The following is a 204,478-nucleotide window of genomic DNA, read 5'->3' as shown; positions in this document are numbered from 1 at the left end:
AACCGCCGACCCCCTCCTTGTAAGGGAGGTGCTCTCCCAGCTGAGCTAATCACCCTCGCTGTGTGGAGTCGCATTATAGGGATAGTTGAAAGTGAGTCAACGCTTTTTAAACCTAAAACGCGTGTTCGTTGTAAAATTAGTCAGGGCGATTTATTTCTGGCCGAGGATGCCGCTTGTTTACTCAATTCTATGCGGAATAGCGCGATTCTGAATGTAATAAACGTCAGCACGGTGTGTTACGGCGTTGAGGAATCGAGGCAGAATGATAGAATGTTGCCCACTTTTGTTATTTGAACTTCATGCTGGCATGTGCCGACATAAGTTGCGTAATAAGGCTTTAATCCCAAATGAAAATCAAAACCCGTTTCGCACCCAGTCCAACCGGCTACCTGCATGTCGGTGGTGCCCGTACTGCACTCTATTCCTGGCTCTTTGCCCGCCATCAGGATGGTGAATTTGTTCTGCGTATTGAAGATACGGATCTGGAGCGTTCAACACAGGAAGCGATTGATGCCATTATGGATGGTATGAACTGGCTGAATCTGGATTGGGATGAAGGCCCGTACTATCAGACCAAACGTTTCGATCGCTATAACGCGGTTATCGATCAAATGTTGGAAAATGATACGGCCTATAAATGCTACTGTTCGAAAGAGCGACTGGAAGCATTGCGTGAAAAGCAGATGGCGAATGGTGAAAAACCACGTTATGACGGCCATTGCTGTGATTCTCACGAACACCATGCTGATGATGAACCTCACGTGGTTCGTTTCCGTAATCCGCAAAGTGGTTCCGTTATTTTTAACGATCGTATCCGTGGGCCGATCGAGTTCAGTAATCAGGAACTCGATGACTTAATTATTCGTCGTACCGATGGTTCCCCGACCTATAACTTCTGTGTTGTGATCGATGACTGGGATATGGAAATCACGCATGTGATTCGCGGTGAAGACCATATCAATAATACGCCTCGCCAAATCAATATATTGAAAGCGCTTGGGGCGCCTGTACCCGAATATGCGCATGTTTCCATGATTCTTGGGGATGATGGTAAGAAACTGTCTAAACGTCATGGTGCCGTTGGTGTCATGCAGTATCGTGATGACGGTTATCTGCCAGAGGCGTTACTTAACTATCTGGTACGGTTGGGGTGGTCGTCTGGCGATCAGGAAATTTTCTCTATCGATGAGATGAAAACACTCTTCTCCCTTGATGCTGTCAGCAAATCTGCCAGTGCGTTCAATACTGAAAAATTGCAATGGTTGAACCATCATTATATTAATCATCTGCCGCCAGAATATGTGGCGACGCACTTATCGTGGCATATTGAGCAAGCCGGAATTGATACCCGTACCGGGCCACAATTAAGTGAGTTGGTGACGCTGCTAGGGGAACGTTGCAAGACGTTGAAGGAAATGGCTGCGTCCTGTCGTTACTTTTACGAAGATTTTGAACAGTTTGATGCCGATGCCGCGAAGAAACACTTGCGTCCGGTTGCTCGTCAGCCGCTTGAACTGGTGCGTGCTAAATTAGCTGCCATAACTGACTGGACGGCAGAAAATATTCATCATGCCATTCAGGGAACGGCTGATGAACTGGGGCAGGGGATGGGAAAAGTCGGTATGCCACTACGCGTTGCTGTCACCGGTGCAGGTCAGTCTCCAGGTGTCGATGTCACAGTACAAGCGGTGGGACAACAGCGTTCTCTGGCCAGGATTGATAAAGCTCTGGCCTTTATTACTGAACGTGAAAGCCAGCAGTAATATTTGTTTGTTTCTGGTAGCTGATAAACTGACCCCGGTGCTTACCGGGGTTTATTTTATGGTGCAGTGTTTGTGACGGCATTATTATTGCCCTGCGATCACTACCGCTTTTTCTATGGCATCAGGGATAACGCTGCCATGATTCTTACCTGGAAACTGAATGAACTCAGTATTGGTTCCCTGTTCCTTTAATTGCGCTGCCAGCTCTCTCGCTTTCGTTACCATTTTTCTTTGCGCCTTTCGTTGTGCCCGTTTGGCGTTATCGGCACGTTGTGTTGCACCGGCGTTGTCTGGCTTATTTTCATACTCGCCTACACTCAATGTAATAGACTGTGGCGGTGTTGATAGAAATGGCGTTTTTGCCGGTATCACTACGCCGTTTCCCCACCAGATGGATGGACTGGCAGCGACATAGCGCTGAAAAGATTCACTGTGGTTAAATAGCGTATAAAGCGTAAATAATCCGCCGAAAGAATGTCCCGCAAGCGTTTGTCTCTGGGTATCAACCTGATAACGCACTTCGATCCAGGGTTTCACTTGGTTTTGCAAAAATTGATAAAAATCTTCTGCTTGCCCGCCTGCGGCAAAATCAGGATCGCGGATCGGTGTTGGTGGCGTATAGTCTCGTGTCCTGGCCGGAACGTCATAAGCTTGGGTTATCTGATAGCCAATGGCGACAATAAGTGGTGCAGGGCCATTTTCTTCTTTGTAGCTGTTTACGGCAAAGGGGAACTGTGCATTGCCGTCGAGCATATAAAGGATGGGATATCCTTTATCGGAGGCGGTCTGACGAGGTAGGGCGACGAAAAGGCGATAGCCATATTGCTTGTCACTTTGTATGTCAAAGTGCTGAATGTCGAAATTGCGTTGTGCCTGTTCGCTGATGACCGGGATACTCGGTTGTGCCTGAACGGGCAAGATACTGGAAACCATCAATGTAAGAGCAATCATAGGAAAATATCGCATGTGTTGGCTTTTTGGATGTGTTGGTTTGATATGCCAAAGATGATAATCAATCACGTTCTCATTATCAGCATTTTTATCACCTTTGATTTAGACGATGGATATTTCAGTAAAATTTTGCAAAAGACCTGTAGTATTTTATCTGCTATAGCGGATGGGTGGCGGCTTTTTCAGCGGTTGAAAGCCTAAAAAGATTTAGCCGTTGACACTGTTCAATGGGTTTCATATTATGCGACCCGTTCGCACAGTGTTGTATTGAATTTTGCCGCTGTGAAAGGGGCTATAGCTCAGCTGGGAGAGCGCTTGCATGGCATGCAAGAGGTCAGCGGTTCGATCCCGCTTAGCTCCACCAAACTCTTATGGTTTGGTTATATGACAGATTTCCAGCATAACGAACATTCCACATCTGTGGGGCTATAGCTCAGCTGGGAGAGCGCTTGCATGGCATGCAAGAGGTCAGCGGTTCGATCCCGCTTAGCTCCACCAAATCAAAAGCCTTCCTTACGTTTTTATTCCCCCCTTGATTGTTCGTAATTCTTTCTAGTTCTTCATTAATCATGATGTTTTCATAACGAGGCTGTAGTTTGACTGCCCCGGAAATGAAGGCAGCCTATTATCATTTGTTTTCTGGCAAGTGCGGTGTCCAATCGATAGGCGCTAGTCCCTGTTTCTCCAGAAGTTGATTGGCTTGCGAGAAATGCTTACACCCTAAAAAGCCACGATGTGCTGATAGTGGCGAAGGATGCGGTGATTTTAAAATATGGTGGCGCTGGCGATCGATGATGTTACCTTTTTTCTGTGCGTGAGAGCCCCATAACAAAAAAACAATTCCTTCTCGATTTTCATTCAATGCGGCAATCACGCGGTCAGTGAATGTCTCCCAACCCAAATTAGCATGCGAATGCGCTTGACCGGCTTCGACGGTTAATACGGTATTGAGCAACAAGACGCCTTGTTCTGCCCAGCTTTGCAGAAAGCCATGATGTGGGATTTCAAATCCGGGGATGTCCGTCGCCAGTTCTTTATAGATGTTTACAAGTGATGGTGGTGCGGGAATCCCTGGCCGAACAGAAAATGACAAGCCATGAGCTTGATTGGGGCCATGGTAGGGATCTTGCCCCAGAATGACGACTTTGACCTGATGCAATTCTGTGAAACGGAATGCATTAAATACGTCTTTTTGTGGCGGATAAATCGTTTTTCCGGCTGCGCGCTCTTTGCCAATGAACTCAAGCGTGTTGACAAAATAAGGTTGTTGTTTTTCTTGTGCCAGCACATCGTGCCAGGTAGGAGACATTGCCATGATGCACTCTTTGTTTTCAGAAGAAATGTTCATGCTGGTAGCTTACCGATCAATTGTGTTGAGGTAAAACCCTGAGGTAAGAAAACAGTTTGCCAGGGAGATTTTTTGAAAAAAAATTGAAAATTTACAAAAATATTTGCAGTAAGTCATGGTGGCTAAATTGATGTAAAACAATTAATTGCTGGCGTTGACTGTGTTTGTGGGTTTTATAAATTGATTTAAATCAAGGATTGTCGTGCATTGTACTGGTATACAGGAGTCAGATTCAGTTGATTTTATACAATCGTTACTATTAATAGCAGTTTGTTACTGATACCGATTTTCAATTAAGACAATAACACGCCGTTTTACGGAGGCAATAATGGTTACTGGTATTCAAATCACCAAAGCGAATAATAGCGCATTGATCAATTCTTTCTGGCTGTTGGATGAAGAAAAATCTCAGGCGCGCTGTGTTTGTGCAAAATCCGGCTATAGCGAAGATGAAGTTGTTACGCTCAGCGATCTGGGCCAGATCGAATATCGTGAAATCCCACTGGAAATCAAACCTGAAGTGCGTGTGGAAGGTGGTCAGCATCTAAACGTGAATGTTCTGCGCCGTGAAACGTTGGAAGATGCGGTTAAGCATCCTGAAAAGTATCCGCAACTGACCATCCGTGTTTCTGGCTATGCTGTGCGTTTTAATTCTTTGACGCCAGAGCAACAGCGTGACGTGATTACTCGTACTTTTACAGAAAGCCTGTAAGTAGCGAATGTCGTTTCATCTGAGTCAAGGCAAGAAAACGAAAGCGTAATGCCAACCGTTTAAGATTTGCCCAACTCGGCATGATATAAAAAAGGTTCATGATTTCATGAGCCTTTTTTCTTTTTTAGCCGATTGGTTCTATTCATCTCAGCATGCCAAAATGGAATTAACAGGTGTTATCAGTGGTTTCCCTTTCTTGATTGCGCAATCTTGCGCTTGTTACAACCATGTCTTGTTACAACCATGTAGATAGTCGACTTCTCTATACCATAATGGCGACGGCTCATGATGTTTTTCGTCTGTAAATGACGTGCTTTGCACTATGATTAGAGAATAGCGCTGCCTGAGTATCGGAGAGTTATTGCGGATAACCCTTTAATATAAAACAATTGATAGTGTAAGCTTGAAAATTGATAGGTGAGCCCCAAATAGTTGCAATAACGGCGGCGCGTGAGGGAGTTTCACATAATCCAATGGTTATGTTGATGAGCGGTGCCAGTGCGTGAGCATAGTCATCGCCCCTTATCTCAAGTAGAATCGGGTGGGAATGGCGCCGGACGCATTTTATCTAGGAGACGTGAATGTCATACAGTGGCGAACAAGAAAGACAGGCACCTCATATGGCTTTAGTGCCGATGGTGGTTGAACAAACCTCTCGTGGGGAGCGTTCTTACGATATTTATTCTCGTCTGCTAAAAGAACGGATCATCTTCCTGACGGGTCAGGTCGAAGATCACATGGCGAACCTGATTGTGGCCCAGATGTTGTTTCTGGAAGCTGAGAATCCGGAAAAAGATATATTTCTGTACATTAACTCTCCAGGTGGCGTCATTACTGCTGGTATGTCTATTTATGACACGATGCAGTTCATTAAACCTGACGTTAGCACTATCTGTATGGGTCAGGCCTGTTCTATGGGGTCGTTCCTGTTAGCTGCGGGTGCAAAAGGTAAACGTATCTGTTTGCCTAATTCCCGGGTGATGATTCATCAGCCTCTGGGCGGGTTCCAAGGGCAGGCAACGGATATTGAAATCCATGCCAAAGAAATACTTAAAGTAAAAGCCAGAATGAATGAATTACTGGCAAAACATACTGGGCAACCTATTGATGTTATAGAGAGAGACACTGAGCGTGACCGTTTCCTCTCTGCCAATGAGGCAGTAGACTATGGTCTGGTAGACTCAGTATTCACGCACCGTGAATAATACTCTGCTAATGTTAACAGTCTATAGTGGCTAAAGATCAGTGTGCGACCGATGGTCTGTGATGCGGTGCTTTTTGCGCGTATTGGCTATAAATATCGGCGTTCGCTGTAGCGGTATCGCTGTGGTTGGCCTGCGGGCAAAAGACTAAGAAGAGGTTTGACTGATGACAGATAAGCGCAAAGACGGTTCAGGAAAGTTGCTGTACTGCTCTTTCTGCGGCAAAAGCCAGCATGAAGTGCGAAAGCTGATTGCCGGGCCGTCAGTGTATATCTGCGATGAATGTGTGGACTTATGCAACGACATCATTCGCGAAGAAATTAAAGAGGTGGCACCGCATCGTGAACGCAGTGCGTTGCCGACACCGCACGAAATTCGCCGACATCTTGATGATTATGTTATCGGTCAGGAGCAGGCCAAAAAAGTATTGTCCGTTGCGGTATATAATCATTACAAGCGGTTACGCAATGGCGACAGCAGTAATGGTATTGAATTAGGTAAAAGTAATATTCTGCTGATTGGCCCGACCGGTAGTGGTAAAACCCTGCTGGCTGAGACGCTGGCGCGTTTTCTGGATGTGCCATTTACGATGGCTGATGCCACGACATTAACTGAAGCTGGTTATGTTGGGGAAGACGTCGAAAATATCATTCAGAAACTGTTGCAGAAATGTGATTACGATGTGCAGAAAGCACAACGTGGTATTGTCTATATCGATGAAATTGATAAGATTTCTCGTAAATCAGACAACCCATCAATCACACGTGACGTCTCTGGTGAAGGGGTTCAGCAAGCCTTGCTGAAACTGATCGAAGGGACTATCGCCGCTGTGCCGCCGCAAGGTGGACGTAAGCATCCCCAACAGGAGTTTTTGCAGGTAGATACCTCTAAGATCCTGTTTATCTGTGGCGGGGCGTTTGCCGGTTTGGACAAAGTGATTGAACAGCGTACCGATACGGGGCGCGGTATTGGCTTTGGCGCGACGGTAAAAGGTTCTGAGGAAAAAGCCACCGAAGGCGAATTGCTGGGGCAAGTCGAACCGGGCGATTTGATTAAATTTGGTTTGATCCCTGAGTTTATCGGTCGTCTTCCAGTCGTTGCGACGCTTAGAGAACTGAGTGAAGAAGCGTTGATTCAAATTCTGCGGGAACCGAAAAACGCGCTGACCAAGCAATATCAGGCGCTGTTTAATCTGGAAGGCGTGGAGTTGGAATTCCGTGATGAAGCGTTAACGGCAATCGCCAAAAAAGCGATGGTTCGTAAAACCGGTGCTCGTGGTTTGCGCTCCATTGTTGAAGCGGCGTTACTGGATACAATGTACGATCTGCCATCGCTGGAGAGTGTCGATAAGGTGGTCATTGATGAATCGGTGATTGCCGGTCAATCTGAACCTCTGCTGATCTACGGCAAGCCTGAAGCTCAACAGGCATCTGGTGAATAATTAGCCAAAAAAACAGTCTTGAAAGATGAAAATGGGGGATTTTATCCCCCATTCGCTTTTACACGCATTCTGGTCGTTGAATGTAAGATATTTATCCCCATATACTCGAATACCTATTTGGTGAAACCCGTGAAGTTCGTGTTTCACGAGATTCCCTTAACCTGGCGGAAACGAAACTAAGAGAGAGCTCTATGAACCCTGAGCGTTCCGAACGCATAGAAATCCCCGTATTGCCGCTGCGCGATGTGGTGGTTTATCCGCACATGGTCATTCCGTTGTTTGTTGGTCGGGAGAAGTCAATTCGGTGTCTTGAAGCCGCAATGGATCATGATAAAAAGATCATGCTGGTGGCACAGAAAGAGGCCTCAACGGATGAGCCAAGTATTAACGATCTTTTCTCGGTAGGGACGGTAGCCTCAATTCTTCAAATGCTGAAACTGCCTGATGGCACAGTCAAAGTGCTGGTCGAAGGGCTGCAACGTGCGCGTATTACGACACTGTCTGACAGTGGTGAGCATTTTGCTGCGCAGGCGGAATATCTGGACTCACCGGCGATTGATGAGCGTGAGCAAGAGGTATTAATGCGTACCGCCATCAATCAGTTTGAGGGATACATCAAACTGAATAAAAAGATCCCGCCAGAAGTTCTGACCTCACTGAACAGCATTGATGACGCAGCACGTTTGGCTGATACCATTGCCGCACATATGCCGCTGAAACTTGCCGATAAGCAGTCTGTACTCGAAATGTCTGATATTACCGAGCGTCTCGAGTATCTGATGGCGATGATGGAATCTGAAATTGACCTGTTGCAGGTCGAAAAACGAATCCGTAGTCGCGTCAAGAAGCAAATGGAAAAAAGTCAGCGTGAGTACTATCTGAATGAGCAAATGAAAGCGATTCAGAAAGAGCTTGGCGAGATGGACGATGCGCCTGACGAGCATGAAGCGCTGAAACGTAAGATAGAAGCTGCGAAGATGCCGAAGGACGCGCGCGAAAAAGCAGAAGCAGAGTTGCAGAAGCTGAAAATGATGTCTCCCATGTCGGCTGAAGCGACCGTTGTCCGTAGCTATATTGACTGGATGATTCAGGTTCCCTGGAACGCCCGCAGCAAAGTGAAGAAAGATTTGCTGAAGGCTGAGGAAATGCTGGATACCGATCACTATGGTCTTGAGCGTGTGAAAGAACGCATTCTGGAATATCTCGCTGTACAAAGTCGTGTCAGCAAGATCAAAGGGCCGATTCTTTGCCTGGTAGGGCCTCCTGGGGTGGGTAAGACCTCTTTGGGGCAATCGATCGCTAAAGCGACAGGACGCCAGTATGTGCGTATGGCGTTGGGTGGGGTGCGTGATGAAGCTGAAATCCGTGGGCATCGCCGTACCTATATCGGTTCAATGCCGGGTAAGTTGATTCAGAAAATGGCAAAAGTGGGCGTGAAAAACCCGCTGTTTCTGTTGGATGAGATCGACAAAATGTCTTCTGATATGCGTGGCGATCCGGCCTCAGCTTTGTTAGAAGTGCTTGATCCAGAACAGAATGTTGCTTTTAACGATCACTACCTGGAAGTGGATTACGATCTGTCCGATGTGATGTTTGTTGCGACATCGAACTCGATGAACATTCCCGCGCCATTGCTCGATAGAATGGAAGTGATTCGCCTTTCTGGTTATACCGAGGATGAAAAACTCAACATTGCCAAACAGCACCTTTTGGCAAAACAAATTGAGCGTAACGCGTTGAAAGAAGGCGAATTGTCGGTAGAAGATAGTGCGATTGTCGGCATTATTCGTTACTACACCCGCGAAGCTGGCGTGCGTAGCCTTGAGCGTGAAATATCCAAGCTGTGCCGTAAGGCAGTGAAAACGCTATTGATGGATAAATCCGTTAAACATATTCGGATAACGGGCGATAATCTTAAAGATTTTCTCGGGGTGCAGCGTTTTGATTATGGCCGTGCGGACGATGAAAATCGCGTTGGTCAGGTGACTGGACTTGCCTGGACGGAAGTGGGGGGTGATTTACTGACAATCGAAACCGCTTGTGTTCCGGGCAAAGGTAAATTGACTTACACCGGCTCGTTAGGTGAAGTGATGCAGGAGTCTATTCAGGCCGCTCTTACCGTCGTTCGTGCCAGAGCAGAGAAATTGGGTATTAATTCGGATTTCTATGAAAAACGCGATATCCATGTTCATGTGCCTGAAGGTGCGACGCCTAAAGACGGACCGAGTGCGGGTATTGCCATGTGTACCGCGCTGGTGTCCTGTTTGACGGGGAATCCGGTACGGGCTGATGTGGCAATGACGGGTGAAATCACGTTACGTGGTTTGGTACTGCCAATTGGCGGTCTGAAAGAGAAGTTGCTGGCTGCTCATCGTGGTGGGATCAAGACGGTATTGATTCCTGATGACAACAAGCGCGATCTCGAAGAGATCCCACAAAATGTGATTGCCGATCTGGATATTCATCCAGTGAAGCGCATTGAAGAAGTTTTAACGCTGGCGTTGCAAAATGCACCTTATGGTATGCAGGTTGTGAACACCTCGGCCCCTAAGACAAAAGCGGCCAAGGCAAAATAGTGACCTATAGCAAAAACCATTGATAAAAGCAGGGCTGGTAAGTTAAATCGTGCTTGCCAGCTTTTTTTTGTACCGCTAAGTTAGAGCACTGTTGGCGTTAGTTGTAACTTGCTAAGGTCCGGCAGGATTGATATAAAACTACGTGTTGTGTTTTGGGAAACAATCACGACAATAGGATTCCAGAGGGGATGAGAGAGTGAACAAGTCACAATTGATCGACAAAATTGCTGCAGATGCTGATATTTCTAAAGCGGCAGCAGGACGTGTGTTAGATGCAATTATTGGTTCCGTTACCGAATCTCTGAAAGAAGGGGATGATGTCGCTTTGGTTGGTTTTGGTACTTTCTCAGTGCGTGAGCGCGCTGCTCGTACCGGCCGTAATCCTCAGACTGGTAAAGAAATCAGTATCCCTGCGGCGAAAGTGCCTGGTTTCCGTGCGGGCAAATCGCTGAAAGACGCCGTTAACTGATTATCATGTCACAGGTTTTGAGTGTAACACGGTGTGTTGCCAAACATTACCTGACGCAGAGATATTGGTAGGGTAAGATACGAGGCGCATCATTTTATGATGTGCCTTTTATTTTATGATGGGCTATTTTGTCCGTTATCTATCCAGGCCCTCGAAAATGATGCTTAAAATCGCTTTCGTCGATTTTTTATGTTGGGTGATATCCTGCCTGACACCCTGCGAGTCGTTGCGATGCAACGTTAAAAAACATTCCTGATGTTTTTTTACTGGCAATGCAGGTTACGATTGTCGGACAAAAGTTTAAATGCGCCTCAGGTCTTGTCTGTAAGCTATAGTGGGAATGTGGCTTTGGCCTGCTTGGGCGTGTTATCCATTCTACAGCGGAGTGTTGTCACATTATGATGGACAATTTACGCGCGGCCGCTAATAACGTCGTGCTAAAAATTATTCTTGCCTTGATCATTGCATCATTCATTTTAACGGGTGTTGGTGATTATCTTATTGGTAGCTCAGGGGACTATGCGGCAAAGGTAAATGGTCAGGAAATTACCCGAGCCCAGTTGGAGCAAGCGGTACAAAACGAGCGTAACCGCCAGCAAGAGGCATTGGGCGAGAATTTCTCTGTTCTCGCGAGCAATGACGGCTATATGCAAAACCTGCGTAAGCAGGCTCTTGCTCAATTGATTGATGAAGCATTACTGGATCAATACGCTGACAAACTTGGGTTGAGCATCAGTGATGAGCAGGTTAGACAAGCAATTTTCGCTGTTCCTGCATTTCAAACCAACAGCCGCTTCGATAATGATAAATATCAGGAGCAGGTTCGTCGCCTTGGGCTCACGCCGGATATGTATGCCCAATTACTGCGTAAGCAATTAACATCCCAGCAACTGATTCGCGGTTTCGGTAATACTTCGTTTACGCTTCCCCTGGAAATTGACAATTTGGCGAAGCAGGCTGCTCAGGATCGTGTCGTGAGGTTGATTACGTTTGACGTTGAAGCAAAAGCGAAAACGCAGAATATCTCCGATGAAGAGATCCAAAGTTACTACGATCAGAATAAGGGCCGTTTCATCGAACCTGAAGCGTTCAAAGTGAGTTACATTGCTTTGGATGCGGCAAGCATCATGGATAAAACGACGGTTAATGACGAGGATATCGCCAATTTCTACGAAGAGAATAAAATCAATTATTCTCAGCCGGAACGTAGGAAATTTAGCGTCATTCAGGTAAAGACAGAAGCAGATGCGCAAGCTGTTTTGGATGAGCTGAAAAACGGTGCTGATTTTGCCGCTGTAGCAAAAGAAAAATCAACGGATGTCATTTCTCGTCGTAACGGTGGAGACTTGGGCTGGATGGATGAAAATTCCACGATTGATGAGCTCAAGCAGGCAAAACTCACGGAGAAAGGTCAACTGTCTTCAGCAATAAAATCCTCTGTTGGTTATCTGATCGTTCGTCTGGATGACATTCAGCCACAGCAGGTTAAACCGTTGAGTGAGGTTCGTGCTGAGATCGCCGCTAAAGTTAAGCAAGAAAAAGCCCTGGATGAGTATTACGCGCTGCAACGAAAGGTTAGCGAAGCAGCAAGCAATGATAATGAGTCTTTGGCATCAGCAGAAGAAGTTGCGGGCGTAAAAGCCGTGCAAACAGATTGGTTTACACGTGAACAAGTCCCCGCCGTGCTGAATTTTCAGCGTGTTACTCAGGCCATCTTTGATGGCGCATTACTGGGTGATAATGGTGCGCCTGGCAGCAATTCAGATGTGATTAATGTGGATGGCGATCGCGCATTTGTCGTTCGTATTACAGAACAGAAGGCAGAAGCTACGCGCCCATTAGAGCAGGTACGTGATCAGGTGGTTCAGATCGTTAAACGGCAGAAGGCGGAACAGCAGGCTCGTGTTGATTCTGAGAAATTACTGGTCGAACTGAAGCAAGGCAAGGATGATGCACTTAAGGCAGCAGGCTTAAGTTTTGGTGAAGCAAAAACACTGTCTTCAATTTCCCAAGGTGATGTGATGACAGAGTCTATCTTCGCATTGCCCCATCCGGAGAAAGATAAATCCTCTTACGGTATCTCTCAGGATCAGGCGGGTAACGTGGTGCTGGTTGCATTAGATAGCGTGACGCCACATACGCTTAACGAGCAGCAAAAAGAGCAGTTTGCTAGCCAGATACAGCAAGGTTCACTGGCGTCACTGTTTGACGCATTGCTAATTAGTTTGCGTAGCGAAGCTAAAATCAAAATGGGGAATGCGGCTCAGGAACAGCAATAAGTCCCGCATAAATTTGCAAACTGTTGCAACAAGAGAAGGCCGCTTACGCGGCCTTTTCCACATTTAAATATGACCATTTGCGGTAAGCACAGACCTACGGCAAGGTAGCCATGCTGTCAAACACAAGGAGGAAACAGCATGAGAAAATCAGGAGTTAAAGCGCTTTGTCTGGTGGTTGGAATGAGTTTGTCGGGTTTGCCGTTTCTCGTTCAGGCCACTCAGAAAACAGATAATGCGACCACGGTGGCTAAGCCTGCTCCTACGCAAAAAGCGGAGAAAGCACAACTACCGAGCCTTGATGAAGATGAAGTAAGCATCAATACGGGAACCGCAGAGGAACTGGCAGATGTGATGAATGGGGTTGGCCTTAAAAAAGCGGAAGCCATCGTCAATTATCGTGAGCAAAACGGTCCCTTCACTCAGATAGATCAATTAACAGAGGTGCCAGGGATAGGGGCTGCGTTGGTAGAACGTAATCTTTCTCGTTTAAAACTGTGATGTCGTTCGCAACCGGGAGGTGAAATACCACTCGGTTGCGAGCTTCTGCTAGGCTAATTATCAGGTCATACCAGTTTCATCGGCGATTGCTATAGGAGTCTTGGTTTGATGCAGACGTTCATTACCGTTCGCGGATATCATATTGATGTTTATCAGCATGTTAACAATGCGCGCTACCTTGAGTTCTTAGAAGAAGCTCGCTGGCAATGGTTGGAAACGTTGCCGACATTTGACTGGATGAATCGTAATAACATTGCCTTCATCGTTGTAAACATCAACATTAACTATCGTAGACCCGCCGTATTAGGCGATAAGTTATGTATTGATAGTGAGCTTCTGCAATTGAATGCTAAAAGTGGTGTTATCCGCCAGCGAATGACTCGTCAGTCTGATAGTGAAGAGATTGTGGACGCTTTACTCACGTTTGTTTGCATCGATCTGTTAACGAAAAAGGCGCTGCCATTGGAGGGCGATCTATTGGCCCATTTGGATATTATCCGCCGTGGGGAATAAATATATACCCGTCATACTTCAAGTTGTCTGTGCGTTGTCTAACTAGGTAACGTTTTGTCCTGCAACTCAGGTTATTTAGTCACAGTATGTGAATGTAAACCGTGTTACCCCTATTTTGAGTCGATTTGTTGTTAACATCAGGGAATTTCAGATTGTTCAGGCAAGGTGACCATAAGTTCGGCCCTTGCCTGAATTGGATTCAGTTCTATTATTTCAAACCCGTTTTGTGCTTTAGCGCGAGCATGACGTTAGTTTGATCGCGTTGATATTGTTCTAATCCGTTAGCGCGTAAATGGCAAGCCGCGCAATGACCACAGCCATCGCCTTGAATGCCGTTGTAACACGTTAAGGTATGATAGCGAATGGTATCCATCTGTTGATAATAATCGGCTAATGCCCAGGTTTCTGCCTTGTTTAGCCACATTAAGGGGGTTTCAAAACGGATATCGCGAGCTGTTCCAAGTACAACCGCTTGATTCAATGCCTTGACGAACTCATCCCGACAATCAGGATAACCGGAGAAATCTGTCTCACACACGCCAGTAATGACCGCTTCTGCTCCAACCTGATAAGCATAGATAGAGGCTAGCGTGAGGAAAAGAATATTTCTTCCTGGGACGAAAGTGCTGGGAATGCCATGAGCATCGGCATCGTAGTCAGGAACGGGAATATTTTCTCGTGTCAGGCTGCTGGTCGCGAGCTCATTAAGAAGACTCACATTTAGCACTTTATGTGCGGTGACCCCCAATGTTAATGCGAGGGTTTTGGCGATATCAATTTCTGCCCGATGGCGTTGTCCATAATCGAAAGTGATGCAGTGGACTTCGTCATATTGCTGTAATGCCTGTATCAGGCAGGTTGTGGAGTCTTGTCCACCGCTAAAAACGACAACAGCTCGCTTCATATGTATTCACCTTAAAACAGAGTAAGCCCACGGGGCATATCCGTTGTCCTTCGAGTTGCCTGTGAATTGGTTATGTTCGTTACCCAATTCATTCTTGGGCTCCAGTTCTTTGGCATCAGCGTAGGCGACGTTCAAGAACGCCTTGGCATTTTTATCCGACTACTCGAAAGATCTTGGGTATAAAGGCGGGTATGTTACCTTAAAAACCGTCGCCATTCAGCGGTGACGGCTTCTCTCGTCATGTAGGCTATCGTTAGCGTGGTTGTGGCATTTCATTTAGCATGCTGAGATAGGGCGCGATCGCACCGATATTTTTTTCGACCCAGGCACTGTTGTAATAGGTGTCCAAATAGCGTTCGCCGCTGTCGCATAATAAGGTTACAAGCGCTCCTTGCTTGCCTTGAGCGACCATTTGTTCTGCAAGCTGTAGCATTCCCCAGACATTGGTTCCGGTAGAAGCGCCAACTTTACGACCCAGAATACTTTCTAGCCAGTAAAGCGTGGCGATGCTGGCGCTATCAGGTACTTTGATCATGCTGTCAATGACATCGGGAATAAACGAGGGTTCAGCTCTCGGGCGGCCAATCCCTTCAATTCGGCTACTGCATTTGCTGGTCATCGAACGATCGTGTTGCTGATAGCAGTCATAAAAAACAGAGTTTTCCGGATCAACGACAACCAGCTGTGTATTCAACCCTTGATAGCGGATGTAACGGCCCAGCGTTGCCGATGTTCCTCCCGTCCCTGCGCTCATCACGATATAGTCGGGTACAGGGTAAGGTTCGCGTGACATCTGGTGGTAGATACTATCAGCAATGTTATTGTTACCGCGCCAGTCAGTTGCACGTTCCGCATAGGTGAACTGATCCATATAATGACCACCGAGTTCTTTAGCCAATTGCTCGGAAGCTGAGTAAATTTGTCCTGCTTGTTCAACAAAATGGCAATTTCCGCCGTAAAAAGTAATTTGTTCTATTTTTCTTTTCGCCGTGCAGGATGGCATGACGGCGATAAATGGTAATCCTAGCAGACGTGCAAAGTAGGCTTCGGAGACTGCTGTACTGCCTGAAGATGCTTCAATAATCGTCGTCCCTTCTTTTATCCAGCCATTACACAGCCCATAAAGGAAAAGAGAACGGGCGAGACGATGTTTCAAGCTGCCACTTGGGTGTGTACTTTCATCTTTTAAATAGAAGTAGATACCGGGATAGTTCGGTAGTGTCAGACGAATAAGATGTGTATCAGCGGAACGTTGGAAGTCTGCTTCTATTGCGCTGATAGCGTGTTTTACCCAGGCATTGCTCATGATGTAAACCTGTTTTGGATCAGATGAGATTAGCTTAGCGAATTTTTTAGGAAAAAATGTTGCCTTTTTATCTTCTAATGCGTGAAATGGGAGAAAAATTTTCTACAGTGAGGCGATATGTTAGATAAAATAGACCGTTCTTTATTGGATTTACTGCAACGCGATTGTACGTTGTCGCTTCAAGTGCTGGCGGAATCGGTAAATCTGACGTCAACCCCCTGTTGGAAGCGATTAAAACGTCTGGAAGAGGAAGGTTATATACGGGCTCGCGTTGCCTTGTTGGACAATGAATTGCTTGGATTGGAACTGACGGCATTCGTTCTGTTGAAGACACAGCAGCATAATAGTTCGTGGTATCAAACGTTTACCAGCGTTGTGTCAGAAATGCCAGAAGTCCTGTCGTTTTATCGTATGGCGGGAGAGTATGATTACCTGATGCAGGTGCAAGTCGCTGATATGAAAAGTTATGATAACTTTTATAAACGCTTGGTGAACGGCATTCCTGGGCTCGTTGATGTGACATCCAGTTTTGCGATGGAACGTATTAAGCACACCACGGCACTGCCTTTGTCATTATGATCGATTACGCTTGTCATCCTTCTGGTTACTGGTGCTGCTGCAAGCGGCGTTCAAATCTATTGGGTATATCATTCATAAGCTTTCGGTATATACCCGTCATACTTCAAGTTGCATGTGCGTTGGCTGCGTTCAGTCACCCGAATCACTTACCTGAGTAAGCTCATCGGGATTCCTTCGCTTGCCGCCTTCCTGAAACTTGAATTATTTAGGGTATAATCATTTTCCTGCATTTATAATGCCGTTTCTGGATATTGGAATTAAAACTGCGTGAGACTGTTTGCTCAACTAAGTTGGTATTTTCGTCGCGAATGGCGACGTTACTTGGGTGCGGTGGCATTACTGATTGTTATTGCCATCCTGCAACTGCTGCCTCCAACATTGGTTGGGGTGATTGTTGACGGCGTGACGCGAAATGGTATGTCTACGGCGGAGGTGATGCAGTGGATTGGCGTGATGCTGCTAACCGCCGTGGTGGTCTACCTATTGCGTTACGTTTGGCGGATATTACTGTTTGGTGCTTCCTATAAATTGGCGGTTGAACTGCGGGAAGATTTTTATCGTCAATTGAGCCGCCAGCATCCTGCATTTTATCTTCGCCATCGTACTGGTGATCTAATGGCTCGCGCGACTAACGATGTCGATCGCGTTGTTTTTGCTGCGGGTGAGGGCGTGCTTACGCTCGTTGATTCCATGGTGATGGGATGCGCCGTTTTGGTTGTCATGTGTACCCAGATTAGCTGGCAATTGACGCTGCTGGCGTTATTACCGATGCCGGTGATGGCTCTCGTGATTAATCATTATGGCACCCAGTTACATCAGCGTTTCAGATCGGCTCAGGCTGCATTTTCATCTCTTAACGATCAGGCGCAAGAGAGTCTGACCAGCATCCGCATGATTAAATCATTCGGGCTGGAGGATTATCAATCCCAACGTTTTGCAAAGGTTGCGGCAGATGCTGGCGCTAAAAATATGCATGTTGCGCGTGTTGATGCGCGGTTTGATCCTACTATTTATATTGCTGTGGGCTTGTCTCATCTGCTTGCGATTGGTGGCGGCAGTTGGATGGTCATTCACGGTTCGCTGACATTGGGATTGTTAACCAGCTTTGTGATGTATCTCGGGCTGATGATTTGGCCAATGCTAGCGCTGGCGTGGATGTTCAATATTGTTGAGCGCGGTAGCGCAGCATACAGCCGTATTCGGCAGCTTTTGTCTGAAGAACTAGTGGTCTCGGAAGGTTCCTCGGCGTTACCTGACGGGGGGGGTACGCTACGCGTTGATATTGATGGATTTCACTACCCAGAAAGTTCACGCAATGTATTAGAGCGTGTGTGTTTTACGTTGGAGCCCGGCAACGTTTTGGGGCTTTGTGGTCCTACGGGATCGGGAAAAAGTACGTTATTAGCGTTGATTTTGCGGCATTTTGATGTTCAGTCGGGAAGCATTGACTACCATGGCCTACCGTTATCTGACATTCGATTGGATGCGCTGCGCCATCGTTTTGCCGTCGTCGGGCAAACGCCTTTCCTGTTTTCTGATACGGTAGCAAGCAACATCGCGCTAGGACGACCCGACGCCACTCAGCAGCAAATTGAGCAGGCTGCGCGGCTTGCCAGTGTTCATGAAGATATCCTGCGTCTCCCGCAGGGATATCACACGGAAGTGGGAGAGCGGGGCGTGATGTTATCAGGAGGGCAAAAACAGCGGATCGCTATTGCCCGAGCCTTATTGCTGGAGTCGGAAATTTTAGTGTTAGACGATGCGCTATCGGCTGTTGATGGTCGGACAGAACATCAGATTTTGCAAAACCTGAAACAATGGAGTTCGCAGCGTACTTTGATTATCAGTGCGCATCGTCTTTCAGCCTTGGTAGACGCGAATGAAATTTTGGTGTTGCAACAAGGTCATATCGTTCAACGTGGCGAACACCGCGAGCTGATTGGCTATGCTGGCTGGTATCGTGATATGCACCGTTATCAACAGTTGGAAGCGGCTTTGGATGACGCACCGCAGGCTGAGGGAGTGAAGGATGAGTAAGCCTAAGCAGCTTTGGCCAACCTTAAAACGATTGCTGGCCTATGGTTCGCCGTGGCGAAAGCCGCTGGGATTCGGTGTTGTGATGCTTTGGATCGCTGCGGCGGCAGAGGTATCTGGCCCGATATTGGTGAGTTATTTCATTGATCATCTGGTGGCAAAAGGGGAGTTTCCATTCGCTATCGCGACGGGTTTAGCGGTGGCATATATTGGGTTGCAGGTTTTGGCTGCGGCCTTGCACTATTTTCAGGCGCTATTATTCAACCGGGTTGCCGTTGGTGTCGTACAACAGTTGCGGACTGATGTCATGGATGCCGCTTTACGCCAGCCACTGAGTACGTTTGATACCCAGCCCGTAGGGCAATTGATTTCCCGTGTAACGAATGACACTGAAGTAGTGAAAGATCTGTATGTTACGGTTGTCTCAACGGTATTACGCAGTGCTGCCCTGATTGGTGCGATGTTGGTCGCCATGTTTAGTCTCGATTGGCGTATGGCGTTGGTTGCTTTGGCTATTTTCCCAGCAGTGATCGTCGTGATGGTGATTTATCAGCGATACAGTACGCCAATTGTGCGTCGCGTACGGGGCTATCTGGCGGATATTAATGATGGTTTTAATGAAGTCATTACTGGCATGGGCGTCATCCAACAATTCCGTCAGCAGGCTCGTTTTGGTGAGAAACTGGGGGCTGCCAGTCACGAACACTATCTGGCACGTATGCAAACATTGCGTCTCGATGGTTTTCTATTGCGCCCGTTGCTGAGCTTGTTTTCTGCCATGGTGCTATGCGGCTTGTTATTGCAATTTGGTTTCAGTGCAGTGGGCTCTGTTGGGGCCGGGGTGTTGTATGCCTTTATCAATTATCTTGGTCGCTTGAATGAACCATTAATCGAGTTGACGACCCAGCAATCTATGTTGCAACAGGCTGTCGTCGCTGGTGAGCGTATTTTTGAACTGATGGATGGCAAAAAGCAGCGCTACGGCAATGATCGGTGCGCATTGTCAGGAGGACGTGTTGAGATTGACAACGTTTCTTTCTCTTATGGCGCAGATCAAAAACGGGTTTTACAAAATATTTCTCTGGTTATTCCTGAACAAGGCTTTGTTGCACTGGTGGGGCATACCGGTAGTGGCAAAAGCACATTGGCAAATTTGTTGATGGGGTATTATCCGCTCGATGAAGGTGAAATCCGTTTGGATGGACGCCCATTACCCACCCTGTCACATCAGGTGTTGTGCAATAATGTGGCGATGGTGCAGCAAGATCCGGTTGTACTGGCTGAATCCATGTATACCAATGTAACACTAGGACGCGATATCAGCGAAGACGAAGTTTGGCGAGTGTTGGATATCGTTCAACTGTCTGATTTGGTGCATTCGTTTCCAGAAGGATTGCATACCCGTATTGGAGAACAGGGAAATAATCTGTCTACCGGGCAGAAGCAGCTCTTGGCCATTGCGCGTGTATTGGTTCAAACCCCTAAGGTGCTTATCCTCGATGAAGCCACCGCGAATATCGATTCGGGGACTGAACAAGCGGTGCAAAAAGCACTGAGTGTTATTCGTGAACAAACGACGCTGATTGTCATTGCTCACCGTCTATCGACCATTGTTGATGCAGATACGATTATGGTGCTTCATCGCGGGCAGACGGTTGAGCAGGGGACGCATGGGCAATTACTTCGCCAGCAGGGGCGGTATTATCAAATGTATCAGCTTCAATTGGCTGGAGAAGAATTAGCGGTGTCTGAGAGTAATGAACAGACGTTGCCCGTTTCATAAGCTTTCAATGCACCCGAACATGTGAGGCCAAACCATGGCCTCCGCATGACATCGCACCATCACTAGGCATATCCATTCTATTTTTCGTCTACATGCACTGAAATTTAGCGTCACGCACTAATTGGGTGCAATTTGATTGTCGCTATTTTGCATTTTCTCCTTTTAACGCTGTGTTTTCTCTCTCCTGACAGACGTGAGCCACGTTATTCCACCAATCTGGGCCAAAGAAATCATTTATGGCACACCCTTTGCTTTAACCATGATGTACAGAGCAATTCGAGATGATCGTCATCCGAAATAAACGTGATTCGAAGCGTGGCGGGCGTAAGTCTGAACTTAATGGTTAGGGGGAAGATGAATGAAACTGGTTACTGTGGTGATAAAACCATTCAAGCTGGAGGACGTGCGCGAGGCATTGTCTGCTGTCGGCATCCAGGGACTCACCGTCACCGAGGTGAAAGGGTTTGGCCGTCAGAAAGGGCATGCTGAGCTGTATCGTGGCGCAGAGTATAGCGTCAATTTTTTACCGAAGGTAAAAATTGATATCGCTATCGCTGATGATCAATTAGACGAAGTCATTGATGTTATCAGCAAAGCGGCTTATACCGGAAAAATTGGTGACGGAAAGATTTTTGTCGCTGAATTACAAAGGGTTATCCGTATTCGTACGGGTGAAACTGACGAAGCCGCACTTTAACACCTGACTTAGATTCGTAAATAGGGATGGATGAAAATGAAAAAACTTGTCTCCTCATTAGGTCTTGGTGTCGCTGCTTTACTCCCATCCTGGGCGATGGCTGCCGCTCCAACGATCGATAAAGCGGATAACGCTTTTATTATGATTTGTACCGCGCTGGTACTTTTTATGACTATACCCGGTATCGCACTGTTTTATGGTGGTTTGATCCGCTCAAAGAACGTGCTTTCCATGATGACTCAGGTAGCGGTCACCTTTGCGATGGTGTGCATTCTGTGGGTGATATATGGCTATAGTCTGGCCTTCAGCGAAGGTAACGCGTTTTTTGGTGGGTTTGCCAGCTTTATGCTGAAAGGCATTGGCATTGAGTCGATTTCAGGCACGTTCTATCAATTTGTGCACGTGGCTTATCAGGCGTCTTTTGCCTGCATTACCGTTGCGTTGATTGTTGGGGCGATCGCTGAGCGTATCCGCTTCTCTGCCGTCTTGATTTTCGTTGCACTGTGGCTGACGTTCTCCTATTTGCCGATGACCCATATGGTATGGGGTGGTGGTTATTTAGCTGCCGATGGTGCATTGGATTTTGCCGGTGGTACGGTTGTGCATATCAACGCTGCTGTTGCTGGTTTGGTTGGGGCGTACCTGTTAGGGAAACGTGCCGGTTTTGGTAAAGAAGCATTTAAACCGCATAACTTGCCGATGGTCTTTATCGGTACCGCTATTCTGTATATCGGCTGGTTTGGTTTTAACGCTGGCTCTGCTGGTGCCGCTAACGGTATCGCGGCTCTGGCCTTCCTGAACACTGTGGTTGCGACAGCGGCGGCTATCCTGGCTTGGGTTGCGGGTGAATGGATGGCGCGTGGCAAGCCTTCCCTGCTGGGGGCGTGTTCAGGCTGTATCGCTGGTCTGGTTGCGATTACGCCTGCGGCGGGTACGGTTGGTGTTGGTGGGGCAATGGTCATTGGTTTAGCGGGTGGTTTTGCTGGCCTGTGGGGTGTTACCGTCCTGAAGAGATGGCTACGTGTTGATGACCCATGTGATGTGTTTGGTGTTCACGGCGTGTGCGGTATCGTCGGTTGTATCCTGACGGGGGTCTTTACCTCTGCATCTCTCGGCGGTGTTGGATATGCTGAAGGCGTAACCATGGCACATCAGGTTTGGGTACAACTGTTCAGTGTTATCGTCTGCTTCGTCTGGTCGGGTGCGGCTGCTTTTATCGCCTTCAAGGTCGCCGATATGGTTGTTGGCCTGCGAGTACCGGAAGAACAAGAGCGTGAAGGGCTGGACGTTAACAGCCATGGCGAGAATGCTTACAACCAGTAAGCCATGATGGTTCGTTTTACTGGGTAAACACTGAAACAGGGCACGAGAATAATTTCGTGCCCTGTTTCGTTATCGCAATCTGTGCGTTTTTCTTTGATGAGATGCTAATTTTTTAGCGTATGTCGACGCATCACACCTTCCTGTACGCTGGATGCGACTAAAACGCCTTCACGACTATAAAACTGTCCACGGACGAACCCTCTGGCTCCTGATGCCGATGTGCTTTCTACGGTATAGAGCAACCAGTCATTCAGGTGGAAAGGGCGATGGAACCACATGGAATGATCGATGGTGGCAACCTGCATTCCAGGCTCTAGAAACCCTACTCCATGGGGTTGTAGCGCCGTTAACAAGAAATTACAGTCAGACGTATAGCCGAGTAGGTATTGATGGGTTCGTTCATCATCAGGGAGTGGGCCATTGGCTCGACACCAGACATGGCGTATCGGCTCCTCAATTTTCCCTTTAAGCGGGTTGTGAAATTTCACTGGGCGCATCTCAATCGGTCGTTGTCGGGTAAATTTATCCCTGAACTGAGGAGGTAGTAGATGCGCCATACTCTGTGCGATGTCTTGTTCTGATTTCAGTTCTTCCGGTGGTGGAACGACAGGCATGACGTTTTGATGCTCAAAGCCTATCTCGTGGCTTTGGAACGATGCTGTCATGTAGAAAATGGGTTTACCATTCTGGATCGCACTGACTCGGCGTGCGCTAAAACTATTACCATCGCGTAAGTTTTCCACGTCGTAAATAATAGGCTTCTGGCTATCGCCTGGTAGCAAAAAATAGCTATGGAATGAGTGAATGCTTCGTTCGGTTGGCACGGTTTGTTTCGCGGCAGACAGCGCCTGCCCGACGACCTGGCCGCCAAAAACCTGACGTAGCCCCAAATCATCGCTTTGTCCCCGGAATAACCCCTCTTCAAGTTTCTCCAGATTCAGGAGGTCGAGGAGGTTCTGTAGTGCCTGGCTCATCGTTTCGGCCTCGTCATTTTGTTATCCAGTTTGGTAGATGAAATCCTGTTTCAGAAGAATATCAGAATTTTGCACCATCATTATTGCGTCAGGTGAACCATACTACTTAATGAACGCCGGTTTTCTGACGCCGGCAGTCTGATAAAAGTAATAAGGAGACTGTCCGAATGAAATTATGGCATATCTTAGGTGGAGTCACGTTATCAATAGCGTTATCAGCCTGTGCTGATAGAGGGGACTATGGTGTATCGCCTCAAACCGGAGCGCCAGTAACCAGTGCATCATCTCAAAACCCTGCGATCGCAATGCCTGCGGTGAGTGGTACCGTGAATATCCGCCACCGTATTGCTTTGCCCGCTAATGCTGTTTTGACTGTAACGGTATCTGATGCTTCACTCTCTGATGCGCCTTCCCGGGTCATTACACAACGTGTTGCACGTACTGAGGGTAAGCAGGCACCTTTCCAATTTTCCTTACCGTATAACCCGGCAGATATCCAGCCTAATGCGCGTATTCTGCTGAGCGCGGCAATTGCGATAGATAATAAGATTGCCATGGTAACGGAAAATGTATTACCGGTTATTTCCAATGGGGTAAATAATGCCGATCTGGTTCTGATTCCTGTTACATCTGTCCCACTACCGACTCAGCATTCTGGCTCAATAGTTTCTTCACCTAATGCTGTCCAAGGGGCTGTCGAGCCACAACCATCAACTTCGGCATCGCCGATGATGGCCCCACCAGTACAATCTTCACCAATACAATCTTCACCAGTGCAATCAGGTTGGTAATCACAGGCAGGCAGTGCGCTCGTCATTACGGGGCGTACTGCCACCTGAAACGCTGCAAATCGATTTTGCCATAGCGATCGAAAATAATGCCTTCGGCGAGTAGTGCAGATTTTTGACGCTGATGATCGTCACCCGTAAGCGATATTTCACCTTTGCGATTGATTACCCGATGCCAGGGAAGCTTGCTGCCATTTGGCAAACGTTTCAACACGCCTCCCACTTGTCGTGATGCTCGCGGAGAACCGGCCAGCATCGCAATTTCTCCGTAGGTGGTGACGTTGCCATAAGGAATGGCAGCAACAATCTGGAAGATCCGCTGGCGAAAATTGTCATTTTCGTCTGTCATCAACGTTTCCTGTAGATACCGTAAGAAAACGTATAGTGGCATAGCAGCATGAGTAAGAAAACAACGGTTGGAATGTGTTAGCTTGCAATTGCTTATCCCATCACCGATAATGCCCCCGCTCTTTAGCAAGGTCGCTGTATATCTTGCCATTGAGTTGTCAATGGAGGCTCTGTCGGTTCTCCCGCAACGCTAACCTGTGGACTCGGTCAGGTCCGGAAGGAAGCAGCCGCAGCAGGAGACGCGTGTGCCGGGATGTAGCTGGCAGGGCCTCCACCAATTTTTGCTATCTTCGAGTTTCTTGCCTAATAATCCCTTTGTTTATTGTGTGATATCAGTTTTTATTGCTGTCCCACTTTGAGTCTCATATGAATCCGTTTCAGGTTGATTCGTCACCCGGTTATTTATGCGATTTCCCGGAGATTCACGGCGTTACAGAATTTCTGCGAGCGAATTATTTAAAGGAAAATTGCACAGCTATTATCTTTTCCTCGGGCATGTACTTATCGGCCAAGATGATAGGGATAATTTTTGATATTGGCTGGCTATCAATTGAATTGGTGAAATGAATAAAGTTGAAGCGTAATCGATTTTATAGAAGCATACTGTTCTAATTATTTCTTGCGTTGAAAATACACTTTGTTACAAGTTTTACTTTATTTAAATGTTAATAGACAAATCAAAAAACAATGGCCGATAAAGTGCTATCGGCGCAATGTATGTATATCTGCGTTTGTATACTTTGCGTTTGAGCGTTAACGAACGTATTTCCATACCGCAGTAGGGACTTTGTCATAGAGTTTGTTCATCGTCAGTTCTGCCAGACGGTGATCCGCTGCGGAATAGAACATCTCTAGCTCATCATTAGAGAGTTCATACTTGTTTTTCTCAATAACGCGCTCGAGCGTATCAATGGTTGTGCATTTACGTAAACGCATCAAATAGTCGATTTTTTTCATAATAGCCTTTATGCAAACAGTACCTGGTGGTTAATTAATATGAGATAAATTATTGCTTAAGTTTTAGCAGGCGTACAGGTGCTCACTTCTGAGAACATTCCGAATAATACAGCTTTAGATTTCTGCCAACGACGTAACTCTGTATCGTTGATACCATAGTTACTAAACAAAACGTAGGTGTCATCTAAATACTTTTCAACCTGCTGGGAAAGCTCGTTTTCGTCAGGGTATTTTATTTTAAATGTGAGAATAAATGTAGCAATATGCTCAATAAGTTCATTTAGTTGGAGATTGATCGCAGATGTAGGGTCATTGACCCAACCATGGCTGCTATCGCCTAACGTTGCAATGCTTTCGTCACACAGATTTTCACACAAGAATCTGAGTTGGGCAATATCATAATGTTTCGGGGTGTATTCATCCATATCAATCCCTCCGTTAAGCCGTTATTCAGTGTTACAGCGGTTAACTCCTGTTAAACAGGTAGACTGACGAAACGCATAGAAGATTTTAGCCATGTTTCCATATTAACGATATCTTAATCAAAATCGTTATCTCCGCGATTCTGACAGTAGTGAATGGGTTAACAGTGATGAAAGTTCCTCCTGTGTCAGCATGTTATCTTTCATTTTTTAATACTTACATCGGCACTTAAACCATATCATGTCGATACAATTACGTCATGCCCACTATGACTATAGCAAAAGAGCCAGCAAGATTCGCGAGTAATAGATAAGCTTTTCGAGTCTATTTTTCAGGATTAAAACGATTAACATTTTATGCGGTGAAGAATAGTCAGGGAATAATGATGATATACCCGTCATACTTCAAGTTGCATGTACGTTGGCTTCGCTCACTCACCCGAATCACTTACTTGAGTAAGCTCATCGGGATTCCTTCGCTTGCCGCCTTCCTGAAACTTGAATTATTTAGGGTATATTAGATAATTAAATTAATTATGACATGAGACTGGATAGCGTAAAGCGAATACATAAAAAATGGTTGTATCTTATTGTTTTTATTTTGTTATTTATAATAAGGCTCTGTAAAATACTTAACAGAGCCATCATGATTTTATAAGAGAAGTGGTTAGCTTTTTTTCTTTTTTCTGCCTTGTACTGCTTTAAATCGTGGGTTGCTTTTACATATAACATAGATGCGCCCACGGCGGCGTACGACGATACAGTCTTTATGTCGGTTTTTCGCTGAGCGTAATGAACTGAGTACCTGCATGTGAATAAATTCCTCTTTTTACTTGAAGAAGTGACCAAAGCGCTGTTGGAAGCGAGCGGTGCTACCTTCTTTCGAGTATTCTTTCTGTTTCCCGGTATAGTAAGGATGGGATGCTGAAGATACATCAATAGTGATATAGGGATAGTCGATCCCTTCCAGCTCAATGGTGCGATCTGTTTTGATTGTTGAACCGACTCGGTAATACACATCGGCGCTGGTATCATGAAATACCACCGTTCGATAGTCAGGGTGGATACCTGCTTTCATAACTGCCTCATTTGTTATGTTATAACATATCTATATGTTGCCTTTTTTTGTTATCTGAATCAACCCTGATTTTTGAATAGTTACTTTGGTTCGAAATGGCAGAAATGATGGCGTGGTAAAAGTACACATGCACTTTGCAATGTTGCGAAGCGATAGGGCCAAAACTGATGAGAGAACGAACTCGGTGGCTATAAATAAAGAAGGCCGCAAATATGCGGCCTTCTTTCTGAGAAACGAATTGAATCTTAGGTATTTTCTATCTTGTGATGTTGCTCTGTATCATCAAGCTTCTTGCCAAAACGGCGGCGGACTACCACAAAGAAGACTGGAACAAAGAATATCGCAAGGACAGTCGCCGTGATCATCCCGCCCATGACGCCTGTACCAACTGCGTTCTGGGCACCGGAACCCGCACCGGAACTGATAACCAGCGGCAATACACCAAGAATAAAGGCGAGTGACGTCATCAGTATTGGGCGCAAACGCATACGGACAGCATCCAGCGTTGCTTCAATCAGTCCTTTGCCTTCTTTTTCCATCAGGTCTTTGGCGAATTCGACTATCAGTATGGCGTTCTTGGCGGATAACCCTATGGTTGTCAGCAAGCCCACCTTAAAGTAGACGTCGTTTTCGAGGCCACGCATATTGGCGGCGATCAAGGCACCAATAATACCCAGTGGCACCACCAGCATGACAGAAAACGGGATAGACCAACTTTCATAAAGCGCAGCGAGGCACAGAAACACCACAATCAACGAAATAGCATAGATTGCCGGTGCCTGATTACCTGACAAACGTTCCTGATAAGACATCCCGGTCCATTCGTAGCCGATGCCCTGCGGCAATTTGGTCACGAATTCTTCCATCAGTGCCATGGCTTCACCCGTACTCTTACCTGGTGCGGCTTCCCCTTGAATTTGCATGGAAGGTTGACCGTTGTAGCGTTCCAGTCGAGGTGAACCATATTCCCAATGGCTTTGTGTGAAGGCCGAGAAGGGGACCATTTGTCCGCTACTACCACGGATGTACCAGCTCTTGATATCATCAGGAAGCATACGGAATGGGGCATCAGACTGGACGTACACTTTCTTGACACGTCCACGGTCAATGAAGTCATTCACGTAACTTCCACCTAAAGCGGTTGCCAGCGTGGTATTGATGTCTGACAGTGAGACACCCAGCGCTTGCGCTTTTTCATGGTCAATATCGAGCCTGAACTGCGGCGTATCTTCCATGCCGTTGGGGCGTACTTGCACCAGCATATCAGGTCGCTGAGCCGCCATTCCCAAAAGTTGATTACGCGCTTCAGTGAGTTTCTGGTGACCAAGGTTGGCCTGATCGATTAACTGGAAGTCAAAGCCCGTTGCCGTCCCCAGTTCAACGATCGCAGGAACGTTGGCTGCAATCACGATAGCTTCTTTGATTTGGCTGAATGCAGCATTCGCTCTGCCCGCGATAGCGGTGACTTTGTTTTCACTACCACGACGTTCATCCCAGTCTTTTAGGCTGGCAAATCCTAAGCCCGCATTCTGTCCTCGACCGGAGAAGCCGAAACCCGTAACCGTAAAGACGGATTGAACGTTGTCTTTTTCATTTTCCAGATAATATTTGGTCATCCGATCCATTATTTTCTGGGTATTCTCTTGCGTGGCGCCAGCAGGCAACTGAACGATATTTAGCAGAACCCCCTGATCTTCCTCGGGAAGGAATGAACTAGGCAAACGCAGAAACAGCAACGCCAACCCCACCACAATCAACAGATAGACCAGCAGATAACGTCCGGTGCTACGCAGGATGTTTGCTACGCTATCCGTGTAATGGTGAGAACTTTTCTCGAACAACCGATTGAACCAACCGAAGAAGCCCGTTTTTTGACCATGGTCGCCTTTGGCGATCGGTTTCAGCAACGTGGCGCAAAGGGCTGGAGTTAGAATCAGAGCAACCAGTACAGATAACACCATCGCGGATACAATCGTGATGGAGAACTGACGGTAGATTGCCCCCGTGGAACCCCCTGTAAATGCCATGGGGATGAATACGGCTGATAGAACCAAAGCAATACCGACCAGCGCCCCTTGGATTTGTTCCATTGAGCGTTTCGTTGCTTCTTTCGGCGGCAAGCCTTCTTCCGCCATGACGCGTTCCACGTTTTCGACAACAACAATGGCGTCATCCACCAGAAGCCCGATGGCCAACACCATGGCAAACATCGTCAAGGTGTTAATGGAATAACCAAAGGCTGAAAGTATGGCGAACGTACCTAACAGGACAACGGGAACCGCGATCGTAGGAATCAGCGTGGCACGGAAATTCTGCAGGAACAGATACATCACCAGGAAAACCAGAACGATGGCTTCCGCCAGTGTTTTTACCACCTCGTTAATGGATATTTTAACGAAAGGGGTGGTGTCATAGGGATAAACAACTTTCAGCCCTGAAGGAAAGAATTCCTGCAATTTGGCCAGTTCGTTTTTAACAGCAGTTGCCGTATCCAATGCGTTCGCACCCGTCGCCAGTTTAATACCGATACCAGACGCGGGCTGTCCGTTGAAACGAGCGATAACATCATAGCTTTCGGCACCGAGTTCAACGCGTGCAACGTCTTTCAGGCGAACCTGAGATCCATCCGGATTAACTTTCAGAAGGATTTTAGAAAATTCCTCCGGTGAGTTCAGACGGGTTTGCGCAATAATAGAGGAGTTCAACTGCTGACCCGGTACCGGCGGTGAACCACCCAATTGCCCTGCGGCAATCTGGTTATTCTGTACCTTAATAGCTGCAGTGACGTCACCCGTGGTTAACTGATAGTTGTTCAGTTTATTCGGGTCAAGCCAAATACGCATCGCGTATTGGGCGCCGAATAATTGTGCATCACCTACACCAGAAGTTCGGCTGATAGGATCCTTGACGTTAGCGGCGACATAGTCCGCAATATCTTCCTGCGATAATTTGCCATCTTCACTGATGAAGGCGGCGACCATCAGGAAGCTGCTACTGGACTTTTGGACGTTAACGCCTTGCTGCTGAACTTCCTGAGGTAACAACGGCATTGCCAATTGCAGCTTGTTTTGTACCTGAACCTGCGCAATATCGGCATCAGTGCCTGCATCGAAGGTCAGCGTAATCTGCGCGGTACCCGATGAATCACTACTTGATGACATATACATCAGGTTATCGATACCATTCATGTTTTGTTCGATAACCTGGGTAACGGAATCTTGCAGCGTTGATGCATCGGCACCAGGATAAGACGCCGTCACTTCAATCGCTGGTGGTGCGATTGTCGGGTATTGGGCTATTGGCAGTTTTACAATAGCCAATAGCCCTGTCAGCATCACCATAATGGCGAGCACCCACGCAAAAATGGGTCTATCTATAAAAAACTTAGCCATGAATCACCGGCTCCTGTTAAGACTTCGCGGGTTCAGCGGACGCTTGCTGCGGTTGCTCGTTGCCTTGAGCGATTTCTTTGACCTTCACTTGCGCACCGGGCCTGATTTTTTGCAAGCCAGTGAGAATAACGCGATCGCCTGCTTTCAAGCCTTCGGTAACCAACCATTTGTCACCAATCGCTTTACTGGTTTTCAGCGTGCGAGGTTCAACTTTATCACCTTCCCCCACGACCATTGCTGTGGCTTCGCCACGTGGATCACGGGTAATACCTTGCTGTGGAACGAGCAGGGCATTGCTGTTTACACCGGACTCAAGGCGAGCACGGACAAACATGCCAGGTAAAAGATCGTGTTGCGGGTTTGGAAAAATAGCCCGTAGGGTAATCGAGCCGGTCGTTTCATCAACGGTCACGCCTGAAAACTCCAATGTACCGGGATGCGTATATTCGACGCCATTTTCCAATAGCAAACGCACGGTTGCTTTGCCTTCACTCTGTTTTAACGTACCGTTTTCCAGCTCTTTCTTCAGTTGCAGAAAATCATTGCTGGATTGAGTGACATCGACATAAATCGGATCGAGTTGCTGGACGGTAGTTAATGCTGTCGCTTGACCGGTCGCAACCAGCGCTCCTTCCGTTACCGTTGATTTACCTGTCCGGCCGGAAATCGGTGAGCTGACTTTGGTGTAAGCGAGGTTGATCTGAGCGGTATCAACAGCCGCTTTAGCTGCTTGAACCGCGGCATCTGCCTGACGGGACGTGGCGACAGCCTGATCGTATTCCTGCTTACTGATGTAATTGGTTCCTAATAACGGCTTGTAACGATTCACCGTTAAGCGAGCGATTTCAGCGCTGGCCTGTGCCTGTGCTAATGAGCCTTTGGCACTATTGTAGCTAGCTTCATAGGTCGCAGGGTCGATCTGATATAATGATGCCCCAGCTTTTATGTCACTTCCTTCAACAAAGTTGCGTTTTAGAATGATTCCGCCAACCTGAGGGCGCACTTCTGCGATGCGATAGGCGTTGGTACGACCTGGTAAATCTGTCGTGACATCCAGCGATTGGGTTTTTAAGGTCACAATGCCCACTTCTGGTGCCTGTTGCTCACCCGCTTGCTGATTTGCACTATTATCACATCCTGCGAGAATTAAGCCGCCAGAAAGCATCAGAACTGCCGCCAGAGGCGTTAGCCCTCTGTTTTTGTTCATAGATAAACCTCAAGTGTCCGATTTGAAATTGACCAATGGATCACAAGCTTAAAACCCATTGCTGCGATAGTCTTATGTTCGTGCTATGTTACATACATACTCGAATGTATGTAAATCGCACTTTCCTTCAAATACAGCGATATGGCACGAAAAACCAAACAACAAGCTCAGGAAACCCGAAGACATATAGTTGATACTGCATTGAGAATGTTCTCAGAGCATGGAGTATCCGCTACGTCGCTCGCCGATATTGCCGCTGCTGCAGGTGTGACCCGTGGTGCCATTTACTGGCATTTTAAAAATAAAGCTGAGCTGTTTTATGAAATATGGACGCTGGCTGAGTCCAAACTCAACCAGTTTGAATTAGAGTATCAGACAAAATTTCCTGATAATCCACTCCATGTGATGCGTGAATTATTGATTTATATGCTTCGTTTAACCGTCAGCGATCCTCAGTGGCGCTCCATGATGGAAATCATCTTTCACAAATGCGAGTTTGTGGGAGAAATGCTGCAATCTTATAACGCACGTAAAGCGCTTTATCTTTCCTGCTACGTTGATATTGAAAATAACCTGATGCAGTGCATCCGTATGGGCATGTTACCAACGGATATTCACCCTCGTCGCGCCGCCATCGCCATGCGTGCCTATTTTTCAGGCATTATGGAAAATTGGCTGTTTATGCCTGACAGTTTCAATCTTGAACAGGAAGCACCAACCCTGACGGATGCCTTTATTGACATGCTCCGTTTCAGTACCGCGATCCGCCATACTCCGGTTTGAATCATCCATTGCACCGGGTTCGATGAGCGACTAATCGCAATCATGAATCGTTACTTTTAGACATGCGGTGTGTAGTAGATATCATGGTAATCTAGTGCATTCCGTTTAAACCGATTACGTATCATGAGCTTCAGGCGTTTTTCCTCACATCCTTCCCTACCGCATGTTTTCCGTCATTTTTATACCGCAGCCCGCAGCATAATGAAACTGGTGTTTTTATTATGCCTGTTAACGCCTGCGGTTCAGGGGGCGTCTTCCGGTAGCGACCTGCCAACCAGAAGTGATATTCAGAATCGTCTGGATTCGCTGAATAAACAAAAAAATCTGACTTCGACAGACAAATTAGCTCAGCAGGACTTGACGCAAACTCTGGAATTGCTGGATGCCATTGAACGCGTTCGTCAGGAAACCAGTCAGCTTAAACAGCAGGCTGCTCAGGCTCCGAGCCGATTAAAGCAGGCGACGGACGCATTGACTGAATTGAATGGCACAGAAGGCGTTAGCCCTCAATCATTGTCGTCGCTGTCACTACGGCAACTGGAAGCTCGACTAAATGAGACGTTGGATGATTTACAGGCGGCACAGGAAAATTTATCGACTTATAACAGCCAGTTGATATCGCTACAAACCCAGCCTGAACGCGTACAGAGTGCTTTATTGTCCGCATCCCAACGCAGCCAGCAAATTCGTAATCAGCTGAATGGTGTTGATAGCCAGAACGGTTTACGTCCCAGCCAGCAAGTATTATGGCAAACCGAACAGATCCTGATTGGTTTGCAGATGGAGCAACAGCGTAAAAGCCTTGAAGTGAACACCACCTTGCAGGATCTGTTACAAAAACAGCGGGACTACACTGCCGCCCAGATCAATCAATTAGAACGTATGGTTCAATTGTTACAGGGGATAATTAACGGTAAACGACTGAACCTTTCCGAAAAAACCGCCAAGGAAGCACAAACCTCTGAAGATGCTCAGCGTATTCAGGAAAACCCGTTGGTCAAAGCGGAACTGGATACCAATCGACAGCTCAGCCAGCGGTTGATTGAGGCAACACAGGCGGGTAATACGTTGGTTCAGCAGAGTATTCAGGTAAAAAACTGGCTCGATCGTACCACGCAGTCAGAGCGGAATCTGAAAGAACAGGTTCAGGTGTTGAAAGGCAGTTTGCTTTTGTCGCGTATTTTATACCAACAGCAGCTCAATTTGCCTTCGGCGGAATCCATGAGCGACATGAGCACACAGATTGCGGATTTACGACTGGAACAGTTTGAAATCAACCAGCAGCGCGATGTGCTGTTCCGCGGGGATGAGTATATTCAACAACTGATGGCGGCCAGTAATACGCCGCTTGACCAAGAGGTCAGCGAGGCGCTGGAGCAAATTTTGGATATGCGCCGTGAACTGCTGGATCAACTGAACAAACAACTCGGTAACCAGCTTATGTTGGCGATTAATCTACAAATTAATCGGCAGCAATTGGTAGATGTCAATGCTTCCCTACAGCATACGTTAACGCAGCAGATCTTCTGGGTTAGCAGCAATAAACCGATGAACTGGAACTGGATTAAAGAGCTGCCTTCGGCACTGAAACAGCAGGTTCGCCACTTTAATATCAATATTAAGCCAGACAACCTGTTACAAGGTTCATTGTACGCACTGATTTTTCTGATCCCCATGGTAGTGCTAGCCTTTTTACTCCACTGGCGACGTGGCGCTATTCAAAGCTATCAAATGCATCTGGCGAATGATGTTGGTCAGCTTAAACGGGACAGTCAGCTTCATACCCCACAGGCTATTCTCCTGGAATTCATCATGATTCTTCCTGTGGGGCTGTTAATTCTGGCGATTGGATTCTGGGTTAGACATATAGAAAGTACGATTGGCGGGTTTATTTGGTCATTAAGCCAAAATCTGGTGCTGTTCTGGATGGTATTCGGTTTGGCATATCGCAGCCTGTTGCCGGGAGGCATCAGCGAGCGGCATTTCAATTTTACCGCTTCGTTGGCGGCACATTATCGTCGACAGGTTGTTCGCATAGGTGGCGCGATGCTGCCGATGATTTTTTGGGCTGTCATCGGTGAGAAAGCGCCGCTGTATCTGGCGGATGACGTCATTGGCCAAATCGTCATGTTTTGTAACCTGATTTTACTGGGGATATTGGTTTTCCCTTTGTGTCGTGATAGTTGGCGTGAAAAAGAAACGCATACCGTTCGACTTATTGTTATTACGGCACTTGCGCTGATGCCGCCAGTACTGATTGGATTAATGTATAACGGTTATTTTTATACCACGCTGAGATTAGCCGGGCGCTGGGTAGATAGTCTGTATCTACTGATCGTTTGGAGCATTATTTATCTGACGACAATTCGTGGTTTGAGTGTCGCAGCACGTCGTCTGGCTTACCGTCGTGCGGTGGCGCGTCGACAAAGTATGGTGAAAGAGGGCGCCGAAGGGAGCGAGCCGGTTCCCGAGCCGCCGCTAGCGTTAGAGCAAATAGGGCAGCAGTCGCTACGTTTAACGACGATGGTGCTGTTGTTGATCTTCTCTGGTGCTTTCTATTGGATTTGGTCGGATCTGGTCACGGTCATGTCTTATCTCGACAGTATTACGCTGTGGCACTATAGCAGCACGGTGGCGGGCAATAGTGTGTTGCAGGCGGTAACGCTGGGTAACTTGCTATTGGCACTGGTGGTGACGGTTGTCGCTTATGTCATGACCCGTAACCTTCCTGGTCTGTTGGAGGTGCTGGTTCTTTCCCGTTTACAACTTCGTCAGGGAACGTCATATGCGATTACGACGATATTAACCTACCTGATTAGTGCGGTCGGGGCCGTGACAGCACTCAGCTCGCTCGGTGTTTCCTGGGATAAGTTACAGTGGCTAGTGGCTGCGTTATCTGTCGGTTTGGGGTTCGGTTTGCAGGAAATTTTCGCCAATTTTGTTTCCGGTCTCATTATTTTGTTTGAGCGCCCCGTCCGTATCGGCGATACGATTACCATCGGCTCTTTCTCTGGGTCGGTCAGTAAAATCCGTATTCGTGCAACAACCATTACCGATTTCGATCGAAAAGAAGTGATCATTCCAAACAAGGCTTTTGTGACAGAAAGGCTGATTAACTGGTCGTTATCGGACACGATTACTCGCGTCTTGATCAAAATTGGTGTGGCCTACGGTTCCGATCTGGATAAGGTGAAAGCGATCTTATTGAAGGCGGCGCGTGATAACCCCCGGGTGATGATTGATCCCGAACCACAGGTGTTTTTCTTGGGATTCGGTGCCAGCGCATTGGATCATGAGTTACGTTTGTATGTACGTGAACTACGTGACCGCAGCTATACCGTTGATGAGCTAAACCGGAGCATTGACCAAATGTGTCGGGAACATGATATCAACATTGCCTTCGATCAGTTGGAAGTGCATCTGCATAATGCCGATGGACAGGTGGTAAAAGAGGTTTCTCGGGATTTGGGTGAGGAAGGAAAGGCGTAGCATGAGAAAAGGATTTATATGGTTGAGAGGGGCTGCGATAGTGGCAGACGATAGAGTGGCTAGACTAGTGCCAGAGCCGTCCCGGTCTTTCTCTTGAACCTTATAGCTCCGCTGGCGTGTTTTCCTGCTGCACTTTCTTCTGGAAGTCTGCTCGTACAATGTCCAGTGCGGCCAGCGCAATTTGTGGTTCGATCTGATTATCTTCCAGCAACATAATCAGATCGACAGCCAGTTTGATTTCCGGCGGCGCGTTTTCCAGTGACATAATGATGCTACCTCAGTGAATTTTACTCGTGCCTTGTGGGTATATACCCAAAATAATTCAAGTTTCAGGACAAAAACGGCAAAGCGTTTTTGAACAGCGCTTGCGCTGACCCCGAAGGGGTGAGGCCATAAGGCCGAATAACGCGGCAAGCGAAGGAATCCCGATGAGCTTACTTGAGTAAGTGATTCGGGTGACTGAACGCAGCCAACGCACATGCAACTTGAAGTATGACGGGTATAGCAGAAAGACGGCAGAATTTACAGTCCTTGCTCGTTGCGCTCGATGGTGCGTTCTAGCCGGGAGAGCGCCTGACGGCAGCGGGATAATCGTCCTTCCAGCGCAGCCAGTTCTTTTTGTAACCGCTGTTGTTCAGTTAATTGCGTTTGCAGGTTGAGCAGGCTTTCCCTGTCCTGAATCATCGCGAGCAGTCGGCGTTCATAATCCTGATGTTCTGCCAGCTTGTGGTAGAGATCGTCAGCCGATGTGATTTTGGGCTGTTCCTGATGCCGTAACGGTTGCGTTGCCAATTCACGCTGTAAGGCCGTCATCTGTTGAACCAATTTTTCGGCGATGAAAGCGACGTGTTCCGGACGTTGTTCGGCCACTAGCTGCCTGATGAGATATAAGTTCTGACTGATTTCGGCCAGATAATCTTTTAGGCGTGTACCGTAACAACTGAATAAATGGCGGTCGAAGCGCGATTGTTGAATGGGCCTATCCGCCACAGGCTCAATTGCGTTTGCAAGCGTTGCTATCTGTTGTTCAAGAGCCAGCAGCAGTTTGTGAGTGTTCACATTATTTTCCTATTTCATGCGACGGCCCAGCTTGCCTTCAATGATAGTTAGGTACAAGAGATTGTCTTACCTTGAATGAGAATATCTTAACTAACGAGTCAGAAACGTTGATGCTAAAGTGTGATCAGGGTGTCTGGATCATAAAGGTGAATATGTATCGTGTGGCGTTAATCATATTAGGGTGGGTCGCCGTGGTATTGGCAACGCTTGGTGTTGTACTGCCTTTGTTGCCGACTACGCCGTTTTTATTCTTAGCCGCATGGTGCTTTGCGCGTTCATCCCCACGTTTTCATGATTGGCTGCTGTATCGATCGTGGTTTGGTAGCTATTTACGTCATTGGCAGCAATATCGGGCTTTACCGCCGGGCGCGAAATGGAAGGCGATTACCGCTATTTTGTTAACGTTCGCTCTGTCGCTTTGGCTGGTTAAGATGAATTGGGTCAGGATATTGTTACTGGTTATTTTGGCAATTTTACTGACCTTCATGCTTCGTCTACCGGTTATTGATCCTGAACAACAAAAAATTTCCGGAAGACATTTATAACCGTTCGCTTGTAACACAACCTGCTGCGTTAGCCGATAGATTTGGTAGGGGTATGATGGTCGTGACAAAAACGCGCTGACGCAGCGTGGATTGTTGCTTTTATCTGCCAGTTTGACTAGATTTGACCGCTTTCGTGCTCAGGCCGCCATTTCATTGCTTCCATAAGTTTACCATTTCATTCGTAGATGGGATGTGGGAGGGTGCATGGGGTCGGCATTAGTATGGTTAGAACGTTTTATCAGGCACAGAGATGATGACAGCACAGCCGCTAGAATTGATTAAAAACAGTATTAAAAGTATTCCTGACTACCCCAAACCGGGAATTCTGTTTCGTGATGTGACGAGTCTGCTGGAAGAACCAGCAGCCTATGCTGCCAGTATTGAAATGCTGACCAACCGCTACCGTGATGTAGGAATCACAAAAGTCGTGGGAACCGAAGCACGTGGTTTCTTGTTTGGTGCTCCCGTCGCTCTGGCGTTGGGCGTCGGCTTTGTTCCTGTTCGTAAACCGGGCAAGTTGCCGCGCCCGACGATCAGTGAGAAATATGAATTGGAATACGGTTCTGATCGCTTGGAAATCCACGAAGATGCTATTAGCGCCACCGATAACGTTTTGGTTATTGATGATTTGCTGGCAACGGGTGGGACGATTGAAGCGACCGTTAAGCTGATTCGTCGTTTAGGTGGCAATGTTACCGATGCGGCTTTTGTCATCAACCTATTTGACTTGGGTGGTACTCAGCGTTTGGAAGCGATGGGGATTAACTGCTATAGCCTGGTCGAATTCCCCGGACATTAATCATTAACAGCCTCGCCGATAATGACGTGGCTGTGTTAGCATGACCTCCTCAATAACTCAACTGTTGCGGTGTTGATGAGCTATCAGGTTCTTGCCCGTAAGTGGCGTCCTCAAACTTTTGCCGATGTTGTCGGTCAGGAACATGTCCTGACCGCGTTGGCTAATGGCCTTTCTCTAGGCAGAATTCACCATGCTTATTTGTTTTCTGGTACTCGCGGTGTAGGGAAGACCACCATCGCGCGTTTGCTCGCCAAGGGGCTGAATTGTGAACATGGCGTAACCGCAACACCTTGTGGTCAGTGCGATAATTGCCGTGAAATCGAGCAAGGTCGTTTTGTTGATTTAATCGAGATTGACGCCGCTTCCCGAACCAAAGTTGAGGATACTCGTGAGCTACTGGATAATGTGCAGTATGCGCCGGCGCGAGGTCGCTTTAAGGTCTATTTGATCGATGAAGTGCATATGCTGTCACGGCACAGTTTTAATGCGCTGCTGAAAACGCTGGAAGAACCGCCACCTCACGTTAAATTCCTGTTGGCAACCACCGATCCGCAAAAGTTACCCGTGACGATTTTGTCTCGCTGTTTGCAGTTCCATCTTAAAGCGCTGGATGTCGAGCAGATTCGGACACATTTAGAGCAGGTATTACAGGCCGAGCAACTCGTTAGTGAGCCTCGAGCGCTGCAATTGTTGGCGCGGGCCGCTGACGGGAGTTTGCGTGATGCGCTGAGTCTCACCGATCAGGCGATTGCCATGGGGCAAGGGCAAGTCACGACTGCCGCGGTTAGCCAGATGCTGGGTACGCTGGATGATGAGCAACCGCTGGCGATCATCGAAGCGCTGGTCAATGCTGATGGGGCGGGCGTGATGTCTTTGCTCGATCAAGCGGCTGCGCGTGGCGTTGATTGGGAATCACTGCTGGTAGAAACCCTGACGTTATTGCATCGAATTGCCATGGTGCAACTGTTGCCGACTGCATTGAGTCACGACTATGCCTCGGTTGAGGCGCGCTTACGGGATTTGGCCCGAACGCTACCGCCAGCTGATTTACAGCTTTATTATCAAACGCTCTTGGTTGGTCGAAAAGAGCTGCCTTATGCGCCGGATCGCCGTATGGGGGTAGAGATGGCATTGCTGCGTGCATTAGCGTTTCACCCGCGGCAGATCATCGAGGCCCCGGTTTTACCAGTGGCAATGACGCCAGCTCAGCCAATCAATACGACACCGTCCGTAACGAATACGCCAACACCTTCGCGCGATGAGCCACAGCGCCATGCGGTTCAGCATAGTACGCCTCCTCCCGCTTATCCGACGGAGATGCCTGTATTATCTGCTGACGATACGGCTTCGGCAGAAGGCGACGGTGCATCTGCATTGCCTCCTGATACGGCCGCTCATATGGGGGGCGATAGTGGGTTATCAGATGCGACTTCCCAGTTGCTTAAGGCTCGTAGCCAACTGTTACGTAAACAAGGGACGACACCACCAAAAAAGGCTGAACCGGCAGCGTCTGATAAAACGCGGCCGGCAACCTCGGCACTTGAGCGTTTAGCTACGGTGACTGAGCGTAGCGTGCAGCGGCAAAACGAAAAAGATTCAGCGGCGGCGCCCAGGAAGCCAGAGGCTTATCGCTGGCGGGCACAGAATAAAGTTGAAGAAGTTAAAGCGGATGTCACAACGCCCAAAGCATTACGTTCGGCGTTGGAACATGAAAAAACGCCGGAGCTCGCTGCGCGTCTGGCGGAAGAGTCACTGACGCGAGATGAGTGGGCGGCGGAAATTCATCGTTTGACGTTGCCAAAACTGGTGCAACAACTGGCATTGAATGCATTTAGGGAAATGCCTGAGCCGGGCAAAATACATTTGCATTTACGTTCTTCTCAGCGCCATTTGAATTCGCCTGCGGCACAGAAAGCGTTAACCGATGCATTGACGGCGCATCACGGTTATCCCATAGAATTATTCGTCACGGAAGATGATAATCCAGAGGTGCTGACGCCATTAGAATGGCGTCAGGCGATTTATGAAGAGAAGCTGGCGCAGGCGCGCCAGTCGATTCTGGCTGATAATACGATTCAAACGCTGCGGCGTTTCTTTGATGCGGAACTGGACGAAGAAAGTATCCGCCCTGTTTAATCGCTGCGAGTGTGCAGCCCGATGCAATAGAGAGAAAACTATGTTTGGTAAAGGTGGAATTGGCAATCTGATGAAGCAAGCCCAGCAGATGCAGGAAAAAATGCAGCAGATGCAGGAAGAGATTGCGAATCTGGAAGTCACTGGCGAATCGGGCGCAGGTTTGGTGAAAATCACCATCAATGGTGCGCACAATTGCCGCCGTGTGGAGATCGATCCCAGCCTGATGGAAGATGATAAAGAGATGCTGGAGGATCTGATCGCCGCTGCGTTTAACGATGCTGCCCGCCGTATTGCAGAAACGCAGAAAGAGAAAATGGCGTCTGTTTCCAGCGGTATGCAATTGCCGCCGGGCTTCAAGATGCCGTTCTGATGCAAACCAGCCCGCTTCTTGAAGCGTTGATGGAAGCTTTGCGTTGCTTGCCGGGCGTTGGGCCCAAATCGGCGCAACGCATGGCTTTTCATCTATTACAGCGTAATCGCAGCGGTGGGATGCGTCTGGCGCAGGCGTTAACGCAAGCGATGTCTGAAATTGGACATTGTGCCGATTGCCGCACGTTCACCGAGCAAGATGTGTGTACGATTTGTTCAAATCCTCGCCGTCGGCAAAACGGTCAGATTTGTGTTGTGGAAAGCCCGGCTGATATTCACGCTATTGAGCAAACTGGACAGTTTGCCGGTCGCTATTTTGTGTTAATGGGGCACTTGTCCCCGCTTGATGGGATCGGTCCAGATGATATTGGTCTGGGGCGATTGGAAGAGCGTTTGCAAAATGAATCAATCAGTGAAGTGATTCTGGCAACCAACCCGACGGTGGAGGGGGATGCGACGGCTAACTACATTGCTGAATTGTGCGCACAGCATGGCGTGATGGCGAGTCGAATTGCACACGGTGTGCCTGTCGGTGGTGAATTGGAAATGGTCGATGGGACAACGCTGTCCCATTCCCTTGCCGGACGTCAGCCTTTTAAGTTCTGATTCGGTCGGCTATCCGTGATTGATAGCCGGCTTGTTTCCTTTATTTCTCCTTCCTTTTGCCTGCTCGTGCTTCATCACCTCTTGAAATTATCATCGTTTATCCCCATTTCATGCTCATCGTCATCAGCCTGAATAATATTAGGATTGAGGTAAGTAACAATGAGTATGAAAGGCCAAGAAACCCGTGGATTCCAGTCCGAAGTAAAGCAATTGCTACATTTAATGATCCATTCACTCTATTCCAATAAAGAAATTTTCCTACGTGAATTGATCTCTAATGCCTCTGATGCGGCAGATAAATTACGTTTTCACGCACTGTCAGCACCTGAACTCTATGCTGGCGATGGTGATTTGTGCGTACGTGTTTCGACGGATAAAGAAAAACGGACGCTGACGATTTCTGATAACGGTATTGGGATGAGTCGTGATGAGGTAATCGATAATCTGGGCACGATTGCCAAATCGGGGACTAAAGCGTTTTTAGAATCGATGGGTTCCGACCAGGTTAAAGATAGTCAACTGATCGGTCAGTTTGGTGTGGGATTCTATTCCGCCTTTATTGTTGCTGATAAGGTGACGGTGCGTACCCGTGCGGCGGGCGCCGCGGCGGATCAATCCGTGTACTGGGAGTCAGCGGGGGAAGGGGACTATACCATCGCTGATATCACCAAAGACGAGCGCGGAACTGAAATTACGTTACACCTGCGTGAAGGTGAAGACGAGTTTCTGGATGACTGGCGCGTACGTTCCGTTATCAGCAAATATTCTGACCATATCGCGTTGCCGGTAGAAATTGAGTCGCGTACGGAAAGTGAAGAAGAAGGCGGTGAAGCGACTGTCAACTGGGAAAAAATCAATAAGGCTCAAGCCCTGTGGACGCGCAGTAAGTCAGACGTTAGCGATGAAGAATATAACGAATTCTATAAACACATCGCTCACGACTTTACCGATCCACTAAGTTGGAGCCACAACCGGGTGGAAGGAAAACAGGAATATACCAGCCTGCTGTATATTCCGGCCCAGGCACCGTGGGATATGTGGAATCGCGATCATAAGCACGGTTTAAAACTCTATGTTCAGCGCGTATTTATTATGGATGATGCCGAACAGTTTATGCCGAACTATCTGCGTTTTGTTCGTGGCCTGATTGATTCCAACGATCTGCCGCTTAATGTTTCCCGTGAAATTTTACAAGATAGCCGTGTTACTCAGAATTTGCGTAATGCCCTGACCAAACGCGTATTGCAAATGCTGGAGAAACTGGCGAAGGATGATGCTGAAAAATATCAAACCTTCTGGCAACAGTTCGGTTTAGTGTTGAAGGAAGGCCCGGCTGAAGACAGTAGTAATCGCGAAGCGATTGCCAAGCTGCTGCGTTTCGCAACAACGCACTCCGATAGCTCGGCGCAAACCGTGTCGCTGGACGAATATGTCAGTCGCATGGTTGAAGGTCAGGATAAGATTTATTACATCACCGCCGATAGCTATGCTGCCGCGAAAAGTAGTCCGCACCTTGAGTTGTTCCGTAAGAAAGGTATCGAGGTGCTGTTGTTATCCGATCGGATTGACGAGTGGATGATGAGCTACCTGACCGAATTCGATGGCAAATCATTCCAGTCTGTCAGCAAAGCCGATGAAGCGTTGGATAAGCTGGCTGACGAAGAAAATGATGTGCAAAAGGAAGCGGAAAAGGCGTTGGAGCCTTTTGTTGAGCGTGTCAAAACATTGCTGGGGGAACGAGTGAAAGACGTTCGTCTAACGCACCGTTTGACCGATACGCCAGCGATTGTGGTGACTGACGCCAACGAGATGAGCACTCAGATGGCGAAGCTGTTTGCCGCCGCTGGGCAGCAGGCTCCAGAGGTTAAATACATTTTTGAACTGAACCCTGAACACGCGCTGGTTAAGCGTGCTGCGGATGTCAGTGATGACGCGGTGTTTGCTGAGTGGGTTGAATTGCTACTTGATCAAGCCTTATTGGCAGAACGCGGTACGCTGGACGATCCTAACCAGTTTATTCGTCGTATGAACCAATTGCTGACCGCCTGATGTCTCCGAGACCCCGGTTTATCCGGGGTCTCAACATATTCAGGATGACCAATCTGATTTTCTCTTGTACTCACTTCACTGAACGTTTTTTCTTCGTCTACACTGACAATTCATGGCATTCGGTCATGAGGTTTGGCAACTTTTCACCCGTTGATAACATGCTGAAGCGAGCCCGTTCCTTGAGGATAATCGCCTGGAATGGTATGGTTTAGCGTTTTTCAAATTTATTTTAAATATTATATAGCAAGGGGATTTACGCAATGCGTATTATTCTGCTGGGCGCTCCGGGCGCAGGCAAAGGTACTCAGGCTCAATTCATTATGGAAAAATACGGCATTCCGCAGATTTCCACGGGTGACATGCTACGTGCCGCAGTGAAGGCCGGTTCAGAGCTGGGTAAGCAGGCTAAAGAAATCATGGATGCCGGCAAATTGGTTACTGATGAGTTAGTCATTGCTCTGGTCAAAGAACGTATCGCCCAGGACGATTGTCGTAATGGTTTTCTGTTGGATGGCTTCCCGCGCACTATCCCGCAGGCTGATGCCATGAAAGAAGCGGGTATCAATGTCGATTATGTGATCGAATTTGCTGTGCCTGATGAGCTCATTGTTGATCGTATCGTGGGACGTCGCGTTCATGCTGCATCTGGTCGTGTTTATCACGTTAAATTCAATCCGCCTAAAGTTGAAGGCAAAGATGATGTGACCGGTGAAGACCTGACCACGCGTAAAGACGATCAGGAAGAAACCGTACGTAAGCGTCTGGTTGAATATCATCAGCAAACCGCGCCATTAGTGGCTTACTACCAGAAAGAAGCGGATGCTGGTAATACGCGTTATTTCAAAGTAGAAGGTACGCGCAAAGTGGCCGAGGTTCGCGCCGAGCTGGAAACTATTCTGGGCTAATTTTTCCGGTATTAGAGAAAACGTACCGTGCCTTTGATGCCAGATATTCATCTGGCATTTTTTGATCTCTGCATGCTCCCCACTATTCATGTTCTCCGTTATTGATACTCTCCACTATTGATACTCTCCACTATTGATAACATCGGTCTATCCACCCATCACTATTCCGTTTTTTTCGCTACAATAACCATTCTGAAATAGCGCTACAGCAAGCTGATAAGATGGCTTGATTGTCTTGAGGGGATGGTATGAGACGTGAAAAATTCGGCGTTCTGATGGTAAATTTAGGGACGCCTGACGCACCGACACCGCAAGCGGTGAAGCGCTATCTGGCCGAATTTTTGAGCGACAGGCGTGTTGTCGATACGTCTCGTTTACTCTGGTGGCCGTTATTGCGAGTCGTTATTCTGCCTTTTCGTTCCCCGCGTGTCGCAAAACTCTATCAATCCGTCTGGACGAAAGAGGGATCGCCGTTGCTGGCCATCAGTCGCCGACAGCAGCAGGCGTTGGCGGCTCGTCTGGCTGATATTCCCGTCGAACTTGGCATGAGTTACGGTTCGCCGAGTCTGCATTCTGCATTGGATACGCTGTTATCGCAGGGTGTCAAACAACTGGTGGTGATACCGATGTATCCCCAATATTCCTGTTCAACGACTGCCGCTGTTTGGGATGGATTGGCTGCGCAATTGCGTGGTTATCGACAATTGCCAGCGATTCGTTTTGTTCGAGATTACGCCGAACATCCGGCCTACATTGCCGCGTTAAAATATCGGGTTGAACACGCGTTCGCTGAGCATGGTGAGCCCGATCGGTTAGTGCTCTCTTACCATGGTATTCCGCAGCGCTATGCTGAAGAAGGCGACGATTATCCAGAGCGCTGTCGGGCAACGACGGAGGCATTAATCGCCGCATTAGGAATACCTAATGAAAAGGTCATGATGACCTTTCAGTCGCGCTTTGGCCGTGAACCCTGGTTAACACCCTATACCGATGCAACATTGCAAGCGTTGCCGACGCAAGGGGTTAAACATCTTCAGGTCATGTGTCCGGGGTTTGCTGCGGACTGTCTGGAAACGCTGGAAGAGATACAGGAACAAAATCGGGAAATATTCTTGCATGCCGGTGGAACATCATTTCACTACATTCCTGCACTGAATGACGATCCATTGCACATTGATATGCTGGAACAACTGGTTACCCAAGCGGATTAACGTAATTTAAGCCGATTAACACGATAAACAATAAAGCGGGAAAGATTCCCGCTTTATTGCTGATAAAAAAACGCAGTACCTGAAAATCAGATGGGACATTCCCGAGGGATGGCAGGCTCTTCATCCAGTTTCAGCAAGGTGATCATGCTATTGGCAATTTCACGTTCACCCATCACGACCTGATTGGCACCATGTTCCGTGATATAGCTAACCTCATCGTCATAATGAGCACGTGCAATAATCTCCAAATCCGCGCGTTTTTCTCGTGCCGTCGCCACAATTTCTCCCGCTTCATAACCATTAGGGATCGTAAGCAATAGCCAACGGGCACAGTCCAGGCGAGCAATATCCATGATTTCTGGTTTTGTCGCGTTACCAAGAACGGCTTTAATGCCTTGTTCTCGTAGTGCATCGACGCGCGTACGTGAATTTTCCACCACAACGACGGGAATGCCAGCCTGATGTAATTTCGCACCGATCAGGCTACCAACTCGACCATAGCCGACTAACAGAGCATGGTTACATAAGTCGACGGGGATTTGTTTTTCCTCTTCGATCGCTTCTTCCACAATCTGCTCTTCAATGGTTTCATGTTTTGCCAGATAGCGCTCAAGCATCGTAAAGAGCAAGGGGTTAAGCATGATGGAGAGAATCGCCCCGGCCAACACCAGACTGCGACCTTCTTCGGAGAGTAAACCCAACACGATTCCGAGACCGGCAAGAATAAAAGCAAACTCACCGATTTGAGCCAAACTGGCAGAAATAGTTAAAGCGGTACGTTTCGAGTGACCGAATAGCCGAACCAGCAGGAATGCAGCCGCTGATTTACCGAACACGATGATTGCCAACGTGATCAGAACGGAAAGTGGATCGTTGACGAGGATCATCGGATCAAACAGCATGCCAACGGAGACAAAGAACAGAACCGCGAACGCATCACGTAACGGTAGCGTATCGTGTGCGGCTCGTTGGCTGAGTTCGGACTCATTCAGAACGACACCCGCAAAGAATGCACCCAGCGCAAAGGAAACATCAAACAGTTTTACCGCGCCAAAAGCGATCCCCAGCGCCATGGCGAGCACGGCTAGCGTAAACAGCTCCCGAGAACCTGTACTGGCGCTTTTTGCCAGAACCCAGGGAACCAAACGACGTCCGACAACAATCATTAGCGTAATGAAGGCAATCACTTTACCGATAGTCCAGGCGAGATCGCGCAATAGTTTACCGGTATCTGCATGTTCGGCACCAATCATGTCGCCAAAGGCTGGCAACAGAACCAGTGTGAGTACCATGGCTAAATCTTCTACAATTAGCCAGCCAATAGCGATTTGGCCTCGCTGGCTATCAATCAGTTGCCGTTCTTCCAGAGCACGTAACAGTACGACGGTACTCGCCGTGGAAAGACAAAGCCCAAAGACCAGACCACTTGCCAGACTCCAGCCGAGAACCGCAGAAAGCCCCATTCCGAGTAGCGTTGCAACCGCAATTTGAGCAATCGCACCCGGAATGGCAATCGACTTTACCGCCATCAGGTCTTTTAGTGAGAAATGTAAACCGACGCCAAACATGAGCAGGATAACGCCAAGTTCGGCTAATTCTGGGGCCAATGATGTATCAGCGACGAACCCTGGCGTAAAAGGGCCGACAAGTACGCCGGCAACAAGATAGCCAACAAGAGGAGAGATGCGCAGACGGTTCGCCAGAATACCGAGAAGGAAGGCGAGTACCAGCCCTACAGCGATAGTAGAAATTAGAGGTGTTGTAGCATGCATCCCGACTCCTTTTGCCAAGTGTGAAACGTGAATGAGCGGATTTCTTATACAAATTCTATTGTATATTGATAAATGTTGCTTGGATAAAAAGCGCTTTTTGTTAAAAACGTCAGCTTACCAAGTAATTCATAGTGTAACATAGATTTAAGTGAAGTTTCTCCTGATAAGCATTGATAAACATGCTTAATTATTATGATAAAGCTCATGTCTTGGCATATATCTCTTCAAGATTTCCCATTTATTTGATTGCCCCCTGTTATTCAACGATGAAAAACCATAGAAGATGAGGAATAAGGGACGTAATGTCTGATTATCCTTACGAACCATCTATATTAGAAAGAATTCATGACAGCACAAAGACACATGTTATCCATTCGGTGAATCAGGACGGCGGCATTTAGCGGCGTATCCTTTGTGATGAAAAACCGCTTCAAGCATTGTTCATTAAGCTATGCTAGCCTGAACAACGATGCTTTCTTGTTGGCTGGTATCTAAAATAAACGGAGATTTATCATGCGTTTTTCAATGAAAACCCTGAGTTGCACGGTGGCATTATCGTTGGCGTTAGTGCCTGTCGGCGCGATGGCTTGGGAGAAAGATAAAACGTATGCCATTACGATATTGCATACAAACGATCACCACGGTCATTTTTGGCAAAACGATTACGGCGAGTATGGACTGGCAGCGCAGAAAACGCTGGTTGATAGCATTCGTGAGGAAGTGGCGAAAAAAGGAGGGAGTGTTCTGCTGTTATCGGGGGGCGATATTAACACGGGTGTCCCTGAGTCGGATTTGCAGGATGCTGAACCTGATTTTCGTGGCATGAACATGGTTGGCTATGATGCGATGGCGCTGGGTAACCATGAATTTGATAATCCGCTCTCTGTCTTACGCCAACAAGAAGAATGGGCCGATTTCCCATTACTTTCCGCCAATATCTATCAAAAAAGTACCAATACGCGTTTATTCAAGCCTTATGCGTTATTTGATAAGCAAGGGGTTAAAATTGCGGTTATCGGTTTGACGACCGATGATACCGCTAAATTGGGTAATCCCGAGTATTTTACTGATATTGAATTTCGTCAGCCGGCAACCGAAGTCAGGCAGGTAGTCGATCAATTACGCAAGACAGAAAAGCCGGATGTCGTGATTGCAGCAACACACATGGGGCATTATGACGATGGACATCACGGGTCGAATGCGCCGGGTGATGTTGAAATGGCGCGTAGTCTGCCCGTAGGCTATCTGAACATGATCGTCGGTGGTCATTCTCAGGATCCGGTTTGTATGGCGGATGAAAATAAGAAACAGGTTAATTATGTACCGGGTACACCTTGTGCTCCTGACCGTCAAAATGGGGTTTGGATTGTTCAGGCGCATGAATGGGGGAAATACGTTGGTCGTGCGGATTTCACTTTCCGTAATGGTGAACTGAAATTGGATCATTACCAGCTTATCCCGGTCAATCTGAAGAAAAAAATTGAGAAAGCGGATGGTAAAAGCGAACGGGTGTACTACACGCAGGAAATCGCACAAAACTCTGATGTTCTGAAGATGCTTACGCCTTTTCAGGAAAAAGGCCAGGCACAGTTGGATGTCAAGGTTGGCCATGTCAACGGGAAATTAGAAGGGGATCGTAGTCAGGTGCGTTTTCACCAGACTAATCTGGCACGGGTGCTGCTTTCGGCTCAGCTTGAACGAGCGAATGCCGATTTTGCGGTAATGAGCGGTGGTGGTGTGCGCGATTCGATCGAGTCTGGTGATATCACCTATAAAGATGTACTGAAAGTCCAGCCTTTTTCCAACACGTTGGTTTACGTGGATATGAAAGGCAGCGAGGTGGAAAAATACCTGGCCGTCGTGGCGAATAAGAAAGTCGATTCCGGCGCTTACGCGCAATTCTTGAATGTTGCTCTGAACGCGAATGGTGAAAGCGTACAGAATGTCAAAATTAAAGGCGAGCCGCTGAAAGCAGAGCAAATCTATCGTATGGCAACGTTGAATTTTAACGCGATGGGAGGCGATGGGTATCCGCGAATTGACAGCCTTCCCAGTTACGTCAATACGGGGTTTGTTGATGCTGAGGTGTTGAAACAATACATCGAGAAGCATTCACCGCTGGATGCAGAAGCCTACGCGCCGAAAGGTGAGATAGCTTATAAATAACTAATAATCGTGGCGGTTTTTGTCTCTTCGCCAGTGGCGAAAACCGCTGTTTTTTCTCTCTAGAAATTCTCCGCAAACGGTACAGAGCTTATTTCACTTAAACGGTGAGCGTTATCCATCTATTAACCCGCACCGCCAAGACCTATCATTAACATTAAACAGTTATCTATAACAGGAACGATCTTAAAGGCTCAGTTCCAATAATCTTCTACATTCGCCAGTATTTCACAGTCACAATAACCACCATACTGCTGTAGCCATGACAATACAGGTTCAGCTTCAATATTACAGGCTGCAAGAAACTGCTGCGTTAGCGCACTGCTATGATCACAACCTGCGGTCAGTTCTGTATCCAGATAATCAAACAGGGCTTTTAAATCATTTAATAACAATGGCATCGCTGCTTCTGCTGCCATCCGCTCATTCCGAGCTTGCTCTTTTAACAGTAACTTACGACGATCTTTTTCAGCTTTTGACAACGACACTACGGCTACCTTTCTCTATTATTTCAACGTTCCCGATATAATATGGGCCTTCCCATATTGTCCATGTTTTTGACTGCACTAATGATGCCAACTGCTCAGCACTACAGAGTACTTTCAACGTTGCAACCAGGGTTTCTCCAGGCATCAGTGTTCCCTCAAAATAAAACCCCCCCATAAAATATTCACCCGTTACTGGGTGTTTATGGTTAGGTCTGTAACCTGAAGCACATGCCGTGCGCCTGGCACCATTTTTATCCAGAGATACATGCACGCTAAATTCAGCGCTCTGATGTGGCATCAATAACACTCCAGTGCAGCGAATCGTCCCGTCTGCATACTACAGACACTTACTTTTTAATATCGCCGGGTCAAATATCACCAGCGCTGCGGAGCTTTCTTTCACACCACAGGGTAAAGCACCTGCTTTCAGAATATCGAATACTGTTTCTAGTACAGAGCCAGTTTGCAGTCCTTTCAGATATCGTTGGACACTGACCATCATCAACATATAGTGGCATTCGTCGCTGGTTTCACTGACGAAATCATCATATTCCACGTTTTCTGTCAGCCCGGCCTTTTTCTTTAAAAGATAGGCCTTACGTTTACGGATCTGCGCTTTCATGTCATCGCTGGCCGCAAGCCGGATATGCTGCTGAATATTTTCGTCAGCTTGTTCGTAATTAACATCCAGTATCAGAGCACCAACTTGTTCAGCAAAAAAATCATCCCATATCCGATAACCTGCAGGAAGATGCTGGCTGAACAACAGTTGCAAAGCTTCGTCTTTATTATTAATAACGGAGTACTGCGGCAGAACCGTGGTTAAACCAGCCAAAAATTGCGGCTGATTAAAAAAACGCACCGGCTCCATATAGAAATTGACATGATCACTCACTGCATTACCTCAAAACGTCAACAATGTTAATTTGTAAAATACGCTGGTTTTGCGCAGTGATAGCATCTAACGGTTCCATCACCGTCACGCTGGCCCCCAGAGCCATAGTCATAACAAACTAAAAATGAATATTACGTTAAAATCTGTCTGAATTTTAATCGATGTCTTTTGCGAGCAAAAAGTCATTCACAACTTTCAGGAAAAGCTCTGGCGCGTCTTTATGCACTTCATGTTCGGCAAAAGGGATATTAAAGAAATGAGTTTGTGGCAGTTGCTGACGTAATGCTGATACTTCTTCCAGTGACAGCAGATGATCATGATCCCCACGGATCAATAATAGCGGCGCGGTAATCTGACGGATCTGCTGCCCCGGATAACCGCTTGTCGCCGTGTCAGTCCACAGACCAACAACAGCATTGACCAGCGTATCAAAGTCCGGTTCTGGATTCACCGCCTTATAAGCGTCAACCGACTCAGGATCCATCTGTTGCCACATGTCTGCAGTAAGACCACTCAGCATCTCAAATACCGGCCCGTTACGATCCAACTGAAATTGTGCGCCGACGGTAATGAGTTTATCTATTTTAACGCTCTGTGCTGCTGCCATCCTATAAGCAACAATACCACCGTCACTGAAACCCAATACAGAACAGGACGTTATTCCAAGGTGAGTCAATACAGCTTCGACATCATGCTGATAACGTTGATAAGTTAGTGGCAATGTTCCCAGCGTTGATTTGCCATGCCCGCGGAGATCAATACCAATAAAGTAAAACTGCGGCGGTAGTTGCGACATAATTGAATTAAAATCGGTCAGACTGCCTAATCCGCCATGCAATAACAGTAACGGTTGTTTACTGCGGTCACCAGCAACTTCGTAGTAAATACGACTTTCTTCAACCTGTAGATACTGTCCGGATACGTGGTTAAAGCTTGCCATTTTTTTCTCCGTTAATACTAAATAACCCACTGTGATCAGTACCACACCGCAGCATAAAATGATCAGTTTCGATACACCATTCAAACCAGTTACCATCATCCGTGAAACCTCTTAATGTAAAATATGATAAATCGTATTCTGACGTCATGATTTGCTGTAGCGTTTTTTTGACATCAGGTTGCCACTCTGACCATAGCTGCGAGGTATTCCAGTAGCGGATCTTCTCCGCCGCTATTTGACTGAAACTCAATTGACAACGCTCCAGCAGTAATACTTCACCATCAGATAGCGGATGCTCAGCCAGCAAATAAGCGACATCCAGTTCGACTGTTAATGATTTGCAATCACCGGTGCGTGTAATACTAAAAATGTGGGTATCGTCCAGACTGATTTGATTAAAACCATGACAGATCGAATTCGGTAACACAGCCATAATAACCAGAGTGGTCCTCTATCAATTATTCCACCATAACATTATTCCACCACAACCCGGATCGACGACGACCGTAGTGCAATGTCTTTCAGTGCCTGATAAAAATGCCCCTGCTGCCATAAGCGTATATGTCCAGTTTCTGTAAAATGCAGCTCACATTCTCCGGGCCAACCAGGACCACCTTGTAAAGCATCGCTAAAGGCATCTAGATTACGACCAAAATACTCAGCACCATCAACGTCGGCAAACTGTAAATAACAACGCCAGAATTGCGTTTCCGTCATGATATTCCGGCAATTAATGGTAATAATTTTCATCTGCCTATTTTCTCTTAGCGCTTGTCTACGATCTGCGGTACTTTCCTTGGTGTAATCTTCGCATCGAAAGCCACGCTAAATATATACCCGTCATACTTCAAGTTGCATGTGCGTTGGCTACGCTACTCGGCCCGTCGTGGGCCTCGCCCTAAAGGGCCGCTGCAAGCAGCGTTCAAACCTGCCTCTGGCAGATTTGTCAGTCACCCGAATCACTTACTCAAGTAAGCTCATCGGGATTCCTTCGCTTGCCGCGTTATTCGGCCTTATGGCCTCACCCCTTCGGGGTCAGCGCAAGCGCTGTTCAAAAACGCTTTGCCGTTTTTGTCCTGAAACTTGAATTATTTTGGGTATACACTGCCTTTGAGAGGTTGAGACAACCGCGTTTTACTCAAACCATTCACCAGCCGATTCTAACCGCTTAGTGTGTTATTTTGCCGCCCACTCAAATACCCACCTTACGCGCCCGCGTATCGACGTAATGTGTCGTCACTATTTATCTAGTCAGAACAATACGCTAATCCGTGTTGCTGCATGAAAGGTTATCTGGCCTTACCCGTAAAAATTAATCAAATCAAACAATGACGATTTTCAATTGAAGGATGTCTTATGACGAGCCGTTCCATTCTTAAACACATCCCCTGGATGATTCTTGGAATCATCGGGGCTGCCTGCCTTGGCGTAGTTGCACTACGTCGCGGTGAGCACGTCAGTGCATTATGGATTATTGTCGCTTCTGTTGCCGTCTATCTTGTGGCTTACCGATACTACAGTCTGTATATCGCCCAGAAAGTGATGAAGCTGGATCCAACGAGAGCAACGCCTGCCGTTGTGAATAACGATGGCCTCAACTATGTCCCTACCAACCGCAACGTTTTGTTCGGTCATCACTTTGCTGCTATCGCGGGTGCGGGGCCGTTGGTTGGGCCAGTACTGGCCGCGCAGGTCGGCTACCTGCCGGGTACGCTTTGGCTACTGGCGGGGGTCGTTTTGGCAGGTGCCGTACAGGACTTCATGGTACTGTTTATTTCAACCCGTCGTAATGGCGCGTCGTTAGGCGAAATCGTCAAGAAAGAGTTGGGCCCTGTACCGGGCACGATTGCGCTGTTCGGTTGCTTCCTGATTATGATCATCATTCTTGCCGTACTGGCGTTGATCGTGGTGAAAGCGCTGGCAGAAAGTCCATGGGGCGTCTTTACGGTTTGCTCGACGGTGCCAATTGCCCTGTTTATGGGTATCTACATGCGCTTTATCCGTCCGGGTAAAGTCGGTGAAGTTTCGGTAATCGGTATTGTGCTGTTGGTGTTGGCGATTTGGTTCGGTGGCGTGGTTGCCCACGATCCGTACTGGGGCCCGGCACTGACCTTCAAAGATACCACTATCACCTATACGCTGATCGGTTACGCCTTTGTTTCTGCGTTGCTGCCGGTGTGGTTGATTCTGGCTCCGCGTGACTATTTAGCCACTTTCCTGAAAATTGGCGTCATCGTCGGTTTGGCGATTGGTATTGTTATTCTCAATCCAGATCTGAAAATGCCAGCCGTGACGCAGTTTGTTGATGGTACGGGTCCAGTCTGGAAAGGTACGTTGTTCCCGTTCCTGTTTATTACGATTGCCTGTGGGGCGGTATCTGGCTTCCACGCGCTGATTGCTTCCGGTACGACACCGAAATTGCTGGCTAACGAAAACGACGCTCGTTTTATCGGTTACGGTGCCATGCTGATGGAATCTTTCGTTGCGGTCATGGCGCTGGTTGCGGCATCGATCATTGAGCCTGGTCTGTATTTTGCCATGAACACTCCGCCAGCGGCGTTGGGTATTACCATGCCGGACCTGCATCGGCTGGGCACTGCTGATGCGCCGATGATTCTGGAACAATTGAAAGATGTTTCTGCACACGCGGCGGCAACGGTCAGTTCCTGGGGCTTCGTCATTTCACCGGATCAGATCCTGCAAACGGCGAAAGACATTGGTGAACCTTCAGTATTAAACCGTGCGGGTGGGGCTCCTACACTGGCGGTTGGTATTGCTTACGTATTCCACCAGATTATCCCCGGTGCCGATATGGGCTTCTGGTATCACTTCGGTATTTTGTTTGAAGCATTGTTTATCCTAACTGCGCTGGATGCAGGTACGCGTTCTGGTCGCTTTATGTTGCAGGATCTATTGGGTAACTTCGTTCCGTTCCTGAAGAAAACGGATTCACTGATTGCGGGTATCATCGGGACTGCGGGTTGCGTCGGGCTGTGGGGTTACCTGTTGTATCAAGGCGTTGTCGATCCGCTGGGTGGCGTGAAGAGCCTATGGCCGCTGTTTGGTATCTCTAACCAGATGCTGGCCGCCGTTGCTCTGGTTCTGGGTACGGTCATCCTGATTAAAATGAAACGGACTCAATATATTTGGGTGACAATGCTTCCGGCTATCTGGTTGTTGATTTGTACGACATGGGCACTGGGCCTGAAATTGTTCAGTGACAACCCGCAGTTGGAAGGCTTCTTCTACATGGCTAACATGTTTAAAGCGAAAATTGCTGAAGGCGGTGCCGATTTGAGCGCACAGCAGATTGCCAACATGAACCATATCGTCATCAACAACTACACAAATGCTGGCCTGAGTATTATGTTCCTGTTTGTGGTGTACAGCATTATTGCTTACGGCATTAAAGTGGCGTTGGATGCACGTAAAGTCTCTGAACGTACCGATCAGGAAACGCCTTATGTACCTGTTCCTGAAGGTGGAGTGAAGGTGTCCTCTGGCCACTAAGCGCACTCATCCCCGTTAGATTTTGGGAGACGGCTAGCACGGTCGGTACGCAAAAGATGACGGGAATCTCTACCCTGTATAATGTATAACGTTATACAGGGTGTTTTTTATCTGGCGGCTATCGCTGTCGCTGGTTTGGAGGGAATGATGTTTGGCAATCTGGGAAAAGCAGGCAAATATTTAGGCCAGGCGGCGCGTATGCTGGTTGGCATGCCAGATTATGATACCTATGTTCAACATATGCAGACCAACCATCCTGATAAACCGATGATGACTTACGAAGAGTTTTTCCGTGAGCGTCAGCAGGCACGTTATGGCGGCGATGGTAAAGGCGGAATGCGTTGTTGCTAGTCGCACGAGTCGTCAGTTAGCCGAACAAGCTGTCAGGAAAATCATGAGCTGCTAGCCATCGCGGGTTAGCACTGCAGGAGTCGTTATGTCTCAACCCCTTTATGTCACGATACTGACCGGTTTTTTAGGTGCAGGTAAGACGACTTTGTTGCGTCATATCCTCAATGCCGATCATGGTTACAAGATTGCCGTCATTGAAAACGAGTTTGGTGAAGTCCCCATTGATAATGTATTAATTGGTGAACGAGCGAGTCAAATCACGACCTTGAGCAATGGTTGTATCTGCTGTAGTCAGGCAAACGAGTTAGCCGATGCGTTGCTTGATCTTCTGGATGGTGTCGATAGCGGTAAACTGGATTTTGACCACGTCATCATTGAATGCACAGGGATGGCCGATCCCGGGCCAGTGGCCCAGACTTTTTTCTCTCATGAAGTGATCTGTGAACGTTTTGTCTTAGATGGCATTATTACGCTGGTGGATGCCGTACACGCGCAGCAACAGCTTGATCAGTTTACCATTGCCCAATCACAGATCGGTTATGCCGACCGTATACTGATAACTAAAACCGATATTGCAGGTGAAGATGAGGTATTGATTCAGCGTCTCCAGCGTATCAATGCACGAGCGCCGATTTACCCCGTGATACAGGGTGATATCGATCTGGGCGTGCTGTTCAATATTGAAGGTTTTATCCTCAATGATAAGTTGGCGGTGAAAACGCCGGTATTCCGTTTTATTGCACCTGCGCAGAATGATGTTCACTCGATTGTCGTGTATCTCGATAAGGCCGTTGAACTTCAGGCGGTTTCCGATGTAATGGAAAATCTGCTTCTGCAATTCTCTGATAATTTGCTGCGTTATAAAGGCATCCTGGCTATTGAGGGTGATAACCGGCGTCTGTTGTTTCAGGGCGTTCAACGTTTGTATAGCGCTGACTGGGATAGAGAATGGCAGCCTGATGAAACAAGAAAAAGCGTACTCGTATTTATTGGTGTGGATTTACCCGAGCAGAATATTCGTGACGCGTTTGCTCGCCTGATGGAATAACGCCATTTTCTTATTCGGGCTGGTTGTTTAGGCCAGCCCACTTGCCATACAACCTGCTTTTTTCCTGTCTCCTGCCCTGTCTGTGTAGCACATTGTCTGGATTGATATCTATTACCGATCGTTTTCTCTGATTGTAAATGGTGCAATTGCACGAAAAAAATCCTACCTTATTGTAATTATTACGAATACATCTAAAACGTGATCGCCTTTCGTTTTTTAATGGAATATGAGTGGTATTTTATTAAAACGATATTTCATTTTTTAGTGAGGTTAAGTATGCGTAATGGTCTTGCCCTGTCGTTAATGGCTTCCTGCATCACATTGGGTATTCAAGCGGGTGCGGCACAAGCGGCCAGCTCAGTAAAATTCCCTGATAAGGTGTGTGACGTAACGCAATACGGGGCCGAGGGCCACCGCTTACAGATCGCACTAAATACGCAAGCTTTCCAGAAAGCGATTGATGATTGTGCGGCGACGGGCGGTGGAACGGTACATGTTCCTCGTGGAAACTATCTGGTCGATCCGCTGTTCCTGAAAAGCAACATCAGACTAGATTTGGCAAAGGACGCGACCATCGTTGCGTCGACCGAAGAAGCCGCGTATCGGGCGACAGAAAAAACTAAATATGCTGAAGCGGAAAATGGCTGGCTTCCTTTTATCAGCATTGCGGATGCTCAGAATGTGGCGATCACTGGTCAAGGAACCATTGATGGGCAAGGCGCTGTCTGGTGGGAGCGCTGGCGTGCCAATATTCGTGCCACTGGCAAGAAAGGCGGCACCGACCGCCCACGTCTGATTTATATCAAAAGTTCAAGCAATGTGCTGGTGGACGGCGTTACGTTAACCCATTCCCCGAGTTTCCACGTTGTGATGCGTTATTCGCATGATGTGGATGTGAACGGCACACGGATTCTGTCGCCGTGGCATGCGCCAAATACGGATGCGATTGACCCGATCGACAGCCAGAACATCCGTATTACCAACAACTATATCGACTGTAATGACGACCATATCGCGATAAAGGCCGAGAAGCCGGATAGCCGCTTCCCGAACGGCGTCGTGGATAATATCTATATCGCCAACAATATCCTCAAGCAAGGGCGAGGTATCTCCATCGGTAGCGAAACTTCCGGTGGCGTGAATAATGTGCTGGTTGAAAATAACCAGTTCGAAGGCTCCATGTACGGTATTCGTATAAAAACTAATCGTGGTAAAGGCGGAGAGGTGAAAAATATTACCTATCGCAATACCAAGATGGTGGATGTCGAAATTCCGCTGGTCTTTGCCGCTTACTACAAAGCTGCGCCAATCGTGCAGGCTGAGGTAGACAAGATGTTGGCCGAAGGCGGCTTCACGATGGGTGAGCAGATTTACCCACCAGATACCGATCCTGCGCAGCCGTTTGATCAGTACAAGACGCCACATTTCAGCAATGTGACCATCGAGAATCTGGAGTCGACTGGCAAGACTAAGGCCGCGGCATACATTATTGGCGTGCCGGAAGCGCCGCTCAGCGGTTTCCATTTTGCTAACGTGCGTATTGATGCGGATAAAGGCATTCGTGTCAGGAATGCAGAACTGCAAACCAAAGGTCTGACGCTGAATGTGAAAGAAGGGTCGGCGATGCAGTTGGATAAAGGGGCGAAAGTCGATCGGTAATCTGTTATGAAGCGGTAGCAGGGGACACACTGGCCGTGGAGTCCTCTGCTATCTGCTTCACTTTAATTCTGTATTAATTCGGCGTGATCAATCGAGCTTGGCAATATCAGCAAAGGTCGCGCGTAATAAACGCGCCAAATCATCAGCGGCGAGTTCAATATCCAGTCCCCGTTTACCGCCAGAAATAAAAATAGTACCAAACTGGCGAGCCGGTTCATCAATGACGGTTGGCAGCAATTTTTTTTGCCCTAACGGGCTAATGCCGCCGACCAGGTAACCTGTGACCCGTTGAGCAATCGCCGGGTCAGCCATATCGGCTTTTTTTGCAGATAGCGCTCGGGCGACTTTCTTTAAATCCAACAGTCCGGCAACGGGCGTTACGGCGACGGCCAGATTTTTCGCATCACCATTCAGGGAGACCAGTAGCGTTTTATAGACTTGATCTTTATTTAATCCCAGCTTCTTTGCAGCTTCTTCACCGAAATTGGTTTCTTCACTGTCGTGATGGTAACTGTGTAGCGTAAACGCGATTTTGTTTTTTTCGAGTAACTTAACTGCGGGTGTCATGATCCAAATATCCTTACGGGCGGCGTTGCGCTCAATTTGCCTGTAATAAGGCGGGTAAGTTGTCATCGCCATATAAATGCAGCGCACCGACGGCAACAACATAATGACCAGCAGGTAACGCCTGAAGTTGTTTTTGCCAGCGGCGATTCCGCTGGTTCATTAATAGATCAGCCATTTCATGGCTGAAGGTTGCCGGCATTTCTGGAGGAAGAGCGTCAGGTGTGCGGTCTAACCACCAGCCAATCATGGTTTGCAACAGTCGGGCGTTGATATGCCAATGTTTAATCGTATCTTCCAATAGCCGTAGTCCACCCTGTGGCAATTGCTGCAATAATGCAATCTGTGTTTCTTGCCCTTCAAGCTCAATGATGGGTAACCCCTGAGATTTTGCCGCAATAATCAGTTGGTAATCAATGCCGTAGTCGGGCCTGAGCCCTAACCTCTGAGCTTGATGCGCTTGTAACAGGAGTGCTGCCTGCCAGGCCGGTAAATGGTCGATACTTTGCTCGCTGAGCGGCAGTGATGCACAAATTTGCTGTAGCTGTTCATAATCTGCCGTTTCCAGCCTTTGTGACAGCGGGATTTCGTTTTCCATTGTTCCAAAGGGAGAACCAACACTGGAAATGTCAGCCTCAACAATCAGCGCCGTAGCGTGTCGTAGCTGTTGTAGTAGTTCTGGAGGGAGAGGGGACATATCCTGGCTCCCCATATGGATACTGCCAACCAAATGAAACTGACGCTCATTTGCGAGTTGAATATCGATAGCAGGATAGGCATAAGCCAGCGGCGAAATAAAACCAAGAAAAGTCGCTATGCTACGCAGTAGTGGCCTCATAAATTCCGTCTCCTGATGTGAGTAACACTATGCTAACTAAACACTAAAGCTATGCTAAACGCTAAAGCAACCAAGTTGTACTGGTTATCGGATGAAAAGCCTTAATAGTGGCAAAAAAGGGCTGAAGATAATCAGCCCTTATACATCGGAGGAAAATCACTGACTACCGGATGTATTTCCCTTCCTCTGGAAACATTTGCCGATGATGTTTTCAGGATTTAGGTTTGAAACGTAACAGTCGGTTAGCGTTGCTGACCACGGTAATGGATGACAGTGCCATTGCAGCCCCGGCAACGACAGGACTGAGTAGCGTGCCTGTCAGCGGATAAAGTACGCCAGCTGCAATGGGAATACCGAGTGAGTTGTAAATAAATGCACCCAATAGATTCTGCTTCATGTTACTTAGCGTCGCTTTGGACAGTGCGAGCGCATCGGCAACACCGTGTAGACTGTGGCGCATCAACGTAATAGCTGCCGTTTCGATGGCAATATCGCTGCCGCCACCCATCGCAATGCCCACATCAGCCTGTGCCAGAGCAGGCGCGTCGTTAATACCATCTCCAATCATGGCAACTCGCTTTCCCTGAGCCTGGAGTTGCTTGATCGCATCGGCTTTGCCATCAGGTAACACACCGGCGATAACCTGATCGATTCCAGCATCGTTAGCAATTGCTTTTGCAGTCAGCGGGTTATCTCCTGTCAGCATCACTAACTGGTAACCTTGTTGATGCAGACGTTGCAACGCGGTAACGCTATCTTGCCGGAGCGGATCCTGAATAGAGAAGACGGCGATAAGGCGATCATCTGCTGCCAGCAGCACTGGCGTCATTCCCTGTTGGGCCTGCCGGTTAATTAGATCTTCCCCTGCGCTGATGTCGATTTGGTGTTGTTTGAGTAAGGCCGGATTTCCCAGTAGCAGTGATTCGCCATTAATTTTTCCGCTAACGCCGAGCCCGCGCAAGGTGCGGAACTGTTCAATATCGTGCAGTGATAGCGTTTTAGCGCGTTCAACCAATGCTTTAGCCAGAGGATGATTGGAGCCTTGTTCCAGCGAAGCAGCCCAGTTCAGTGCCTGTTGTTCACTTATTGAACCAAACGTATGAATAGCAACAACACGTGGCTGGCCTTCTGTTAGCGTACCGGTTTTATCAAACACCAGCACATCCAGATTACTGGCTTGTTGTAATGCGTCGGCATCTCGTACCAGCACGCCCAGTTCTGCTGCCCGGCCGACTCCGGAAATGATCGACATCGGCGTAGCCAGCCCAAGTGCGCAAGGGCAGGCAATAATCAGCACGGTTGTGGCAATTACCAACGTGTAGACGATTTGTGGTTGGGGGCCAATGAAATACCAGATTGCACCGCTGATGATGGCAATGGCGACGACGACGGGTACAAAGATGGCAGAAATGCGATCCGCTAGCTGGCCGATAGCGGGTTTGCTGCTTTGTGCCTGCCTGACCAAACGGATAATCCGCGACAGCGTAGTCTGGTTACCAATCGCATCAGCCCGAAATAGGGCGCTACCGTCGGATACCAGAGTGCCTGCGTGTAATGCATCACCTTGTGCTTTCTGTTGAGGAATCGGTTCTCCCGTCAGCATGGCTTCATCAACCCACAGCTCTCCTTGTTGAATTTCGCCGTCAACAGGAATGCGATCGCCCGTTGTCAGTCTCAGCATCATGCCAGCCTGTACGTCTGATAATGGGATGATTTTCTCGCCGTCTGGTGTAACGACACGAGCGCTTGGCGGCGTTAAATCCAGCAGGCGTTCCAACGCGTGTGAGGAACGTTGACGCGCTCGTTGTTCCAGTGCATGTCCAAGATTGATGAGACCGATAATCATGGCGCTGGCTTCATAGTAAAGATGTCGCGCTTCCATCGGGAAGCTATCTGGCCACACATTGACGGTAATAGAATAGAGCCAGGCGGCACCCGTACCGAGGGCAACCAGCGTATCCATCGTTGCGCTGTTATTTTTCAGGCTACGCCAAGCGTTACGGTAGAAATGACCTCCGGCGAAAATCATGACAACCAGCGTCAATAAGCCAACGACCAGCCAGGGGGTACGGCTTGCAGGGGTCAGTGCCATGCTGCCGCCTAACACGCCCCATAGCATCAGCGGTACGCCCAATAGCAAACCTAACGCAGCCTGCCATTGAAAACGTCGTATATTTTGTTGTGCCGTTTCCTGCTGACGAGCGCGTCGCTCGTCTTCATCCTGAATGATCTCCGCGCCGTAACCAGCTTGTTCAACCGCCGCAATTAAGGCTTCATGTGTGACATGTCCACTGACCAATGCACTACGTTCCGCCAGATTGACCCTTGCCTGCGTCACGCCTTCAACGTGTTGTAATGCATGTTGAACACGATTAACGCAACTGGCGCAGCTCATACCTTGCAGTAGGAGCTGGACGCTATCATCATCGTTATCTCTTGCATTGGGGATAGTGGCCGGAAGAGGATTCTGTGCCGCTGGCAGCGCTTCCGACTCGATCGCTACCTGTGCCAGCGGCTCAGTTTTTGGGTGGGAAACCTCAATGCTGCTGGCTTGATAACCGGCTTCTTCAACGGCCTTTATCAAGGCGCTGGCGTCAACCTCACCATATACATTCGCTTGTTCTTTTGATACTTCGGTGGCAACGACGCCAGGGACGGCTTCCAACGCTTTACGCGTAGACGCGACACAATGGTTGCAACTCAGGCCTGACAGTTGTAAGGCGACATCCGGTGTGGTTGCTGGGCTGGCTTCATAGCCAGCTTGCGTAATGCTAGCAATTAGTGTCTGTGCGTCTGCGCTACCGGTGATCTTGGCGTAATTTAGTGAGACATCGGCCTGTTCGACATTGGGCAATGTTTCCAGCGTCTTTTTTACACGTTGCACACAGTGCCCACAGGTTAGGCCCTGCAATGACAATACGATGGTTTGTGACATCATCTTTCCTCTGGTTAGCACAACAGCGAAAATCCTTGCCGTTGCGCGATAGCGACTCGTTATGATGAAGGTTAAACCTTCCTGCAAGGTAAAGGTCAAGAGGTTTAATGCTATACCCGTCATACTTCAAGTTGCCTGTGCGTTGGCTACGTTCAGTCACCCGAATCACTTACTCAAGTAAGCTCATCGGGATTCCTTCACTTGCCGCCTTCACGCAACTCGAATTATTTAGGGTATATTTTAACGATGGTGAAGGAAACGCTGGGACAGGGGGATGTCAGGTGAAGTTCGAAAGCAACCGGGCGAGAGAAGAGGTGCCCGGTTGATGGTGAACCGTTGAGTGATTAACTCTGAATCATCAGGGATGGCCTGACGTTCGGGTAATGAATGATTGAATCAGCCTATTTGCTTCGGTTTCCGCCCGGCGATTTAAATAATAAAAATAAAGAACCGAACCGACAAATGCACCGGCATACGCAATAACCGCCCATAACTGTTCGAAGATAATCATAGATAAATTTCGTGCCATACCGGCAATGTCGAATTCAATATTGAAGTATTTAAGATAGCGGTCTGGTATGAAAAAAAGAGAGAAAATAAGAACAGGCATGGCGAAAATGCCGGTCAGGATATTCACCTTGCTTTTTTTGGCATGTGTTGAGGCGTAATCTGTGCCGCCGAGATAACGTTCGATCTCAATAATTTGTTGAAAAAGATCGTCTTTCGACGTAACAGGAACATTGTAACGTTCAATGTGTTGGTGGAGCTCTTTAAGAAGTTGTGCATTATCCAGCGACTTGCCGAGTGTACTGATTAATCCCATAATAGTTTTTTTCTTTGTTGATAATGACCAGCTTGCCGCATTCCGTCGCAAGCACCAATGAAGCCGAGCGATTTTACACGAACAGATTTTTTCGTCATCTTTCTTAACAGGGAAAATGTTGGGGGGAAATCATGAATATCAGCGATGTGGCAAAAAAAACCGGGCTTACCAGTAAAACGATTCGCTTCTATGAAGAGAAAGAACTGCTGACTGCGCCGTTACGTTCTGAAAATGGTTATCGCAGCTATGATAATCATCATGTTGAGGAATTGACGCTGTTACGTCAGGCCCGCCAGGTGGGCTTTACTCTGAGTGAATGCCGGGAACTGGTTATGTTATTTAACGATCCGTTGCGGCGTAGTGCAGATGTTAAATCGCGGACTTTGCAGAAAGTACAGGAAATTGAAGCGCACATCGAAGAGTTGAAAGTGATGCGCGAGCGCTTATTAATGTTAGCGGAACAGTGTCCGGGAGACGGTGGAGCGGATTGTCCTATCATCAACAATCTGGCGGGATGTTGTCATTCAGGGGGAAACCCGTCCCCTGAATGACGGGACAACATTCGATCAGGCCGTTGTAACCGGGCGTACATGTAACGTGATGCCTTCAACGGCAATCACTTCAATGTGCGTCCCCGCAGCTAAATCCTGTTCCGATTTGATGCGCCAGGTTCCATCTCCAATGCGGACTCGTCCGAATCCATCGACGATAGGTTCACTCAATGTCGCACGTAAACCAACGAGCTGTTGTCCGCGCTGGTTTAGTGAGCTTTGCGGTTGCGCTAACGTTCTCTTGCGTAACCAGTACCACCAGAGTAGCGCGGTGATAATGGTTAGCACGGCAAATGCACTGCCTTGCCACGGCCATGAAAACGGCATGACCCAGACAAGCAGCCCAACTAAGATGGCAGAAATCCCACTCCAGAGTAGATAGCCACTGGCACCCAGCATCTCAGCAGCCAATAACAGGCCGCCGAGCGACAGCCAGAACCAGTGCGCATTTTCCATCACCAGTTCAATACCCATTATTTGCTCCGACTGTCTTTACTGTCTTTGATTAATTCGGCGATCCCGCCGATGGCACCCATCAGATTGCTGGCTTCCAGCGGCATCATGATGACTTTACTGTTATTGGAAGAACCAATTTGTTGTAGCGCATCGGTATATTTTTGAGCGACAAAGTAGTTCACCGCCTGAATATCACCGGCAGCGATGGCCTCAGACACCATTTTGGTTGCCTGTGCTTCTGCTTCTGCCGCACGTTCACGCGCTTCGGCTTCAAGGAAGGCTGATTGACGTAAACCTTCGGCTTTCAGGATCTGTGACTGTTTTTCCCCTTCGGCTTTCAGGATCGCTGCCTGACGAACCCCTTCCGCTTCGAGAATATCCGCACGTTTGTTACGTTCTGCTTTCATCTGCGCATTCATGGCCGCAATGAGCTCAGCGGGTGGGCGCACGTCGCGGATTTCAATACGCGTGATTTTGATGCCCCACGGGTTAGTCGCTTCGTCCACGATATGCAGCAGACGGGTGTTGATGCTATCGCGTTGAGACAGCATTTCATCCAACTCCATGGAACCCAGAACGGTACGAATATTGGTCATGGTCAGGTTAACGATAGCCTGTTCCAGATTACTGACTTCATACGCCGCACGTGCAGGATCGATGACCTGAATAAAGCAAACGGCATCAATAGTGACGTTGGCGTTATCTTTAGAGATGATTTCCTGTGATGGGATGTCTAACACCTGTTCCATCATGTTGATTTTGCGACCGATACGATCCATGAACGGGATGACAAGATTCAGACCAGGCATCAATGTTTTGGTATAGCGACCAAAACGTTCCACAGTCCATTGATAGCCTTGCGGTACGATCTTGATGCCGGACCAGACGATAATCAGGGCGACAACGATCAATACGGGAATGACGGTTAACATTTCTAAAACCTCCAGGTTGTTTTAAATAAGGCGAAAGACAGTTTCAGCGCATAGTGTAACTTAGTGGATAGTGCAACTTAGCAGATAGTGTAACCCACTTGGGAAAGAAAGCAGGCAGGAAATACACCTGTTGGCGCGATTGCATAGCAGAACAAGGATGTGAAACTCGGAAAACTAGATATCAAGTTCGATGTCGTCCAGCGGTATACAACAACATGGCAAAATTTCATCCTGTTGAATGCAGGCCAATGGCGTGTGGTGGTATGCCACCTTACCTTTTACCAACCGTAAGCGACAGGAACCGCAGTAGCCAGAGCGGCACTGGTATTCAATACTGACACGGTGGGATTCCAATTCCTCTAACAGGGAATGACCATCGTCTGAACAGGAAAACTGCGCACCTGACGTGCGCAGTGTGATGATTGGATTACGCATGGGTTATAGTTGGAAATCGCTTAAGTCATCATCGCTGATTTCTGAATCGATTTGACCGACCAGATAGGAACTGACTTCCACTTCCTGCGGAGCAACCTGTACATTATCGGATACCAGCCAAGCGTTGATCCACGGAATGGGGTTGGTACGCGTTTCAAATGGCAGCGAAAGACCAACGGCCTGCATCCGGATATTGGTAATGTATTCTACATACTGGCACAGAATGTCTTTGTTCAAACCAATCATTGAGCCATCGCGGAATAGGTAATCAGCCCACTCTTTTTCCTGCTGTGCGGCGAGAACAAACAGGTCATAGCATTCCTGCTGGCACTCTTCAGCAATTTGAGCCATATCGGGATCATCATGGCCGCCGCGCATCAGATTCAGCATATGCTGCGTGCCGGTCAGGTGTAATGCTTCGTCACGGGCAATCAGTTTGATGATTTTGGCGTTGCCTTCCATCAACTCACGTTCGGCAAAGGCAAATGAGCAGGCAAAACTCACGTAGAAACGAATTGCCTCTAGTGCGTTGACGCTCATCAGGCACAGATACAGTTTCTTTTTCAGTTCATACAGGTTAACGGTAATCGTTTTCCCGTTAACCTGATGTGTGCCTTCGCCCAGCAGATGGTAATAGCTGGTCATTTCAATCAGTGAGTCGTAGTAACTGGAAATATCTTTCGCGCGTTTCAGAATCTCTTCATTGGTCACGATATCGTCAAACACCAGAGACGGATCGTTAACGATGTTACGGATAATGTGAGTGTATGAGCGAGAGTGGATCGTTTCGGAAAACGCCCAGGTTTCGACCCAGGTTTCCAGTTCTGGGATGGAAATCAGCGGTAGCAGTGCGACGTTGGGGCTACGTCCCTGAATTGAATCCAATAGTGTTTGGTATTTCAGGTTACTGATAAAAATATGTTTTTCATGCTCGGGTAACGCCTGGTAGTCGATGCGATCGCGAGAGACATCAACTTCTTCAGGACGCCAGAAGAAGGAGAGCTGTTTTTCAATCAGTTTTTCAAAGATTTCATATTTTTGCTGATCGAAACGAGCAACGTTAACCGATTGGCCGAAGAACATTGGCTCAAGCAATTGATCGTTTTTATTTTGTGAAAAAGTGGTATAGGCCATGAATCTCTCCAAAGGGATGAAGGCTGCATCGCAGCCCTCATCTTTGCTTTTAAATCTTACACGCGCCGCCTTCGCAGCCGTCGTCTTGTGGTTCAGCGAGCAGGTCGTCCTGCGCGTCTTCTGCACCGTCACGGGTGTTTTGGTAATACAGCGTTTTTACGCCGAATTTATAAGCCGTGACCAGATCTTTCAGCAACTGTTTCATCGGCACTTTGCCTGATGGGAAACGCGACGGATCGTAGTTAGTGTTGGAAGAAATCGCCTGATCGACAAATTTTTGCATAACGCCAACCAGTTGCAGATAGCCATCGTTGCTCGGCATCTCCCACAGCAGCTCGTAAGCGTCTTTCAGCGTTTCGTATTCCGGCACAACCTGGCGCAGAATACCGTCTTTGGATGCTTTAACGCTGATGTGACCGCGCGGTGGTTCAATACCGTTGGTCGCGTTGGAGATTTGAGACGATGTCTCTGACGGCATCAGTGCAGACAGCGTGGAGTTACGCAGCCCGTACTCTTTGATGTCGTTACGCAGTGCTTCCCAGTCATAATGCAGAGGTTCATTGCAAATTGCATCGAGATCGCGTTTGTAGGTATCTATGGGTAACACACCCTGAGAGTAGGTGGTTTCATTAAACCAGGGGCAAGCGCCTTGTTCACGAGCCAGCACATTGGATGCTTTCAGCAAATAGTATTGAATCGCTTCAAAGGTGCGATGGGTGAGGTTGTTCGCACTACCATCGGAATAACGCACACCATTTTGGGCTAAATAGTAAGCGAAGTTAATCACGCCAATACCGAGAGTACGACGTCCCATGGCACCACGCTGTGCGGCAGGAATAGGGTAATCCTGATAATCCAGTAAAGCATCCAGCGCGCGTACGGCCAGCGTCGCCAGCTCTTCCAGATCGTCTAAGCTGTTGATGGCACCGAGGTTGAAAGCAGACAGCGTACACAGCGCGATTTCACCGTTTTCGTCGTTAACATCGTCCAAAGGTTTGGTCGGGAGTGCGATTTCCAGACACAAGTTCGACTGGCGAACGGGAGCGATCTGCGGATCGAACGGGCTGTGCGTATTGCAGTGGTCAACGTTCTGAATATAGATACGGCCGGTGGAGGCACGTTCCTGCATCATCAACGAGAACAGTTCAACAGCTTTGATACGCTGTTTGCGAATGCTGCCATCCTGTTCATATTGCACATACAGACGTTCGAACTCGTCTTGATCGGCGAAGAAGGCGTCATAAAGCCCCGGTACGTCAGAGGGGCTGAACAGAGTGATCTCTTCACCTTTTACCAGACGCTGATACATCAGTTTATTCAACTGTACGCCGTAGTCGAGGTGGCGAACACGGTTACCTTCTACGCCACGGTTATTTTTCAGCACCAGCAGGCTTTCTACTTCCAGATGCCACAACGGATAGAACAACGTGGCGGCACCTCCGCGAACGCCGCCCTGAGAGCAGGATTTCACGGCAGTCTGGAAGTGTTTGTAGAAAGGAATACAGCCGGTGTGGAACGCTTCGCCGCCGCGAATCGGGCTACCGAGCGCACGAATACGGCCTGCGTTGATACCGATGCCGGCGCGTTGGGAAACGTATTTCACAATTGCGCTGGACGTGGCGTTGATGGAATCCAGACTGTCGCCGCATTCGATCAGCACACAGGAGCTGAACTGACGCGTCGGCGTGCGCACGCCCGCCATGATCGGTGTTGGCAGGGAAATCTTGAACGTGGAGATCGCGTCATAAAAACGTTTAACGTAATCCAGACGCGTTTCTCGCGGGTAGCCGGAGAACAGACAGGCCGCGACCAAAATGTACAGGAACTGGGCGCTTTCGTAGATATCACCGGTGACGCGGTTTTGTACCAGATATTTCCCTTCTAGCTGTTTAACCGCCGCATAGGAGAAATTCATGTCACGCCAGTGATCGATGAAGGTATCCATTTCGGTGAATTCTTCCTGGCTATAGTCTTCCAGCAAGTGCTTGTCGTACTTACCCAGTTCCACCATTTTAGTGACGTGAGCTAACAGCGTCGGCGGTTCAAATTGGCCGTAGGCTTTTTTACGCAGGTGGAAAATCGCCAGACGTGCGGCCAAATATTGATAGTCCGGGCTTTCACGAGAAATCAGGTCGGCAGCAGCCTTGATAATGGTTTCATGGATATCAGAGGTCTTGATGCTGTCATAAAATTGGATGTGGGAGCGCAATTCCACCTGAGAAACGGAAACATTGTGTAACCCTTCTGCGGCCCAGGTAATGACACGGTGAATCTTATCCAGATTGATTTTTTCTTTTGTGCCATCACGTTTGGTAACGAGCAAGCTCTGGTTCATGAGAAGTAACACCTATCAATTTTTTGCCCTATTGTTCATGCATGCAGAAAGCGACACTTCGGGCACAATTGTGCCTTCTGCCAGAAGCAAACACTATATATAGGGGGTGGGGTTTGGTTTCACAACAAGATAATGATAAATCGGTGTTATTGCAAGTGAACAAAATCGGGGTGCTTTGTGGATAACTTAGGGAGTGAATGTTATTGATTCGCTAACTGCCTGTTTGCTCTGGCTCTCCGTCGTTGTCAACTTGTGAAGAGAAAAAAAGAAATAATTGATTGGTTGCGGTTTTATTGTTCGAGCCGAAAATAGTTATATTGATCAAGTCGTAAAATGAAAAAATAAACTCAGAATAATCTGATGATTTATGCCTCTTTTGCTAACCGCTCTGTAACAACAAAAGTTAATACTATTAGCACTGCGTTCTTACGGTGAAGATCCACGTGGTGAAAACGCAGTGTCAGTAGGGAACCTGGATTGACTTAAGGTTCGCGCCTGGTATGTAGCATGTAATTGACATCCACATTGGAACCCAGTTTGAAATGGTCTGTCAGCGGATTGTAGTGCAGACCCGTAATGTGCTTTTCACGCAGCGACGTCGTATCCACCCATCGCATCAGTTCTGCCGGACGGATGAATTTCTTGATGTCATGTGTGCCACGGGGCACCATTTTCAAAAGGTATTCTGCACCAACGATGAGCATCATCCATGCTTTGGCATTGCGGTTAATTGTGGAGAAAAAGACGTGTCCATTCGGTTTAACCAGTCTGGCGCAGGCCTGCACCACAGACTGGGGTTCAGGCACGTGCTCCAGCATTTCCATGCAGGTCACGATGTCATACTGACCCTCATGCGCCTGAGCGTGAGACTCGACGGTTTCCTGAACATAACTGACCGTCATTCCGCTTTCCAGCGCATGCAAACGAGCAACCTGTAGCGGTTCTGCGCCCATATCTAAACCGGTTACTTCTGCCCCTTCGCGCGCCATGCTTTCAGACAGAATTCCTCCTCCGCAACCAACATCCAATACTTTTTTGCCGAACACCCCTTCTGAACGCTGAGAAATATAGCCCAGACGGAGCGGGTTAATGCGGTGCAATGGTTTAAATTCGCCTTCCAAATCCCACCAGCGAGAAGCGATCGCTTCGAATTTGGCAATTTCCTGATGGTCGACGTTTGGCACTTGGTTTTCTGGATTCATTTAAAATCACGACCTTTTTTATCTTCAATTAAACGCGAGTATATAGGCACCGTTCTTCATGTTGTAGTGATCATCGTCGTAACGAGCGCCGATGGTGGTTGGTGCGTATTCTTTGTCTCTCACTGCTTACATAAAATGCATGATGTCTTTGATTGCGGTAGTTTCCCCCGAAACGGCGGTTTGTGATATAATTTTCCACCTTTTGAACTTTTCACTTTTCTAAATACGGGTAGATGCCTAAATAGAGGGATAGCAGCTCCATGAGCGACCTTGCCAGAGAAATCACACCGGTCAACATCGAAGAAGAGCTGAGAAGCTCGTATCTGGATTACGCCATGTCCGTTATTGTCGGGCGTGCGTTACCAGATGTTCGTGATGGACTGAAGCCGGTACACCGTCGCGTACTCTACGCGATGAATGTCTTGGGAAATGACTGGAACAAACCTTATAAAAAATCGGCCCGTGTTGTCGGCGATGTAATCGGTAAATATCACCCACACGGTGACTCTGCTGTTTATGAAACCATTGTTCGTATGGCTCAGCCTTTTTCACTGCGCTATATGCTGGTTGATGGGCAGGGCAACTTTGGTTCGATTGACGGTGACTCCGCCGCCGCCATGCGTTATACCGAAATTCGCATGGCAAAAATTGCCCATGAACTGCTGGCCGATCTGGAAAAAGAGACGGTTGATTTTGTGCCGAACTATGATGGCACTGAGCAGATTCCTGATGTGATGCCGACCCGTATTCCTAACCTGTTGGTTAACGGTTCTTCCGGTATCGCCGTGGGGATGGCAACCAACATTCCACCGCATAACCTGACGGAAGTGGTAAACGGCTGTCTGGCGTATATCGACGATGAAAACATCAGCCTTGAAGGTTTGATGGAGCATATTAAAGGCCCCGATTTCCCTACCGCCGCGATTATCAATGGTCGGCGAGGTATCGAAGAAGCGTATCGCACCGGACGGGGTAAGATTTATATTCGAGCCCGTGCGGAAGTCGAAGCGGATGCGAAAACCGGGCGTGAAACCATTATCGTGCATGAAATTCCTTATCAGGTAAACAAAGCCCGCCTGATTGAGAAAATCGCCGAACTGGTAAAAGACAAGCGTGTTGAGGGCATCAGTGCGTTGCGTGACGAATCTGATAAAGACGGGATGCGCATTGTTATTGAAGTGAAGCGCGATGCCGTGGGCGAAGTGGTACTGAATAATCTGTATTCTCAGACACAGCTTCAGACGTCATTTGGCATCAACATGGTCGCCCTGCATCAGGGGCAGCCTAAGATCATGCCGCTGAAAGATATTCTGGTTGCCTTTGTCCGTCACCGTCGCGAAGTGGTGACGCGTCGTACCATTTTTGAACTGCGTAAAGCGCGCGATCGTGCTCATATTTTGGAAGGTTTGGCGATCGCATTGGCGAACATCGATCCGATTATCGAATTGATTCGGCGTGCGCCTTCACCGTCAGAAGCAAAGGCCGGGTTGATCGCGACGTCGTGGGAGTTGGGAACGGTTGCCGTCATGCTGGAACGTGCGGGTGATGACGCTGCACGTCCTGAATGGTTGGAGCCGGAATTCGGTATCCGCGATGGCCGTTATTACCTGACGGAACAGCAGGCTCAGGCAATTCTGGATTTGCGTTTGCAAAAACTGACGGGTCTTGAGCATGAAAAACTACTGGACGAGTACAAGGAACTGCTGGTTCAGATTGCTGAGTTGCTGCATATCCTGAACAGCCCTGAACGTCTGATGGAAGTCATTCGTGAAGAGCTGGAAGCGATCAAAACGCAATACAGTGACGAGCGTCGTACCGAGATCACGGCCAACACTGCCGACATCAACATTGAAGATTTGATCAACGAAGAAGATGTGGTGGTGACCTTATCTCATCAGGGCTATGTGAAATATCAGCCGTTGAGTGATTATGAGGCACAGCGTCGTGGTGGTCGGGGTAAATCGGCTGCGCGAATTAAAGAAGAAGATTTCATCGATCGCCTGTTAGTGGCTAACACGCATGATACGATCCTGTGCTTCTCCAGCCGTGGTCGTCTGTACTGGATGAAAGTGTACCAACTGCCGGAAGCCAGTCGTGGGGCTCGAGGTCGTCCGATTGTTAACCTGTTGCCGCTTGAAGCAGATGAACGCATCACCGCGATTCTGCCGGTGCGTGAGTATGAAGAAGGTCGCCACATCTTCATGGCTACCGCTAGCGGTACGGTGAAGAAAACGGCGCTGACGGAGTTCAGTCGTCCTCGTAGCGCGGGGATTATTGCCGTTAATCTGAATGATGGCGATGAACTGATTGGCGTCGATTTGACCGATGGCAAAGACGAAGTCATGTTGTTCTCGGCGGAAGGTAAAGTGGTTCGTTTCTCCGAAGAGGCGGTACGTTCGATGGGCCGTACTGCAACTGGCGTTCGTGGTATCAATCTGCAAGGTGATGATCGTGTCGTCTCGCTGATTATTCCGCGCGGTGAGGGCGATATTCTGACCGTCACGCAGAATGGCTTTGGTAAACGCACCGCGGTTAGCGAATATCCAACCAAATCTCGTGCCACCAAAGGGGTGATCTCCATCAAGGTGAGCGAGCGTAATGGTAAGGTTGTTGGCGCAGTTCAGGTTGACGTAACCGACCAGATTATGATGATCACCGATGCGGGAACGCTGGTTCGTACTCGCGTATCTGAAGTTAGTATTGTGGGACGTAACACGCAGGGCGTGACGTTGATCCGTACGGCGGAAGATGAGAGCGTGGTCGGTCTGCAACGTGTTGCTGAACCGGTAGAAGATGAAGAGTTGGATGGTGTCGCAAATGTTGAAGGCGAAGTCGCCGAAGACGACGATACTGTTGACGACATCGAAGGCGATGATGATATCGTTGAAGATGATGAATAAGGCTTTTCCTTAAACAGGATGAGTCAGACGAAAGCCAGCGTGATGCGCTGGCTTTTTTTATCGACTCTCGGTAGTGTATTCGCCAACGGGTTCTCCCATTACTCAACGGTATCCACTTGAAATATCTCGCCTCGTTTCATACGACCTTAAAAGTTTCTCGTTATTTATTTCGGGTTCTGGCAATTATGCTCTGGTCGCTTGGCGCACTGATATCCGTGTTTTATATCAATAAAGTATTGAATGAAAAAGAATCGGAACTGCGTCAGGAATATAACCTCAGTTTCGATCAAGCCCAAGGGTATATTCGCCATGCGTCGGATATTGTGCGAGAACTTAAATATCTGACGACGAATCGCTTACTGAATCCGATAGAAAAAACCAACCGCCCGATGGATAAGGGTGGGAGCCCGGCTATTTACCCCATTTATCCTGATGCTAATTGTGACGTTAATATGAGGGATAACAATAATCCTCTGGTGGCGTTGAGTGATTTCTTTAACGGCTGGAGAGAAAATTTTTCAGCAGTATACGATCTTAACCGCGTCTTTTTTGTCGGTGGCAACCAGCAATGTATGGTGGATTTTGGTATCCGTAACCAATCACTGGACCGAGATGGTTTGCTTAAAAATGTTCAGAGTCGTTTTCAGGAGCAAAAAAATACCCTTCAGGCTGTGCCACGAGATGAAACGCTTTACTGGATCATTCCTTCACAGGTCTCCGATATTGGTTATTTATATGCGTTAACGCCAATTTATGTGGAGAATAAGCTTGAAGTTATCATGGGAATAGAACAGACCATCCGTCTGGACGATTTTGTCTTGGCAGGGAAATTCCCAACGGGCGTGCAATTAATTAACCAATATAATCAAACCGTTCTACAATTCTCGGAAGGCAATGGTCGCTATATTCCTTCATCCAATACTCATTCGATAGACCATAACTATTTCGGCTATGTGAATGGCTATGATGAAATCATATTGAAAAAAAATCTGCCTCCGACGGCGTTTAGTATTATCTATTCGCTCCCCATGAAAGTCTTGCTGTCCCATATTAATACTCTGATCGTTAATATGGCCTTACTCAATATATTATCGGCCATATTACTGTTTGTTCTGGCATGGATCTTTGAGCGCAAGATGTTATTACCAGCCGAAGTCAATGCTTTTCAGCTTGAAGAGAATGAACAGTTCAACCGTAAGATTGTCGCTTCGGCACCGGTTGGTATCTGTATTCTGCGAATTAACGACGGTACCAATATTCTCAGTAATGAACTGGCCCATAATTATCTGAATTTGCTGACCCATGAAGATCGGTTGCGAATTACCCGTATTATTTGCGAACAGCAATCCAAGTTTGTTGATGTGATGACCAGCCGAAATCATCATTTGCAAATCAGCTTTGTGCACTCCCGTTATCGCAATGAGAATGTGGCTATTTGTGTGCTGCTTGATGTCAGCGCACGAGTGAAAATGGAAGAGTCGCTACAGGAAATGGCGAATGCGGCTGAGCAGGCCAGCCAATCCAAGTCCATGTTTCTGGCGACCGTTAGTCATGAATTGCGTACGCCGCTCTACGGTATTATTGGTAACCTTGATTTACTCCAGACGAAAGCTTTACCGAAGGATGCCAACCGTCTGGTCGCGGCGATGACTAACTCTTCCTCGCTGTTATTGAAGATTATCAGCGATATTCTCGATTTCTCTAAAATCGAGTCTGAGCAGTTGAAGATTGAACCCTGTGAATTTGCGCCGCATGAGGTCATCAGCCATATCACCAGTAACTATTTGCCGCTGGTGGTGAAAAAGCGCCTCACGCTATATTGTTTTATCGATCCGAATGTTCCGGCCAGCTTGTCTGGCGATCCAGTGCGTCTACAGCAGGTGCTCTCCAACTTACTCAGCAATGCCATCAAATTTACCGATACCGGATGCATTATTTTTCAGGTGGGATGCCGGGATGGTTATCTGGAATTTCTGGTTCGTGACACCGGGGTAGGGATCTTGCCACGTGAAGCGACAAGACTTTTTGACCCTTTTTTCCAGGCGGGGAGTGGGGTACAGCGTCATTTTCAGGGAACAGGGTTGGGGCTGGCTATTTGTGAAAAGCTGGTCAATCTGATGGATGGCGATATCTCGATTGAATCGGAACCTGGGTTGGGAAGCCAGTTTGGTATCAGAATTCCACTTTATAAAGCACGCAATATTCCTGTACCGATTAATGTGAATTTACAGGGGAAGGTTTGCTGGCTGATGGTGCGTAATGTCCGGTTAGAGTCTTATTTGGTCGCTTTTTTACAGGAACATGGGCTGCAGGTGTTGCGTTATCAGCATCAAACGGTAGGCCGTGACGATGTGATTATCAGTGATTATGAGGTTTCTGATTTGCCAGATTCCCGTGCGCAGATTGTAATCAGCGGTTCACATACGGGCTCTGCGCAGGAAATTACCCCCGGACGGTGGTTACAGAGTACGTCAATGCCGCAGGGGTTGCCGGGATTGCTTGAAAGGATATATCGCCCGCAAACGGAAGATGCCCGGTCAACGGCACTTTCGACGCCGTTGACCCATTATAACCGCACCGAAAATGGCGACATTATGATCCTGGTTGTTGATGATCACCCGATTAACCGGCGGTTGCTGGCGGATCAATTGGGATCGCTGGGGTATATGGCTATGACGGCAAATGACGGGGTTGATGCGCTGAGTGTATTAGGCAAGAACGATGCCGATAGACAGCAGCATCCTGATAAGAATGCGATTGATATCGTCCTGACGGACGTCAACATGCCGAATATGGACGGCTATCGATTAACCCAGTGCTTGCGGGAACAGGGGCGGAATTTCCCGGTTATTGGCGTGACAGCAAACGCGCTGGCAGAAGAACGTCAGCGTTGTTTACAAGCGGGGATGGATAACTGTTTGTCCAAGCCAGTCACGTTGGATACGTTGCAGCAAACGTTATCTTATTATAGTAATGTGGTGCGGCGAGCCCGGAATGCATCAGTGGTTTGACGCTTCGCTTGTAGCAGAGTAGATACCTGTGCATCAGAACACCCCGTTGTGGTTAGCGCACAACGGGAGTGGTATGAGTGATAGGATGAATCACTCTTTTTCTGATGAGGTTGCGCCACCGTTTACGGAAGAAAGATAGTTCAGTAAGGCAATATCGTTATCGACGCCCAGCTTTGTCATAGCAGATTTTTTCTGGCTGCTAATGGTTTTGATACTGCGATTCAGCTTCTTGGCAATCTCGGTGACCAGAAAGCCTTCGGCAAATAAACGCAGAACTTCGCTTTCTTTCGGCGACAGGCGTTTGTCGCCGTATCCGCTAGAGTTGATTTTTTCCAACACTCTGGAAACGCTTTCTGGCGTAAATTTTTTGCCTTTCTGTAATGCAGCCAATGCCTTAGGTAAATCGGTCGGCGCACCTTGCTTCAGTACAATTCCCTCGATATCCAGATCCAGAACCGCGCTTAAAATCGCTGGGTTATTGTTCATGGTGAGAACAATGATGGAAAGATGGGGAAAGTGGCGCTTAATGTATTTAATTAAGGTAATGCCATCACCATATTTATCGCCAGGCATCGATAAATCGGTAATTAAAACGTTGGCGTCCAGTTTTGGCAGGTTATTGATCAGCGCGGTTGAATCCTCAAATTCACCCACGACGTTGACCCACTCAATTTGTTCAAGCGATTTTCTGATGCCAAAAAGAACGATAGGATGATCGTCGGCAATAATTACGTTTAGGTTACTCATCGGTTAGGTTACTCATATTGTTGGCTACCTTGCTGTATCTTCTTCCTCTATCAAGTGGCAGGCGTATCATTTTCCTGCTTCTTGAAATCTGTAGGAGAAAGTAATGCACTGACAAAACGTTCAATTTCTTGAAGATCATTTTCAATCTGTGCACTATCGTGCGCGGTAATATGCTGTTCAAGCTGCTCACACAACTGTTTGCCAGGATGCAGATTTAACATCGCAAACACGCCTTTCAGCCGATGTGCCGTCTGTGAAAGTGATATAAAATTACCTTCTTCCACTTCAGTATACAGCCTCTTTAAATCATCGGGTACTGTCTCAATGAATAGAGAATAATAGTCACTTGATGCGAGCTGACTGGCGTAAAACGTATTATCGTGCTCATCATTTGTTGCCGCGACATCGGATGTCGCGTCCAGTTGTTGTTCAATCAACTTTAGTAAAGCTTCCAGCAAAAGTTGGCTGATATTATAATTTGTCCGCAGTCGATGGGGACCAAGCGGAATTAATGCCAGAGCATCACCACTGAGTAATATGGAGTATTCTGTGGTGATTTCCGGATCGTCGGTGATGCAAATATCGGCGTCCTGATTAATCTGTCGTTCATCACGAATAAGGTAGCTGGCTCCCCATCCGGTGAGAAGTGGGCAGACAATACGCTGAATCTCATCGGCCGTAATATCCAGCAGAATAGTGATGCCATCCAGAAGTTTTTCTTCCTCAGGCTGAATCGTCTCCGGCTTCATGTTTATTGTCAGAATATAATGTGTCCCAAGCCCCTGTTTACTCTTGATATCCAATTTTCCACCGAGCTTGTGGCACAATTGATTACACAGGAAAAGCGTGAGCCCTGAGTTTTGTCCAAAGCGATCGGCGGCGGTCGGTGTCAGGAACGGATGATTCAAATTATCTTGTGCGGTGCCAGACATTCCCATCCCGGTATCGCTGATTTGAATGATCAGTTTTTCCGGTATGGTTTGATCACGCGTCACGGAAACGGTAATTTTTCCATATTCCGTATTCGTAATGGAATAATTCATCAGGAGTGAAAGGGTTTTTTTCAACAGTTCACTATCACCGATATAGGTTTGATTGATGTCCAACGCATAGTGGCTGAACAGATTTAACCCTTTCTGATTAATACGGGGGAGCCACTCCAGCAAGAGGCTATCCATGACGGTGAGCGGTGAGAAACTTTCATTAACCTGTTCCCACTCCTGAACTTCAAGTTTCTCTTGTAAGGCAATGTTATCCAATAGTTCAATAGCGCAGGCTGTCTCTATTGTCAGCTGTTCAATGTGCTGTTGTTGTTCGTCTTTATTGTGGGTTGCCGTCATCGCTTGCAAATTGTTATGCAACGCCAGCAAAGGGTGTTTAAATTCGCTTAGTAAATTTCTGAATAGCCGCTTTCTGGCCTGTACGTTTTTTTCATATTCACGCTGTGCCAGTTGAAGCTTGCGGTTAACCAGAATTTCTTTATCTTGCTCTCGCAGTAGAAACAGGCAGTAATCAGAGGAGTATTGGCTGCGGAACTGACGAATTTCAAACATTTCGTTATTCACTGTAACCTGAATCACGCCCTGATGTTCGTCTGCCATATTGGCGACTTTTTGTAAACTCAGGTGTGGCAATAAATGTTCTGCCAATTCGTTCTGGACGATAACTTTATTGTTGCCAAAATCATAAATCAGCACGCCCATCGGAATACGACCGATAGTCTCATGATAAATATTCAGCTGCTTCCTCAATTTATGAGAAAGATCCTCGCCCGGATGGGAATATTTGCGCCGGAAAAGATAGAAACCCACAATAAAGGCGATCAGTAATGCCAGGTTAAATAATAATGGCCAAATATTGCTGTGCAGCATATCGATAAGCAGCACTTTTATCGGAATTTGAAAGACGATTTTTACAGGTGCATTGACCAGCGATGATGATATTTCAATGGTTGAACCATTGAGCTGGATATCGGAGACATCCTCGCCGTTGTTCGTATCAATACTGTTATTGGTCGAGGGGGTATCTTGTCTTAGCTGGAGGTTTTCACGTGGTAGAACGGTTGGAATCAAATCATTAATCGGTAAATCGAAAGCGATAATCGTGGCCAAATGCCCAGGCTGATTGAACGTTGTGCGCAGTGTAAAATAATAATCGTTGTAAAAACGTAGTTTACGTAAGGGAGAGAAACTCTCCCGTTCATCTAGCGCGTTGGCCTGCTGTAGCATTTCTGCGCGGCGGGTTTCCGCAATGGCTGTGATGTAACTACCACGAAACTGAGATGAAATATCTTTCAACGTTTGAGTTGAGATCATCGTCAGGCTGTTATCGATCCCATTCAGATAGTACATAGAGTAGACATTGGTTTCTGCTCCCCACAAAATATCCAGTGAGCGCGAGATCCGACGAACGGAATGTAACGTAGACGTATCATGTTGACCGAATATCAACGCATCTGTTTTCTGCCCGTTCTTTTCGACGTAAAAGACATTCGGCATGAGATTAATTGCGTTAATATTGTCGCTGTTAGCAGGGAGATCGTTATTCAGACCCCCATATATCTGATAAGTAAAAAATCGGTACGTATCAATACGTTTTTGCACGCTATGCGTCAAATCGAGCAGGGCATGTTTTTTTTCTGTCAGCCAGTTACTCAGATAATGGTAGCCAAATGTCCCGCTAACAAGGCACAGCAGTAAGCTAAGCAGGGCAAAATAACGCACGATGATGGCGGGCATTGATTAAGGCTCCAGAGGTCGGGTAATGGCACGTGCACTGATGCAAACAATCAATAACAGCAACGCCACACAGCCAAAAGCGAGTGACAGACTACTAAGTTGGGCGATGAACCCCAATAACGTCGGACCAACCAGAATACCAGCATAGCCGACGGTGGTAATGGCAGCGATAGCCAGGTTCGCAGGCATAATTTTCTGATTCCCCGCTGCACTGAACAAGATCGGTACCACGTTTGAGGCCCCAATCCCCACCATGACAAACCCCGCAATTGACGTCAGTACATTGTCGATACTGATGGTTAATAACAGACCTAACGCGGCGCAAAGGCTGCCGCCAGCAAGGATAGCGTAACGGCCAAGCGCATTCACCACCCGATCGCCGTTTAGCCTGCCAAGCGTCATCGCAACAGAAAATGCAGCGTAGCCGACACCCGCTTGTGTGCTGCTCAGATGACGTTCGGCCGTTAAAAATAGCGCGCTCCAGTCGAGAATGGCTCCTTCAGCCAGAAACATGATGAAGCATAGCAGGCCAATAAACATCACCCAGCCGCGTGGTATCACAAAAAGTGGGTCGCCCTTGTTTTTATTTGTTGTTCGTAGCAGATGAGCGTGAGCTATCGACATAAAAACGATCAGTAATATGACAATAGCGAGAATCGCCATCAAGGGTGATAACCCCAACCACAGTAAAGCACTTACACCACCGGCACCAACAATCCCTCCCACGCTAAAGAAACCGTGGAAACCAGACATCATCGCTCGACCACTGGCTCGTTCGACGATGACAGCCTGAATATTCATTGATACATCAATCATACCAATGGTTGCGCCAAAAAAGAGCAGAGTAACAGCCATCGTCGGGAACGTATTGGCCTGAGTGAGCATGGGTAAAATGGCGCACAGCAACGCACTGGCGATCAGGATAACGGTACGACAACCGAGCTTACTCGTCAGTAATCCGGTAAATGGCATCGCCAGTAATGATCCAATCCCCAGAGAGAGTAACAGCATACCTAACGTTGCATCGTTAATGTCCAGACGATGCTTTACAAAGGGAACCAGAGGTGCCCAGGATGCCATCACAAAACCCGCGACAAAAAAACTGATACGTGTCGCGGCTTGGGCTTTTCGTCCAGGTTGCTGGTCGGTATGGGATGATTCGGAATTCAGCGCTGTACTCATATTGTTGATGACACTATCAGTGTATATCCGTTGTCTTTCAAATTGCATGTGCATTGGCTTTGTTATTGACCCGTCCGTGAGGCGGGTTATACAACGCTCAGCGTTTGGGTTGTCCAAGATAACAACTGTTTATCCTGCAATTCGAATCGTTAGGAGCTAGAAATAACATGGGCTCCTTTCTACCATAATTACCGTAGTGGATCGAAGGATTCATGATCTACCGGCGGTACGCCACTGGATTATCAGATAAGTTAACGTAAGTTGTATGAAAAATGTTCGCTTGCTACGTCTTTGGTCTGATCTGATGACAGATAGGGGGGGCTAAAAGATGGCAATACAACGCCGCATTGAAGAGTGGGAAATAAGGCATAAAAAAAGCCGGTAAAAACCGGCAAAAGAAATAAAATCAATTAAAGCAACAATGATGATTGATGAGTGTAATTTTAATATACGACTCTGTTTTGTCGTTTCATGCGATCGAAATACGGATAGTATTTGAATACTACATTCATAAGGGAACAATCACGCTTGGTAATAATATTACGCCCAATAGGATAATTGAAATATAATGATGTGATTTGGTTTTTTATTGTTAAATATCAATTGATTGTGTTTTTATTGTGTCGTTGGTATTTTTCCTTTTGCGCAGTTTTAGCTTTAATTGTCAATACGTTTCATTCTTGTTTTTTGAGTGAATTTATCAATGATAAGATTCACCTATTACTGTTATTGTTATTTCCAATCATTTTTTTAATACCTTAAACCGTTCTCCTTTCTGCGATGCAAATTATTTGGAGTATACAGTGACAAGTACAGCTTACAGGTCATCGGCGTATGGCGAATATATAACCCGCGTTAAAAGGAAGGGCGACGTTATCCGTCTGATTTGTGAACTCGATAGCCCAGCGATCGGGATAACTCTCTTTTATCCTGAATAACCTCTCACCCAAATTACTTTCTTTTACCGTATAATCCTGGGTTTTACGTTAGGTTACCGGGGTTAGGGTGGAACAACTTTCTGACCTGTTGCGCCATATGCAGCAGGATTTACGCGAGCCGCAGCCTGAAAATACGGGGTTCAGACAGATAACATGGACATTGACGCTTAGTGAACCGTCCGAGTTATTATCATGGTTGGCCACTCAGCCGGCCTATCCCCAGTTTTACTGGCAACACCGGCAGGAGAACGAAGAAGCGGCAGTGTGCGGTCAGGTGTGTGGTTTTCACCATATTCAGGAAGCGGAACGTTTTCTTTTGCAGCACAATTGCGATCGTCATGTGCGTATTTGGGGATTAAATGCCTTTAATCAATCGTTGCATGACGAGTCATCTCGCGTTTCTCCCAGTTATCTTTTCCTGCCGCGCGTGGAGTTGTTGCGTCAGGATATGACGCTTAGCCTGAGCATAAATTTATTCAGTGAGACATCGTTACAACAGGATGCTGATGAAGCGGCGGCATTTATCAAATTCTTGCTGCCAATGTGTCCACTACCGCCGTTGCAGGCAGACGTCAGCACGGTGCAACATCAGCCGGATCGCCAAAATTGGATCGCGTTGTTACAACGGGCGTTACGCGATATTACGTCGGGCGTGATGGAAAAGGTGGTATTGGCGAGAGCGACCACGTTAACGCTAAAACAACCATTGCAGGCCACCACGTTTATGGCTGCCAGTCGTGCGGCTAATCATCACTGTTTTCATTTTATGTTGGCCCACGATGCCCGACAGGCTTTCCTCGGTTCGAGCCCTGAGCGGCTATATCGCCGCGATGGAACCCAGCTTGAGACAGAAGCTCTGGCTGGCACAGCGGCCAGCGATAGGGACGATAAAAAAGCAGCCGCATTCGCGCACTGGTTGATGAAAGACACCAAGAACCAGTGCGAGAACATGTTAGTGGTAGACGATATCTGCCAGCGGTTACAGCAGTCGGCGTTATCGCTGGATGTGACGCCGCCGGAGGTGGTGCGGTTACGTAAAGTACAGCATTTGCGCCGTACGATTCAGGCGACGTTGAAACAGCCGTCAGATACGGCTTGTCTCGACGACTTGCAGCCGACAGCCGCGGTTGCCGGATTACCTCGGCACATCGCGCGGCAATTTATTGCTGAAAATGAACCTTTTGAACGCCGCTGGTACGCGGGTTCTGCGGGGTATTTATCTCGTCAACAGGCCGAGTTTTGCGTTGCGCTACGTTCGGCAGAGATTAATGACAACATTCTGACCCTGTATGCAGGGGCTGGTATTGTGGCTGGATCTGATCCAGAACAAGAATGGCAAGAATTAGAAAACAAAGCGGCGGGCCTGAAGTCTCTATTAGACGGTGATATGTCATAGTTTTGTTTTATCTTTGTTGTGCCTGGCACGGGTTTATATCAAAGTTGGTGCCGTGAAATAAAATATAATGAGTGTTAGAAACCGCAACCTAAGCTGTTGAGTAAATCATGGCAACAAGTGTATTTAATCGTCGCTGGGCCGCGTTGCTGCTTGAAGCGCTGACGCGTCATGGTGTCCGCCACATTTGCATCGCGCCTGGTTCCCGTTCTACGCCGTTGACGTTGTCAGCGGCTGAACACCGTGCGTTGATTTGTCATACCCATTTTGATGAACGTGGACTCGGGCATTTGGCGTTGGGGCTGGCAAAGGCTTCCCATGAACCGGTCGCGATTGTAGTGACCTCTGGTACGGCCGCTGCGAATCTTTATCCGGCCATCATCGAAGCGGGCCTGACGGGGGAGCGACTGGTTGTGTTGACAGCCGATCGGCCACCGGAACTGATTGACTGTGGCGCGAATCAGGCTATCCGCCAGAACGGGTTGTACGCTTCTCATCCCACGGTTGCGTTGAATTTGCCCCGACCTACACCGGACATTCCCGCGCGTTGGCTGGTTTCCACATTAGATAGCGCGATGGCGCAATTGACTCATGGCGCATTGCACATTAATTGCCCCTTTGCTGAACCTCTTTATGGTGCAAACGACGAGACGCTGTTTCGTGATTGGCTGTCGGCGTTGGGGCATTGGTGGCAAAGCGAAGAACCTTGGCTGCGTGAAATACGTCAAACGACATTACAGGTTCAATCTGACTGGCATAACTGGCGGCAGAAACGAGGTGTGATCATTGTTGGCCGTGTTAGCCCGGAACAAGGCGCAGAGATCGCTCGCTGGGCCCGGCAATTAGGCTGGCCGTTGATTGGCGATGTGCAGTCACAGAGCGGTCAACCCTTACCTTGTGCAGATATTTGGTTGGCGAACCCTACCGCATGCGAACGATTGCAGCAGGCAGATATTGTCGTGCAGTTTGGCGGTAGCCTGACCGGAAAACGATTGTTGCAGTGGCAGGAAAAATGTCAGCCACAGGAATTTTGGTTGGTGGACACTTTGCCGGGACGACTTGATCCTGCGCACCATCGTGGCCGTCGTTTGATTGCTGATATCAGCGATTGGCTGGTGGCACATCCGGCTATTTCACAACGTGGTTGGGCAGATGACTTAAGTGAGATTGCCCAATATGCGCAACGGCAGACGAGCACGTATTTGGCCGAACGTTTTGGTGAGGCTCAGCTTGCGCAGCGAATTCCACAATTGCTCCCGCCAAACGGTCAGTTGTTTGTCGGAAATAGCCTAATCGTGCGGCTAATCGATGCATTAGCGCAATTGCCTGCGGAATATCCCGTCTATGGTAACCGCGGTGCTAGCGGTATTGATGGATTAATCTCGACGCTGGCTGGCGTTCAGCGAGCGACGGGTAAGGCAACGCTTGGGATCGTGGGTGATCTTTCGGCATTATACGATTTGAATGCGCTGGCGTTATTGCGTCAATCGCCTGCTCCTCTGGTTTTGATTATCGTGAATAACAACGGCGGGCAAATTTTTTCGCTGTTACCGACGCCGCCTGAACAGCGGGAAACCTTTTACTGTATGCCACAACATGTTGAGTTTGGTCATGCCGCCGCGATGTTCGGGCTTAACTATGTGCGGGCCGAAAGGTGGGAACAGATAGCAGATACGGTTGCCAGCAGTTGGGTCGAGGGAGGCGTGACGCTGCTGGAGGTGATTGTTCCACCGAAAGCGGGAGCGGAAACACTAAACGAATTGGTTTCTCAGGCGGCGACGTGGTCGAATTAAGATGCCAACGGTTAGTACCATCGACACCCTTGTCCGATCAGCCGTGGCTGATCTGTCTTCATGGTTTGCTGGGTAGTGCCGAAGACTGGCAGCCTATTCTTCCTTACTGCGATCAACTTCCCCTACTGCTGATTGATCTGCCTGGGCATGGCGCATCACAAGATGTGAACGCGGTGGGTTTTGCACAAGTCAGCCAGCAACTGACATTGACGTTAGCGCAGCAAGGCATTGATCGTTATTGGCTGTTGGGCTACTCACTAGGAGGGCGAATAGCCATGTATCATGCCTGTTTTGGCCAACATCATGGTATGCAGGGGCTATTAGTGGAAGGCGGTAATCCAGGCCTTGAGGATGTACGCCAGCGTGAAGCTCGTTTATTACATGATGCTCGTTGGGCTCAGCGTTTTCGTCATGAAGTGATTGAGGCGGTATTAAATGATTGGTATCAACAAACGGTGTTTGCCGATCTGGATGCCAGTCAACGCCAGAAATTAATCGCACGGCGTTGTCACAATCAAGGTGCCGCAGTGGCGGCTATGTTGGAAGCCACATCATTAGGGCATCAGCCGTGTCTGGTAGACAAACTTCGACAGTTGACGATCCCATTTGGTTATTTGTGCGGCGAGAGAGACGCGAAGTTTCAAGCGTTGGCAATGCAATATGCGTTGCCGTTATTGCGTGTGACGCAGGCTGGCCATAACGCGCATCAGGCAAATCCGGCGGAGTATGCCGCCCGGATACTTTCTTTTATTTCGCATCCCGTTAAGGATTAATACCTATGCTTTATCCCAGTGAAGAACTGCTTTATGCCCCGGTTGAATGGCACGATTGCAGCGGCGATTTTACCGATATCCTATTTCATAAATCGACGGATGGTATAGCCAAAATCACCATTAATCGTCCACAAGTCCGTAATGCTTTCCGCCCGCAGACGGTGAAAGAGATGATCCATGCGTTGGAGAATGCGCGTTACGATGATGGGATTGGCGTGATTATTCTCACGGGAGCAGGAGATAAGGCATTTTGTTCCGGTGGTGATCAGAAAGTACGCGGCGACTATGGCGGTTATCAGGATGACAGCGGTGTGCATCACCTGAACGTATTGGATTTCCAACGTCAGATTCGTACCTGCCCTAAGCCAGTGGTGGCGATGGTCGCAGGGTATTCCATCGGTGGTGGGCATGTTCTGCATATGATGTGCGACCTGACCATTGCGGCTGAGAACGCCATTTTTGGGCAGACCGGTCCGCGAGTGGGGTCTTTTGACGGCGGCTGGGGTGCTTCCTACATGGCACGTATCGTGGGACAGAAAAAAGCCCGTGAAATCTGGTTCTTGTGCCGCCAGTATGATGCTGCCCAGGCACTGGATATGGGGTTGGTTAATACCGTGGTTCCGTTGGCCGAATTAGAAAAGGAAACCGTGCGCTGGTGCCGTGAAATGTTGCAGAACAGCCCAATGGCTTTGCGTTGCCTGAAAGCAGCGTTGAATGCCGACTGTGATGGGCAAGCCGGTTTGCAGGAGTTGGCTGGTAATGCCACCATGCTGTTTTATATGACTGACGAAGGTCAGGAAGGGCGTAATGCCTTTAATGAAAAACGCCAACCAGATTTCAGCAAATTTAAACGGAATCCGTAATGCGCCAGGTTAAGGTATATCGTTACTGTGTGCCGATGGAAGCGGGCGTGGTGTTACGTCATCAGCGCCTGAAAACCCGCGATGGATTGATCGTGTGTTTACAACAGGGTGAGCAACAAGGTTGGGGCGAGATCGCCCCCCTGCCGGAGTTTAGCCTGGAAACGTTGGCCGAGGCCGAGTCAGCCACGCTTGAGCAGCTTAAGCGCTGGTTGGCGGGCGATGCGTTGTCTGATGATTTGCCGCCGTCCGTTGCGTTTGGGTTGAGCTGCGCACAAGCGGAACTGGATCAACAGTTGCCGACAACGGCGGATTACCGTAAAGCACCGTTGTGTAATGGCGATCCTGACGAGCTATTTGCCATGCTTCAGGCTTTGCCCGGTGAAAAAGTGGCAAAGGTGAAGGTGGGGCTGTATGAAGCCGTGCGTGATGGCATGATCGTTAACGTACTGCTAGAAGCATTACCCGACCTGAAATTGCGTCTGGATGCCAACCGGAGTTGGACTCGAACTAAGGCGGATGGATTTGCTCGTTATGTTGCGCCAGAATTGCGCGCCCGTATCGCGTTTCTCGAGGAACCTTGCAAGACACGTCAGGAATCTCGTGAGTTTGCGCAGGAAACGGGTATTCATATCGCCTGGGATGAAAGTGTTCGCGAAGCCGATTTTTGTGTGGAAGCGGAACCGGGCGTGAGCGCGATTGTGATCAAACCAACCCTGGTTGGGAGCCTTGCCCGTTGTCAGCAACTCGTGCAGGAGGCTCATCAAGTCGGGCTGACGGCGGTGATCAGTTCCAGCATTGAGTCCAGCTTGGGGCTGACACAGTTGGCACGGTTGGCACATTGGCTGACGCCAGACACCATTCCGGGTCTGGATACGCTGGAATTGATGCAGTCGCAGATAATACGTCCCTGGCCTGACAGTTCGTTGCCACTGTTGTCGGTCGAGCAATTGGAACTAGTATGGCAATCCTGACCGACTGGCCTTGGCATTATTGGGCCAGACAGACGCCGCTTTCCACTGCATTGATCGAGGGAGAAACGCATTGGAGCTGGCAGCAGCTTGCCATTCGAGTGAATCAACTGGCCGCCAGCTTTACACTGCAAGGCGTGACTCCCGGCAGTGGTGTGGTGTTACGCGGTAAAAATAGCATGACAATGCTATGCAGCTATCTTGCTCTACTGCAATGTGGTGCGCGCTTATTACCGCTTAATCCTCAGTTACCTGAATTTTTAATCGCAGACCTGCTGCCTACGCTTAATATGCAGTATGGCCTGTGTTCGGATCAGCTATCGTTGCCATCTGACTTGATCGTTTTATCCTGTGAGTCAGATACACCTTCTTCAGCTTGTCCGCCTGCCCAGCCGAGTTGGCAACCCGACCAATTAGCAACACTGACGCTGACTTCTGGTTCCAGTGGAATGCCTAAAGCCGTTGCTCATACCTTTGCTGCCCATCTGGCCAGCGCAGAAGGCGTGCTGGACTTGATGGCCTTCTCCGCCGAGGGCCGTTGGCTCTTATCATTGCCGTTATTTCATGTCTCCGGTCAGGGGATTGTATGGCGGTGTCTGGTCGCTGGGGCGACCATCGTTGTCCGTGTGCAGCAATCGCTGGAGTCGGCTTTAGAGGGCTGTACCCATGCCTCTTTGGTGCCGACCCAACTCTGGCGACTGTTAGTCAACAATACTCTGCCATCCTCGCTCAGATCGGTGTTGTTAGGGGGGGCAATGATCCCGTTGGCACTGACACAGCAGGCCGAGTCTCACGGCGTACGTTGCTGGTGTGGTTATGGTCTGACGGAATTAGCCTCCACGGTATGTGCTAAACGTGCAGACGGCTTAGCTGGCGTGGGGTTACCACTGCGCGGACGCGAAATTCGTCTGGTGGGTGAGGAAGTGCTGTTGCGTGGACGTACGCTGGCTTCTGGCTATTGGCGTGATGGTCAACTTGTTCCGTTGGTCGATGAAGAAGGGTGGTTTCATACGCGAGATCGTGGCGCGTTTGACGCGGGAGAATGGCATATTCTTGGGCGTTTGGATAATCAGTTTTTCAGCGGTGGGGAAGGCATTCAGCCGGAAAATATCGAGGCGGTGCTGTTAACTCATCCAGATATTCAGCAAGCTTGTGTGGTACCCGTCGATGATCCTGAATTTGGCCAGCGTCCGGTTGCCGTCGTGGACGTTGCGGAGAATACGGCGCTGGATACGATCCGTGATTGGCTGTTGCCGCAACTCGCTGGGTTTCAGCGTCCGATTGCTTATTATGTGCTACCTGCAGAATTGAAAAATGGCGGCATCAAAATCTCTCGCCAGCAAGTTAAGGTATGGGCGCAAACAGAATATCAAAATCGTGCTGGAGCATAAGGACGATTGCGGTAAAATCACGCGGGATAGGCGTTGAGCGTGACTCGCGTGTTTAATGATTATTTTAAGGATATTGTAATGAAAAAGTTCATCATGGCTTGTGCCGGAGGGTTGCTGTTTGCCAGTGCCTCAGTACAGGCTATTAGTCTTTCAGGGGAAGCAGGACGCGATTATTCGAGTGCCAATGTGGGGTTCGGTCTAGGTATGCCGGGGCTGGCTGGTAACGTGAGTTACGCTCACGGTGACAATAGCAACGATGTTTATGGCTTTGGACTGGGTTATACCTTTCCTGTTGGCGCATTGAAAGTGACCCTTGGCGGTAAAGCGATGTATCTGAATCAGGATCATGGCACCGATGGTCATGCGCTGGCGCTGGGCGGTGGTCTGCAATGGCCGATTAACCGCTACTTTGCTGTTTACGGCGAAGGTTATTATTCACCGGATGCATTTTCCAGCCACGTTGATCACTATGTTGAAGGTAAAGCGGGCGTTCGCTGGCAGGTTTTCGGGCCATTAAACGTGGATGTAGGCTATCGTTACATCAACATGGCAGGAGAGAGTGGCCGTTCAGATAATAAACTGGCGGACTCCGCTTATGTCGGCGTCGGCTTGAATTTCTGATTGTTGGTTGAAGTATTGAATGCCGAGAAAGAGCGCGTATATCGCGCTCTTTCTAGATCAGCCGTTAGCTAGCTAACGGAAGGTAGCCAGCCTGCGACCATCGCACATTGAATCAGAATGATGCTTAATCCACAGAGAAAAACCAGCGATAATGCCAGTGTGCCGCCTGGTGTCTTTCTGGCATCGGGATGATGCTTCCGTATCTGCCAGCCGAGCAGGGCAGGGATCAACAACGCTAACACGGCAAGTGCAATCGCGGCATAGCCAAGCGCCATCACGAATCCTTGTGGATAAAACAGCGCAAATATCAAAGGCGGGGTAAATGTCAGTGCGCCTGTCTGTGCCCGCGCTTTTACCGAATTCCCGCGTTTAAAGAGATCGGCGAGATAGTCAAATAGCCCCAACGCGACGCCAAGAAACGATGTGGCTAACGCCAGATCGGCGAACAAATGCACGGCTAATTCAACGCGAGGTGTGGCGACAATGGTTCGGATAGCCTGCATGAGGCCGTTGAGTCCGGCATGATCGGTCAAGATGCCATTAAATGTGGCGGAGCTCAGTGCACCTAGCGTTGCTAATTGCCAGAACAGATAAGCGATAAGCGGAATGGCGCTGCCAATGATAAAGATACGGCGTAGCTTGCGACTGTCTCCCCCCATGTAATGAACGATGCTGGGAATACTACCGTGAAAGCCAAACGAAGTGAGGACGACAGGCAGAGCGGATAAGGTTAAACCTTGTTGTAATGGCATGGTCAGCAGATTGACTCGTTGGATGTGGGGGAGCATCACCGCCAACATCACGATCAACATGAGAACCTTTCCGCTGAACAAAATACGGTTAAAGAGATCGACCGAGGACGTACCGATACAAACGATACCGCCAGCAACCAGCGTAAAGAGTAGGATCCCCGCTGATAGTGGGAACGAGTAGCCACTCCATTGGCTCAGGCTACTGGCAAGCAATTCACCCGCTCCGCTAATGTATGCCGCTGTTAAGGCATACATCAGAAACAGCATACTGAACCCCGTAATCCATTGCCCCCAGCGGCCAAGATAAATTTTGGCAAGCGTACCCAATCCGGTATGCGATGGTTGATGTTGGTAGACTTCCACCAGTAACAAAGCGCTATAACACATAAGCAGCCATAGGCTGATTAAAATAATGAGTGTTGTACCAAACCCTACACCTGATGTTGCCAAAGGCATCGCCAGCATACCTGCACCAATTGTTGTGCCAGCGACGATAAAAATACTGCCAAGAGTACGATTTTTCACCTTTCCCTCTGAATATAAAACGACAGCCAGGATATTTTTGGCAGCAGAGTAAAATATCCAGTGATATCTGTCAAAACGCTGTTACGAAGGGTGTAATATAATCTTTACATTCAATCCCCTTTGCTTATCAGGGATAAGGGTGGAATCTGTCATCTCAATAAAGAAATATTGTGTTTCGCGAGTTGAGTTTCTAAAGTGAGCAATGCCTTCCATTCGCCCAAAGAATGACGGTTATCAAGCGCTATCACGAGGAATATAAAAGATGCTTAGGGTCGAGATGTTATGTACTGGCGATGAAGTGCTGCACGGTCAGATTATTGATACCAATGCGGCCTGGCTGGCGGATTATTTGTTTCAACAGGGATTACCGATGACCAGCCGTATGACGGTTGGTGATGATCTTGATGCTTTGGTGACCGCGATTACACAACGTAGCCAGATTGCGGATGTTTTGATTGTTAATGGTGGACTCGGGCCAACCAGTGACGATCTCAGTGCGTTAGCGGCAGCGACCGCCGCCGGGGAAGCGTTGGTTGAACATGCCGAATGGTTGGTTCGAATGGAGGCCTTTTTCACTGAACGTGGCCGGATAATGGCACCCAGTAATCGTAAACAGGCACAGATCCCGGCCAGTGCCGAAATGGTTGATAACCCCGTTGGTACGGCGTGTGGTTTTGCATTGCAACTTAATCAGTGCCTGATGTTTTTTACTCCGGGTGTGCCGTCAGAGTTCAAAGTGATGGTAGAACAGCAGATCATGCCACGTCTGCGCGATCGTTTTGCCATTGCTGAGCCACCGTTATGTTTACGGCTCACCACGTTTGGCCGTTCTGAAAGTGATTTGGCAAGTCAACTGGATGGCGAAACTCTCCCTCCAGGCGTGGTGTTAGGCTATCGCTCTTCTATGCCGATTATTGAGTTAAAGTTGACCGGTCCTGCCGCACAGCGCACGGCAATGGAACAATTATGGGAACAGGTTCGCATCGTCGCCGGTGAAAATATTATTTTTGAGGGGACGGAAGGGCTGCCTGCTCAATTAGCACGTCGATTGGCTGAGCGTGAGCTTCAGTTGGCGGTTAGCGAAGATTTTACCGCTGGGTTACTGAATTGGCAGTTGCAGTCAGCCAGTGTGCCATTAGCCGGTGGCGAGTTACGAGTTAATGGCGATGATTCGCAAAATTTACAGCAGTTTGCGCAGGAAACCCGTCAACTGGCAGAACGTCATAACGCTCAGCTAGCATTGAGGGTAGGTGCCAGATATGACGATCGTCTGGTCATTGCGTTACATACTCCGCAAGGGACGTTTGCTCAGGCAATACAATATAACGTTCAGCGCTATAGCCTGAGAACGCATCAAGAGGTTGTGGCGATGCTTGCCATGAACATGCTGCGTCGCTGGTTAAATGGCTGGTCTGTTTATGGTGGACATGGCTGGATTACGGTTTTGACTACGCTGTAGTCGGCCTGACATAAGCGGTTTCCCCGTATTGGGAAGCCATGTTGAAACAGGCCAGATAATCTGGCCTGTTTCACAAACGAATTAATATAATAATGAGTAGAGCTGACGGCGATAGCGTGCAGCCAGAGCGTCGCCGGTGCCGAGAGCAGACATAATATCCATGATGGTTTTGCGCGCATTGCCGTTAGCCGCGCCCAAATCTTTCCTCAGAAAGCTCATCAATAGCTCGAGCGCTTCTTCGTTACGTCCGACTTGATGCAGTTGCAACGCCAGCTGTACGGCCAACTCCGCGTTTTGAGGATCTGCACTTAATTGTTGCTGCAATTGTTGAATTTCAGGCGTATCTGCCGCTTGTTTAAGTAATTCGATCTGTGCGATCAGACCATGGTAGCGGGTATCCTGATCCTGTAATGGGATCGTCGCCAGTACCGCCTCCGCGTCTTCACTACGGTTAAGCTGAATCTGAACTTCCGCCAACATCAGACCGATATCGCTGCGTTGTTGGCTTAATTGCCAGGCTTCTTTCAATAACGGCATGGCTTCTGGTAGGTTGCCTTCCTGAATCAGCTGCTGTGCTTCTGCAACTTTTAGCTCTTCTTCTTTGGGTAATGCTCGTTTTAATAGCTCGCGAACAGCTTCCTCTGGCTGAGGTCCCTGAAACCCATCCAACGGTTGACCATCTTTGAACAGATAAACGGTTGGAATGGCTCGCAGACCAAATTGTGCCGCGACACGTTGTTCGGCATCGCAGTCGACCTTTGCCAGAATGAATTGTCCGGCATATTCCTGTGCCAGTTTATTCAGTACAGGGTCCAGTTGCAGGCAGTGCTGGCTACGCTCGGACCAAAAATAAAATAGCACGGGTAATGCCGTGGATTGCTCCAGCACCTGATGCAGGTTGGATTCGTTGACATCAATGATAGTGGCTTGGTGTTCTAGCATGAGTGTTCTCTCTCATTTCTTGATTCGCTTAGGGGCAAATATTGGGGCGAAATAGGTCGCTTCAAGAACGGGTGCGTAATACATTGTCCAGATAGCGTCCAGGTAACAAGCGGCGTAACCATGATAATGCATGGGCAACCAGCGTCACGGGGTAGCGTAGTTTGGGCCTTGAGCTTTCTAATGCGTGATAAAGTTTAGGTAAAACCGCTTCCGGCGGTAGCGTGAATCGCCGGGCGACGCCGGGATTCGTGACCGGCTTGTCCGTTTGGGTCTGATCGACATTATCGGTAAAACGTGTGCTGAGTGGTCCAGGTTCGATCAGGCTAACGTGAAGACCCGTGCCATGTAGTTCCATCCGTAGGGTATCTGACCAGGCTTCCAGTGCGAATTTACTAGCGGCATAAGCGCCACGTCCGGGAGTAGAGACGAATCCCATGACTGAACTGGTCTGAATAATTCGTCCTTCGCCATGTGGCAACATGGCTGGCAGCAACCGTTGTGTTAACTGATGTGTACCGAACAGATTACTGGAAAATTGATGTTCAAACTGCTGGCGAGAAATCGTGTTTAGCGGCCCATATAAGCCATATCCGGCATTATTGAATAATCCATATAACCGATTATTGGTCAGTCTAATCACTTCCGCAGCGGCGTGTTCTACGCTTACTGGGTCATCCAGATCCAGCTTGATACCTTCTAAACCCAGCGACACCATGCGCATGACGTCATCGTCCCGACGACAGGCAGCTAATACTCTGTAGCCACGCGAGCGTAAAGCCTGCGCGGCGATCAGACCAATCCCGCTGGAACAGCCGGTAATTAACACCGTTTTTTGCATAACTTTACCTAATTCAAAAGCCCTATTTATCAAGACTCATGGTTAACTAAGGGTTCCAGCTGTTTTGCCATCCAGTCGGCAATGAACGGTTGGGCATCGCGGGTGGGATGGATGCCATCTTCCATTATCCACTCCGATTTTTGATAAACCTGTTCCATAAAAAAGGGCAGGAGTGGAAGGGCAAACTGCTTGGCCAGTCGCGGATAAACGTTGCTGAACGACTCTGTATAGCGGCGTCCGTAGTTGGTCGGCAACCGAATTTGCATCAGCAGCGGTTCGGCTTTGGCCTGTTTGACCAACGTAATGATTTTGGTCAGGTCCTGCTCGATATTTTGTGGAGGAAAGCCCCGCAGCCCATCGTTACCGCCCAGTTCGATGAGAACCCAGCGCGGTTGATGTTGTTCCAGCAAAGCCGGAAGACGTGCCAGTCCTTGTGCGGCCGTGTCGCCACTAATACTGGCGTTAATGATGGTGGTGGGCTTCTGCTGTGTTTGCCATTGCTTATTCAGTAGTGCCGGCCAGGCATTTGCCGCTGGCATCTGATAGCCCGCGCTGAGGCTATCGCCCAGAATTAATAAAGTGTCTGCCGCGAAAGTGCGTACACTGCATAATCCCAGAAGCAAAAGGACGAAAACATGTTTGCGAAGACCAGCCCAACAACCCAAACCGGGCATGTGGAAAACATTCTTGAAGTTCATCATCTTAGTAAGCACGTTGGTCAAGGAGATAATCAGCTTTCCATCCTTACCGGAGTTGAGCTTATTGTCAAACCCGCGCAGACAATTGCATTGATCGGTGAATCAGGATCGGGGAAATCGACATTGTTGGGGATCCTGGCTGGGCTTGATGATGGCAGCGAAGGCGACGTCAGCCTGATGGGGGAATCGTTAAGCAAGCTGGATGAAGAAGGCCGGGCTGCGCTACGTGCCAGAGATGTCGGTTTCGTTTTTCAATCCTTCATGCTCGTGCCAACGCTCAACGCGCTGGAAAATGTTCAACTTCCAGCGTTATTACGTGGCGAGAGCGATCATAACAGTCGTGGTCAGGCTGAACAGCTGTTACAGCAATTGGGACTGGGTGAGCGTCTGCATCACTTGCCTGCTCAGCTTTCCGGTGGTGAGCAACAACGCGTGGCGTTGGCTCGGGCTTTTAGCGGTCGTCCTAAAGTCTTATTCGCCGATGAACCGACCGGGAATCTGGACAGAAAAACGGGTGAACGCATTGTCGATCTACTGTTTTCTCTCAATCGCGATTATGCGACGACGCTGATTCTGGTCACGCACGACGAACAGCTTGCGGCGCGTTGTGAACGGCGGTTACGTCTGGTCGACGGCAAGTTGAGGGAGGACGCATGATCTGGCGGTGGTTTTGGCGCGAATGGCGCTCTCCCTCTTTATTGATTGTCTGGCTGGCATTAACGCTTGCCGTCGCCTGTGTACTGGCGTTAGGTAATATCAGCGATCGAATGGAAAAAGGGCTGAGCCAGCAGAGTCGGGATTTTCTGGCTGGCGATCGGGTGCTGCGAGCATCGCGTCCCGTCTCGGAGGCCTGGCTGCAAGAGGCTCAACAGCGTGGGTTGACGCTGAGCCGACAAATTTCTTTCATGACGATGACGTTTGCGGGAGATACACCTCAGTTAGCGCAGGTGAAAGCGACCGATCAACGCTATCCATTATATGGCGAGTTGCAGACGCGCCCGGCTGGGTTACATGCTGAAGCCGGAACCGTGTTGGTGGCTCCTCGCCTGTTAGCGCTGCTGGAACTTAACGTTGGCGATATGCTGGAGGTGGGGGATACGTCGCTTCGTATTAGCGGCGAACTGATTCAGGAGCCGGATGCCGGGTTTAATCCCTTTGAAACTGCACCGCGTATTCTCATGAATTTGGACGATGTCGATAAAACCGGTGCTATCCAGCCGGGTGGCCGTATCACCTGGCGCTACATGTTTTCTGGCAGTGACAAACAAATCAGCGAATTTAGTGATTTTATCAAACCACAACTCAAGCCCGATCAGCGTTGGTATGGCATGGAAGATTCCGAAGGTGCGTTGAGCCAATCGTTGAAGCGTTCTCAACAATTCCTGCTGCTTTCTGCATTGCTGACACTGTTACTGTCTATTGCGGCGGTCGCCGTCTCCATGGGGCACTATTGCCGCAGCCGTTATGATTTGGTTGCGGTACTAAAAACATTGGGCGCAGGCAAAAAGGCATTACAACGGCTGATCGTTGGTCAGTGGTTATCGGTTCTGGGGCTAGCGGCGCTATGCGGTAGCATCGTCGGACTCGGGTTTGAAGCGCTGTTGATGAAAATGCTGGCACCGGTGTTACCCGCGACGCTCCCCGCATCGGGTGGCTGGCCGTGGGTCTGGGCATTAGGTTCACTCGTCCTGATTTCATTGTTGGTCGGACTGAGACCCTATCGCTTGCTGTTAGCGACACAACCTTTGCGTGTGTTACGTCAGGATGTGGTTGCGAACGTTTGGCCTTTACGCTACTACCTGCCTGTTGTGGTAGCAATGGTTGTCGGGCTGCTGGTCTTGTTGTCCGGCGGTGGAACATTGCTATGGGCTTTGCTAGGCGGAATGGCGGTACTGTCGTTGTTATTAGGCGTGATTGGCTGGGGCGGACTACTGTTACTACGTCGCCTGACCGTTAAGCGACTGGCGATGCGGTTGGCCATTAATCGTCTACTGCGCCAGCCGTGGGCAACATTGAGCCAACTGGCAGCCTTCTCGCTGTCGTTTATGTTGTTGGCACTGCTGCTGGTGATGAGGGGAGATTTACTGGCGCGTTGGCAGCAACAATTACCGCCGGGTAGTCCGAATTATTTTCTGCTGAATATCACGGCGGAGCAGGTGCCACAGGTCAGAACCTTCCTTGAACATCATCAGGTTAAGCCCGAGCTTTTTTACCCCATCGTGCGTGCGCGTCTGACGGAGATCAATCAGCGGTTAGCGACCGACGTGATTCATGAAGACGATCCCGGTGGTAATACCGTCAATCGTGAACTGAATCTTACCTGGTTGGCGGGGATACCCGAGCATAATATTCTGGTTGAGGGGGCCGCGCCGCAAGCAGGTGAAGTCTCAATGGAGGAGAAAGAAGCCAAAGAGATGGGCATTAAAATAGGGGATACTTTAACCTTCACCGGGGATACGCAGCCGTTTAGTGCCAGAGTAACCAGTTTTCGTCAGGTAGACTGGGAAAGTCTACGTCCGAATTTCTTCTTCATCTTTCCGGCTGGTGCATTGGATAACCAGCCCCAGTCATGGCTGACCAGTTTCCGTTATGACGGTGATGAAAAGATGATGACACAGCTTAATCGACAGTTTCCGACGTTAAGTGTGTTGGATATCGGCAGTATTTTGCGACAGGTGGGGCAGGTACTTCAGCAGGTAAGCCGGGCGCTGGAGATCATGGTGATGCTGGTGCTGTTCTGCGGTGTGTTGTTGCTGCTGGCGCAGATCCAGGTAGGGATGCGTCAACGTCGGCAGGAACTGATGGTTTATCGCACATTGGGTGCCGGATTACGTTTGTTACGTACGACGTTGTGGAGTGAGTTTGCCGTTCTGGGGCTGGTAGCCGGTTCTGCCGCGGCCATTGGTGCGGAAGCTGCTTTATGGATGTTACAGCGTAAGGTGTTCAATTTCCCGTGGGAACCGAATATCGCCATGTGGGTGATACTTCCACTGTTTGCGGCATGTTTATTATCGCTGTGTGGTGGTTGGTTAGGTATTCGCTTGCTACGAGGGAAAGCGTTGTTCAGGCAGTTCGCGGGATAATCATAAAGGCTGGTGATGGTGCCGGGCTGTTTTGCCGAATATCACCGCCTTTTCCCCTCATCCAGAGGAAGGCGAGGGGAAGTTTTAATAAGCGCTTAGCGTTATGGCCTACCGGGACGTTAAGTTAAGGCTATCAATAAAACGCGCCCATGTACGCTCGATCTTGGTAATACTTAAAGTATCCACGTAGTTGGCGAGGGGGAAAAACGCGGCGTTACCGATATTATCCACAACCACCAGACGCCCTGTTGTTGAACTTTCTTTTTTATACAGAATGTTCTGTGCTTTGAGTGTCATGGTGATGATCCTGTTTTTGATCAGATCTTGTTTCAATTCACTCAGCAAGGCATGGAGTGTTGCGTCGTTGACACTGTCATGAAAATCTTTCGGCAGATAGTCATTAAGCGATTTTGAAGGAGAACCATCATAGTCGCGAATAAGATCAAATATATAGCCGGTGCCCTGAGTGGTATCCACCTGGCCGTGGAAGGAAGGCAATATGCGCCAATCGATCCGGCGTTTTTGCAGATGACGGTAATAGTTAAGCTCGCGCTTTAGTTCTTTCTTGCCACCGCGAGTCGGGTTATAAACCACCTTGACGCACAATGATGAATCATTGGGGTGCTGATAACATTTCCTGTGACGCCCTTTACCAATAAACAACGACGGTGATAGATCCAGTACCATCATGGATTTCCTTTTCCCAGAAAAAAGGCGAAGGTTACCATGTCGAAGTTAAATGGAAGTTCAATGAATAGGATTGGGCAAAGGTAAAATCACCAGCTTTTGATTGCGATATCCAAGCAAAAGCGGGTGATTACCTATATTGACAAGGTTATTCTGCGGCGTAACCCTGTGGAGGAATGCGAGTACTATCGAGCCACGCTTCATTTTCACGCATGATCAAGCGACCATTCAGGAACCAATTTATCACCATAGGATAGATTGTGTGTTCCTGTGTTTTGATGCGTGCCGACAGCGATTCTTCCGTATCATCACTGAACACTGGGACTTTGGCCTGTAAAACGACCGGCCCGCCATCCAGTTCGTCAGTGACGAAATGCACCGAAGTACCATGTACGGTATCGCCATTTTCCAGAGCTTGGCGATGCGTGTGTAGACCGGGGTATTTCGGTAGTAACGAGGGATGGATATTGAGCATTTTGCCTGCAAACTGGGCGACAAAATCCGGGCTCAGAATCCGCATATAGCCAGCCAAAACGACCAGTGCAGGTTCATACTGTGTAATTTCCTGCGCCATGGCAGCATCATAGGCTTCACGATCGGGAAACGTTTCTGGATCGAGAACATGTACCGGAATTTCCGCATCCTGCGCAATTTGTAAGCCGTAGGCTTCTGGATTGTTGCTGAATACGGCGGTGATATTTCCTTTCATTCGCCCACGCTTACAGGCGTCGATCAACGCCTGTAAGTTGCTTCCCTGACCTGATATCAAGACAACGATGTTTTTCATCAGTTAATGACCACTGAGTCTCCGGTATCAGTCTGAGTAATGACACCGATTTTCCATGCGTTTTCGCCACTGCCGTTCAATAAAACGATGGCCTCATCTGCCTGCTCGGTTGGCATCGCAATGATCATACCAACACCGCAGTTAAAAGTACGATACATTTCGTGTCGGCTGACATTACCTGCCTGTTGCAGCCAGTCAAAAACAGCAGGCCATTGCCAACTGGATTCATCGATTGTCGCCTGCATGCCTTCTGGCAGGACGCGAGGGATATTTTCCCAGAAGCCGCCGCCGGTCAGATGGGAAATCGCGTGTACATCCACTTTTTCAATCAGAGACAGGATTGACTTGACGTAGATTTTTGTGGGGGCCAGCAAATGATCGGCTAGTGATTTCCCTTCCAGCATAAATTGTTCAGGATTGGCCTGGCTGACCTCTAGAATTTTGCGTACCAGCGAGTAGCCATTCGAGTGTGGTCCACTGGAGGCAAGGGCAATTAAGGTATCACCTGCTCGTACTTTGCTGCCGTCAATAATTTCAGCTTTTTCAACGACACCGACACAGAACCCTGCCACATCATAGTCTTCGCCGTGGTACATGCCCGGCATTTCAGCGGTTTCACCACCGACCAGTGAACAACCCGATTGCTTACAACCTTCCGCGATCCCCGTAATGACGCTGGCTGCCGTGTCGACATCCAATTTGCCTGTCGCGTAGTAATCAAGGAAAAAGAGGGGCTCGGCACCTTGTACGACTAAATCATTGACACACATCGCAACTAAATCGATACCGATAGTATCGTGGCGTTTGAGATCCATCGCCAGACGCAGTTTGGTGCCGACTCCGTCAGTGCCTGAAACCAGAATAGGTTCACGGTACTTTTGCGGTAAGGCGCATAAGGCGCCGAAACCACCTAATCCCCCCATGACTTCCGGGCGACGGGTTTGTTTCACTACACCTTTGATACGGTCTACCAATGCGTTGCCAGCATCAATATCCACGCCTGCGTCTTTATAACTGAGAGAGGTTTTGTCGGTCACTGCGGAGTCCCCACGGAGGTTACGATTTGCACTTAAAAACAGTATGTGATTAAAAATAACATGTGATTAAAACAACATTTGCTTTAAACATCGTCCGCTTCAACATCATATTTGTTTCAAAACGATATTTGCTTCAAAACGATATATGTATCAAAACCAGTCATGACTGGAAAAATGCATCGCTGAAAACAAAGGTGTGTTCCAAAACGTAAAATCAACTGATGATTGAAACATTAAGCGTGGTAATTCTAACAGCGTAGGCAAACGTTTGCGAGTGGTGTGTCATCGGTGGCTGATTTTTCCCTTTCACTTACAATTTCCTTTATCGGTTGATCTGGATCAGACTTAATCGTATAGCACTAAGTAAAAAAAGCGGTATAATCCCGCGATTTTTTTATGGCGGATGTCTTTCCGCCACCGCCCTGCGGGCCGCCGCAAACGGCGTTTAAAAACGTCTCTGGCGTTTTTGTCCGTCCACTGTCTAGGGGAGAATAACGATGAAGATCGTCGAGGTAAAACATCCACTCGTCAAACATAAACTGGGTCTGATGCGTGAAAATGATATCAGCACCAAGCGTTTTCGTGAGCTGGCTTCGGAAGTGGGTAGCTTACTGACCTATGAAGCGACAGCTGATTTAGTCACTGAAAAGGTCACTATTGACGGTTGGTGTGGTCCGGTTGAAGTCGATCAAATCAAAGGGAAAAAAATTACCGTCGTACCTATCCTGCGTGCAGGTCTGGGTATGATGGAAGGTGTGTTGGAAAATGTGCCAAGCGCACGTATCAGCGTTGTCGGTATGTACCGTAATGAAGAAACGCTGGAGCCCGTACCGTATTTCCAAAAGTTGGTTTCTAATATCGAAGAGCGCATGGCGCTGGTTGTTGATCCGATGTTGGCAACGGGTGGCTCAATGATTGCCACTATCGACCTGTTGAAAAAAGCGGGCTGTCAAAATATTAAAGTTCTGGTATTAGTCGCCGCTCCAGAAGGGATTGCCGCACTGGAAAAAGCGCACCCAGACGTTGAGCTTTATACCGCGTCTATTGATCAGGGGCTGAATGAGCAAGGGTATATCATGCCGGGCCTGGGCGATGCGGGCGATAAAATATTTGGTACTAAATAACAGGTAAGCCGACTGAATCAGTCGGTTTTTTTTTGCAATAGGCGAAATCGGCCATTGACTGTAAATCGCCCGTGACATTGAAAAATGCTCCAGGTGATTTTTGATGGCGTGAACCGCGCCTCAATATTCCAATCAGTTTGAACGTATCTGCTCTGCTGCGGTGGGGCGGGTGAGTTCTGGCTGTAATAAAACGGTGTGGATATCGATCTGCACACAATAAATAGCAACGTTACAGAGGATACAAAGATGACTCGTCGCGCCATCGGGGTAAGTGAACGACCACCCTTGCTACAAACCATCCCGCTGAGCTTCCAACATTTGTTCGCGATGTTTGGTGCCACCGTTTTGGTACCGATCCTGTTTAAGATCAACCCGGCGACCGTTCTGCTATTCAATGGGGTGGGGACGCTGCTCTATCTGTTTATCTGTAAAGGTAAGATTCCTGCCTATCTGGGATCCAGTTTTGCCTTCATTTCACCGGTGCTACTGCTGTTGCCATTGGGCTATGAGGTCGCGCTGGGTGGCTTTATCATGTGTGGTGTGCTGTTTTGTCTGGTCGCGTTGATTGTTAAAAAAGCAGGAACGGGCTGGCTGGATGTCTTATTCCCTCCCGCTGCGATGGGCGCCATTGTCGCGGTAATCGGTCTTGAACTAGCGGGGGTGGCTGCTGGCATGGCTGGGTTACTCCCTGCCGACGGTACGGCGATGGATACGACGGCGGTCACGATTTCACTGTCCACATTGATTGTGACAATTCTTGGCTCGGTGCTCTTTCGCGGTTTTTTAGCCATTATTCCAATTTTGATTGGCGTACTGGCTGGGTATGCACTGTCGTTTGCGATGGGCGTCGTAGATTTTACCCCGATTAGTGATGCGCACTGGTTTGCGCTGCCAACGTTTTACACACCGCGTTTTGAGTGGTTTGCTATTTTGACGATCCTGCCTGCTGCGCTGGTGGTGATTGCTGAACACGTTGGTCATTTGGTGGTAACGGCAAATATCGTCAAGAAAGATTTAATGCGTGAACCGGGGTTACATCGCTCCATGTTCGCCAACGGTATTTCTACCGTTTTGTCGGGCTTTTTCGGTTCAACGCCGAATACCACTTACGGTGAAAATATCGGCGTTCTGGCAATTACCAAGGTATACAGCACCTGGGTGATTGGCGGCGCGGCCATTCTTGCTATTCTGCTTTCCTGTGTGGGTAAATTGGCGGCGGCGATTCAGGCTGTTCCAGTGCCGGTTATGGGGGGCGTGTCATTGCTGCTGTATGGCGTGATTGGCGCATCCGGTATTCGTGTGTTGATTGAATCTAAAGTCGATTACAACAAAGCGCAGAACCTGATTTTGACTTCCGTGATCCTGATTATTGGCGTCAGTGGTGCTAAAGTTCATCTGGGTGCGACAGAACTGAAAGGCATGGCGCTGGCTACCGTGGTCGGTATTGGTATGAGTCTGTTATTCAAAGTGATTAGCCTGTTTCGCAAAGAAGAAGAGATTCTTGATGCGTCCGATGTTGAAGAAACCATCAAGTCCTAAAGGGATTTTTACTCACGATTTATTCTGACGATTGGTTTTGTCTCATCCTGTTGAGGGACGCATGTTTGATGCCTTCAACAGGGCTGAGTTTCTGTGATAAACTCGGGCGGTTTCCAGCCTGTCTTGCTTGAGGTGATTCTGAACACACCGGCACAGCTTTCATTGCCACTTTATTTACCGGATGACGAAACGTTTGCCAGTTTCTATCCGGGAGAGAACGCATCGCTTCTTGCCGCTATCATCAACGCGCTGCATCAGGAACATGGAAGTTATATTTATTTCTGGTCGCGGGAAGGCGGGGGGCGTAGCCATTTGTTGCACGCCGCCTGCGCGGATTTATCCCGTCATGGGCAGGCCGTTGGCTATGTACCGTTGGATAAGCGAGCGTATTTTGTGCCGGAAGTGCTTGATGGCATGGAGCAACTCGCGCTGGTATGTATCGATAATATTGAGTCGATTGCTGGCGATGAAGCTTGGGAAATGGCCATTTTTAATCTTTATAACCGTATTCAGGAAATTGGCCGCGCCCGTTTGCTGATTACTGGCGATCGTCCTCCCCGTCAGTTAAACCTTCACCTCCCTGATCTCTCTTCTCGTCTGGATTGGGGGCAAATTTATAAACTACAGCCACTATCCGATGAAGAGAAAGGTGAAGCATTGCAACTGCGAGCAAAGCTACGAGGTTTTGAATTGCCGGAAGATGTCAGTCGCTTTTTGCTTAAACGCCTTGATCGTGAAATGCGTACGCTGTTTATGACGTTGGATCAGCTCGACCATGCCTCTATTACTGCTCAGCGCAAACTCACCATTCCCTTTGTAAAAGAGATCCTCGGGCTATAGCGCGAAGATCCTGATTATTCACCGACTCATCCGTATTACGTTTTCCTCCTCCTGCTGCTACGCAACAGGAGGAAACGTTTTACAGTATCTCCAGAACTTGCTCTGGCGGACGCCCCAAACGAGCTTGCTGTCCGGCCACGACGATGGGTCGTTCAATCAGCTTGGGGTTATCAACCATGGCTTGAATCAACTCTGATTCCGTTAATGACGTATTGGCCAGATTTAACTGTTGGTAAATCTCTTCTTTCTTGCGCATCAGGTCGCGAGCGCTCTTCATACCAAGCTGTTTTAGCAGACGAGTCAGCGTACTGGCATCGGGCGGAGTATCTAAATACAGTACGATGTCAGGCTTGATGTCATGCTGCTGTAGTAGCGTTAATGTTTCCCTGCTTTTTGAACAGCGAGGGTTATGGTAGATCGTTACGTGTTGAGTCATTGTCAGTCATTCTCCCCTATTTGTCTGGCGTCAGGATTTCTGGTATTGACGGAAACGCTGTTGAAGCTGGCGTAACTGATCGATACGCGCATCGTAGCGAGCCTGTTCCAGGCTGCCCAGTTTGACTAATGAACTGGCATTACTGAGGAGTCGAATAGCTTGATCAAGCTGACCGGTTAATGCCAGACCTTCTGCCCGGGCCGATAACTCTTCCGCGCGTAACCCTTGTGCGGCAGAGGCCTGCGCCAGCAGATCCCAACCATTGGGATCCTCTGGATGTGCGAACGTATAGCGATAGAGTATTCTACTGGCAGCCGCGGGCTGTTTTCCCTCAACATATGAATTAGCTAAATTGAGTTGAAGGACCGGGTTGCTTTGAACGCCTGCCAGATTTTGTAGCCGGGAGACGGCCTGCGTCGCTCTGTTTTGCCCCAGATCGATATCTGTCATCAAATCCAGAAACCATGGGCTATCCGGCGTCTTACTTAAAAGCGGCTGTAAGATATTGCGAGCTTCATCGTATTTTTTTGCCTGGTATAGACGGATAGCCTGCCCGTATTGCGCGGCTAACTGTTCGCGAACGTTCCCTTTTGCCAAATTGTTCAACAAATCATCGCTGAGTGGCCTATCTGGTGAGCCATACATGCCAAACGTTCGCACTTTAGCAAATAGGAAATCTTGTGACGATTGGACGGGGGTTGAACGCATTTGATTCGCACGGTTGCGTGCATCCGCCAAACGGCTTTCTGGTAAGGGGTGGGTCAGGAGCATTTCTGGTGGCTTCGACGCATAGCGTGATTGATCGGCCAATTTTTGCATAAAATTAGGCATCGCTTGTGGATCAAACCCTGCGCGTTGTAGCACCTGAATACCAATCCGATCCGCTTCCTGCTCGTTAGCCTGGGTAAAGGTGATCATTCCCTGTTGTGCCCCAGCGATGGTGCCGCTTAATGCCGCCATTCCCAACTGAGGATTAGCCATTGCCAGAAGGATGGAGCCGAGTGCGCCGACCCAAGTTAACGGTGCGCTACGCTGCTGTGATTCCATCGTTCGAGCCAAGTGGCGTTGTGTCACGTGCGAAATTTCATGCGCCAGAACGGAAGCCAGCTCACTTTCATTATCCGCATAGCGGAATAGGGCAGAGTGCAGTACCACGTTTCCGCCAAAAAAAGCGAAGGCGTTGATATCATCATTGCGAATCAGGAAAAAATGGAACGGTGTTCGTACGGAATCGGCTCGTTTTACCAGGCGATTTCCCAACTGATTAATGTAATTGGACAATAAAGGATCGTTAATCAGCGGTGCGCCAGCCCGTAGCTGGCGGACATAAAAATCACCCATCGCCAGTTCCTGATTAATACTCAGCGTACCGCCAGCAGTGGTGCCGATATCGGGTAATCTATCCTGAATTTCGGCCTGTGCAGAAAATGGGGATGTGGTGAGTAGCACCCCTATCAGAGAGGCAATGACCGCTTTTCGTAACCGGCTAGACATAACGAAAATAACCTTATCAACAGCCAACATTAAAGAATCTACTGACCATCTTAGCCAGCCGAGGCCCACAAAGAAATATTATGATAGGAAAATGATGGGAAAAATGAGGTAGAGAAGACAAGGTGCTGGCACGATAAAGAGGAAACCAGCACCCGTCAATCGGGGCTGGTTAAGGGGATCAGCGATATGTCAGTGTGTTTTCAGATAATCAAGAACGATATCATGGTGATTACTGGTCTTGAAATCATCAAAGACCTTCTCCACCTTGCCGTTTTCATCAATTAAAAAGCTAATGCGGTGAATACCGTCATAGGTTTTCCCCATGAATGTTTTTTCACCCCATACGCCAAATCCTTCTGAAACTTCATGGTTTTCATCAGATAACAGTGTGAAGTTTAATAGCTCTTTTTCGGCAAAACGAGAGAGCTTTTCTGGTTTGTCCGTACTGATACCCAACACTTCAACTCCATGTTTTTTCAGATCATCCATGTTGTCACGCAATCCGCATGCTTGCACGGTACATCCCGGCGTCATGGCTTTAGGGTAGAAATACACCAACACTTTCTGTCCCTGGAAGTCGGTTAAATTTACTTGTTCGCCGTCCTGGTCGGGCAAGCTAAATTTTGGCGCAATATCTCCGGCTTTCAGTGTATTCATCACTACTCTCCGTCTTTCTCTTCATGCTGTGGATAGTTCACGACGCTAATACTGCCTTGTGCGTGCAGTTCTGTACATAGCTGATAGAAGGCTGGTTCAATAATTGTCTCATCCAGCATGGCAGGACTGTGCGCGGTGATTTGAATATATAATTGTGGTGGTTTATCACCTTCTGTGCTTTGCGTTTTGGAAACCAGTTCGGCAATGTTCATTTGATGAGAGTCGAACAAATCGGTGAAACGTTCAATGATGTGGGGAGAATCAGCAACATCGACTTTTACCCACACGGTGGAGGGCATTGGTGGTCTGGCTTGAGACTCGGTACGCTTCATCACAATCAGCAAATCCATTTCTGCTCCTTTTAACGGCAGGGTGGATTCGATTAGCGTAATCGCATTCCAACTCCCGGAAAGGAGCATGATGAAGGTGAATTCTTTGCCCAGCATGGCGAGACGACTATCTTCGATATTACAGCCACAACTGCTGACGTGACGGGTAATGGCGTTAACAATCCCGGGGCGATCGACACCAAGGGCAGTGATAACCAGATAGTGTTCTTGTGAGCTCGACAAAATGGCGCTTCCTGTCTTTCTTCATGAAAGTAATATGGTAAACATAAAAAATTGCCGGGAGCAATTTTTAACGTCGCCTGCGACGGCCCGAAGGGTGATGGGCAGGAAGCCCATCATCAAAAAGTCGGGAGCAATTTTTAACGCTGTTTGTGGCTCGTAGCGCTAAAAATCCAGAAGAATTTTTAATTCTGGGCACAGCGTTATAAAAAAACGTGTACCAGATGCTTACAAGGCCCTTGTGTGCTTGCTTTTGCATAGAAGTCAAAAGTACCATGAAGCACTTGTTTGTGGAGGGGATGGCCAATGTTTACGGGAAGTATTGTTGCGCTGGTTACACCGATGGACGCTAAAGGCGCCGTCGATCGTGCGAGTCTGAAAAAACTGATTGATTATCATGTCGCTAGCGGTACATCAGCGATTGTCTCTGTCGGAACGACAGGTGAGTCTGCCACGTTGAGCCATGATGAACATGGTGATGTGGTGATGATGACGCTGGAACTGAGCGATGGCCGTATTCCGGTGATTGCCGGCACGGGCGCGAATGCTACCGCAGAAGGCATTTCACTAACCAAACGTTTTCATGGTACGGGCGTCGTGGGTTGCCTGACGGTCACGCCGTACTATAATCGTCCGACTCAGGAAGGGCTGTATCAGCACTTTAAAGCGATTGCTGAACATACTGACCTGCCGCAGATTCTGTATAATGTGCCTTCCCGTACCGGTTGCGATATGCTGCCGGAAACCGTTGCCCGTTTGTCCGAAATAAAAAATATTATTGCTGTCAAAGAGGCAACAGGGAACTTAAGTCGGGTGAGTCAGATCCAAGAGCTGGTGAGTGATGACTTCATTCTGTTGAGCGGTGATGACGCCAGCGGTCTGGACTTCATGCAGCTTGGTGGTAAAGGCGTGATTTCTGTTACGGCGAACATTGCGGCCCGTGAAATGGCTGAACTTTGTAAATTGGCAGCGCAGGGCAATTTTGTGGAAGCGCGCCGTTTAAATCAGCGCTTGATGCCGTTACATCAAAAATTATTTGTTGAACCCAATCCAATCCCGGTTAAATGGGCCTGTAAGGAATTGGGACTCATGGCGACCGATACGCTTCGTCTGCCGATGACACCATTAACTGACTCTGGTCAGGCGGTGATGGCTCGCGCATTGAAGCAAGCGGGTTTGCTGTAACCGTTAGGGAGATTTAATGACGTATTCATTACAAAAGTCGATGGTGGCAAAAGTCGTTGGCATCTCATTAGTGATGCTGCTGGCGGCATGCTCCAGCGATCAGCGCTATAAGCGTCAGGTAAGTGGTGATGAATCTTATCTGAAAACGCCAGCGCAGCATGCGCTGAATGCGCCAACCGGTGTTATTTTACCGATACAGAACGGTGATTATGATATACCGCCGGCTACGCTGAATGGTGCTGTAGGTAAAGCGCTGGATATTCGTCCTCCGTTGCAGCCATTGGCTTTGTTGAATGGTTCCCGTACCCAGATTTCGGGCAGTACAGCAACGCTGTTGTTAGAGAATAGCGCAAAAAATCGTCAGCTTTGGTCTCAGGTTGTTCGTGTCGTTCAGGATAAGGGGTTCACGATCGCCAGTCGGCAGGATGCGTCTCAAACGCTGACGACAGATTGGGTGACGTGGCAGCGCCAGGATGAAGATGTTCAGTATCAGGGGCGTTACCAGATTGCCGTTCAACCACAAGGCTATCAGATTGCTGTTGTGGTGAGTCTGTTGGCGCTGCAACAACAGACCAACCCGGTTGATGACCCTGTCCAACTCCAGCGTTACGCTGGGATGATGTTGAACACCCTCAGTGAAGAGTTGGATAATCAGGCCACGGCGCGTGAAAACGCATTGGCAAACCGTACCAGTGGTTCTCTGGATGTACAGAGTGGTTCTGATGATACCGGCTTACCACTGTTGGTCATTCGTGGCCCTTATTCTGTGGTATGGGATCGTTTGCCTACGGCACTGGATAACATTGGCATGAAGGTGAACGATCGCAGCCGCCCTCAGGGATCGGTGTCCGTAACCTACAAGTCCCCAAGCAGTGGTACCTGGGATAATTTAGGTGCGAAAGATCCTGAATTGCCGAATGGTGATTACAAATTGCAGGTCGGCGATCTTGATAACCGTAGCAGTTTGCAATTTATTGATTCTAAAGGGCATACGCTAAGCCAATCGCAGAACGATGCGCTGGTGGCCGTGCTTCAGGCGGCGTTCAATAAGTAACTCGCAAGGGTCGGATTATCCGGCCCTTCTTCATTTTATTCATCAACTGATACCTCAACTAATGGTGGAGTAATTAAAGATGCAAAAGGTCGCTGAGTTGTATCGTGGGAAGGCAAAAACTGTCTATACCACCGAAGATCCTGACCTACTGGTGCTGGAGTTTCGTAATGATACGTCAGCCGGGGATGGTGCTCGCATTGAGCAGTTTGATCGTAAAGGAATGGTCAATAACAAATTTAACCATTTCATCATGAGCAAACTGGAAGAAGCCGGGATCCCGACACAAATGGTAAGCCTGCTTTCTGATACCGAAGTGCTGGTCAAAAAACTGGACATGGTGCCGGTAGAATGTGTGGTACGTAACCGTGCCGCAGGATCGCTGGTAAAACGTCTGGGTGTCGAAGAAGGTATTGAACTGAATCCGCCGCTGTTTGATTTGTTCCTGAAAAATGATGCGATGCATGATCCTATGGTGAACGAATCATACTGTAAGACGTTCGGCTGGGTGAGCGATGCGAATCTGGCTCGTATGAAGGAATTGAGCTACAAGGCAAACGATGTGCTGAGCAAGCTGTTTGGTGATGCCGGTTTGATTCTGGTCGATTTCAAACTGGAGTTCGGCTTATTCAAAGGTGAAGTTGTGCTGGGCGATGAATTCTCTCCGGACGGTAGCCGCCTGTGGGATAAAGCTACGCTGAATAAAATGGATAAGGATCGTTTCCGCCAGAGTCTTGGTGGTCTGATTGAAGCGTATGAAGAAGTCGCTCACCGTATCGGTGTTAAACTCGACTAAGTACGCAATCGTTTACGTTCAGGTTGTTGGAAGCGGCTTTTCTTCTGGCAACCTGCTTTTTCTTCTTTAATCTTTTCGTTCGCTTCTGTCTCTCTTTCTCATTAGTGCTATCATCTCGCGTTGGCTAACGCTAAAAATCAATTTTTTGCTTCATGGGCAAGGACTTTTCATGGCCTATTTTGATCCGACATTATTAATCTTACTGGTGTTGGCCGGGTTGGGCATTATCAGCCACAACATGACGGTCACACTGGCGATCCTCGTTTTACTGGCAGTACGGATTACTCCGTTAAATCACTATTTCCCCTGGGTGGAAAAATATGGTCTAAGCATCGGTATTGTCATTCTGACGATCGGTGTGATGGCGCCCATTGCCAGTGGAAAAATCAGTGCCAGTGAGGTGATGCATTCGTTTCTGCACTGGAAATCACTCTTGGCGATTTTAATCGGTGTGGCCGTGTCTTGGCTGGGAGGGCGAGGTGTTTCTTTAATGAGCAACCAGCCTTCTGTTGTGGCCGGGTTACTGGTTGGTACAGTGATGGGGGTGGCGCTGTTTCGCGGGGTACCCGTCGGGCCGCTCATTGCCGCTGGATTACTATCTTTGCTCATTGGTAAGACCTGATTCTTCCCATGAGAACCCGGCTTTCAGACTTTTTACACCAGCAGTCCCTGCACGTTCGCTACGGTGTGCGGCGTTTGTTGGTGTTGAGTGGTGATGCTGCTTGGACTGAAAAACAGGCATTATTGCTGACGGCATGTACGGGAAATGACTGGTTATGGGTCAGTGAACATGCGCCGCAGGGCGTAACGGCGCTAGTTGCCAGTCATGTTCGTACACGGCTTGGGCAAGAACTTAAGCACGTGGCGTTTGATGCGCGTCACGGGCTGGATGTTGAAGCGCTGGCGATGTTGTCAGGTACGCTTCTGGCGGGGAGCTGGTTATTGCTGTTGGTTCCACCGTGGCAGGATTGGCCCGCTTTACCGGACAGTGACAGCCTGCGCTGGAGCGATAGGCCGAATCCTATCGCTACACCGCGTTTTATTCAGCACTTTCAACGTCATTTGCTTGCAGATGAAGATGTGGTGATTTGGCAACAGGGGCTACCGCTAACCATCAACCCGCTATCTCCCCGCGTAGACTGGAAACCTGCCTCTGGTGAGCCCACGGTTCAGCAACAGCATATTCTGGCGCAATTGTATGCCGCCAGACAGGGCGTCTATGTGATTACCGCCTCTCGTGGGCGTGGCAAATCGGCAGTGGCTGGCATGCTGACGCAACGTTGCTCCGGGCCTTGTTGGATAACAGCCCCCTCCCGCTCAGCAACGGATGTATTACAATACCATGCTCGTCATGATGTGCGATTTTGGGCACCAGATGCGTTGCTGGCGTATTGTCGCCTCAACCCATTACCTCCAGTCGATTGGTTATTAATTGACGAAGCCGCCTCGATTCCTTCTCCTGTTTTGCATGCCTTGCTTGCGTATTTTCCCCGAATTTTGATGACAACAACGGTAATGGGCTATGAAGGCACAGGGCGTGGCTTTTTATTAAAATTTTGTGCCACGTTGCCGCAGTGGCAGGCCTTTACTTTAGATGAGCCTTTACGCTGGGCTAATCACGATCCGTTGGAGCGCATTGTCGATCAGGCACTGTTATTCGATGAGTACAGGCACGATGGGCAAGTGCAACCGAGTGGTAAAAGTGGTCAGAGCGTTCAATTATCATGCTGGGATATCAGAGAAGAACACCCTGATGACTGGTTGTGCCATCCGCAACGTATGCAGCAATGCTACGCACTGCTATGTAGCGCACACTACCGAACCTCACCGCTCGATCTTCGACGTTTGCTGGATGCACCCGGTATGCATGTCTACAGTGCGAGCGTGAAAAATAACGTAAAGCATGAGGTTGATGGTGTGCTATGGATGGTAGATGAGGGAGGATTATCTGCTGAATTGGCGCATGCCGTGTGGGCCGGAAAACGTCGTCCGCGGGGGAATTTAGTCGCCCAGTCGTTAGCTGCACACGGTGGGATAACCTATGCGCCGATGTTGTTGGCACGTCGTATCAGTCGTATTGCCATATCGGCTTCACAGCGTCGTCAAGGTATTGGCCATATGCTGATTGAAGCACAAAAACGTGTGGCGCAGTCTCAAGGGTTGGATTACTTGTCCGTGAGCTTTGGCTACCAGCCTGATCTGTGGTCGTTTTGGCAAGCCTGTGATTTTAAGCTGGTTCGTATCGGTAGCCATCTTGAAGCCAGTAGTGGTTGTTACAGCGCAATGGCGTTGTTTCCGCTAAGCGAAGCCGGACAACAGTTAGTTGAACACAGTATGAACGTGTTTGAACGGGACTGGTTTTGGTTACGCCGTCTCATTCCAATCGATTTACCTTTGGCACCCGATGAAAATACATTGCTAAACGATGACGATTGGCGAGCGTTGTCAGGCTTTGCGTTTGCCCATCGGCCAATGGAATCTTGCTATGCCGCGCTGTGCCGATTAATTTCGCATTCCCAGCAGGCATTGCCAGCGCTGCGTTTATTGATTGAACAGCCGCTTAATAGCGAAATGTCAGCCGCCTCGCTCGGCCTGTCGGGGAAAAAAGCGTTGCTAAGGCAATGGCGCGAGGAAACCGCCACTGCATTGAGCGAACATAATGCGCTTGCCTGCCTACAGTGGCGTAATTGGGTATCAACGGGAGCGTTCTCCTGAGAGTAAAAAATAACCACTTGGAGTACTTAGTGTTTTTTGGATCGAATGATAAATCTGCTGGGAGCAGATTTGAGCGTTGCTTGCAGCGGTCCTAACGAGACGAGGCTCATGAATGACATAGCCAACGCTTATGTAACTTGAAGTATGACGGGCATAAGCTATTTAGTTTTGCTCATTGGAACGCTTTTGATAAAAATGAGGCGTTGTTCTGATGATTGGAGTGAATATATGACTAACAAAGTGTTAGTGGCTATATTGGAAATATGACATTACAACACATTATGAGCCATAATTTACATTTCAACGCCATAATCAAAATAAATAATGTTGCACAAAATAGTGTGACAATAATCAAACCGATTAATAGAAAATGATGTTATTTACTAACTTGAATATTCATTTTTTTTGGGAAGCTGTATTATGATGAACCATTTAGAGCTACAGGCCTTACGTCAATTATTTTTTATGAGTATTGATGAAGCTGCAACCTATATCGCAAATGGGGCTGAAAGCGAAACCTGGCGTTTATGGGAAAACGACTCTCATCCGATACCTACTGAGGTTATTGATACATTGATGATGATGAATAAAAAACGGAAGCAACAGATTAATGCCATCATAGAGAAAATCAATAATCGCATCGGGAATAATACTATGCGTTTTTTCCCAGATTATGCTGACTTTCGTACCGTTTATACCGAAGGTGATTATATTGAGTGGAAAATATACCAATCTGTCGCTGCCGAACTTTACGCACACAACCTAGAACATTTATGTTAGGGATAATAGATGTCTCATTCGATTATTTTAGTTGGTCCGCGCGCATCTGGTAAAACAACCGTTGGGAAAATGTTGGCCGCTCAGCTACTTCGGCATTTTATTGATACGGACGATCTAGTACAAAAAAAAACGAATAAAACCATCGCACAAATCGTTGATGAGCAAGGCTGGGATCGTTTCCGTGAAATCGAAAGCCAGATTCTCGAAGACGTCATGTTATGTGATGCCGTGGTGGCGACAGGCGGCGGGATGGTGGTCTCGGAAAAAAAACGTCTCTGTATGAAAAATAACGGTATTGTATTTTATCTTGCCACCTCTGCCGAAACCGTAGTAGCACGACTGAAATCAAACCCGGCAGTCAGTCAGCGTCCTTCACTTACAGGTCTGTCTATTACTGAAGAGATTACGGGTATTATTAACGAGCGCGATCCGCTTTATCACGAAAGCGCACATTACGTTATTGATGCGAATAAAGAGAAAGATGAGGTATTACAACAAATTTACGCACTCTGCGTTTCTTTATAATTCCTGGTAATAGAAATAATACGATGTATGTTTTTGCTACCCCAGACTCTTTGATTGCGAGATAAATCACAAATTAACGATTTTATTGCCAGGGAGGTAATCACAGCGATCTTCAAGGTAATTTAGTGAATACCACATTATTTATCACGTGTTACACATCCGTATCTTTTTCATTGAATAAATAGAAAGGGATGTCAGGGTTTTTAGCATAAAAATTAACATCAATAACATTTATCGGGTTTGCCGATAGAAACAATCTATGAATTAATAGAAAAAAAGGAATTATTCATTTCCCGAAGGGATTGCTAGCATCAAAAAAACTTAAAAACCGGCTGTAGATCTGTAGGTTATGTCGATTGAACACGACAGGATACTAAAAGACAACGGGTATTATGCGTCAGGGCAGGGAAATGACAGGTTTTTTCACCCAGGCATTTTCTCACAAGGCTAACTATGAAAAACAAATATATACCAACCGCCTTTGGGTTATATCTCAATTATCTGGTTCATGGCATGGGCGTGATATTACTTAGCCTGAACATGCCGCATCTGGAGCAACAGTGGCACACCGACGCCGCAGGGGTGTCTGTCGTCATTTCATCGCTGGGCATTGGCAGACTGAGTCTGCTGATGTTGGCTGGGATGTTATCCGACCGTTTTGGTCGTAAACCGTTCGTGTATCTGGGAATGGTATGCTATCTCGGCTTTTTCTTTGGCATTCTCGGCTCGCAGAGCATTGCCGCTGCCTATTGTTTTGGCTTTCTCGCAGGGATGGCAAACAGCTTCCTCGATTCTGGCACCTACCCATCGTTGATGGAAGCCTTCCCCTCTTCCCCCAGCACTGCCAACATTTTAATTAAGGCCTTTGTCTCCAGTGGGCAATTCTTGCTGCCCATGATCATCAGTCTATTAGTCTGGGCAGATCTGTGGTTTGGCTGGTCGTTTATCATCGCGGCAGGCATTATGCTGCTCAACGGCATTTGTCTGTTCCGCTATCCTTTCCCGGCCCATCCGGGAAAAGTGGTGCGGGAAACCTTGGCTGCAGAAGCCCCAGTAGCACGCACCACCACACAACACGCCTGCTCGTTGGTGGATCTCACCAGTTATACGCTGTATGGCTACATCGCCATGGCAACGTTTTACCTCATCAGCCAATGGTTGGCACAATATGGCCAGTTTGTGGCAGGCATGAGTTACACCATGTCCATCAAACTGCTCAGTATTTACACCGTCGGCTCTCTGCTCTGTGTGGTGATCTCCGCCGTATTAGTGAGGAAAACCGTCAGTTCCACCTCGCTGCTGATGCTCTACACGTTTATTTCGTTCGTGGCACTGCTGGGTGTGTGCCTGTATCCCAGTCCAAACACGGTTATTGTGTTTTCATTCGTGATTGGCTTCTCCGCTGCGGGGGGCGTGCTGCAACTGGGGCTGACGCTGATGGCGGTACGGTTTCCCCATGCCAAAGGCAAAGCCACCGCGATTTACTATAGCGCCGGCAGTATCGCTACCTTCACGATCCCTCTTATCACTGCTAGGCTTTCACAAACCAGTATTGCCAGCATTATGTGGTTTGATACTGGGGTTGCCGCTGTCGGTTTCTTGCTGGCGCTGTTTATTGGCTACCGTAATCGGAAAACACGCGACAACCTTCTGACAGAGGATGAACGACACGTTGACGGTGCGCTGCGTCGTCCATCCTGATACCACGCCTCTGTGCCACTGGTCCAGAGGTGTTAAGCGCTAAAATTGCAGGGTCTGGCAGGCGCTAAAGACAAACTTTTTAAACCCCTGTGCTGCTGCTGACAGCATTTTGTCTTTACGCGTTGCCAAATAGATATAGCGCGTTGGACCGGGCTTGCGAATACGCAGAACATGCAGATCCGAGCGTGAGAGCGTGCTGATGCGCGGCATCACGGCAATGCCATAATTGACGCTGACCAACCCTGCCATCGCGGTATCTTCTTCAACGTAACACGCAATTTCCGGGATCAGCTTTTTCTGCATAAACATCTTATCGATAAACTGACTCAGCCCACTTTTCCGTGAAAAGAAGATAAATGGGTAAGCGATAGCCTCTTCCAGCGAGATATCTTCCTTCTCTTGCTGTGCCAGTGGGTGTTGGCAAGAGGTTACCAGCACCAGTTCCTGGCTTATCAGCGGCAAAAATTCTATTTCATTCTCATCCGCCACCAGCGAACAGATCGCCATATCGTATTTGTCCGCTTTCAGATCTTCCACCAACGCTGACGTGGTGCCCTGATAAAAGCAAAAACGTTTGTTGTCATTACCGGGCTGATGGACAAAACGATCGACCAGGCGTGGTACCACGGTTTCGCCCATGGTGTAGATAAACGCCAGATTGATGACATCATCCTGCTGGCTACACATCTGACGCAGAGCCAGACGACCATGTTCCAGCTCCTGCAGCGCATTGTCCACATAGGGTAAAAAAAGCTTGCCCGCATGAGTGATACGTACATTCCTGCCTGTTTTTTCAAATAACATCACACCCAGTTCTTTCTCTAATTCGGCAATGGCGTGGCTGAGCGACGGCTGAGTAATAAATAGGCTTGATGCCGCTTCGGTATAATGTTGCTTTTCAGCCAAGCGTTTAAAGTAATGGAGCTGTTTTAAATTCATGACCGGCCTCTTGGCAAGGTATCACGGCATTATTCGCACGCAGTGAGATTGGTGGATTCCTATTGCCAGCATATCTCGCTTTTACCGTTGTAACTTCCTGTCAAACAGCGCTAATGCAACATTGTTTCGGTGCCGTGCAATATAAGCGGTACACCTGTCAGTGCAACAAAAAGGTATAGAGTAACGAAATTGTTAATAAGTAAAAACATAAAGCGGACAAGAATGACATGGTGTTATGGCATATATACGCCATTCAATAAATTGAGGAAATAATACTGTTTGTCTGATCACAAAATAGCATCTCGTCGTAAATACAATGTGACGTATCCCTTTCTTTTCCAAACAAGGCTGTTGTAGGGAACTTGTGAAATAAAAACATTTCATCAACATCCAATCTATCCGTGTCATCACATTGCACAGCAATAAAGTTGGCAACTAAAACGGCATATTACGTATTTATTATTATCCGCGTTTAATATATTAAATAACGAGAATGAAAAGTATCTCGCGCAGTATCGACAATTATTTAAATACAAAAGGTCAGGAAAAACGAAAACCGCTATCCCTGGTTATGAAAAACATCAACAACAAACAGAATCATTAACGAAATGCGGAGAAAAGCATGAGCCAGAATAAGGCCTTCAATGCGCCCTTCTTATTAGCCGTCATCGGTATCTATCTCAGTTATTTTTTACATGGCGTCAGCGTTATTACGCTGGCTCAAAATATGACATCCCTTGCAGATAAATTTGGTACTGACAATGCGGGTATTGCCTATCTGATTTCGGGTATTGGCTTAGGCCGATTGGTCAGTATTCTCTTCTTTGGGGTGATCTCTGACAAATTTGGCCGCCGCTTTGTCATCCTGCTCGGCGTTAGCTTATATATTTTGTTCTTCTTTGGTATTCCCGCCAGTCCAAATCTGGTTGTCGCCTTCGGCCTGGCGGTGTGCGTTGGCGTTGCCAATGCTGCGCTAGATACCGGTGGTTATCCGGCACTGATGGAGTGTTATCCAAAAACGTCAGGTTCAGCGGTCATTTTATTAAAAGCCATGATCTCCTTCGGCCAGATGTTATACCCGATGCTGGTCAGCTACCTTTTGCTCAGCCACATCTGGTATGGCTATGCGATGATCATCCCTGGCGTTCTGTTTGTACTGGTGTCGTTGCTGCTGCTGAGAAGCAAGTTCCCCAGCCAGTTGGTAGATGCCTCCATCGCCAAAGAGTTACCGCAGATGAACAGCAAGCCGCTTGCCTGGTTGGAAGGGGTTGCCTCCATCATTTTTGGTGTTGCCGCATTCTCTACTTTCTACGTTATTGTGGTCTGGATGCCCAAATATGCCATGGCCTTTGCCGGTATGGCAGAAGCCGATGCGCTGAAAACCATCTCGTATTACAGCATGGGGTCACTGGTGTGCGTATTTATTTTCGCCCTGCTGTTAAAAAGCATGGTGCGCCCAGTGTGGGCTAACGTGTTTAATACCGGGGTTTCGGTGATTACCGCCACGATTATTTATCTCTACCCATCACCGTTAGTGTGTAATGTGGGTGCCTTTGTTATCGGTTTTTCAGCCGCAGGCGGAATATTGCAACTCGGCGTTTCTGTCATGTCTGAATTCTTTCCAAAAAGCAAAGCTAAAGTTACCAGTATTTATATGATGATGGGCGGGCTGGCTAACTTTTTAATTCCGTTAATTACGGGATACCTGTCAAAGATCGGTCTGCAATACATTATTTTGCTAGATATCGCTTTTGCCCTGCTGGCCTTTATTACTGCCATCGTAGTTTTTATTCGCTATTACAAAGTGTTCAGAATTCCGCAAAGTGATTTACGCTTCGGCGAACGTTTCTTTCAATAGCGACGCCATAATAACGTTAATATTGATATTAAAACCTGAACAGAACGGCAATCGACAGTTTGCGCGATATGCGCCCGCCTATTGCCTGAATAACTGCACTACCTATTATTACCTTGTGTAAGGAGTTTAGAATGGATGTTACCGCAAAATATGAACTGATTGGATTAATGGCTTATCCCATCAGACACAGTCTTTCGCCGGAAATGCAAAACAAGGCGTTAGAAAAAGCGGGGTTGCCTTTCACCTATATGGCCTTTGAAGTAGACAACACCACGTTTGGCAAAGCAATTGAAGGCCTTAAAGCGCTGAAAATGCGCGGCACTGGCGTTTCCATGCCAAATAAACAATTAGCCTGCCAATATGTGGATGAATTAACACCGGCCGCCAAATTGGTCGGTGCGATTAATACCATTGTTAACGATAACGGGTATTTACGTGGTTATAACACCGATGGTACCGGGCATATTCGGGCCATCAAAGAAAGCGGTTTTGATATTCAAGGAAAAACCATGGTGTTGGTCGGTTCGGGCGGTGCGTCAACCGCAATTGGTGCTCAGGCCGCGATTGAAGGTATCAAAGAGATCAAGCTATTCAACCGTAAAGATGAATTTTACGAACAGGCGCTCGCTTTCGCTAAACGCGTGAATGACAACACTGATTGCACCGTCACGGTCGGTGATTTGACGAACCAGAAAGCCTTCGCCGATGCTATTGCGCACGCTGATATTCTGACCAATGGCACCAAGGTCGGCATGAAACCGCTGGAAGACCAATGCGTTGTGAGCGATATCGCCATGCTGCGCCCTGAACTGTTGGTCACCGAATGCGTTTACAACCCGCACATCACCAAACTGCTGCAAATGGCCATGGATGCAGGCTGCAAGACCATTGATGGCTACGGCATGCTGCTGTGGCAGGGGGCTGAGCAATTCAAGCTCTGGACTGGTAAAGAGTTCCCGCTGGAACACATCAAAAAAGTGATGGGCTTTAACGCCTAAAACACGTCGGTACGCGGTGTATTTCTCACGCCGCGTTACCAGACCGTGTGGCAAAAGATGACGTAAGGGAAAAGCATGAAAACCGTAACCGTAAAAAATCAGGTGTTTGGCGAAGGCGCACCAAAAATTATCGTCTCGCTGATGGGCAAAGATATCGCTGCCATCAAGTCTGAAGTCCACCATTACCAAGACGGCGATGTCGATATTCTGGAATGGCGTGCCGATCATTTCGATGATGTGTCCTCCATCGCCAGCGTACTGGAGGCGGTGCGCACACTGCGTGATGGCATCCCCAACAAGCCCCTGCTGTTTACCTTTCGTAGCAAGCAAGAAGGCGGAGAAAAAGCGCTCTCAGCCGAGGCCTACATTGCCTTGAACAAGGCGGTAGTGGAGAGCGGGTTGGTGGATATGATCGATCTGGAGCTGTTTACCGGTGATGAGCTGGTGAAAGATACCGTGGCGTTTGCGCATGCTCACGGCGTGAAGGTCATCATGTCCAACCACGATTTCCACAAAACGCCACCGAAAGAAGAAATCGTCAAACGCCTGTGCAAGATGCAGGAATTGGGTGCCGATATCCCGAAAATTGCCCTGATGCCGCAGAGCAAAGGCGATGTGCTCACTCTGTTAGCCGCCACGTTGGAAATGCATGAGAAGCACGCTGACCGCCCGATCATCACCATGTCCATGTCAAAAACCGGTGTTATCTCCCGTCTCTCCGGCGAACTGTTTGGTTCAGCCGCCACGTTTGGTGCACTGAAAAAGGCCTCTGCCCCAGGGCAAATTGCCGTTAAAGATTTACGCGCCGTGTTGACGGTATTACACCAATCCTGAATAGCGATGGCGTGGCTGTAGCCGTTTGCATTGCTACGGGCAGTGCACGTTCATTTGCTTATTACGAGGAGTTGCAATGAAACTGGAAAAACCGAAAAGAATCAATGGACGAGTGCCGGTACTCTCCGCACAGGACGCGGTTAACTATATCCCCGATGAAGCCACCCTGTGCGTATTAGGGGCTGGTGGCGGCATTCTGGAGGCCACCTCGCTGATCACCGCTCTTGCCGACCGCTACAAAACCACGCAATCACCGCGCGACCTGTCGCTGATCAGCCCAACTGGGTTAGGCGATCGCGCCGAACGTGGCATTAGTCCGCTGGCACAGGAAGGTCTGGTGAAATGGGCGCTGTGTGGTCACTGGGGACAGTCACCGCGTATTTCCGATCTGGCTGAACAAAACAAGATCGTCGCCTATAACTATCCGCAAGGGGTGCTGACGCAAGCGATCCGAGCCTCTGCCGCTCACCAGCCAGGCATTTTGAGCAATATTGGTATTGGTACCTTTGTCGACCCGCGCCAACAGGGCGGCAAGCTGAATGAAATCACCAAAGACGAACTGATCAAGCTGGTCGAGATCGATAATCAGGAATATCTGTTCTACAAGGCCATTGCGCCGAATGTCGCCTTTATCCGCGCCACCACCTGCGACAGCGAAGGGTACGCTTCTTTTGAAGATGAAGTGATGTACCTCGATGCGCTGGTGATTGCACAAGCGGTACACAACAACGGCGGCATCGTGATGATGCAGGTGCAGAAAATGGTTAAAAAAGCCACGCTGCATCCTAAGTCTGTGCGCATTCCTGGCTATCTGGTCGATATTGTGGTGGTGGATTCAACGCAAACCCAACTGTACGGCGGTGCGCCCGTCAACCGCTTTATCTCCGGCGATTTTGTACTGGATGACAGCACCAAAATGACCATCCCTCTTAACCAGCGTAAGCTGGTGGCACGCCGCGCGCTGTTCGAAATGCGCAAAGGTGCGGTCGGTAACGTGGGCGTCGGCATCGCCGATGGCATCGGTATGGTGGCTCGCGAAGAGGGCTGTGCCGATGACTTCGTGCTGACAGTGGAAACCGGCCCTATCGGCGGGATCACCACGCAAGGGGTGGCCTTCGGCGCCAACGTCAATACCCGCGCCATTCTGGACATGACCTCTCAGTTCGATTTTTACCACGGCGGTGGGTTGGATGTGTGCTATCTGAGCTTCGCTGAAATTGACCGACACGGCAACGTTGGCGTACATAAATTCAACGGCAAGATCATGGGCACCGGCGGGTTTATCGACATCAGCGCCACCTCGAAGAAGATCATCTTCTGCGGCACCCTGACGGCGGGCAGTTTAAAAACCGATGTCGGCGACGGCAAGCTGTCGATCGTGCAGGAAGGGAAAGTCAAAAAATTCATTCAGGAAATCCCAGAAATCACGTTCAGCGGAAAAATTGCGCTCGAACGCGGCTTGGACGTGCGTTACATCACCGAACGCGCCGTCTTCACCTTAAAAGCAGATGGCTTGCACCTGATTGAGATCGCGCCCGGCATCGATCTGGAAAAAGACATTCTGGCACAGATGGATTTTACCCCGGTCATTTCGCCCGACTTAAAATTGATGGATACACGCCTCTTTTTCGATGGGGTGATGGGCTTTGTATTGCCTGACGCTGAACAATAACAGGAGTAAAAATAATGGACTTTTCCTTAACCGAAGAGCAAGAACTGCTGCTTGCCAGTATTCGGGAATTGATCACCAGTGATTTCCCGGAAGAGTACTTCAGAACCTGCGACCAAACAGGTACCTATCCGAAAGAGTTTATGCGAGCGCTGGCCGATAACGGCATTTCCCTGCTGGGCGTGCCGGAAGAATTTGGTGGTATTCCGGCAGACTATGTCACCCAAATGCTGGCACTGATGGAAGTGTCTAAAAATGGCGCACCGGCGTTCCTGATCACTAACGGCCAGTGCATCCACAGCATGCGTCGTTTTGGCTCTGCCGAGCAATTACGCAAAACTGCAGAGAGTACGCTGGCGACTGGCGATCCAGCCTATTCGTTAGCTCTGACCGAACCGGGTGCAGGCTCGGACAACAGCAGCGCGACTACCAGCTACACGCGTAAAAACGGCAAGGTGTATCTCAACGGACAAAAAACCTTTATCACTGGTGCGAAAGAGTACCCCTATATGCTGGTGCTGGCGCGCGATCCCGAACCGCAGGATCCGAAAAAAGCCTTCACCCTGTGGTGGGTGGAATCGAATAAGCCCGGCATCAAAATCAACCCATTGCACAAAATCGGCTGGCATATGCTGACCACCTGTGAAGTCTATCTCGATAACGTCGAAGTCGAAGAGAGTGACATGGTGGGTGAAGAAGGCATGGGCTTCCTGAATGTGATGTACAATTTCGAAATGGAACGCCTGATCAATGCCGCGCGCAGTACCGGTTTTGCTGAGTGCGCCTTCGAAGATGCTGCGCGTTATGCCAATCAGCGTATCGCTTTTGGCAAACCTATTGGTCATAACCAGATGATTCAGGAGAAGCTGGCGCTGATGGCCATAAAAATCGATAACATGCGTAATATGGTGCTGAAATGCGCCTGGCAGGCAGACCAGGAACTGTCATTACGCACCAGTGCCGCACTGTGCAAACTCTATTGTGCACGCACGGCACTAGAAGTAATCGATGATGCCATTCAGATCATGGGCGGACTAGGTTATACGGATGATGCTCGCGTATCCCGTTTTTGGCGTGACGTGCGCTGCGAAAGGATTGGCGGCGGTACTGATGAGATCATGATTTATATTGCCGGACGGCAGATTCTGAAAGATTACCAAAGTAAATAACTGACAGGTTGAGACCCCCGTTCACACGGGAGTCTCAACCAGATATTAACATCACAGCAGCAATTCTGAGCTCTCACCAAATTCCGTTATATACTCCAATCCACTCAGACTATTTTTAAACTGCTTGCGGTATTCGCTTGGAGGACATCCAACATGGCGCATGAATAATTTGGCAAAATGATCAACATTGTCATACCCCACGCGGATGGCAATCTCATTTAAACTGAACTCGGTGTTGGTCAGCGAAAATTTTGCTTCGGTGATCCGGCGTTTAATCACATAGTTGATAGGGGAGATATGATATTCCTTGGTAAATTCATGGCAAATATAGCTGACGCTGGCACGGAATTTTTTAGCAAGCTGTTCCAGGGTTATTTTTTCACGATAGTTGTTATTGAGATAAACTAAAATATCTTTCACCAACACTTCCTTGCGAATATAACCTGATTCAGAACGGTAGGCATTTTTAAAGTTCTCATAAAATAACGCTGTCAGGGCATAACCAAAAGCATCATAGACGGGTGAGGATAAAAGATTTTTTTGCTGTGATAACATTACCCCCAGTTCGTGAAATATACTTTTTATTACCTCTTTTCCTTTCACCACCGAAACCACCGGGCAGGAATTTGTCTGCATGATCTGGTTCTCATCCCTGTCGCAGAATTTAAATCCGTAAACGGCGCACGTGTAGGTGGTTGCCGGGGACGCATTATCGGAGACGACGGCGTGCAATCGACCACGCTCGACCACCACAATATCCCCGCTCTGTGCAACATAATTGGACGAATCGATGATAAGCCGAGCTACGCCACTTTTCACGTAGATCAGCTCGGTTTCTGTATCATGCACATGGTGGCCAGACTCCCAATTTGGGTCATCGCTGATCACAAAACGGGACAATTTGGGCGTCATTCCCTTTTCAAACAAGGTATCGGTATTATTGTCAAACCAGCGCTGATACATGACAGCCTCCACGGAGAACAGTAAAGTGTGAGCCAATTATTAGGGGTAAAGTAACGCAACAACTCGTACTGTATATCACGTTTTTAACCGCGCAAAACAAGATTGTTTGCATATCATGCAAGATTACACCGTCCAATTTTTAGCCAGGAAAACGTATTTTCTTAATGCATCACACGGTATGTTTTTTCCCATTTAAAATACGCATTGCCTACATACACAAAACATCATATTCACAATTCACTGATATTCTCTTTATTCAATGAGCATGTTAATAATTCCAATTAAAAAAAAGCCTCATATTTATGATGTGCATCACAACTTATATTCGCTCTGTATTTTTAGCGTGAATATTCAGTAGTCGATTTCAGCGTGATATTTAGAGGTGATGTCACAGTCATTAAATACATTATCTGCCGTTGCGCACAATTTTTTTGCAAGATTGTTAGTAACTAAAACATATTATCATGTCGTTTTTCACCTTTATCCCCCGCACACTACTCCCATCAAATTTTTATATCTCTCTGAGGCTCATCGATATTATTTTTCGATGCTCCGCCTGCGAGCGACCAATAGGAGACGCCATGAAAATAATAACCTGCTTCAAGCTGGTGCCCGAAGAGCAAGACATTGTGATTACCGCCCAACGCACGCTCAATTTTGACCGTGCCGATGCAAAAATCAGCCAGTTTGATTTGAATGCCATCGAGGCCGCTACCCAGTTGGCCGGCGCTGATGGGCACGTCGCGGCGCTGAGCGTTGGCGGCAGCCTGCTGGACAACACCAAAGTGCGCAAAGATGTGCTGTCGCGCGGCCCCAATGAACTGTTCCTGGTACAGGATGCGCAGTTAGACAACGTGCTACCCAAAGATACTGCACAAGTGCTAGCGGCTGCGGCCCGTAAGATTGGCTTCGATCTGCTGCTGTTCGGCGAAGGCTCCGGCGATCTCTATGCGCAGCAGGTTGGACTGCTGGTCGGTGAAATGTTGCAACTGCCTACCGTCAATGCCGTAAGCCAGGTAGAACTGCTGGATAACCGGGTGCGCGTGGAGCGCACATTGGAAGAGGAAGTGGAAATTCTTGAGCTGCCGCTGCCCGCCGTGCTCTGCGTGACATCAGATATTAATGCGCCAAAAATTCCGTCGATGAAGGCCATTCTGGGTGCCGGGAAAAAACCGGTAACGCAATGGAAAGCGGAAGATATCAGTTGGCAGCGCACAGCCCCCCACACCGAGCTGACGCAGATCCACGTACCACCGCAGGCGGAGCGTAAACACATCATTCTGGAAAGCGATTCGCCGGAAGCGATCGCCGAACTGGCCGAACACCTGAAAAAAGCGCTGAACTAACCCGGAGAATATCATCATGAGTCAATTAACCAATGTATGGGTGTTCAGCGATAACGTTGAGCGCTACAGCGAATTAATGACGGGCGCACGCCAGTGGGGACAGCAGGTTTATGCGGTTGTGCAAGATGACGCGCAGGTTGCCGCCGTTAAACCGCTCGGTGCGCAGGGGCTTTATGTGCTCGGCAAAACAGCGCAGCAGCGTATCGAAAACTACGCCGAAACGCTGGCATCCCTGATCGAAAAACCGGCAACGGCGGACTTTCCCACCACGCTGATCCTACTGGCAGCCACTAAGCGCGGTAAGGCGCTGGCGGCCCGGTTGAGTGTGCTGCTTGATGCTGCCGTCGTCAACGATGTCACTGCCCTGACGGTAAATGAGCATGCGTTGTATGCCGAACATCGCATGTACGGTGGCCTCGCGTTTGGCAAAGAGAAGATCAATACCCCCATTGCCATCGTTACGCTGGCACCGGGTGCCGTCGAATCCGAGACAGCCACCGCACCGTCTGATTGCCCGGTTTATCAGGCTAGCTATGTTGCACCGCGTCAGGAAATTCTGTGTGTTGAACGCCGAGCCAAATCCTTGAGTAGTGTCGACTTGAGCAAGGCTAAACGTGTTGTCGGCGTGGGCCGTGGATTGGTGTCGCAGGAAGATTTACGCATGGTTCAAGACCTGGCAACGGTATTGGGCGCGGAAGTCGGCTGCTCACGCCCGATTGCTGAAGGGGAACACTGGATGGAGCGCGAGCGCTATATCGGTGTCTCTGGTGTGCTGCTGAAATCCGATCTCTACCTAACACTAGGGATCTCCGGCCAAATTCAGCACATGGTGGGTGGCAACGGGGCAAAAACTATCGTCGCCATTAACAAAGACAAGAATGCGCCGATCTTCAAATACGCCGACTACGGTTTAGTCGGTGATATCTACAAAGTGGTCCCGGCGTTGGTTGAGCAGTTGACCCGGTAATCCTTCATTTGTTGGCTTTTTCGTTAACAGCACGTATCCCGCCACAATAATGTGGTGGGATAGGGAGCAGGAACCATGTCGGAAGAAAAATTTGATGCCATCGTCGTCGGTGCTGGAGTTGCGGGCTGCGTCGCCGGTTATGTCATGGCACAAGCCGGTCTTGATGTATTAGTCATCGAACGCGGTAACAGCGCGGGCAGTAAAAATATGACCGGTGGACGCCTTTACGCCCACAGTCTGGAAAGCATTATGCCTGGGTTTGCACAACAGGCTCCGGTTGAACGCAAAGTCACGCGAGAAAAAATTTCCTTTCTCACCGATGAAAGCGCCGTCACGATGGATTATCACAGCGAACAACCGGATATTCCAGCCAAAGCCTCTTACACCGTGCTGCGCAACCGATTCGATCCTTGGCTGATGGAGAAAGCTGAAGAAGCTGGTGTGCAGTTTATTCCTGGCGTACGCGTCGATGCCTTGTTGCGCGAAGGCAACCGAGTCACTGGCGTGCAGGCAGGAGACGATGCGCTGGAAGCGAACGTGGTGATCTTGGCTGATGGCGTGAACTCGCTGCTGGGCCGTTCCGTCGGTATGGTCCCGCCTCCATCACCGCATCACTATGCGGTCGGTGTGAAGGAGCTGATTGCCCTACCCGCATCGCAAATCGAAGACAGGTTTAACCTGGCACCGGGAGAAGGTGCGGCCTGGCTGTTTGCCGGTTCGCCTTCCAACGGGTTGATGGGCGGTGGTTTTCTCTACACCAATAAAGACTCAATTTCACTGGGTCTGGTTTGCGGTTTGGGCGATATCGCCCACGCCAGTAAAAGTGTGCCGCAGATGCTGGAAGATTTTAAACAACACCCGACGATCCGCCCCTTGATTCAAGGGGGAGAGTTGCTGGAGTACTCGGCACACATGGTGCCGGAAGGTGGGCTGGATATGGTGCCCAGTCTGGTGGATGACGGCGTGATGATCGTCGGCGATGCTGCCGGTCTGTGCCTCAATCTGGGCTACACCGTGCGCGGCATGGACTTGGCGATTGCCTCTGCACAGGCCGCCGCCGACGCCGCGATTGCCGCAAAGCAGCGTCAGGACTTCTCCTCCAGCAGCCTGATGGAGTACAAACGCACGTTGGAAAAGAGCTTCGTGCTACGCGATATGCACCATTATCGCAAAGTGCCCGCCATGATGGAAAACCCACGCATGTTCACCCAGTACCCACGCATGGTGGCCGATATCATGAGCGATCTGTTCATTATTGATGGCGGCCCTAACGTGCCAGTGCGATCAAAAATCATGAAGCGTGCCAAACAGGTTGGACTGATAAACCTGCTGAAAGACGGCATCAAGGGAGCGACAGCGCTATGAGTCACGACAACAGCGTCAATGTGGACGTCAAACTGGGCGTCAACAAGTTCCATGTGGATGAAGGTCATCCACATATCATTCTGGCCGACAACCCTGATATGGCTGAGTTTCGTAAATTACTCAAGGCCTGTCCGGCAGGGCTCTACAAGCAGGATGAAGCAGGGAATATCCATTTCGACTCTGCTGGCTGTCTAGAGTGCGGTACCTGCCGGGTACTGTGCGGTGAAACTATCCTGGAACAATGGGAATACCCGCGGGGGACGTTCGGTATTGAATTCCGTTTTGGTTGATCCCTCCGCATAAGTGATAGACGGCCACACGGGTGGTCGTTAAATCCTGAGATAAAACACATGACCGTTTCAATAGCATTTAACGCTGAACGTCGGGCGTTATACCGTCAGCAAGGATTCTGGGGAGACGCTTCACTCGCTGACTATTGGCATCAAACACAAAGCGCTATGCCGGACAAGGTTGCCGTGATTGACAATCAGGGGACGTCTTACAGCTATGCCGCGCTAGACCGCGCAGCAAGCAGTGTTGCAAGCTTTTTGCTCTCCTGTGGGATTGAACCCGGCGATCGCGTCGCTTTTCAGCTCCCTGGATGGTGCGAGTTTACGATTATCTATCTGGCCTGTCTGAAGGTGGGCGCGGTGTCCGTACCGCTACTCCCGGCCTACCGTGAAACCGAGCTGGTATGGATCCTCAATAAATGCCAGGCAAAAGTGCTGTTCGCCCCTACCTTGTTCAAGAATACCCAGCCCATCGACAGAGCGATCTCGTTGCGCGATCGGTTGCCTTACCTGCGACAAATAGTGGCCGTGGATAAGCTGGCGCCCGCTAATCCCAGTACTCAGGCACTCAGTCAACTATTGCATAATTTTGCACCGCTGGAGACGCCGATCCGCGTGCATGGCGATGCGTTAGCGGCCGTGCTTTTTACCTCCGGCACGGAAGGGGTACCCAAAGGGGTAATGCTGACACACAACAATATTCTCGCCAGCGAACGCGCCTACTGCGCACGCCTGAACCTGACCTGGCTGGATGCCATTTTGATGCCCGCGCCGTTGGGTCATGCCACCGGCTTTTTACACGGCGTCACCGCCCCCTTTATCATCGGTGCTTGTAGCGTATTGCTGGACATTTTCAATCCGGCAGACTGTCTTGAGCTGTTACAGCAGCAGCGTTGTACCTGTGTACTGGGCGCGACGCCGTTTGTCTACGATTTGCTGTGCTGCGTACAGCAGAAACCTTACGATTTGTCATCGCTGCGTTTTTTCCTGTGCGGTGGTACCACGATCCCCAAGAAGATCACCCGTGATTGTATGCAGATGGGCATCAAACTGCTCAGCGTGTACGGTTCAACGGAAAGCTCACCGCATGCCGTAGTGAAACTGGATGATCCCACATCCCGCATCGTGAACACTGATGGACAGGCCGCGCCGGGCGTTGAAATCAAAGTGGTCGATAAAGCACGCAACATCGTTACGTGTGGTGAAGAGGGTGAAGAAGCGTCGCGCGGCCCGAATGTTTTTATGGGGTATCTGGATGAACCGGAATTGACAGCGCGCGCACTGGATGAAAATGGCTGGTATTACAGCGGTGACCTGTGCCGCATGGATGCCGACGGCTACATCAAAATCACCGGACGCAAGAAAGATATCATCGTGCGCGGCGGAGAGAATATCAGCAGCCGTGAGGTTGAGGATATTCTGATGCAACACCCGCGTATCCGCGATGCGGGAGTGGTTGCCATGCCCGATGAACGGTTGGGTGAACGCTCATGCGCTTATGTGGTGCTTAACGTCCCCTACCACACGCTGACGCTTGAAGACATTATTGCCTTTTTCAGCCGTAAACGTGTGGCAAAGTACAAGTACCCCGAGCATCTGGTGATCGTCGAGAGTTTGCCGCGCACCGCATCCGGGAAAATCAAGAAATACCTGCTGCGACAAGACATTCTGCAACGCCTCGGGCTGGATGAACAGCAGCAAACTCAGTCTTTATCGTTTCCTGCCTGATATTAGTTGCTGAGCGAAAATGGCAGTGAGAACGTTTAGAGCGGTATTCACTAAAAAACCCTCTAAACTTTTAAAACTGCCTTTACCATGAGTGCTAACCTGACTTTGTTTTTCTGGAAAGGTTCCCGTATAGCCTCCTACACTAAAATTTCCCCCGATAGCCTTCTCATTCCCTTGTTTCACAGCCTCAGTGTTGTCGGCATTGCAACTATCGTGTTAACGGTATTAATTTTTCCAGCGTAAGCGGTCGTGCAAAATTTTCGTCGTGCAGATATCAGTTAAGCGAAAAGTGCGATAGAGCGTATGGCACTTTAGGCTTGCGGCCTGATTTGCTACTATAGTTACACTCTTTTTTAATTTAACATATTGAATATAAAATGATTGTAGGAATATTTTGTGGTTCAAGCGCGGGTAGCGATGCAGCCTATATTGAGGCAGCCCGTGCGACTGGGCGTGTGCTGGCACAGTCTGGCATTGCCATCGTTTACGGTGGTGGACGAGTTGGCTTGATGGGGGCGGTGGCGGATGAAGCGCTTGCGCATGGCGGAAACGTCATTGGTGTGATGCCCCGTTTGTTGGTGGAGCAGGAAATTTCCCATCCGGGGCTGACGACATTGCATGTGGTGGAGAACATGCATGAGCGAAAAGCGAAAATGGCAGAGATTGCCTCTGGGTTTATTGCTATGCCGGGTGGGCCGGGAACGCTTGAAGAAATTTTTGAGCAATGGACGTGGGCACAATTAGGCATCCACGATAAACCGTGTGCCTTCCTGAATATCAATGGATATTTTGATCCGCTTCGTGCAATGTCACAGACGATGGTGACGCAAGGTTTTATGAAGCAGCCTTATTCGGATATGTTGCAGTTTAGCGATAATATCGACGATATTCTCAGTAGTTTCGCAAGTTATACGCCGCCGCCTCATAAGTGGACGTCGGGTACACGGACGGTGGCGAGGTAAGCACATGTCGATATCTTCCGAAATCCGTATCGCGGCAGCAGTGATCCTTGATACTACAGGAGCGTGCTTGTTGGTGCGCAAACGTGGCACGACTGCGTTTATGCAGCCGGGTGGCAAAATGGAACCTAACGAAACGCCGGAAGCCGCATTGATTCGGGAACTACAAGAAGAATTATTGATCACCGTTAGCGCCGATGATTTGACTTATCTGGGGCAGTTTTCCAACCATGCGGTGAATGAACCTGGATGTACGGTTGTCGCTGAGGTTTATCGAGTGGTTGGCGTTGCATCGGTTAATCCGGCGGCAGAGATTGCCGAGGTGGTATGGGTTGATCCGCGTTCGCCTTTTACCGTGCCACTTGCACCTTTGTCACAGGAACAACTGCTTCCGTTGGCGGCGACATTCTGAAACATATACCCAAAATAATTCGAGTTGCATGAAGGCGGCCAGTGAGGGAATCCCGATGAGCTTACCTGAGTAAGTGATTCGGGTGAGTGAACGCAGCCAACGCACAAGCAATTTGAAGTATGACGGGTATAGTGAGTTTATGGGCATATTCTTTCTGTATGCCCATGATTTTGGCATATCATTCGCTTGGACATTATGAATTAAGCGCATGTATGTTCATTATTTAACGTGCTGCTTGGTCATATTAATATAAACCTCTCGTAGACGACAGGTAATGGAACCTGTGTCTTTATCATTAAAAATAACAGTAGGTTAACGCATGGACGACGAAAACTATTCTTACCATCGTCCCATCTGGGATGAAGATGGGCGATTCCACTACGACATTATTCCTCAGGCAAAAGAAAAGAATTATGTGGCGGTCTGCCTCAAACCGCCAGAAAAGGTGATCCCGGTGATTTTTATTCCCGGGGTGATGGGATCAAACCTGAAAAATAAGGACGATGAGGTCTGGCAATTCAGCGTTTCGTCGCTAAAAAAATGGCCGCTTGCCAGCCCAGAGAAAAGGAAGCTTCTGCTTGATCCGAAGACCACGATGGTTGATGACCGAGGGGCTATTTTTAACGAGGGTGCGGACGGAAAAAAATTCCCCTCGCGGCGAGAGCGGGGATGGGGATGCGCATTTTACAAGAGCTACGGGGAGGCGCTTGACCGGTTGCAGTACCTGCTCAACGACGATGATATCCTGATAGATAACTACTTCAGAGAGGAAAAACTGCAGACAGCGAGACAGCGTTTTACTGGCATCAGGCTAGGCGACGAGCCGGTGGAACAGGTACTGACGGAAACAGAAACGGCACATGGCCACCGTTTTTTATACCCGCTGCACGTTTTTGGTTATAACTGGCTGCAGTCTAATGTGGACTCGGCGACGCTGCTGGGAACGTATATCCGCAAGGTGCTGAGAGATTATCACGGTCGTCTGGCGGTCAATAAAGTCATCCTGATCACCCACTCGATGGGGGGACTGGTTGCCCGTCACTACTCGGAGAACATGAACGGGCAGGAAAATATTCTGGGAGTTGTGCATGGCGTAATGCCGGATCTGGGCTCGCCAGCGGCGTACCGGCGGATGAAAACCGGTGAGCGGGGCGTTACCGGAATGATTATCGGGAATAATGCGGAAAAGCTGATGCCAGTGCTGGCACAGTCCCCTGGTCCGTTACAACTTCTGCCGGGCAGGGCTTATGGTCTGGGCTGGCTGAAGGTCGAGGAGAGCAGTTCTTGCCAGTCCTTGCCGAAGAACGATCCGTATGAGGAGATTTACCTGAACAAAACGGCTTGGTGGCGGTTGTGTGAACAGGATTTGCTGCTGGGGGATACGAACAGTGAGTGGGAAGCTTTTGTTTACCGAATAAAGAAGCCAGTTAAAGAGTTCATTGAAGAATTAAACGGAAAATACCATCCGCAGACCTGGCTGTTTTACGGTGCGAGTGCGGATAATCCGTCTGATGCATTTTTGACATGGAAAGCGCAGACCATCTCTTCGCGTGTGAAGGCGGCACAACTGGCCGTGAAGGATGCCGGAAAGACTATTGAGCTCAATCCGTTAAGAACCCATGAGCTGATTTCCGCAGGGAGTCCCGGCGACGGCACGGTGCCAGTGACGGCCATCCGGACCTCTTCTTCACGAATTCGTGGGGTACTAGCGACCGATGTTGATCATGAAGGGGCCTATGCCGTGGACCCCGTAGACCGCTCCCGTTCGGTTTACAGTGACCTGTCGGACGCGATGGTGTTCACGGTGCGCTCGGTGGTGAAAATCGTGCAACAGGTGCCGACACCATGAAAAAAGTCCTTCTTCCCTGGCTTATTCCGCTGGCGATGGTGCTGCTGGCGGCAGGATTTTATATTCATAACTATGTGACGTTTGTGCATACGCCATCGGCGTTAACGGACAAGGAAAAACGTATGGTCGATACCCTATTTGCCACCACTAAAGCCCAGTGCGTGGGGCGCTATGTATTTGAGGTTCCGGCCTCTTTTGAAAATACGCTGACGGATCGTGCTCAGATTAATGAAATCAATATCAGCAGCAAGCGGCTTTATCGTCCGGCGTTTGAGCAGCGTATCCAACTGCGTGAGCAGGAATTACAGAATGAACACACAGTGAGAAAAGTGGATCAGCCTTTTCTCAAACAGGTGTACCGGGTCAGTGAAAATGCAGTGATATTTGACCGTAATAGAAATGGGAGTGAGGGCGGATATGGCCGCACTTTGGAAGGGCACCTATACGTTGACGGAGTAGCGTTTATCCTCAGCCAAGATATTATCGATTTATCTGATCCTAAGTATCAAAAAGATAAAGAAAGTTTTATCAAAGCCGGCGTTAGAGTTGGGTCTCTTAACACCAAGCCTCAGAAGCTGGCGGAGTTACAGGATGTCATGTCCCGTCTGAGGGGGCGAAAAGATGATGAGATCCCGACACAGCCGGGAACCTGTATTTCAGAAGGGTTTATCCGCGACGGGAGTGGGAAGCCGAAAGAGGATATTACCTTTGTCTATCGGCATGATCCGGTCTTTTCTTTTGTGATCTGGAGTAATAATTCCTTAAAAGAAAGTACAAGTATGCTGGAGCGGAGCCATGAGATTCAGTCTTATCTGACGGGTATCAATGCGCGGACATTACGCAAAGGCAAAACACAGATAGCTGGTTTTGATGCCAGCGAATGGCTTAACACTGCCCCGTCAGAAAAATCGCCCAACAACGCATCAGCACAGTTACTATTTACCGCTGTAGCTAATGAAAAAATTGCGGATTTTCGACATCCTAATCTTGATCTGACATTAAATAATTATGCTCTGCCCCCACCGGCTTACAGCGATGCTGAACTGGTCGCAATATGGGATCGTATCACCCGCTCTTTTCGTGTCAGGCACACTGCATTCTGAGTGACATGTTTTCACAGATACAAAGGGTCTGCTTGAGGCCCTTTGTCGCTGTGCATCATTTCCTGCTCAGACACAAAAAAGCCGTCTTGTGGCGTATTTTTAAGCCTGAGCCTTGAGCTGGAACGCTTGGCGCTGGTAGGTGACAGAGGGACAAGATAGTGACTCCGTCTATTTTGTCCATATTAATATAAATTTCTTGCAGACGACGGGTGATGGATCCTGTGTCATTTATAGCTAAAAATAACAGTGGGTTAACGCATGGACGACAACAAAAACTGTTCTTACCATCGTCCCCTCTGGGATGAGGATGGACGCTTCCACAACGACATCATTCCCCTTGCTGGTTATAACTGGTCACAGTCCAATGTTGATTCGGCGGCGCTGCTGAGAGCCTATGCCGTGGACCCCGTAGACCGTTCTCGTTCGGTTTACAGTGACCTGTCGGACGCGATGGTGTTCACGGTGCGCTCGGTAGTAAAAATCGTGCAACAGGTGCCGACGCCATGAAAAAAGTCCTTCTTCCCTGGCTTATTCCGCTGGCGATGGTGCTACTGGCGGCAGGATTTTATATTCATAACTATGTGACGTTTGTGCATACGCCATCGGCGTTAACGGACAAGGAAAAACGTATGGTCGATACCCTATTTGCCACCACTAAAGCCCAGTGCGTGGGGCGCTATGTATTTGAGGTTCCGGCCTCTTTTGAAAATACGCTGACGGATCGTGCTCAGATTAATGAAATCAATATCAGCAGCAAGCGGCTTTATCGTCCGGCGTTTGAGCAGCGTATCCAACTGCGTGAGCAGGAATTACAGAATGAACACACAGTGAGAAAAGTGGATCAGCCTTTTCTCAAACAGGTGTACCGGGTCAGTGAAAATGCGGTGATATTTGACCGCAATAAAAATGGGAGTGTGCCTGGTTTTGGGCGCGTTCTGGAAGGACATCTGTACGTAGACGGGGTAGCGTTTATTCTCTCCCAGGAGATTACTGATTACTCAGATCCAAACTTTGCCAAAGAACGTGCGTTTTGGTTACGTAAAGAGGCAGGAAGACCTGAATGGATGGCGAATGACAAGCCTCAGAAGCTGGCGGAGTTACAGGATGTCATGTCCCGTCTGAGGGGGCGAAAAGATGATGAGATCCCGACACAGCCGGGAACCTGTATTTCAGAAGGGTTTATCCGCGACGGGAGTGGGAAGCCGAAAGAGGATATTACCTTTGTCTATCGGCATGATCCGGTCTTTTCTTTTGTGATCTGGAGTAATAATTCCTTAAAAGAAAGTACAAGTATGCTGGAGCGGAGCCATGAGATTCAGTCTTATCTGACGGGTATCAATGCGCGGACATTACGCAAAGGCAAAACACAGATAGCTGGTTTTGATGCCAGCGAATGGCTTAACACTGCCCCGTCAGAAAAATCGCCCAACAACGCATCAGCACAGTTACTATTTACCGCTGTAGCTAATGAAAAAATTGCGGATTTTCGACATCCTAATCTTGATCTGACATTAAATAATTATGCTCTGCCCCCACCGGCTTACAGCGATGCTGAACTGGTCGCAATATGGGATCGTATCACCCGCTCTTTTCGTGTCAGGCACACTGCATTCTGAGTGACATGTTTTCACAGATATAAAGGGTCTGCTTGAGGCCCTTTATCGCTGTGCATCATTTCCTGCTCAGACACAAAAAAGCCGTCTTATGGCGTATTTTTAAGCCAGAATCTTGAGCTGGATGCTTGGGACTGCTAGATAACAGAAGGACAAGATGACGCCTCCGCCTGTAGTTTATCTGCCCCCCGCCATTGCAAAAAATGGAACATCTCATTCAATAAATCCCGATTTCACCTTGTAAAGGGACGCGTATAGTTAATCTCAACTATCATTGATCGAGCAGTTTTTGCTGGGGAAAAGAGAATGAGTCAGGAATATGTTGTTGTACAAGAACCTATAGCGCCACAGCGGTTGTTTTTACTGTTTCATGGCGTAGGGGATACGGCTGTCGGGATGGCACCCATTGGTCATTACTTTGCGACGGCTTTTCCTGATGCGCTGGTTGTGAGTATTAGCGGGCCATTCAGTACGGGATTTGGCGAAGGGCGCCAGTGGTTTTCGGTACAACATGTGACAGAAGAAAATCGACTTGCACGAGTTGAGGCGATTATCCCTCGTTTTGTTGAGACGGTAAGGTTTTGGCAACAAAAAAGTGGAGTAGATTTTGCTCAAACCACGCTCATTGGTTTTTCTCAGGGCAGTATTATGTCGCTGGAAGCGCTAAAGTCGACGTCTCGACTCGCTGGGCATATTGTCGCCTTTAGCGGGCGCTTTGCGGTATTACCCGATCAGATATTCAGCGATACGGTCGTTCATTTGATCCATGGTGAGTCTGATGTGGTGATTGTTCCTGAACACGCGCGTGTTGCTGCACAACGTTTTGAAATGCTAGGGACGCAATTTACATTAGATATCATTCCTGGTGTTGGACATGGTATCGACCAGCGAATGCTGAATCATGCATTGGCACACCTGAAGTAAGCTTATCTGGATGAGGAGAGAGGCATCTTGTCTCTCTCCGGAGACGTTCCGTTAAATTTTTTCCGGACAATTTGTCTTTCGCTTGTCGCGTTATTTAGCCAGATAGCTTCACGCCTTCGGGGCATCGCAAGCGCAGTTCAAACATGCTTCGCTGTTTTTGTCCTGAAACTTGAATTATTCAGGGTACATAGATTGTTATCTGCCGCTATTTTTCAAAGATTAACTATAACGGTATTTTTTTACTTATTTCATCCATATTTCATGCTATTTAATCCATGCTTAATCCCATTTTTATACCTGTCATATTTTAAGTTGTATGTGTGTTAGTTGTGATATATCCGTCATACTTCAAGCTGCTTGTGCGTTGGCTACGTTAGTTATTCGGCTCATCCATGAGCCTCGCCCTGTTGGGGCCGCGGCAAGCAGCGTTCAAATCTGCTCCCGGCAGATTTGTCACCTGAATCACTTACTCAAGTAAGCTCATCGGGATTCCCTCACTTTCCGCCTTCATGCAACTTGAATTATTTAGGATATATATACGGTAATTCTTTGATTTGTGTCGGAGGATAAATATTTATCTTCTTTTTTTCGATATAAATATCCCCGTCATACTTCAAGTTGCCTGTGCGTTGGTTTTGTTATTAGGCCAGCTTATGACCGTCCCTCAAAGAGCCGCTTACCTGATTATTGACAGGTATAAGTGCTTGGGGATGTGCTGTGTCTCCGCTTGCATGCAACTCGAATTATTCAGGGTTTATATTGTCCTTATGGAAAAAGAGGGTGTGACATGTTTAAACGTATTAAAGTGATTACCATCCTTATTATTGTTCTGTTTATATTAGGGATATCCCAGTTTTTTACGGGTGCACTATCGGTCCGGGCGCTGATTAACGATAAAGAAGGGTTTCTTGTTTCACAACGCTCTAACCAGAATGTCGCTGCATTTACTGATGCATGGATCATGATGAATCAGACGCGTATCGCCATTGGTTCTATCGTGCAAAACATGATGATGGGAAATGCGGATAAGGAGGCAATGCAAGCGCTGTTGCAGCAAGCACAATCACAATTGAGCGCATCAGAAAATAGTTATAAACAATATCTATCCATTCCTAATCCGCCAGGAATGGATGAAAGCCTCTCTAAAAAGCTTGAGGATAGCTACACCGCTTATCACAAACTGCTGAATGATATTATTGATGCCCTTTCCAGTGGATTGGCGGGGTCGGCAATGAAATTACATAATGGCGCTACGCCATTTAATGTTGCGATGCAGGATGCCTATATTGCGTGGCGAGCGGCACAAAACCAACTTTCCGATGAGGGATTACAGGAAAATAATCGCGCATTTGCAACTATTTTATGGCTATTGGGGGCCACTACGGTGGTGGTTGTGTTGGCGATTATTCTAAGCTGGATCGGATTGCAGCGTATTTTGTTACAACCATTACATGCATTAATGCGGCATATTAGTGCTATCGCCGAGGGGGATTTAACGCTGCATATTAATGCCGATGGACGTAATGAAATGAGTCAATTGGCGGCTGGGTTACGCCATATGCAACAGTCATTGATCAATACGGTGGGGCTGGTTCGCGACAGTTCGCATGCTATCTATTCGGGAGCCAGTGAGATTTCGGCGGGTAGCAATGATTTATCCTCACGTACTGAACAGCAGGCTGCATCATTGCAGGAAACGGCTGCGAGTATGGAGCAACTGACTTCGACGGTGCGGTTGAATACTGACAATGCCCGACAAGCGGCTCAACTGGCAAAAAGTGCCTCGGAGACGGCAGGAAAAGGCGGCGTTGTTGTCGATAATGTTGTCAGAACCATGAGTGATATTTCTGACAGCTCCCAAAAAATTGCTCATATCACCAGTGTGATCGATAGCATTGCTTTTCAAACCAACATTTTGGCTCTGAATGCCGCGGTTGAAGCCGCTCGTGCTGGAGAGCAAGGGCGTGGTTTTGCAGTTGTGGCAGGGGAAGTGCGTACATTGGCTCAACGTAGTGCCCAGGCAGCTAAAGAAATCAAATCATTGATTGATGACTCCGCTAGCCGTGTGAGTATGGGATCTTCACAGGCGAAAGAAGCGGGCGATACGATGAAAGAAATTGTCGGTGCGGTGAGCCGGGTGACGGATATTATGGGCGAAATTGCGTCTGCTTCTGATGAGCAAAGTCGAGGGATTGATCAGGTCGGACAGGCCGTGACAGAAATGGATCGTGTCACGCAGCAAAACGCCGCGCTGGTGGAAGAGTCTGCTTCTGCATCAGCGGCTTTGGAAGAACAGGCGGGATTTTTGCGTGATGCAGTTGCTGTGTTCAAAATTAATCAGGCTGCGGTTCAGGAGCAGAGTGTTGAAGAGCGACAACCGCTCCCGTCATTGCCCATTATTCATCGCTCTGCGCATGCCGGGTAGCCGGTACGAATTGGAAAACGTTTTAAACGTAGCATTTTGATTATGCTTGATCATTCCCCGCCTGTGCTGGCGGGGAATGGTGAGAGATACGCGCGATTAAGTGGCACGTATGCTGTGGGTTAGACGCGTTCAACCACCATCGCGATACCTTGCCCACCACCAATGCACAGTGTTGCCAGACCCAGAGTTTTATCATAGCTATGCAACGCGTGGATCAGCGTCACTAAAATACGTGCACCGCTGGCTCCAATGGGGTGGCCTAACGCGATTGCGCCGCCATTGACGTTGACTTTTTGAGGATCGAGTTGCAAATCACGCTGTACCGCTAGGTATTGAGCGGCAAAGGCTTCATTTGCTTCGATCAGATCGATATCGTTAATGGTTAAACCCGCTTTGAGTAAGGCTTTCTGTGTCGCAGGGATCGGCCCTAACCCCATGACTTCACTTGGTACGCCAGCAGATGCCCAGCTACGAATTCGTGCTAATGGCTTAATACCTTGTTTTTTGGCCTCTGATTCTCTCATTAAGACCAGCGTTGCGGCGGCATCGTTGATGCCTGACGCATTGCCTGCGGTAACGGTGCCGTTAGCTGAAAATGCGGGACGTAGCGCTGCTAGTGATGCCAGCGTCGTATCTGCACGTGGGAATTCGTCCTGAGCGAAAATCCGGGTTTCTTTTTTAACGCGCAGGGAAATGGGGGTGATTTCAGCGTTGAAACGACCGTTCTCAATCGCGGCAATGGCTTTTTGCTGCGATGCCAAAGCAACCTGATCTTGCTCCTCGCGAGTGAGTTGGTAGCGCTCTGCGATATTTTCTGCCGTTGTTCCCATGTGATAATCGTTAAAAGCGCACCACAAACCATCCTGAATCATCATGTCGATCAGTTTACCATGCCCCATTCGATAGCCATGGCGTGCTTTTTCCAGCAGGTAAGGCGCTGCACTCATATTTTCCATGCCACCAGTGATACAAACCTGATTGTCACCTGACAAAATCGACTGAGCGCCCAGCGCTACGGCTTTTAAGCCGGAACCGCATACTTTGCTGACGGTAAACGACGGCGTTTCAATGGCAAGGCCAGATGCAATCGTCGCCTGATGTGCAGGATTTTGCCCTAAACCGGCTTGTAACACATTACCCAGAATAACTTCATCAATTGCCAGATTTTCCGGCAGCGATGATAGACAGTCTTTAATGGTGGCAGAAGCCATGTCAATGGCAGACGTATTCGCCAGACTGCCCCCGAACTTACCAATAGCAGTTCTTTTTGCATTAACAATAACAACGGAGTCGTTCATGGTCGCCTCTATTAATTTATTTTCATTGGTTGTAAATCAGGGGAAACAATAAAGTTTGCTTCGGTTTTCTGGCGTAATTCGTCAATGGTGATATCTGGGCTTATTTCACTCAGCACCATTTGTTGCTGAATAAAATGGAATACCGCCAGTTCGGTGACGACCATACTGACTTTATTAACAGCGGTGAGCGGGTAAGTGCACTGGTGTAATAATTTGGCATCACCATTTTTTGCACAGTGCTCCAGCGCGATAATGACTTTTTTCGCGCCAACTACCAGATCCATTGCCCCACCCATTCCTGGTACCATTTTCCCCGGCACCATCCAGTTGGCCAGGCTGCCGTGTTCATCAACCTGTAGGCCACCGAGCACGCAAATATCAACGTGACCACCGCGAATCAAGGCAAAGGAAAACGCACTATCGAACATGGCTGCACCAGGAACCATGCCACAGGGTTGACCACCTGCATTGACCAGATTGGTGTCTGGCTCAGTAACGGCACCTAATCCCAAAAAGCCATTTTCAGATTGAAACGTGACCTGAACGTTTTCCGGAACATAATTTGCGACTTTAGTTGGCAAACCAATACCGAGATTAACCACATCGCCGTTTTGAAGTTCTAACGCCACACGCCGGGCAATTAATTCTTTAGCGTCCATTATTTTTCTCCCAAATAAAGGTGATCAACCAGTGCGGCAGGAGTGACAATACATTCCGGTGCTAATTGTCCTACGGGAATTACCTGATCACATTGCGCAACGACTTTTTTGGCTGCCAGTGCAATAAGAGGATTAAAATTACGAGCGGTCAGGTTATAAATCAGATTTCCACTGGCGTCGGCAATACTGGCTTGTAATATTGCTAAATCCGCTTTTAGCGGTAGTTCTAATAAATAAGTGATGTCGTTAATCGTTATTTTTTGTTTATTATCTTCAACGATTGTGCCTACGCCGGTTGGGGTTAAAAATCCACCCAGACCTGCGCCGCCGCTGCGAATACGCTCTGCCAAGGTACCTTGTGGAACGAGCTCCACATCCATTTCGCCTGCGATCATCCGGCGACCGGTTTCCGCATTAGTGCCAATATGTGAAGCTATCACTTTTTTTACCTGACCATTGGCTATTAAGGGGCCAACGCCGGTATCGACAAACCCGGTATCATTACCAATAATCGTTAAATCAGAGACGCCGGATTTGATTATTTCATCTACCAATAATTTCGGGGTTCCGACGCCCATAAAACCACCGAACATAATTGTCATTCCGTCAAATAAATATGAGCGAAAATGGCTGGCATCAATGATTTTGCTATTCATGACATTATTACTCTGAAAAATGGCCACCAATATCCATCTCAGATTGAAAAACTATCTGAGATGAAATGTATTCGTCCTATTTCAAATGACAGGGGAACTGATTGCATTATTCAAAAGAATAACGTAATCCCTGTAAGTTGAATTACTTTGAATTCGGATATTGACGGCGAATATTATTTATTTAGGGATAATGGGTGGGGGTGAATTCCCCCCACATTATTATTCCCAACAATCCGGTTAGATATCCATGTCTAATATTGCAGAGCTCAACCCTTTACCATGCATATCTAGCGCCAGTGAACGCGTTACACCACCGCCCAACGCACCATACATGACAAAATTCAGAGCGCCGATTTCAGGTAATTCATAACGGACAACCTCACCTGTCACGATATCGGTAAACCAGGCTTTGACTTTTTCGGTCGTTATTTTCTCTTTCAATATTGCGTAATCTTCCGCACGGAAAGCAATGAGTGAGATATTGGATGTATTTCCTTTATCCCCAGTACGGGAATGAGCAATTTCACGCAGTTTCATTATTTAATCTCCAGATAATCAACGGCAGGCGTGACACAAGCGCGAGATAGCAGGGTGGAGTCCATCGCCAGAATTTCTTTAACGGATTTGTTTACACCACCACCGCCGGCAGGACCATTGGTATAAAGTGTTTCAACTTCATTACCGATTTTGACCGCCTGAGCACGGGAGGTACAGCGAGCCGCAACGCGGGCACGTACTTCGTAAGGCTGGCTGTTTTCTGAACGCTGGACGCCGTGCAGAGAATCAACGCCGATCAGGTCATAACGGATTTCCTGTGGTGCAAACTGGCATAGGGCAAAACGTCCTTTGACGATATCCAATGCCAGACGTCCACGAGCAACAGCACCGGGGCCGGCATAAGAAATTTCCCCCTCGCCAATGAAACCATCCTGATAGCCGACCGACACTTTTAACGTATCGGTTTTCGCGCGCCCGGTTGCGCCTTGCACACGAACTCGGTTTTCACCGTCTTGCGTGAAGGTGACATGGCTGAAATCGGCGATGACATCAGGCGTGATATAGCTGTCTGGACGGTGAATTTCGTACAGTAATTGTTCTTTACAGGTGTCGACACAAACGCATCCACCGGAACCTGCGACCTTGGTGATAACGGCGTTGCCGTCTTCGGTAATTTCGGCAATCGGGAAACCCAAACGTTCAAGATTGGGGATGTCTTTGAAACCGGGATCGGCATAGTAGCCACCCGTGATTTGGCCGGCGCATTCCAATAAATGACCGATACAGGTACCTTTACCTAAATGGTTCCAATCATCTGCCGCCCAGCCGAATTCGTACATCATCGCCGATAGGAACAGGGAAGGGTCTGATACACGACCCGCGATAATGATATCAGCCCCTTGACGCAGCGCTTCTACCAGCGCATCGGCACCCAGGTAAGCATTGGCCGAGATAATATCTTTGCCACAGGAAGAGATGGGCTTGCCAATTTCATCCAGATTCGCATCCTGATTAATCAGCGTGGTATGTACATCATCCCCGGTCACTACGGCGATTTTCAGCTTGGTTGCACCCAGTTCTTTCGCAATTTCCAGTACACGCTGGCCGGCTGCCACAGGATTGGCCGATCCCATGTTGGTGATGATTTTAATCCCTTTTTCAAGGCAAAGCGGCAGCACGGCATGCATTCTGTCCGCCAATAGTTCGTTGTAACCTTTTTCTGGGTTTTGTTGCTTCTGCTTTTGACCGATAGCGATAGTACGTTCTGCCAGACATTCAAAAACCAGATATTGAATATCCCCTTTCTGTGCCAGTTCTACTGCCGGTTCGATACGATCGCCAGCATAGCCAGCACCGGAACCAATACGAATAGTCTTCATAAAAAACCCTTTTGTTAATTAAGCGTGTCTTTTGTCGTAATCCGTGGGAAATCGTGCTGCTTTCCTAGAGGGGGAAGACCCCGAAGATTACGCAGGCGAACGTCATGATGACGCTTGCGGCCCAGAGCACAGGAATCGAGAATTTCTGGTGATCGGCGAGGTCAACGCCAGCAAGGCTGACCAACAGGAATGTCGCTGGCGTTAGCGGACTGACCGGGAAGCCCGTGGTCATTTGTCCCAGTACCGAAGCTTGAGCAACCTGAATGGGAGGAACACCCAGCATATCCACGGTATGTGCGATAACAGGCATGATGCCGAAGTAGTAAGAGTCCGGGTCAAAGACCAGGCTCAGCGGCATGGAGATCAGGCCGACGATGAATGGGATGTGGGATGCGAAGGATTCTGGTACGAAACTGACTGCCGACAGCGACATGGCTTTCAGCATACCAGTGCCACTCATGATGCCGGTAAACGCGCCAGCAGCGAACAGAATACTGGCCATCATCAATGCGGCTTTGGCGTGTGCATTGATACGTTCTTTCTGCATTTCAACATTTGGATAGTTGAACATCAGCGCCAGCGTCAGCGCGATCATGAAGGCAACGGTCGGTGATATCTTGGTAAATACCATCGTGCCGATAACAGCAATGACCAGCGCAATGTTTACCCAGAACATACGTGGACGACGTAATGCTTTTTCAGCATCGGTCAATTCTTTGACGTGTTGTTCGGTACTAACGTCATGTTCTCCGCTGGATAATGGGTTACCTGCCGCCAGACCCAGACGTTTTTCTTCTTTTTTACCCCAGTAATAGCCCATTAGGACCATAAAGGTCAGGCCACACACTTGTGCCGGAATCAGAGGAATAAAAAGGTCATGCGTGGTCGTATTCAGCGCTGCCGCTGCACGGATCATTGGGCCTGTCCAGGGCAGAAAGTTAACGCCAGCGCTCAGTGCGGTAATACCGACCAGAATGCGTTTATCCATGCCAAGCTTATTAAACAGCGGCAGCATGGCTGGAATCGTGATCAGGAATGTGACGGCGCCGTTACCATCCAGATGGGCAATCAATGCCAGGACGCCAGTACCAATGATGATTTTGACCGGGTTGGTGCCAACCATGCGCAAAATCCCTTTGATAATGGGATCAAACATGCCCGCATCCGTTACGACGCCAAAGAAGGCAATAGCGAACACAAACATGGCAGCCATTGGCGCGAGCTTGGTAATACCATCAACGATATATTTTGCCGTATCTGTGCCACTTCCGGCGGCAAGTGCGCCAATGACAGGGATAACAATCAATGCCACGAGCGGCGACATTCGTTTTGTCATGATGAAAAATAGCAGGGTGGCTATGGTGAGCACCCCGATGAGGGCTAGCATAAAAAGCTCCTTTCTTTACCTGTCATACTCAAGTTTCTGCTCAAAACATGGGGTTTTGTTTCATAACTCGAATTATTTGAGGTTCATTTATTATATGTTGCGAATATGTTTCATTTACAATAAATTAAACAACTCAATAAAATTTCATCGAATAAATAACAAACATAAAATGAATGCACAACCCAGAGTCGTTTGATTTCTTGTCGACGCTATTTTTATCATCGTAAACTGCGCTATACTAACTCGTAATAGAAATGGTGTTATCTATAAAATCGATGAATTTATTTTATTTGTTAATTCTATAATCTATTTTGTTTTATTTATAAGTGTTTAACCTTTTGTTTTTTATGCTTGTTGTGAGAGGTTTTTACTTTGGTGATTTTTAGAGTGTGTGATGCTGGTTAAAAATGGAAATTTGAACAATGGATTCATGCTTGAAATAAAGAATGAATAATTGCGGCGTGGATCATAAAAATAAAATACACCGATTGTTTTTTATTGAGTTTGGCCTTTTTTTATCTAACACTCCTTTTTTATTTATACCTCAGGGACGTCATGAATTTATCCATAAAACAATTACGGGCATTTATCGCGTTAACGGAAACTGATAATTTCACCCGTGCGGCACAGAAAATAAATCTGTCACAACCCGCATTCAGCGCATTGATTGCCGGGTTGGAAGAAGAGGTTGGATACCGATTATTCGATCGAGATACCCGTAAGGTTCAACTGAACGCAGATGGCATTCATTTTATTGACATCGCTCGTCGGCTGATTCAAACCCATGATGACGCCGTCGGTGAAATCAAATCCTATGCCACCGGTTACAAGGGAAAAATTGTATTGGCGGTATTACCCTCTATGGCGGTGGAATGGCTGCCTCAAGTACTGGCTCAGTATCATCATGCTTACCCTAAAATTAAGGTTGAGCTGCTGGATACTCAGTGGGATCGCTGTTTAAAAGCCGTGTTGGATGGGCAGGCCGATCTGGCATTAACCGCAGGACAACCGTCGCCAGGCACATTCAGCTCTAAGATGCTGTTTGCGGATAATTTCTATCTGATTTGCCATAACCGGCATCCTCTTGCTCAACGTGAGTCGGTGGATGTGGGGGAGGTGGTGGCATATCCTTTTGTTGGATTTTGTCAGGGAACCAGTATTCGGCAATATACTGATCAGCTCATGGAACCACATGGTTTTAACTACGTGCTTGAGGTGCGGCAGTTAACAACGATGATGGGGTTAGTGGCGGCAAATTATGGCGTCAGCATTGTTACCGGGTTAACGCTGTTCCAGTTTCAACACAAAGATATTGCCATTATTCCGTTTCGTGATCTGTCGCTTAAGCGTGGGATTTATCTGGTGACGGACAAAGAACGGCAGCTTTCTGTCTGCGCTAAAGAATTTTATGATTTTCTTCAGGAGCGGGCAGAAAGCTTTATTCCGGTACCTTGATTCAGCCTCAGGGTTTTTTCTGCGGCCAATCATCCTCCTCTTCATCCCATTGGGCGTTATTATCGCGATGAGGAGGAAGCTTGGGTTTATTGAGCAAAAATTTCTTATGGTCAATGTTGCGTAGTTCTTTAATGCCGTTGATGAACATCCCTATCAGGATAATCAGGATTATCCACCAGTAATCAGCTAGCCATGCCATCATTCAGCTCCATCAACATTTTTGATAAAACGGGTGAACAGTTGCGGCAGATGTTCGCATAGCCAGTCGGAGCCTGCGACATCTTCGCCATGCCAGGCGGCCCGGATAATGTCGGCTGTCAGTTGTTTTTCCGCATGCCGTGCCAATGGATAGTAGCTGATATGCCACGGTTCTGCTGCGACTCCGCCGAGGTCGTGAACGTATGGACGATAAAACCCGTACTCGTGCATATGTTTGCTTAACCACATATTAAGTGGCGCAAAGTAACCGTCGGTTTCATATTCCCAGGGTTCCAGCTGGAGTTTTTGCCCCTCTGGTAATAAGTCGGGATCGTAAATATCCAGATCGCTGCCCCAGTGGTGACGGCTGGCCCCGGGCATGGCGGACCAACGCAGAATTGCTTCACACCGTTGACCATCGTGTAGTGTCAGTACGTTGAGTGCCTTCCCATCGTTCCCGATGACCGGTCGTTCACCTCTGAATTTGCCATTCCAGATGAGACGCTGGCGTTCGAAATCACGAAAGGTGCTGGCCGGTTGCAGATTGAATCCGTTTTGGGCGGCAGTCTGCTGCATCGCCTGAAATGCAAGGATAGCTTCAGGCTGTAAGCGGTGATGACCATTGAGCGTGGCCAAGTGGCTATCGTTTTTACCCGTTAACATGGCATGCGTTATCATGCGAGCAATTGCTCCATCACGCGTTGATACATCCGGCTTAACAGTTGCAAGTCTGCGGCGCTGACGCACTCATCGACTTTATGAATGGTGGCGTTAACCGGGCCAAGTTCTACCACCTGAGCGCCCATGCGGGCGATAAAACGGCCATCAGATGTACCACCGTTGGTCAGTAACTCTGGTGTCACGTCACTGTAATGGGTGATGGCATTCACCACCGCATCAACCAAATCACCACGAGCCGTGAGAAATGGCTGCCCGGAAAGGTTCCAGTCGATCGTGTAATTAAGCTGATGACGTGTAAAGAGCTCTTCTACACGTTGTTTGATCATGACATCGGTCAACTCCGTGCTGAAGCGGAAATTGAACTGTACCGATAGCTCCCCTGGAATGACATTGTTGCTACCGGTACCCGCATGAATATTGGCAATTTGCATACTGGTTGGTGGGAAGAATTCATTTCCCTGATCCCATTCGGTGGTGACCAGTTCATTTAAGGCGGCCATTGCACGGTGTACCGGGTTATCTGCCAGATGAGGGTAAGCAACATGACCTTGTATGCCATGAACAAGCAAATTGGCGGTGATAGAGCCACGGCGACCATTTTTGACCACATCACCGACGACATGCGTGCTGGACGGTTCGCCAACCAGACAATAGTCGAGTCTCTCATTCCTCGCCATTAATGCATCAACGACTTTGACGGTGCCGTTGATAGCACTGGCTTCTTCATCGGATGTAATCAGAAAAGCCAGACGACCCTGATGATCAGGATTCGTTGCAACAAACCTTTCGGCTGCAATGACCATGGCAGCCAGTGATCCTTTCATGTCAGCAGCACCGCGACCATATAGCATACCGTCGCGAATAGTGGGTTCGAAAGGGGGGTGTTGCCAACGGCTTTCATCACCGCTGGGTACAACATCTGTGTGTCCGGCAAACGCGAGGGTTTTTCCTGTTCCACGCCAAGCCCAAAAATTCTGTGTATCACCGAAGTTCATGGGTTCTATCGTGAACCCGATAGCTTGTAGATGTTCAATCAGGAGAGCCTGGCATCCTTCATCATTCGGGCTAAGGGAAGGGCGTTTAATCAGTTGTTGAGCAAGTTCGATAACCGGACAAGACACGTTATTTATTCTCCGCAAGAAATTCCTGATAGCTTTCGGCACTGAAGCCAAGCAGCGTTTTTCCATTCTCTGCAACTAACAGAGGGCGTTTGATGACGGCGGGCTGTTCAAGCATCAGGGCTTTGGCTACCATTTCGCTTCGATCGCCGTGACTGCCGATGAGGTTACGCAGGTCCTCATCCAGTTTACGCCATGTCGTTCCACGCGTATTAAGCAGGGGTTGCCAGCCAACTAAGTTAATAAAATGTTGTAAATTCTGTTCATCGAGTCCATCAACACGATAATCATGAAAATGGTAATCAATGTGCTGTTCTTCCAGCCAGCGACGAGCCTTCTTTATGGTGTCACAGTTTTTGATACCATACATAGTGATTGTCATAGTGCTTAAAATCCTTTCTATATTATCATGTTACATGATGATCGTTGAATGGCGCAGCGCGGAGAGGTGAGCCTGATATCGTCATAATCCAGCATGCCGAAAAAAAACGATGAGATCTACAGTGAACTGAAAAGCAGGAATGAGAGATTGTACGCTTTTTATACTTTAGGAAGTATTTCGCTTGATTAAAAAATGTGCGTATAATACGTCGCCGTTAATAACCAAGAGGTTCGCATGATCGAAGTAGAAGTGAGTCATTGGAAAGATTTTATTGAAGCAATGTTACGTAATAATAACTAAATGTTGTGCCTGCCATTGCAAACCAGGAATAAAATCATCAATAAAAAAGGCAGTGTTGATAATATCAATGCTGCCTTATTTTTGCGCTATATCCGTCATACCTCACGTTGCCTGTGCGTTGACTGCGCTCGTTACGCTGTTCATCCATAAACCTTGCCCCTTTGTGCTCAGCGCAAACGCTGTTCAAAAACGCTTTGCCGTTTTTGTCCTGAAACTTGAATTATTTAGGGTATAAATGAGGAAACCTGAGTAAATAAAAGAGGGTATTATATTTTCCTTTAAAATGAATTGATTATTATCTTTCTCTCATTTTTTCTTTTTTTAGCAACAGTTATAAACGTTTATTTCCTCAATTTTTAAAATGGGGAAATTTTTACCTCTCCCCAGTCCTGCCGATTTACCGCCTGCACTTGCTGCTTTGCCATTTGAAAAGTGCCTTCGGCATTTTTATCCCTGAAGATGACCGTTTTTGAGGTAAACAATGTGGTTGGCCATCATTTCCGCTTCTTGTTCACTATGGGTAACCAGTAACGCTGTCTGACCCGCAGCATGCAGAATATCGCGAACTTCCTGTCCCAGACGTTTACGACTATCGGGATCGAGGCTGGACAACGGTTCATCCAGCAGCAATACGGCCGGTTCTGGTGCCATAGCTCTGGCTAAGGCAATACGTTGCTGCTGACCTCCTGATAATTCATGGGGATAGCGTTGGGCCAGTTGACTGAGCTCAATCAGGTTCAACATCGCATTAACGCGCGCATTCTGAATGTCTTTTGGCTGTTTTCTGAGTCCAAAGGCGATATTTTGTGCAGCGGTAAGGTGGGGGAACAATGCATAATCTTGAAAAACCATCCCTACATTTCTTTTCTCTGGCGGAATATGAATGCCGGGACTGGCGACGCAGTTGCCACCAACATAAATATTGCCTTGAGACAAATGTTCAAAACCTGCAATGGTGCGTAAAACCGTGGTTTTCCCACAGCCAGAAGCACCTAGCAGACAGACTAATTCGCCTGCTGTTATGGACATGGAAAAGCCGTTAAGGACCGGTTGAAGATGAGAACCTTGCCCATAAGAGACATGTACGTTCTTCAGAAGTAGAGTGGCATCAGACAATGTTCATCTTCCTCATGTTGATGATTTTAACTGGCTACGGGCCAGCATGACGACAGGCCATGTACCCGCCATGACAATCAACAGGGCGGCGATAGCCCCCTCTTCGTAGGTGCCTCTGGCTGCCTCTGCATACAATAACGTCGCGAGCGTTTCAAAATTCACGGGACGTAGCAGTAAAGTGGCGGGAAGTTCTTTCATGGCATCGGCAAAGACTAACAGTGTACTGGTTGCTAGCGCCGGGCGTAATAACGGTAGATGAACACGGTAAAAGGTCATTGGTTCGTTTTCGCCAAGCAACCTTGATGCTTGTTCCATCACGGGCGGAATACGTGTTAACCCCGCGTCCAGAGAACCAATCGCGATAGCTAGGAAGCGCATGGAACAGCAGACTACCAGTACAATCCCGGCAGAAAGCAGTGGAAGCCCCTGGTATCCCATTAACCCAGCAATAAATTTGTCTGTCGCCATTGCTGGGGTTAATAAGCCAATTGCCAGCACGGTGCCTGGAACGGCATAGCCTAATGATGAGATTCTCAGTATGGCCCGACGATGTTCCATTGTCCGGCTGGTAATGGCTGAATGACGGGCGTACCAGGCAATGATCAGGCTTACGAATGTGACAACCAGCGTGACACCGATTGCCAGCATCAAGGAGTGTTGTAACGCCTGTAATATACCGGCTGACAGTCTGACGCCGTCATTGAGTCTTTTTACGCTTTCCCAGGCTAAAAAGAGCGCCGGTGCAACAAACCCGAGTAAGATCGGCAACGCCGTGATGCCAGTGACAAACCAGGCCCGGCTGCCTTTTAGCGGGGTTGGCGTAATGCCACGCGAATGTCTGCTGATGCCATAGCGTTGACGCTTTCTGCCATAATATTCCAGCGTCAGCAGGATAATCACCACCATCAGCATGGTACAGGCAATTTGAGCGGCGGCAGGTAAGTCAGAGCGTGTCACCCAGGTCGTGTAGATTGTCACCGTCAGCGTGTTTACGCCAAGAAACTCCGATGCGCCAATATCATTCAGTGTCTCCAGTAATGCCAGACTGACGCCAACGGCAAGCGCTGGCCTTGCCATAGGCAGCACCACATGGAAGAACGTCCCCGTCGCATTCATGCCCAGCGTCCGGGCAGCTTCCAGTAAATGCGCCGGTTGACTGATAAACATTGCCCGCATCGTTAAATAGACATAAGGGTAAAGCACTAACCCCAGAAGCAGTATGGCACCATCCATTGAGCGTAGGTCCGGAAGACGGAATTCCCGTGGGCTTGAGTAACCGAGCACATAACGTATGACTTCCTGGACGGGGCCTATGGGATGGAGGAGATCAAGCCATGCAAATGCCACGATATAGGTCGGCATGGCTAATGGAAGTAATAATGCCCAACTGAGTAACTGCCTTCCGGGAAAGTGGAACGCAGTGACAAGCCAGGCACTGCCTGCGCCAATAATGGTCACCATTGAGGCGACACCCAATAGCAGGATCAGCGTATTTAAGGTCGCATCAGGGAGAACGTAACGCATTAAGTGTTCCCAATGTCCCAACCCTGCATCTGCGGCTAACCAAAGCAGTGAAAGAATGGGCGTGAGTACACCCAATGCGATGACGATGGCCGCTATGCTGAGAGGCGAGAACAGAACGCGCGGCCTGCTGAAGAGGCCGCGCGCACCTGAAAGACCCGTTTTATTGATCGAATCCAACTTTATCTACCAATTTGCTGGCTTGGTTACGGTATTTAACCATGTCGGTCAGAGGGATTTTGTCAACATTCAACTCGCCAATGGTGTTGCCGATGATAGGGTCAAGCGCAACGCCTTTACGAACCGGATATTCATAGTTAGCCTGCGCATACATCTGCTGTGCTGGTGCTGAAACGAGATATTCCAGCAGTTTTACAGCTTGATCTTTATGCGGGGCGTAACGTGCTACAGATGCGCCACTGATATTGACGTGCGTGCCGCCTTCGCTGAATTCTGGTTTGATGACTTTAATCGCATCACCCCATTTACGCGCATCGGTTCCTTCTTTGGCATTTTTCATGTGCCCGACGTAGTAGGAGTTTGCCAGCCCAATATCACAGATACCACCGAGGATATCGCGCGCGACGTCACGGTCGCCCCCTGTCGCTTTTCTTGCCAGATTAGCTTTTACGCCGCGTAACCAAGCTTCAGTTTTAGCTTCACCATGGTGTGCGATCATGGCGGCGATGAGTGCGGTGTTATACGGATGCTGTCCGGCACGTAAACACACTTTTCCTTTCCATTTAGGATCTGCCAGATCTTCATACGTGAAGCTGGTTAACGGTAATGCTTTTTCTGCATAGAGCACCCGAGCTCGCATAGAAAGACTAAACCACTGATTGTCTTTATCCCGGAGGTTGGCAGGGATAACGTCAGTCAGGGTTGCGGATTGGATGGGCTGGGTAACACCGGCTTCCACCAGATCGATAAGATTGCCAGCATCGACGGTCATCAAAAGGTCAGCGGGGGAGTTTTGTCCTTCGGCTTTTACTCTTTCCAACATGCCATCTTTAATAAATACGGTATCGACTTTTACACCCGTATCTTTCGTAAATGCCTCAAGTAAAGGTTGAATTAAACCTGGCTCCCGTGTGGTATAGAGCGTGAGGGATTCCGCTGCTGAGGCGGGGACCGCGTAAGCAGCAATCAGCGATGATGCCAGAGTAAGCAGGCGCAGCTTTCGGCGGATTAATGAAGAAAGCGTGTTTGACATATTGTTATCTTCTCCTGAGTTGTTGTGACCTACTGATGGTGTGAAGGCATTCCCTGTCAGCATTCAAATCGCCTATCCGTCATCTTGCAGATGGATTGGCGGCATAACTCGATTTTGCTCGGACACTGTTTTATGACGAGCATTCACAATTTGAAATTAAACCAGGGTTACCGGAAACGATGCTTTCAGCAGGTGATTAAGACTATATGTGATAATCACTATCATTTTCAATTGCATTCGTAAACTATTGAGAAGTGTTGTGATCGCGTGTTGCAGTGAACAAAGCGGTGGGTATCAGAGAAGAGTCCAACTACCGGCAGCCAATGTGCCGGTTTTAGATTATTCGCCGAGTGCAAATTGAGCTGCTGCGATTGCGTGTAATCGGCTGGTATCAAAAAGAGGGACGGTGGCATCCTGTGCGCTGATAAGCAGCGGGATCTCTGTGCAGCCAAGCACAATGCCTTGAGCGCCTTGTTGTTCAAGCTGTTGTATAACTTTTTGATATTCACGGCGCGATGTGTCGTTGATTTTCCCCAGACACAACTCCTCGTAAATGATCCGATTGACTTCCGTTTTTCCCGCCTGGTCTGGAACAATGACGTCAATATTGTAGCGTTCATATAATCTTTGCTTATAGAACGCTTGCTCCATTGTGTATCGGGTGCCCAGTAAACCCACCTTCTTTAACCCATGCTGGCGCAAACTTGCGCCAGTAGCATCGGCGATATGCAATAAGGGAAGTTTGCTGGCAATCTCAATGTGGTCAGCGATTTTATGCATGGTATTGGTACAGATAACGATGGCATCAGCACCTGCCTGCCGTAGTTTGATGGCAATATCGGAGAGCACGTTGGCGGCTTGTTGCCAATCCCCTTGAGATTGCAGATATTCGATATCGTGGAAATTAACGCTGTGCAGGATAATTTTGGCTGAGTGAAGTCCACCTCGTTGCTGTTTGACGTATTCGTTAATGATGCGGTAGTAGGGGATGGTCGATTCCCAACTCATCCCACCGATGAGTCCAAGTGTTTTCATCATTATTTCTCTTCAAAAATGGATACCATAAAAATGATAGGTAAGGCTGAAAATACTGAGTTTGTGTTCGTGTATAGCAAAAATTTGTCCGTCTCTCGATTCAGCATACATTTTTAGAGATTTTTATCACTTTTTATCCATCTTAAACTGGACAAATGCGTCATCTATTGCTGTACTGTACGCGACACAGATTTTGTGTCTTTCATTCATGTTAAAGGTAAGTTTGATGTCTAAGATTAAAGGTAGCGTTAAGTGGTTTAATGAGTCCAAAGGATTCGGTTTCATTACTCCGGAAGATGGTAGCAAAGACGTATTCGTACATTTCTCTGCCATCCAGAGCAATGGTTTCAAAACTCTGGCTGAAGGTCAGCGTGTAGAGTTTGAAATCACCAGCGGTGCGAAAGGTCCATCTGCTGCTAACGTTATCGCTATTTAATTATACCGATTTCTTGAAAAACCCGCCGAAAGGCGGGTTTTTTTTATGTGGTTTTCAGTGAAGCGTGAAGTAGGTGACTAGCCAAAAAGCCAGAGCAGTCAGTAACAGCGAGCCAGCCAGATTAAGTAACACATGCAAACCTGCTGCGGCCAAGTGCCCGCTTTGCAGATACATGATTACCTCGGCTGAAAACGTTGAGAAAGTGGTTAGCCCACCACAAAGCCCAGTAGTGATGAACAGTCTCCAGTGTGGCTCAATCGTGGGATGACGTAGAAAGTAGGCGAGAGTGCCACCGATAACGAAGGCACCGATCAAGTTAGCCAGCAGCGTACCGAATGGAAAGGACGCGTTCATACCGTTAAATTTGATTGCTAATAGCCAACGAGCAACGCTTCCAAGCCCGCCACCAATAAAAACTGCGAATAAAGTACTAGTCATAAGCACCTGTTATTTTTTGCTAAATGTGAAAGGGGCTCGGAGAGTATCGTGCAGGACGCTACGTTCCTCTTCGAGGAATACGTAGACATCATTAGCCGGAAGGCGGTTATCAGGAGGAATGTCATCTCCATGTCACAGCAGAAAGTCTACGCTTCCTTTTGGCATTTTTGTAGTGTGCCGGTGGTAAATTCTAACGTTCGTTTGTCTTGGTGAGGCGCGTCTTAATTTGTTACAGATGGTGATTGTGCCGCAATCTAAAAGGTTTTATACCCGTGATACTTCAAGCTGTTTGTGCGCTGACTGCCTTTAAATAAATACCCGACTCGTCGTACGGGGTCAACGCATAGCATTGCTCAAAACGCCAACGTTTTGTCACTCAGCTTGAATTATTTTGGATATACAACACAGAAAGCCTGATCCGTTACTGGGCTTTCCCGACATCTATAATCAGGTAGGTAGGTATGGAAGGTATCAGTATTGCTAAGCTATTGGTCATTGGTGCGTTGATCGTTTTGTTATTCGGCACAAACAAACTGCGCAGTTTGGGTGGCGATTTGGGCGCAGCCATTAAAGGCTTTAAGAAAGCGATGAATGATGACCAAACAGGAAAGAATAATGCCGCAGATGATTCAACTGCTTTAAGCGAAACCTCGCGGAAAGAATCCTAGCCTGTTGGGAATAATCAAGCGGAGACGGTTTTGCCGCCAGTTTTTCAGTTACACATTTGGTCGGCAATGAAATGTGTAACTGAATATAAGCGCATCAGCGCTTATATGGCGTGATTTTATTTTACCTCAATCCCTTTTGCCTGTAGATCGGCATGGTAAGAGGATCGAACAAATGGGCCACAGGCCGCGTGGGTAAAGCCCATCGCCATGGCTTCGCCCTTCATTTCATCAAACTCTTCCGGGCTGACGTAGCGTTGTACGGGCAGGTGATGGCGGCTGGGCTGCAAATATTGCCCCAGAGTTAACATCGTCACACCATGACGGCGGAGATCGCGCATAACGTCAATGATTTCGTCATTAGTTTCACCAAGGCCAACCATCAAGCCGGATTTGGTTGGGATTTCCGGGTGGGCGGTTTTGAAGTTTTCCAGTAGTTTTAAGGACCACTCGTAGTTAGCGCCCGGGCGAACCTGACGATAAACACGCGGAACGTTTTCCAGATTGTGGTTGAATACGTCGGGCGGCGTTGCGGTCAGAATATCCAATGCGCGATCCATACGGCCACGGAAGTCTGGTACTAGCGTCTCGATGCGAATATTAGGGGTCTTGCGACGGATCGCACTGATGCAATCGGCAAAGTGCTGGGCACCGCCATCACGCAGATCGTCACGGTCAACTGACGTGATAACGACATAACGCAGCCCCATATCATGGATGGTTTGCGCCAGTTTCTCCGGCTCATTAGCATCGGGAGGAATGGGGCGTCCATGGGCCACATCGCAGAATGGGCAACGGCGTGTACAAATTGCACCCAGAATCATAAACGTTGCCGTTCCATGGTTGAAACACTCCGCCAAATTTGGGCAAGACGCTTCTTCGCAAACCGAATGCAACCCATTTTTACGCATTGCAGATTTGATACCCTGAATACGGCTGGAATCGGCAGGAAGCTTAATCCTCATCCATTCAGGTTTACGTAGAACTTCCTGTCGCTCGGTGGCAACCGTACGTACTGGGATTAGCGCCATTTTATCGGCATCGCGGTATTTCACACCACGTTCGATCTGAATCGGTTTACTCATGTTTGCGTAAGTTCCAGTTCTGAATCGGCCCTTTGATTTTTTATCAAAATATCAAAGGATTATGTTCTTCGTTAAAATTTTTTTTAAAAAACTATAAAAATTATATCATTTTGCCTGCCGACAATCAGCCTTTAGGCAACCAAAATGGAGAAATTATGTAAATAAAATGTGAGTAATCGGCACCGGCATTTATCTTATTGTTTAACTGGAGCGTTTTTCGATAGTCGTTCCGATTTCATTTATTGGTTGCGGTTCCCCTTGTACAGCCCAATCCCAGTGGATGAGCTCACGATCATGATAACCCAGCTGTTGCATAAAGGTTTTTACCAGGACGGGTTCAGTATCGTTAAGCGTGATACCGGGCACCCAGTCGCTAAGTTGAGTCATGTGCATGCCGGCATAACCACATGGGTTGATGCGCATGAACGGCGAAAGATCCATCGCAATATTTAGCGCGAGTCCGTGAAAAGAGCATCCTCTACGAATACGTAACCCCAGTGAGCAAATTTTGCTTTCACCGACATAAACGCCTGGAGCATCCGCGCGCGCGTGGGCATTGATATGGAAATGAGATAGCGTTTCTACAACGGTATTTTCGATGAATGTAACCAATTGGCGCACACCCAATTTCCTGCGCTTCAGATCGATTAAAACGTACATTACCTGCTGGCCTGGACCATGATAGGTTACCTGCCCACCTCTATCGCTCTGGATGACGGGAATATCGCCAGGCATGAGCACATGCTCTGCTTTTCCCGCCTGACCTTGAGTGAATACGGGAGAGTGTTGTACCAGCCAGATTTCGTCTAACGTATTGTCATCGCGCACATCGGTGAATTTATGCATCGCTTGCGAGATGGGTTCGTAAGGTTGTACGTCGAATTGGCGTACGATGATCTTATCCTGTAGCAAACGTGTCATCTTCAGGTTAAGGGAAGGTGGGAAGATTATAGCGGCGGGAAACGTCAGCGAACAGCACTAAGCGCATTTTCCCGCGGGATCGTATTAACGATGGTCATTAATGGGTAGGGCAGAACTACAGCACCATACGCACGATTTCGATATTGCCTAACTCTTCGTACAGCGTTTCCACCTGCTCAATGTGTGTAGCGGTGATGGTAATGGAAACCGAATGATAATTCCCTTTGCTGCTGGGTTTGATCTGTGGTGTGTAGTCGCCGGGTGCATGACGTTGCACCACTTCAACGACCAGATCGACCAACTCCGGTTTTGCCAAGCCCATGACTTTGTATGTAAAAGGGCAAGGAAATTCAAGCAGTTCGTCTAATTTGGTTTTCATCTCAGCTCCAGCGTTTATGGCTATTGTATAGACTCGATATACTTCAAGTTGCCTTTGTTACTTGGCCCTTCCGTGGGCCTCGCTGGGGTTAACCTAACGCTGTTCAACAACGTTTGATCATGTTTCCCCTGCAACTCGAATTATTTTGGGTATAGATGGGGGCAAATTGTCCTCTTACAAGAGCAAAGCCTTAACCAAACCAGCGATGGAACATCAGTTTGATGTAGTCAATCAGGCGACCGAAAATTCCCCCTTCTTTTACTTCGTTCATCACAACTAATGGGCGCTGATCGATGGTTTTGCCATCCAGTTGGAAGTTGATGGAACCAACAACCTGATTTTTGGCTAACGGTGCATGCAGTTCAGTGTTATTAAGCACGTAGCTGGCTTTCAGGTCTTTCATCCGGCCACGAGGAATAGTGAGATGAACATCTTTTTCAACACTCAGTGCAACGCGATCGTTATCGCCAAACCACACTGGTTCTGAAGCAAATTCTTTACCGGTTTTCAGCGGCGAGACGGTTTCAAAAAAGCGAAAGCCCCATGTCAGCAGTTTCTTGCTTTCAGTTTCGCGGCCTTTAAAGGTTCGTCCACCCATCACCGTTGAGATCAGCCGTGTTGAGCCTTCGGTTGCCGATGCAACCAGGTTATAACCTGCGGATGAGGTATGGCCGGTTTTAATCCCGTCAACGTTCAGGCTGCTATCCCACAATAGCCCGTTACGGTTGGTTTGCCGGATATTGTTAAACGTGAACTCTTTTTCTTTGTAGGTCGCATATTCTTCTGGTACATCGCGGATCAGCGATTGACCAATCAACGCCATATCGCGGGCGGAGCTGAACTGGCCGGGTGCATCAAGTCCATGCACGGTTTCAAAATGCGTATTTTGCAGGCCGAGTGCTTTTACATAGCCATTCATCAGATTAACAAAAGCATCCTGGCTGCCTGCAACGTAGTCAGCCATGGCAACGCAAGCATCATTACCCGATTGCAGAATAATACCGCGGTTTAACTGAGAGACAGGCACACGATCGCCAGGTTTCAGGAACATCAGTGAAGAACCCTGAAATACCGGGTTGCCCGTTGCCCAGGCGTCTTTACCGATGGTAACGATATCATTCGGGGTAATTTTCCCTGATTTTATGGCTTGACCAATAACGTAACTGGTCATCATTTTGGTCAGGCTGGCGGGATCGCGACGTGCGTCGGCATTCATTTCTGCCAGCACTTTCCCAGAGTTGTAATCAATCAGGATGTATGATTCTGCATCAATTTGCGGAACGCCGGGGATCATCGTTTTCAGATTGATATTATCAGCATAGGCAAAAGAGGATGCACTTATGGCGAGCAAAGCACCAAGCGCTGTACGTTTAGTAAAACGAGACGTGTTTACAGTATTCATGATTGGAACAACAACATCCGTGGGTATAAGTTAAAAAACGAGCCACACTATAGCAGATGGAAAATAAGCAGGCACCAGACATTACGTTACGTGATTTTGCGAAAGGGACGGTGGTATCCCCAATCAGTCCAGTAAGTAAGGTAATGAGTGTTCTGGATACTGTCGCCAATCAGGCGACAGTGGCTTTGCTAAAGCGTACCAGGAGCGGCAGTAATAAAGGATTGCTGCTGAGCTTCGACTGACAAACGTTGTTGAAGTTCAGTTGCCTGCTGGCGATTTGCGAATGGGCCTAGCTGGATGCGATAAAGCCCGCCGTTGGACGTCACTTTTCCGGTGACGTTGAAACGTTCACTCAGGCTGCGCAACCAGGTTTGTGCACGTTGCTGATCGCTTAGCGCGCCGACCTGAACGACGTAACCGCCGCGAATATTAGTTTGTGCCGCAGCTGGGGTGGACGATGCTGGAGCATGAGATACAGGTGGTGTTGCCGGTGTGGTTTCGATAACGCCAGCGGGCAATGCGGAAGGTGCGCCCAGGAAGCCACCGGAATGCGTGGTTGCACTGCTTTGCGGCACGGAACTATTTTTTGGTACTGAACTATTTTCCGGTACTGAGCTATTGGCAGGCTGCGTCAGGCCACTATTGCTGATGGGGCGCGTGGCCGCGGCTGGCTGAGTATCATTTGCCATCATTGGTGTACCGAGTCCACTGGAACCGAAGTTAGGGCGATCCGGTAGCGCAAAACTTTGTTTTGCTACGCTTGTGCCGATGGTTCCTGGTCCGGACATCGTACCGTCAGGGGCGACGTTGATAAAATCGACTTTAACTTTAGTATTGTTGGAAATATTTAATCGATCGCCAGCAGCTTTGGAAAGATCGATGATCCTACCGGGCGTGTAAGGGCCACGATCGTTTACTCTCACCACCAGGCGGCGACCATTGCTCAGATTGGTGACGCGCACGTAGCTGGGCAAGGGTAATATTGGGTGAGCGGCCGTCAATGCGTTTGGATCGAACACTTCACCGATGGAAGTTCGATTGCCATTGGCTTCCTCGCCATACCAGGTGGCTAAACCTGTTTCGCTAAAATTTTGCGGATTTTTGACAATTTTATACGTCCGGCCCTTGATGGTGTAATCTTGCAATGTCCCAGGGTTATAAGGCTCGTAGCGTGGTTCAGCACCACCGATTTCTTCTACCGGGCCGCTATAAACGGTCTTTACTGGCGGTGACGACGGTTTTTCTGTGACGGTACAGGCGGAAAGCGCCAGACTCACTGCTCCAACCCAAAGCCAATCCTTACGCATTGCTCCACCTCGTTTTATAAATTCTTGGATAGCATCTTGCGGTGAGTATGGATCGACATAACGATACCAAATCCCGCCATGAGGACGATAAGCGCTGAACCCCCGTAACTGACCAGAGGTAAAGGCACACCAACAACGGGTAGGATACCGCTAACCATCCCGATGTTAACGAAAACATAAACGAACAGAATTAACATCAGGCCACCAACCATCACCCGACCAAATGATGTCTGTGCGTTAGCGGCAATTACCAGCCCGCGCATAATGAGGAACAAATACATGGCGAGTAAAATCAATACGCCAATTAACCCCAGCTCTTCAGCCAAGATAGCAAAAATAAAGTCAGTATGTCGTTCCGGCAAGAATTCTAACTGAGATTGTGTTCCATGCAGCCATCCTTTGCCAGACAGACCGCCAGAGCCGATCGCTATTTTTGACTGAATAATATGATATCCCGCACCGAGCGGGTCGCTCTCAGGATCGAGCAACATCATTACGCGGGCTTGCTGATAATCATGCATCAGAAAGAACCACAATATGGGAATAAACGCGGCGAGCAGCAAAACGGCAATGCCGATCAAGCGCCAACTCATACCGGCCAGAAAAAGGACAAATAGCCCAGAGGCGGCAATCAGAATAGAGGTTCCTAAATCGGGTTGAGCGGCAACCAGAAGGGTTGGCGTAAAAATCAGTATCAACGCGATGCCCGTATTCTTGAGTGAAGGTGGGCACATATCGCGATTGATAAAGCGAGCAACCATCAGCGGAACCGCGATTTTAGCAATTTCAGATGGTTGGAAACGCACAAAACCCAGGTCTAGCCAGCGTTGAGCGCCTTTACTGATCTGTCCGAAGATATCGACCATCATTAATAAAATAACGCAAACGACATAGAGGTAAGGTGCCCATCCTTCATACACCCGTGGTGGAATTTGTGCCATCACGACCATGACGATCAGCCCCAGCACAATTTGTACGGCCTTACGCTCCATCATGCCTACGTCTTGTCCGCTGGCGCTCCACATAACAAACAGACTGTACCCCAGCAGTGCCAGAATGCAGATTAGGAAGGGGAGATCGATATGTATTTTGGTCCAAATCGAACCTTTTTGCTGGTTATCGGTCATGACTGTCTGCTACTCACTTTCGCTGCCTGGCGGGGCTGGGGGCGCACTCGGTAGGTCCGTATTGTTATCGCCTAACAGAATATGGTCAAGGATCTGCCGGGTAATCGTACCGACTGTTGGGCCTGCGCCACCGTTTTCCAGAATAATCGACATGGCGACTTTGGGATTGTTGTAAGGCGCGAAAGCGACCATGAGCTTATGATCGCGCAGGTGTTCCGCAATTTTGTGGGCGTTATAGGTTTCATTCTCTTTGAGGCCAAAAACCTGTGCGGTGCCGGATTTTGCGGCAATCTTGTAAGGTGCATTGTCAAAGCTTTTATGCGCAGTGCCGTTTGCCCGGTTAGCAACGCCATACATTCCATCTTTGGCAACTTCCCAAAAACCGGAGTGGATATCGCCAATCTGACGATGCTCGGGCTGACGGTAAGGAACCATGACGCCGTTCTCTCTGGAACTGTAGAGTAGATGAGGGGTTTTGACTTGGCCGTCATTAATCAGCGTTGTTAACGCCTTGTTCATCTGTATGGGTGTTGCGGTCCAATAACCTTGTCCGATCCCGACTGGAATCGTGTCTCCTTGATACCAGGGTTTTTTGAAACGTCGCAGTTTCCATTCGCGAGTGGGCATATTCCCCGCGCTTTCCTCTGAAATGTCGATGCCGGTTTTTTCCCCGTAGCCGAATTTATTCATCCATTCTGCCAAGCGGTCGATACCCATGTCATAAGCGACCTGATAGAAGAAAGTATCGGCAGATTCTTCCAGTGACTTGGTCAGATTTAGTCGCCCATGTCCCCATTTTTTCCAGTCGCGAAAACGTTTTTCTGAACCAGGCAACTGCCACCAGCCAGGATCAAACAGCGTTGTGTTAGTCGTAATGACTCCCGCAGTTAACGCAGAAACGGCAATATAAGGTTTGACCGTTGAAGCCGGTGGGTAAATCCCCTGCGTTGCCCGGTTGATGAGCGGGCGATTGGGATCGTTGCGCAGTTGGTTATAATCTTTGCTCGAGATACCATCGACAAACAGGTTAGGATCGTAGCTTGGCGTGGACACCATCGCCAAAATACCACCGTCGCGCGGGTCAGTGACGATAACGGCGGCGCGGCTGCCTTCCAGTAGTTTCTCAATGTATATTTGCAGGCTGAGATCCAATGTCAGATAGATATCTCTTCCCGCTTGTGGTGGTTGTTCGTGTAGTTGACGGATCACTCGACCGCGATTATTGACCTCGACTTCTTCATAACCGGGTTTCCCGTGCAACAAATCTTCATAGTGGCGCTCGATACCTAACTTTCCGATATCACGCGTTGCGGCATAGTCAGCCAGCTTTTCTTCTTTATTTAATCGCTCAACATCTTTGTCATTGATTTTCGATACATAGCCGATGACGTGAGTGAGTGCTGAGCCGTATGGATAATAACGACGTTGGTAGCCTTTGACTTCTACGCCGGGAAAACGATATTGGTTGACGGAAAAGCGAGCGACCTGCAAGTCGCTTAATGCGGTTTTGACGGGGATCGATGTGAAACGCCGCGAGCGTTTGCGTTCTTTTTCAAAACTTTCCAGATCGTCGTCGGTTAAATCAATAATGGGTTTTAACGCATCAAGCGTCGCTTGTAGATTGTCTACTTTTTCCGGCACCAGTTCTAATTGGTAAATGGTACGGTTGAGTGCTAACGGAATGCCATTACGATCATAGATGATGCCGCGACTCGGCGCGATGGGAACCAGTTTAATGCGGTTTTCATTGGAGCGAGTACGATAGTCATCGACACGTAGAATTTGCAGATGATAAAGATTAGCGATTAATACACCAGACAGTAGCAAAATACCCAAAAACGCCACTAAAGCACGACGCACGAATAGGGCAGACTCAGCCGTATAATCACGAAAAGGTTTACGTTCTATTTTCATCCAGCGGTTTATTTCACGTGTTTCATAATATCGCCTTACTCCCGGTGGTAAGGGTGATTAGTGGTAATACTCCAGGCACGATACAAGCTTTCCGCAACCAGTACGCGCACTAATGGGTGGGGCAGCGTCAGTGGCGATAGTGACCAACTCTGTTCTGCTGCAGCTTTACATTCTGGGGATAACCCCTCGGGGCCACCAATAAGCAAACTGACATCACGGCCATCTTGTTTCCAGCGCTCTAACTGCTGTGCCAACTGCGGGGTTTCCCATGGTGTACCAGGAATATCCAACGTGACAATGCGGTTGCCTTTTCCTACGGCGGCGAGCATCTGTTCGCCTTCCCGCTCGAGAATGCGTTTGATATCCGCATTTTTCCCCCGCTTACCAGCAGGAATCTCAATGAGTTCGAACGGCATATCCTTGGGAAAGCGGCGCAGATAATCGGTAAAACCTGTCTGCACCCAGTCGGGCATTTTGGTACCAACGGCAACCAGTTGCAGCCTCATACCACTAGCCCCACAATTTTTCCAGCTCGTATAACTGGCGACTTTCTTCTTGCATCACGTGGACAATAACGTCACCCAGATCAACAACAACCCAATCGGACACATTCTCACCTTCTATACCAAATGGCATTATCCCCGCAGCTCGTGAAGACTGAACGACATGATCGGCAATAGAGGCAACATGTCGGGTAGAGGTTCCGGTACAGATAACCATATAGTCGGTGATACTGGATTTGCCCGTGACATCTAAGGTCACGATATCCTGACCTTTTAAATCGTCTATTTTATCAACAACGAATGCTTGGAGTGTTTGGCCCTGCAATGGTTCCCCCTCGGTTGCCAGTATTTGATCTTCATGGATGACTTATCGCACTTACGGTTCTAGCGAACACTTGGCTTCATCGAATATTTAATAGTTATAAAACAGTAAGGGCTGACCGTGTTGACTGCCTCATCGCAGAGAATGGCCGGTTTTCCCTATGATTGAAACCAGCGGCGGAGTATATCACGCACTTTGTCTGAGTGGTACGTGGTATCAGGTCTGGCCTATCGATATAGCCCTTGTTCATCGATGTAGCGTAGTACGGACGGTGGTAGCCAATCCTGACAGTCGAGGCCGGCTTGGCGTCTCTTACGAATTTCAGTTGCTGAAATAGTAACCAATGGCGTGTCTGCCATGAAGATCCGTCCGTGCGTTTGTTGATGCAGATCCCGTGGATCTTTTGTGAGGTGGTCTTCCAGCCATTTCTGAAGTGTCGGCGTAGAGAGTGTGGATTGATAGCCAGGACGAGCACAGACCAGCAGATGACAAACGCCAAGGAGATCTTCCCAGCGGTGCCATTGATGTAATGTCAGCAATGAGTCTTGGCCGATAACAAACGCAAGTGGTGTCTCCGCGCCCGTTTCCCCTCGCAGGGCTTCCAGCGTATCAATGGTGTAAGAGGGGGTTTGACGTTGTAATTCACGCTCATCAACACGGAATAATGCATTATTTTCAGATGCCAACTGAGTCATGCGTAACCGCTGTTGAGACGTGGCTTCAGGCTGTGGTCGATGCGGAGGAACATTGTTTGGGAGTAATACAATTTTACTGAGCCCGACAATTTTCGCCAGCGCGGTGACTGGCATGAGATGCCCATAATGAATGGGATCAAACGTGCCGCCGAAAAATGCAGTGAGCGGAGGATGCTCTGCTTTTATTATCACATCGGATTGAATCGGCGTTATCAAATCAGATGGTGTGCTCAAACCGGGTAACCTCTGGCTGGAAGGGTGATTAGACATAAAGATCCAGACATACCGCGCGATACCGCATGGGCAAACCAGATCATGTCGCTGGCAGTAGAAAACTTTCTGGTAGTGCTTTACCGCATAATATCATCGCAAGCGTTTCTAACTCAGTCCATACAGACTGACCATAGTTTTGTTTGAGCGTAATTTCCAATTGAGCTAGCAAACGGATTGCCTGCTGGAGTTGCTGCAACGTCAATCTTTGTAACGCTTGAGTTAATAGGTCACGGCGATTTTGCCAGACTTTATGCTGATCAAATAAGCTACGTAGCGGTGCTCTTGTTATTTGTCGTTTTAGTGTCAATAACAACAGCAATTCGCGCTGTAAGGTTCGCAAAAGAATGACGGGTTCGCAGTCTTCCTGACGTAGCTGTTGCAAGATGTGCAACGCTCGTTTGCCTTTACCTGCTAATAACGCGTCCAGCCAATGGAATGGAGTAAAATGCGTCGCATCGTTGACCGCGTCTTCTACTCGGGGCAGCGTCAGCTTTCCATCTGGATACAATAACGCGAGACGAGCTAACGCTTGTGATAGCGCCAGCAGGTTGCCCTCGTAGCAGTAGCAAATCAGTTGGCTTGCGGCGTCATCCAACTCGAGTTTCATGGATTTTGCACGTTGAGCGACCCAGCGCGGCAGTTGCATTTGCTCGGGAGTGAGACAATTAACGTACACGCCATTTTTTGATAACGCTTTGAACCAGGCACTATTTTCCTGCGCTTTAGTGAGTTTGTGGCCTCGTAGCATCAGTAAAATATCGGGGTGCAATAACTCAGAAAGTTTGAGTAGGTTCTCTGCCATCGCGGCATTCGGCCCATTTTCAGGCAAGATCAGTAACAGCGTTTGACGAGAAGCGAACAGGCTTAGCGCCTGGCAGGTGCCGAAAATAGCGCCCCAATCGGTATGAATATCCAATGAGAAGCTGAAATGTTCATTGAATTCCTGCTGCTGAGCGGTTTGTCGGATGCTATCCAAACTTTCCTGTAATAGAAGGGGATCGGTACCGAAAATCAAATAGCAGGTACGCAACCCCTCATGGAGTTGCGCAGCGAGTTGCTCAGGATAGAGGCGAATCATGGACGGTTAGATGAGGTAAGGGAAGCCGCTTGCTGTTGCCGGTTTTTTACCTCCTGACTGCCGTTGATAGTGAGTAATTTGCGTACTAACTGCTGGGCTGCCTGAGTATGCATTTCCTTACGTACAATATCCTGTTCTGCATCTTTTGCCAGAGCAGTTAACGGGTTGTCAAAGAAAGTGCGGAACACGGTAACACTAAGCGGATAAATATCTTCACCGGGCAGCAATACCTGAGCACGGAGCGTTAGCACCATCTGATATTCGGCTGTTTTACCATCCTGAAATACAGAAACGGTATCTTTGGTTTCCGATGCGCTGAGTATTCGCAGTGAAGGAATATCCTGCCGCGTTGCATCATCAACAATTTTCACATCGCTGAGACGTAGCGCTTCACGCACCGAACGCGTCATGGGACCGTAAGGATCACTGCTATCCAGCACCAATGTCTGTAGCTGCGCAGGGACTTGTGTCGTGCCGCGCAGATGAAAACCGCAACCGGCGGTGATGAACACCGCCAGCCCCAGCAACAACGTAAATAGACGATGTCGCACAGTTCCTCCTTGCCTTAACCCACAACCAGGTTAAGCAGTTTGCCAGGGACATAAACCACTTTACGTACAGTGACGCCGTCCAGGTATTTCGCTACCAGTGGTTCCTGCGCAGCGCGTTCACGAACCTGATCTTCACTGGCATCAGCCGCAACGGTAATTTTACCACGAACTTTGCCATTTACCTGAACGACAACCAGCTTGGAGTCTTCGACCATAGCCTGTTCATCCGCGACGGGCCATGGTGCGGTATCAATATCCCCATCTCCTTGCAAGGCTTGCCACAACACAAAGCAAGCGTGCGGTGTGAATGGATATAGCATACGTACCACGGCTAACAGCGTTTCCTGAGTCAGGGCGCGATCTTGATCGTTATCCTGCGGCGCTTTGGCCAGTTTGTTCATCAATTCCATGATGGCAGCGATCGCGGTATTAAACGTCTGGCGACGGCCAATATCATCTGTCACTTTAGCGATAGTTTTGTGCAGATCGCGACGCAGTGATTTCTGATCTTCCGTCAGTGCAGCAACGTTTAACGGCTGGGTAGCACCGCGTTCAGTATGATCGAATACCTGCTTCCAGACACGTTTCAGGAAGCGGTTTGCACCTTCTACGCCTGACTCCTGCCATTCCAATGTCATTTCAGCGGGTGAGGCGAACATCATAAACAGGCGAACGGTATCTGCACCATATTTTTCAACCATGACTTGAGGGTCAATGCCGTTATTTTTGGATTTCGACATTTTGCTCATGCCCGCGTAAATAACCTCACGGCCCTGTTTGTCTGTTGCTTTGGTGATACGGCCTTTTTCATCACGCTCAACGCTGACATCAATGGGAGAAACCCAAATGCGCTCGCCGTTATTCCCGACGTAATAGAAAGCATCGGCCAAGACCATTCCCTGACATAACAGACGCTTGGCTGGTTCATCTGAAGTCACCAGACCGGCATCACGCATCAGCTTGTGGAAGAAACGGAAATACATCAGGTGCATAATGGCGTGTTCGATACCGCCAACATATTGGTCAACGGGTAGCCAGTAGTTGGCTGCCGCCGGATCCAGCATGCCTTGATCGTATTGCGGGCAGGTATAGCGTGCGTAGTACCAGGAAGACTCCATAAAGGTATCGAACGTGTCGGTTTCACGCAACGCTGGCTGGCCGTTGATCGTTGTCTTAGCCCATTCCGGGTTAGATTTCAGCGGGCTGGTAATGCCATCCATCACGACATCTTCCGGCAGGATTACCGGCAGTTGATCTTCTGGTGCGGGAATAACGGTGCCGTCTTCCAGTGTTACCATTGGGATCGGTGCGCCCCAATAACGCTGGCGGGACACGCCCCAGTCACGCAGGCGATAGTTAACCTTACGTTCACCAATTCCCAATGAAACCAGTTTATCGGCGACGGCGTTGAACGCGGCATTGAAATCCAGCCCGTCAAACTCACCAGAATTGAACAAACGACCTTTTTCCGTCATGGCTTGAGCGGACAAATCCGGTTCGCTGTCGTCAGCATTCAAAATCACGGGTTTGATAGACAGTCCATACTTGGTGGCAAATTCCCAGTCACGCTGATCATGACCAGGAACGGCCATCACCGCACCTGTTCCGTATTCCATCAGGACAAAGTTGGCTGCCCAAATGGCAACTTTCTCGCCGTTAAGCGGATGGATAGCGTATAGGCCGGTAGCCATGCCTTTTTTCTCCATCGTTGCCATATCTGCTTCGGCAACTTTGGTATTACGGCATTCGTCAATGAAGTCAGCCAGTGCTGGATTGTTCGCTGCGGCTTGTTTTGCCAGAGGGTGACCTGCGGCCACGGCAACGTATGTCACGCCCATAAAGGTATCAGGACGTGTCGTGTAGACTCGCAGTTTTTCTTCGCTATTTTCTACGTCAAAAGCAATTTCAACGCCTTCAGAACGGCCAATCCAGTTACGTTGCATAGTTTTGACCTGTTCAGGCCAGCTTTCTAACGTATCCAAATCGTTTAACAGTTGATCGGCATAATCGGTGATTTTGATAAACCACTGCGGAATTTCTTTACGCTCGACCTTGGTATCGCAACGCCAGCAGCAGCCATCGATGACTTGCTCATTTGCCAGAACAGTCAGATCGTTCGGGCACCAGTTCACCGCAGAGGTTTTCTTGTAAACCAAGCCTTTTTCGTAAAGCTTGGTGAAAAACCATTGTTCCCAGCGGTAGTAGTCTGGTTTACAGGTCGCGACTTCGCGATCCCAGTCATAACCAAAGCCCAGTAGTTTCAACTGGTTTTTCATGTATTCAATATTGGCGTAAGTCCACGGTGCCGGTGCGGTGTTATTTTTAACCGCAGCCCCTTCGGCGGGCAGGCCAAATGCATCCCAGCCAATCGGCTGTAGGACGTTCTTACCCAGCATGCGCTGATAACGAGAAATCACGTCGCCGATCGTGTAGTTACGGACGTGGCCCATATGTAGTCGGCCAGAAGGGTAAGGCAACATGGAAAGGCAGTAGTATTTTTCCTTGCCGGGTTCTTCGGTGACTTTGAATGTCCGCTTTTCTTGCCAGTGAAGCTGGACATGCGCTTCTATCTCTTCTGGGCGGTATTGCTCTTGCATGGCTGCCAGGGGTCCTGTTTAGTAAAGAATCGCTACACCAGTAGCGAATTCTGATTCATAACAAAAGATCCGCATAGCATAGCGGTAAGCGACGCGGGCAACAACACCCTAGACCCGGCTAGAGAATATTTCTGATCGATGAATCGTATACTGCGAGAAATCGCGCAAATTGGCGACAATTCTCCAAATGTGTGGAAAAAATAATCTAAAATAGAGGGAGATAGACGACATGTCGGATTTTTGCATGGCGTACCAGACGGTGAATAGTCGTTTTTATCACCTTTCAATCCGCTTATTCAGGAGGAAGCATGAATAAACTAGCCCGCTATTACCGCGAGTTAATGGCTTCAGTGACGGCCCGACTGAACAACGGTGAACGCGATCTCGATAATCTGGTACAGAGCGCTCGTCAAACCTTACAAGAAGGCTCAGAACTGACACAAAAAGAAATTGAACAGATTATTCAGGCTGTTCAGCGCGATCTGGAAGAATTTGCCCGCAGCTACAATGAAAGCCAGGGCGAGTTTACTGACAGTGTGTTTATGCGAGTGATTAAAGAGAGTCTATGGCAAGAGTTGGTCGACATTACAGATAAAACCCAACTGGAATGGCGTCAGCTTTTCAATGATGTGAATAACCACGGCGTTTACCATAGTGGTGAGGTGGTGGGATTGGGGAATCTGGTGTGTGAGAAGTGTCATCACCACATTGCGTTTTATACGCCAGAAATTTTACCTCGCTGCCCAACGTGCTCACACGATCAATTCCATCGGCAGCCATTTCAGCCGTAATGAGGGTGATGGACGGAGAATAAATGGGGAGAGCGTGCCTTGTGGCACGCTTGGTATGTGTTAATGCAGAATTTTTGCCAGAAAGTCTTTCGCACGTTCAGATTTTGGATTATTGAAAAAGTCATCCTTCGCCGTATCTTCAATGATTTTTCCTTCATCCATGAAAATCACGCGGTGAGCCACTTTACGCGCAAAACCCATTTCGTGTGTGACCACCATCATCGTCATGCCTTCCTGAGCCAGTTCCACCATGACATCCAGCACCTCGTTGATCATTTCCGGATCGAGTGCTGAAGTGGGTTCGTCAAATAGCATGGCGACCGGATCCATACATAGCGCACGGGCAATGGCAACACGCTGCTGTTGTCCCCCGGAAAGCTGTCCCGGATATTTATTGGCATGTGCGGATAAACCGACGCGCTCCAGTAGCTTTTGTGCTTTGGCTTTTGACTCTGTGCGATTGCGTTTCAGCACTTTTATTTGTGCAAGCGTCAGGTTTTCGATAATCGAAAGATGCGGAAAGAGTTCGAAATGTTGGAACACCATCCCTACTTTTGCACGAAGTTGAGCCAGATTCGTTTTTTTATCGGTCACAGAGATGCCGTTCACCTCGATTTCGCCTTGCTGGATAGGTTCCAGACCATTAACGGTTTTAATCAAGGTTGACTTACCGGAACCAGATGGTCCACAGACGACCACTACCTCACCTTTTTTAACCTCTGTGGAGCAGTCGGTTAGCACCTGAAATTGACCATACCATTTAGAAATATTTTTCAGGAAAATCATCAAACCGTCCTTTTTTTCAGGTAACTGACCAGCATTGATGCGGAAATGCTGAAAATAAAATAAATAAACCCTGCAAACAGGATCATCTCAACTTGTGTACCGTCGCGTTCGCCGATGGTGGACGCAGTACGGAAGAAATCTGCGAGGCTGAGCACATAAACCAACGAAGTGTCCTGAAACAGCACAATGCCTTGTGTGAGTAACAACGGCACCATAGCCCGGAATGCCTGGGGCAGGATAATCAGTTTCATGGACTGCCAGTGTGTCATGCCAAGTGCCAACGCCGCCGATGACTGACCACGCGATATGCTGAGTATGCCCGCACGGATGATCTCGGAGTAATAGGCCGCTTCGAACAGTGAAAAGGCTACCATAGCTGATATCAGCCGAATATCGGTTTTCGGTGAAAGGCCAAGCACATTTTGTAATAAGCTAGGAACAACCAGATAGAACCACAGCAAGACCATGACGAGTGGCACGGAACGGAATAGGTTTACATACAGTTTGGCGAACCAACTGATCGGCTTGATTGGCGACAAGCGCATAACGGCCAGAATGGTGCCCCAGATAATGCCGAAGATTACTGCGGTGATGGTTATTTTAAGTGTGACGACCATTCCCTGTAGCAGGTAAGGCAAGCTTGGGCCAATTGAACTCCAGTCAAATTCATGCATGAGTTATTTGCTCCCCATATTGCCCGGCAAACGGGTTTTCTGTTCAACCACCTGCATGATCAACATGATGATGGCGTTTATGCCGATGTAGGCGAGCGTAATCGCGGTGAATGACTCATAGGCATGGGCCGAATAATCCAGCAGTTTCCCGGCTTGTGCCGCCATATCCACCAGGCCGATGGTGGAGGCGATAGCGGAGTTTTTTACCAGATTTAACATCTCAGACGTTAGCGGTGGAATAACAATACGATAGGCGTTAGGCAGTAAGACATAACGATACGTTTGCGGTAATGTCAGCCCCATTGCCAACCCAGCGGCTTTTTGACCACGTGGTAATGACTGAATGCCTGCGCGGATCTGTTCACATACGCGGGCGGCCGTAAACAAGCCCAGACAGATCATGGATGACAGGAAGAATTGAATATTGGGATCGAGTTCGGCTTTGAACCACATCCCGAGTTTCTCAGGAAGTAATTCAGGGACGACCAGATACCAGGTAAAAAACTGAACGATCAAAGGGACGTTACGGAATAATTCAACATAGCAGGTACCAATTCCCGCGATAATACGGTTTGGGACGGTACGTAAAATTCCAAGAATAGAACCCAGTAAGAAGGCGATGATCCAGGCACAAATAGACAGTGTGACCGTGACTTGCAGGCCGGATAGGATCCACCCTAGATAAGTGGTATTGCCGAATGGGGCGGCTTGCAGGAAGATACCCCAATTCCAATCTATTGACATAACAAACTCCGGTAAAAAAAGGGTAGCGAAGCTACCCTGAAGATTGATGAGCGGTATTAACATGCAATGGGGAACGACCATTACTTGTCTGTCTGTCCTGCCGCGAATCAGCAATCATAAGGCAGAGTAAACTGCCTTTATTGTCGTTATTAATTAGTTTAACGCTTTATCATTCGGCGCTTTGAACAAGGCTTTCATTTCATCAGAAAGCTCAAAATTCAGATTGAGATCTTTTGGTGGAATCGGCTGTTTAAACCAGCGATCAAACCATTTTTCTGCTTCGCCAGAAGTCTGGACTTCAGCAATGGTGTCATCTACCAGTTTCTTGAATTGCGGATCGTCTTTACGCAACATGCAGCCGTAGGCTTCTTCAGATTGTGCAGTACCGAGGATTGCCCACTTATCGGCATCTTTCGCTTTAGCGCGTTCACCGGCAAGTAGAGCATCGTCCATCATGAAAGCAACGGCACGGCCACTTTCCAGCGTACGGAAAGAATCACCGTGATCTTTCGCACTGATGATACGCATCTTCATTTGTTTTTCTTCATTCAGCTTGTTAAGCAGAACTTCAGATGTCGTTCCCGAGGTCACCACAACCGTTTTACCCTGCAGATCAGGGAAGTCTTTAATACCAGAGTCTTTTTTCGTTAGCAGACGAGTACCGACGACAAAAATGGTATTTGAGAATGCCGCTTGTTTTTGGCGTTCAAGGTTGTTCGTTGTCGAGCCACATTCCAAATCAAAGGTGCCGTTTTGCAGCAATGGAATACGGTTCTGGGAAGTAATAGGGAGCAGTTTCACCTGCAGATTGGGCGCATCTAACTTTTTCTTAATGGCCTCAACAATTTTGTCTGAATAGGCCTGAGAGTAACCGACAACTTTCTGTTGGTTATCGTAGTAAGAGAAAGGAACCGATGATTCACGGTGGCCGATAACGATGACACCATTGTCTTTTACTTTTTTCAGCGTGCCAGCCAGATCCTCAGCTTGAGCAAGGCTGACGGTGGTGCCAAGCAGAAGCAGTGATAGTGCCAATTTACGCATTTGCATGTTCTAACCCCTTTGCTGTCGTTATGGATCTAAAACGATATGGATCTAAAACCATGGCGCAGTCATATAGATCTAATGTTGTGCTGCTAAATTACAGATGACGTTTGGTTTCTTCTGCGGTGTGGTTTCATGCACCGTTAAAGAGCGAAGTAACAACGTATACTGTTAAAAAATAGCTGATTGTAAATAGATTGATATGAAAATGTTTGTTTTTTGCGAGCCCTACCGCACCAAATCACAGCACTAAACTCAAATTGCATCATTTGAGTGCAGTGTTTGCCCCAATCTCGTGCTTTGTGGTCAGTGAACTCGCTAAAAACACGGAAACAACCATTTACAAGATAATAATAGGCAAATACCGTGCCAAAAAGAAAAGGCATGCGAGCGCATGCCTTTGGGGAACATGAATTATTTTGGGTATAGAATCAACGACGGCGGAAGGTGAGGAATAACGTCATTACGCCACCCAGTAGCGTAATGATCCACAGCGGTAAACCACCAAAACGTGCGTAGGGGGTCAGGCCACTGGCTGGAATAACCTGTGTATCTAAAACGGCGCGCGTGAACTGTGGCAAGCTGGCAGAAACCTCACCAGTCGGTGCAATAACGGCAGTCACTCCGTTATTGGTACTACGAACCAGAGGGCGTCCTAATTCCAGCGCTCGCATACGTGCCATCTGGAAATGTTGCCACGGCCCAATGGAGTGGCCGAACCAGGCATCATTGGAGATGGTTAACAACATATCCGTGTCTTCGCGGAAATTATCGCGTAGCTGTTGACCCAGAATGATTTCATAACAGATAGCGGCGTTGAGTCTAAAACTACCGACGGTTAATTGGGGTTGAATATAAGCGCCACGACTGAACGACGACATGGGTAAATCGAAAAAGGGTGCCAATGGGCGTAATAGCGTTTCCAATGGCACGAATTCGCCAAATGGCACCAGGTGATTCTTGTTATAGCGGTTACTGGTGGGGTAGTGATAAGGCTGTTTATCACCCAGAACGATAATACTGTTGTAATACTCAAACCCGTTATTGTTACGACGAGAGTCTACAATCCCGGTGATAAGGCTGCTGTTGTGGCTACGGAGTAAGCCATCAAGTTTGGTTAGATAGTCTCCCTGACGGCTCTCTACATCGGGGATAGCCGATTCAGGCCAGATGATAATAGGTGCCTTTTCCATATAAGGCAGACTGTTATCCAGATAAATATTCAAGGTATTCAGTAGTTGATTCGGATCCCACTTAAGCGCCTGAGGGATATCTCCTTGGACCAATGCGATGTTGACCGCCCGCTCAGGCAGCAGATCAAACCACTGAATATGGCGTAGTGGCCACGGCAGAGCCAGTAGCGCGAATGCGATAACGGCTGGAAGCGTTCGACGCTGATATAGCGACAAAACCACGAGGCCGCTAATGCTCATTAGCATAAACGTGATGGCATCAACACCGAGTATGGGGGCGATGCCTTTCAATGGACCATTAATCTGGCTGTAGCCAAATTGAAGCCATGGGAAGCCGGTCAATACCCAGCCACGTAGGAATTCTGTCAATTGCCACAATACTGGTGCGGCAATGGCAAGTCGCCACCAACTGGTTTTTGAACATAAGCGAGTGAGTAGCGCGGCAAAGAGTAGTGGATAGAGTGCTAAATACGCAGCCAGCAGTACGACAAGAGCAATGTTGATTGGTCCGGGCATACCACCAAACTGAGCAATGCTGACATAGACCCAGTTAATGCCGCTGCCGAACAAGCCAAATCCCCAAGAAAAACCGATCCACGCCGATTGACGCACGGTGCGATGCAGTGTAAGGGCTTGTAGCCCCATTAATGAAACTAATGCAGCAGGCCAGAAATCAAAGGGAGAAAACGCCAGTGTACCGAAGGCGCCAAACAAAAGCGCCAGCAGGATGCGCACCTGCTGGCGTTGCAGTAAAGAAGCGAACGCCATTGCTTATTTAATCTTCCAATTGTGGTTGAGGTGCATCGTCAGGGATTCTGACGTGAACCTGAATAATTCGTCGGCTATCCGCCATCGCGACTTTAAACAGGTAACCTTCGATGTCAATGGTTTCACCGCGGGAAGGTAAATGCCCAAATGACTGCATGATAAGGCCGCCAATCGTGTCGACTTCCTCATCACTAAACTGAGTACCAAAGGTTTCATTAAAATCTTCAATATCGGTCAATGCGCGCACGGTGTATGTGTGGCGATTGAGCTGGCGGATATCACGATCTTCTTCATCGTCATATTCATCTTCAATCTCGCCGACGATGAGCTCCAGAATATCTTCAATCGTGACAAGGCCGGAAACGCCGCCAAATTCGTCAATAACAATCGCCATATGATAACGAAGAGAGCGGAATTCGTTCAGCATCCGGTCAACACGTTTGCTTTCAGGTACAACAACGGCGGTGCGGAGAACTTTATCCATACTGAATGGTTCGGAATCACTGCGCATAAAAGGCAGGAGGTCCTTGGCCATCAGAATTCCCTCAATATGGTCTTTATCTTCGCTGATGACCGGGAAACGGGAATGAGCTGATTCGATAATCACATCCAGACATTCTTCCAGAGTCTGATCGCGCTTAAGCGTAATCATCTGAGAACGAGGGATCATGATGTCACGTACACGCTGTTCGGCGATATCCATCACGCCTTCAAGCATATCGCGAGTTTCTGGATCAATCAGCTCATTCTGTTCGGAGTCACGGATCAGCGTGAGCAGATCGTTACGATCTTTGGGTTCACCGTGGAAAAGCTGATTGAGAATAAGGGAAAAGAAACCCTTTTTAGGACTGGGGCTATCGTTGTTTTGAGAATGGTCGTCGCTCATGGCGTTTTTATTAACATCACTCTTGTTAAGAAAATATTGCCAGTAACCGGGAAAAACACAGTTAACTGGCGTATAAGGTATTAATATCTGGCATCTTCCCGATCCCAGATTAAACAAAATGTATTTCTATTTATTCGGTGAGGCCATCTTTCTCTGCAAGATACGGATCAGCATAACCCATATTTTGCATAATCTCCGTTTCCAGTGCTTCCATTTCTTCGGCTTCACTGTCTTCGATGTGGTCATACCCTAGCAGATGCAGGCTACCATGGACAACCATATGTGCCCAATGCTCTTCCTCCGTTTTCTGCTGTTCGACCGCTTCCTGCTCGACAACCTGACGACAAATGACTAAATCACCCAGCAGGGGGAGTTCCACTTCCGGTGGTGCTTCAAAGGGGAAAGAAAGTACGTTGGTTGGCTTATCTTTACCTCTGTAGGTGTAATTCAGGTTATGACTTTCCGCTTCATCAACTATACGGATAGTGACTTCTGATACTTCCTGAAATTGGGGTAGAACACCTTCCAGCCAGCGTTGAAAATCCTTTTCTTCAGGTAACCCCTGAGACTGTTCGCTGGCAATCTGCAAATCAAGAATGACCTGGCTCATTTATGCTCCTGCTCAGAGGCTGCCTGTGCTTCGCGTTTACGTTGTTCAGCCAATTGATCCTTGCGTTTTTGTTCCGCATTTTCCCATGCTTCATAAGCATTAACGATACGTGCGACAACAGGATGACGAACGACGTCTTCACTATGAAAAAAGTTAAAGCTTATCTCTTCGACATCAGATAAAACCTCAATGGCATGACGTAAACCTGATTTTTGATTACGTGGCAAATCAATCTGGGTTACATCACCGGTAATCACTGCTTTCGAATTAAAACCGATACGGGTCAGAAACATTTTCATTTGTTCAATGCTGGTGTTCTGACTTTCATCCAAAATAATAAAGGCATCATTCAGCGTACGACCACGCATATAAGCAAGTGGCGCGACTTCAATGACGTTACGTTCTATCAATTTCTCGACGCGTTCGAAACCGAGCATCTCAAACAGTGCGTCGTACAACGGGCGCAGATAAGGGTCAACTTTCTGGCTTAAATCGCCGGGCAGAAAACCGAGTTTTTCACCGGCTTCAACCGCAGGGCGCGTCAGTAAAATACGACGGATTTCCTGACGCTCCAGCGCATCAACTGCCGCAGCGACAGCAAGGTAAGTTTTCCCGGTTCCTGCTGGACCTACGCCGAACGTAATATCGTGATCGAGAACGTTGGCAATGTACTGAGCCTGATTCGGCGTGCGGGGTTTGATGACTCCGCGCTTGGTTCGAATATTGATAGCCTTGCCGTAGTCAGGAATGCTATCGGCCGTTTGTTCCAGCGCGCCAGACTCTTTAATGGCCAGATGAATTTGCTCGGGTTCAATATCACCGATGGTGCCGCGAACCGGGGCTGTATCGACATACAAACGTTGAAGAATATCGGCTGCGGCCTGGATACACAGGTCTTTGCCTACCAGCTTGAATTTATTGTCCCGACGGTTAATTTCGATACCCAGACGACGCTCGAGCTGTTTGATGTTGTCGTCAAATGGGCCGCAAAGGCTGAGTAAGCGTTGGTTATCTGCGGGTTCAAGGGCTATCTCTTTTGTCGTTACGTTCAAATTATTCCTCTTGATGTTGATTGGATCCGACTCAGTTGATGGATCCTGGACTGAATTTCACCGTTTAAATAAGCTATACCCGTCATACTTCAAGTTGCATGTGCGTTGGCTGCGTTCAGTCACCCGAATCACTTACTCAAGTAAGCTCATCGGGATTCCTTCTCTTGCCGCCTTCCTGAAACTTGAATTATTTAGGGTATATATCAGGAATTATTTATCGTGAATACACCGATGGTGCAAGTCACAATCGTTATATTGGGATGCGGTTTCGCAAAACCAAATGTAATGGTGATGAAAGTCTATAAGAATGGGTGGACGAGCCACCCATGGGAATATACTTAGAAAACGAGGTGTTATCAGGGTTGATAAATGCCTACGCCAATTTCATTTTCTTTGCGCGTGCGGGCTATCACTTGCGAAGGTGATTCATGAACGCGTAAGTCCATCTGATCTTCGGTTCGTACGATGATACCGCGTAGGGAGTTTGGATAAACATCTACGATTTCTACATCAACGAATTTACCGATCATATCCGGTGTACCTTCAAAGTTGACGACACGGTTGTTTTCTGTGCGCCCTGATAATTCCATGATGCTCTTGCGCGATGTGCCTTCTACCAGAATACGCTGGACGGTGCCTTGCATACGGCGGCTATATTGCATCGCCTGCTGACTGATACGCTCTTGCAGGATATATAACCGTTGTTTTTTCTCTTCTTCTGAGACATCGTCGACCATGTCAGCGGCGGGGGTTCCCGGACGTGCTGAGTAAATAAAGCTATAGCTCATATCGAAATTCACGTCTGCAATCAGCTTCATGGTCTGTTCGAAGTCGGCCTGAGTTTCTCCAGGGAAGCCAACGATGAAATCAGAACTGACCTGAATGCCGGGACGTGCGTTATGTAATTTACGGATAATTGATTTGTATTCGAGCGCAGTGTGGCGACGCTTCATCATTGTCAGCACGCGGTCCGAACCACTTTGTACGGGGAGATGAAGGAAGCTGACCAGCTCGGGCGTATCTTCATAGACGCTGATAATGTCGTCAGTAAATTCTATGGGATGGCTGGTGGTAAAGCGAATCCGGTCGATGCCGTCAATGGCCGCAACCAGACGCAATAGTTCAGCGAAGGAGCAGATATCATCGTTGTAGGTTGCGCCACGGTAGGCATTCACGTTTTGCCCCAGCAGGTTAACCTCACGCACGCCTTGCTCAGCTAACTGTGCGATTTCAAACAGCACATCGTCACATGGCCGACTGACTTCTTCGCCACGCGTATAAGGTACAACGCAAAACGTACAATACTTGTTGCAGCCTTCCATGATGGAAACAAAAGCTGTCGGACCTTCTGCTTTAGGTTCCGGCAAACGGTCAAATTTTTCGATTTCAGGGAAACTGATATCCACCACCGGGCTACGAGTCCCTTGCACATGGTTAATCATTTCCGGCAGGCGGTGCAGCGTCTGTGGGCCAAAAATCACGTCAACGTAATGCGCGCGTTCACGAATATGCGCACCTTCTTGTGACGCTACGCAACCGCCAACGCCAATAATCAAATTGGGATTGATATCTTTCAGGGCTTTCCAACGGCCAAGTTGATGGAAAACTTTTTCCTGCGCTTTTTCACGGATCGAGCAGGTATTGAGCAGCAGAACATCAGCCTCTTCCGCGATTTCGGTTAATTCATAACCGTGCGTACTTCCCAGTAAGTCAGCCATCTTTGATGAATCGTACTCGTTCATCTGACAGCCCCAGGTTTTAATATGCAGTTTTTTTGTCATCGACTTGCCATTACTCAGTGCGGATAAGAAAGATTCCCTTGATTCGGGGCGGGTATTGTAATCGTTCGCTGACGTTGTGACCAGTGTCTGCAAATGGTCGTCCCTAAGAACGGCTTTTCTGAAAAATTGATCTGAAATCCAGTACACTGCCCTAATCTATTTTTACAGGCGTTAACGATGTTAGCCAACGAGGGGTAAAACCAGTATGCATTATGATGCGATCGTTGTCGGAGGCGGGATGGTGGGGGCCGCAGCGGCTTTGGGATTGGCCCAAAATGGATTGCAGGTCGCGGTTATCGAACAGGTTGTGCCACCCTCGTTTGACAGGGAAAGCCCTCCGGACCTTCGGGTATCTGCCGTGGGCTATGCCTCAGTGGCTTTGCTGAAGAGGCTTGGCGTCTGGCAGAAAGTTGAGGCTATGCGCAGTGTACCATATCGCCGCCTTGAAACCTGGGAGTGGGAGAACGCTCACGTTGTGTTTGATGCGGCGGATATCCATTTACCCGAGCTGGGTTTTATGGTGGAAAACCAGGTGTTGCAAAGGGCACTCTGGACGAGTCTGGAAGCTGAAGCACGTTGCCAACACTATTGTCCTGCCGTGCCTAAATGCTTGCAACAGACGGAACAAGGTTGGAATTTGCAACTTGACGATGGGCAATCGTTGAGCACCTCGCTGGTCATTGGTGCTGACGGCGCTAATTCACAGGTTCGTCAGTGGGCTGGGATTGGTGTCAGCGGTTGGCAATATCGTCAATCCTGTATGCTAATCAGTGTTGAAACCTCAAGTCCTCAGCAGGACGTCACCTGGCAACAATTTACTCCAGCGGGGCCGCGTGCTTTTCTGCCGCTGTTTGATCACTGGGGTGAACTGGTTTGGTATGACAGTCCCCAACGTATCCGACAGCTCCAGTCAATGCCGTTGGCGCAATTAGATCACGCGATCGCAGCGACGTTTCCTGAGCGTTTGGGGGATGTCAAATCGAGGCGGGTAGGGGCGTTTCCCTTGGTTCGCCGCCATGCTCAAACCTATGTTAAGCCAGGTCTGGTATTACTGGGCGACGCTGCACATACGATTAATCCTTTGGCTGGGCAGGGGGTTAATTTGGGGTATCGGGATGTTGAAACCCTGCTAGAGGTATTGATCGGTGCCCGCGATGCGGGTGAAGCGTGGTCTTCTGAACGCGTGTTGCGACGTTATCAGTACCGCCGAAAACCGGATAACCTGTTGATGCAAAGTGGTATGGACTTATTTTACAACACGTTCAGTAATTCACTACCGCCGTTGAGCTTAGCCCGTAATCTGGCTTTAATGGTCGCTCAGCGAGCAGGTCGCTTAAAGCAACAGGCGCTGAAATACGCTATCGGTGTTTGATTAACTACAACCCGCCGTCACTATGGCGGCGTTAAACATGATAACGGTATCTTTCAGATGTAAAAAAGCCCGTATTAACGGGCTTCTCTATTTGGCTGGGGTACGAGGATTCGAACCTCGGAATGCCGGAATCAGAATCCGGTGCCTTACCGCTTGGCGATACCCCAAAAATGTGGTGGCTACGACGGGAATCGAACCTGTGACCCCAGCATTATGAGTGCTGTGCTCTAACCAGCTGAGCTACGTAGCCAAATGTTACTGCTTTTATTGCTCTACTTCAATAAAAACTTTTAACTATCAAGTAGATGGCTGGGGTACCTGGATTCGAACCAGGGAATGCTGGTATCAAAAACCAGTGCCTTACCGCTTGGCGATACCCCAACAGGACAACAGATTTTTTCAGTTCATGTTTGAATATGGCTGGGGTACCTGGATTCGAACCAGGGAATGCCGGTATCAAAAACCGGTGCCTTACCGCTTGGCGATACCCCAATCAACAACAAAGCATGAATAACTTCAAGAATCGATGTCAATTCATGAAGGTAATGGTGCGGGAGGCGAGACTTGAACTCGCACACCTTGCGGCGCCAGAACCTAAATCTGGTGCGTCTACCAATTTCGCCACTCCCGCAAAGAAAAGATGGTAGCTACGACGGGAATCGAACCTGTGACCCCAGCATTATGAGTGCTGTGCTCTAACCAGCTGAGCTACGTAGCCATCTTTTCCGCGTCACCTTCATCGGCGTTGCGGGGCGCATTATGCGTAGTTGGTCTAATTGCGTCAACTAGTTTTTTCCCGAAAAGTGTCCTCAATGTATCGTTTGTCTGGGTTGTGAACAGTCTGGTGAGAAAAACGTCAAAAAGCCGGTTTTTCCGATAAATTAAAGTGTAAAAACGGGCCAGTAATGACCCGTTTGATGGTACGAATGTATTCACTTATTGGTAGGCTGACTGGTGTACGCCAACGGCACGGCCTGATGGATCATCCATCTTTTTAAAGGACTCATCCCACTCAATCGCTTTGGCCGAAGAACAGGCTACTGACGGGCCGCCAGGCACACATTCGGCGGCGCTTGGCACAGGGAATAATTCTTCAAAGATTTCACGGTACAAGTAGCCTTCTTTGGAGGTCGGCGTGTTGTATGGAAAACGGAAATGTGCCGTTGATAACTGCTGGTCCGTTATTTGTTGCCCAGCCACTTCTTTCAGGGTATCAATCCAACTGTAGCCTACTCCGTCAGAAAACTGCTCTTTCTGACGCCATGCTACGCTGTGTGGCAGGTATGACTCGAAACACTGGCGTACAATGTGTTTTTCCATTTTGCCGTTGCCGCACATTTTGTCCTGTGGGTTGATCCGCATAGCCACATCCAGGAATTTTTTATCCAAAAATGGTACGCGAGCTTCAACCCCCCAGGCTGACATTGCCTTGTTGGCGCGGGCACAGTCATACATGTGCAGAGCCAGCAATTTACGCACGGTTTCTTCATGAAATTCTTTTGCGTTAGGCGCTTTATGGAAGTACAGATAGCCACCGAACACTTCGTCGGCACCTTCGCCAGATAGCACCATTTTAATGCCCATCGCTTTGATCTTACGGGACATCAAGTACATTGGTGTTGACGCCCGGATGGTTGTGACATCGTATGTTTCGATGTGATAAATCACATCGCGAATCGCATCCAGACCTTCCTGCACGGTGAAGTGGATTTCATGGTGAACGGTACCGAGATGCTCAGCCACCTCTTGGGCGGCTTTTAAGTCTGGAGAACCTTCCAATCCAACGGCAAAGGAGTGTAGCTGAGGCCACCATGCTTCGCTACGCTCGTCGTCTTCGACGCGGCGGGCGGCGTATTTTTTGGTAATGGCGGAGATAACGGAAGAATCCAGCCCGCCTGACAGCAATACACCATAGGGAACATCAGACATAAGATGGCTTTTTACTGACTCTTCCAGTGCTTCACGCAGTGCTTCCGCATCGGTTTCGTTATTTTTTACGTTCTCGTAATCAAACCAGTCTCGCTGATAATATTCACGAATTTCTCCGTCTTTGCTCCACAAGTAGCTGCCCGCAGGGAATTCTTTAATGGTACGGCATACCGGAACAAGCGCTTTCATTTCAGATGCAACGTAGAAGTTACCGTGCTCATCATAACCCATATATAAGGGGATAATGCCCAGATGGTCACGACCAATCAGGTAAGCCTCTTTCTCGCTGTCATAAAGGGCGAAAGCAAACATGCCCCGTAAATCGTCCAGAAATTCAGGCCCTTTCTCCTGATATAACGCCAAAATAACTTCACAGTCAGAACCGGTCTGGAATGCGTAACGCTCACCGTATTGCTGACGGAGTGCCTGATGGTTATAGATTTCACCGTTAACGGCCAGAATATGAGTTCGTGACGCATTGTAGAGCGGCTGTGCACCGGTGTTGACGTCCACAATAGACAAGCGCTCATGAGCCAGAATGGCTTTATCGCTAGCATAAACGCCAGACCAGTCAGGGCCGCGGTGACGCATCAACCTTGATAACTCCAACGCTTTTTTACGCAATTCAACAGGATCGGTTTTAAGATCGAGTACACCGAAAATAGAACACATAAGTCACTCCCTCAGTCCACTTGTAGCGTCAAGCGAAACATTATTTCAGATTAGCCAGATGAGATTCACGGGGCACATATAAGGCATTCCGTGTCTCTGCATTTATGATTACAGATGCTGTGTCATTACCAATGATTTAGCATCAAAATGGCACCGTAATTCAATATCAGCTAACTAAAAAAGCCTTGTTGACTATTTTTCGATAATTTAAATCATCTTTTGATGAATAATCGTTAAATTGATTTAGTGAAATGGCCGGATTTTTAAGGATCACATAATCCGGCATAGTGTAGCCGAGAGGATAATCAGTGTGTTTCGAGCAGATGTTGTAGCAAAACGCCGTTTAACATTGCGCGTTTTACCAAGGCAAAGGCACCGATTGCTGAGAGGTGATTCAGACCAGAAACCTCGATCGGTAGGTTGGTTCGAAAATCTTTTAATACCTGAGTGTTGATGCTGCGTTGTATTGCGGGTAAGAGAATTTTTTCGGCTGCGGTGATTTCGCCAGCAATCACCACTTTTTGTGGATTAAACAAGTTGATGGCAATTGACACCGCTTTGCCCAAATATTGGCCAGCGTGCTCAATGACTTCTCGGGCCAGCGTATCGCCACGGTTCGCCGCTTTGCAGATCGAGGTAATCGTGCAGTTATCTGATGAGATTTTGCAGGGATAACCTTGCTGTAGTAGGCGAAGTACGCGTTGTTCGATGGCAGAATTGGAGACAACCGTTTCTAAACAGCCGAAATTACCACAGTGACACCTTTCCCCCAGCGGATCGATCTGGATATGACCGATTTCGCCGACATTGCCATTATTGCCGAGAAATATTTGCCCGTTAACTAAAATTCCCGCGCCGGTTCCGCGGTGGACGCGTATCAGAATAGAGTCAAGCGCGTTGTGGGTGACGCCGAAGTAGTGTTCAGCCAAAGCCAGGCTGCGAATATCGTGTCCAACAAAGCTAGTGACATGGAAATGATGTTGCAAATTTTCAACTAACGTCCAGTTATCAACAGGAATGTGCGGCATGTAGCGAATAATGCCGGCATTAGGATCGACCAGACCGGGTAATACGACAGAAATAGCAATCAGTTCTCGGATGCGGCGCTGATGGCTATCGATAAAATGGTCAATTGCGTTAAATAATGCCGCTTCCAGTGCTTCCTGGGTTTTTTCTGGTAGATCGTAGTGCTCTTCTTCCAGTGATTTTCCCTGTAAATCATACAGGGCCACGGTGGCATCGTGACGACCAAGTCGGACGGCAATGGTGTGGAAAGATCGGGTTTCGGTAACAATAGAAATAGCACGACGGCCACCGGTAGAAGCCTGCTGGTCGACTTCTTTAATGAGCCCTCGTTCCAAAAGTTGGCGGGTGATTTTTGTAACACTGGCGGGAGCGAGCTGGCTTTGTTCTGCTATTTGTATCCGTGAGATCGGTCCGTGTTGATCAATCAGGCGGTATACAACCGCACTGTTCAACTGTTTAACCAGATCAACATTCCCTATCTGCGCTTGTCCGCCTGTGGTCATTAAAAATTTACCCGCTTGTTATCCGTGCTTTGTTACCGCCAACACATCGTCACCGTTAACAAAGGTATTGAGAATATGATAATCACGATTGAAAACGGTCAGGTTGGCTACTTTTCCGTTTTCAATACTCCCTAACTGCTTATCTACACCGATAGCTCGTGCAGGATAGAGTGTTGCCATTCGAATGGCTTCATCCAGCGGGATACCGGCCTGTTCTACGCTATTGCGCACAGCTTCAATCATCGTTAAGGCTGAGCCGCTTAACGTGCCGTTGTCATCGACGCATAGTCCATCACGGTAGTATATGGTTTTACCAGCAAAAATGAACTGGTCAATATTCGCACCTGCTGGCGCGGTAGCGTCGGTAACCAGTATCAGTTTGTCACCTTTAATACGTTTGCTATTGCGGATGTTTGCCCAATTGACGTGTAAACCGTCGGCGATAATTCCACAATAGACTTCTGGCGCATCGTAAATGGCACCGACCAAGCCAGGTTCGCGCCCGGTCAGATACGGCATGGCGTTAAACAAGTGGGTCGCACAACGGATACCCGCGGCAAAGCCTTGTTTTGCCTGTTCCCATGTGGCGTTTGAGTGTCCGGCAGAAATAACAATACCAGCATCAACCAACTGTCGAATGACGGAAGGGTTCACTTTTTCTGGCGCTAACGTGATTTTTGTAATGACATCCGCGTTTTGACAAAGAAAATCAACAAGCTTTTGTTCCGGTTGACGGATAAATGCTGGATCGTGAGTCCCTTTTTTAATGCTATTCAGCCACGGTCCTTCAAGATGTAACCCCAGGGCCTGATGATGATTTTGTGCCAGATAAGCTCGCATCACGTCTACGGCATGTTTCATAAACTCATCGCTGGAGGTAATCAGCGTGGGCAGAAAATTTGTGCAACCCGAATTCTGATTGGCCTTCTGCATGATCTCTAGCGTTTTGACAGAAATCGATGCCAGTGAATCATTAAATTGAACACCGCCACAACCATTGAGTTGCAGATCGATAAAACCGGGGGCAATCATAGCGCCGTTAAGGTCGTGCTTTTTCAGACCGTCTGGCAAGGCGTCAACGTGACAGACTCGTTCTATTAATCCGTTATCGATCACGATTGCGTGATGATCAAGTACCTGGTGGCCGGTAAAAATTCGGCTATTTGTTAAAGCGAGCATCATTAACTCCTGACAACCTATCCACTATCGTCACGCTGCGTGGGCCCACTTCTGGCAACGTAAAATTGATGGGATACAGATTAAAGATTTTTCATATTTTCCGCTTCCAATTCACGGAAGTATTTGACCGTTTTGACTTTCAGTTCCATGGTTGAGGGCTCGTCGCAAACCATTATCGCCTTAGCATGAAGCTGTAGGCAGCTGATTGTCCACATATGGTTGACATTGCCTTCTACCGCAGCCTGTAATGCTTGTGCTTTGTTGCGGGTAGTCACCAGAATCATCACTTCCTCAGCGTCCAATAATGTTCCGACACCAACGGTAAGGGCATATTTGGGCACCAGACTGACATCCCCGCCGAAGAAACGGGAGTTAGCAATGCGCGTCTCTTCCGTCAGGGTTTTTATACGTGTTCTGGATGCTAAAGATGATGCGGGTTCATTGAAGGCGATGTGCCCATCGTTGCCTACGCCGCCCATGAATAGGTGGATCTTGCCATAGGATTTGATTTTCTCTTCATAGCGAGAACATTCTGCCGTGATATCTTCTGCATTGCCGTTCAACAGGTTAATATTTTCCTGCTTAATATCAACGTGATTAAAAAAATTCTGATACATGAATGTACGATAGCTTTCCGGATGGTCGGTGGGCAGACCGACATATTCGTCCATATTGAAGGTGACGACATGTTTGAAACTTACCAGGCCAGCCTGATACATCGCGATCAGCGCTTTATAAGCCTCCAGTGGCGAGCTGCCTGTCGGCAGGCCGAGAACAAAAGGTCGGCTGGCGCTGGGATTAAATTCATTAATTTTCTGGACGATATAATGTGCGGCCCATTTGCCGACATCAGCGGCAGTATTTAAGGGAATGAGTCTCATCAGTACGCTCCTGGTTACCCGATTGGCAATAATAAAATTTTCGATACTCAATGATAGGCCGTATCACATGAAGGCGCGTTTTAGCATTGAGTGAAAAACTGAGTATCAGTGTATCTTGTTTTTTTTTATCTTAAAATAAGTTGGCAATTTGTTTTGGTATAAACTTTATATATGCAATTTTTTAGTGATTTTTATCACATAATAATTGGGTTTAATTTGCGAGGCGAAATATTTTTCTTACACTCCATACCAAAGCCAGGCATGAGGCGTTGGCTAGGCAGTGAGAGCGTCTAATCGGCAGTTTTTTGTCCCTTAGGGGAAGAGAGGAAAGGGTGAGTATTCTTAGCTATTTACAAAAAGTTGGTCGGGCGTTGATGGTGCCTGTCGCCACGCTGCCTGCTGCCGCCATCCTTATGGGGATTGGCTACGGGATTGATCCGGTTGGTTGGGGAAGTGAAAATGCGCTGGCCGCGTTGTTCATTAAATCGGGTGCAGCCATTATTGAACATATGGCGGTGCTGTTTGCCGTGGGTATTGCTTATGGTATGTCGAAAGATAAAGATGGTGCTGCTGCATTAACGGGGTTTGTGGGTTTTTTGGTATTGACCACACTTTGTTCACCTGCTGCGGTGTCTATGATTCAGCGGATCCCTGTTGAGCAGGTTCCAGCGGCGTTTAGCAAAATTGAAAACCAGTTTATCGGTATTCTTGTTGGTATCATTTCCGCGGAATTGTATAACCGTTTTAGCCAGGTTGAGTTACCGAAAGCATTGTCATTCTTCAGCGGACGTCGTCTGGTGCCTATTTTGACGTCGTTTCTGATGATTCTGGTTGCCTTCATTTTGATGTACGTATGGCCTGCCATTTATAGTGCGTTGGTGGCTTTTGGTGAACAGATTCAGCAGTTGGGTTCGGCGGGGGCCGGGATCTATGCGTTCTTTAACCGTTTGCTGATCCCTGTTGGGCTACACCATGCATTGAACTCGGTATTCTGGTTTGATGTCGCGGGGATAAACGATATCCCGAATTTCCTCGCTGGGCAGCAGTCTATCGGCGCAGGTAAAGCGGTTGTGGGTATCACCGGACGTTATCAAGCCGGTTTCTTCCCGATTATGATGTTTGGTTTACCTGGTGCGGCGCTGGCGATTTATCATTGCGCACGCCCGGAGAATAAGAGCAAAGTGGCTGGGATTATGATGGCGGCAGCATTTGCTTCCTTCTTTACCGGGATTACCGAACCGCTCGAATTTTCATTCATGTTCGTGGCACCGGTCCTGTATTTTTTGCATGCGTTGCTGACGGGGATTTCAGTCTTTATTGCCGCGAGTATGCAATGGATGGCGGGTTTTGGCTTTAGCGCCGGTCTGGTGGATATGGTGCTGTCATCGCGCAACCCACTGGCAACGCAGTGGTACATGTTGATACCCCAGGGACTGGTATTCTTTGGGCTGTATTACGTGGTGTTTCGTTTTACCATCACGCGTTTCAACCTGCTGACGCCTGGTCGCGAATTATCAGCGAGTCTTACTGAAGCCGATGGATATAACGCCAACAATGCGCCAGCGACATCTACTGCTGTACTTGATACTGAGCAATTGGCCCGTGGCTATCTGAAAGCGATCGGTGGGGCGGGCAATCTGGTTGGTATTGATGCTTGCATTACACGTTTGCGTTTGAGCGTTATGGACTCTGCATTGGTGGATGATGCCGAGGCAAAACGTCTCGGTGCTGCGGGAGTGATTCGCCTGAACAAGCAAAGCATTCAGATTGTTGTCGGCACCCGAGCGGAATCCATCGCTTCTGCACTTAAGAATGTGAGTCAGGCGTAAACAACGTCAACGGCGCAAGAGTCAATGACTCCCGTTGATGCAAAGCGATAAGCGTTCGCGGAAAAATCTGTGCGAAATAACGGGGTGAGATTGCTATCGCACCCCGTTTTTTTTCATCAGCGATAATTTAATGAAACTAACGGTTGTTTCCCGGCGTAGCTTGTTGGATCATTAGCGGTTATATGTCGTTTTAGCATTGAGGAATTAAGCATGAGTGAGGCTGAAGCCCGCCCAACTAACTTTATCCGTCAGATTATTGATGAAGACTTGGCATCCGGTAAGCACAATCATGTCCAGACGCGTTTTCCGCCAGAACCTAACGGCTATCTGCACATTGGGCATGCGAAATCTATCTGTCTGAATTTTGGTATTGCGCGTGATTATCATGGGCAATGCAATCTGCGTTTCGATGACACCAACCCGGTAAAAGAAGATATTGAATATGTTGAGTCGATCAAGCGCGATGTCGAGTGGTTGGGATTCTCGTGGAGCGGCGCAGTTCGTTATTCTTCCGACTATTTTGATCAGCTTCACCAATATGCGGTCGAGTTGATCAGTAAAGGATTGGCGTATGTTGACGAATTGACGCCTGAGCAGATTCGCGAATATCGCGGCACGCTGACGGCACCGGGAAAGAATAGCCCTTATCGTGATCGTAGCGTTCAGGAAAACCTTTCGCTGTTTGAGAAGATGCGCAATGGAGGCTTTGCTGAAGGAACCGCATGCCTGCGTGCCAAAATAGACATGGCATCATCGTTCATTGTCATGCGTGATCCGGTGATCTATCGAATCAAGTTTGCGGAGCATCATCAGACCGGCAATAAGTGGTGCATCTACCCGATGTATGACTTTACCCATTGTATTTCCGATGCATTGGAAGGTGTCACGCATTCACTGTGTACCTTGGAATTCCAGGATAACCGACGTTTGTATGATTGGGTGCTGGATAACATCACGATCCCTTGTCATCCGCGCCAGTATGAGTTTTCACGTCTGAACCTTGAATATGCCATCATGTCCAAGCGCAAGTTAAACTTACTGGTAACGGAAAATGTCGTAGAAGGGTGGGACGACCCGCGTATGCCAACGATTTCTGGCCTGCGTCGTCGTGGTTATAGCGCGGCTTCTATCCGTGAGTTTTGTGTCCGTATTGGTGTCACCAAACAGGACAATAACGTTGAGATGGCAGCACTGGAATCTTGTATCCGTGACGATCTGAACGAAAATGCACCGCGCGCGATGGCCGTACTGGATCCGGTTAAATTGGTCATTGAGAACCTTCCTTCAGATCATGAAGAATGGGTCACCATGCCAAACCATCCGAATAAACCGGAAATGGGAACACGTCAGGTGGCGTTTAGCCGTGAAATTTATATCGATCGTGCTGACTTCCGTGAAGAAGCCAACAAGCAGTATAAACGTCTGGTGTTGGGCAAAGAAGTGCGTTTACGTAATGCTTATGTCGTAAAAGCCGATCGTGTTGAAAAAGATGAGCAGGGCGTGATTACTGCAATTTATTGCAGCTACGATCCTGATACGTTGAGCAAAGATCCGGCTGACGGTCGTAAGGTTAAAGGGGTCATCCATTGGGTGTCTGTTGCTCATGCTCGTCCCGCTGAATTCCGTTTATACGACCGATTATTCAGTGTCGCCAACCCGGCTGCCGCTGAGGATTTTTTGTCTACCATTAACCCTGATTCGCTGAAGATTACGCATGGATTTGTTGAGGCCAGTCTGGCTCAGGCTGAGTCAGAAAAAGCCTATCAATTTGAACGTGAAGGTTATTTTTGCGCCGACCGCGTCTATTCCAGTGCGGAACATTTAGTGTTTAACCGTACAGTTGGTTTACGGGACACTTGGGTCGGTTAACGATCATACTGGGTTTAAACGTAATGATATAAAAAAATAAAACCGCCTCGGCGGTTTTATTTTATGGTGGCAGGATAATCGCTACCCTTGGATTATCACAGGCGACGTTAGAAAACACCCCCTGCGTTTCTATGCGGTCGATTTATAGTGTTGGATCGTGAAGCGTGTCGTCTTCGCGACAATCCCCTTCACTGCAATGGCCATACAGATACAAACTGTGGTTTGTCAGTTTGATACCATGTCTTTCTGCGATTTCACGCTGGCGTGCTTCGATATATTCATCGCGGAATTCAATGACTTTGCCGCAATCCAGGCAAATCAGATGGTCATGGTGATGTTGCTGAGTCAGTTCGAAAACTGATTTACCGCCTTCAAAATTATGGCGGGTGACGATACCAGCATCATCAAACTGATTAAGTACGCGATAAACGGTTGCTAAACCAATTTCTTCGCCCATATCAATCAGTTTCTTATATAAATCTTCCGCACTGACGTGATGGCACTCCGGGGCCTGCAAAACTTCCAGGATCTTCAGTCTTGGAAGCGTGACTTTCAGGCCGGCCTTCTTTAATGCGGTGTTATTGTCAGTCATGCGGATTTAGTCCTGTTGCTTACTTATCAATGGAGGTTACCTAGCCTATGACATCGGTCGGCTCAAAAAATACATCGGCTAAAAAATACAACAGCGTTCCAATTATAGAACCGTGCATACAAAATGAAAACCATGGAATGTTAACAATATTGACCCCATACATACTACAGATATTGATGCAATCTATTGTTGATAAATGGAGAAAAATCTATGCACGTACAAAGCCGATGGGTTTATTGTACAGGTTTATGGGAAGAAGTTAAAAAAATGTATCAATTATTATGAAAGGTTTTTCCTATTGAACTGGCCCTGATGGTAAAATCAGAGCCAAAACAGGGTTAACCTACCAAATCTTTCAGGCTGAGTTCTTCGCTGATCTGTTTTACCCAAGCTGTTACGCGTTCGTTGGTCAGTTCCGGCTGTCTGTCTTCGTCAATAGCCAGACCCACGAAATGGTTGTCATCAGCCAGGCCTTTGGATGCTTCAAAGTAGTAACCTTCAGTCGACCAGTGACCAACAATCGTCGCACCGCGTGGTTCGATGATATCGCGGATCGTCCCCATGGCATCACAGAAGTATTCTGCATAATCTTCCTGATCACCACAGCCGAACAGGGCAACGAGTTTCCCTGTGAAATCAATTTCTTCCAGCGTAGGGAAAAAATCATCCCAATCGCATTGGGCTTCGCCGTAATACCAGGTTGGAATGCCTAACAGCAGAATATCGAACGCTTCAAGGTCTTCCTTGCTACTTTTAGCGATGTCATGAACTTCAGCAACCTGTGTCCCCAATTGCTGTTGGATTGTCTTGGCAATGTTTTCAGTATTGCCAGTATCACTGCCGAAGAAAATGCCTATTAGTGCCATGAATTGAATAACCTCTTTATTCTTAATGGTATAGGGCCGTGTTTCACCCATTTATTGACTAATAATAACAGACACAACCTACATGAGAAACTCGTATTGGTAAGCAGGGATAAATTGGATACCCAGCATTGGCCCTCTTTAACGCTCCTCTGGTGATTTTCTGTAAATCATGATGGCGGCTTGTTTTTTAAACAAAGATCATTGCGGTCATCTAATGTGTTGCGATACCGTCCAATGACGAGATTTGTCATACATAACGCAAAGTTATTTATTAATGTTTCTAATATTATTTCTCGATACTTAAGTTACTTAATGTTTATATCCCCATGAAAACAAATAAAATTATTAAATAATTAAAACAAAAGAGGGGAGAAAATCATACCAAACGCTAAATACTGTCTGAATTTTGTCGATGAATCAGCGTAGTCGTTTTTATTTTCAACACAATGAAATTGCGTGCGGGCGCGTTATCTATTTATGAATAGAGGGATTCAGAATACCGCCGTCGATTGATGATAAAAATTATTCTTATTACATACCCTGAATATTCGAGTTGCAGGACAAGACGTGGTTGTTGCGAGCGAAAAACTGAGCAATGGGAGTGGTCAATGCTCATGCGACTCGAACATCATGGGGATATTAATACTTAAGTATGGAGTGAGCTATGAGACTGTTAAAGAACATTGCCATTAGAACGGCCATGCTGTGGGTGCTGGGCATATTCTGCGTGTTATGGGGTGGCGTCTCTATCTATACCATGTTCTCCTTTAAAGAGATGACGACGACATCCAAGACCAGCAGCCTGCTAGTGCAGAACATGAATTTTGTGAATCAGGGGAACGATCAGTATTTTCGTATGGTGACTCGTCTGGCGAGAGCCGTGGACTATCGCCGGGCGGGGGATAACGCTGCCGCAGATAAAGAACAGGCATCCGCTTTAACCGCGTTGGATAAATTAAAATCAGATTTAGTTGCCTTTACCGCGTTTGATCATGCCGGTCTGGATGATTCGTTGGTGCAAGCGGTTAGCCGGGACTGGGGGAATCTGATTACTCAGGGAGTTGAGCCGTTGTACCAAAAAGCCGCGGCCAACGCGCTGGATGATTATCAAAATCAAGCTAAGAGCGTGGTTCCACCTTTGAGCCGTCAATTTGGAGCTTCTCTTTCTGCGTTTAATAAAGCGGGGTCCGATAAGTTTGCCGCCGCTGGCGTCAGGTTTGAGCAAATTACCTCGATTGGTCAAAATATTTTACTGGCTGGTTTGATTGTCGGCTTGGCGATGCTGTTCTTGACCGATCGCTATCTGGTGAGTTGTCTGGTGCGTCCTTTGAATGATCTTCGTGATCATTTCAGCGTCATTGCTTCCGGGCAGTTGGGGAAACCTATTCTGGATTTTGGTCATAACTGTGTTGGTAAACTGTTCCCATTACTACGGGAAATGCAGACCAGTCTGGCAACAACAGTGAGTACCATTCGCGGTAGTACCGATTCTATTTATCAGGGGGCGTCTGAGATTGCTGCTGGTAATAACGATTTATCATCAAGGACGGAACAACAGGCGTCGGCGCTGGAAGAAACGGCAGCGAGTATGGAACAGTTGACGGCGACGGTGAAACAGAATGCTGAAAACGCCAACCATGCTAGCCAATTAGCGCTGCAAGCCTCAACGACGGCAAGGAAAGGTGGAGATATTGTTGATAACGTCGTGAAAACCATGTCAGAAATTTCTGGTAGCTCACGTAAGATCGCTGAGATCACGACGGTGATTAATGGTATTGCTTTCCAAACCAACATTCTTGCACTCAATGCGGCGGTAGAAGCAGCCCGGGCAGGTGAACAAGGTCGTGGTTTTGCGGTGGTTGCGGGTGAAGTGCGCAGTCTGGCACAGCGCAGTGCGCAGGCCGCGAAGGAAATTGAAGGGCTGATTTCTGATTCGGTGCGTTGCGTGGATACGGGATCGAGTCTGGTTGAAGACGCGGGTAGCACCATGAATGATATTGTGCGTGCTGTTACCAATGTCACCGACATCATGGGTGAGATTGCATCTGCTTCGGAAGAACAAAGTAAAGGGATTGCGCAGGTCGGTCAGGCTATTGCCGAAATGGATAGCGTGACGCAGCAGAATGCGGCGTTAGTGGAAGAAGCCTCGGCTGCCGCCTTGTCACTCGAGGAACAGGCCGCGTTGCTGAATCAAACGGTTTCTCTGTTCCAATTGTCTGAACAACATTCACAACCGAAAGCTGTGGTCAAATCGGTATCAACACCAAAAGCACTGGCTGCTACGCCAGCCAGAAAAGCCTTGCCATCCGGTCAGGATAATTGGGAAACGTTTTAAATCTAATAAATGTTTTAAATCTGATGGTTATACCCAAAATAATTCAAGTTGCGTGAAGGCGGCAACCGCACGAATCCCCAGGAGCTTACTCAGGTAAGTGACTGGGGTGAGTAAGGACAAATTGGCTAAGCCAATTTGAACGCCGTTTACGGCGGCCCTTCAGGGCGAGGCTCAGAGATGAGCCGAGTATTGCCAACGCACAAGCAGCTTGAAGTATGACGGGTATATTGGCGTCAGGGATGACGCCAGACTCATGAGATAGGGATACTCAGGACGTTTTCTCAGCTAATTGAGCTAATAGTATCTGTTCTATAAGCTCGCTACGGCTGATATTTTGCTGTTCCGCCAGACTATTGAGGATATCTACCGCTTCACTATTGATTTTTAGCTCAATACGCTTCAACCCGCGAACTTTGTCGCGTCGTAACTGGTTACGCTTATTGATTCTTAGCTGCTCATCACGTGAAAGCGGATTAGTCTTCGGGCGGCCCGGGCGACGTTCATCTGCGAACAGATCCAACGTGGTGCGGTCCGTTTGTTCTTTTGCCATAGGTAATGATACTGCAAGGTATTCGGACCAAAACGCGCACATCCTTATGCCTCTATTCTCACTGTGTCGTCGATATTGCCGACCAGCAAGGGATAACCGATGAGGTATATAACGTGTGCATTTTGATGGTGTGGTTACAATGCTTGTGGCTGAATCAGCCGTCCCTCTACTGCGAGCGCCATCATACCCTAGCCGTACTGGCGGCGACAACGGTTAACTGTGGTCGTTTATGGTTAACCTGAGATATGACGGTCTGGTTGGTTAACTGGCAGACAAAAAACGATGAATCGCACGCAATACGGCCTCTGGTTTTTCCGAATGGACCCAGTGTCCCGCACCGCTGATGACATGGGCTCGTGCATTCGGAAATTGACTAACTAATGCATCACGGTAGCTATCGTCCAGATAAGGGGATTTTTCGCCGCGAATAAACAGCGTCGGTCCTTGCCATGGCGGCACAACCTGCCAGCCGACAATATTTTCATACTGTTCCCACAGAACCGGTACATTAAAGCGCCACTCACCTTGTTGGAAAGATTTCAGTAGAAACTGAATGACGCCTTCTTCTTTGATTATGTCGCGCATCAGTTTTGCTGCCTCAGAACGAGAAGTCACGCCAGCCTGGGTGACGGTGTTAAGCGCAGCGAAAATCGTATCGTGCCGACGCAGTTGGTAATCGACTGGTGCAATATCGATCGCAATCAGTTTTTCCAATCGTTCCGGTATCAACGCGGTAAGAGACATGGCGACTTTTCCGCCCATCGAATGACCAATAACGATAGCCCGTTCAATACTGAGTTCATCCATTAACATGAGGACATCTTGCGCCATCGCGGGATAATTCATCTGCGGTGAACGAGGGGAGAGTCCATGATTGCGTAAATCAATTTGCAGCGTGTCATGTTGGTTTTGCAGATCACGGCCCAGAACACCTAGATTATCCAGGTTGCCGAACAGACCATGAATAAGGATCACGGGGAGTTTGCCCTGCGGTTGTTGCGCATCATGCTTACGATAATTCAATTTCATGGTGAAGTTCATTCAGAGAGACAGGCGCTTAGGGTATCATGACTTCACGACATTATGCCGTCATCGACGGAACAGGTTCGACCACTCTGGCGGGAACGTAGAAATTGAGGCGTAGTCCGACTTTTTACATTGTCTGCATTATGGCGCTGTTCGAGAGTGTTTGATCGCTTGTATACTCCTTGACGATTGATTTGAGTTATAAAACAGTACTGGATAAAGATGAAAACTATTGAGGTCGACGAAGAGCTTTATCGTTATATCGCCAGCCACACTCAGCATATTGGTGAGAGCGCATCGGATATTTTACGGCGTATGCTGAAATTTACCGCTGGTCAGCAGATTTCTGAACCGCCGGTGCAACCGTTGGCTACGGCCGACCAGCCGGTATCAACGGGTTCACGCGATCGCGTTCGCACATTACGTGAATTGCTGCTGTCGGATGAATACGCTGAACAGAATAAAGCCATTAATCGTTTTATGCTGGTACTGTCCACGCTATATACCTTATCTCCGTCAGAGTTTGCGGTCGCGACGGAATCGCTCCATGGTCGTACGCGCGTATATTTCGCCGGCGATCAGCAAACACTGTTGCAGAATGGCACGCACACGAAACCCAAACATATTCCGGGTACGCCATACTGGGTCATCACGAATACGAATACCGGTCGTAAACGCAGCATGGTTGAACACATTATGCTGACAATGCAGTTCCCCGCCGAACTTGCAGAGAAAGTTTGCGGAACTATTTAACTTTATTATTTGACAATAGCGTCAGGGAGAAACGCCGATGGCTAATCACCCAAGAGCAGGGAAACCTACCCAGCAAAGCGATTTAATCAATGTGGCGCAATTGACGTCACAGTATTACGTTTTGCGCCCGGAAATTGGGAATGCTGCGCATGCGGTGAAGTTCGGTACTTCTGGTCACCGTGGTAGTGCTGGGCGTCACAGTTTCAATGAAGTGCATATTCTGGCGATTGCACAGGCGATTGCTGAAGAGCGTAAAAAGCAAGGTGTTAGTGGCCCGTGTTATGTGGGTAAGGATACACATGCCTTATCTGAGCCTGCTTTCATTTCCGTCCTGGAAGTCCTGACTGCTAACGGCGTGGACGTGGTTATCCAGCAGGATAATGGCTTTACACCAACGCCAGCTGTTTCCAACGCGATTCTGGTTCACAACCGTCAAGGTGGGGCGCAGGCTGACGGTATTGTCATTACGCCGTCTCATAATCCACCGGAAGATGGCGGTATTAAATATAATCCGCCAAATGGTGGGCCAGCGGATACCAACCTTACCAGCGTGATTGAAAAACGAGCCAACGCGCTACTGGCGGATGAATTACGAGACGTTAAACGCATCACGTTGGATCAGGCGTGGAAAAGCGGCTATCTGCATGAGCAGGATTTAGTACAACCTTATGTGGAAGGGTTGACCCATGTTGTTGATATGGCCGCGATTCAACGCGCAGGTTTGAAATTGGGCGTTGATCCTCTCGGTGGATCCGGTATTACCTATTGGCAGCGTATTGCCGAGCATTACAAACTGGATCTGACGCTGGTAAACGATGCTGTCGATCAAACATTCCGTTTTATGACGCTGGATCATGATGGTGTGATCCGTATGGATTGCTCATCAGTCTCCGCAATGGCTGGGCTGTTGGCGCTTCGTGATAAGTTTGATCTGGCGTTTGCCAACGATCCAGACTATGACCGACATGGTATTGTTACCCCAGCGGGTCTGATGAATCCGAACCACTATCTAGCGGTGTCCATCAACTATCTGTTCCAGAATCGGCCTCTGTGGGGCGAATCGGTTGCCGTGGGCAAAACGCTGGTTTCCAGCGCCATGATCGACCGCGTTGTTGCCGATTTGGGGCGTAAATTAGTTGAAGTACCCGTTGGATTTAAATGGTTTGTTGATGGCCTGTTCGACGGCAGTTTCGGCTTTGGTGGCGAGGAAAGTGCGGGAGCCTCGTTCCTGCGTTTTGACGGTACACCATGGTCAACGGATAAAGATGGGATCATCATGTGTCTGTTGGCTGCGGAAATTACCGCGGTGACAGGGAAGAATCCTCAGCAGCACTATGACGGTCTGGCACAGCGCTTTGGTGCGCCGAGCTATAACCGCATTCAGGCATCAGCCACTCATGCTCAGAAAGCCGCATTGTCTAAGCTCTCGCCTGAACAGGTTTCAGCAAGCACGCTGGCGGGGGATGAGATTACGGCTCGCTTGACGGCAGCACCTGGAAACGGCGCGTCTATCGGTGGTTTGAAAGTCATGACGAACAACGGTTGGTTCGCTGCACGGCCTTCAGGCACGGAAGAAGCGTACAAAATCTACTGTGAAAGTTTCCTCGGTGCAGCGCATCGAGAGCGTATAGAAAAAGAAGCCGTAGAGATTGTGAGTGCCGTGCTGGCGAATGCCAAATAAATTATATTCAGGTGCTGCTTGCAGCACCTTTTATCCTAGTGCGACCATTAGCGCCCCAACCGAAATTAACGCGACACCCGCACCCGCCATCAGTGAAATTTTTTCCCCTAGTAGCAATACGGCTAAAACGACAGCAAACACGACGCTTAACTTATCGATGGGCGCAACCTGTGCAACGTTCCCGTTTTTTAATGCAACAAAGTAAAATAACCATGACATCGCACCAGCCACGCCACTCAGTAGAATAAATAGCAGTGCTTTTTTATTGGCAAGCACGTCGCTGACCAATGCGATTTTCCCCTGAGCAATGACCACTCCAACCAGAAATAGTGCCATAACGACGGCGCGAATCGCGGTGGCAGTATTCGCATCAAGGTTTTGCAGCCCGATTTTCCCAAATAATGCGACCAGTGCTGCGCACAGTGCAGAAAGTAACGCATAGATTAACCAGCTACTCATGATGAGATTTTCCTAAAAAGATATGCCTGAAATAATCCATCATCACCAACGCATCAATATGCAAACTTATTGATGAAACGATGATTTTTTCTGCATGTAAATATTGGCGAAGCGACCACAAGCTGAGCAGCCATAAAATGCAGAACGAAATGTTACGCCGTGTGGCTATCGATCACCAGAATAAGCATGGTGTTCCCTGCGGTATTTGAATTGCAGTGAAAACGGGTACATATCATTGTTATGTGAATGTTTAAATCGGTGTCACGCCGCAACCAATGAGATGTTTATTTTTAACTGTTTTGTAACTTAATGACGAAATGCCAAAAAGAATTGGCGATTATTTCATCTTTTTCTGGTCCGATGAGTAGTAAAGTTTCAGTAAAGGCGGTAAAATTTTAACCAATTTATCAGTTTTGTTTTTATCACGACAGTGAGCCAGACGGCTCTTGTATCCTAAGGGAGGATCGTTATGTCACTTTATACTGCTTATCCTTTACATCGCATTCTCCTGCGCCGTGTTGCTGTTGTATTCGTCGGCATTATGGCCTTGCCTGTCATGCTTTTCCGTCAGGATCGCGCCCGTTTTTACAGCTATTTACATCGTGTGTGGCTGAAAACCAGTGATAAGCCGGTATGGATGGAACAGTCTGAAGCAGTAGCGTGTGATTTTTACTAAGATTTTTACTCGCTGATACTCTTCCGGGCGGCTACAGATTTAGAGTACGACGCCAATATCTTGCGTTGACGTCGTATACCATCGTTGAACGACAACATTAAGCGCTTTTTCCGTTATCGGATAAGGCGCTTATTTTGTTTTTAGCGAATGGAATTTTAGCGCCATCAGCATGACTGACAGACTAATCAGCCATATCAGAATGGGGTTGTAAGCAGAGAATAAGACTATTTATTCATGTCGCCTAAAAAACGTATTCATGTGGCCCAAAAATCGGTTTAGTTAACCGATAACCTTCATCAATATCATGATTTATTACCTTATTTCCGTCGTTGTCGACACAGAAGCGAAGGGAAATCCGCTATGCTGAATAGAGGTAACGTATTTCCATAAGGGCGAATCATGACGATTGAACCTATCCCTGTAGGCATCAGTGCCTGCTTGCTTGGCAACCCAGATAACGGGGACGGAGAACATCAGCGTCTGGCGTTTACGGCTGAAGCGCTGGCCCCGTATTTGGGGTTTGAGTCGGTTTACCCGGAGATGGCAATAGCGCTATCGGTATTACGTCCTGCTTTACGATTGCTTCACGCAGGAGAGGGGACGATAACGTTGTGTGCCAGTAATGGCTCTCCACGTGATGTTACCCATAAGATGGATGCCATCTCCGTCGAAAAAGCCAGTCAGCTACAGCATTTATGTGGTTATATTGCGTGTTCAACATCGCCACGTTGTGGGATAGATCGTGTGAAGGTAGATGAAGAACCACAAAGGCGTGCGATAAAAAGCGGTGTTGCGCTATTTACCCGCGAACTTATGCGCCAAATGCCGTGGTTGCCGATAGAAGACGATGACCGGTTGCACGATCCGAGCGTGCGAGAAAATTTTATTGGGCGAGTTTATGCTTTGCATGAGCTACAGCAGCTTTGGCGGCAAGGTCTTAGCCGTGGTGCACTAATAGGATTCCACAGTCGTTATAAATTGTTGTTACTTGCCCACTCCCAACCGGCGTATCGCGAACTGGGACGCTTTGTTGCCGATATTGATCAATGGGCGTCACTGGAAGCCTTTGCAAAGGCGTATCGCCTGAAATTGATGAAGCTTCTGGCTTTTCCGGCGACCCGACGCAATCACACGAATGTCCTGATGCACGTTCAAGGTTATTTCCGAGGCCAGCTTAATACACAGCAGCGTCAGGAATTGACGCAATTGATTGATCGATATCGACAGGGATTGCAGCCTTTGCTGGCACCGATTACCTTGCTTAAGCACTATATGACAGAATATCCCGATGCTTATTTATCCCAGCAGCGCTATTTCGAGTCTTACCCCGACGCGCTGCGGCTGCGTAATGGTCACTCATGTTCAGATTGAGGAAAACGGATGCATACCCACTTGGTCTGGCTGAGAAATGATTTGCGAATGACCGATAATCGGGCGCTTTCTGCTGCCTGTGCCGATCCTCAAGCCCATGTTATGGCCGTGTTTATTGCCACGCCACAGCAGTGGCAGCAGCATGATATGGCACCGCGCCAGGCTGCATTTTTGCTGGAGAGTCTCAACGTCTTACAACAGGCGTTGGCGGAAAAAGGGATCGCGCTTCACTACCATGAATGTGCCGACTTTGCGGCGGTGACGACCTGGCTGGCACAATTCTGTCAGCAACAGCAGGTATCTCATCTGTTTTATAATCGTCAGTATGAAATCAACGAGCGCCATCGCGATCGACAGGTTGAGAGGCTATTGTCTGAACGAGTGGTATGCCAAAGTTTTGACGATAGTTTATTGTTACCGCCGGGCAGCGTACTGACGGGTAAGGGCGAAATGTTTAAAGTTTTTACGCCCTTTCGACAGGCGTTTATCGCGCGTTTGCTGGCATCAGATACGCATTCGGTTCCCGCGCCGAAAGGACGAGAAAAACGAACAACGCATTGTTCACTGGATACCATGCCTTTTAGCTACCCGCAGCAGGCTATTGGCAGTGATTTTCCTGCTGGCGAGCAAGCTGCCCTGCAACGTTTGCGTACATTTTGCCGCGAGCAGGTGCAGGATTACCATCAGCAGCGAGATTTACCTGCCCGCACAGGAACCAGCAGACTTTCCCCCTATCTGGCGTTGGGAGTGATTTCTCCCCGTCAGTGTTTTAATCGCCTGCGAGCGGAGTGCCCTGAATTACTGGAACAGCGAGATGGCGGGGCTTTTACCTGGTTGAATGAGCTAATTTGGCGTGAATTTTATCGTCATTTGCTGGTGGCGTGGCCTGCATTATGTCAGCACCAGCCGTTCACTCTCTGGACCCATAATATCCATTGGCGACAGGCTCCGGATGAGTTGACCGCATGGCAGCAGGGGCAAACCGGTTATCCTATTGTTGATGCCGCTATGCGGCAATTGAATCAAACCGGTTGGATGCATAACCGTTTACGGATGATTTGCGCCAGTTTTTTAGTCAAGGATTTACTGATCGATTGGCGCGAAGGTGAGCGTTATTTTATGCAGCAACTGTTGGATGGGGACTTAGCGGCGAATAATGGCGGATGGCAATGGGCCGCATCAACAGGAACCGACGCCGCTCCGTATTTTCGTATTTTTAATCCCACCACTCAGGGCGAACGTTTTGATCCGCAGGGGCAGTTCATCCGGCAGTTTTTGCCTGAACTGGCTGACGTGCCGGATAAGGCGATTCATCAGCCTCATTTGTGGGCCAAAAAACAGGGGAGAACGCTCAATTACCCACTCCCCATCGTTGACCATAAAGCCGCCAGACTGCGTACCTTAGCGGCTTTTGAAGCAGCCAAAAACACCAGTACAACGAATAATGAACGGAAAGAGAATAGCAAGTATGCATAATCGAGATTTGGAAAAACTGATTAACGAGTTATTGAATGTCGACGCATTTCAAGACTACGGACCCAATGGTTTACAGGTTGAAGGGCGTAAAGAAATCCAGCGTATCGTCACGGGGGTGACGGCGTCGCAGGCGTTGCTGGATGCGGCTGTTGAACATAAAGCGGATGCTGTTCTGGTTCATCATGGCTATTTCTGGAAAAACGAATCCCCGGTAGTGTGCGGCATGAAGCGTAACCGGTTGAAGACACTGCTGGCGAATGACATCAATCTGTACGGCTATCATTTACCGCTGGACGCGCACCCGACGTTAGGTAATAACGCGCAACTTGCCGCACTCATGGATATCAATGTATTAGGTTTAATTGAACCTCTTTTGCCTTATGGCGAACTTTCACAACCGATGAACAGCGATGCGTTTTGTCGTCGATTGGAAAAACGGCTGGGCCGCACGGTATTGCATTGTGGGGATAATGCACCGTCGCAGATTCATCGTATTGCGTGGTGTACTGGCGGCGGTCAGGGATTTATCGAACAGGCGGCCAGATTTGGGGTTGATGCATTTATTACCGGCGAAGTCTCTGAGCAGACCATCCACATAGCTCGCGAAATGGGGCTGCATTTCTTTGCAGCCGGGCATCATGCCACGGAGCGTGGGGGGATTCGCGCGCTGGGGGAATGGCTGGCGACACATCATGATATTGACGTGACATTTATTGATATCCCCAATCCTGCATAATCGGCGATGGGGGAAAGTCATTGGGGAGAAGACATTGCAAAGAGCCCGGTGTTATCTGTTAGGTGAAAAAACGGTCGTTCTGGAGTTGGAGCCGCCGATGACGTTGCAAACGCAACAGCGTATCTGGGGATTGGCCGAACGTTTGAATCATCATACTGAGGTACAGGAAGCGATCCCCGGTATGAATAACCTGACCGTATTGCTGGAACATCCACAGCATGTTGCGCTTGATGCCATTGAGTGGCTGCAAAAATGGTGGGAAGACAGCGAGTCGCGGGTGCTTGAACCGCGTGATATTGAGATT

At 48.3% G+C, this 204,478-nt stretch carries 179 protein-coding genes, 8 tRNA genes, 1 other RNA gene, 1 pseudogene and 1 riboswitch (1 of these 190 only partly in view); of the genes and pseudogenes, 91 read left to right on the top strand and 98 right to left on the bottom strand.

Annotated features, from left to right (window positions below):
* The first annotated feature begins 347 nt into the window (after positions 1-347).
* Positions 348-1,763, top strand: a complete 1,416-nt coding sequence (gene gltX, locus ACKPVM_RS02125; protein ID WP_409306482.1) for a glutamate--tRNA ligase — start codon at positions 348-350, stop codon at positions 1,761-1,763.
* 84 nt (positions 1,764-1,847) lie between these two features.
* On the opposite strand, the gene ACKPVM_RS02120 is transcribed toward gltX, so the two are convergent.
* Entirely contained in the window at positions 1,848-2,714 is an 867-nt protein-coding gene (locus ACKPVM_RS02120) for an alpha/beta hydrolase (protein ID WP_409306481.1), read from the bottom strand.
* A 288-nt stretch (positions 2,715-3,002) separates the two neighbouring features.
* On the opposite strand from ACKPVM_RS02120, the gene ACKPVM_RS02115 reads away from it, so the two are divergent.
* Together ACKPVM_RS02115 and ACKPVM_RS02110 are read left to right on the top strand one after the other, a co-directional pair.
* Positions 3,003-3,078: transfer RNA gene (locus ACKPVM_RS02115), tRNA-Ala, on the top strand.
* Between the two features lie 58 nt (positions 3,079-3,136).
* Positions 3,137-3,212, top strand: a tRNA-Ala gene (locus tag ACKPVM_RS02110).
* A gap of 130 nt (positions 3,213-3,342) precedes the next feature.
* On the opposite strand, the gene ung is transcribed toward ACKPVM_RS02110, so the two are convergent.
* Entirely contained in the window at positions 3,343-4,029 is a 687-nt protein-coding gene (ung, locus tag ACKPVM_RS02105) for a uracil-DNA glycosylase (protein ID WP_409306480.1), read from the bottom strand.
* A 361-nt stretch (positions 4,030-4,390) separates the two neighbouring features.
* On the opposite strand from ung, the gene grcA reads away from it, so the two are divergent.
* From grcA to ACKPVM_RS02065, 8 genes are all read left to right on the top strand, one after another.
* Positions 4,391-4,774 (top strand): autonomous glycyl radical cofactor GrcA, encoded by a 384-nt coding sequence (grcA, locus tag ACKPVM_RS02100; RefSeq protein ID WP_409306479.1) that lies wholly within the window; start codon positions 4,391-4,393, stop codon positions 4,772-4,774.
* A gap of 581 nt (positions 4,775-5,355) precedes the next feature.
* Positions 5,356-5,979: an ATP-dependent Clp endopeptidase proteolytic subunit ClpP gene (clpP, locus tag ACKPVM_RS02095; RefSeq protein ID WP_409306478.1), complete on the top strand. Its 624-nt coding sequence runs from the start codon at positions 5,356-5,358 to the stop codon at positions 5,977-5,979.
* Positions 5,980-6,142: 163 nt separating this feature from the next.
* A complete protein-coding gene (gene clpX / locus ACKPVM_RS02090) occupies positions 6,143-7,417 on the top strand; it encodes an ATP-dependent protease ATP-binding subunit ClpX (protein WP_409306477.1) in 1,275 nt (424 codons plus the stop codon).
* A 191-nt stretch (positions 7,418-7,608) separates the two neighbouring features.
* Positions 7,609-9,993 carry an endopeptidase La gene (gene lon / locus ACKPVM_RS02085; protein WP_409306476.1) on the top strand — a complete coding sequence of 795 codons (2,385 nt, stop codon included), beginning with the start codon at positions 7,609-7,611 and terminating at the stop codon, positions 9,991-9,993.
* 196 nt (positions 9,994-10,189) lie between these two features.
* The gene (gene hupB / locus ACKPVM_RS02080) at positions 10,190-10,462 is read left to right on the top strand and encodes a nucleoid-associated protein HU-beta (protein ID WP_109052894.1); all 273 of its coding nucleotides are present in this window, start codon (positions 10,190-10,192) and stop codon (positions 10,460-10,462) included.
* Positions 10,463-10,860: 398 nt separating this feature from the next.
* Positions 10,861-12,741 carry a peptidylprolyl isomerase gene (ppiD, locus tag ACKPVM_RS02075; RefSeq protein WP_409306475.1) on the top strand — a complete coding sequence of 627 codons (1,881 nt, stop codon included), beginning with the start codon at positions 10,861-10,863 and terminating at the stop codon, positions 12,739-12,741.
* Between the two features lie 138 nt (positions 12,742-12,879).
* Positions 12,880-13,239, top strand: a complete 360-nt coding sequence (locus ACKPVM_RS02070) for a helix-hairpin-helix domain-containing protein (RefSeq protein WP_409306474.1) — start codon at positions 12,880-12,882, stop codon at positions 13,237-13,239.
* A 108-nt stretch (positions 13,240-13,347) separates the two neighbouring features.
* Positions 13,348-13,752, top strand: coding sequence for an acyl-CoA thioesterase (locus ACKPVM_RS02065; protein WP_409306473.1), 405 nt, complete (start codon positions 13,348-13,350; stop codon positions 13,750-13,752).
* Positions 13,753-13,960: 208 nt separating this feature from the next.
* On the opposite strand, the gene queC is transcribed toward ACKPVM_RS02065, so the two are convergent.
* Both queC and ACKPVM_RS02055 read right to left on the bottom strand, forming a co-directional pair.
* A complete protein-coding gene (gene queC / locus ACKPVM_RS02060; protein WP_409306472.1) occupies positions 13,961-14,656 on the bottom strand; it encodes a 7-cyano-7-deazaguanine synthase QueC in 696 nt (231 codons plus the stop codon).
* A gap of 253 nt (positions 14,657-14,909) precedes the next feature.
* Positions 14,910-15,962, bottom strand: coding sequence for a PLP-dependent cysteine synthase family protein (locus tag ACKPVM_RS02055; RefSeq protein WP_409306471.1), 1,053 nt, complete (start codon positions 15,960-15,962; stop codon positions 14,910-14,912).
* Positions 15,963-16,079: 117 nt separating this feature from the next.
* Here ACKPVM_RS02055 and ACKPVM_RS02050 point away from each other — a divergent pair, with 117 nt between their 5' ends.
* From ACKPVM_RS02050 to amtB, 5 genes are all read left to right on the top strand, one after another.
* Positions 16,080-16,541 (top strand): Lrp/AsnC family transcriptional regulator, encoded by a 462-nt coding sequence (locus ACKPVM_RS02050; protein ID WP_409306470.1) that lies wholly within the window; start codon positions 16,080-16,082, stop codon positions 16,539-16,541.
* Between the two features lie 267 nt (positions 16,542-16,808).
* Positions 16,809-18,578: a SmdA family multidrug ABC transporter permease/ATP-binding protein gene (locus tag ACKPVM_RS02045; protein ID WP_409306469.1), complete on the top strand. Its 1,770-nt coding sequence runs from the start codon at positions 16,809-16,811 to the stop codon at positions 18,576-18,578.
* Complete coding sequence (locus tag ACKPVM_RS02040) at positions 18,571-20,358, top strand: SmdB family multidrug efflux ABC transporter permease/ATP-binding protein (RefSeq protein ID WP_409306468.1); 1,788 nt, start codon at positions 18,571-18,573, stop codon at positions 20,356-20,358. Before ACKPVM_RS02045 ends, ACKPVM_RS02040 begins: the two co-directional genes overlap by 8 nt.
* 358 nt (positions 20,359-20,716) lie before the next feature.
* Positions 20,717-21,055, top strand: a complete 339-nt coding sequence (gene glnK / locus ACKPVM_RS02035) for a P-II family nitrogen regulator (protein WP_009639071.1) — start codon at positions 20,717-20,719, stop codon at positions 21,053-21,055.
* Between the two features lie 36 nt (positions 21,056-21,091).
* Positions 21,092-22,378: an ammonium transporter AmtB gene (gene amtB / locus ACKPVM_RS02030; protein WP_409306467.1), complete on the top strand. Its 1,287-nt coding sequence runs from the start codon at positions 21,092-21,094 to the stop codon at positions 22,376-22,378.
* Between the two features lie 104 nt (positions 22,379-22,482).
* Here amtB and tesB read toward each other — a convergent pair whose 3' ends face one another.
* The gene (tesB, locus tag ACKPVM_RS02025) at positions 22,483-23,352 is read right to left on the bottom strand and encodes an acyl-CoA thioesterase II (protein ID WP_409306466.1); all 870 of its coding nucleotides are present in this window, start codon (positions 23,350-23,352) and stop codon (positions 22,483-22,485) included.
* A 167-nt stretch (positions 23,353-23,519) separates the two neighbouring features.
* On the opposite strand from tesB, the gene ACKPVM_RS02020 reads away from it, so the two are divergent.
* Complete coding sequence (locus ACKPVM_RS02020) at positions 23,520-24,143, top strand: YbaY family lipoprotein (RefSeq protein ID WP_409306465.1); 624 nt, start codon at positions 23,520-23,522, stop codon at positions 24,141-24,143.
* 25 nt (positions 24,144-24,168) lie between these two features.
* On the opposite strand, the gene ACKPVM_RS02015 is transcribed toward ACKPVM_RS02020, so the two are convergent.
* Positions 24,169-24,489 carry an MGMT family protein gene (locus ACKPVM_RS02015; protein WP_409306464.1) on the bottom strand — a complete coding sequence of 107 codons (321 nt, stop codon included), beginning with the start codon at positions 24,487-24,489 and terminating at the stop codon, positions 24,169-24,171.
* Positions 24,490-24,659: 170 nt separating this feature from the next.
* Here ACKPVM_RS02015 and ffs point away from each other — a divergent pair.
* Positions 24,660-24,756: signal recognition particle sRNA small type (gene ffs / locus ACKPVM_RS02010), an RNA gene on the top strand.
* Positions 24,757-25,241: 485 nt separating this feature from the next.
* On the opposite strand, the gene ACKPVM_RS02005 is transcribed toward ffs, so the two are convergent.
* The 6 genes from ACKPVM_RS02005 to ACKPVM_RS01980 form a co-directional block, all read right to left on the bottom strand.
* Positions 25,242-25,445, bottom strand: a complete 204-nt coding sequence (locus ACKPVM_RS02005; protein WP_009114000.1) for an HHA domain-containing protein — start codon at positions 25,443-25,445, stop codon at positions 25,242-25,244.
* Positions 25,446-25,501: 56 nt separating this feature from the next.
* Positions 25,502-25,870, bottom strand: a complete 369-nt coding sequence (gene tomB / locus ACKPVM_RS02000; protein WP_409306463.1) for an Hha toxicity modulator TomB — start codon at positions 25,868-25,870, stop codon at positions 25,502-25,504.
* A 664-nt stretch (positions 25,871-26,534) separates the two neighbouring features.
* Positions 26,535-26,678: a type B 50S ribosomal protein L36 gene (ykgO, locus tag ACKPVM_RS01995; RefSeq protein WP_409306462.1), complete on the bottom strand. Its 144-nt coding sequence runs from the start codon at positions 26,676-26,678 to the stop codon at positions 26,535-26,537.
* Positions 26,679-26,696: 18 nt separating this feature from the next.
* Positions 26,697-26,945 (bottom strand): type B 50S ribosomal protein L31, encoded by a 249-nt coding sequence (locus ACKPVM_RS01990; protein WP_409306461.1) that lies wholly within the window; start codon positions 26,943-26,945, stop codon positions 26,697-26,699.
* A 245-nt stretch (positions 26,946-27,190) separates the two neighbouring features.
* Positions 27,191-30,337: an efflux RND transporter permease subunit gene (locus ACKPVM_RS01985; protein ID WP_409306460.1), complete on the bottom strand. Its 3,147-nt coding sequence runs from the start codon at positions 30,335-30,337 to the stop codon at positions 27,191-27,193.
* A gap of 16 nt (positions 30,338-30,353) precedes the next feature.
* Entirely contained in the window at positions 30,354-31,544 is a 1,191-nt protein-coding gene (locus ACKPVM_RS01980) for an efflux RND transporter periplasmic adaptor subunit (RefSeq protein ID WP_409306459.1), read from the bottom strand.
* Between the two features lie 141 nt (positions 31,545-31,685).
* Between ACKPVM_RS01980 and acrR the strand changes: the two genes are divergently transcribed.
* Positions 31,686-32,327: a multidrug efflux transporter transcriptional repressor AcrR gene (acrR, locus tag ACKPVM_RS01975; RefSeq protein ID WP_409306458.1), complete on the top strand. Its 642-nt coding sequence runs from the start codon at positions 31,686-31,688 to the stop codon at positions 32,325-32,327.
* Positions 32,328-32,450: 123 nt separating this feature from the next.
* Positions 32,451-35,816: a mechanosensitive channel MscK gene (gene mscK, locus ACKPVM_RS01970; RefSeq protein ID WP_409306457.1), complete on the top strand. Its 3,366-nt coding sequence runs from the start codon at positions 32,451-32,453 to the stop codon at positions 35,814-35,816.
* A gap of 100 nt (positions 35,817-35,916) precedes the next feature.
* Here the strand turns inward: mscK and rsmS are convergent, their stop codons facing one another.
* Both rsmS and priC read right to left on the bottom strand, forming a co-directional pair.
* On the bottom strand, positions 35,917-36,081 hold the full coding sequence (gene rsmS, locus ACKPVM_RS01965; protein WP_409306456.1) for a pleiotropic regulatory protein RsmS: 165 nt from the start codon (positions 36,079-36,081) through the stop codon (positions 35,917-35,919).
* A gap of 257 nt (positions 36,082-36,338) precedes the next feature.
* Positions 36,339-36,875, bottom strand: coding sequence for a primosomal replication protein PriC (priC, locus tag ACKPVM_RS01960; protein ID WP_409306455.1), 537 nt, complete (start codon positions 36,873-36,875; stop codon positions 36,339-36,341).
* 152 nt (positions 36,876-37,027) lie between these two features.
* On the opposite strand from priC, the gene ACKPVM_RS01955 reads away from it, so the two are divergent.
* The 8 genes from ACKPVM_RS01955 (at position 37,028) to hemH (ending at position 45,495) form a co-directional block, all read left to right on the top strand.
* Positions 37,028-37,420 (top strand): DUF454 family protein, encoded by a 393-nt coding sequence (locus tag ACKPVM_RS01955; protein ID WP_409306502.1) that lies wholly within the window; start codon positions 37,028-37,030, stop codon positions 37,418-37,420.
* 250 nt (positions 37,421-37,670) lie between these two features.
* Positions 37,671-38,219 (top strand): adenine phosphoribosyltransferase, encoded by a 549-nt coding sequence (gene apt, locus ACKPVM_RS01950; RefSeq protein WP_409306454.1) that lies wholly within the window; start codon positions 37,671-37,673, stop codon positions 38,217-38,219.
* A gap of 75 nt (positions 38,220-38,294) precedes the next feature.
* The gene (gene dnaX, locus ACKPVM_RS01945) at positions 38,295-40,355 is read left to right on the top strand and encodes a DNA polymerase III subunit gamma/tau (protein ID WP_409306453.1); all 2,061 of its coding nucleotides are present in this window, start codon (positions 38,295-38,297) and stop codon (positions 40,353-40,355) included.
* 40 nt (positions 40,356-40,395) lie between these two features.
* Positions 40,396-40,725, top strand: a complete 330-nt coding sequence (locus ACKPVM_RS01940) for a YbaB/EbfC family nucleoid-associated protein (RefSeq protein WP_132452506.1) — start codon at positions 40,396-40,398, stop codon at positions 40,723-40,725.
* The gene (gene recR / locus ACKPVM_RS01935; protein ID WP_409306452.1) at positions 40,725-41,330 is read left to right on the top strand and encodes a recombination mediator RecR; all 606 of its coding nucleotides are present in this window, start codon (positions 40,725-40,727) and stop codon (positions 41,328-41,330) included. Before ACKPVM_RS01940 ends, recR begins: the two co-directional genes overlap by 1 nt.
* 165 nt (positions 41,331-41,495) lie before the next feature.
* A complete protein-coding gene (gene htpG / locus ACKPVM_RS01930; RefSeq protein WP_409306501.1) occupies positions 41,496-43,379 on the top strand; it encodes a molecular chaperone HtpG in 1,884 nt (627 codons plus the stop codon).
* A gap of 260 nt (positions 43,380-43,639) precedes the next feature.
* Complete coding sequence (gene adk / locus ACKPVM_RS01925; protein ID WP_409306451.1) at positions 43,640-44,284, top strand: adenylate kinase; 645 nt, start codon at positions 43,640-43,642, stop codon at positions 44,282-44,284.
* 248 nt (positions 44,285-44,532) lie between these two features.
* Positions 44,533-45,495 (top strand): ferrochelatase, encoded by a 963-nt coding sequence (gene hemH, locus ACKPVM_RS01920; protein WP_409306450.1) that lies wholly within the window; start codon positions 44,533-44,535, stop codon positions 45,493-45,495.
* Between the two features lie 86 nt (positions 45,496-45,581).
* Here hemH and ybaL read toward each other — a convergent pair whose 3' ends face one another.
* Positions 45,582-47,267, bottom strand: coding sequence for a YbaL family putative K(+) efflux transporter (gene ybaL / locus ACKPVM_RS01915; RefSeq protein WP_409306449.1), 1,686 nt, complete (start codon positions 47,265-47,267; stop codon positions 45,582-45,584).
* A gap of 513 nt (positions 47,268-47,780) precedes the next feature.
* Between ybaL and ushA the strand changes: the two genes are divergently transcribed.
* Positions 47,781-49,433: a bifunctional UDP-sugar hydrolase/5'-nucleotidase UshA gene (gene ushA, locus ACKPVM_RS01910; RefSeq protein ID WP_409306448.1), complete on the top strand. Its 1,653-nt coding sequence runs from the start codon at positions 47,781-47,783 to the stop codon at positions 49,431-49,433.
* Between the two features lie 191 nt (positions 49,434-49,624).
* Here the strand turns inward: ushA and ACKPVM_RS01905 are convergent, their stop codons facing one another.
* The 5 genes from ACKPVM_RS01905 to ACKPVM_RS01885 all read right to left on the bottom strand — a co-directional run bounded on the left by ACKPVM_RS01905 (position 49,625) and on the right by ACKPVM_RS01885 (position 52,503).
* Positions 49,625-49,918: a DUF2695 domain-containing protein gene (locus tag ACKPVM_RS01905; RefSeq protein WP_409306447.1), complete on the bottom strand. Its 294-nt coding sequence runs from the start codon at positions 49,916-49,918 to the stop codon at positions 49,625-49,627.
* Between the two features lie 337 nt (positions 49,919-50,255).
* A complete protein-coding gene (locus tag ACKPVM_RS01900) occupies positions 50,256-50,813 on the bottom strand; it encodes a hypothetical protein (RefSeq protein ID WP_409306446.1) in 558 nt (185 codons plus the stop codon).
* Positions 50,814-50,967: 154 nt separating this feature from the next.
* On the bottom strand, positions 50,968-51,753 hold the full coding sequence (locus tag ACKPVM_RS01895; protein WP_409306445.1) for an alpha/beta fold hydrolase: 786 nt from the start codon (positions 51,751-51,753) through the stop codon (positions 50,968-50,970).
* On the bottom strand, positions 51,740-52,186 hold the full coding sequence (locus tag ACKPVM_RS01890) for a hypothetical protein (RefSeq protein ID WP_409306444.1): 447 nt from the start codon (positions 52,184-52,186) through the stop codon (positions 51,740-51,742). Before ACKPVM_RS01890 ends, ACKPVM_RS01895 begins: the two co-directional genes overlap by 14 nt.
* 41 nt (positions 52,187-52,227) lie before the next feature.
* Positions 52,228-52,503 carry a barstar family protein gene (locus ACKPVM_RS01885; RefSeq protein WP_409306443.1) on the bottom strand — a complete coding sequence of 92 codons (276 nt, stop codon included), beginning with the start codon at positions 52,501-52,503 and terminating at the stop codon, positions 52,228-52,230.
* Between the two features lie 606 nt (positions 52,504-53,109).
* On the opposite strand from ACKPVM_RS01885, the gene ACKPVM_RS01880 reads away from it, so the two are divergent.
* The 4 genes from ACKPVM_RS01880 (at position 53,110) to ACKPVM_RS01865 (ending at position 58,321) form a co-directional block, all read left to right on the top strand.
* A complete protein-coding gene (locus ACKPVM_RS01880; protein ID WP_409306442.1) occupies positions 53,110-55,263 on the top strand; it encodes a carbon starvation CstA family protein in 2,154 nt (717 codons plus the stop codon).
* Positions 55,264-55,410: 147 nt separating this feature from the next.
* Positions 55,411-55,614 carry a YbdD/YjiX family protein gene (locus tag ACKPVM_RS01875; protein WP_109052933.1) on the top strand — a complete coding sequence of 68 codons (204 nt, stop codon included), beginning with the start codon at positions 55,411-55,413 and terminating at the stop codon, positions 55,612-55,614.
* 85 nt (positions 55,615-55,699) lie between these two features.
* Entirely contained in the window at positions 55,700-56,662 is a 963-nt protein-coding gene (gene yjiA / locus ACKPVM_RS01870) for a GTPase (RefSeq protein ID WP_409306441.1), read from the top strand.
* Positions 56,663-56,938: 276 nt separating this feature from the next.
* On the top strand, positions 56,939-58,321 hold the full coding sequence (locus tag ACKPVM_RS01865; protein WP_409306440.1) for a glycoside hydrolase family 28 protein: 1,383 nt from the start codon (positions 56,939-56,941) through the stop codon (positions 58,319-58,321).
* Positions 58,322-58,408: 87 nt separating this feature from the next.
* Here the strand turns inward: ACKPVM_RS01865 and ybaK are convergent, their stop codons facing one another.
* From ybaK to ACKPVM_RS01845, 4 genes are all read right to left on the bottom strand, one after another.
* Positions 58,409-58,888: a Cys-tRNA(Pro)/Cys-tRNA(Cys) deacylase YbaK gene (gene ybaK, locus ACKPVM_RS01860; protein WP_409306439.1), complete on the bottom strand. Its 480-nt coding sequence runs from the start codon at positions 58,886-58,888 to the stop codon at positions 58,409-58,411.
* Between the two features lie 31 nt (positions 58,889-58,919).
* Positions 58,920-59,723 carry a TraB/GumN family protein gene (locus tag ACKPVM_RS01855; RefSeq protein WP_409306438.1) on the bottom strand — a complete coding sequence of 268 codons (804 nt, stop codon included), beginning with the start codon at positions 59,721-59,723 and terminating at the stop codon, positions 58,920-58,922.
* Positions 59,724-59,934: 211 nt separating this feature from the next.
* The gene (copA, locus tag ACKPVM_RS01850; RefSeq protein ID WP_409306500.1) at positions 59,935-62,658 is read right to left on the bottom strand and encodes a copper-exporting P-type ATPase CopA; all 2,724 of its coding nucleotides are present in this window, start codon (positions 62,656-62,658) and stop codon (positions 59,935-59,937) included.
* A gap of 358 nt (positions 62,659-63,016) precedes the next feature.
* Positions 63,017-63,481, bottom strand: coding sequence for a DUF6097 family protein (locus ACKPVM_RS01845; protein WP_409306437.1), 465 nt, complete (start codon positions 63,479-63,481; stop codon positions 63,017-63,019).
* Positions 63,482-63,612: 131 nt separating this feature from the next.
* Here ACKPVM_RS01845 and cueR point away from each other — a divergent pair, with 131 nt between their 5' ends.
* Positions 63,613-64,032, top strand: coding sequence for a Cu(I)-responsive transcriptional regulator (gene cueR, locus ACKPVM_RS01840; RefSeq protein ID WP_409306436.1), 420 nt, complete (start codon positions 63,613-63,615; stop codon positions 64,030-64,032).
* Between the two features lie 15 nt (positions 64,033-64,047).
* Here the strand turns inward: cueR and ACKPVM_RS01835 are convergent, their stop codons facing one another.
* The 6 genes from ACKPVM_RS01835 to ubiG form a co-directional block, all read right to left on the bottom strand.
* Positions 64,048-64,506: an NfeD family protein gene (locus ACKPVM_RS01835; protein ID WP_409306435.1), complete on the bottom strand. Its 459-nt coding sequence runs from the start codon at positions 64,504-64,506 to the stop codon at positions 64,048-64,050.
* Positions 64,506-65,420, bottom strand: a complete 915-nt coding sequence (locus ACKPVM_RS01830) for an SPFH domain-containing protein (RefSeq protein ID WP_409306434.1) — start codon at positions 65,418-65,420, stop codon at positions 64,506-64,508. The genes ACKPVM_RS01835 and ACKPVM_RS01830 overlap by 1 nt, the downstream gene beginning before the upstream one ends.
* Positions 65,421-65,594: 174 nt before the next feature.
* A complete protein-coding gene (yfaE, locus tag ACKPVM_RS01825) occupies positions 65,595-65,855 on the bottom strand; it encodes a class I ribonucleotide reductase maintenance protein YfaE (RefSeq protein ID WP_409306433.1) in 261 nt (86 codons plus the stop codon).
* 3 nt (positions 65,856-65,858) lie between these two features.
* Positions 65,859-66,989: a class Ia ribonucleoside-diphosphate reductase subunit beta gene (nrdB, locus tag ACKPVM_RS01820; protein ID WP_409306432.1), complete on the bottom strand. Its 1,131-nt coding sequence runs from the start codon at positions 66,987-66,989 to the stop codon at positions 65,859-65,861.
* A 49-nt stretch (positions 66,990-67,038) separates the two neighbouring features.
* Positions 67,039-69,324, bottom strand: a complete 2,286-nt coding sequence (gene nrdA, locus ACKPVM_RS01815) for a class 1a ribonucleoside-diphosphate reductase subunit alpha (RefSeq protein ID WP_409306431.1) — start codon at positions 69,322-69,324, stop codon at positions 67,039-67,041.
* 482 nt (positions 69,325-69,806) lie between these two features.
* The gene (gene ubiG, locus ACKPVM_RS01810) at positions 69,807-70,526 is read right to left on the bottom strand and encodes a bifunctional 2-polyprenyl-6-hydroxyphenol methylase/3-demethylubiquinol 3-O-methyltransferase UbiG (protein ID WP_409306430.1); all 720 of its coding nucleotides are present in this window, start codon (positions 70,524-70,526) and stop codon (positions 69,807-69,809) included.
* Between the two features lie 260 nt (positions 70,527-70,786).
* On the opposite strand from ubiG, the gene gyrA reads away from it, so the two are divergent.
* Both gyrA and rcsC read left to right on the top strand, forming a co-directional pair.
* The gene (gene gyrA, locus ACKPVM_RS01805) at positions 70,787-73,426 is read left to right on the top strand and encodes a DNA topoisomerase (ATP-hydrolyzing) subunit A (RefSeq protein WP_409306429.1); all 2,640 of its coding nucleotides are present in this window, start codon (positions 70,787-70,789) and stop codon (positions 73,424-73,426) included.
* A gap of 116 nt (positions 73,427-73,542) precedes the next feature.
* Complete coding sequence (gene rcsC / locus ACKPVM_RS01800) at positions 73,543-76,437, top strand: two-component system sensor histidine kinase RcsC (protein ID WP_409306428.1); 2,895 nt, start codon at positions 73,543-73,545, stop codon at positions 76,435-76,437.
* Positions 76,438-76,527: 90 nt separating this feature from the next.
* On the opposite strand, the gene rcsB is transcribed toward rcsC, so the two are convergent.
* Genes rcsB through ACKPVM_RS01785 form a run of 3 tightly spaced genes read right to left on the bottom strand, consistent with a single transcriptional unit; the run spans position 76,528 to position 81,092 of the window.
* Complete coding sequence (gene rcsB, locus ACKPVM_RS01795) at positions 76,528-77,184, bottom strand: response regulator transcription factor RcsB (protein WP_409306427.1); 657 nt, start codon at positions 77,182-77,184, stop codon at positions 76,528-76,530.
* 50 nt (positions 77,185-77,234) lie between these two features.
* A complete protein-coding gene (rcsD, locus tag ACKPVM_RS01790; protein WP_409306426.1) occupies positions 77,235-79,922 on the bottom strand; it encodes a phosphotransferase RcsD in 2,688 nt (895 codons plus the stop codon).
* Between the two features lie 3 nt (positions 79,923-79,925).
* Positions 79,926-81,092 carry an MFS transporter gene (locus ACKPVM_RS01785; protein WP_409306499.1) on the bottom strand — a complete coding sequence of 389 codons (1,167 nt, stop codon included), beginning with the start codon at positions 81,090-81,092 and terminating at the stop codon, positions 79,926-79,928.
* Positions 81,093-82,109: 1,017 nt separating this feature from the next.
* Between ACKPVM_RS01785 and menF the strand changes: the two genes are divergently transcribed.
* The 7 genes from menF (at position 82,110) to ACKPVM_RS01750 (ending at position 89,844) form a co-directional block, all read left to right on the top strand.
* Entirely contained in the window at positions 82,110-83,438 is a 1,329-nt protein-coding gene (gene menF, locus ACKPVM_RS01780) for an isochorismate synthase MenF (protein ID WP_409306425.1), read from the top strand.
* Positions 83,439-83,545: 107 nt separating this feature from the next.
* The gene (gene menD / locus ACKPVM_RS01775; RefSeq protein ID WP_409306424.1) at positions 83,546-85,228 is read left to right on the top strand and encodes a 2-succinyl-5-enolpyruvyl-6-hydroxy-3-cyclohexene-1-carboxylic-acid synthase; all 1,683 of its coding nucleotides are present in this window, start codon (positions 83,546-83,548) and stop codon (positions 85,226-85,228) included.
* A complete protein-coding gene (gene menH / locus ACKPVM_RS01770; protein WP_409306423.1) occupies positions 85,216-86,001 on the top strand; it encodes a 2-succinyl-6-hydroxy-2,4-cyclohexadiene-1-carboxylate synthase in 786 nt (261 codons plus the stop codon). Before menD ends, menH begins: the two co-directional genes overlap by 13 nt.
* A gap of 5 nt (positions 86,002-86,006) precedes the next feature.
* Complete coding sequence (gene menB / locus ACKPVM_RS01765) at positions 86,007-86,864, top strand: 1,4-dihydroxy-2-naphthoyl-CoA synthase (RefSeq protein WP_409306422.1); 858 nt, start codon at positions 86,007-86,009, stop codon at positions 86,862-86,864.
* Complete coding sequence (menC, locus tag ACKPVM_RS01760; RefSeq protein ID WP_409306421.1) at positions 86,864-87,835, top strand: o-succinylbenzoate synthase; 972 nt, start codon at positions 86,864-86,866, stop codon at positions 87,833-87,835. Before menB ends, menC begins: the two co-directional genes overlap by 1 nt.
* Entirely contained in the window at positions 87,823-89,223 is a 1,401-nt protein-coding gene (gene menE / locus ACKPVM_RS01755) for an o-succinylbenzoate--CoA ligase (protein WP_409306420.1), read from the top strand. Before menC ends, menE begins: the two co-directional genes overlap by 13 nt.
* Before the next feature lie 78 nt (positions 89,224-89,301).
* On the top strand, positions 89,302-89,844 hold the full coding sequence (locus ACKPVM_RS01750; RefSeq protein ID WP_409306419.1) for a YfaZ family outer membrane protein: 543 nt from the start codon (positions 89,302-89,304) through the stop codon (positions 89,842-89,844).
* Between the two features lie 68 nt (positions 89,845-89,912).
* On the opposite strand, the gene tyrP is transcribed toward ACKPVM_RS01750, so the two are convergent.
* The gene (gene tyrP, locus ACKPVM_RS01745) at positions 89,913-91,121 is read right to left on the bottom strand and encodes a tyrosine transporter TyrP (RefSeq protein WP_409306418.1); all 1,209 of its coding nucleotides are present in this window, start codon (positions 91,119-91,121) and stop codon (positions 89,913-89,915) included.
* Between the two features lie 262 nt (positions 91,122-91,383).
* Between tyrP and ACKPVM_RS01740 the strand changes: the two genes are divergently transcribed.
* Positions 91,384-92,580 (top strand): nicotinamide mononucleotide deamidase-related protein YfaY, encoded by a 1,197-nt coding sequence (locus ACKPVM_RS01740; RefSeq protein WP_409306417.1) that lies wholly within the window; start codon positions 91,384-91,386, stop codon positions 92,578-92,580.
* A gap of 81 nt (positions 92,581-92,661) precedes the next feature.
* Here the strand turns inward: ACKPVM_RS01740 and ACKPVM_RS01735 are convergent, their stop codons facing one another.
* From ACKPVM_RS01735 to tesA, 3 genes are all read right to left on the bottom strand, one after another.
* A complete protein-coding gene (locus ACKPVM_RS01735) occupies positions 92,662-93,522 on the bottom strand; it encodes a co-chaperone YbbN (RefSeq protein ID WP_409306416.1) in 861 nt (286 codons plus the stop codon).
* A 61-nt stretch (positions 93,523-93,583) separates the two neighbouring features.
* Positions 93,584-94,360: an SDR family oxidoreductase gene (locus ACKPVM_RS01730; protein WP_409306415.1), complete on the bottom strand. Its 777-nt coding sequence runs from the start codon at positions 94,358-94,360 to the stop codon at positions 93,584-93,586.
* A gap of 29 nt (positions 94,361-94,389) precedes the next feature.
* Complete coding sequence (tesA, locus tag ACKPVM_RS01725) at positions 94,390-95,061, bottom strand: multifunctional acyl-CoA thioesterase I/protease I/lysophospholipase L1 (protein WP_409306414.1); 672 nt, start codon at positions 95,059-95,061, stop codon at positions 94,390-94,392.
* Here tesA and ybbA point away from each other — a divergent pair.
* Together ybbA and ybbP are read left to right on the top strand one after the other, a co-directional pair.
* Complete coding sequence (gene ybbA, locus ACKPVM_RS01720) at positions 94,996-95,715, top strand: putative ABC transporter ATP-binding protein YbbA (protein WP_409306413.1); 720 nt, start codon at positions 94,996-94,998, stop codon at positions 95,713-95,715. The genes tesA and ybbA overlap by 66 nt on opposite strands.
* Complete coding sequence (ybbP, locus tag ACKPVM_RS01715) at positions 95,712-98,141, top strand: putative ABC transporter permease subunit YbbP (RefSeq protein WP_409306412.1); 2,430 nt, start codon at positions 95,712-95,714, stop codon at positions 98,139-98,141. Before ybbA ends, ybbP begins: the two co-directional genes overlap by 4 nt.
* Before the next feature lie 108 nt (positions 98,142-98,249).
* Here ybbP and yrbL read toward each other — a convergent pair whose 3' ends face one another.
* The 3 genes from yrbL to purM form a co-directional block, all read right to left on the bottom strand.
* Positions 98,250-98,831 (bottom strand): PhoP regulatory network protein YrbL, encoded by a 582-nt coding sequence (gene yrbL, locus ACKPVM_RS01710; protein WP_409306411.1) that lies wholly within the window; start codon positions 98,829-98,831, stop codon positions 98,250-98,252.
* Positions 98,832-98,976: 145 nt separating this feature from the next.
* The gene (gene purN, locus ACKPVM_RS01705) at positions 98,977-99,615 is read right to left on the bottom strand and encodes a phosphoribosylglycinamide formyltransferase (RefSeq protein ID WP_409306410.1); all 639 of its coding nucleotides are present in this window, start codon (positions 99,613-99,615) and stop codon (positions 98,977-98,979) included.
* Entirely contained in the window at positions 99,615-100,652 is a 1,038-nt protein-coding gene (gene purM, locus ACKPVM_RS01700; protein ID WP_409306409.1) for a phosphoribosylformylglycinamidine cyclo-ligase, read from the bottom strand. Before purM ends, purN begins: the two co-directional genes overlap by 1 nt.
* 497 nt (positions 100,653-101,149) lie before the next feature.
* Between purM and upp the strand changes: the two genes are divergently transcribed.
* The 3 genes from upp to hda all read left to right on the top strand — a co-directional run bounded on the left by upp (position 101,150) and on the right by hda (position 104,155).
* Positions 101,150-101,776: a uracil phosphoribosyltransferase gene (gene upp / locus ACKPVM_RS01695; RefSeq protein WP_409306408.1), complete on the top strand. Its 627-nt coding sequence runs from the start codon at positions 101,150-101,152 to the stop codon at positions 101,774-101,776.
* A 246-nt stretch (positions 101,777-102,022) separates the two neighbouring features.
* On the top strand, positions 102,023-103,315 hold the full coding sequence (gene uraA / locus ACKPVM_RS01690; protein ID WP_409306407.1) for a uracil permease: 1,293 nt from the start codon (positions 102,023-102,025) through the stop codon (positions 103,313-103,315).
* Positions 103,316-103,447: 132 nt separating this feature from the next.
* On the top strand, positions 103,448-104,155 hold the full coding sequence (hda, locus tag ACKPVM_RS01685) for a DnaA inactivator Hda (RefSeq protein ID WP_409306498.1): 708 nt from the start codon (positions 103,448-103,450) through the stop codon (positions 104,153-104,155).
* A gap of 79 nt (positions 104,156-104,234) precedes the next feature.
* Here the strand turns inward: hda and arsC are convergent, their stop codons facing one another.
* From arsC to ACKPVM_RS01665, 4 genes are all read right to left on the bottom strand, one after another.
* The gene (gene arsC / locus ACKPVM_RS01680) at positions 104,235-104,591 is read right to left on the bottom strand and encodes an arsenate reductase (glutaredoxin) (RefSeq protein ID WP_409306406.1); all 357 of its coding nucleotides are present in this window, start codon (positions 104,589-104,591) and stop codon (positions 104,235-104,237) included.
* A gap of 30 nt (positions 104,592-104,621) precedes the next feature.
* Complete coding sequence (bepA, locus tag ACKPVM_RS01675; protein ID WP_409306405.1) at positions 104,622-106,085, bottom strand: beta-barrel assembly-enhancing protease; 1,464 nt, start codon at positions 106,083-106,085, stop codon at positions 104,622-104,624.
* Between the two features lie 189 nt (positions 106,086-106,274).
* Positions 106,275-106,742, bottom strand: a complete 468-nt coding sequence (gene bcp, locus ACKPVM_RS01670) for a thioredoxin-dependent thiol peroxidase (RefSeq protein ID WP_409306404.1) — start codon at positions 106,740-106,742, stop codon at positions 106,275-106,277.
* A gap of 2 nt (positions 106,743-106,744) precedes the next feature.
* Positions 106,745-107,314, bottom strand: coding sequence for a glycine cleavage system transcriptional repressor (locus tag ACKPVM_RS01665; protein WP_409306403.1), 570 nt, complete (start codon positions 107,312-107,314; stop codon positions 106,745-106,747).
* Between the two features lie 303 nt (positions 107,315-107,617).
* On the opposite strand from ACKPVM_RS01665, the gene dapA reads away from it, so the two are divergent.
* From dapA to ACKPVM_RS01625, 8 genes are all read left to right on the top strand, one after another.
* Positions 107,618-108,496: a 4-hydroxy-tetrahydrodipicolinate synthase gene (gene dapA, locus ACKPVM_RS01660; RefSeq protein ID WP_409306402.1), complete on the top strand. Its 879-nt coding sequence runs from the start codon at positions 107,618-107,620 to the stop codon at positions 108,494-108,496.
* Between the two features lie 16 nt (positions 108,497-108,512).
* Positions 108,513-109,550, top strand: a complete 1,038-nt coding sequence (gene bamC / locus ACKPVM_RS01655; RefSeq protein ID WP_409306401.1) for an outer membrane protein assembly factor BamC — start codon at positions 108,513-108,515, stop codon at positions 109,548-109,550.
* Between the two features lie 79 nt (positions 109,551-109,629).
* Positions 109,630-110,343, top strand: coding sequence for a phosphoribosylaminoimidazolesuccinocarboxamide synthase (gene purC, locus ACKPVM_RS01650; RefSeq protein ID WP_409306400.1), 714 nt, complete (start codon positions 109,630-109,632; stop codon positions 110,341-110,343).
* 169 nt (positions 110,344-110,512) lie between these two features.
* The gene (locus ACKPVM_RS01645; RefSeq protein ID WP_409306399.1) at positions 110,513-110,965 is read left to right on the top strand and encodes a DUF441 domain-containing protein; all 453 of its coding nucleotides are present in this window, start codon (positions 110,513-110,515) and stop codon (positions 110,963-110,965) included.
* 8 nt (positions 110,966-110,973) lie between these two features.
* Entirely contained in the window at positions 110,974-113,058 is a 2,085-nt protein-coding gene (locus ACKPVM_RS01640) for a tRNA(Met) cytidine acetyltransferase TmcA (RefSeq protein ID WP_409306398.1), read from the top strand.
* Between the two features lie 423 nt (positions 113,059-113,481).
* Complete coding sequence (locus tag ACKPVM_RS01635) at positions 113,482-113,838, top strand: YdiL family protein (protein WP_409306497.1); 357 nt, start codon at positions 113,482-113,484, stop codon at positions 113,836-113,838.
* Between the two features lie 9 nt (positions 113,839-113,847).
* Entirely contained in the window at positions 113,848-114,363 is a 516-nt protein-coding gene (gene aroL / locus ACKPVM_RS01630; RefSeq protein WP_409306397.1) for a shikimate kinase AroL, read from the top strand.
* Between the two features lie 453 nt (positions 114,364-114,816).
* Positions 114,817-116,064, top strand: coding sequence for an MFS transporter (locus ACKPVM_RS01625; RefSeq protein WP_409306396.1), 1,248 nt, complete (start codon positions 114,817-114,819; stop codon positions 116,062-116,064).
* Positions 116,065-116,103: 39 nt separating this feature from the next.
* Here ACKPVM_RS01625 and ACKPVM_RS01620 read toward each other — a convergent pair whose 3' ends face one another.
* Positions 116,104-117,003, bottom strand: coding sequence for a LysR family transcriptional regulator (locus tag ACKPVM_RS01620; RefSeq protein WP_409306395.1), 900 nt, complete (start codon positions 117,001-117,003; stop codon positions 116,104-116,106).
* 622 nt (positions 117,004-117,625) lie between these two features.
* Here ACKPVM_RS01620 and ACKPVM_RS01615 point away from each other — a divergent pair.
* The 5 genes from ACKPVM_RS01615 (at position 117,626) to ACKPVM_RS01595 (ending at position 123,531) form a co-directional block, all read left to right on the top strand.
* On the top strand, positions 117,626-118,861 hold the full coding sequence (locus ACKPVM_RS01615; protein WP_409306394.1) for an MFS transporter: 1,236 nt from the start codon (positions 117,626-117,628) through the stop codon (positions 118,859-118,861).
* Positions 118,862-118,992: 131 nt separating this feature from the next.
* Positions 118,993-119,859 (top strand): quinate/shikimate dehydrogenase, encoded by an 867-nt coding sequence (gene ydiB, locus ACKPVM_RS01610; RefSeq protein ID WP_409306393.1) that lies wholly within the window; start codon positions 118,993-118,995, stop codon positions 119,857-119,859.
* A 75-nt stretch (positions 119,860-119,934) separates the two neighbouring features.
* Positions 119,935-120,693, top strand: a complete 759-nt coding sequence (aroD, locus tag ACKPVM_RS01605; protein ID WP_409306392.1) for a type I 3-dehydroquinate dehydratase — start codon at positions 119,935-119,937, stop codon at positions 120,691-120,693.
* Positions 120,694-120,769: 76 nt separating this feature from the next.
* On the top strand, positions 120,770-122,365 hold the full coding sequence (locus tag ACKPVM_RS01600) for an acyl CoA:acetate/3-ketoacid CoA transferase (protein ID WP_409306391.1): 1,596 nt from the start codon (positions 120,770-120,772) through the stop codon (positions 122,363-122,365).
* 14 nt (positions 122,366-122,379) lie between these two features.
* Entirely contained in the window at positions 122,380-123,531 is a 1,152-nt protein-coding gene (locus ACKPVM_RS01595; protein WP_409306390.1) for an acyl-CoA dehydrogenase, read from the top strand.
* Between the two features lie 51 nt (positions 123,532-123,582).
* Here the strand turns inward: ACKPVM_RS01595 and ACKPVM_RS01590 are convergent, their stop codons facing one another.
* On the bottom strand, positions 123,583-124,494 hold the full coding sequence (locus ACKPVM_RS01590; protein WP_409306389.1) for an AraC family transcriptional regulator: 912 nt from the start codon (positions 124,492-124,494) through the stop codon (positions 123,583-123,585).
* A 581-nt stretch (positions 124,495-125,075) separates the two neighbouring features.
* Here ACKPVM_RS01590 and ACKPVM_RS01585 point away from each other — a divergent pair.
* The 13 genes from ACKPVM_RS01585 (at position 125,076) to ACKPVM_RS01525 (ending at position 139,475) form a co-directional block, all read left to right on the top strand.
* Positions 125,076-125,840 (top strand): electron transfer flavoprotein, encoded by a 765-nt coding sequence (locus tag ACKPVM_RS01585; RefSeq protein ID WP_409306388.1) that lies wholly within the window; start codon positions 125,076-125,078, stop codon positions 125,838-125,840.
* Positions 125,841-125,856: 16 nt separating this feature from the next.
* Positions 125,857-126,807: an electron transfer flavoprotein subunit alpha gene (locus ACKPVM_RS01580; RefSeq protein WP_409306387.1), complete on the top strand. Its 951-nt coding sequence runs from the start codon at positions 125,857-125,859 to the stop codon at positions 126,805-126,807.
* A gap of 75 nt (positions 126,808-126,882) precedes the next feature.
* Complete coding sequence (locus ACKPVM_RS01575) at positions 126,883-128,172, top strand: FAD-dependent oxidoreductase (protein ID WP_409306386.1); 1,290 nt, start codon at positions 126,883-126,885, stop codon at positions 128,170-128,172.
* A complete protein-coding gene (locus ACKPVM_RS01570) occupies positions 128,169-128,462 on the top strand; it encodes a ferredoxin family protein (protein ID WP_409306385.1) in 294 nt (97 codons plus the stop codon). Before ACKPVM_RS01575 ends, ACKPVM_RS01570 begins: the two co-directional genes overlap by 4 nt.
* A 60-nt stretch (positions 128,463-128,522) precedes the next feature.
* A complete protein-coding gene (gene fadK / locus ACKPVM_RS01565) occupies positions 128,523-130,190 on the top strand; it encodes a medium-chain fatty-acid--CoA ligase (RefSeq protein WP_409306384.1) in 1,668 nt (555 codons plus the stop codon).
* 377 nt (positions 130,191-130,567) lie between these two features.
* The gene (locus ACKPVM_RS01560; RefSeq protein ID WP_409306383.1) at positions 130,568-131,152 is read left to right on the top strand and encodes an LOG family protein; all 585 of its coding nucleotides are present in this window, start codon (positions 130,568-130,570) and stop codon (positions 131,150-131,152) included.
* Between the two features lie 4 nt (positions 131,153-131,156).
* Entirely contained in the window at positions 131,157-131,561 is a 405-nt protein-coding gene (locus ACKPVM_RS01555; RefSeq protein ID WP_409306382.1) for an NUDIX hydrolase, read from the top strand.
* A 319-nt stretch (positions 131,562-131,880) separates the two neighbouring features.
* Positions 131,881-133,410, top strand: a complete 1,530-nt coding sequence (locus tag ACKPVM_RS01550; protein WP_409306381.1) for an alpha/beta hydrolase — start codon at positions 131,881-131,883, stop codon at positions 133,408-133,410.
* Positions 133,407-134,513 carry a Tli4 family immunity protein gene (locus tag ACKPVM_RS01545; protein WP_409306380.1) on the top strand — a complete coding sequence of 369 codons (1,107 nt, stop codon included), beginning with the start codon at positions 133,407-133,409 and terminating at the stop codon, positions 134,511-134,513. The genes ACKPVM_RS01550 and ACKPVM_RS01545 overlap by 4 nt, the downstream gene beginning before the upstream one ends.
* Positions 134,514-134,771: 258 nt before the next feature.
* Positions 134,772-135,020 (top strand): hypothetical protein, encoded by a 249-nt coding sequence (locus ACKPVM_RS01540; RefSeq protein WP_409306379.1) that lies wholly within the window; start codon positions 134,772-134,774, stop codon positions 135,018-135,020.
* On the top strand, positions 135,017-136,129 hold the full coding sequence (locus tag ACKPVM_RS01535) for a Tli4 family immunity protein (protein ID WP_409306378.1): 1,113 nt from the start codon (positions 135,017-135,019) through the stop codon (positions 136,127-136,129). Before ACKPVM_RS01540 ends, ACKPVM_RS01535 begins: the two co-directional genes overlap by 4 nt.
* Positions 136,130-136,432: 303 nt before the next feature.
* Complete coding sequence (gene ypfH / locus ACKPVM_RS01530) at positions 136,433-137,050, top strand: esterase (protein WP_409306377.1); 618 nt, start codon at positions 136,433-136,435, stop codon at positions 137,048-137,050.
* 787 nt (positions 137,051-137,837) lie between these two features.
* A complete protein-coding gene (locus ACKPVM_RS01525; RefSeq protein ID WP_409306376.1) occupies positions 137,838-139,475 on the top strand; it encodes a methyl-accepting chemotaxis protein in 1,638 nt (545 codons plus the stop codon).
* 119 nt (positions 139,476-139,594) lie between these two features.
* Here ACKPVM_RS01525 and ACKPVM_RS01520 read toward each other — a convergent pair whose 3' ends face one another.
* The 6 genes from ACKPVM_RS01520 to ACKPVM_RS01495 all read right to left on the bottom strand — a co-directional run bounded on the left by ACKPVM_RS01520 (position 139,595) and on the right by ACKPVM_RS01495 (position 145,352).
* Positions 139,595-140,773, bottom strand: a complete 1,179-nt coding sequence (locus ACKPVM_RS01520) for an acetyl-CoA C-acetyltransferase (protein WP_409306375.1) — start codon at positions 140,771-140,773, stop codon at positions 139,595-139,597.
* 11 nt (positions 140,774-140,784) lie between these two features.
* A complete protein-coding gene (locus ACKPVM_RS01515) occupies positions 140,785-141,432 on the bottom strand; it encodes a 3-oxoacid CoA-transferase subunit B (RefSeq protein ID WP_409306374.1) in 648 nt (215 codons plus the stop codon).
* Positions 141,432-142,088, bottom strand: a complete 657-nt coding sequence (gene atoD, locus ACKPVM_RS01510) for an acetate CoA-transferase subunit alpha (protein WP_409306373.1) — start codon at positions 142,086-142,088, stop codon at positions 141,432-141,434. Before atoD ends, ACKPVM_RS01515 begins: the two co-directional genes overlap by 1 nt.
* Positions 142,089-142,325: 237 nt before the next feature.
* Positions 142,326-142,625 carry an AtuA-related protein gene (locus ACKPVM_RS01505; protein WP_409306372.1) on the bottom strand — a complete coding sequence of 100 codons (300 nt, stop codon included), beginning with the start codon at positions 142,623-142,625 and terminating at the stop codon, positions 142,326-142,328.
* Positions 142,625-143,965, bottom strand: a complete 1,341-nt coding sequence (locus tag ACKPVM_RS01500) for an acyclic terpene utilization AtuA family protein (protein WP_409306371.1) — start codon at positions 143,963-143,965, stop codon at positions 142,625-142,627. The genes ACKPVM_RS01505 and ACKPVM_RS01500 overlap by 1 nt, the downstream gene beginning before the upstream one ends.
* Positions 143,966-144,029: 64 nt before the next feature.
* Entirely contained in the window at positions 144,030-145,352 is a 1,323-nt protein-coding gene (locus ACKPVM_RS01495; protein WP_409306370.1) for a CitMHS family transporter, read from the bottom strand.
* A 555-nt stretch (positions 145,353-145,907) separates the two neighbouring features.
* On the opposite strand from ACKPVM_RS01495, the gene ACKPVM_RS01490 reads away from it, so the two are divergent.
* On the top strand, positions 145,908-146,807 hold the full coding sequence (locus tag ACKPVM_RS01490) for a LysR family transcriptional regulator (RefSeq protein ID WP_409306369.1): 900 nt from the start codon (positions 145,908-145,910) through the stop codon (positions 146,805-146,807).
* 7 nt (positions 146,808-146,814) lie between these two features.
* Here ACKPVM_RS01490 and ACKPVM_RS01485 read toward each other — a convergent pair whose 3' ends face one another.
* Genes ACKPVM_RS01485 through ACKPVM_RS01470 form a run of 4 tightly spaced genes read right to left on the bottom strand, consistent with a single transcriptional unit; the run spans position 146,815 to position 149,186 of the window.
* Positions 146,815-147,006 (bottom strand): YpfN family protein, encoded by a 192-nt coding sequence (locus tag ACKPVM_RS01485; protein ID WP_409306496.1) that lies wholly within the window; start codon positions 147,004-147,006, stop codon positions 146,815-146,817.
* Positions 147,006-147,683, bottom strand: a complete 678-nt coding sequence (locus ACKPVM_RS01480; RefSeq protein WP_409306368.1) for a M15 family metallopeptidase — start codon at positions 147,681-147,683, stop codon at positions 147,006-147,008. Before ACKPVM_RS01480 ends, ACKPVM_RS01485 begins: the two co-directional genes overlap by 1 nt.
* Positions 147,680-148,807, bottom strand: a complete 1,128-nt coding sequence (gene dapE / locus ACKPVM_RS01475) for a succinyl-diaminopimelate desuccinylase (RefSeq protein WP_409306367.1) — start codon at positions 148,805-148,807, stop codon at positions 147,680-147,682. The genes ACKPVM_RS01480 and dapE overlap by 4 nt, the downstream gene beginning before the upstream one ends.
* 1 nt (position 148,808) lies before the next feature.
* Positions 148,809-149,186, bottom strand: a complete 378-nt coding sequence (locus tag ACKPVM_RS01470) for an ArsC family reductase (protein WP_409306366.1) — start codon at positions 149,184-149,186, stop codon at positions 148,809-148,811.
* Between the two features lie 234 nt (positions 149,187-149,420).
* Here ACKPVM_RS01470 and ypfM point away from each other — a divergent pair, with 234 nt between their 5' ends.
* Positions 149,421-149,486, top strand: coding sequence for a protein YpfM (gene ypfM, locus ACKPVM_RS01465; protein WP_409306495.1), 66 nt, complete (start codon positions 149,421-149,423; stop codon positions 149,484-149,486).
* A 447-nt stretch (positions 149,487-149,933) separates the two neighbouring features.
* Here the strand turns inward: ypfM and ACKPVM_RS01460 are convergent, their stop codons facing one another.
* From ACKPVM_RS01460 to ACKPVM_RS01445, 4 genes are all read right to left on the bottom strand, one after another.
* Complete coding sequence (locus ACKPVM_RS01460) at positions 149,934-150,602, bottom strand: ABC transporter ATP-binding protein (protein WP_409306365.1); 669 nt, start codon at positions 150,600-150,602, stop codon at positions 149,934-149,936.
* A 12-nt stretch (positions 150,603-150,614) separates the two neighbouring features.
* Positions 150,615-152,303, bottom strand: coding sequence for an ABC transporter permease (locus ACKPVM_RS01455; RefSeq protein ID WP_409306364.1), 1,689 nt, complete (start codon positions 152,301-152,303; stop codon positions 150,615-150,617).
* Positions 152,287-153,336: a Fe(3+) ABC transporter substrate-binding protein gene (locus ACKPVM_RS01450; RefSeq protein WP_409306363.1), complete on the bottom strand. Its 1,050-nt coding sequence runs from the start codon at positions 153,334-153,336 to the stop codon at positions 152,287-152,289. Before ACKPVM_RS01450 ends, ACKPVM_RS01455 begins: the two co-directional genes overlap by 17 nt.
* 339 nt (positions 153,337-153,675) lie before the next feature.
* Positions 153,676-154,371 carry an aspartate/glutamate racemase family protein gene (locus ACKPVM_RS01445; RefSeq protein ID WP_409306494.1) on the bottom strand — a complete coding sequence of 232 codons (696 nt, stop codon included), beginning with the start codon at positions 154,369-154,371 and terminating at the stop codon, positions 153,676-153,678.
* Between the two features lie 226 nt (positions 154,372-154,597).
* Here ACKPVM_RS01445 and cspE point away from each other — a divergent pair, with 226 nt between their 5' ends.
* On the top strand, positions 154,598-154,807 hold the full coding sequence (gene cspE, locus ACKPVM_RS01440) for a transcription antiterminator/RNA stability regulator CspE (RefSeq protein WP_009113827.1): 210 nt from the start codon (positions 154,598-154,600) through the stop codon (positions 154,805-154,807).
* A 54-nt stretch (positions 154,808-154,861) separates the two neighbouring features.
* Here the strand turns inward: cspE and crcB are convergent, their stop codons facing one another.
* Positions 154,862-155,245, bottom strand: coding sequence for a fluoride efflux transporter CrcB (crcB, locus tag ACKPVM_RS01435; RefSeq protein WP_409306362.1), 384 nt, complete (start codon positions 155,243-155,245; stop codon positions 154,862-154,864).
* Positions 155,246-155,320: 75 nt separating this feature from the next.
* A riboswitch (Fluoride riboswitch) is annotated at positions 155,321-155,383 on the bottom strand.
* A 323-nt stretch (positions 155,384-155,706) separates the two neighbouring features.
* Between crcB and tatE the strand changes: the two genes are divergently transcribed.
* Complete coding sequence (gene tatE / locus ACKPVM_RS01430) at positions 155,707-155,913, top strand: twin-arginine translocase subunit TatE (protein ID WP_409306361.1); 207 nt, start codon at positions 155,707-155,709, stop codon at positions 155,911-155,913.
* A gap of 116 nt (positions 155,914-156,029) precedes the next feature.
* Here the strand turns inward: tatE and lipA are convergent, their stop codons facing one another.
* The 13 genes from lipA to leuS form a co-directional block, all read right to left on the bottom strand.
* Positions 156,030-156,995: a lipoyl synthase gene (gene lipA / locus ACKPVM_RS01425; RefSeq protein ID WP_409306360.1), complete on the bottom strand. Its 966-nt coding sequence runs from the start codon at positions 156,993-156,995 to the stop codon at positions 156,030-156,032.
* A 201-nt stretch (positions 156,996-157,196) separates the two neighbouring features.
* The gene (gene lipB, locus ACKPVM_RS01420; protein WP_409306359.1) at positions 157,197-157,916 is read right to left on the bottom strand and encodes a lipoyl(octanoyl) transferase LipB; all 720 of its coding nucleotides are present in this window, start codon (positions 157,914-157,916) and stop codon (positions 157,197-157,199) included.
* A gap of 115 nt (positions 157,917-158,031) precedes the next feature.
* Complete coding sequence (gene ybeD, locus ACKPVM_RS01415; protein ID WP_409306358.1) at positions 158,032-158,295, bottom strand: DUF493 family protein YbeD; 264 nt, start codon at positions 158,293-158,295, stop codon at positions 158,032-158,034.
* A gap of 190 nt (positions 158,296-158,485) precedes the next feature.
* On the bottom strand, positions 158,486-159,697 hold the full coding sequence (gene dacA, locus ACKPVM_RS01410; RefSeq protein WP_409306357.1) for a D-alanyl-D-alanine carboxypeptidase DacA: 1,212 nt from the start codon (positions 159,695-159,697) through the stop codon (positions 158,486-158,488).
* Positions 159,698-159,885: 188 nt separating this feature from the next.
* A complete protein-coding gene (gene rlpA / locus ACKPVM_RS01405) occupies positions 159,886-161,004 on the bottom strand; it encodes an endolytic peptidoglycan transglycosylase RlpA (protein ID WP_409306356.1) in 1,119 nt (372 codons plus the stop codon).
* A gap of 14 nt (positions 161,005-161,018) precedes the next feature.
* Entirely contained in the window at positions 161,019-162,131 is a 1,113-nt protein-coding gene (gene mrdB, locus ACKPVM_RS01400) for a peptidoglycan glycosyltransferase MrdB (RefSeq protein ID WP_409306355.1), read from the bottom strand.
* 9 nt (positions 162,132-162,140) lie between these two features.
* Positions 162,141-164,045, bottom strand: a complete 1,905-nt coding sequence (gene mrdA / locus ACKPVM_RS01395; RefSeq protein WP_409306354.1) for a peptidoglycan DD-transpeptidase MrdA — start codon at positions 164,043-164,045, stop codon at positions 162,141-162,143.
* Positions 164,046-164,080: 35 nt separating this feature from the next.
* Positions 164,081-164,551 (bottom strand): 23S rRNA (pseudouridine(1915)-N(3))-methyltransferase RlmH, encoded by a 471-nt coding sequence (gene rlmH / locus ACKPVM_RS01390; RefSeq protein WP_409306353.1) that lies wholly within the window; start codon positions 164,549-164,551, stop codon positions 164,081-164,083.
* A 4-nt stretch (positions 164,552-164,555) separates the two neighbouring features.
* The gene (gene rsfS / locus ACKPVM_RS01385; protein ID WP_409306352.1) at positions 164,556-164,873 is read right to left on the bottom strand and encodes a ribosome silencing factor; all 318 of its coding nucleotides are present in this window, start codon (positions 164,871-164,873) and stop codon (positions 164,556-164,558) included.
* Positions 164,874-165,097: 224 nt separating this feature from the next.
* Positions 165,098-165,757, bottom strand: coding sequence for a nicotinate-nucleotide adenylyltransferase (gene nadD / locus ACKPVM_RS01380; protein WP_409306493.1), 660 nt, complete (start codon positions 165,755-165,757; stop codon positions 165,098-165,100).
* Between the two features lie 121 nt (positions 165,758-165,878).
* Positions 165,879-166,916, bottom strand: a complete 1,038-nt coding sequence (gene holA, locus ACKPVM_RS01375) for a DNA polymerase III subunit delta (protein ID WP_409306351.1) — start codon at positions 166,914-166,916, stop codon at positions 165,879-165,881.
* Positions 166,913-167,467 carry an LPS assembly lipoprotein LptE gene (gene lptE, locus ACKPVM_RS01370; protein WP_409306350.1) on the bottom strand — a complete coding sequence of 185 codons (555 nt, stop codon included), beginning with the start codon at positions 167,465-167,467 and terminating at the stop codon, positions 166,913-166,915. Before lptE ends, holA begins: the two co-directional genes overlap by 4 nt.
* A 14-nt stretch (positions 167,468-167,481) precedes the next feature.
* Positions 167,482-170,064, bottom strand: a complete 2,583-nt coding sequence (gene leuS / locus ACKPVM_RS01365; protein ID WP_409306349.1) for a leucine--tRNA ligase — start codon at positions 170,062-170,064, stop codon at positions 167,482-167,484.
* Positions 170,065-170,372: 308 nt separating this feature from the next.
* Between leuS and ACKPVM_RS01360 the strand changes: the two genes are divergently transcribed.
* Positions 170,373-170,855 (top strand): zinc ribbon-containing protein, encoded by a 483-nt coding sequence (locus ACKPVM_RS01360; protein WP_409306348.1) that lies wholly within the window; start codon positions 170,373-170,375, stop codon positions 170,853-170,855.
* A gap of 60 nt (positions 170,856-170,915) precedes the next feature.
* Here the strand turns inward: ACKPVM_RS01360 and ACKPVM_RS01355 are convergent, their stop codons facing one another.
* The 9 genes from ACKPVM_RS01355 to miaB all read right to left on the bottom strand — a co-directional run bounded on the left by ACKPVM_RS01355 (position 170,916) and on the right by miaB (position 180,393).
* Positions 170,916-171,641 carry an amino acid ABC transporter ATP-binding protein gene (locus tag ACKPVM_RS01355; protein ID WP_409306347.1) on the bottom strand — a complete coding sequence of 242 codons (726 nt, stop codon included), beginning with the start codon at positions 171,639-171,641 and terminating at the stop codon, positions 170,916-170,918.
* The gene (gene gltK, locus ACKPVM_RS01350; protein ID WP_409306346.1) at positions 171,641-172,315 is read right to left on the bottom strand and encodes a glutamate/aspartate ABC transporter permease GltK; all 675 of its coding nucleotides are present in this window, start codon (positions 172,313-172,315) and stop codon (positions 171,641-171,643) included. The genes ACKPVM_RS01355 and gltK overlap by 1 nt, the downstream gene beginning before the upstream one ends.
* 3 nt (positions 172,316-172,318) lie before the next feature.
* Positions 172,319-173,059: an amino acid ABC transporter permease gene (locus tag ACKPVM_RS01345; protein WP_409306345.1), complete on the bottom strand. Its 741-nt coding sequence runs from the start codon at positions 173,057-173,059 to the stop codon at positions 172,319-172,321.
* Positions 173,060-173,212: 153 nt separating this feature from the next.
* A complete protein-coding gene (locus ACKPVM_RS01340; RefSeq protein WP_409306344.1) occupies positions 173,213-174,109 on the bottom strand; it encodes an amino acid ABC transporter substrate-binding protein in 897 nt (298 codons plus the stop codon).
* Between the two features lie 425 nt (positions 174,110-174,534).
* Positions 174,535-176,064, bottom strand: a complete 1,530-nt coding sequence (gene lnt, locus ACKPVM_RS01335) for an apolipoprotein N-acyltransferase (RefSeq protein ID WP_409306343.1) — start codon at positions 176,062-176,064, stop codon at positions 174,535-174,537.
* A gap of 7 nt (positions 176,065-176,071) precedes the next feature.
* Positions 176,072-176,950, bottom strand: coding sequence for a CNNM family magnesium/cobalt transport protein CorC (gene corC, locus ACKPVM_RS01330; protein WP_409306342.1), 879 nt, complete (start codon positions 176,948-176,950; stop codon positions 176,072-176,074).
* 130 nt (positions 176,951-177,080) lie between these two features.
* Positions 177,081-177,560 (bottom strand): rRNA maturation RNase YbeY, encoded by a 480-nt coding sequence (gene ybeY / locus ACKPVM_RS01325; RefSeq protein WP_409306341.1) that lies wholly within the window; start codon positions 177,558-177,560, stop codon positions 177,081-177,083.
* On the bottom strand, positions 177,557-178,612 hold the full coding sequence (locus ACKPVM_RS01320; protein WP_409306340.1) for a PhoH family protein: 1,056 nt from the start codon (positions 178,610-178,612) through the stop codon (positions 177,557-177,559). Before ACKPVM_RS01320 ends, ybeY begins: the two co-directional genes overlap by 4 nt.
* 356 nt (positions 178,613-178,968) lie before the next feature.
* The gene (gene miaB, locus ACKPVM_RS01315) at positions 178,969-180,393 is read right to left on the bottom strand and encodes a tRNA (N6-isopentenyl adenosine(37)-C2)-methylthiotransferase MiaB (RefSeq protein WP_409306339.1); all 1,425 of its coding nucleotides are present in this window, start codon (positions 180,391-180,393) and stop codon (positions 178,969-178,971) included.
* A 205-nt stretch (positions 180,394-180,598) separates the two neighbouring features.
* Here miaB and ubiF point away from each other — a divergent pair, with 205 nt between their 5' ends.
* Positions 180,599-181,765: a 3-demethoxyubiquinol 3-hydroxylase gene (ubiF, locus tag ACKPVM_RS01310; protein ID WP_409306338.1), complete on the top strand. Its 1,167-nt coding sequence runs from the start codon at positions 180,599-180,601 to the stop codon at positions 181,763-181,765.
* A gap of 92 nt (positions 181,766-181,857) precedes the next feature.
* Here the strand turns inward: ubiF and ACKPVM_RS01305 are convergent.
* From ACKPVM_RS01305 to nagB, 10 genes are all read right to left on the bottom strand, one after another.
* Positions 181,858-181,932: transfer RNA gene (locus ACKPVM_RS01305), tRNA-Gln, on the bottom strand.
* A gap of 6 nt (positions 181,933-181,938) precedes the next feature.
* A tRNA-Met gene (locus ACKPVM_RS01300) sits at positions 181,939-182,015 on the bottom strand.
* 56 nt (positions 182,016-182,071) lie between these two features.
* A tRNA-Gln gene (locus tag ACKPVM_RS01295) sits at positions 182,072-182,146 on the bottom strand.
* A 36-nt stretch (positions 182,147-182,182) separates the two neighbouring features.
* Positions 182,183-182,257 (bottom strand) — tRNA-Gln (locus tag ACKPVM_RS01290).
* Positions 182,258-182,311: 54 nt separating this feature from the next.
* Positions 182,312-182,396: transfer RNA gene (locus ACKPVM_RS01285), tRNA-Leu, on the bottom strand.
* A gap of 10 nt (positions 182,397-182,406) precedes the next feature.
* Positions 182,407-182,483 (bottom strand) — tRNA-Met (locus ACKPVM_RS01280).
* A gap of 218 nt (positions 182,484-182,701) precedes the next feature.
* Positions 182,702-184,366 carry an asparagine synthase B gene (gene asnB / locus ACKPVM_RS01275; protein ID WP_409306337.1) on the bottom strand — a complete coding sequence of 555 codons (1,665 nt, stop codon included), beginning with the start codon at positions 184,364-184,366 and terminating at the stop codon, positions 182,702-182,704.
* Positions 184,367-184,671: 305 nt separating this feature from the next.
* Complete coding sequence (gene nagC, locus ACKPVM_RS01270; protein ID WP_409306336.1) at positions 184,672-185,895, bottom strand: DNA-binding transcriptional regulator NagC; 1,224 nt, start codon at positions 185,893-185,895, stop codon at positions 184,672-184,674.
* 18 nt (positions 185,896-185,913) lie between these two features.
* Entirely contained in the window at positions 185,914-187,074 is a 1,161-nt protein-coding gene (gene nagA, locus ACKPVM_RS01265; protein ID WP_409306492.1) for an N-acetylglucosamine-6-phosphate deacetylase, read from the bottom strand.
* Positions 187,075-187,154: 80 nt separating this feature from the next.
* Positions 187,155-187,955, bottom strand: coding sequence for a glucosamine-6-phosphate deaminase (gene nagB / locus ACKPVM_RS01260; protein WP_409306335.1), 801 nt, complete (start codon positions 187,953-187,955; stop codon positions 187,155-187,157).
* 332 nt (positions 187,956-188,287) lie between these two features.
* On the opposite strand from nagB, the pseudogene nagE reads away from it, so the two are divergent.
* Positions 188,288-189,781: pseudogene (gene nagE, locus ACKPVM_RS01255) on the top strand (N-acetylglucosamine-specific PTS transporter subunit IIBC); the annotation flags it as partial.
* A 213-nt stretch (positions 189,782-189,994) separates the two neighbouring features.
* Positions 189,995-191,653, top strand: a complete 1,659-nt coding sequence (gene glnS / locus ACKPVM_RS01250; RefSeq protein WP_409306334.1) for a glutamine--tRNA ligase — start codon at positions 189,995-189,997, stop codon at positions 191,651-191,653.
* A 142-nt stretch (positions 191,654-191,795) separates the two neighbouring features.
* Here glnS and fur read toward each other — a convergent pair whose 3' ends face one another.
* Together fur and fldA are read right to left on the bottom strand one after the other, a co-directional pair.
* The gene (gene fur, locus ACKPVM_RS01245; RefSeq protein WP_409306333.1) at positions 191,796-192,245 is read right to left on the bottom strand and encodes a ferric iron uptake transcriptional regulator; all 450 of its coding nucleotides are present in this window, start codon (positions 192,243-192,245) and stop codon (positions 191,796-191,798) included.
* A gap of 338 nt (positions 192,246-192,583) precedes the next feature.
* Positions 192,584-193,111: a flavodoxin FldA gene (fldA, locus tag ACKPVM_RS01240; protein WP_409306332.1), complete on the bottom strand. Its 528-nt coding sequence runs from the start codon at positions 193,109-193,111 to the stop codon at positions 192,584-192,586.
* 664 nt (positions 193,112-193,775) lie between these two features.
* On the opposite strand from fldA, the gene ACKPVM_RS01235 reads away from it, so the two are divergent.
* Positions 193,776-195,446, top strand: a complete 1,671-nt coding sequence (locus ACKPVM_RS01235; RefSeq protein ID WP_409306331.1) for a methyl-accepting chemotaxis protein — start codon at positions 193,776-193,778, stop codon at positions 195,444-195,446.
* 268 nt (positions 195,447-195,714) lie between these two features.
* On the opposite strand, the gene ybfE is transcribed toward ACKPVM_RS01235, so the two are convergent.
* Both ybfE and ybfF read right to left on the bottom strand, forming a co-directional pair.
* Positions 195,715-195,996, bottom strand: coding sequence for a LexA regulated protein (gene ybfE, locus ACKPVM_RS01230; RefSeq protein WP_409306330.1), 282 nt, complete (start codon positions 195,994-195,996; stop codon positions 195,715-195,717).
* A 261-nt stretch (positions 195,997-196,257) separates the two neighbouring features.
* On the bottom strand, positions 196,258-197,025 hold the full coding sequence (ybfF, locus tag ACKPVM_RS01225) for an esterase (RefSeq protein ID WP_409306329.1): 768 nt from the start codon (positions 197,023-197,025) through the stop codon (positions 196,258-196,260).
* Positions 197,026-197,244: 219 nt separating this feature from the next.
* Between ybfF and seqA the strand changes: the two genes are divergently transcribed.
* Positions 197,245-197,775 (top strand): replication initiation negative regulator SeqA, encoded by a 531-nt coding sequence (gene seqA / locus ACKPVM_RS01220; RefSeq protein WP_409306328.1) that lies wholly within the window; start codon positions 197,245-197,247, stop codon positions 197,773-197,775.
* 37 nt (positions 197,776-197,812) lie between these two features.
* The gene (gene pgm, locus ACKPVM_RS01215; protein WP_409306327.1) at positions 197,813-199,456 is read left to right on the top strand and encodes a phosphoglucomutase (alpha-D-glucose-1,6-bisphosphate-dependent); all 1,644 of its coding nucleotides are present in this window, start codon (positions 197,813-197,815) and stop codon (positions 199,454-199,456) included.
* 30 nt (positions 199,457-199,486) lie between these two features.
* Here the strand turns inward: pgm and ACKPVM_RS01210 are convergent, their stop codons facing one another.
* On the bottom strand, positions 199,487-199,915 hold the full coding sequence (locus ACKPVM_RS01210) for an EamA family transporter (protein ID WP_409306326.1): 429 nt from the start codon (positions 199,913-199,915) through the stop codon (positions 199,487-199,489).
* A 469-nt stretch (positions 199,916-200,384) separates the two neighbouring features.
* Between ACKPVM_RS01210 and ACKPVM_RS01205 the strand changes: the two genes are divergently transcribed.
* The 5 genes from ACKPVM_RS01205 to pxpB all read left to right on the top strand — a co-directional run.
* Positions 200,385-200,591 (top strand): YbfA family protein, encoded by a 207-nt coding sequence (locus ACKPVM_RS01205; protein ID WP_409306325.1) that lies wholly within the window; start codon positions 200,385-200,387, stop codon positions 200,589-200,591.
* A 399-nt stretch (positions 200,592-200,990) separates the two neighbouring features.
* The gene (locus ACKPVM_RS01200) at positions 200,991-201,962 is read left to right on the top strand and encodes a YbgA family protein (protein WP_409306324.1); all 972 of its coding nucleotides are present in this window, start codon (positions 200,991-200,993) and stop codon (positions 201,960-201,962) included.
* 9 nt (positions 201,963-201,971) lie between these two features.
* The gene (phrB, locus tag ACKPVM_RS01195) at positions 201,972-203,438 is read left to right on the top strand and encodes a deoxyribodipyrimidine photo-lyase (protein WP_409306323.1); all 1,467 of its coding nucleotides are present in this window, start codon (positions 201,972-201,974) and stop codon (positions 203,436-203,438) included.
* Positions 203,431-204,174, top strand: coding sequence for a type 2 GTP cyclohydrolase I (locus tag ACKPVM_RS01190; RefSeq protein WP_409306322.1), 744 nt, complete (start codon positions 203,431-203,433; stop codon positions 204,172-204,174). The genes phrB and ACKPVM_RS01190 overlap by 8 nt, the downstream gene beginning before the upstream one ends.
* A gap of 34 nt (positions 204,175-204,208) precedes the next feature.
* Positions 204,209-204,478, top strand: partial view of a 5-oxoprolinase subunit PxpB gene (gene pxpB / locus ACKPVM_RS01185; protein ID WP_409306321.1) — the start only. 387 nt of this gene lie beyond the right edge of the window; 270 of the gene's 657 nt are visible here — the first part of the coding sequence; its start codon is at positions 204,209-204,211; its stop codon lies off the right edge, out of view.

It is taken from the genome of Pectobacterium hainanensis (assembly GCF_046237015.1).
Lineage (GTDB): Bacteria > Pseudomonadota > Gammaproteobacteria > Enterobacterales > Enterobacteriaceae > JBJYIN01.
This window is presented reverse-complemented; position numbering and strand designations above follow the sequence as displayed.

Bases quoted from the DNA above. Each gene is read 5' to 3' on its own strand.
- ACKPVM_RS01525 (WP_409306376.1), top strand. From the start codon at position 137,838: ATGTTTAAACGTATTAAAGTGATTACCATCCTTATTATTGTTCTGTTT.
- recR (WP_409306452.1), top strand. From the start codon at position 40,725: ATGCAAACCAGCCCGCTTCTTGAAGCGTTGATGGAAGCTTTGCGTTGC.
- ACKPVM_RS01940 (WP_132452506.1), top strand. From the start codon at position 40,396: ATGTTTGGTAAAGGTGGAATTGGCAATCTGATGAAGCAAGCCCAGCAG.
- corC (WP_409306342.1), bottom strand. From the start codon at position 176,950: ATGAGCGACGACCATTCTCAAAACAACGATAGCCCCAGTCCTAAAAAG.
- ydiB (WP_409306393.1), top strand. From the start codon at position 118,993: ATGGATGTTACCGCAAAATATGAACTGATTGGATTAATGGCTTATCCC.
- ACKPVM_RS01355 (WP_409306347.1), bottom strand. From the start codon at position 171,641: ATGATTTTCCTGAAAAATATTTCTAAATGGTATGGTCAATTTCAGGTG.
- ACKPVM_RS01515 (WP_409306374.1), bottom strand. From the start codon at position 141,432: ATGGACGCTAAAGAATTAATTGCCCGGCGTGTGGCGTTAGAACTTCAA.
- mrdB (WP_409306355.1), bottom strand. From the start codon at position 162,131: ATGACCGATAACCAGCAAAAAGGTTCGATTTGGACCAAAATACATATC.
- menE (WP_409306420.1), top strand. From the start codon at position 87,823: ATGGCAATCCTGACCGACTGGCCTTGGCATTATTGGGCCAGACAGACG.
- rlpA (WP_409306356.1), bottom strand. From the start codon at position 161,004: ATGCGTAAGGATTGGCTTTGGGTTGGAGCAGTGAGTCTGGCGCTTTCC.
- ACKPVM_RS01980 (WP_409306459.1), bottom strand. From the start codon at position 31,544: ATGAACAAAAACAGAGGGCTAACGCCTCTGGCGGCAGTTCTGATGCTT.
- rcsB (WP_409306427.1), bottom strand. From the start codon at position 77,184: ATGAGTAACCTAAACGTAATTATTGCCGACGATCATCCTATCGTTCTT.
- ACKPVM_RS01345 (WP_409306345.1), bottom strand. From the start codon at position 173,059: ATGTCAATAGATTGGAATTGGGGTATCTTCCTGCAAGCCGCCCCATTC.
- ACKPVM_RS01470 (WP_409306366.1), bottom strand. From the start codon at position 149,186: ATGACAATCACTATGTATGGTATCAAAAACTGTGACACCATAAAGAAG.
- ACKPVM_RS02050 (WP_409306470.1), top strand. From the start codon at position 16,080: ATGTTAGATAAAATAGACCGTTCTTTATTGGATTTACTGCAACGCGAT.
- ACKPVM_RS02065 (WP_409306473.1), top strand. From the start codon at position 13,348: ATGCAGACGTTCATTACCGTTCGCGGATATCATATTGATGTTTATCAG.
- ACKPVM_RS01540 (WP_409306379.1), top strand. From the start codon at position 134,772: ATGGACGACAACAAAAACTGTTCTTACCATCGTCCCCTCTGGGATGAG.
- ACKPVM_RS02015 (WP_409306464.1), bottom strand. From the start codon at position 24,489: ATGACAGACGAAAATGACAATTTTCGCCAGCGGATCTTCCAGATTGTT.
- copA (WP_409306500.1), bottom strand. From the start codon at position 62,658: ATGTCACAAACCATCGTATTGTCATTGCAGGGCCTAACCTGTGGGCAC.
- ACKPVM_RS01580 (WP_409306387.1), top strand. From the start codon at position 125,857: ATGAGTCAATTAACCAATGTATGGGTGTTCAGCGATAACGTTGAGCGC.
- fadK (WP_409306384.1), top strand. From the start codon at position 128,523: ATGACCGTTTCAATAGCATTTAACGCTGAACGTCGGGCGTTATACCGT.
- ACKPVM_RS01635 (WP_409306497.1), top strand. From the start codon at position 113,482: ATGAACCATTTAGAGCTACAGGCCTTACGTCAATTATTTTTTATGAGT.
- mrdA (WP_409306354.1), bottom strand. From the start codon at position 164,045: ATGAAAATAGAACGTAAACCTTTTCGTGATTATACGGCTGAGTCTGCC.
- tatE (WP_409306361.1), top strand. From the start codon at position 155,707: ATGGAAGGTATCAGTATTGCTAAGCTATTGGTCATTGGTGCGTTGATC.
- ung (WP_409306480.1), bottom strand. From the start codon at position 4,029: ATGGCAATGTCTCCTACCTGGCACGATGTGCTGGCACAAGAAAAACAA.
- tesA (WP_409306414.1), bottom strand. From the start codon at position 95,061: ATGATGAACTTCAAGAATGTTTTCCACATGCCCGGTTTGGGTTGTTGG.
- purN (WP_409306410.1), bottom strand. From the start codon at position 99,615: ATGAAAAACATCGTTGTCTTGATATCAGGTCAGGGAAGCAACTTACAG.
- ybaK (WP_409306439.1), bottom strand. From the start codon at position 58,888: ATGACACCCGCAGTTAAGTTACTCGAAAAAAACAAAATCGCGTTTACG.
- pgm (WP_409306327.1), top strand. From the start codon at position 197,813: ATGGCTAATCACCCAAGAGCAGGGAAACCTACCCAGCAAAGCGATTTA.
- ybfF (WP_409306329.1), bottom strand. From the start codon at position 197,025: ATGAAATTGAATTATCGTAAGCATGATGCGCAACAACCGCAGGGCAAA.
- ACKPVM_RS01740 (WP_409306417.1), top strand. From the start codon at position 91,384: ATGCTTAGGGTCGAGATGTTATGTACTGGCGATGAAGTGCTGCACGGT.
- hemH (WP_409306450.1), top strand. From the start codon at position 44,533: ATGAGACGTGAAAAATTCGGCGTTCTGATGGTAAATTTAGGGACGCCT.
- ykgO (WP_409306462.1), bottom strand. From the start codon at position 26,678: ATGCAGGTACTCAGTTCATTACGCTCAGCGAAAAACCGACATAAAGAC.
- clpX (WP_409306477.1), top strand. From the start codon at position 6,143: ATGACAGATAAGCGCAAAGACGGTTCAGGAAAGTTGCTGTACTGCTCT.
- crcB (WP_409306362.1), bottom strand. From the start codon at position 155,245: ATGACTAGTACTTTATTCGCAGTTTTTATTGGTGGCGGGCTTGGAAGC.
- ACKPVM_RS01490 (WP_409306369.1), top strand. From the start codon at position 145,908: ATGAATTTATCCATAAAACAATTACGGGCATTTATCGCGTTAACGGAA.
- fur (WP_409306333.1), bottom strand. From the start codon at position 192,245: ATGACTGACAATAACACCGCATTAAAGAAGGCCGGCCTGAAAGTCACG.
- ACKPVM_RS01205 (WP_409306325.1), top strand. From the start codon at position 200,385: ATGTCACTTTATACTGCTTATCCTTTACATCGCATTCTCCTGCGCCGT.
- menB (WP_409306422.1), top strand. From the start codon at position 86,007: ATGCTTTATCCCAGTGAAGAACTGCTTTATGCCCCGGTTGAATGGCAC.
- apt (WP_409306454.1), top strand. From the start codon at position 37,671: ATGATGACAGCACAGCCGCTAGAATTGATTAAAAACAGTATTAAAAGT.
- lipA (WP_409306360.1), bottom strand. From the start codon at position 156,995: ATGAGTAAACCGATTCAGATCGAACGTGGTGTGAAATACCGCGATGCC.
- ACKPVM_RS01620 (WP_409306395.1), bottom strand. From the start codon at position 117,003: ATGAATTTAAAACAGCTCCATTACTTTAAACGCTTGGCTGAAAAGCAA.
- ACKPVM_RS01835 (WP_409306435.1), bottom strand. From the start codon at position 64,506: ATGGGTATTGAACTGGTGATGGAAAATGCGCACTGGTTCTGGCTGTCG.
- clpP (WP_409306478.1), top strand. From the start codon at position 5,356: ATGTCATACAGTGGCGAACAAGAAAGACAGGCACCTCATATGGCTTTA.
- ybeY (WP_409306341.1), bottom strand. From the start codon at position 177,560: ATGAGCCAGGTCATTCTTGATTTGCAGATTGCCAGCGAACAGTCTCAG.
- tesB (WP_409306466.1), bottom strand. From the start codon at position 23,352: ATGAGCCAGGCACTACAGAACCTCCTCGACCTCCTGAATCTGGAGAAA.
- cueR (WP_409306436.1), top strand. From the start codon at position 63,613: ATGAATATCAGCGATGTGGCAAAAAAAACCGGGCTTACCAGTAAAACG.
- rlmH (WP_409306353.1), bottom strand. From the start codon at position 164,551: ATGAGGCTGCAACTGGTTGCCGTTGGTACCAAAATGCCCGACTGGGTG.
- ACKPVM_RS01450 (WP_409306363.1), bottom strand. From the start codon at position 153,336: ATGTCAAACACGCTTTCTTCATTAATCCGCCGAAAGCTGCGCCTGCTT.
- leuS (WP_409306349.1), bottom strand. From the start codon at position 170,064: ATGCAAGAGCAATACCGCCCAGAAGAGATAGAAGCGCATGTCCAGCTT.
- ACKPVM_RS01235 (WP_409306331.1), top strand. From the start codon at position 193,776: ATGAGACTGTTAAAGAACATTGCCATTAGAACGGCCATGCTGTGGGTG.
- aroL (WP_409306397.1), top strand. From the start codon at position 113,848: ATGTCTCATTCGATTATTTTAGTTGGTCCGCGCGCATCTGGTAAAACA.
- ACKPVM_RS01985 (WP_409306460.1), bottom strand. From the start codon at position 30,337: ATGGCTAAGTTTTTTATAGATAGACCCATTTTTGCGTGGGTGCTCGCC.
- lon (WP_409306476.1), top strand. From the start codon at position 7,609: ATGAACCCTGAGCGTTCCGAACGCATAGAAATCCCCGTATTGCCGCTG.
- amtB (WP_409306467.1), top strand. From the start codon at position 21,092: ATGAAAAAACTTGTCTCCTCATTAGGTCTTGGTGTCGCTGCTTTACTC.
- ACKPVM_RS01485 (WP_409306496.1), bottom strand. From the start codon at position 147,006: ATGGCATGGCTAGCTGATTACTGGTGGATAATCCTGATTATCCTGATA.
- mscK (WP_409306457.1), top strand. From the start codon at position 32,451: ATGAGCTTCAGGCGTTTTTCCTCACATCCTTCCCTACCGCATGTTTTC.
- holA (WP_409306351.1), bottom strand. From the start codon at position 166,916: ATGATTCGCCTCTATCCTGAGCAACTCGCTGCGCAACTCCATGAGGGG.
- ACKPVM_RS01550 (WP_409306381.1), top strand. From the start codon at position 131,881: ATGGACGACGAAAACTATTCTTACCATCGTCCCATCTGGGATGAAGAT.
- lipB (WP_409306359.1), bottom strand. From the start codon at position 157,916: ATGACACGTTTGCTACAGGATAAGATCATCGTACGCCAATTCGACGTA.
- ACKPVM_RS01495 (WP_409306370.1), bottom strand. From the start codon at position 145,352: ATGCTAGCCCTCATCGGGGTGCTCACCATAGCCACCCTGCTATTTTTC.
- ACKPVM_RS02055 (WP_409306471.1), bottom strand. From the start codon at position 15,962: ATGAGCAATGCCTGGGTAAAACACGCTATCAGCGCAATAGAAGCAGAC.
- ACKPVM_RS01885 (WP_409306443.1), bottom strand. From the start codon at position 52,503: ATGAAAATTATTACCATTAATTGCCGGAATATCATGACGGAAACGCAA.
- dnaX (WP_409306453.1), top strand. From the start codon at position 38,295: ATGAGCTATCAGGTTCTTGCCCGTAAGTGGCGTCCTCAAACTTTTGCC.
- htpG (WP_409306501.1), top strand. From the start codon at position 41,496: ATGAAAGGCCAAGAAACCCGTGGATTCCAGTCCGAAGTAAAGCAATTG.
- nagB (WP_409306335.1), bottom strand. From the start codon at position 187,955: ATGAGACTCATTCCCTTAAATACTGCCGCTGATGTCGGCAAATGGGCC.
- ACKPVM_RS01845 (WP_409306437.1), bottom strand. From the start codon at position 63,481: ATGGGATTAATCAGTACACTCGGCAAGTCGCTGGATAATGCACAACTT.
- ACKPVM_RS01640 (WP_409306398.1), top strand. From the start codon at position 110,974: ATGAGAACCCGGCTTTCAGACTTTTTACACCAGCAGTCCCTGCACGTT.
- atoD (WP_409306373.1), bottom strand. From the start codon at position 142,088: ATGAATAGCAAAATCATTGATGCCAGCCATTTTCGCTCATATTTATTT.
- ACKPVM_RS02020 (WP_409306465.1), top strand. From the start codon at position 23,520: ATGAAATTATGGCATATCTTAGGTGGAGTCACGTTATCAATAGCGTTA.
- seqA (WP_409306328.1), top strand. From the start codon at position 197,245: ATGAAAACTATTGAGGTCGACGAAGAGCTTTATCGTTATATCGCCAGC.
- ubiF (WP_409306338.1), top strand. From the start codon at position 180,599: ATGCATTATGATGCGATCGTTGTCGGAGGCGGGATGGTGGGGGCCGCA.
- ACKPVM_RS01750 (WP_409306419.1), top strand. From the start codon at position 89,302: ATGAAAAAGTTCATCATGGCTTGTGCCGGAGGGTTGCTGTTTGCCAGT.
- ACKPVM_RS02120 (WP_409306481.1), bottom strand. From the start codon at position 2,714: ATGATTGCTCTTACATTGATGGTTTCCAGTATCTTGCCCGTTCAGGCA.
- aroD (WP_409306392.1), top strand. From the start codon at position 119,935: ATGAAAACCGTAACCGTAAAAAATCAGGTGTTTGGCGAAGGCGCACCA.
- ACKPVM_RS01595 (WP_409306390.1), top strand. From the start codon at position 122,380: ATGGACTTTTCCTTAACCGAAGAGCAAGAACTGCTGCTTGCCAGTATT.
- cspE (WP_009113827.1), top strand. From the start codon at position 154,598: ATGTCTAAGATTAAAGGTAGCGTTAAGTGGTTTAATGAGTCCAAAGGA.
- tomB (WP_409306463.1), bottom strand. From the start codon at position 25,870: ATGGATGAATACACCCCGAAACATTATGATATTGCCCAACTCAGATTC.
- lnt (WP_409306343.1), bottom strand. From the start codon at position 176,064: ATGGCGTTCGCTTCTTTACTGCAACGCCAGCAGGTGCGCATCCTGCTG.
- ACKPVM_RS01735 (WP_409306416.1), bottom strand. From the start codon at position 93,522: ATGCTAGAACACCAAGCCACTATCATTGATGTCAACGAATCCAACCTG.
- phrB (WP_409306323.1), top strand. From the start codon at position 201,972: ATGCATACCCACTTGGTCTGGCTGAGAAATGATTTGCGAATGACCGAT.
- ACKPVM_RS01855 (WP_409306438.1), bottom strand. From the start codon at position 59,723: ATGAGGCCACTACTGCGTAGCATAGCGACTTTTCTTGGTTTTATTTCG.
- dacA (WP_409306357.1), bottom strand. From the start codon at position 159,697: ATGAATACTGTAAACACGTCTCGTTTTACTAAACGTACAGCGCTTGGT.
- ACKPVM_RS01625 (WP_409306396.1), top strand. From the start codon at position 114,817: ATGAAAAACAAATATATACCAACCGCCTTTGGGTTATATCTCAATTAT.
- ACKPVM_RS01560 (WP_409306383.1), top strand. From the start codon at position 130,568: ATGATTGTAGGAATATTTTGTGGTTCAAGCGCGGGTAGCGATGCAGCC.
- ACKPVM_RS01200 (WP_409306324.1), top strand. From the start codon at position 200,991: ATGACGATTGAACCTATCCCTGTAGGCATCAGTGCCTGCTTGCTTGGC.
- ACKPVM_RS01500 (WP_409306371.1), bottom strand. From the start codon at position 143,965: ATGAAGACTATTCGTATTGGTTCCGGTGCTGGCTATGCTGGCGATCGT.
- ACKPVM_RS01590 (WP_409306389.1), bottom strand. From the start codon at position 124,494: ATGTATCAGCGCTGGTTTGACAATAATACCGATACCTTGTTTGAAAAG.
- gyrA (WP_409306429.1), top strand. From the start codon at position 70,787: ATGAGCGACCTTGCCAGAGAAATCACACCGGTCAACATCGAAGAAGAG.
- bcp (WP_409306404.1), bottom strand. From the start codon at position 106,742: ATGAATACACTGAAAGCCGGAGATATTGCGCCAAAATTTAGCTTGCCC.
- nagC (WP_409306336.1), bottom strand. From the start codon at position 185,895: ATGACCACAGGCGGACAAGCGCAGATAGGGAATGTTGATCTGGTTAAA.
- upp (WP_409306408.1), top strand. From the start codon at position 101,150: ATGAAGATCGTCGAGGTAAAACATCCACTCGTCAAACATAAACTGGGT.
- ppiD (WP_409306475.1), top strand. From the start codon at position 10,861: ATGATGGACAATTTACGCGCGGCCGCTAATAACGTCGTGCTAAAAATT.
- ACKPVM_RS01955 (WP_409306502.1), top strand. From the start codon at position 37,028: ATGTATCGTGTGGCGTTAATCATATTAGGGTGGGTCGCCGTGGTATTG.
- queC (WP_409306472.1), bottom strand. From the start codon at position 14,656: ATGAAGCGAGCTGTTGTCGTTTTTAGCGGTGGACAAGACTCCACAACC.
- nagA (WP_409306492.1), bottom strand. From the start codon at position 187,074: ATGCTCGCTTTAACAAATAGCCGAATTTTTACCGGCCACCAGGTACTT.
- bamC (WP_409306401.1), top strand. From the start codon at position 108,513: ATGACGTATTCATTACAAAAGTCGATGGTGGCAAAAGTCGTTGGCATC.
- purC (WP_409306400.1), top strand. From the start codon at position 109,630: ATGCAAAAGGTCGCTGAGTTGTATCGTGGGAAGGCAAAAACTGTCTAT.
- glnS (WP_409306334.1), top strand. From the start codon at position 189,995: ATGAGTGAGGCTGAAGCCCGCCCAACTAACTTTATCCGTCAGATTATT.
- rsmS (WP_409306456.1), bottom strand. From the start codon at position 36,081: ATGTCACTGGAAAACGCGCCGCCGGAAATCAAACTGGCTGTCGATCTG.
- ACKPVM_RS01535 (WP_409306378.1), top strand. From the start codon at position 135,017: ATGAAAAAAGTCCTTCTTCCCTGGCTTATTCCGCTGGCGATGGTGCTA.
- ACKPVM_RS01570 (WP_409306385.1), top strand. From the start codon at position 128,169: ATGAGTCACGACAACAGCGTCAATGTGGACGTCAAACTGGGCGTCAAC.
- gltX (WP_409306482.1), top strand. From the start codon at position 348: ATGAAAATCAAAACCCGTTTCGCACCCAGTCCAACCGGCTACCTGCAT.
- rcsD (WP_409306426.1), bottom strand. From the start codon at position 79,922: ATGCCCGCCATCATCGTGCGTTATTTTGCCCTGCTTAGCTTACTGCTG.
- ybeD (WP_409306358.1), bottom strand. From the start codon at position 158,295: ATGAAAACCAAATTAGACGAACTGCTTGAATTTCCTTGCCCTTTTACA.
- ACKPVM_RS01880 (WP_409306442.1), top strand. From the start codon at position 53,110: ATGACGAGCCGTTCCATTCTTAAACACATCCCCTGGATGATTCTTGGA.
- ACKPVM_RS01360 (WP_409306348.1), top strand. From the start codon at position 170,373: ATGAATAAACTAGCCCGCTATTACCGCGAGTTAATGGCTTCAGTGACG.
- ubiG (WP_409306430.1), bottom strand. From the start codon at position 70,526: ATGAATCCAGAAAACCAAGTGCCAAACGTCGACCATCAGGAAATTGCC.
- ACKPVM_RS01555 (WP_409306382.1), top strand. From the start codon at position 131,157: ATGTCGATATCTTCCGAAATCCGTATCGCGGCAGCAGTGATCCTTGAT.
- ACKPVM_RS01730 (WP_409306415.1), bottom strand. From the start codon at position 94,360: ATGCAAAAAACGGTGTTAATTACCGGCTGTTCCAGCGGGATTGGTCTG.
- asnB (WP_409306337.1), bottom strand. From the start codon at position 184,366: ATGTGTTCTATTTTCGGTGTACTCGATCTTAAAACCGATCCTGTTGAA.
- bepA (WP_409306405.1), bottom strand. From the start codon at position 106,085: ATGTCTAGCCGGTTACGAAAAGCGGTCATTGCCTCTCTGATAGGGGTG.
- ushA (WP_409306448.1), top strand. From the start codon at position 47,781: ATGCGTTTTTCAATGAAAACCCTGAGTTGCACGGTGGCATTATCGTTG.
- fldA (WP_409306332.1), bottom strand. From the start codon at position 193,111: ATGGCACTAATAGGCATTTTCTTCGGCAGTGATACTGGCAATACTGAA.
- ACKPVM_RS01505 (WP_409306372.1), bottom strand. From the start codon at position 142,625: ATGAAACTGCGTGAAATTGCTCATTCCCGTACTGGGGATAAAGGAAAT.
- ACKPVM_RS01190 (WP_409306322.1), top strand. From the start codon at position 203,431: ATGCATAATCGAGATTTGGAAAAACTGATTAACGAGTTATTGAATGTC.
- yjiA (WP_409306441.1), top strand. From the start codon at position 55,700: ATGTCTCAACCCCTTTATGTCACGATACTGACCGGTTTTTTAGGTGCA.
- ACKPVM_RS01575 (WP_409306386.1), top strand. From the start codon at position 126,883: ATGTCGGAAGAAAAATTTGATGCCATCGTCGTCGGTGCTGGAGTTGCG.
- ACKPVM_RS01520 (WP_409306375.1), bottom strand. From the start codon at position 140,773: ATGAACGACTCCGTTGTTATTGTTAATGCAAAAAGAACTGCTATTGGT.
- ACKPVM_RS01585 (WP_409306388.1), top strand. From the start codon at position 125,076: ATGAAAATAATAACCTGCTTCAAGCTGGTGCCCGAAGAGCAAGACATT.
- ybbP (WP_409306412.1), top strand. From the start codon at position 95,712: ATGATCTGGCGGTGGTTTTGGCGCGAATGGCGCTCTCCCTCTTTATTG.
- dapA (WP_409306402.1), top strand. From the start codon at position 107,618: ATGTTTACGGGAAGTATTGTTGCGCTGGTTACACCGATGGACGCTAAA.
- yfaE (WP_409306433.1), bottom strand. From the start codon at position 65,855: ATGCGTAATCCAATCATCACACTGCGCACGTCAGGTGCGCAGTTTTCC.
- ACKPVM_RS01445 (WP_409306494.1), bottom strand. From the start codon at position 154,371: ATGAAAACACTTGGACTCATCGGTGGGATGAGTTGGGAATCGACCATC.
- glnK (WP_009639071.1), top strand. From the start codon at position 20,717: ATGAAACTGGTTACTGTGGTGATAAAACCATTCAAGCTGGAGGACGTG.
- nrdA (WP_409306431.1), bottom strand. From the start codon at position 69,324: ATGAACCAGAGCTTGCTCGTTACCAAACGTGATGGCACAAAAGAAAAA.
- ACKPVM_RS01990 (WP_409306461.1), bottom strand. From the start codon at position 26,945: ATGAAAGCAGGTATCCACCCTGACTATCGAACGGTGGTATTTCATGAT.
- ACKPVM_RS01615 (WP_409306394.1), top strand. From the start codon at position 117,626: ATGAGCCAGAATAAGGCCTTCAATGCGCCCTTCTTATTAGCCGTCATC.
- grcA (WP_409306479.1), top strand. From the start codon at position 4,391: ATGGTTACTGGTATTCAAATCACCAAAGCGAATAATAGCGCATTGATC.
- ACKPVM_RS01865 (WP_409306440.1), top strand. From the start codon at position 56,939: ATGCGTAATGGTCTTGCCCTGTCGTTAATGGCTTCCTGCATCACATTG.
- menC (WP_409306421.1), top strand. From the start codon at position 86,864: ATGCGCCAGGTTAAGGTATATCGTTACTGTGTGCCGATGGAAGCGGGC.
- ACKPVM_RS01890 (WP_409306444.1), bottom strand. From the start codon at position 52,186: ATGGCTGTGTTACCGAATTCGATCTGTCATGGTTTTAATCAAATCAGT.
- ACKPVM_RS01830 (WP_409306434.1), bottom strand. From the start codon at position 65,420: ATGTTAACCGTCATTCCCGTATTGATCGTTGTCGCCCTGATTATCGTC.
- ybbA (WP_409306413.1), top strand. From the start codon at position 94,996: ATGTTTGCGAAGACCAGCCCAACAACCCAAACCGGGCATGTGGAAAAC.
- uraA (WP_409306407.1), top strand. From the start codon at position 102,023: ATGACTCGTCGCGCCATCGGGGTAAGTGAACGACCACCCTTGCTACAA.
- ACKPVM_RS01895 (WP_409306445.1), bottom strand. From the start codon at position 51,753: ATGGCAAGCTTTAACCACGTATCCGGACAGTATCTACAGGTTGAAGAA.
- ypfH (WP_409306377.1), top strand. From the start codon at position 136,433: ATGAGTCAGGAATATGTTGTTGTACAAGAACCTATAGCGCCACAGCGG.
- ACKPVM_RS01340 (WP_409306344.1), bottom strand. From the start codon at position 174,109: ATGCAAATGCGTAAATTGGCACTATCACTGCTTCTGCTTGGCACCACC.
- ACKPVM_RS02070 (WP_409306474.1), top strand. From the start codon at position 12,880: ATGAGAAAATCAGGAGTTAAAGCGCTTTGTCTGGTGGTTGGAATGAGT.
- ybaL (WP_409306449.1), bottom strand. From the start codon at position 47,267: ATGCATGCTACAACACCTCTAATTTCTACTATCGCTGTAGGGCTGGTA.
- ACKPVM_RS01545 (WP_409306380.1), top strand. From the start codon at position 133,407: ATGAAAAAAGTCCTTCTTCCCTGGCTTATTCCGCTGGCGATGGTGCTG.
- ybfE (WP_409306330.1), bottom strand. From the start codon at position 195,996: ATGGCAAAAGAACAAACGGACCGCACCACGTTGGATCTGTTCGCAGAT.
- arsC (WP_409306406.1), bottom strand. From the start codon at position 104,591: ATGACTCAACACGTAACGATCTACCATAACCCTCGCTGTTCAAAAAGC.
- acrR (WP_409306458.1), top strand. From the start codon at position 31,686: ATGGCACGAAAAACCAAACAACAAGCTCAGGAAACCCGAAGACATATA.
- ACKPVM_RS01645 (WP_409306399.1), top strand. From the start codon at position 110,513: ATGGCCTATTTTGATCCGACATTATTAATCTTACTGGTGTTGGCCGGG.
- gltK (WP_409306346.1), bottom strand. From the start codon at position 172,315: ATGCATGAATTTGACTGGAGTTCAATTGGCCCAAGCTTGCCTTACCTG.
- yrbL (WP_409306411.1), bottom strand. From the start codon at position 98,831: ATGATGGTACTGGATCTATCACCGTCGTTGTTTATTGGTAAAGGGCGT.
- ACKPVM_RS01480 (WP_409306368.1), bottom strand. From the start codon at position 147,683: ATGATAACGCATGCCATGTTAACGGGTAAAAACGATAGCCACTTGGCC.
- menD (WP_409306424.1), top strand. From the start codon at position 83,546: ATGGCAACAAGTGTATTTAATCGTCGCTGGGCCGCGTTGCTGCTTGAA.
- miaB (WP_409306339.1), bottom strand. From the start codon at position 180,393: ATGACAAAAAAACTGCATATTAAAACCTGGGGCTGTCAGATGAACGAG.
- nrdB (WP_409306432.1), bottom strand. From the start codon at position 66,989: ATGGCCTATACCACTTTTTCACAAAATAAAAACGATCAATTGCTTGAG.
- adk (WP_409306451.1), top strand. From the start codon at position 43,640: ATGCGTATTATTCTGCTGGGCGCTCCGGGCGCAGGCAAAGGTACTCAG.
- ACKPVM_RS01210 (WP_409306326.1), bottom strand. From the start codon at position 199,915: ATGAGTAGCTGGTTAATCTATGCGTTACTTTCTGCACTGTGCGCAGCA.
- ACKPVM_RS02005 (WP_009114000.1), bottom strand. From the start codon at position 25,445: ATGAAAAAAATCGACTATTTGATGCGTTTACGTAAATGCACAACCATT.
- ACKPVM_RS01600 (WP_409306391.1), top strand. From the start codon at position 120,770: ATGAAACTGGAAAAACCGAAAAGAATCAATGGACGAGTGCCGGTACTC.
- ACKPVM_RS02040 (WP_409306468.1), top strand. From the start codon at position 18,571: ATGAGTAAGCCTAAGCAGCTTTGGCCAACCTTAAAACGATTGCTGGCC.
- ACKPVM_RS01875 (WP_109052933.1), top strand. From the start codon at position 55,411: ATGTTTGGCAATCTGGGAAAAGCAGGCAAATATTTAGGCCAGGCGGCG.